The organism is Streptomyces sp. NPDC005576, assembly GCF_042871745.1.
In the GTDB taxonomy this organism is placed as follows: Bacteria; Actinomycetota; Actinomycetes; order Streptomycetales; family Streptomycetaceae; genus Streptomyces.
The window spans coordinates 194,369-385,311 of the sequence record NZ_JBIAJC010000006.1 but is presented as its reverse complement, the minus strand read 5'-3'; the positions used below and the strand labels follow the sequence as shown (position 1 = coordinate 385,311).

The following is a 190,943-nucleotide window of genomic DNA, read 5'->3' as shown; positions in this document are numbered from 1 at the left end:
TGTCAGCGGAAGTGGGGGTGAAGCGGTCCGACATGTCTGCCTCTTGATCGACGGGCCCGGACGGCTGCTCTGCCGACCGACCAATTTGTTCAGTGTCAGTACTAATACTCCACTTGCTGACGTCGCACCAGACCTGTTCTGTGACAGAACGGTCACTCGTGGACAACCTTTCCGTCATATGCAGGTCCACATCGTCCTGAGTGGCGTGATTCACGGTCGATCCACAGCAATCGCCCTGTATTTGTTTTGTGTACGATCAAAAAAGACTCCCCCGCAGGAACGAGGTACGCCATGCCGTCCGGAGAAGCCCGGGAAGAGGCAGGCCCGCGGTCTTCCGCGGTCATCGGGGTGGACAGTTCCACCCAGTCGACCAAGGCCGCCGTGATCGACATCCAGACCGGCCGCGTCCTGGCCGTGGGCCGCGCCCCGCACACCGTGACCGGCCGGGACGGCGCCCGTGAGAGCGACCCCGAGGGCTGGTGGCAGGCCCTGCGCGCTGCCGTCGCGTCGGCCCTCGCCGAGGCGGGCCTCGACCCCGCCGCGATCGCTGGCATCGCCGTAGCCGGGCAGCAGCACGGTCTGGTCGTCCTGGACGCGGACGGCCGGCCGCTGCGCCCCGCGCTGCTCTGGAACGACACCCGTTCCGCCCCCCAGGCCACCGCCCTCACCGCCGCACTCGGCGGACCCGAGGCATGGCTGGAGCGGACCGGGTCGGTGCCCGTCGCCTCCATGACCGCCACCAAATGGCAGTGGCTGCGGGAGAACGAACCGGAGACCGCGGCCGCCGCGGCGGCCATCCGTCTCCCGCACGACTACCTCACCGAACGGCTCTCCGGCGCCGCCGTGACCGATCCCGGCGACGCCTCCGGCACGCTCTGGTACTCCCACGCCGCCCACGGTTACGACCCCGAGCTGCTCGCCCTCACCGGCGTGCGCGCCGAGATGCTCTCCGCCGTCGCCCCCACCGGAGCGGCCCTCGCCGGACACCTCACCGAGCCGGCCGCCCGCGACCTCGGCCTCCCCGCCGGAATCGCGGTGGCCGCCGGCACCGGCGACAACATGGCCGCCGCGGTCGGCCTGGGCCTCGGCGCCGAGGGCCTGCTCGACCACCCGGTCGTCAGCCTCGGCACCTCCGGCACCGTCTTCGCCGCCACCCGCACCCGGCCGTCCTCCCCCCTGCTCGCCGGCTTCGCCGCCGCCGACGGCACCCACCTGCCGCTCGGCTGCACGCTGAACTGCACCCTCGCCGTGGACAAGGTGGCCGCCCTGCTGGGCCTGGACCGCGAGGACGCCGAACCCGGTGGCGAGGCCGTGCTGCTGCCGTTCCTCGACGGCGAGCGCACCCCCGACCTGCCGCACGCCGCCGGGCTGCTCACCGGCCTGCGCCACGACACCACCCCGCGGCAACTCCTCGGGGCGGCCTACGAGGGAGCCGTCGTGGCGATCCTGCGGGCCCTGGACGAACTGCCCTTCGACGCCCCGGACGCCCCCCTGCGCCTGATCGGCGGCGGGGCGCGCGGCACCCGGTGGGTCGAGACCGTCCGCAGGCTCTCCGGCCGGCCCGTGATCGTCCCCGAATCCACCGAACTGGTCGCGCTGGGCGCCGCCGCGCTCGCCGCGGGCGCGGTCACCGGGGACGATCCGGTGGCCCTCGCGGCCGGCTGGGGTACCGGTGCGGACAGCCGACTGGACGCCCTGCCGCGCGACACCGCCGCCTGGGACCGGATCGTGCAGGTCCTGGACCGGGCCACCCCCGCCCTCCTGACCCCGCCCTCCTGACCCCGCCCTCCCGACCTCGCGTTCCTGAACCCCAGACCCCCGCAGGTCCGGCCCATGGGGCACGTACCCCTCCGAGCGCCCGGCCTCCGCATTACCGGACCAGTCCTCCGGGTTCCCGGACCCGCGGACTCCCGATCCTCCGAACGACTGCAGAACGGCTAAGGACCCCCCATGAAGTTCACCGACGGCTTCTGGCAGATGCGGGACGGTGTGGTCGCCTCGTACGCCACCGAAGTCCGTGATCTGCGCCTGGACACCGACCGGTTCACGGCGTACGCCTCCGTCAAGCGCGTCGAGCGGCGCGGCGACACGCTCAACGCCCCGCTCATCACGGTCGAGGCGCACTCGCCCGCCGAGGGCGTCATCGGGGTGCGCATCACCCACCACGCCGGAAAGCGCAACCCCGGACCGGAGTTCGGCCTGCCCGGCGCCACCGGCGACGCGACGGCCACCACCCGCCGCGAGAACGGCACCGCCGAGCTCACCAGCGGCCCGCTCACCCTGCGGCTCTCCGACTCGGGCGCCTTCGGCCTGGACTTCCTGGACGGCGAGGGCCGCCTGCTGACGGCCGCCGGCCACAAGGGCACCGCCTTCGCCACCGTGCCGGGCGGCGGTCACCACATGGCCGCCCAACTCGCCCTCGGTGTCGGCGAGACCATCCACGGGCTCGGCGAGCGCTTCACCCCGTACGTGAAGAACGGCCAGGTCGTCGACATCTGGCAGGCGGACGGCGGCACCAGCAGCGAGCAGGCGTACAAGAACATCCCGTTCTACCTCTCCTCGCGCGGCTACGGCGTCTTCGTCAACCACCCCGGCAAGGTCTCCTTCGAGGTGGGTTCCGAGGCCGTGGGGCAGGTGCAGTTCAGCGTCGAGGACCAGACGCTGGAGTACTTCGTCATCGCCGGCCCGACCCCCAAGGACGTCCTCTCCCGCTACACCGCCCTCACCGGCCGCCCCGCGCTGCCGCCGGCGTGGTCCTTCGGCCTCTGGCTGACGACCTCGTTCACCACCTCGTACGACGAGAAGACCGTCACCTCGTTCGTGGAGGGCATGGCGGACCGGGGCATCCCGCTCTCCGTCTTCCACTTCGACTGCTTCTGGATGCGCGAGTACCAGTGGTCGGACTTCGAGTGGGACCCGGAGGTGTTCCCGGACCCGGTGGGCATGCTCGCCCGTCTCAAGGCGCGGGGCCTGCGGATCTGCCTCTGGATCAACCCGTACATCGCGCAGAAGAGCGCCCTGTACGCGGAAGGGGCCGAGAAGGGCTACTTCGTCCGCACCACCGACGGCGACATCTGGCAGTGGGACCTCTGGCAGGCCGGCATGGCGCTGGTCGACTTCACCAACCCCGAGGCGACCGCCTGGTACCAGGGCAAGCTGAAGGTCCTGCTCGACCAAGGGGTCGACGGTTTCAAGACGGACTTCGGCGAGCGCATCCCCACGGACGTCGTCTGGCACGACGGCTCGGACCCCGAGCGGATGCACAACTACTACACGCACCTCTACAACAAGGCCGTCTTCGAGCTCCTGGAGGAGGAGCGCGGTCAGGGCGAGGCCGTCCTCTTCGCCCGCTCTGCGACCGCCGGCGGCCAGCAGTTCCCCGTCCACTGGGGCGGCGACTGCTGGTCCTCCTTCGGCGCGATGGCCGAGTCGCTGCGCGGCGGGCTCTCGCTGAGCCTCTCCGGCTTCGGCTTCTGGAGCCACGACATCGGCGGTTTCGAAGGCACCCCCGACCCGGCCGTCTTCAAACGCTGGCTCGCCTTCGGCCTCCTCTCCTCGCACAGCCGCCTCCACGGCTCCTCGTCCTACCGCGTGCCGTGGGAGTTCGGCGACGAGGCGGTGGACGTGGCCCGGCAGTTCACCGAGCTGAAGCACCGGCTGATGCCGTACCTGTACGGCGCCGCCGTGGAGGCCCACACCACCGGCGTCCCGGTGATGCGCCCGATGCTGCTGGAGTTCCCCGGCGACCCGGCGACCCGCACGGTGGACCGGCAGTACCTGCTCGGCGCAGACGTCCTGGTGGCCCCGGTGTTCACCGAGGACGGGCAGGTCGAGTACTACGTGCCCGAGGGCACCTGGACCCGTCTGCTCACCGGCGAGACGGTGACCGGACCGGCCTGGCGGCACGAGACCCACGGCTTCGACAGCCTTCCGCTCCTGGTCCGCCCGGGGGCCGTACTGCCGCTCGGCGCGGACGTCTCGCGCCCGGACGGCGACTGGCTGGACGGCCTCGAGCTGCGCGTGTACGCCCCCGCCGGCACGGGTGACTTCACCCGCACCGTCACCGTTCCCGACCTCACCGGAGCTCCCGCGGCCACCTTCCGGGTGGCGCGCGAGGGCGACACGGTCCACGTGACCTCGGACACGGACCGCCCGTACGCCGTCGAGGTCGTGGGCGAGGACGGGCTGCGGGTGGTCCGCGGCTGATCCCGGCTGATTCGTATACGACCCGTGCGGGACCACCGGCCCCGGTGGCGGGCGAGCGCTTCCGGCTCGCGCACCACCGGGGCCGGCGCGCGGGCGGGCGCGTCGCAGGCGGCCCGGTCCGTACGGAATGCGATCGTGGTCCGGCGGGTTTGCATGATCGCAGCGACACGCACGAAGAACGGACGCACCATGGGCGAGTTGATCCTGATCCGGCACGGCGAGACCGAATGGTCCCGCAACGGCCGGCACACCAGCTACACCGATCTGCCGCTCACCGAGTTCGGCGAGACGCAGGCCCGCGCGCTCGTCCCGCTGCTGGCGGACCGCCAGATCGGGCTCAGCCTGGTCAGCCCCTCGGTCCGGGCCCGCCGCACGGCCGAACTGGCCGGCCTCACCTCTCCCCGCATCATCCCGGAACTGCGCGAGTGGGACTACGGCGGCTACGAGGGCATCACCACCATCGACATCCACCGCACCCGCCCCCTCTGGAACCTCTGGACCGACGGGGTCGACGCCGGTCCGACCGCGCACCCGGGCGAGAGCCCGGCCGAGATCGGGGAGCGGGCCGACAAGGTGCTCGCCGGAGTCCGCGCGACGGCCGAGGGCCTCGCGAGCGACGAGGACATCGTGCTCGTCGCCCACTCCCACTTCCTGCGTGTGCTCACCGCGCGCTATCTGGACCTGCCCCCCGCCGGCGGAAGCCTCTTCCAGCTGGCCACCGGAGCGATCTCCCGACTGGGCACCGAGCACGGGCAGCCCGTGATCACGGCCTGGAACCTGGCCCTGCCCGAGAGCCTCGTCCGCGAGGTCCGCCGGGAACGCTGAACCGCGAGCGCCGGACCGGAGAGTTCGGCACCCCCGAGAGAGTCGGCAGTCCGAGAGACGTCGGCAGTCCGAGAGACGTCGGCAGCCGAGAGACGGCCGGCACCGGAGAGACCCGGTGCCGGCCGTTCAGCTTTCCCCGGGACAGCCCCGAGAACCAGACCGGAACGTCCCATTCCCTTTCATCCTCTTCCGTTCGGGAATTGAACACACTCACCTCGCTCGTGGGGATGTAAGGCATGAAGTCGCCCGATTCGCCCGGATCACATTCGCCCCATCCGACGGAAATGGCACGGTCCTTCCGACCGGAATCGGTTTTTGTCGTCATGTGTTGTGACCTGCCCACCGGGTGATTCCGCCCGTTCCGGCGTGGCCGGAAGCCCGCACGGGGCCCGCATGACGGTCAAGTAATCCGGCGTTTCGCGGCCGTTACGGGAGGGGTGCCGGGCGAATCGTCGAAATCCGGGAAATGCTGCCGTCCGGCTCCGGGCGCACGGTGCCGACGTATCGGCGAGGTCTCAACTCGGGAAAGATGCCCGGCCAAACCTGCATTCGATCTTGCTCCTCCGGCTGCAAGTGGACTATACCTGTCGGCGTCTGCACAGCCGTTTCCCACGGCTGCGCACTCGCCAGGGGTACCGAGGAGCGGTGCGAGGCATGCCACGAGCTGTTTCGCTGTACGTTCTCCCGGCACGCCAGGCCGAGTCAGGCACATTGGTACGTCTCTCTGCATGACCCAAGCGCAACCGACCGCGCGGTGGCGGGGCCCTTCGCCTGAGGCGAGATCTCGACGGGTGACCGGTACACCGCCTGAGTCCTGATGAAGGTGAGGACTTGAGCATGGGATCGACCTCCGCCCACAACAATGAGGGTCTCGGCCGTCGCGACCTGATCAAGCGGTCCGCCGCTCTCGGCGTGATCACCGTTCCCACGATGAGCTTCCTGGCGTCCTGCGCCAGTGGCGACAGCGGCTCCGACGAGAAGGTCGAGAAGGGCACCAAGTCGGCCGAGAACCCGCTGGCCGTCAATGAGAGCGCACCCCTCGAACTGGTCATCTTCGACGGCGGGTTCGGCACGAAGTACGCCGAGGACGCCAAGGCCGTCTACGCGAAGACGTACCCCAAGGCCAAGGTCACGTTCTCCAAGACACAGAAGATCCAGTCGGTCCTGCAGCCGCGCTTCAACGGTGGCACCCCGCCGGACCTGATCGACAACTCCGGTGCCCAGCAGATGGACATGGGCGTCCTGGTCGGCAAGAAGCAGCTCGCGGACCTGACTCCGCTGCTCGACGCCCCGTCCCTCGACGACCCGAGCAAGACGGTGCGCGACACGCTGCGCCCGGGGATCGTCGAGATGGGTCAGTTCGACGGCGACCCGGTCTGGATCATGTACTACGCCTACACCGTGTACGGCGTCTGGTACTCGCAGACCGCCCTGGACAAGCTCGACGCGGCGTACCCGGAGACCTGGGACGACATGCTCGCGCTCTGTGCGAAGGCCAAGAAGAAGGGCATCGCCGGCTGGACCTACGCCGGCAAGTACCCCTACTACCTGCCGTTCTCGCTCTACCCCTTCATCGCCAAGATCGGCGGTGTCGAGGTGCTCGACGCGATCGACAACCTGGAGCCGAAGGCGTGGGAACACCCCGCCGTCAAGGCCGCGTTCGAGGCGTACTACGAGCTCTACAAGAAGGGCTACGTCCTGGAGGGGACCCCGGGTCTCGACCACCGCGGTTCGCAGGGCGCGTGGGCGAACGGCAAGGCGCTGTTCATCCCCAACGGCTCCTGGGTGGAGAACGAGGAAGCGGCCATCATCCCCAAGGACTTCAAGCTGTCCGTGGGTGCTCCCTCCAGCCTCGACGCCTCGGACAAGCTGCCGTTCGGCACCATCTGGGCGTCCGGCGGTGAGCCGTTCATCGTGCCGGCGAACGCGAAGAACTCCCAGGGCGGCATGGAGCAGCTGCGCATCATGCTCAGCGAGGCCTCCTCGAAGTCCTTCACGACCAGCACCAAGTCCCTGTCCGCCTACAACGGCGGCACCGACGGCATCGAGCTGTCGGACGGCCTCAAGTCCGGCGTCGCCGCACTGGAGAAGGCCGGGACCAACGTCGTCAACCCGCGCCTGCAGGACTGGTACGTGAAGCTCCAGAAGGAGCAGATCGGTGTCTCCGGTCTGGGCGAGATGATGGCCGGCCGCGCTACCCCCGCCGAGGCGATCAAGAAGATCCAGGGCTACGCGGACGCCGCGGCCAAGGACGGGTCCATCAAGCACTTCAAGCACCAGTGATCCACGCGTCACCAGCGGCGGCACGGCAGGAAGGTCGGAGTCGGTAACGATGCAGCACGGTAAATACCGGTTCATAGTCGGGTTCTTGATCGCCCCGATGGCGTTGTACGTCATCTTCGTGATCTGGCCCTTCATCCAGTCCATCTACTACTCGTTCACGGACTGGACGGGGCTGAGCCCCGACTTCGAGATGGTCGGCTTCGACAACTACACCAAGATGTTCAAGGACGACATCTTCTGGAAATCGCTGGAGCACAGTGTGCTTCTGGCGGTCCTGCTGCCGCTGGTGACGCTGGGGCTCGCCCTCTTCTTCGCCTTCATGCTCAATGTGGGCGGACGGCACCGTAAGGGCGCGGTCATCTCGGGCGTACGCGGATCGGGCTTCTACAAAATCGCCTACTTCTTCCCGCAGGTACTCTCCATTGCGATCGTGGCGATCCTCTTCCAGTTCGCGTTCGACCCCGCCCAGGGCATGATCAACGGATCGCTGAAAGCATTCGGATTCGACCACAACCTGCCGAACTGGCTCGGTGACCCGAAGCTCGCGCTCTGGTGCATCGTGGCGGTCCTCGTCTGGTGCACCACCGGGTTCTTCGTGGTGCTCTTCTCGGCGGGCATGGCGTCCATCCCGAAGGACTTCTACGAGGCGGCCCTCCTGGACGGCGCCACCAGGGTCACCACGTTCTTCCGCATCACGCTGCCGCTGCTCTGGGACACCGTGCAGTCCGGCTGGGTCTACATGGGCATCCTCGCGCTGGGTGCCGAGGGCTTCGCCGTGGTGAACATCATGAGCGTCGGCCCCGGCGGACCGGACTACTCGACCACCGTCCTCCCGCTGTACGTCTACCAGGCGGCGTTCCGGGACGGACAGGCCGGCTATGCGACCACGATCGGTGTCGCCCTGCTCCTCGTGACCCTGGCGTTCGCCGCCATCGTCATGAAGCTGGGCCGGCGCGAGCGGCTGGAGTACTGATGAAGACGACTGACACCCCGCCCACCCTCCGCGAGGAGGCCGGCGTACCCGGACAGCGGGCGGCCAAGACCGACGGCGGCGGCACGTCCAAGGCGAAGCGCGGTGAGGGACACGTCCTCAACGTGTTCTCGCACGGTGTGCTCGTCATCTGGGCGGTCCTGGTGATCCTGCCGCTGTTCTGGGCCGTGATGTCCGCCTTCAAGTCGGACAAGGCCATCTTCAACTCCCCGTGGGCGCTGCCCGACTCCCTGAGCTTCGACGCCTGGGGCCGGGCCTGGAACCAGGCGCACATGAGCGAGTACTTCCTGAACACCGTCCTGGTGGTCGGGGGTTCGCTCGTCGGCACGCTCGTGCTGGGGTCCATGGCCGCGTACGTACTGGCCCGGTTCGACTTCCCCGGCAACCGGTTCATCTATTTCTTGTTCGTGGGAGGCATGAGCTTCCCGGTCATGCTGGCCCTGGTCCCGCTGTTCTACGTCATGGACAACATGGAGCTGCTGAACACGATCCACGGGCTGATCCTCGTGTACATCGCGTACTCGCTGCCGTTCACCGTGTTCTTCCTGACGTCGTTCTTCCGCACGCTGCCGACCTCGGTGGCGGAGGCGGCGCTGATCGACGGGGCCTCGCACACCCGGACCTTCTTCCAGGTGATGCTGCCGATGGCGAAGCCGGGGCTGATCAGCGTCGGGATCTTCAACTTCCTCGGGCAGTGGAACCAGTACATGCTGCCCACGGTGCTGAACACCGACCCGGACAAGCGGGTGCTCGCGCAGGGGCTGGTGGAGCTCTCCACCAGCCAGGGGTACAAGGGGGACTACTCCGGGCTCTTCGCCGGACTGGTCATCGCCATGCTCCCCGTCCTCGCGGCGTACATCGTCTTCCAGCGTCAGGTGGTGGCCGGTCTGACCGCCGGAGCGCTGAAGTAGCACCTCCGCTCCACCGGCGCTTCACCACGGAACCGCCCAACTGCCTCCGGCCGTTGGGCGGTTTCGTCTGTGTTCGGACGAATTTTACCGTTCTCATCTGGGAAGGTGCAGCGCTCAAACGGGGCTCCGCACGTTCAAGGTCTTGACGGGGCACACCCGGAAACGGTCAGCTATTGGTTCACATGTTAGAGAAAACGGCAGGAGTGAGTGAGTCGATGGAGACTCCGGGGTCGCAGACATCTCTGCATCGGGCCAATCTTGAGCGGGTCGTACGTGCCGTGCGCATGGCGGGGTCGCTCACCCAGGCGGAAATCGCCAGGAGTACCGGCCTCTCCGCGGCCACCGTCTCCAACATCGTGCGCGAGCTGAAGGACGGCGGCACCGTCGAGGTGACGCCCACCTCGGCTGGGGGCCGCAGGGCCAGGAGCGTCTCGCTCAGCGGTGACGCGGGCGTCGTCATCGGGGTGGACTTCGGCCATACGCACCTGCGCGTGGCGATCGGCAACCTGGCCCACCAGGTCCTTGCCGAGGAGTCCGAACCACTGGACGTGGACGCCTCCTCCGCGGACGGGTTCGGGCGGGCGGAGGCGCTGGTCAACCGGCTGATCAGGACCACCGGGATCGGCCCGGACAAGGTCATAGGCGTGGGCCTCGGAGTGCCCGGCCCGATCGACGTGGAGTCGGGAACCCTCGGCTCCACGTCGATCCTGCCGGGATGGACGGGCATCAACCCCAGCGCGGAGCTGGCCACCCGCCTCGGAGTGCCCGTCTACGTCGACAACGACGCCAACCTCGGCGCCCTGGGCGAGCTGGTCTGGGGGAGCGGGCGCGGCGTCCGGGACCTCGCCTACATCAAGGTCGCCAGCGGGGTGGGGGCGGGCCTGGTGATCAACGGGGCGATCTACCGGGGCCCCGGGGGGACCGCCGGGGAGATCGGCCACATCACCCTCGACGAAGCGGGCCCGGTCTGCCGCTGCGGAAACCGCGGGTGCCTGGAGACCTTCGCCGCCGCCCGGTACGTCCTGCCGCTCCTGAGGCCCAGCCACGGACCGGACCTGACCATGGACCGGGTCGTCCAGCTGGCCCGCGAGGGCGACCCCGGGTGCCGCCGGGTGATCGCCGACGTCGGCCGGCACATCGGCAGCGGCGTGGCCAACCTGTGCAACCTCCTCAATCCCAGCCGGGTCGTACTCGGCGGATCGCTCGCGGAGGCCGGTGAGTTGGTCCTCGGGCCCATCCGTGACTCCGTCGCGCGCTACTCCATCCCGAGCGCCGCACGACAGCTCTCGGTACTTCCCGGGGCGCTCGGCGGGCGCGCCGAGGTGCTCGGGGCGCTGGCTCTGGTGCTGAGCGAAATGGGCGATTCGACCCTGTTGGAGAACACGCTTTCGCCCGCCACGCCTGCCTTCACTTAGATAACGAATGGCACCGTTGTCATCTCGTTAAGTATTTACTCCTTGACGCCGCAGCTGCGGCCGAGTTGACTTCCGTCCACCTCGGCCGCAACGTCGCGGCCTCGTCAGGGAGGTTCGAGTTATGAACACGCGTATGCGTCGTGCCGCTGTCGCCGTTGCCGCCACCGCCATGGCGGTCTCGCTTGCCGCTTGCGGGAGCGCCAAGGAGTCCGCCGGCAAGTCGGACGACTCGTCGTCCGGCAAGAAGGGCGACGACCTCAAGATAGGTCTGCTCCTTCCGGAGAACGCCACCGCTCGGTACGAGAAGTTCGACAAGCCGATCATCGAGAAGAAGATCGGCGAGCTCACCGGCGGCAAGGCCGAAGTGGTCTACAACAACGCCAAGCAGGACGCCACGCTGCAGGCGCAGCAGGTCGAGACCATGATCACCAACAAGGTCGACGCCCTGATCATCGACGCGGTGGACTCCAAGTCGATCGCCAACAGCGTGCAGAAGGCCAAGGACGCGGGCATCCCCGTCGTCGCCTTCGACCGCCTCGCCGAGGGCCCCATCGACGCCTACACCTCCTTCGACAACGAAGAGGTCGGCCGGGTCCAGGGCAAGGCCCTGCTGGAGGCGCTGGGCGACAAGGCATCCCAGGGCCAGATCGTGATGATGAACGGCGCGATCACCGACCCGAACGCCGCGCTCTTCAAGAAGGGCGCCAAGTCCGTCCTGGACGGCAAGGTGAAGGTCGGCAAGGAGTACGACACCAAGGAGTGGAAGCCGGAGAACGCCAACGCCAACATGGAGGCGGCGATCACGGCTCTCGGCAAGGACAAGATCGTCGGCGTCTACTCCGCCAACGACGGCATGGCCGGCGGTATCATCACCGCCCTCAAGGCCTCCGGCCTGAAGACCCTCCCGCCGGTCACCGGTCAGGACGCCGAGCTCGCGGGTGTCCAGCGCATCGTCGCCGGTGAGCAGTTCATGAGCGTCTACAAGCCGTACTCCCCGGAGGGTGAGGCCGCCGCCACCATGGCCGTCTCGCTGGCCAAGGGTGAGAAGATCGCCTCCTCGGTCGCCACCTCCACGGTCGACAGCCCCACCACCAAGGGTGTTCCGACCTACCTCGTCCCGGTCGTCTCGCTGACCAAGGACAACATCAAGGACACGGTCATCGAGGACGGCGTCTACACCGTCGCCGAGATCTGCGCCGGCCAGTACGCGTCCGCCTGCGCCGCCATCGGCCTCAAGTAGTCCCACCCGCCGGACCCCGCCCCCCGCGTCACGCGGCCGGCGGGGCTCCGGCCGGGTCCGGCCCCCGCCTCCGGCGGACCTGCCGGACCCCGTGGGCCCGCCGCACAGCGGCCCGCCCACCCGAAGCCTGTCCGGTGCCCCGCCCTTCATCAGCCCCGCTCACGGGCGGGGCGCCGGACGGAAACGCTTCCTCGCTCTCCCCCCTGCTCAACCACCGCGCCTCCCCCCAGGCGCGGCATCCCCGCCGGTCAGGCGGCGAAGGAGATGGTTCACGTGTCCGCTACGCCCGTGTTGGCGTTGCGAGGGATCTCGAAGCGATTCGGTGCCGTACAGGTACTCACCGAAGTCGAGCTCGAGGTCCACGCCGGTGAAGTGGTCGCCCTGGTGGGCGACAACGGCGCCGGCAAATCAACGCTGGTCAAGACCATTGCCGGTGTCCACCCCATCGATGACGGCGTCATCGAGTGGGAGGGCAAGCCCGTCCACATCAACCGCCCCCAGGACTCACAGGGTCTGGGCATCGCGACGGTCTACCAGGACCTCGCCCTCTGCGACAACCTCGATGTCGTGGGCAACCTCTACCTCGGCCGGGAGCTGCGCCGCTTCGGCATCCTCGACGAGGTCGAGATGGAGCGCCGCTCCCGCGAGCTGCTCTCCACGCTCTCCATCCGCATCCCCAGCGTCCGCATCCCGATCGCCTCGCTCTCCGGCGGTCAGCGCCAGACGGTGGCCATCGCGCGTTCGATGCTCGGTGACCCGAAGCTGGTCATCCTCGACGAGCCGACGGCCGCCCTCGGCGTCGAGCAGACCGCCCAGGTCCTCGACCTGGTCGAGCGGCTGCGTGAGCGCGGTCTCGCGGTCATCCTCATCAGCCACAACATGGCCGACGTGAAGGCGGTGGCCGACAAGGTCGCCGTGCTGCGTCTGGGCCACAACAACGGCGTCTTCGATGTGAAGACCACTTCGCACGAAGAGATCATCTCTGCCATCACAGGTGCCACGGACAACGCCGTGACCCGTCGTGCGGCGCGCACCTCGGAGGTTTCGAAGTGACCACGGACAAGACCTCCACCGCCGCGGCGGGAACCCGGGTCGTCAACCCGGAGGCCGCCGACGGCGCCGCCACCGTGGTCGACCCCCGGCTGCTCGTCCGCGAGCAGGGCCTGAGCGGCTACTTCAGCGAGTTCAAGCGCAAGATCAGCGCCGGTGACCTGGGCTCGCTCCCGGTCGTCGTGGGCCTGGTCATCATCTGCGTCGTCTTCCAGAGCATGAACTCCGAGTTCCTCTCCGCGAAGAACATCACCGACATCTCCGTCGCGATGGTCGCCACCGGCATGATGGCCGTCGGCATCATCTTCGTGCTGCTGCTCGGGGAGATCGACCTCTCGGTCGGTTCGGTCAGTGGTGTCTCGGGCGCCATCATCGCGGTGCTCACCATCACCCACGGCATGAACGAATGGCTCGCCATCCTCATCGCCATCGTCAGCGGTGCGGTGATCGGCGCGATCCACGGCTTCTTCTTCGCCAAGATCGGCGCTCCGGCGTTCGCGGTCACTCTGGCCGGCCTGCTGTTCTGGCTCGGCTTCATGCTGAACCTGCTCGGTGACTCGGGCACCATCAACCTGGACAGCAAGGGCGTCGTCGGTCAGATGACGACGTACTACTTCACCGATGTAGCGGCGGCCTACGGCCTCGCGATCGTGGGTGTGGCGGCGTTCTTCTTCTCGGCGTTCCTCGACAGCCGTCGCCGTGAGGCGGCCGGTGTCCCGTCCCGTCCGCTCGCCGACATCATCGTGCGCACGGTCATCCTGGCGGTCTTCGCCTTCGCCGCCGCGTTCATGTTCAACCAGGACCGCGGTCTGCCCCTGGCGTTCGTCATCTTCATCGTCGCCCTGGTCGTCACGGACTTCGTCCTGCGCCGCACGAGCTACGGCCGGAAGATCTTCGCCCTCGGTGGCAGCGTCGAGGCTTCCCGCCGCGCCGGTATCAACGTCACCGCGATCCGCATCTCGGTGTTCGCCATCGCCGGTACGTTCGCGGCCATCGGCGGCCTGTTCTGGGCCTCGAAGATCGCGTCCGCCAACCAGAGCGCCGGTACCGGCGACCTGCTGATGAACGTCATCGCGGCGGCCGTCATCGGTGGCACCAGCCTCTTCGGTGGCCGGGGCCGCACCTGGAACGCCCTCCTCGGCGTGATGGTGATCGTCTCCATCCAGTACGGTCTGAACCTCGAAGGCATCGCCACCCCGGTCCAGTACATGATCACGGGTGCCGTCCTCCTGGCGACGGTCTGCATCGACTCCGTCACCCGGAAGACCCAGAAGACGGCGGGCCGCGCCTGAACCACGGCTCCGCGCGGGTGCCCGGCGTCCCCCAGGGGGTGCCGGGCACCCGCGCGTCCGTGTGTCCGCTGCTGTTCCCGCCGTGTTCGAAGAGGACGACGCGGGCTTTCGGGGTAGGAGCACGCAACGCGAGGTTCTGGCGGGTAACCCTGCCCCGCCGGGACCCCGGGCGTGAGAAGGAACGCACCGCCCGATGCCCCGGCCCCGGACCGGAACACTAGACTCGTGCAAATCGACACGCTCGACCAGCTCACACGCAAGGAGGCACGGGTGGACCTGCTGACCCGCATCGAGGGACCGCGCGACCTGGACCGGCTCGGCCTCGACCAGCTGGAACAGCTCGCCGGGGAGATCCGTACGTTCCTGGTCGACGCCGTGTCCAAGACCGGCGGGCACCTGGGCCCCAACCTGGGCGTGGTCGAGTTGACCATCGCGCTGCACCGGGTCTTCGAGTCGCCGCGCGACAAGGTCCTCTTCGACACCGGCCACCAGAGCTACGTGCACAAGCTCCTCACGGGCCGCCAGGACTTCTCCCGGCTCAAGAGCAAGGGCGGCCTCTCCGGCTACCCCTCGCGCGCCGAGTCCGCGCACGACGTCATCGAGAACTCGCACGCCTCCACCGTCCTCGGCTGGGCCGACGGTCTCGCCAAGGCCAACGAGGTCCTGCGCAAGGACGACCACGTCGTCGCCGTCATTGGAGACGGCGCCCTCACCGGCGGCATGGCCTGGGAGGCGCTGAACAACATCGCCGCGGCCAAGGACCGCCCGCTCGTCATCGTCGTCAACGACAACGAGCGCTCCTACGCGCCCACCATCGGCGGCCTCGCGAACCACCTCGCCACTCTGCGCACCACGGACGGCTACGAGCGCTTCCTCGCCCGCGGCAAGGACCTCCTGGAGCGCACCCCCGTCGTCGGCCGGCCGCTCTACGAGACGCTGCACGGCGCGAAGAAGGGCCTCAAGGACTTCATCGCCCCGCAGGGCATGTTCGAGGACCTCGGCCTGAAGTACGTGGGCCCCATCGACGGCCACGACATCGAGGCCCTGGAGTCCGCCCTGCTGCGCGCCAAGCGCTTCGGCGGCCCGGTCATCGTCCACTGCATCACCGAGAAGGGCCGCGGCTACACCCCCGCCCTCCAGGACGAGGCCGACCGCTTCCACGCCGTGGGCAAGATCCACCCCGACACCGGCCTGCCCATCTCCACCTCCGGTCTCGACTGGACCTCCGTCTTCGGCGAGGAGATGGTCAAGCTCGGCCAGGAGCGCGAGGACATCGTCGCGATCACCGCCGCCATGCTCCAGCCGGTCGGGCTCGGCAAGTTCGAGGAAGCCTTCCCCGAGCGCATCTACGACGTCGGCATCGCCGAGCAGCACGGCGCGGTCTCCGCCGCGGGCCTGGCCACCGGCGGCCTGCACCCCGTCTTCGCGGTGTACGCCACCTTCCTCAACCGCGCCTTCGACCAGGTCCTGATGGACGTCGCCCTGCACAAGTGCGGCGTCACCTTCGTCCTGGACCGGGCCGGCATCACGGGCACCGACGGCGCCTCGCACAACGGCATGTGGGACATGTCGATCCTCCAGTGCGTGCCGGGGCTGCGGATCGCCGCCCCGCGCGACGCCGACCAGGTCCGCGCCCAGTTGCGCGAGGCCGTCGACGTCGACGACGCGCCCACCGTCGTCCGCTTCTCCAAGGGCGCGGTCGGGCCGGCCGTCAAGGCGGTCGGTACCGTCGGCGGCATGGACCTGCTCCGCGTCCCCGACACCGACCGGCCCGACGTGCTGCTGGTCTCCGTCGGCACGCTCGCACCCATGTGCCTGGAGATCGCCGACCTGCTCGACGCCCAGGGCATCTCCACCACCGTGGTCGACCCCCGCTGGGTCAAGCCCGTCGACGAGGCCATGGCCCCGCTCGCGGACCGGCACCGGGTCGTCGTCACCGTCGAGGACAACAGCCGCGTCGGAGGCGTCGGCTCCGCGGTCGCCCAGGCGCTCCGCGACGCCGGTGTCGACCTGCCGCTGCGCGACTTCGGTATCCCGCCGGTCTTCCTCGACCACGCCTCCCGCAACGAGGTCATGGCCGAGATCGGTCTCACCGCCCCGGACATCGCCCGCCAGGTCACCGGGCTCGTCGCCAAGCTCGACGGCCGCTACGAGACCCGCGACGCGGAGCCCGTCCGCGACTGACCCCCGGCGCCGGACGCGACCGGCGACCCCCGCGTACCGCCGAATGGGCCGGTGCCGCCTCCCTGTACGGGTGGTGGCACCGGCCCGTTCGCGCGACATGCCCCGCAAGGCGCCCCGAGAGCCCGGGGCCTCCCCATGATGGCGCCCACGACGAGTGCGTGGAGGTACGCCGGTGAGCGTGGAACAGGGGACACCCCCCGGCCGGGACGGACTGTTCCGGACCAAGACGATCGAGCAGTCCCTGCGGGACACCGAGGAGCCCGAGCACGCGCTCAAGAAGTCGCTCTCCGCTCTCGACCTCACGGTCTTCGGCGTCGGCGTCGTCATCGGCACCGGCATCTTCGTCCTCACCGGCAAGGTGGCCAAGGAGACCGCGGGTCCCGCGACCGCCATCGCCTTCGCGGTGGCCGGGGTGGTCTGCGCGCTGGCAGCGCTCTGCTACGCCGAGTTCGCCTCCACGGTCCCGGTGGCCGGTTCCGCGTACACCTTCTCCTACGCCTCGCTCGGCGAGCTGGTGGCGTGGATCATCGGCTGGGACCTGGTGCTGGAGTTCGCGCTCGGCACGGCGGTGGTGGCCGTCGGCTGGTCCGGGTACGTGCGCTCGCTGCTCGACAACGCGGGCTGGTCCCTCCCCGACGCCCTCGCCGGGACCGACGTGGCGTCCGGCTTCGGATTCGACCTCCTGGCCTTCGTCCTCGTGCTGGCGCTCACCGCCGTCCTGGTGCTCGGCATGAAACTCTCCGCCCGCGTCACCACCGTGGTCGTCGCGATCAAGGTGGCCGTCGTCCTGATCGTCATCATCGCCGGGCTCTTCTTCATCGACTCCGCGAACTACTCGCCCTTCATCCCGGAGGCGCAGCCGCAGCCGTCCGGCACCGGACTCCAATCCCCGCTGATCCAGGCGCTGTTCGGTTACGCGCCCACCAACTTCGGCGTGATGGGCATCTTCACCGCCGCCTCCGTCGTCTTCTTCGCCTTCATCGGCTTCGACGTCGTCGCCACCGCCGCCGAGGAGACCCGGCACCCCCAGCGGGACATGCCCCGGGGCATCCTCGGGTCGCTCCTCATCTGCACGGTGCTCTACGTCGCCGTGTCCGTCGTGGTCACCGGCATGCAGCACTACACCGAACTCTCCGTCAGCGCCCCGCTGGCAGACGCCTTCAAGGCGGTCGGCCACCCCTTCTACGCGGGCGTCATCAGCTTCGGCGCCGCGGTCGGGCTCACCGTCGTCTGCATGATCCTGCTCCTCGGCCAGTCCCGGGTCTTCTTCGCGATGAGCCGCGACGGGCTGCTGCCCCGCTTCTTCTCGGTGACCCACCCGAAGTACGGCACCCCGTACCGTCCCACGATCCTGCTCGGCGTCATCATCGCGATCGTCGCCGGCTTCACCAGCATCAACGAGCTGGCGACCCTGGTGAACATCGGGACGCTCTTCGCGTTCGTGGTGGTCGCCCTCGGCGTCATCGTGCTGCGCCGCACCCGCCCCGACCTGCCCCGCGCCTTCCGGACCCCGCTGGTCCCCCTGCTCCCCATCGCGTCGGTGGCCGCCTCGGTCTGGCTGATGCTCAATCTGCCGGTGGAGACCTGGCTCCGGTTCGCGATCTGGATGGCGCTGGGCGCCGTCATCTACTTCGTGTACGGGCGCAAGCACAGCCGGCTGACCACGAGAGCCCCGCAGGGGGAGTGACCCGTGTACGGAGAGGGGCGTACGGCCGCGATGGCCCTACGCCCCTCTCCTGTGCCCAGCCGTGGTCCCTACCGGCGTCAGCCTCCGGTCGCCGGGGACTTCTTGGCCGACTCCGGGATGGTGGAATCCGTCCGGATCGCCTTCCACAGGTCGTCGGACTGCGGGTGGGCGGCCACCACCCGGTTCGGGTCCACCTTGTCGTACGCCACCGGCAGCATGATCGTCTCCATGGACGACGGGTCGACGCCGTTCATCGAACGGGCGAACTCCGCGAGGGAGGTCAGCGAGGCGAGGCTGGAGTCGGTGGTCAGCGAGTCGGTGGCGGCGTTGGCGATCTTGTACGACTTGGTGGGGCTGCCCAGCAGGTCCTGCTTCTTGACCTCCTTCAGCAGCGCGAAGAGGAACTGCTGCTGGAGGCCGATCCGGCCGAGGTCGCTCCCGTCCCCGATGCCGTGCCGGGTCCGGACGAAGGCGAGCGACTGGGTGCCGTCGAGCCTGTGCGTACCGGCGGAGAGGTCCAGGCCGCTGGCGCTGTCCTTGATGGGCTCCTCGACGTCGACGGTGACGCCTCCTATGGCGTCGACGAGACCCTTGAAGCCGGCGAAGTTGATCTCCAGGTAGTGGTCGATCCGCACGCCGGACATCTTCTCGACGGTCTTGACGACACAGGCCGGCCCGACCTGCGAGTAGACCGAGTTGAACATGACCCGCTCGGCGGAGGCCATCGTGGAGCCGTCACTGTTCCTGCACTCGGGCCGGGTCACCAGGGTGTCGCGGGGAATCGATATCGCGAACGCCTTGGAGCGGCCCTCGGGTACGTGCACCACCATCGCCGTGTCGGAGCGCGCACCGCTGACGCCGCCACCGCCGCCGAGCTCCTTGTTCTCCGACCCGGCCCGTGAGTCCGAGCCGAGAACGAGGATGTTCTGCCCGGACGTCGGCAGCTTCTCCGGCCGCTCCTTCTCGTCGAGCTTGGAGTCGATGTCGACGGCCTTGATGTTGTTGTCGAGGTCGCGGTACATCCAGTAGGCGGTGCCGCCGGCCGCGATCAGCAGGACGAGGACGATGACGAGCGTGATCTTGAGGCCCCGGCGCTTGCGGGGAGCCTTCTTCTTCTTGCGGGACCCGGCCCGCGCGGCGGGCTCCTGGTCCTGGGGAACGGAGTCGTGGCTCATCCTGCTCGACTTCCTTGATCTCGTGGCCGCCGAGGACCGGGGTAGGAGCGAGGACTCGGGTGGGGCCGGTCCGCGTGAGTGCGCCGTGAGGAGGGGACGCGCACTGAAGAGAGAGCGTGCACTATAGACATATTTTCGAATTCAATGGAAGTCTTCGCGTGATCTTCTAATCCGCCGGTGAATCGTTACGCAACCCTCCGGAAAGGGTGCGTCGGCCAGGTGGTGTCCGTGGACGGAGGGCGCCTCTCGGTCAAACGGCCGGGTAACTATGATGATCGGGTTCGGCCCTCTCCCTTTTGGAGAGCCGCCAGGAGGCCTGCGGACGCGGCCGGGGAAGTACGGGGAAGGACGACTCCACGCCATGTCGGTCAGATCCGGGCGCGACGCCCAGCGGAAGGGCACCACCCGCCAAGCCCGCCCCGAACCCGCCGAAGCCACCCGCACGGCACGCGAAACGGCCGACGGGCACTGGCTCGTACGAGGCAAGGACGGCAGGCTCTCCGCCTACGCGCTCGGCGACGGAGAACTGCTCCGCTGGACCGAGAGCAGCCCCGGAGGGCCGGACTGGACCGGCCCGGAGGCCTTCCCGGCCGAGGGCGTCAGCCGTCTGACGGTGCATCAGGGTCCGGGCGGCTTCGTGCACTTCGTCGCGCACCGCTCGACCCGCCGTGCGGAGGGCGAAACCGTCGACCTGGTCCACGCCACGCAGTTCCAGTCCGGCCGGCCGGTCACGACGTGGCACTCCCTGGGCAACCCGCACCGCGACCGCGAACAGGGCGTACGCGTCGGCGTTCCCACCGCCGTGACCGGAGCGGACGGGCTGCTCCACGTCCTCGTCCGCGACGCCGACGGCAGACTCCAGCTGCGCCGCGAACAGAACGGCGGCAAGTGGACCGGGTGGAAGGCGATGGGCGGCGGCCTCGGTGACGGAGCCGTGATCGCGGCGACCGCTTCCGGCCGGATCGAGGTCCTCGCCCCCGTAGCTCCCGGAGCTTCCGGCGCCCACGGCGGAGGAGCCGGCCCGGCCAAGCGCTGGAGCCAGCAGCCGGGCGGCGACCTCACCGAGGACCACGACGTCCCGTTCGGTCATGTGCCCGGCACCGCCGTGGCCCTGGAGACGACGCCCGACGTCCTCACCTACTACTGGGCGGACGCGGGCACCGGAGGCATATTCGCCCACCGTCCCGGCACGTGGGCCATTCCGCTCGACAGCGCGCCCGTCACCGGCCGGCCCGCCGCCCTGCGGGCCGCCCTAGACGGCTACGACTGCACGGTGCTCGCCCACCGGGACGCCGACGGCGGGATCATGCTCACGGCGTGCGGGACGGAGAACGAGGGAGCCGGCGTCTGGTGGTCGCCGACCGGGGAGCGCTCGGCCGGAGCCCCCGCCCTCGCCCATGACGCGAGCGGGCGCGTCGTGCTCGCCCTGATCGACCGCGAGGGGGCCCTGCGCGTCGCGAGGCAGCGCCCCGAACCGGGCCTGGCGATGGAGCCCGCCACCGTCGTACGGCACACCGCCGGCGGCTGAGACCACCATCGGGGAGGCGGCCGGTGCGCAGGAGGCGGCCACCACGGGGGAGGGGCCGCACCGGGAGACCGGCCCGCCCCGCCCCGCACGCGGGGGTCGCGGGAAGGACGTCACGTCAGGACGCGAGCTTCAGGCCGATCGACAGGTAGTTGCTGTCGGTGTAGTACGGATGGAAGGTGACCGCGCGGCCCGCGGACGTGGTGACGGTCCGCTTCGGGTAGACGTTGACCGGCTTGCGCTTGAGGATCTCGTCACCGAACCGCCCCAGCCGCAGCCGGTGGGACTCGCCCGAGACCGTCAGGTTCCCCGGAATGCTCAGCGACAGGTCCCAGATGGTGTCGAGGTCGATCATCCGGTCGCCGTACTGCTGGAGATCGACGGTGAAGCTCGCCGACCCCTCCGAGAACGCGCAGGGGATCGTGAGGTGCGCGTCCGCGTTCTTCCGGCTCTGTGCGATCACCTGTGCCCCCGCGCCCACCAGATCCAGCTGGGGTCCGCCCGGCAGCGTGGCGACGCCGAGCGCGTAGACCCGCACGGTGAGGTGGGGACCGGCCGTCTCGACGGAGAGCACCTCCGCGTGGGCGGCGAACTCGCGCGAGACGATCTGGAGGCAGCCGTCGTCCTCCGAGCGCGTCACCGTACGGAACCGCACCGGGCCCGTGTCCGTAGGCGACGAGATCAGCGAGTTCGTGGACTGCTGGAGCTCGCGGACCTTCACCCGGCGTATCACGCCGTCGTCCTCCCGGCGCAGCAGCACGTTCCAGATGCCGGGCGCGAGCCGGAGCCGGGCCGGGACGACGGCGTAGAGACGCCCGTCCACCGCGCGCTCCGCCTGCGCCGCCAGCAGCGCCTGACGGCCGTCGGCCGCGTTGACGCAGAGCACGGTGAAGTGGCCGCCGGGGGCGGTCGCCGGGTCGACGGCGAACTCCAGGTCACCCGCCGGGGTCGACCGGCAGAGCGCCTCCGGCCGGAAGTCCCTGGCCGTCAGCAGACCCGCCAGGAAACCCTCGTAGGTCTTCGCCTGTTCCTCGTCGCTGTAGCGGGCGGACGTCTCCAGCGCGTTCACGGAGAGCTGTGCCCGCAGGTCGGCGTCGCTCATCAGCAGGTCCAGGTTCTGGGCGAACGCGTCCACGTCGCCGACGGGGGACAGCCTCCCGTCCACACCGTCGGTGATGATCTCCGAAGGACCGTGCGGGCCCGCCGTGCTGAGCACGGGCACCCCGCAGGTCATCGCCTCGACGATGGTGAGGCCGAAGGTCTCGTCGGTCGAGGTGGAGGTGTGCAGGGCGGCCTTCGCCAGCTCCTCCCGCAGATGCCGGGTGTGCCCCATGAGGAGGACGCGGTCGTTCGCGCCGAGGTCGTCGATCTGCTTGCGCAGCGCGGGCTTCTCCGCGCCGCTGCCGAAGATGCGGAGCGTCCAGTCGGGGTGCCGCCGGCCGAGCTGGGCGAACGCGGCGATCAGCAGGTCGAACCGCTTCCAGTCCACCATCCGGCCGGAGGAGGTCACGATCCGCGATCCGCGCACGTCCGCCCGGAGGGCGGTGCCGCTGACGGCGTTGGGGATGGCGTGGAAGACGGTGCCCACCGCCCCGTACGCGTCCTGGTGCGTCCGGGCGTCCCGGGAGGTCACCGTGACGAACGCGTCCAGCTTGGGGATGGCGGCGTCCAGCACCTTCCGTGAACCGGGGGACTGGTGGTGGTAGTGGGTGTGCGCCTGTCCCAGGGTGACGTACGCCCCCGTCCCGAAAGCCGCGAGCAGCGCGATGATGTTCGGGGCGGTCGCGACGACGACGTCCGCGTCGCAGCCGGCGAGGTAGGCGGCGGTGCGTTCGTCCACCAGGCGGCTGTAGCGGTTGCGGTCCTCCGGCTTGTACCCCGCGCAGTGCTCGGACGGGACCGAGTGCAGCGGCTCGTCGAGGTCGGCCGAGCCGTTGCGGGTGTCCATCAGGCTGCGCAGGGACACCCCCGGCGCGTAGCGCAGCGGAGGGGCGTCGTGGTACTGGAAGAGGCTCACCAGCTCGACGTCGTGCTGCCGGGCGGCGAGCGAGTTGGCGAGCGTCTGGGTGGCGACGGACGTGCCGGCCTGCCCGTACGCGCTGTACATCAGGAACGCGATCTTCACGAGGTCCTCCTGGGGCGTGGCCGGTCCGGCCGGGGCTTCCTGCGGCGTCCCGGTGACCTCACCGGGACTGCTGTGGGCTGGTGCTGAGTCGGTGCGCCGCGCCCGGAGCGCCGTTCGGCCCCCGGACGTGTCGAGGATCGGCGACGGCACCGCGTCGACCGCCGAGCCCCGAGGGGCGGGGAGCCCGCCCGTACGTCGATCACCCGCCCGGACAGGCAGGGGAGCGGGCGGGTGATCGCGTCAGGCGCGCTGGTGCGGCTGCCGGTCCGGCTCCGGAGCGTCGGGCGGCGTGATCGCCTCCGGCGGCGGCGGATACTCGATGGGGAAGTCGCGCAGGCCCCGCATGTAGAGATCGGTCGCCGCACGGGTGAAGCGGTACGAGGACGGAGGGTTGTCCGGACCGAGCAGGTACTCCTTGAGCTGCTCACGGTAGGGCGCCATGACGTCCTGGTCCCGGGAGAACATCGCGGTGAGCGCGGTCTCCAGCCCGTTGCACTCCGCGTCGATCAGGTACGAGGCGTAGGCCGTGCGCTGTTCGTTGCGGAACTCGTCGTCCGGCAGGCCGTCCAGGTTGAAGATCGCGTACGGCTTGCGGGTGGCCACGAAGTCGGAGACCACGCTCGACATGTCGCCGATCAGCATGTCCGAGTGGTTGAAGCAGTCGTACAGCGTCGGCACCCGGCCGGTGACCACCTGGTGGGCGTCGACGGGCAGCGAATCCCAGTGCAGCGCGCCGGCCTGGTCGCGCAGCTTGCGGATCCGGATGGTCCGGTCCTCCTCGGTGAGGTCCGGGTACCTCGACCGGACACCGCGTTCCTGGAGAGCCGCGAGCTTCTTGTCGATCCGGGCCAGTTGCCGTGCGGCGGTCTTCGAGTCGAGGACCTTGCGGCCGAAGCGCCTGGCGTTGTCCTCCTGCAGGAGCGAGATGATGCGCCGGTGGGCGGCTGCCGCGGCGGGCGAGCGGGTGCCCGTCAGCGGATGGGGCTTGTAGATGATCCGCAGCTTGCGCTCGTCGGCGAGGAGCGTCCGGATGAGGCGTTCGCCCGCCGGTATGACGGAGGTGTAGCAGGCGTCGTCGGTCCAGCCCTCCCACGTGGGGGCGTAGATCACCGTGGGCACGTCCTGGCCGACCGAGCCGCTCCAGCGCTCCAGGGGCATCAGCTGAGGGCGGCCGACCTCCACGATCTGATGGGCCGTGACGGCGTGCTTGATGCGCTCGTAGCGGTCGCGCCCGGCCCGCCCGGCCACCCAGATCTCGTCGAAGACCTTGCTGACGCGGTTGCTGCTGGCGAGCTTGTCGCTGTCGCCGTGGCCGATGAAGACGTGCTTCACCTCGTGGCGCTGGAGCATGTGGACGTTCTTGCCGGCGTTGCCGGGGTAGAGCGTGACCCGGAGTTCGGGCATCTCCACCCGTGCCAGGTACTCGGCCTTGGGCACGCAGATGACCGGTACGGAGGTGGCGTCCAGGAAGCGCAGGGTGGCCCGTTCCCGGAGCACGATGATGGGGCGCAGCTCCATCGATTCCAGTGCCTCCAGCCACATGTTCACCTGGTACATGAAGTCCCGGGAGACGGCGGCGAAGGTGAAGTACAGGGCGACCTGGGGCCGGTACTGCGCGAGCTGCCAGTTCAGTTCGCCGATGGCGTCGTCCGGGGTCGGCAGGACGAGCGCGTTGCGCGCACCGGGCAGCAGGATCAGGACGGCCAGCGAGGCGAACCACACCGTGGCGATGGCTCCGAAGGTCACGAACTCCCAGCGGCCGGTGGCGACCGTGGCGATCGCCCCACCGACGAGCGGCACGTCCAGGTGGAGCGTCTTGCGGACGTGCTTGTCCATCAGGAACGGGTGCGGCAGCCGTCGGATGCCCAGCGCGTCCATGTCGATACCGCGGGTGGTGAAGGGGAGCGCGGCGCGTTCCGACTTCACCCGCTTGAGCAGCGCGCCGTAGACGAGCTGCAGGAAGAAGAGGAGGAGTAGCCCGACCGAGGTCATCTGGATGACGAACGAGTCCAGGTCACCGATCGATCCGCAGAGCGCCAGCAACAGGAACTGCCGGATCAGGAAGCGGATGGTGAGGCCGAAGCGCGAGTCCCGCAGCCGGTCGAGGCTCGGGGAGCCCGAGGAGTGCAGCGCCAGGTCGGCCGCGTAACTGGCCGCCGCCGCGCCGGCGAAGACCGGGAGTGAGGCCATGACGACCGAGACCAGCATGGCGAGGAAACTGAGAACCAGGACCGCGGATATGAGGAAGCCCAGTGCGGCTTGACGTTGTGCCTTGCCCATCAGCGGCAGGGCCCTCCTTCATGATCTGTGCGCGGCGCGGGGCGCGTGACGCGCGGCTACCTCGCCTATGCGGACAGGAGGTCGCACGTCACACGCGAAGGAGGCCGCCATGAGAACGGCACGAGGACGAGATGTGAGGAGAGTGCGAAGCATCCGATCGAACTCTAAACACTCGCGAGCGTCTCCGTGAACGTTCAACAGGGGAAAAGGATCGATCGCAGTACTTAGATGCCGAACAGTTACCCCACAGCTGCGCTCGGTGAAACAGACCGTACGGTCCGTCACGGTCAGTCGTCGCGACGGGACGGGTCTCCCGGCCACGCGGGACACGAGAAGACCGTGAGGTCGCGGCGGCCGGGCGTCTTCACGGAGAACGCGACGCAGAGCTCCGGCCGGGTCCCCGGCCGCACGGCGACACCCTCCGGCTCGCGGAAGTCCAGGCCGGGGGCGACCGTCACCTTCCGGCGCCCGACGGTCCGGCCCGTCCGCACGTCGAGCGCGGAGACGTAGGTGTCGCCGCCCCCGGACGGCGGATTGCCGCCCTTCTCGTCGGTGTAGTGCTTTCCGGTCAGCTGATAGACGAGGCGGCCCCGCAGCGCGCACCCCTGGAAGGTCTCCCCTTCCCGCAGCGCGGTGTCCTCGAGGCTCCACAGAGGCTCGTGGCGCCCAGCGGCGAAGTCGTCCATGTCATGGACGGAGTACCGGTGCGTCCGCCCCGTCCAGTGGCTCACCAGGACGCGACGGCCGGCGAGATCGAGGGTGGGGTGGACGTGGTGTCCGTCGGGGTACGGGCGGTGGTGGCGCACCTCGTCCGAGGAACTGTCCACCACGGCGCCGTCCCGGAAGCGGACACGCGCCACCGCCCGGCCGTAGCCCGTCTCCGGATCGGCGTCGGACTCCACCCAGAGGAAGACCTCCCCACGCACCGGCTCGGTGCCGAACGAGATGCCGTGACCGAACCCCCGCAGATGCATGCTCCCCGTCAGCGCGCCGGACTTGGAGAGGCGGGAGACGCACAGGTCACCGGCGAGCCGCCGCTCCCGGCCGCCGGGCGCCCGGTCCTCGTCCCCCAGCCGTACCGAGGCCGGCACGACCTGGAGGGCGTACACCGCCCCGCCGTCGTCCGGGTAGGAGAGGGACTGCGGGCCCGATACGTGGCGCAGCGGGCTGAGCGGCAGGTCCTCGGCCGCCGCGGACACGTCGAACTCGCCGACCGCGCCGGCCGGAGGACTCTCGGCGGTGTCCGATCGGGAGGTGCCGCCGAGCAGCGCGCCACCGGCCGCTGCCAGCAGGGTTCCGCCGCCCGCCACCAGCAGGGCCCGGCGCCCGGGACGATGCCGTCCGTCCTTCATGTCGCGCGCGACCGCCGTCCGATACGAGGGAGCCCAAGAGAGGAAAAGGAGCATTCTGCCACCTCGGCCCCGCGCCCGTGTCACCCGCCACCCGCCACCTGGCACCCGGGAACAGGAACGGGAACGCGAACGGGCCGCACGGAGGAGTCCTCCGTACGGCCCGCCCGGGACGGAACCGGGTGTTACGCGGGGACGCTCGCCACGCCCGGCGCCAGGAACGGCTTGCCGTTCACACGCTCGGAGACGCCCGACCGGTCCAGGTACGGCGTGATGCCGCCCAGGTGGAACGGCCAGCCCGCGCCGGTGATCAGGCAGAGGTCGATGTCCTGGGCCTCGGCGACGACGCCCTCGTCGAGCATCAGGCCGATCTCCTGCGCCACCGCGTCCAGGACGCGGTCGCGGGTCTGCTCCTCGGTCAGGACGGTGTCGCCCTGCTTCAGGAGGGCGGCGACCTCGGGGTCCAGCTCCGGCTTGCCGGAGTCGTAGACGTAGAAGCCGCGCTTGCCGGCCTTCACGACCGCCGCGAGGTTCGCGGAGACGGTGAAGCGCTCCGGGAAGGCGCGGTGCAGGGTCTCGGAGACGTGCAGACCGATCGCCGGGCCCACCAGCTCCAGGAGGACCAGCGGCGACATCGGCAGACCGAGCGGCTCGACGGCGCGCTCGGCGACGGCGACCGGGGTGCCCTCGTCGATGACGTTCTGGATCTCGCCCATGAAGCGGGTGAGGATGCGGTTGACGACGAACGCCGGGGCGTCCTTCACCAGGACCGCGGTCTTCTTCAGCTTCCGGGCCACGCCGAACGCCGTCGCCAGCGCCGCGTCGTCGGTCTGCTCGCCGCGCACGATCTCCAGCAGCGGGAGGATCGCGACCGGGTTGAAGAAGTGGAAGCCCACGACCCGCTCGGGGTTCTTCAGCTTCGACGCCATCTCGGTGACCGAGAGCGAGGAGGTGTTGGTGGCGAGGATCGCGTGCGCCGGGGCGACCGCCTCGACCTCCGCGAACACCTGCTGCTTGACGCCGATCTCCTCGAAGACGGCCTCGATGATGAAGTCGGCGTCGGAGAAGCCCTCCGCCTTGTCCAGCACACCGGTCACCAGGGCCTTGAGGCGGTTGGCCTTGTCCTGGTTGACGCGCTTCTTGGCGAGCAGCTTGTCGATCTCGGCGTGGACGTACCCCACACCCTTGTCGACGCGCGCCTGGTCGATGTCGGTCAGGACGACCGGTACCTCCAGGCGGCGCAGGAAGAGCAGCGCGAGCTGGCTGGCCATCAGGCCGGCGCCGACCACGCCGACCTTGGTGACCGGGCGGGCCAGGCTCTTGTCCGGAGCGCCGGCCGGGCGCTTGGCGCGCCGCTGGACCAGGTTGAAGGCGTACAGCCCGGAGCGCAGCTCACCGCTCATGATCAGGTCGGCCAGCGCCCGGTCCTCGGCGTCGAAGCCGGCACCCAGGTCACCGTCCTTGGCGGCGGCGATGATCTCCAGCGCGCGGTAGGCGGCCGGGGCCGCGCCGTGCACCTTGGAGTCCGCGATGGCCCGGCCCCGCGCGACGGCCTGGTCCCAGGCGTCACCGCGGTCGATCTCGGCGCGCTCCACCACGGTCTCGCCCTTGAGGACGGAGGCCGTCCACACGAGCGAACGCTCCAGGAAGTCCGCGCCGTCGAAGAGCGCGTCGGCGATGCCGAGTTCGAAGACCTGCGCGCCCTTGAGCTGGCGGTTCTGGTTCAGCGAGTTCTCGATGATCACCGAGACCGCGCGGTCGGCGCCGATCAGGTTCGGCAGCAGCGCGCAGCCGCCCCAGCCGGGTACCAGACCGAGGAAGACCTCGGGGAGCGAGAAGGCGGGCAGCGCCTTGGAGACGGTGCGGTACGAGCAGTGCAGGCCGACCTCGACCCCGCCGCCCATCGCCGCGCCGTTGTAGTACGCGAACGTCGGTACGGCGAGGCCGGAGAGGCGACGGAAGACGTCGTGGCCGCCCTTGCCGATCGCCAGCGCGTCCTCGTGACGCTTCAGCAGCTCGACGCCCTTGAGGTCGGCGCCCACGGCGAAGATGAACGGCTTGCCGGTGATGCCGACACCGACGATCGAACCCTCGGCCGCCTCCTTCTCGACCTGGTCGATCGCGGCGTCCAGGTTGGCCAGCGACTGCGGGCCGAAGGTGGTCGGCTTGGTGTGGTCCAGGCCGTTGTCCAGCGTGATGAGGGCGAACCTGCCCGCGCCCGCGGGGAGGTCGAGGTGGCGCACGTGTGCGCCGGTGACGACCTCGCCCGGGAAGAGCTCGGCCGCCCCCTTCAGGAGCTCGGTGGTGGCGCTCACTCGGAGCCTCCCTCGGCGTCGAAGTGCGGGTTTTCCCAGATGACAGTGGCGCCCATGCCGAAGCCCACGCACATCGTGGTGATGCCGTAGCGGACCTCGGGCTGCTCCTCGAACTGGCGGGCCAGCTGCGTCATCAGACGGACGCCGGAGGAGGCCAGCGGGTGGCCGTACGCGATGGCGCCGCCGTACTGATTGACGCGCGGGTCGTCGTCGGCGATGCCGTAGTGGTCGAGCAGGGCGAGCACCTGCACGGCGAACGCCTCGTTGACCTCGAAGAGGCCGATGTCGTCGATGGTCAGACCGGCCTTGGCCAGCGCCTTCTCGGTCGCCGGGATCGGGCCGTAGCCCATGACCTCCGGCTCGACGCCCACGTAGGCGTACGACACCAGACGCATCCGGACCGGCAGGCCCAGCTCGCGGGCGACGTCCTCGGCGGCGAGCAGCGAGGCGGTCGCGCCGTCGTTGAGGCCCGCCGCGTTGCCGGCCGTCACCCGGCCGTGCGGACGGAACGGGGTCTTGAGCCCGGCGAGCGACTCCATCGAGGTGCCGGGGCGCATCGGCTCGTCCGCGGTGACCAGACCCCAGCCGGTCTCACCGGCCTCGGCGTTGGTGCGGCGCACCGAGATCGGCACCAGGTCCTGCTGGATCTTGCCGTTGGCGTACGCCTTGGCGGCCTTCTCCTGCGAGCGCACGGCGTAGGCGTCGGCGCGTTCCTTGGTGATCTGCGGGTAGCGGTCGTGCAGATTCTCGGCGGTCATGCCCATGAAGAGGGCGGACTCGTCGACCAGCTTCTCCGACACGAAGCGCGGGTTCGGGTCCACGCCCTCGCCCATCGGGTGCCGGCCCATGTGCTCGACACCGCCGGCGACGACGACGTCGTACGCGCCGAAGGCGATGGAGCCGGCCGTCGTGGTGACGGCGGTCAGGGCGCCCGCGCACATGCGGTCGATCGAGTAGCCGGGGACGGACTGCGGCAGACCGGCCAGGATTCCGGCGGTCCGGCCGAGGGTGAGGCCCTGGTCGCCGATCTGGGTGGTCGCGGCGATGGCGACCTCGTCGATCCTCGCGGGGTCCAGGTCCGGGTTGCGGCGCAGCAGCTCCCGGATGGCCTTCACGACGAGATCGTCGGCGCGGGTCTCGTGGTAGATGCCCTTCGGGCCCGCCTTGCCGAACGGGGTGCGGACGCCGTCGACGAAGACGACGTCCCGGATGGTACGAGGCACGATGGCTCTCCTCCAGGTGCGGGATGGCACTGCTGCGGGGCACGCCCGGAAGCGTGCCGCCCACCCTCATGCTACTTGCGGGTAACCAGACTGCCCACCCCCTGTGGCCGGAGCGTCGAAGGTCACACCGGCCGGCGCCACGGAAGGGCGGTCCCGGGCGCGGAACGCGAGTCGGCAACCTGGCGCGATTTCGCTCCTCACGGCACCCGCCGCGTCGGTCGCGCGGCCCGGGACACGAGGACACCCCCGGTCGGCCGCGCGGACGCGCGGGCCGAGCCGGGGGTGTCGTCGACACGGTGTCGCGTGCCCTATTGCGTGTGGCCGGATGCCGGGTGCCGTGGCCCCGGGCGGGTTCAGGAAGCAGCGCTCGCGTTCAGCGCGTCCCGCAGCAGCGGGGCCACCAGCCCGATCTGCCAGCTCCGCGCGCCGTACCCCGCGAGCAGGTCCTCGACCGCCCCCGGGGTGACACTCTTCGGCGGTTCCCAGCAGACCCGGCGCACGGTGTCCGGGGTGATGAGGTTCTCCGGGGGCAGGTGCAGCCGCTCGGCGAGGTCGGCGACCGCGGCGCGGGCCGCCGTCAGCCGCTCCGCCGCCGCGGGGTCCTTGTCCGCCCAGGCACGTGGCGGGGGCGGGCCCGTGAGTTGCTGGCCGGGCTGCGGCAGCTCGGACTCGGGCAGCGCCTTGGCGCGGTCCACGGCGGCCTGCCACTGCTCCAGCTGACGCCGGTTCACCCGGTGTCCGAAACCGGGCAGGGCCGACAGGGCCTGGACGTTGAGGGGCAACGCGAGGGCGGCCTCCACGATCGCCCCGTCGCCCAGCACCTTGCCCGGGGAGACGTCGCGCCGCTGCGCGATCCGGTCGCGGGTCTCCCACAGCTCGCGTACGACGGCGAGCTGACGGCGCCTGCGCACCTTGTGCATGCCGGAGGTCCGGCGCCACGGGTCCTTGCGCGGCGGGGCCGGCGGCGCCGCCGCGATGGCGTCGAACTCCTCGTGGGCCCACTCCAGCTTCCCCTGGCGGTCCAGCTCCTTCTCCAGCGCGTCCCGCAGATCGATCAGGAGCTCGACGTCGAGCGCGGCGTAGCGCAGCCACGGGTCGGGGAGCGGCCGGGTGGACCAGTCGACGGCCGAGTGGCCCTTCTCCAGCGCGAACCCGAGGACGTTCTCGACCATCGCGCCGAGGCCGACCCGGGGGAACCCGGCCAGCCGCCCGGCGAGCTCCGTGTCGAAGAGGGAGGTGGGGAGCATGCCTATTTCGCGCAGGCAGGGAAGGTCCTGCGTGGCAGCGTGCAGGATCCACTCGGTACCGGTCAGCGCCTCGCCGAGACCCGACAGGTCGGGGCAGCCGACGGGGTCCACCAGGGCGCTGCCCGCACCCTCGCGGCGCAGCTGTACGAGATAGGCGCGCTGGCCGTAGCGGTAGCCGGAAGCGCGCTCGGCGTCGACGGCAACCGGGCCGCTGCCCGTGGCGAACGCGGCGATCACCCGGGCGAGGGCGTCGTCGTCCGCCACCACCGGTGGAATGCCCTCGCGCGGTTCCAGCAAGGGGATCGGCGCCGGGGCGACGTCGTCCGGGGGAGCGCCCCCGGTGGTTCGCAGTGTCGTGTCTGCTGCGGTCTCTTGGGCGTCGGTCACCCGTCAAGGGTATCCGTGTATGCGCGACACCCGACGACGGAACGTTCCGTCGCCGGGTGTCGGGCGTGTAAACCGGCCGGATCCCGCATCCCTGCGGGTGCCGGCGGGGGGTGATCAGTGGATGATGCCGGTCCGCAGGGCGACGGCGACCATTCCGGCGCGGTCTCCGGTGCCGAGCTTGCGGGCGATGCGGGCGAGGTGGGACTTGACCGTGAGGGCGGAGAGGCCCATCGAGACGCCGATGGCCTTGTTGGACTGGCCTTCGGCGACCAGACGGAGCACCTCCACCTCGCGGCCGGACAGTTCGCGGTAGCCGCCCGGGTGGCTCGGGGAGCCGGGAGGCCGGCGGTGCATACGGGCGGCGTTGGCGCCGATGGGGGCGACGCCGGGTCGGTTGGGATGGCCGATGTTGGTACGGGTGCCGGTGACGACGTAGCCCTTGACGCCGCCCGCGAGGGCGTTGCGTACGGCACCGATGTCGTCGGCGGCGGAGAGGGCGAGACCGTTGGGCCAGCCTGCGGCTCGGGTCTCGGACAGCAGGGTCAGCCCGGAACCGTCGGGCAGGTGGACGTCGGCAACGCAGATGTCGCGCGGGTTGCCGACACGGGGGCGGGCCTCCGCGATGGACGACGCCTCGATGACGTCACGAACTCCGAGGGCCCACAGATGGCGGGTCACGGTGGAACGGACGCGCGGGTCGGCCACGACGACCATGGCCGTCGGCTTGTTCGGGCGGTAGGCGACCAGGCTTGCGGGCTGCTCTAGGAGAACGGACACCAGGCCTCCTGGGGGAGTGGCGGGACGGGCCGGCTCGGGGATGAAGCCGGGGCGAACCGTGCTTGAAGGGTCATTGACCTCTTCGGCAGCAGACCCGTCCTCCTTTAGAGGAAGATCACGATTTGGTGAGTAACAATTCGGACAAATCGGACGCGCGATCGATTGTACGACAATGCGGCCGGCGGTCGGCCGACCCTGTCAGGAGTGGGTCGGGACGGTGCTTTCCCGGGCCGCCGGGCCGCCGGGCCGCCGAGGCTCCGGAGCTCCGAGGCTCCTGCGTCGGGGGCTCCGGGAGCCCGGGAGCGATCCGCCGAGCGCCGGACGCCGGACGACTACGACGCCTGCGGCCCCCGCCGCTGCGGCAGGGTGACCACCGTCGCGTCGGCCGCGCCCGACGGGGGCAGGCCCGCGATCTGGCAGAGCAGGTCGCCCCAGGCCGTCAGGTGCCCCGCGGTGTCCGGGACCCCGCCCGGCCCCTCACCGGGGGTCCAGGACGCGCGGATCTCGATCTGGGTCGCGGGGCGGCGGCTGCTCAGCTCGCCGAAGTAGTGCGACCCCGCCCGGGTGACCGTGCCGCCTGCCGACCCGTAGGTGAGACCGCGCGCCTCCAGGGCGCCCGTCAGCCAGGACCAGCACACCTCGGGCAGCAGCGGGTCGGCGGCCATCTCCGGCTCCAGTTCCGCGCGCACGAGCGTCACCAGGCGAAACGTTCCCTGCCAGGCATCGTGGCCGGCCGGGTCGTGCAGCAGCACCAGGCGGCCGTCCGCGAGGTCCTCGTCGCCGTCCACCACCGCCGCCTCCAGGGCGTAGGCGTACGGGGCCAGTCGCTGCGGGGGCTTGGTCGTCTCGATCTCCAGCTCCGGACGGAGCCGCGCCGAGCGCAGTGCCTCGACCGCCGACCGGAACCCGGGCGGAGTGGGTTTGCTCTCCGCACCGTCCTTCTGGGAGGGGTGGTCGGAATGATCGGAGAACTGTTCCTGCGCCGGAGCCATGCGGGGAAGAGTAGGCGGAACGCGGGCCGCGCGCAGGGAGAGACACCCTGGTGGGACCGTGCTCCTTGGGGCGGCGTGCGAAGATTCTGTGCGTGAGTGCCAATGAACGCCCCCCGGGCCAGCCGACGACGACCTCCGCCACCCACGACTCGGTGTTCCTCAAGGCGTGCCGGCGAGAACCCGTCCCGCACACCCCTGTCTGGTTCATGCGGCAGGCGGGGCGGTCGCTGCCCGAGTACCTGAAGGTCCGTGAGGGCATCGCGATGCTCGACTCCTGCGCGATGCCGGAGCTGGTCACCGAGATCACCATGCAGCCCGTGCGCCGCCACAAGGTGGACGCCGCGGTCTACTACAGCGACATCGTCGTCCCGCTCAAGGCCATCGGCATCGACCTGGACATCAAGCCCGGCGTCGGCCCCGTGATCGCCGACCCGATCCGCACCCGCGCAGACCTGGCCCGGCTGCGCGATCTGACGCCCGAGGACGTCCCGTACGTCACCGAGGCCGTCGGCATGCTCACCGCCGAGCTCGGTACCACCCCGCTCATCGGCTTCGCGGGCGCCCCGTTCACGCTCGCCAGCTACCTCGTCGAGGGCGGGCCCTCCCGCAACCACGAGCGCACCAAGGCCATGATGTACGGCGACCCCCAGCTCTGGGCCGACCTCGTGGACCGGCTCGCGGAGATCACCGGCGCCTTCCTGAAGGTCCAGATCGAGGCGGGCGCCTCGGCGGTCCAGCTCTTCGACTCCTGGGTCGGCGCGCTCTCCCCCGCCGACTACCGCCGCTCGGTGATGCCCGCCTCGGCCAAGGTCTTCGACGCCGTCGCTTCCTACGGCGTCCCCCGCATCCACTTCGGCGTGGGTACCGGCGAGCTGCTCGGCCTCATGGGCGAGGCCGGCGCGGACGTCGTCGGTGTCGACTGGCGCGTCTCCCTGGACGAGGCCGCCCGCCGTGTCGGTCCCGGCAAGGCGCTCCAGGGCAACCTCGACCCGGCGGTCCTCTTCGCCCCGACCGCCACGGTCGAGGAGAAGACCCGCGAGGTACTGGAGGCGGCCGCCGGCCTGGAGGGTCACATCTTCAACCTCGGCCACGGCGTCATGCCCTCGATGGACCCGGACTCCCTCACCCGCCTCGTGGAGTACGTCCACACGCAGACCGCGCGCTGAGCCGCGCCCGGCTCACTCCTCGGTGGGCAGCCAGGTGCCGTGCAGACCGAGCGGCACCCTGACGGGGATGCGGACCCGGGCCACCGGGCCACCGGCCGGGTCCTCGTCGGGCAGCACCAGGAGCCAGCTGGTGCCGTCCGTACGGTCGGTGGCGTACGTCAGCCAGTACCCCCCGCCGTCCACGGAGCCGGGCGACGGGGCGAACGCGGGCTCGCCGACCGAGAGGTCCCCGGCGTCCCACAGGCGGGTGACCGGTCTGCCGCCACCGGTGTCGAACCACCGCAGGGCGTCGTACTCGCCGGAGAGCAGCCCCGCGTTCCGGCCGCTGCCCGCCGCCATCGCGATCCGCCGGTGCGGGCTCCCGATCAGGCGGTCGTCGATGCGGGGCAGCTCCACCCGCATGTCGTCGAGCCGGGTGCGCCGCACGGTACCGGTCGCAGGGTCGACGACGGCCCGCGTGAGGCCCCTGGCCGTCGCGCCGCCCGCTCCCTCGCCGGAGCTCTCCCCGCCCAGGGAGAGGGCGGGCCACTGGACGTAGTCGAGGACGACCTGCCCCTCGGGGGTGTCGTAGGCGTTGACCGTGTGCCAGAGCCAGAACGCCTCCTCCTGGGCCCAGCGGACCTCCGTGCCGTCGCGGGGGATCAGCGCGACGCGGGTCCCCCGCTCGGGCCGCCAGGCCAGGAACGAGCCGCCGCTCATGGCGGCGTCGAGGTCGAAGAAGGCCGGGGCGAGGACCAGCACCAGATAGCGGTCGGTGAGTGCCATGTCGTGGATCATCAACGGCTCCTCCACCCCCGCCACCGGGGTGGGCCCCCTGCTCACCGAGCCGTCCGCCGCCACGACGGACCACGTCAGCCAGGGCGGCTCCAGGGCGTAGCAGAAGGCCGCCATCTCGCCGGTCGACGGATCGGTCTTGGGATGCGCGGTGATGCCGCCGGGCAACCTGCCGCCGAAAGTCTCCTTGCCCAGGGTGTCGAGCCCGGGGCCCATGCGGTACGGGCAGTCGGCCTCGCCCAGGGCCAGCAGTCGGCCCGCGTGCTCCACCACGTTGATGTCCGGAATCGGCTTGAAGTCACCGGCCAGATCCTGACCGACCTCGTCCGCGCCGGGAAAGATCATCGACTCCACCCCTCCCCACAGGGCGTGCCCGGCCTTCTCCTCCGCCCGCATGGCGGGCGTGCGGACGAAGCGGTTGCGGTAACGCGCCCGGCCCTCGGACATCCACACGCCGTGCAGCATCCCGTCCCCGTCGATCGGGTAGAGGTACGAGCCGACCGGGCTGAAACGCGGGTTCGGGCCGTTGCGCAGATAGACGCCGTCCAGTTCTCGCGGCAGCTCACCGACGACGTCCAGGTCCACCGCGTCGACCTCCTCGGTCACGGGGGCGAACCGTCCGCCGAGATGAGCCACGCGGGTGGGGTCGAAAACGGCGCTCATGTGGCCTCCCGGCATCAGACCGTCTCGGGCTCTCCTCCTCCCAGTGAAGTACCGGGACCCCCGTGGGGCCAGGCGGGAGAAGCGGCCCGGCCCCACCCCCTCCGGCCACTGCCCCCTCCGGCCCCGCCCCCTCCGGCCACTGCCCCCGTCCTCAACCGCCCCGTCCTGGCCGCCGCCCGGCCCGGTCGCCGAGCCCGCCGCTCAGGCCGAGCCCGCCGCCCGTACCGCCGTGCTCGCCTTCCGCGCGGCCACCAGGACCGGGTCCCATACGGGGGAGAACGGCGGGGCGTACCCCAGGTCGAGCGCGGTCATCTCCTCCACCGTCATCCCGGCGGTCAGCGCCACCGCCGCGATGTCCACCCGCTTCGCCGCGCCCTCGCGGCCCACGATCTGCACGCCCAGCAGCCTGCCCGTGCGGTACTCGGCGAGCATCTTCACCGTCATGGGCGCGGCGCCCGGGTAGTAGCCGGCGCGGCCCGTCGACTCGATGACGGCCGTCACGAACCGCAGCCCGACCGCCCGCGCGTCCTTCTCCCGCAGACCGGTCCGGGCGATCTCCAGGTCGCAGACCTTGCTCACCGCCGTACCGACCACACCCGGGAACGTGCCGTACCCACCGCCGACGTTGGCCCCGATGACCTGGCCGTGCTTGTTGGCGTGGGTACCGAGCGCGATGTGCCGGGTGCGCTTCGCCACCAGGTCCAGCACCTCCACGCAGTCGCCGCCCGCCCAGATGTCCTCGTGTCCGACCACCCGCATGGACAGGTCCGTGAGCAGCCCGCCGTGCGGCCCGAGCGGCAGCCCGGCCGCGCGGGCCAGGGTCGTCTCCGGCTCCACGCCGATGCCGAGGACCACCACGTCCGCCGGGTACGTCTCCGCCTCGGTCACCACCCCGGAGACCCGGCCGTCCGGGCCCGTGCGGACAGCGGTGACCGCCGCGCGGTTCACCGTCGTGATGCCGAGGCCGTCCATCGCCTCGTGCACCAGGCGCCCCATGTCCGGGTCAAGTGTGGCCATCGGCTGCTCGCCCCGGTTCAGCACGGTCACCTCGAACCCGCGGTTCAGCATGGCCTCGGCCATCTCGACGCCGATGTACCCGGCGCCCACCACCACCGCGCGCCGGCGGCCGGGGCCGGTCCGGTCCAGCGAGTCCAGCAGCGCCTGGCCGTCGTCGAGGGTCTGCACCCCGTGCACGCCGGGGGCGTCGATGCCGGGCAGCGCCGGGCGCACCGGCCGGGCCCCGGTTCCGATCACCAGCTTGTCGTAGCCGGTCCAGGAGGACGCGCCGGTCTCCCGGTCCAGCGCCCGCACCCGCCGGCCCGCGACGTCGATCTCCGTCACCTCGGTGCGGGTGCGCAGATCGATGCCGCGCGCCCGGTGCTCCTCGGGCGTGCGGGCGATCAGATCGTCGCGCTCCGCCACGTCGCCGCCCACCCAGTACGGGATGCCGCAGGCGCTGTACGAGGAGAAGTGGCCGCGCTCGAAGGCCACGATGCTCAGCTCGTCCGGCCCCTTCAGCCTGCGGGCCTGCGACGCGGCGGACATGCCCGCCGCGTCGCCCCCGATGACCACCAGTCGCTCCGTCATGCCAGGTCCCTTCGCCGCAGTGTGACCACCACGCTAGGCCGTCAAGTCGCGTCGGACACCGCCCGCCCGGCGGGAATCGTCGGACACGGCCCCGTGGCGCTGCCCGGCGGGCTCAGGGAGCGGGTGTCGTACCCGCGCCCCCCCGCTCGTCCGGGCCGGCCGCTACCGCCGGCGGCACCGGGGAGCCTGCTCCCGACGCCGGTACGCGGCGTCGGCGGGCCACCAGCCGCCAGACCACCAGGAGCAGGGAGAGGGCCGCCAGGAACGGGGCGGTGGCGCCGATCGCCATCGCGATCCACCGCAGCGTCGTGACGAACGCGTCCCACCCGCCGGTCACCGCGTCCCCGAATCCGGGATCGTCGTCCTCCTCCGCACCCGAGGTGTCCGGCTCGTTGAGGTCGAGGGTGATCGTCGCCAGCGACGTACGGTCGGCCAGGCTCGCCCGCTGCGCCAGCAGTGACTCCAGGTCCGCCTGACGGCTGCTCAACTGGCCCTCCAGCGCCACGACATCGCTGAGCCGCTCCGCCTTCGCCATCAGGGCGCGCACCCGGTCGACGCTCGCGCGCTGGGTCGCGATGCGGCTCTCCACGTCCACGACCCGGTCGGTGACGTCCTTCGCCTCCGAGGTGCGGGACAGGAGCTTGCCCGTGCCGGTCAGCCGCCTCAGCACCTCCTCGTACCGGTCCTCGGGGACACGCAGGACGAGGTGCGAGGCGTCGTGGACGTCGTCCACCCGCTCGGTCGACTCGCTCTCCACCAGCCCGCCGCTGCCCTCGGCGGCGGACCGGGCCGCCGCGACGGCCTTCGGGACGCTCTTCACCTCGATGGACATGACGGTGGTGCGGATGACGTGGGTGGCGGCCGTCGTGCTCTTGTCCACCGCCTTCCCGTCCGTCTCTCCGGCTGCCCCGGAACCCGCCGTGTCCGACCTGGCCGGGCCGGCCGCCGCCTTCGCCCCGCTGTCTTCCCCCTGCGCGACGGCTGCCTTCTCGTCCGAGGCGGACGTGCCCGTGCCGCCGCTGTCGCTCGCACCGCACCCGCCCACCGCGAGCAGGACGACGAGCGCCCCGGCCGCGAGAGCCGCGGTACGGAAACGGGTGCGCGGGCGCGCGTGCTCCGGCTGCTCCGGGTAACTCCTGGTTCTCCGTACGGACTGCATGACTGGTCCCCCCGGGTGATGAGTCGACGTGTGCCCCTTGGACGCCCCGGCCCCTCGCCGGGTTTCGCTCCCACGGTTTCGAAGCAGTCACGTTCGGGACTCGTTCGGGGTTTGAGAGAGTGGACCCATGCAGGGTTCTGAACAGCACGCGCACGCGACCGGGCCACACGTCGTCGTCGTCGGCGGGGGGATCGCCGGACTGGCCGCCGCCCACCGGCTGCTCGGCAGCGGGGTACGGGTCACCCTCCTGGAGGCCGCGGAGCGGCTCGGCGGGAAGCTCATGACCGGCGAGGTCGCGGGTGTCCAGGTCGACCTCGGCGCCGAATCGATGCTCGCCAGGCGCCCGGAAGCGGTCGGCCTGGCCCGCGCCGCCGGACTCGGCGACCGCCTCCAGCCGCCCGCCACGGCCGCAGCCTCCCTCTGGACGCGTGACGCGCTGCGCCCCATGCCCAAGGGGCACGTGATGGGTGTCCCGGGCGACCCGGAGGCACTGCGCGAGGTGCTCTCGCCCGAGGGCATCGCCCGCATCGCCCAGGAGCGCGAGCTGACCGCGACCGCCGTCGGCGACGACGTCGCGATCGGCGCGTACGTCGCCGACCGGCTCGGCCGCGAGGTCGTCGACCGCCTCGTGGAGCCGCTGCTCGGGGGGGTCTACGCGGGCGATGCCTACCGGATCTCCATGCGGGCCGCCGTGCCGCAGCTCTTCGACATCGCCAAGGAGGGCGGCCCGCTGCTCGACGGGGTGCGCCGGGTCCAGGCGCGGGCCGCCGCGCAGCAGACGGGCGGTCCCGTCTTCCAGGGCATCGCAGGCGGCCTCGGCACCCTTCCGGGTGCCGTCGCCGACACCGTGCGGGCCGGGGGCGGCGAGATCCGCACCGCCACCCCGGTGCTCGGCCTCTCCCGTACCGCCGCCGGCTGGGACGTCCGTACGGAGAACGGGGTGATCGCCGCCGACGGTGTCGTCCTCGCCACCCCCGCCTGGTCCGCCTCCACCCTGCTGGCCGCCGAGTCCCCGGGTGCGTCCGCCGAACTCGCGGGGGTCGAGTACGCCTCGATGGCCCTGATCACGATGGCGTTCCGGCGCGAGGACATCGAGGCGGTGGAGGCATTCCGCGGCCGCTCCGGCTTCCTGGTGCCCCCCGTCGACGGCCGCACGATCAAGGCCGCCACCTTCTCCAGCAACAAGTGGCAGTGGGTCGCCGACGCGGCCCCCGACCTCTTCGTGCTCCGTACGTCGGTCGGCCGGTACGGCGACGACGACCACCTGCACCGCGAGGACGACGAACTCGCCGCGGTCTCCCGCCACGACCTGGCCACCGCCACCGGCCTCACCGCCGGACCCGTCGACACCACGGTCACCCGGTGGATCGGCGGACTGCCGCAGTACCCGGTCGGCCACCTCACCAAGGTCGAACGCGTCCGGGGCGAGATCGCGAAGCTCCCCGCCCTGCGGGTCTGCGGCGCGGTCTACGACGGCGTCGGCATCCCGGCCTGCGTCGGGAGCGCCCACCGCGCCGCCGACGAGATCGCCGCCGAGCTGAGGGAGAGGCCGTGACGGGGGCCCGCCGTGTCGGGGCCGTCGTGACGGGACCGGCGGGGCAGCCCGCGGAGGAGATCACGGAGGAGATCGCGCGGGAGATCGCCAGGGAGATCGCGGGGGAGATCATCGCCACGCCTACCCTGGTTCGGGGCACGGAAGACGAGGCGGGACAATAGCCGTATGAGTGCGCCTGAGAAGATCCCGAACGCCGGTAAGAAGGCCAAGGACCTCAACGAGGTCATCCGCTACACCCTGTGGTCCGTCTTCAAGCTGCGCGACGTGCTGCCGGAGGACCGCGCGGGCTACGCCGACGAGGTCCAGGAGCTGTTCGACCAGCTCGCCGCCAAGGACATCACCGTCCGGGGCACCTACGACCTCTCCGGTCTGCGCGCCGACGCCGACCTGATGATCTGGTGGCACGCGGAGACCTCGGACGAGCTCCAGGAGGCGTACAACCTCTTCCGGCGCACCAAGCTGGGCCGCGCTCTGGAGCCGGTCTGGTCGAACATGGCGCTGCACCGCCCCGCCGAGTTCAACAAGTCGCACATCCCGGCCTTCCTGGCCGACGAGACGCCCCGCGACTACGTCAGCGTCTACCCGTTCGTGCGCAGTTACGACTGGTACCTGCTGCCCGACGAGGACCGCCGCCGGATGCTCTCCGACCACGGCAAGATGGCCCGCGGCTTCCCCGACGTCCGCGCCAACACCGTGGCGTCGTTCTCGCTCGGCGACTACGAGTGGCTGCTGGCCTTCGAGGCCGACGAGCTCTACCGCATCGTCGACCTGATGCGCCACCTGCGGGCCTCCGAGGCACGGCTCCACGTGCGCGAAGAGGTGCCGTTCTACACCGGTCGCCGCAAGGCGGTCGCCGACCTCGTCGCGGGTCTCGCGTAGGGTCCTCTGGTCGGCGTTCTCCCGGGGGCCCTCCCGGAAGACCGCCGGCCATCCGCACACCTGGTGGCCCGACTCGCAATGCCGGCGTTTCCCGGCCACCCCCGACCCGGAAGATCAGAGGGCGTCCGGACGCTTCCAGCGTCACGGACAGCCGCTCCAGCGACACCGGGTCCGGCTCCGGGTGCGGCTCGCAGCCTGCGTGCCGCACCGGCGTCCTTCCGGGGCGTGCGTGGTCCTCGTGACCCGCACGCCCCGGGACCCAGGGCCCGCGTCCGTCCCGCGAGGTTCCGGGACGCGGCGGCGCGACCGCCTCCCGGGCCGCCCCAGAAGAAAGCCCGAGGCCCGGTCATGACGACTCCGTCCGTTTCACCTTCCGCGTCCGTCACCGTCATCGGTGAGGCCGTCGCCGACGCCTTCGTCCACGCGACCGCCCCGGACGGCTCGACGCCCCTGACCGTCCATGCGGGCGGCGGCCCCGCCAACACCGCCGTCGCGCTCGCCCGGCTCGGCACCCCCACCCGCTTCGCGGGCCGCCTCTCGCAGGGCCCGCTCGGCGCCCTCCTGCGCGAACGGCTCGCCGGCTCCGGCGTCGACCTCGGCCCCTCGGTCACCAGTGCCCGCCCCGCCACCCTCGCCCTGGCGCGGATCGACGACTCCGGTGCCGCCTCCTACGACTTCTACGCCGAGGGCACCGCCGACTGGCAGTGGACACCCGCCGAACTCACCGCGGCACTCGCGGCCGGACCGCCTCCCGTCTGCGTCCACACCGGCAGCCTCGCCCTCGCGCTCCCGCCGGGCGGCGCCGCGATCGAAGCCGCCCTGGAACACACCCGGGACACCGCGACCGTCTGCCTCGACCCCAATGTGCGCCCCACCCTGGTCGACGTGGAGCGGCTGCGCTCCCGGCTGCCGCACTGGTGCGCGCTCGCCGACATCGTCCGCGTCAGCGCCGACGACGTGGAGCTGCTGATGCCCGGCACCGGGCCGGACGAGGCCGCGGACCGGCTCCTCGCGGCGGGAGCCGGGCTCGCGGTGGTGACGCTCGGCGGCGACGGCGCCCTCGCCCGCACCCGCGACCTCGACGTCCGGGTGTCCGCGCCCCGCGTCGACGTGGTCGACACGATCGGCGCCGGGGACGCCTTCACCGCCGGGCTGCTGCACCGCCTCGCGGCCGACGGGCTGCTGGGCGGCCGGCTGGACGGACTGACCGGATCCGCCCTGCGGGGCGCGACGGAGTTCGCCGTCGCGGTCGCCGCCCGCACCTGCGCGGTGGCGGGCGCCCAGCCGCCGTACGCCGCCGAGATGGCGGAGCGGGCGGGCTGACTGCCGCTCAGGGGGTTGCGGGCGTCGAGGAGGTGGGCCCGCCCCGCAGGATGCGCTGCGGTCCGGTGTCCCGGGCGACGGCGCGGTGCGGCGAGACCGGATTCGGCTCCCGGTGCGGGGCGCACTCGGCGTCCGGCACGGGTACCCGTCCCGTCAGCAGGTACGTCTCCAGGTGGCCGTTGACGCAGGCGTTGTCGGCGCCGCCGATGCCGTGCGAGCCCGCGCCCCGCTCGGTCACCAGCGCCGCCCCGCGCAGCCGCCGCCGCAGTTCCACCGCCCCGGCGTAGGGCGTCGCCCCGTCGCGCTCGGCCGCCAGGACCAGTACCGGCGGCAGTTCGCCGCGCCCGGTCCTCACGTCGAGCGGGTCCTGCCGGGGCTCCGGCCAGGAGGCGCACGGCAGGGTCGCCCAGGCGCCCGCCCAGGTGGCGAACGGGGCCCGACGGGCAGCCAGGCTGTGGTCGCGGTCCCACGTGCGCCAGTCGGCGGGCCACACTCCGTCGTTGCACTCCACCGCCGTGCGGACCGCGTCGGCGTTCTCGTCGCCCTTCGCCGTGTACGGCCGGGGTGACGCCTGGGCGATCAGCGGCTGCGGGTCGCCCTTCGCCCAGGCGGAGAGGGCCGACGCCCGCATCGCCCAGTAGTCGTCGTAGTACGCGGCGCCCAGGAAGGCCGCCTGGAGCTGGGCGGTCCCGACCTTCCCGCCGGCCGGGTTCCGCGACAGCTCGTCTCGTACGAGGTCGTAGCGGCCCCGCACCGCGTCGGCCGTCGCCCCCAGGCCGTAGACGTCGTCATGGCGGGCGACCCAGGAGAGGAAGTCCTCGAAACGGGACTCCAGGGCACGCGAGCGGGCCAGCCCCGTCCGGTAGCCGAGCCGCCGGGCGTCGGGGTCGAGCGGCGAGTCGAAGACCATCCGGCGTACGTGCGAGGGGAACAGCGTCGCGTACAACGCCCCGACGTACGCGCCCTGGTCCGTGCCCATGAAGGTCAGCCGCGGCTCGCCCAGCGCGGCCCGCAGCACCTCCAGATCGCGGGCGCCGTCGAGGGAGGAGTAGCGGCGCAGCGCGACCCCGGCGGTGCGCGCGCACCCGTCCGCGTACACCTTCGCGAGGACGGTCCGCTCCCGCTTGTACGCGGCCGAGGGGTGCTGCGGCGAGTCGGTGGGCGCTTGGGCAGCCTCCTCGGGGGGACGGCACGACAGCGCGGGCGACGGGGCGACACCGCGCGGGGCGTAGCCGACCAGGTCGTAGGCGCGGGCGGTCTTCCGCCAGGCGGGCCAGTCGCCGACCAGCGGGAAGGTGATGCTCGCGGCACCCGGCCCACCCGGGTCGTAGACCAACGAGCCCTGCCGCTCCGCCGCGTCGCCGGTGGCGGCTCTGCGACTGACGGCGAGTTCGATCCGCGGCCCGTACGGGCGCGCGTAGTCGACCGGTACGGCGAAGGTCCCGCACCGCAACGACTCCGGCAGCATCTCGCCCTCCGGGCAGTCGCCGAAGGCGATCCCCCGCTCCCGCGCCCGCGCGGCGGCGACCACCGTCCCGCGCGCCTCGGCCACCGACCGGGCCGTCGGGTCCCACGCCCCGGCCACCGCCCCGGCGGCCGTCCCCGCCGGCGGCACGGTGGCCGGGGCGGTGGCGGTGGCGGATGCGGCGGGCAGCGCGGCGAGTACCAGCGCCCCGGCCGTCGCGTACCGCGTGACTGCTGCTCTCACCGGTTGGTCCCTTCGTCCCTGGGCCGCAAGGTCTCCTGCGGGAAGTGGATCGTCGGGTTCCGGGCCGGTGAAGTAAAGGACCGTCGACAGGCGTCAGGAAGCGTGTCCCGGCGCGGGGGCGGCGCCCAGGCGCCCGGGACCAGGTGGTGTCCGGCGGATCATGACCGGGGTCGCCGTGCCCTGCCCGGCCCCGATCCGCCGGACACCCCCTACGCGTGCCCCGGACGGTCGGCGCGACGGCCCGTCAGGGCGGCGCGCAGCAGCGGGTCCTGCACGGCGTGCAGGCCGCGCACCGCGACGGTGGCGAGCAGGTGGCGGTGGGTGCCGCGCTCCGAGCCCGGACCCCGCAGCGAGTCGAGCCACTCCTGCCCGGCGGGGGAGGCCCACGGACTGTACGGGTGGTTCTCGATCCGCACGATGAGCAGGCAGCCCAACGCGAGCACCAGCGGCAGCGCGAACCAGACGAGCGCCGGTCCACCCGGCGAGAGCGACCGGCCGGGGAGAGTGACGGAGGCGAGCGCCAGCACCACGATCAGCACCGCCGCCCGCCTGACCTCGCCCAGCGCCGCCGCCGTCGCGCCGCGCAGCGCGTGCGGCATCGCCAGCCCGGCCGCCACCAGACGGTCCGCCAGCGCGCGTACCGGCTCGGCCGACGCGGCGGCAGCCCGCACCGGCGCGATCCTCGACTGGCCCTCCGGCCCGATGGCCCGGATCACCGTGCGTTCGACGTCGTCCCGGCCCCGGGGATCCACCACCGTCGCCCAGCCGGTGTGCGCCAGCAGCAGGCTCTGCCGCAGATGCATGGAGATCAGCGCCAGGTCCGCGACCCGCTCCGGACCGCCGGCCAGGAAGGCCGTCTCGTACAGGCTCAGGTCGTGCGGCACCTGGCCGGACCGGCAGGAGGGAGCGGCCGGGGGACGGGCGGCCCTGGCGGCGGCGAGGCAGAGCCGCAGGCAGGAGAGGGCCGCCGCGGCCCAGGCGATCAGCAGACATATCAACCAGACCATGACCGAGTTCTATGCGAGCCGAGGAGGAACCGGCCGGACCCGTTCACCATCCGGACACGGATACGGGGGAGTGGTGAATCTCCCCCGTGGCCCTTTTACGCCCTCCCCCGTAGCCTGGAGCCCGTGATCGTATGGATCAACGGCACCCACGGCGCGGGCAAGACGACCACCAGCGCCTTCGTGCAGCGGCTGCTCCCCGACTCGCGGGTGCTCGACGCCGAGAAGGTCGGCGAGACGCTCATGGACATCAAGCCCGGGCTGCCCGGACTGGACAACTTCCAGCACTGGCCCCCGTGGCGCCCGCTCGTGGTCGAGACCGCCCGCCACGTGCTCGACTACACCGGTGGGACGCTGGTGATGCCGATGACCGTCCTGGTCGAGGAGTACTGGCGCGAGATCAGCGAGGGCCTCGCCCACCACGCCATCCCGGTACACCACTTCGTCCTCCACGCCGACCAGGACACCCTCCGCGGGCGCATCGAGGGCGACACCGACATGGGCCCCTCGTCGTTCCGGCTGAAGTACCTGGAGCCCTACGCCGAGGCGGCCCGCAGCTGGCTCCACCGGGAGGCCGAGGTCATCGACACCACCCACCTCACGCCCGCCGAGGTGGCCCTGCGCATCGCGGAGGCGGTGGGGCGCTGAGAGCCGGTCGTGGCTCGCGCCCCCGCCCCGCCCTCAACTGCTCCCGCCCCCACAGCTCGACCCGCCGCCCCCACAGCTGGAGCTGGACCCGCCGCCGCAACTGGAGCTGCTCCCACCGCAGCTGGACCCACCGCCCCCGCAACTGGACCCACCGCCCCCGCAACTGGACCCGCTCCCCCCGCAACCGAACCCGCTCCCACCGCAGCTGGACCCCCCGCCCGCGCCGCAGCTCGAACCGCTACCGCCGCCCGGGCCGGCGCTCGCGCACCACACCACGGGCACCATCGCCACGCCCGCCCCGCTCGTGGCCCCGGCGCCGCCGTGCCGGGGCGGGGAGTACCCGCCCCGGCGGGGCGGCCTCGGCGCCCCGTAACGGGCGGCGGCCGTCAGCTGGTCCCGCAGAGCCGTGTCCGTCAGTGTCCGCAGACCGGAGGCGGCCACCTGCTGCGCGGGCGTACCGCCCGTGGCGTGGGCCCTGCGGTACGACGCGGCCGCCGCTCGACCCGCTTTGGTGATCCGGGCCCGGGCGCGTGCCGACACCACCAGGCCGCTCACCGCGCCGAAGAGGATCGCGGGCAGCATCTTGAGGACGAAGGGGAACGGCATCTCCGTCTGACCGTCGAAAGCCGAGTACTGGGCGATGGTCGCGATGATCGAGACGGGGAAGAGCACGAGACTGATCCCACCCTGGATCCCGCCCCAGCGGCGGCGCGTCCGCTGCTCCTCCGGCCGGGCCAACAGCCCCCGAGCCGCCAGCCCGTCGCCGATCTCCTGCACGGCGGGGTGGTGCATGACCGCGAGGCGCAGGATGTGCAGGGCCCCGTTCGGAGCGAGGGCCAGCTCGTGGAGGACGGCGCGCTCCACCGGGTCACGGGGCTGTGCCCGCACCACGGACACGATGCCCGGGCCGCCGATCATGACGCGCCCGTCGGTGTGCAGGGCGGTGAGAGCGGTGTCCACGACCCTCGCCGGACCGCCGTTGAGGAACGCCGCCTCGTGATCGTCCTGTACCGGGGCGCCGGGAGCGGTGTACCGCCTGCCGCTCCGGAGAGCTGTCGAGATGAGGAGGACGCCGGAGATCACGATCCCGAGCGTCAGCAGCAGTGCGAGCAGGTTCATGGTCATCGGTTCCCCCCGGAAGATGTCCTGAGCGCGGTGGTGGACGTGACGAACGCGGTGCGTGCCGCGCGGGCGAGCCGGGTGGTGCGGCGGGGCGGTCGCGCCCCCGCGCGCTCCTGCCACCAGCGGGCCAGCCGCCGCCGGGCCGCGTCGTCGGCGGGCTCACCCGCGACCAGCAGATGTTCGGCGAAGGCGAGCGCGTCACGGCGGTAGCCGGAAGCGGGCGGACGCCCCGCGGCGTAACGGAGGAACGCCGCGCGATAGCCCGCTCCCAGGATCTCCGGCAGCTCCGGCGCCACCTTCGCGACGATGCCGGCCCGCTTGGCGGCCAGGGCCACGCTCTGCACGCCCAGCCGCCGCGCGTCGAAGCCCGCGGGGACGGGTGCCCCGGCGACGAGCGAGGCGAGCAGGGCGCTCTGCGCGCCGGCCAGCCGCTCGCGGGCGGCGGTCGTGCCCCCGGCCCTGGGCGGTGTCCGGCGGATCAAGGTCGGGCAGGGCAGCGCACCGCGGGTACGGCCCGACCGGCCGGCCGTTTCCAACGTCTCGCGGATCATGGCGAGTTCACCCGCCAGCTGTTCGGCGGGCGGGAAGTCGTCGTCGCGTTCCAGCAGCACACCGGGCGGGTCCACCCGGGAACGCAGCTCCGTCAGGACGTCCAGCACCGGGGCCGTCACCGGATGGGCGTGCGTGTCGTGCCAGACGCCGTCCTTCTCGACCCCGCCCGCCACATGGACGTACGCGATGGCCTCCACCGGCAGTTCGTCCAGCGCCGTGGCGGGGTCCTCGCCCCGGTTGACGTGGTTGGTGTGGAGATTGGCCACGTCGATCAGCAGGCGGACCCCCGTCCGCTCGACCAGCTCGGCCAGGAACTGCCCCTCCGTCAGCTCCTCGTCCGGCCAGTTGACCAGGGCCGCGATGTTCTCCAGCGCCAGCGGCACCGGCAAGGCGTCCTGGGCGATCCGCACGTTCTCGCAGAGCACGTCCAGGGCGTCCCAGGTCCTGGGTACGGGCAGCAGGTGTCCCGCCTCCAGCGCGGGCGCGTCGGCGGACGTCCCCCCGGCCCGCACGAACGCGATGTGCTCCGTCACCAGCGGCGCCCCGAGCAGCTCCACCCGCGCCGCCAGGTCCGCCAGCCGCCGGGGATCGGGGGGTTCCGCGCCGCCGAGCCCCAGCGCCACCCCGTGCGGCACGACCGTGACGCCCCGTCCCCGGAGCCGTACCAACGAGTCCGGCAGGTGGTCCGCGCAGAGATTCTCCGCGACCGCCTCCACCCACTCGACGCCCTCCAGCGCCTCCACCGCGTCCGCGATCTCCGGACGCCAGCCGATTCCGATACCGAGCCTCATGAGCGCTCCCCCCTCTCCGGGCGTTCCGTTCGCTGCCCGTGGAGAGGTGATGACCCCGGCGCGCGGCGGCGAACCCGAACAGGGAGACGTTCAGAGGAGGATTTGAGGTTGCGGGGTGCGGGCGGCCCGATTCCCGATTCCCGGGGTGCGGAGCGGCGGGCCGTATGCGCGCGGGGAGCCGGTGACCGGGGGATCAGGCCGGACCGGTCGCGCCGTCCGGGTGCTCCGGCGCCGGGACGAGGTACTGGGCGATGCTGCGCAGTTTCTCGCAGGTCTCCTCGTGTTCGCGTTCGGGCAGGGACTGCCGCACGATTCCGGCGCCGGCTTGGAGCCAGCAGCGGTCACCCTGCTGGTAGACGCTCCTCAGGACGAGCGCGGCGTCGAGGGTTCCGTCCGCGTCGCAGGCGAGGACGGCGCCTGCGTACAGGCCCCTCGGTCGCCCTTCGAGGGCGCGGATGAGGGGGTAGGCGGAGGCTTTGGGGATGCCGGTGGCGGTAACCGCGGGGAAGAGGGCGGCGAACGCGCGCCAGGGGCCGTGGCCGTCCCGGAGCCGGCCGGTCACCGTGGAAGCCAGGTGCTGGACGGTGCCGCGTCGCAGGACGGACATGTACTCGCTCACGACGGTGTCGTCGCAGACCGCGGCAAGGTCTTCCAGCGCGAGCTTGACGGAGATGGCGTGCTCATGGATCTCCTTGGGATCGCTGAGCAGGTCGTCACGGAGGCGGGCGTCCTCGTCCGCCGTTCCGGTGAGGGCGCGTGTCCCGGCCAGAGGGCGGGTGGTGACCCTGCCCCCGGGGGTGACTTCGGCCACCGTCTCGGGGCTGAAGCCGACCGCCCGGATCCCGCCGAGGTCGAGGAGGAAGGACCGGGCCGGGGTGTTGGCCCGGCGCCCCGCGGCATAGGTGGCGGGGAGGTCCACGCGGTCCGGTACGGAAACCCTCCGGGAGAGGATCACCTTGGTGAGGGGCCCGTCGTCCTGGAGTTCCACCAGGGCCGCGGCGACCGCTGCCCGGAAGTTGCCCTTGTCCTCCAGGGGCAGCTGGACCCTTTCGGCGGGCGCGGCCGCGGAACGGCCCGTGCGGACCAGCCGGACCAGGAGGTCCAGCCGCTCGGGGTCGAGGGAGCGGATCAGGACGCTGGTGCCGTCCGTGCGCACCTCGTCGGCCGGGACGATCAGGTGCAGAAGAGTGTCCGTCCCGCTCGGTGCGGCTCCCGCCAGTACGGGCCCCAGCTCGAACGCCGCCCAGCCGTAGGCCCGCCAGCCGGTCACCGGCGTGCGGGCGAGCCACTCTTCGACACGGCTCAGGTCGGCGGCCTCCTGCCCGGCCAGCCGCAGCGAGGTCAGGGCGCCACCGGCCAGGGACCATTCGGTGCTGCTCTCGTACACCACGTACGGGGAGAACAGACCCGTCGCGACGAGCCGGGCCATGAGGTCGGGCGGCTCCTCCTCCAACGGCAGGCGTACTTCTCGGTAGCTCCGACGGGTCATGGCTGGTACTCCTCGAAGGGCCGACGGCCCCGGACGCTGATGAGCGGGTAGGAATTGGCGACGAACCCGGGGTCCCGCAGCAGACTCCGGAAGCGATCCAGATCGCGGTCCGGGATCCCCGCCCCGGCGAGCTGATGGGCGACCTGGTCGACGTTGTGACGGTGCAGGGCGATCCCCGCACTCCCTCCGGGCCATGCCTCGGCGTACGTGGTAGCCCTCAGGTCCACCAGGCCCGCCCGCAGCATCGCCCCGAGAACCCGTTGCCCCCAGAGGGGATCGGCTCCCGCTCCCTCCAGCAGTCCGACCAGCGCCGTGTGCACCCGACGGAAGAGAACCGCCGCGTCCTCGTCGGGTGCGGCGAGCACCGGCACCCAACTGCAGTCGAACTCCTCCAGTACCAGCCAGCCGCCCGGCCGCAGCGCCCCGACGAGTCGTTTCAGCACCCGTTGCCGTTCCGGCAGGTGCAGCAGGACCAGCCGGGCGTGCACCAGGTCGTAGCCGTCCCCCGGAAGCGGGTCCCGGACGATGTCGTGCCGCAGCAGGCGCACTTGGGGCCGATCGCTCCGGGCCTGCGCCCAGCGCGGCTCGATGTCGGTGATCGTCACCTCGCCGTCAGGACCGACCTGCTCCGCGAGCCAGTCACCCAACGACGCACTCCCGCCCCCGATCTCCAGGCACTTCCACCCCGCCTTCAACCCGGTCGACGCCAGTTGACGGCGGGACACCGGGTCGTAGCACGCCTCCAGAGCGGAGAAGCGCCCCTGCGACTCCGGGGCGGAGTTATCGAACAGGTACGGGGACACGGAGACCCCCCTCGGCGGTGCGGAATCGTGTGGTGGAGGCCGGGGAGAGGACGCACGCGGAATCAGTGCGCCCAGGACGGGGCCGGGGCGTGGTCGGCACACCCGCGGTCGCGCGGCGCGACGCGCCGGCCGTGGGCGGGGCGAGAGCTGTGATCATGGTTCCTCCTGTGAGAGATAGGGGGTCGGGGGTGCTTGGACCGTCTGGCGCGACCGGAGGGTGCGGTTCCCGAAGGCGGGCCCGGTCCCGCCCGGTGACGGCTCGGACCAGAACTCCACGGGGCGTCGAAGATGCTCCGGGGATGCGGCGGCCACGGCCGCCCCGCGGGGACCGGTGACGGTGCCGGGGGACCGGCTCGCGACGGGGTCCGGGGCGTTCGCGGCGGATCCGCGCGGTGCGCAGCGGCCGCGAGCCCACCCCGTACAGGTCCTGACGCCGTGCCAGGCCACCGCTCCTCGGGGGGCGGTCATCGCCGGTCGGGGCGACGTGCGTGCCGGGCGTTGCGACCCCGGCCATGATCCGCCGGACACCACCCATGGGGTGCAGCTGTCCGAAAAGTGACGATGCCGCGTGGGCAGGGCACCGGGCAAGGGGGCAGCGGGGGCTCTTGAGGGGTGATAGCAGCGAAACGGAGCGTGAGTGCCGCAAGGGCGTACCCACAGCGCACTGGAGCGCGCGGGCGCACGGAGAGCACGGAGAGCCCGATGGTCCGTTCCGCACCACCAGCGACTCATGAAGGCCGTGGCCCGGCAACTCCTGGCCCCGGCCGCAGTGCGCCGCGAACCGGATGACGGCACCCCTCCGGACGAGGGCGGTGGCCGAACACCGCCTTTGCGGCCGCGGGGGTACGGTGCCGTGCTGAGGCACGGTCGTGGGGGGTGCGCCGTCAGTCGGCGGTGGGCATGGCCTCACGCAGCGCCGCGTCGAGATTTTCGGCCAGCTCGTCGTTGCTCTTCGCGGTTCCTTCGCCGAAGAGCGGCGCGAGCTCGGTGCGCACCGCCTGGGTGAAGGCGCCGTAGTACGGGGTCCGCGGGCGCAGCGCGGCGCCGCGGAGGGCGGCCAGGAGCGTTTTGGAGGCGTAGGCGGGTCGGCCCTGCCCGTCGCGCGGCATGCGGTCGGCACTCTCGCCGGAACCGGCCGAGGGCGTCGCCGGCTGGTGGCCCTCGGGGCATCTGAGCTTGTCGTCGTCGTACGCGGACGTTCTGGTCGCCGCGAACCCGGCGTGCAGCAGGCGGCATTGGCTCTTCTTGTCGGTGAGCACGCGGATGAGGTCCTGGGCAGCCTCGAAATGTGGCGAGTCTCGTGTCACTGCGAGGTTCTGGCCGCCCAGTACCGCCTTGCCCGGCAAGGGGATGACCTGGAGCTGGGACGGCGTGAACGTCTGGCTCAACGCGCCGTAGGCGTAGGGCCAGTGACGCAGGAAGGCCGTCTTTCCGGCGGCGAAGTCCGCGAGCGACCCGGCCTCGTCCGCCGTGTACGTCAGGGTCAGCGCTCGGGCGGTTCTGGTGCGCAGATCGCTGATGCCGCTGAGCAGTCTCCCTTTGTTGCCCGTGTAGCGGCCCTGGTCGTCCGTGAGAGCGGCTCCGTCGTCACCGGACGACGCGAACGCCTCGATGGCGTTGACCGTACGGCCCTCGTAGTCCTTGAGCTGAGTGGTCCAGCCGGCCTGGTACGCCGCAGGCATCTCCGCCCTGTCCACATCGTTGATCACCTCCTCCAGATCGCTCCAGGTCTTCACCTTCCCCTTCAGGTCGGTGTCCTCCAGGTGCGCCAGCCTCAGATAGTCGGGCCGGTAGTAGAGGAGACCCACGTCGCTGTTGAACGGTAGGGAGTAGACGTCCCCGTGCCAGCGCGCTGTGCGTGCGACGGAGTCGATCACGTCGTCGTCGAGCAGGTCCTCGTCCAAGGTGCGGATGAGACCGGCCGCCGCGAACTCCGGTACCCAGGTGACGTCGAGGTTGACCACGTCGTACTCCGCGCTGCCCGACTGCAGCGCGCCGAGCAGCTGACTGCGCTGCTGATCGGCCGAGCCCGACAGCTCGACGAGGTGGGCCCGGTAGGCGTCCGCGCCGTTCGCCGCCCTCTGCTCGGCGTTCCAGTCGTCGATCAACTGCTGCCGGACACCGCCTTTGCCGGTGACATCGCGCCCGCTCGCGACGAAGAGGTCGTGGGATTCGCCGCTGTCCGCCTTGGGGACCGTGTTCTGCCCGCCACCGTCGGCCTGCCCGCCGCCCCCGGTGCACGCGGCCGCCAGGAGAGAGAGTGCGAGGATCGCGGCCGGCCACGGCGTCCGGGCGCGGGGGAGGGGGGAGGTCATCGCTGGTCTCCTGATCCGGTTCTGGCGACCTCGTCCTGCAGCGCGGGCACGAGATCGCTCCGGTTGGCGTCCAGACACCGTCCTCCACTGGCGACCGCGATCCGCTCGTTGGGCTTTCCCGCGTCGCACGTGCCCTGCTGCACCGATACGACGACTATGGGGACGCCCCTCTCACGGGCCGACTTCAGCAAGCGAGCCAACCGCCCTCCCTCGGTCAGTTTGTCCCTCTCCTCGTCGTCCGTGAGGTAGACGATCAGCCGCGGATGCTGGTCGTCGGTCTTGTGCTTCGCCATGAAACTCCAGGCGTCGTTCAGGGCGTGGCTGGGATCGGCCTCGACGGCCTCGACTTCGGCGCGCTTGTCGATCGTCGATTCCGCGTCCGCGTTCCGGTGCGAGCCGAAGTCGAGCAGAGTCGTGTGCGAGACCCCGTCCTTCTCGCCCACCGACCAGACGCCGTACGTGTCTTCGCCGCCGAGGCCGCGGAGCGACTGCTTCAGAATGCCGGGGGCGCCGCTCGGTCCGTGCCATTTGTCCCCCATCGAACCGGAGCTGTCCAGCAGGAACAGCACGCTGCCGGGGCCGTTCGCGCTGCGGTACGTGCGGAGCGCCTCGTTCATGGTGTCGCCGCTCGCCGCTCCCGCGAGCGGACCCGGGTCGGTGAGCGTGCCGTTGACGGTGTGCACGGCCCATCCCGTCGTATCCGCGGTGCCCCCACCGCCCGCGGGCTCCCGGAAGCCGTCCGCGCGGAAGACCTCCGCGCCGTCCTTTCCGCCGAGCCACTTGCGGAAGCCCTCGGCGGCCTCGTTCCGGGCGTCCCGGTCCCGCTGCGCGTTCTTCCAGGTCACCCGGACGTAGGTGAGGTCGAGCCCCGGTACGTCGTCCGGGTACTGCGCCACGCGCACGGCACGGCTCCACGAGTCGCATCCGACCCCGGTCGTGAAGAGGTGCTCGGGCACGAGCACCGCCGTACGGTCGTCCACCTCGTCCACCTCCGCCAGGTCGCAGAGCAGATCGCGCGCGGTGGGCGCGGGTGGCCCGGGCTGCGCGACGGTCCCCTCGGCGTCCCTGCCCGATGCCGCCGTCGAGTAGAGCCCGCTCGACGCCAACAGGGCAGCCTCCGTGAACTCCGGGTCGGCCCGGCGCACCTGTGCCCGGGGATACTTCTTCCGGAGCCCCGTGAGCAGGTCGGCGAGCTTCTGGCCCTTCAGCCGTGACGGGTCGTGCGCGAAGCTCTCGGGCACGGCGAGGACGATCGGCGAGGAGGCCAGCGGCTGGCGGTCGCTCAGGGACGCGAAGGCCGGACGGGTCCCGGAGTTCGCCCGTTCCACATCGGCCGAGGCGGCCGGAATCCAGATGTCCGGCTGAGACCCGATGTCGCGCTGCGGATTGATGTCACCGGTCGCCGGCTGCTGCCAGGCCTCGGTGTCGTCGCGGAACGCCGCCACGACGTCGGCGGCGCCCGCGCTGTACGTGGTGATTCCGCTGCGCCGGCAGCCGTCGTCCGTACGGTTGGCGCCGGACGCCATGTAGGCCGTGGCGGCCTTGCGCACGGTCGTCTCGACGTCGGGGTCGGTCAGCAGCCTCAGCTCCAGCGGCGGCGCGCAGCGTACCGGGGGGTCGAGCCGGTGCAGGACGTAGGCGCCGCAGCCGAGGAGCGCCACCACCACGACCGCGGCGGCGACCGTGACGGCCGGTCTTCTGCGCCACCACGACCCCGGCAGATCCTTGCTGACGGGCGGCGGGAGGTCGGTGGCCAGCAGGACGTCCACCCCGGAGGTGGCGGGCCTGCTCTGCGGTTCCCACGGCTCGGGGCGCTCCGTCTTGAAGTGCTTGGTCATGTACGACCTGAGCTCTTCGGAGAGAGCGTGGAAGCCGACGTCGCCGCCCTGCCCGGCCACGCCGCCCTTCAGGATCCGCAGAAGCTGCTCGGTGAAGGGCGTGGGCCGTGTGCCGGGACCGGAGCTGATCAGGTTGTTCGCCTGCACGCTCATCAGCTGGGAGACGCGCTGCTTCTCACGGCCGGCCTCCCAGACGAGTGCGGCGTTTCCGGCGTGGCAGCAGTCGAGGATGACGACGATCTGCTCGGCCCGGCTGCTGACCAGGGTCCCGAGAATCTGGCTCCAGGACTGGGACCCCTGGAACACGGCGGCGGAGCCGGCGACGACGCGCGCGTTGCGCATCTGGAGCCAGAGCTCGTCCGCGGCCGCGGGGACGGCGCCGTGGCCGGCGAAGTAGAACAGCAGCAGCCCTTCGGCCGACTGCACCGCTTCGTTGAGTGCGCGGGTGAAATCGTCGACGCCCTCGGGCCTGCACACGGTGATCTCGTCCGGCTCGAAGAGCTTCCCCGTACGCAGCACCTCCGACAGCTGCACCAGGTTGTGGTTCACAGCCCGCAGATCACGCGGCTGTATCTCCTGGTATTCGGGCACCCCGACGAGCAGCGCCCGATTCGCCCTGCCCCGTGGGTCGAACCGCTGTGGCACGGGGTTAGCCCTCGCTCTCCGGCGCCTCGGGGTCGCGGTCCGGGGTGCCGGCGCGGCCGTCGGGCGGCGCGTGCGGGGTGATCTCGGGGACGGGCGGAGTTCCCTGCTCCACCGAACGGCGGTTCTCCCGCCAGGCCCTGACCCCGGACTCGGTCGCGGCCAGCACCTCCTCGAAGAGTCTGGGCGTCACCGCACCGATCAGCACCAGCACGATGTCCATCCCCGCGCCCATGGTGGCGCCCGCTTCGCGGGTATCAACGGCTCTGGGACGCTCATGAATGCGGATGGAGTTGTCGTTGACCCAGCGTTCCAGGCTGCGTTCGCGCTCCAGCCACTTCTTCAGAGCGGCCACATCGACGTCGTCGGCCGTCTCTCCGAGAAGTGTGACGCGGATCGAGCTGTGTCCCCCGCGCTCGTCATCTGTCATAACTCCCCATAATGTCACGGGAGTTGTGGCCACCATGAGACTGACGTCAGCTGTTGTGACCACTCTGTGACAGATCTTGGGAGGCGCGGGGTGCCGGCCGCGGACGAGCTCCGCCGTCCACCGCCGGCTACCCGGCCCGTCCCAGGAGACCGAGCGGACCACACGATGAACCAGCTGTCAGGGCCGGGTCGGCGTGGTGCGTCAGGGGCGTCGGAGGCGCGGGAGGCGGCAGTAGAGCGTGCCTCCCTCGGCTGCGACGGTCGGCCCGGGGGCGATCTCGGTGAACCCGGCGTCGTGCACCACGGGCAGACCGCTCACCGTGAGGCGGCGCCAGGTCTCCGCGCCCGGGGTGGCCACCGAGAGCGGGAAGCCCGCCTCCTGCCACTCCTTGCGCTCCGCGTCCGTCAACTCCCACCAGGCGAGCTGCGCACCGTGGCCGACCTGCGCCATCGTCTTGCCCGCCGACATGTCGAGCTCCGGGTTGAGCCAGAGAACCGGACCGGTGGTGTCCGGGGCGGCCGGCGGTTCCGGGTCGTCCAGGTCCGTGCCGGAGACCTGGAGCTTCGCCAGCTCCTTGGGCCAGCCGTCGAGCGGCACCGGAGGGTAGACGCGCACCTCGGCGGCGTCCCCGGTGACCGTGATCCCGGGCAGCGCGCAGGCCTTGCGCCACTCCGCGCCCCGGGCCCGCCGCACCACCTTGCGTATCCGGGCGTCCTGCCAGTCCCGCATCGCCTGCGCCCACTCGCCCTCACCGAGCGCGCGGTCGTCGGCCAGGATGGTGAGCACCGCGCGCGCCGCCGTGCGGAGCGCGTCCGTACGGGCGGGCGGGTCGGTCTTCTCGATGTGCACCACCAGCGGCAGCACGAACTGCGGTGCCTCGTCCCGCGGGGTCGGCTCGGTCCGGAACGGGCTGTCCGCCGGAAGCGGTCCGGTGGCCCCGGCCGATTCGGCGCGGTCGGCGGGCTCGACCGGGGAAGCCGGGGAGGTGGCGGTCGGGTCCGGTGCCGACGGGGCTGCGGGAATGTCGTTGCTGCTCACAGAGCCAGTCTGCCAGGCACGTCGGACATGCCGGGCACCCTGGCCGACGGAGCCGTCCGAGCGCCCGGTGGGCCGCTTGGCTTTGTGGCATGTTCCGGGCGAGGATGCGCCGCATGAAGAGCGACATATTTTCCAGTGAGCACATGGCGCAGCAGGCGACCGTCCCCGGGATGACGCTGCAGAACGCCAAGTCGGTCAAGTACGCGGTCAGCGGCGAGATGCATGCCCGCCAGGGTTCGATGATCGCTTTCCGGGGCGACCTGCAGTTCGAGCGCAAGGGCCAGGGGATAGGCGGCATGCTCAAACGGGCCGTCACCGGTGAGGGGCTGCCGCTGATGGCGGTCCGGGGGAAGGGCGAGGCATGGTTCGCGCACGAGGCGCAGAACTGTTTCATCGTCGAGATCGAGCAGGGCGACGTGCTCACCCTCAACGGCCGCAACGTCCTCTGCTTCGACTCCACGCTCGCGTACGAGATCAAGACCGTGAAGGGCGCCGGAATGACGGGCGGCGGCCTCTTCAACAGCGTCTTCAGCGGATACGGAAAGCTGGCCCTGATCTGCGAGGGCAATCCGATCGTGATACCCGTGACGCCCCAGCAGCCGGTCTGCGTCGACACGGACGCGGTCGTCGGCTGGAGCGCGCAGCTCACCACCTCGCTCCACCGCTCCCAGAGCTTCGGTTCGATGGTGCGGGGCGGTTCCGGCGAGGCCGTCCAGCTGCGCCTGGACGGTGAGGGCTTCGTCATCGTGCGCCCGAGCGAAGCGAAGCCGGAGAAGACGTCGGCGAGCTGACGCCGTCGGCCCGCGGTGCCCGGGTGGCTGGGTGTCCGGGTGCTTGGGTGCCGGCCGAGCCGGGCGCAGCGTGGTGGACCGTGGCTGCCGGCCCGGGGGCCGTCGTACGCTCGGGGCCATGGACGACGAGACGTACTGCGCGACCCCCGCCCCCTCGGCCCCCGGCCCGGCCGTGCCGGCCGACGTGGGCGGGCCGTACGCCGAGTGCGTACTCTGCCGCAAACCGACGGAGTACCCCGAGTCGACGAAGGGCGCCACGCTCTGCCCGGTCTGCGCCTGGCAGGAGGCCGGCCGGAACGCCTGCTCCGGCTGACCCGCAGCGACGCCGGGCCCGGAAGTCGCCCGGGCGTCGACGGCGCCCGAGCCCGGCGGCCCGGGCCCGGCCGCCTTCCGGGCGCGCCTCGGCGCCTCAGCTCCCGGGGGCCGCCCGCATCAGCTCCGACACCTTCACGAACCGGTAGCCGCGCGCGCGGAGTTCGGGGACGATCCGGCGTACCGCCTCCTCCGTGGCCGGGGCGGCGCTACGGGTGCAGTGCAGCACCACCAGCGAGCCAGGGGTCACGCCTTCCAGCACCTGCTCGGCCACCGCGTCCGCGTCGGTCGCGAACGCGTCGCCGCCGACCACGTCCCACTGGACCGCCGTCACCCTCTCCGGGGCCAGCGCACGCAGCGCCTCGTCGTCGTAACAGCCGCCGGGGAAGCGGAAGTACGGGACGACGTTGCGCGCCCCCGCCGTGCGGAAGGCGGCGAACGCGCGTTCCACCTCGCCCCTCACCTCCTCCTTCTCCACGGCCGGGAGGCCGTAGCAGGGGGAGGAGAAGGCGTAGTGGCTGTACGAGTGGTTGGCGATCTCGAACGTCGGATCGGTGCCGATCGCCCGGGCCTGGTCCGGGTACTCCTCCGCCCAGCGGCCGGTCATGAAGACGGTCGACTCGACCTTGAGGCGGCGCAGCAGGGCGATCAGGGGCGGATTGTCGAATCTTTCGCCCGCCGCCGCCCGGTCGCCCTCGTCGGCCGTCATGTCGGCGTCGAAGGTGAGCGCCACGACCTTCTCGTCCGTCGGGGCCGCGCTCCTCGGACGCCGTTCGAAGACCGGGGTGAGCCCTTCGGGGCCCGGAGCGAGGGTGGGAGGCGGGGGGATTCGGCGCCCGGCGGCCGGGTCGGGGGTGGTGGACGGGGAGGAGGGAGCGGGGGCGGCGCCGTGCGGCGGTCGCGTGGTGGCGGGGTGATCGTCCGGACTGCCGCATCCGGCGAGCACCCCGCTCAGGACGACGAGACCGGCCAGGCACGCAGAACCGATCAGAGGCGAGACTTTCCGTGCTGAGGTAGTCATTCACGGAAAATATCGGACAATATGATTTATATGGGTCAGGTGGTCCGCCCGGCGCTGGGGGCGCCCCGATCGGCCGACGGCACACCTTCCGGGTCCGCACCCGCACCCGCCCCCACGCCCGTAACCTTCCCCTCCGTCTCCGTCTCCGTCTCCGTCCCCGTCGCGGGCGGGCGCGATGCGTCCTCCGTCCCGGGCGGGCGGCCCCAGGGGGTGTGGTGGAACAGCAGGTTCAGCAGGAACGCGGTGAACGCCGCGGCCGTGATGCCGCTGCCGAACACGATCTGGACCCAGGACGGGAAGTCGGCGTAGACGGCCTCGGACATCTCCGGCAGCAGGCCGATTCCCAGCGCCACCGCGGCGATCGTCAGGTTGTTGCCGCGGTCCAGGTCCACCCGGCGCAGGGTGTTCACCCCGACCATCGTGACCGTGGCGAACAGCACGAGGGCGGCGGCCCCCACCACCGGGCCGGGCAGCGCGGCGACGAGTTCCCCGAGCCTCGGGACCAGCCCGAGCGCGACCAGGACGGCGCCCGCCACCGCCGTGACGTATCGGCTGGAGACCCCGGTGAGGCGGATGAGGCCGACGTTCTGCGAGAACACGGTGTCCATGAACGAGTTCATCACGCTGCCGAGCACGCCCGACAACCCGTCCGCCGCGAGGCCGCGGGCCAGGTCCCTGTCCGTGACGGGCCGTCCGGTCGCCTCGCCCACCGCCAGCATCGAGGCGGTCGACTCGGTGAAGATCACCAGCATCACCACGCACATCGAGACCACGGCGGACACCGGGAACTCCGGGGCGCCGAAGTGGAAGGGTGCTGCCAGTCCCACCCAGTCCGCGTCCGATACGCCGGAGAAGTCGGTGAGGTCCAGGGGGATGGCGATCAGGGTGCCGAGGACCAGCGCGATCAGGATGCCCATCTGCCCGGCGAACCCCCTGACGAAGCGGGCGAAGAGCACGATGAAGACGATCACCCCGGCGGCCAGCCCGAGCCGGGTCCCCGACGCGTGATCGGCGGCCTCCGGGTCGTTGCCGGTGATCAGTCCGGCGGCCACGCCGATCAGCGAGAGGCCGATGACGGTGATGACCACACCGCTGACGAGGGGCGGGAAGTACCGGACCAGCCGCGCGAACGGCACGGCCATCAGCAGCCCGAAGAGCCCGGCCGCCAGCATCGACCCGTACACGGCCCGCATGCCGTACTCGCCCTGGATCAGGATCATCGGGGTCACCGACGCGAACGTGGCTCCCGTGACGACCGGCAGTCGGACGCCGAGTACCTTGCCGACGCCCAGGCTCTGGATCAGCGTGATCACCCCGGCGACCAGCAGATCCGCGTTGATCAGCAGACCGGTCGTCGAGGTGTCCAGCCCGGCGGCCGCGCCGAAGACCAGCGGCACGGTGACACAGCCGGTGTACATGACGAGCACGTGCTGGAATCCGAAGGCGGCGAGCCTGCCCGGGGAGAGGCGCCGGTCGACCGGGTGGACGTCCCGGCCCCTCGGTGGGACCGGTGCGGGAGCTGATACGTCCATGTCATGCCCTCCTGTGCAGGTCGCTGCGTTGGAGTGCATTGAGCCAGCCGTTCTTTGAGAACGTGCGGCCGTGCGGTGACGCGGGTGTTACGCGGGTGGGGAGCGATCACCGGCGCGCAGCCGACGTCCTGACGGCCCGTCGCACAACCGGACCTCCCACCGCCGTACGGGCGCCCCGAAACGGGCCCGCCCACCACCCGACGGGCGTCCCGAAACGGCCCGCCCGCCGCCGTACGGGCCACCGCCGGCCCCCGAGAGCCGGGGACGAGCGGCGGCCCGGTTCAGCCGGACCGGTCAGGCGAGGGTGGCCGTCAGGGTGATCGTCGTGCCGGACAGTGCCTGGCTGACAGGGCAGTTGGCCTTGGCGTCCTCGGCGGCCTTGACGAAGCCCGCCTCGTCCAGACCGGGGACCTGGCCCTCCACCGTGAGGTGGATGCCGGTGATGCCGGTACCGGGCTCGAACGTGACGTCGGCCTTGGTGTTCAGGCTGGTGGGAGGGTTGCCCGCGCCGGCCAGGCCGTGCGAGAGGGCCATCGAGAAGCAGGCGGAGTGCGCGGCGGCGATGAGCTCCTCCGGGCTGGTCTTGCCATTCGCCTGCTCGGCACGCGAGGGCCAGGAGACCGGGAACTCGCCGATGCCGGACGAGTCGAAGGTGACGACACCCTTGCCCTCCAGCAGGTTGCCTTCCCAGACCGTGTGCGCCTGACGCGTGGTAGCCATGGTGAATCCCTTCGGAAAACGGTGCGCGCGGTCGCGCGGAACCGCGGCACCTCGTGCGCCGCGGAACCGGTGGACGACGTGCCCACCCGGAGGTGTCACGCCGTCACCTCCACGAACCTACTGCGCCACCAGGCCCTTCGCGTCCCGCGCCAGGGCCGTCAGCCGGGAGATGGCCCGGAAGTACTTCTTCCGGTACCCGCCGTTCAGCATCTCCTCGCTGAACAGCCGGTCGAAGGGTATGCCGGAGGCGAGGACCGGGATCTCACGGTCGTACAGCCGGTCGGCGAGCACCACCAGGCGCAGCGCCGTCGACTGGTCAGGCACCGGCACCACACCGGTGAGGCAGACCGCGTTCACCCCGTCCGTCATGGCCCCGTACCGGCTGGGGTGCACCTCGGCCAGGTGGCCGAGGAGCGCGGAGAAGTCGTCCAGGGACGCGCCGTCGGCGGCGTACGCGGCCCGCGTGACCTGCTCGTCGTCGAACGGCGGCGGGGCCTCGGGCAGACCCCGGTGCCGGTAGTCCTGGCCGTCGATCCGCAGGGGACGGAAGTGCGCCGAGAGGCCCTGGATCTCGCGGAGGAAGTCGGCGGCGGCGAACCGGCCCTCGCCGAGCTTGCCCGGCAGCGTATTGGAGGTCGCCGCCAGCGCGACGCCCGCCTCCACCAGCCTGCTGAGGAGTGAGGAGACCAGCACGGTGTCACCCGGGTCGTCGAGCTCGAACTCGTCGATGCAGAGCAGCCGGTGCCCGCTCAGGGTCCGCACGGTCTGCTGGAAGCCCAGCGCGCCGACGAGGTTCGTCAGCTCCACGAACGTGCCGAAGGCCTTCAGCGCCGGTTCGGCGGGGGTGGCGTGCCAGAGCGACGCGAGCAGGTGGGTCTTGCCGACGCCGTACCCCCCGTCGAGGTAGACCCCGCGCGGACCGGACGGGGCCGCGGGCTTCTTCGCGAACCACCTCCGCCGGCCCTCGCCCGACGCGTGCGCACCGCCGAGACCCGCCGCGAAGGAGCTGAGGACCGTGACGGCCTCGCTCTGGCTCGGCTGGGTCGGATCGGGGACGTACGTGGCGAAACGCACCGAATCGAAGCGCGGTGGAGGCACCATCTCGGCGACCAGACGATCGGCGGGAACGTGCGGACGACGGGCGCACAAGGACAGCGGAGCCGCGCCGGGGAGGGAGTTCGCCCCCGGAGCGGTGGTGGAGGACGACACAACCGACCACCTTAGGCGGTGGCGGACGGGTGGCGTCCATGGGCCGGGGCCCTCCGGGCACCGTGCCACACTGCCTGACATGCGAAGTCTGCTTCCTCCTGTGACGGACCCGACAGCCACCGGCGCCCGCGCCTCCGCCCCCGTCCCGGCCGCCGACGACCGCGAGTGGAGTTTTGACGAGCTGGCCGAGGCGTACGCCTACCCCGCGGGCCCGCAACCCTGGCTGCGCGCCAACATGGTCACCACCCTGGACGGCGCCGCCCAGCACGACGGCCGCTCGCAGGGCATCTCCTGCCCCTCGGACATGCGGATCTTCGGCACCCTGCGCGGCCTCGCCGACGTGGTGATCGCCGGCGCCGAGACGGTACGCACGGAGGGCTACCGGCCCGCCCGCGCCCGCGAGGCGTTCGCCGCGCGGCGCGCTGCGGCCGGACAGGCGCCCGCTCCCGCCATCGCCGTGGTCAGCGGAAGCATGGACCTCGACTTCTCAGCTCCGCTCTACACCGAGCCGCAGGTCCCGACCCTGCTCCTCACCGGGGCCGCCGCACCGGCGGACCGGGTTCTGGCCGCCCGGAAGGCGGGCGCCCGGGTGGTGGTCGCCGGTGAGGGGACCCGGATCGACCCCGCGAGAGCCGTCCGGGAACTGGCCGCCCTCGGCCTGACCCGGCAGCTGACGGAGGGCGGGCCCCGGCTGCTCGGCCAGTTCGTCGCCGCGGGCGTGCTCGACGAGCTCTGCCTGACCGTTTCGCCGATGCTGACGGCCGGGGACGCGCAGCGGATCGCGGGAGGCCCGCCCGTACCCGTGCCGGAGCGGTTCGCCCTGGCGGGGCTGCTGGAGGAGGACGGCTTCCTCTTCACCCGGTACCGCCGCCCCTGAGATGCGCGGCCGTTCTGTCCGAGTTTTGACGGCGTGACGGAATTCTCCGTTCCGCTTGGCTTCCGCTGGGCACACTTACCTCTGCGATCTCCGTACGATCACGGGGAAGGATGGTTTCAGCAGCGGCCCTCCACCAGGTCGGCCAGATGAAGAAGCGGAAGGGCACCCGTCGTGTTCACAAGCGTTTTGATGATCGAGAAGCCGCTCACCCCCGAGGACGTCGACTTCGTCACGACCCTCCACGGCGACGAGCGGATCTCGTTCATCGTGCTCATGCAGCCGCGCGGCGACCAGGCCGACGTCCTGCTCCGCGCAATCGACGACGTGGCGCTCGGAGAACTGCGGGACGCAGCCAGGGAGAGCGAGGAGCCCGAGGGGAAGGACGCCCGCGAACCCGCGCGGCTGGCCCTCGAACACTCGCTGCGCGCCCTGCGGGCGGCGGGTTCCGAGGCCGTGGGGCAGCTCGTGGAGGAACACCCGCTGGACAGCCTGAAGACCGTCGTGGACGACGCGGGAGCCGACGAGGTCATCGTCCTCACCGCCCCGCACTACGTGGAGGAGTTCTTCCACCGCGACTGGGCCTCCCGGGCCCGCCACAAGGTCGGCGTCCCGGTGCTCAAGCTCTTCGCGCACAGCGAATAGGCTGGGCACCGGTGCCGGGCGGACCCGGCACCGCGAGCGACTTCAGGGAGAGACACGCATGGCACCCGGTATTCCTGCCGCCATGGAACGTCCGCACTTCATCGGCATCGGCGGCGCCGGAATGTCGGGCATCGCGAAGATCCTCGCCCAGCGGGGCGCGAAGGTGGCGGGCAGCGACGCCAAGGAGTCCGGGACCGCCGAGGCGCTGCGCGCGTCGGGGGCGACCGTCCACATCGGTCACGCCGCGGCCCACCTGGCCGACGACGCGACCTGCGTGGTCGTCTCCAGCGCCATCCGCGCGGACAACCCGGAGCTGGTGCGCGCCGCCGAGCTCTCCGTCCCGGTGGTGCACCGCTCCGACGCGCTCGCCTCGCTGATGACCGGCACCCGGGCCATTGCCGTGGCCGGTACCCACGGCAAGACGACCACGACCTCGATGCTGGCCGTCGCCCTCTCCTCGCTGGGCCTCGACCCCTCGTACGCCATCGGCGGCGACCTGGAGGGACCGGGCACCAACGCCGCCCACGGCGGCGGCGAGATCTTCGTGGCGGAGGCCGACGAGAGCGACCGCAGCTTCCAGAAGTACGACCCCGAGGTCGCGATCGTCCTCAACGTCGAGCTGGACCACCACGCGAACTACGCCTCCATGGACGAGATCTACGAGTCCTTCGAAAAGTTCGCCGGAAAGATCATCCCCGGCGGCACCCTCGTCGTCGCCGCCGACCAGCCCGGCGCCGTCGAACTCACCCGCCGGCTGCGCGAGAGCGCCCGGGACGACCTGAACATCGTCACCTACGGCGAGTCCCAGACCGCCGACGTGCGCGTCCACAAGGTCACCCCGCGCGGTCTGACCAGCGAGGTCACGGTCCTGCTGAACGGCAGGTTCCTCACCTTCACCGTCTCCGTGCCCGGCCGCCACTACGCCCACAACGCCGTCGCGGCCCTCGCCGCCGGCGTCGCCCTCGGCATCCCCGCGCACAACCTCGCCTCCGCCATCGGTACGTACACCGGGGTCAAGCGCCGCCTCCAGCTCAAGGGAGAGGCCGCGGGCGTCCAGGTCATCGACTCGTACGCCCACCACCCCACCGAGATGACCGCCGACCTGGAGGCCATGCGCGGCGCGGCGGCCGACGCCCGCATCCTGGTCGTCTTCCAGCCCCACCTCTTCTCCCGCACCCAGGAACTCGGCACCGAGATGGGCCAGGCCCTCGCCCTCGCCGACGCGTCCGTGGTCCTGGACATCTACCCGGCCCGCGAGGACCCGGTCCCCGGCGTCACCAGCGCGCTGATCATCAACGCCGCGCTGGTGGCCGGCGCCGACGTCACCGCCGTGCACGACCCGGCGGACGTCCCGGCGCTCGTCGCGGGAATGGCGAAGCCCGGCGACTTGGTTCTCACCATGGGGGCGGGCGACGTCACGGACCTCGGCCCGCACATCCTGGACCAGCTGTCGAAGTGAGGAAGCGAGCCACCGTGCCGTACGACATCGAGAAGCCAGACGAGCAGTGGCGGGAAGAGCTCTCCCCGGCCGAGTACGCGGTGCTGCGCAAGGCAGGAACCGAGCCCGCCTTCGTGGGGGAGTACACCGACACCAAGACCGAGGGCGTCTACTCCTGCCGCGCCTGCGGAGCGGAGCTCTTCCGCTCCGACACCAAGTTCGAGTCGCACTGCGGCTGGCCGTCCTTCTACGACCCGAAGGACACCGACGCGGTCGAGCTCATCTCGGACACCAGCCACGGCATGGTCCGCACCGAGGTGCGCTGCGCCCGCTGCGGCTCGCACCTCGGCCACGTCTTCGAGGGCGAGGGGTACGAGACCCCGACCGACCAGCGCTACTGCATCAATTCCATCTCGCTGAAGCTGACGCCCGACGCCTGACGCTTCTCCCCGGCAGGTGCGCGCACCTGGTACGGGCACCGGCCCCCACGACCGCAACGGTCGTGGGGGCCGGTGGCGTCCGGGCCGAACCCTCGCGGGCGGACGGTGCCGCCGCGGGCTCGTGGAGGCGGTCCCGAGCGGGACCGGGATCCGCGTCGGCGGCAGACGTGCGCGGACGTGGTCCCGGGAGTCAGTGGCCCCCGGCGAGTTCCCCGCTGAGCCGGTCGTGGAGACGGGCGCTCGGCTCGTTCAGGCCGGTGATCTCGACGGTCTTGCCCCGCTGGGCGTACCGGGCGCCGATCGTGTCGAGGATGGCCACGGACGAGGCGTCCCAGACGTGTGCGGCGGACAGGTCGATCACCACGCGCTCCGGGTCCCCGGCGTAGTCGAAGCGACCGACGAGTTCGTTGGCGGAGGCGAAGAAGAGCGCTCCGCTCACCCGGTAGACCACACGGGTGCCGTCCGGGTCGGTGACGGCGCTGACGTCCGCGGCATGAGCCACCCGCTTGGCGAAGACCACCATCGCGAGGACCGAACCGACCACCACGCCGATGGCGAGGTTGTGGGTGGCGACGACGACCACCACGGTGACCACCATGACCGCGATCTCCCCGGCGGGCATCCGCCGCAGCGTCTTCGGGGCTATGGAGTGCCAGTCGAAGGTGGCGAACGAGACCATCGCCATGACCGCGACCAGGGCGGCCATCGGGATCTCGGACACCACCGGCCCGAAGGCGATGCAGAGCACCATCAGGAACGCACCCGCGAGGAACGTCGACAACCGGGTCCGCGCCCCGGACACCTTCACGTTGATCATCGTCTGTCCGATCATGGCGCAGCCGCCCATGCCGCCGAAGAAGCCGGTGACGATGTTGGCGATGCCCTGGCCGACCGACTCGCGGTTCTTGTTCGAGCGGGTGTCCGTGATCTCGTCGACCAGCTTCGCCGTCATCAGCGACTCCATCAGGCCGACCAGTGCCATCGCGAGCGCGTACGGAGCCACGGTCGTCAGCGTGTCGAGGGAGAACGGCACGTCGGGCAGGCCCAGCACCGGCAGCGACGACGGCAGCTCCCCCCGGTCGCCCACGGTCGGTACGGCGATCCCAGCCGCCACCGTGAAGGCGGTGAGGACCACGATGGAGACCAGCGGCGCCGGAACGACGGCGGTGACCTTCGGGAAGAACACCAGCATCGCCAGGCCGGCCACGATCAGCGGATAGACCGCCCACGGCACGTCCCGCATCTCGGGAACCTGGGCCATGAAGACGAGGATCGCCAGCGAGTTCACGAAGCCGACCATCACCGAGCGGGGCACGAACCGCATCAGCTTCGCCACCCCCAACGCCCCCAGAACGATCTGGAAGACCCCGGCGAGGATCACGGCGGCGACCAGATAACCGAAGCCGTGCTCACGGTTGAGCGGCGCGACCACCAGGGACACCGCACCGGTGGCGGCGGAGATCATTGCCCGGCGCCCGCCGACCACGGAGATCACCACGGCCATGGTGAAGGCGGAGAACAGGCCGACCGCCGGATCCACCCCGGCGATGACCGAGAACGAGATCGCCTCGGGAATCAGCGCGAGACCGACCACCAGCCCGGCCAGCACCTCGGTGCGCCAGACCTTGGGGTCGCCCAGCCAGTCGGGCTTCAGCGCGCGCAGCCGCGCGGCCGGTGAATCGGTGGAGACGGCGGGGACGGTTGAGGACAAGGCAGCGGAAACCTGTCGTGCTCGGGCACACCACCGTGTCGGGCAGGCCGACGGCGTGCGTCTGGACGTGGTGCGCCGGGACGGCGCCCCGCGGACGGCCCGGTGACCGGGACCGGAAGCAGAGGGGGAACGGACCCCGGAAGATCCGTTCGGGCCGGGCCGGTCGCGCGAAAAGCTCGGGACGGACAGGCCGCGGCGGGCCCGAGGCCCTCACGCACGCTGTTCTCCCCGGCGCGGACCTCGCGGGACCGGACCTCCGCCGGGGGCGGCATCGGCCCCGGCACAAGGTGGGACGGGCGCGCGGAGCGTACCTTGACCACCACAAAAACCCTACCCCGACGTCGGGGCAGGGTTCGAGGGCGGCCGTCGCGCGGGGTCGTCACCTGAGCCAGGAGCGGCGCCATGAGCGGTGCCGCGAGCCGTGCGGGTGGGGGGGCGTGTGCGGGGCGTACGGGCGGCGTGCGGGCCGCCGGTGACAGTGGTACCCCGGGGCGGACGCGGGGGAGGGGCGGGGCGGGCGGAAGAGACCACGGGTGTGACGGAAACGTCCGGGAGCAGCCCCGGCGGCCCCGTGCTGCCGCAGCCCCGACTCCTGCGGCCCGCCGCGCGACCGCCGCCCCCTGCGTCCGCGTGGACCGGAGCAGGCACGTGGTGCCCGCGCCCGGCAAGGGCCTCGCGGGAGCAGGGGGCGGCGGGGGCGGATGGTCCGGCGGCGGTGCAGGGTCCGCTGAGTGCGACGAGTCCCGGCGGTGTGCCCGGCTCCTGAATGTCCCAGGGGTGCCGGGTTGCCCGCCTGGTCAGGCGGCGCGGGCGAGCTCGGCGCGGCCGAAGAGGAGCGCGTACCCCTGGGGGAGCGCCCGGAGCACCTGGGCCAGGAGATCGGGGCCGGCCAGCTGGGCCACCGTGGTCAGGACGGAGCCCGTGTCCCAGCGGGTGGTGGCGGTGCTCGCGCCGGTCCGCAGGGCGAGCGAGGTCACGAAGTCACGACCGGTGAGCGCACTTTCCGGTCTGCCGGCGAGGAGGACGTCGGCGGCCTCCTCCGGGAGGCGAGCCGCGAGGCTCTGGCGCTCGGATCCGGTCAACTGACCGCCGAGGCCGCCGAGTACGAGGCGTACCGCTTCCTCGGCCCGTTCCCGGGTCGGGTACGCGCCGTCGTAGCGGATCTTTTCGAGCATCAGGTCGTAGGTCATGGCCGGAACGCACTGGGTGGATTCAGTCGTGTGCTGCATCGTTCGGCGGGTGCCTCTCTCGTCGCAGTGGCCTTCTCGCCCGCGCCGGAAGTGGGAAGAACGTACGGAGCCGGTGCGCGTGCGGTGCGGAGCTGGTGTTCAGCCGGTACCCCTGCTCGGCCACCTCACACGTACGAAATCGAAGTGTGGGACGAGCGCCCCGTGACAAGGGTCACGTCCGGGTCCGTGGGGCATGCTGGAATCCTTCGACTGCAAGCCTGAAGTGCCGACAACGGCAAGGCTTCGCACGGCGGTTCGAACCGGTGCGATGTGTCTCCCGCCCTCGGAACCCGGTCGGGCGCGGCCGAGCGTGGCGCCCGGCCGTCTCGCATCTCGATACGCCGGAGCCGGCGGTACGGACGCTCCCGGGGGGCGAAAGGACATCCCCGTCCGGTCGGGGGAAGCGGGGCGCCGACGTCCACGGCCACGGTCACTTCGGCGGCCCCGTCGGGCGCCGCGCCCCCGGCCATGATCGGCCGGACACCACCTGGGCCATGTCTGACCATTCCCGCCGGGCGGCCGGCGCCCGGCACGGCGCCTCGCGGCGTTGTCGGACTGCCCGAGTACATCCAGTACACGGGCGATCCTCCGCCTTGCGATGCACCGCGCCGGACACCGCCCGCTGATCCGGCGCGGGTTGTCAGGCACGGCCTAAGCTCCCGCCATGAGTGACATCGATCTCCTTGCGGGAATTCTGTCCAAGACCGGGGACCTCGTCGAGGGCGTCCGTCCGGACCAACTGCCCCTGCCGACCCCCTGCGAGACCTATGACGTGGAGGCGTTGCGCAACCACCTCGTGGGCTGGCTCCAGGTCTTCGAGGCGGGATGCGAAGGCCGTGCCCCCGAAGGCGACCCGGCGGCCCATGTCTGCGGGGACGACCCGGCCGGTGAGTTCCGGACCGCCGCGGAGGGGCTGCTCGCCGGATGGCGGACGTACGGGTTCGACCGTCAGGTCCGGGTGAGGGATGCCGAGTTGCCCGCCCCGATGGTGCTCAACATGACGCTCATGGAGTACATGGGGCACGGCTGGGATCTCGCCGTCGCCACCGGGCAGGCGGTCCCCTTCACCGAGGAGGAGGCCACCGAGGTGCTGGCCCGCGCACAGGTCACGCTGCCGCCACAGTTCCGGGGCGAGGGGAAGGCGTTCGATGAGATCGTGCCGGTCGCCGAGGACGCCCCGGCCGTGGACCGGTTCGTGGGCTTCCTCGGACGCGATCCGGGGGCCGCCCGGCCGGCCGCCTGACAACCGCGCGAGCCGGTGGCGCGGCGCGTGGTGAGCCGGGCCGGGTCCCGCCGGACACCACCTGGCCCCTGGCCCCTCCGAACGAAGGGCGCCGCCCCGGACCCGTCAGGGGCGGCGCACCCTGCCCGCCAGCCGGCGGCCGATCCGGCCGAGGGCGCCCGACTGGCGCCGGTTCCACGCGCGGAAGGCCTCCGTCCGGCCGGTGCTGCCGGCCCGCCCCACGGCCTCCTCCACGGCCAGCACCTCGGCAGAGGAGAGCTCGCGCACGGCCGGGCGCAGCACCTCGTCCAGCAGGGCGGTGCTGGTTCGCGTCCAGTGGACGCCCGCGTGCGGAGGGGCGCTCCAGTTGAGGTAGCAGTCGGCGGCGTACGCGGGATCCGACCGCAGCCGGGCGGGTACGGGCTCCTCCCGAGCGGCCCTGCCGTAGGCGGCGAGCAGGTCCGGGTCGTCGGTCTGCACGAAGGCGTACAGCTCCGCGTCCGGCCGCTCCGGCTCCAGCAGGCGGCGGGCGAGCGCGCCGAACGCGTGCTCGAGGACGCCCGGTTCTACCGGTTCGGCGGCCGGACGCAGGGCGAGCGCCCGCTCCGCCCAGCCCTCTCCGGGCGCCGCCTCGTCCGGCGCCACTGCCCCGTCGCCCGCCGCAGCGGCGCCCGCCCCGCGCATCGTGCGGGCGAAGTCCAGCAACAGCAGCGCGGCGCGCTCCCGGCCCAGGATCTGGTGCGGGAAGCCGCGCAGCAGGTCGTGTGCCAAGTCCGCCGCATCCGTGTCGTGGGCCGCCGCGCCGAGTGCCGCGCGGACCAGGTGCGACCAGGTACCCGCGCTGCGGTGGGTGTCCGAGGTGGCCGCCTCCAGCAGCATCCGGGCCTCCGCGGCGGTCGGTTCCCGGTCCGTCCAGACCAGGCCCACCGCCGAGCGCAGCACCAGCGGTTCGGCGAACGGCGAGATCCCGGCGGCCCGCAGCACCCGGCTCAGCGCGGAGACACGGTCCTCGCCGCAACTCGCCGTGATCGCACGGGACTCGGCGCACATGCGCAGATGCGGCAGTGACTGCGTCCCGGTGAACGGAAGCGGCACCCGCCCCAAAAGCCGTTCCATGGCGGCGGGGTCCTCCGGCGCGATCCGGTCGAGCGCCACCAGCAGGGCGGTCCGTACGTCGAACTGCTCGTCCAGCAGCTCCAACAGGGCCGGGCCCCAGGTGAAGTCGGGGGCGGCCAGGAGCGCGGGGGCCACCCGGTCCACCAGGGAGGGCAGCAGCCCGGCGCAGTCGAGGTTCAGGAGCCGCGCCACGCGCAGGAGTTGCACGGTCCGCGCGATGTCGAGGGCAGCGCCAAAACCGCCCAGCTCGGCCAGGATCTCCGGTGCGAGGGCCTCGGAGATGGCCTTGCCCTCGGGGCCGGCGAAGGCGCTCCGGTCGGGGAGTTCGAGAGAGCCGTTGCCGCCGCGCACCGCCTCGGTGACCAGCATCGCGGCGAGCGGAGCGGTCGTGGGGACCGTGCACCTTCCGTCCAGGGCGCCGAACAGCCGCCCCACCGCGTCGAATTCGGGGCCGCTGCGATCGTCGATCGTGGCCGCGGTCAGGGCGTCGACCAGCTTCCGGGTCTGCTCCTCGTCGAGCGTGTACGGACGTTCCGCCGCCCAGTCGGCGGCCGTGGAACGCTCGTCGGGACCCAGTGCGATTCCGGCGCAGAGCGCGGTGACGGCCAATGGCCCGGCGGCGAACGGTTCGCCGTGCAACGCGCGCGCCCTCGCGAACAGTTCCGGAGCGCGGCTGCGCCAGACACGGGCGGCGGTCTCGGCCCAGGCGTCACCGGGCGGCGGGGACGGCCGGCCGTGCGGGCCGCCGCACAGGTGTACCCGGACCTCGGCGGCGTCGAGGAGATGAGCGTCCTCGGGGAGCACTCCGACGACCTGCTGCGGGGCGAGCGAGGGCCGCCGGGAGTAGGTGGTGAACGTCAGCCGCTCGGCGTGGTCCGGCGGCAGGACCGAGCAGGCCAGCCCGATCCAGCGGGCCACGTCCTCGCTCTGCCGCTCCACGAGCACCACCTGGGCCGTCGCGCCCGAGGCGCTCTCCAGCCGGACCCGGCGCAGATCGGCGAAGACGGCGGCGAGCCACGGGCCCCGGGAGACGGCGAAGTCCCCGAGCGCCTCACGCTCCAGGCCCGGACCGGCGTACGGCGAGGTGAGCGGGTCGGGTATCGCCCCGCTGGGTGTGGCGGAGGCCCAGCGGGGCGAGCGCCACGCGGCGATCGGCAGCCGGTCGCCGGGCAGGGGCGCACCGGCCGGCAACAGCACGGCGTGCGTGTGGAACCGCAGTTGCCCGGCCCCGGCACCCGGCGCGGCCAGCGGCACCGCCCGGGAGAGCAGCCTGCTGCCGTCCGACAGGTGGGTGAAGCTGAACGCCTGCGGCATGGAGCGGAGTTCGGCGTCCGTGGGGAGGAACGGCACGTCCCTCACTGGCTCGTACCCCAGGAGGGGCTCGATCTCCGAGAGCAGTGCCGTGGGTATCCCGGGGCCGACGGCGGTGAACCGTCCCACGGTCCCCTCGTCCCCCGGAGCGGCCGAGGTGTAGTGCAACTGCGCGAGGCTCATGCCCGGGGCCCTCTTCGTCCTGCGGCGACCGTCCCCGAACCCACGTGCGCGCAGGCCCGTTCCGGTGACGCGAGGGGCCGGCCGGCGACCGGGGCGGGGAGCGTTCCGCAGTCGCGTGGGGGCGACGCTATCAAGGTCCGGCGAACGTGCGGAGCGATCCGCCGGGCCGGCTGCCCGGGGCCACTCCGGGCCGCCCCCGCCGGGCATCGAAGGGGCGGCGCGGACGGCGGGGGCGATGTCGCCCGCCCGGCTCGCTCACGCGGGCTGGAGAAGGTCCCAGCGGTTGCCGTACAGGTCCTCGAAGACCGCGACCGAGCCGTACGTCTCGTGCCTCGGCTCCTCCAGGAACCGCACACCGGCCGCCTTCATCCGCGCGTGGTCCGCCGCGAAGGCCTCGGTGTGCAGGAAGAACCCGACCCGGCCGCCCGTCTGCGCCCCCACCGCCGCCCGCTGGTCCCCGTCCTTCGCGAGGGCCAGCAGGAGACCGGTGCCCGCCGCACCGGTGCCGCGCGGACGGACGACGACCCAGCGCGACCCGTCGCCCCGGTCGGTGTCCTCGGCCAGCTCGAACCCGACGGCGTCCCGGTAGAAGGCGATGGCCTCGTCGTAGTCGTGGACGACCAGGGTGGTCAGGGCGATGTGCGGCATCTGCGGCTCCTCGGAGGGATGCGGGGTGGTCCAGTTATACGTAACACTAACGAAGAGCCGGAGCGGGCCCGCAGAATGCCCACCATGGACACGTACGACCTCGCCCCGCTCGCCGCCCGTGCCCGGGCGCTCATCGTCCCTGGTCACCGCCGGATTCTGGGGATCGCCGGGCCACCCGGCGCCGGGAAGTCGACCCTCGCCGCCGCCCTGGTGGAAGCGCTGGAAGGGACCGCCGTACTCGTCCCGATGGACGGCTTCCACCTGGCCGGCACCGAGCTGGCACGGCTCGGGCGAGCCGCCCGCAAGGGCGCGCCGGACACCTTCGACGCCGCCGGGTACGCCGCGCTGCTGCGGCGACTGCGCGCTACGCGCACGGACGGGGGAACCGGCTCCGCGCCGTCCGGCGGCGAGACGGTCTACGCCCCCGCCTTCGACCGTGCCCTGGAGGAGCCGATCGCCGGGTCCGTGGCGGTGGACCCTGCAACGCCGCTTGTCGTCACCGAGGGGAACTACCTCCTCCACGACGACGGGCCCTGGGCCCCGGTGCGCGGGCTGCTCGACGAGGTCTGGTACCTGGAGATCGACCCGGGCGTACGGGTGCGGAGGCTGGTGGACCGGCACGTCCGGTTCGGCAGGCCGAGGCCGGACGCCGAGCAGTGGGTGGCGGGCTCGGACGAGGCGAACGCCCGGCTGGTCGAAGCCGGACGCGACCGCGCCGACCTGGTCGTCCGGCCGCTACAGCGCTGACGAGCAGGGGGTGGGGCCGGCGCGGTGAAGCCGACCCGCCGCACGCCGACGCGATCCGGCCGCCCGTCCCGCACGACCGCCCCGGCCGCCCGTCCCGCACGACCGCCCCGGCCGCCCGTCCCGCACGACCGCCCCGGCCGACCGCCCCGCACGACCGCCCCGGCCGACCGCCCCGCACGACCGCCCCGGCCGCCCGTCCCGCACGACCGCCCCGGCCGCCCGTCCCGCACGACCGCCTCGGCCGCCCGTCCCGCACGACCGCCTCGGCCGCCCGCCCCGCCGCACCGACCGTCCCGCCACGCCCGTCCGGCGCTCGCGTCCAGCGGCGGGCGGCGGCAGGATGCTCCGTGCGGCGCGCGCAGTGGCGCACCGCCCACCGGCAGCCGTACCGGCAGCACCCCTGGAGGCCCCGCATGACCAGCCCCACCCCGCCCGAGCCCTTCACCGCCGACGTCTACCGCGCGCGGATGGCCCGTGCGGCCGACTCCGCCGCCGAGGCCGGTCTTGCCGGTGTCCTGGTGGCGCCCGGCCCGGACCTCGTCCATCTGACCGGCTACCAGCCCGTCAGCACCGAACGCCTCACCCTTCTCGTCCTGACGCCCGGTCAGGAGCCGGTGCTGGTCGTACCGACCCTGGAGGCGCCCGACGCCGAGGCGGCGATCGGCGCCCCCGCCCTCTCGCTGCGCGACTGGACCGACGCCAGGAACCCGTACGAGGTGGCCGCCCCGCTTCTCGACGCGGCCGGCCGGTACGGCATCAGCGACAACGCCTGGGCCATGCACCTGCTCGGGCTCCAGCACCTGCTTCCCGGTACCTCCTACGCCTCGCTCACCCAGGTGCTGCCGATGCTGCGGGCGGTCAAGGACGCGGCGGAGCTGGAGCGGCTCGCGGCGGCGGGTGCGGCGGCGGACGCCACGTACGAGGAGATCCTGAAGGTGCCCTTCGCCGGCCGGCCGGAGACCGATGTCTCGGCGGACCTGGCGGAGCTGCTCATCGGATTCGGCCACTCGCAGGTGGACTTCGCCATCGTCGGCTCCGGCCCGAACGGCGCGAACCCGCACCACGAGGCCGGGGACCGGGTCATCGAGCACGGCGACATGGTGGTCCTCGACTTCGGCGGCCTGCGGTACGGCTACGGCTCCGACACCTCCCGCACGGTCCACGTCGGCGAGCCCACCGCCGAGGAGCAGCGGGTCCACGACATCGTGCGCGAGGCCCAGGCGGCGGGGTGCGCGGCCGTACGGCCCGGAGCCGCCTGCCAGGACGTGGACCGGGCGGCGCGCGCGGTCATCACCGAGTTCGGCTACGGAGACCGCTTCATCCACCGCACCGGCCACGGCATCGGGGTCACCACCCACGAACCGCCCTACATGATCGAGGGCGAGGAGCAGCCGCTGGTGCCGGGGATGTGCTTCTCGGTGGAGCCGGGGATCTACCTTCCGGGGCGGTTCGGTGTGCGGATCGAGGACATCGTGACCGTCACCGAGGACGGCGGGCGGCGGCTCAACTCCACCGCCCGCGAGCTGGCGATCGTCGGCTGACGGCCCTTCGCCGGCCGGCGGCGACGCGTCACCGGCCCCGCCCCGCCCGTCCCCGGTCACCCGTCCGCCAGCACCACGCACGACTCCGCCGGCAGGTGCAGCAGTCCGTCCGCGCCCGGCGCCTCCACCGGCGCCCAGGCCGCCAGCACCCGTCCGGCGGCGGCCCGGCTCCGCCCGCCGCCCAGCGGGACGGCGGCGGGGCGGCCGGCGAGGTTGACCACGATCCGTACGTCGCCCCGGCGCAGCGCCAGCCACCCGGCCTGCTCGTCGAACGCGACCTTCACGGAGGCGAGGTCCGGGTCGCGCAGATCGGGCACGCTCCCGCGGAGCGCGATCAGCTCCCGGTACCAGGCGAGCAGCCGGCCGTGCGGCTCGCGCTCCGGTTCGCTCCAGTCCAGGCAGGAGCGGTCGCGGGTCGCCGCGTCCTGCGGGTCCGGGATGTCCTCCTCGGCCCAGCCGTGCGCCCCGAACTCCCGCCGTCTGCCGTTGCGTACCGCCTCGGCCAGCTCCGGATCGGTGTGGTCGGTGAAGAACTGCCAGGGGGTTCGCGCCCCCCACTCCTCGCCCATGAAGAGCATGGGGGTGAACGGAGCGGTCAGCACCAGCGCCGCCGCACACGCCTGGAGACCGGGGGAGAGTGAGGCGGCGAGCCGGTCGCCGAGGGCCCGGTTGCCGATCTGGTCGTGGGTCTGGGCGTACCCGACGAAGCGGTGGGCGGGGGTGCGGTTGACGTCGACCGGACGGCCGTGGGCCCGCCCCCGGAAGGTGGAGTACGTACCGTCGTGGAAGAAGGCACGGGTCACCGTCTTCGCCAGTGCGGCCAGCGGGGCGGCGGCGAAATCGGCGTAGTAGCCCTGCGCCTCGCCCGTGAGGGCGGTGTGCAGGGCGTGGTGGAAGTCGTCGTTCCACTGGGCGTGCAGCCCCAGCCCGCCCGCCGCGCGCGGGGTCGTGGTGCGCGGGTCGCAGAGATCGGACTCGGCGATCAGCGTCAGCGGCCTGCCCACCTCGGCCGCCAGCGCGTCCACTCCGGCCGCCAGCTCCTCCAGATAGGTCAGCGCCCGGGTGTCGGCGAGCGCGTGGACCGCGTCCAGCCGCAGTCCGTCGAGGCGGTAGTCGCGCAGCCAGGCCAGCGCGCTGCCCAGCAGATACGCCCGTACCTCGTCGGAACCGGGGGCGTCCAGGTTGACCGCCGCACCCCACGGGGTGTGGTGCGTCTCGGTGAAGTACGGGCCGAAGGCGGGCAGGTAATTGCCCGACGGACCAAGGTGGTTGTGGACGACGTCCAGCAGCACCGCCAGCCCCAGCCCGTGCGCGGTGTCCACGAACCGCTTCAGTCCCGCCGGGCCGCCGTACGGTTCGTGGACGGCCCAGAGCGACACGCCCTCGTACCCCCAGCCGTGGGTACCGGGGAAGGGGCAGACCGGCATCAGCGACACGTGCGTGACGCCCAGTTCCGCCAGATGGCCGAGCCGCCCGGCCGCCGCCTCGAAGGTGCCCTCGCCGGTGTACGTACCGACGTGGAGCTCGTACAGCACCCCGCCCGGCAGCCCGCGCCCCCGCCAGTCGCCCCGCCAGACGTACGCGTCCTGGTCGACCACCGCGCTGAGCCCGTCCGGGCCGTCCGGCTGGCGCCGGGAGCGCGGGTCGGGGAGCGGCGGCCCCCCGTCCACCGAGAAGCCGTACCGGTCGCCGTCCACCGCGTCCGCTTCGGCCGTCCACCAGCCCGCGCGCGCCCCGTCACGTCCCATCGGCAGCCGTGTGCCGGCCAGTTGGAGACCGACCGAACCCGCCCCGGGGGCCCACACCTCGAACCGCATCCGCCACTCCCCGTCAGTCGTGTGTCAGTGAGTCCTACGAAAAGCCGGACGTACCGGAGGAAAGTCCGGCCCGGCTTCCATGATCGGCTGAAGTCGCACGCCCCGCCCCGGAATACTGGACCGGTTCCGCGACGGCCGAGGTGACCGAAGAGATGCCCCGTGTTCCGTGCATCCGCGCACGGGAGTACGGACCACCCCTTAAGGTCTGCTCTGATCATTGCCCTGCCCGATCCTGCTCATACGTACGCCGACGTACGGCTGATGGAGGCCGAAATGACCGTGCCGAAGTTCCCACCGGGCTTCCTCTGGGGAGCCTCCGCCTCCGCGTTCCAGACCGAGGGAGCCGTCGACGCCGACGGAAAGGGCCTCTCCGGATGGGACGCCTTCGCCGCCGTGCCCGGCCGCATCAAGGACGGTACGGACACCACCCGGGGAACCGGCTTCCTCGAACACTGGCGCGAGGACGTCGGCCTGCTCGCCGGACTCGGCGCCGACGCCTTCCGCTTCTCCATCAGCTGGCCCCGCGTGGTGCCCGGCGGCAGCGGCGCGGTCAACCCGGCGGGACTCGACTTCTACGACCGGCTCGTCGACGAACTCTGCGCCCGGGGCATCACCCCCGCGCCCACGCTCTACCACTGGGACACCCCGCTGCCGCTGGACGAGGAGGGTGGCTGGCTCAACCGTGACACCGCGTACCGCTTCGCCGAGTACGCCGGCATCGTCGCCGAACGGCTCGCCGACCGCGTCCCCATGTGGATCACCATCAACGAGCCGGCCGAAGTCACCCTGCTGGGCTACGCCCTCGGGCAGCACGCACCCGGCCGCACCCTCCTCTTCGACGCCCTGCCCGCCGCCCACCACCAGCTCCTCGCCCACGGACTGGCCGTCCGGGCGCTGCGCGCCGCCGGTGCCGCCAACATCGGGATCGCCGTCTCGCACAGCCCCGTCTGGACCGCCGGCGACTCGGACGAGGACCGGGAGGCCGCCGGGCTCTACGACACCCTCACCAACTGGCTCTTCGCCGACCCGCTGCTCGCCGGCCGCTACCCGGACGAGGGGTTCGCCGCCCTGATGCCGGGCCCGGTCGCCGACGACCTGAAGACCATCTCCACCCCGCTGGACTGGTACGGCGTCAACTACTACAACCCCACGCTCGTCGGCGCCCCCCGCCGCCCCGAAGTGCTCGAATCCTTCGCGGGGTTCGAGATTCCCGCCGAACTCCCCTTCGGCATCAGGGAGATCGAGGGGTACGAGAAGACGGACTTCGGGTGGCCCGTCGTCCCGGACGGGCTGCGCGAGACCCTCGTCGGGCTCCGCGACCGCTACGGAGACCGGTTGCCACCGCTCTACATCACCGAGAACGGCTGCGCGGTGGACGAGACCGTCAGCGACACCCGCCGTATTGCCTTCCTGGACGGCCACTTGGGCGCCCTGCACGCCGCGATCGGCGAAGGGGTGGATGTCCGGGGCTACTTCACCTGGTCGCTGACCGACAACGTGGAGTGGACCGAGGGAGCCAGCAAGCGCTTCGGACTCGTCCACATCGACTACGAGACCCTGCGCCGGACCCCCAAGGAGTCCTACGCCTGGTACCGCGAGGTCATCCGGGCCCAGCGCGCGCCGGACGTGCCGGAGGCTCCGGAAGTTCCGGAGGCCGGGCAACGGGCGATCGAGATCATCGGACAGCAGCCCACCGGGGAGTCGGAACCGGCCGCCGTCCGGCCCGCCTGACCCCGGGGGCGGGGCCGCCGGGGCTTCCCGGCGGGGCCCCGGTGGCCGATACTTCGCGTCATGGTTGCTCCATGGTGGACCCGGGCCGGCCTGGGGATGTTCGTTCACTGGACGCCCGCGTCGGTACCGGGCTGGGCGCCGCCCCACACCCCGTCGGCGGATCTCCCCGACGCCGGCCGGGCCGCCCCGCTCGCCTGGACCCCGTACGCCGAGTGGTACGAGAACGGGCTCCGCTTCCCCGGCAGCCCGGTCTCCGCCCACCACCGGGCCACCTACGGCGACAAGCCCTACACCGACTTCGGCCGGGAGTTCGAGGACGGGCTCGCGGGCTGGGACCCGGCCGCGTGGGCACGCGCCTTCCGCGCCGCCGGCGCCCGTTACGCCGTCCTCGTCACCAAGCACCACGACGGCTACTGCCTCTGGCCCTCCGGGGTCCGCAACCCGCACCGCGCCGGCTGGCACACCACCCGTGACGTGGTGGGCGAGTTCGCCGAAGCGGTCCGGGCGGAGGGGTTGCGCTTCGGGGTGTACTACTCCGGCGGACTCGACTGGACCTTCGACAGCCGCCCGGTGGGCACCGCCGCCCACATGCTCGCCTCGGTGCCGCGCGGCTCCTACCCCGCCTACGCCGACGCCCAACTGCGGGAGTTGATACGCCGCTACCGCCCGGACGTCCTCTGGAACGACATCGCCTGGCCGGCCGGCACACCCGAGATCCGCAGGCTGATCGAGTTCTACCGCTTCACCGTGCCGCACGGCGTGGTCAACGACCGGCTGCTGCCGCGCTCACCGCTCTGGCGCACCTTCGCCCTCCCCGGCGCCGGAGCCCTGTACAACCGCTGGGAGCGCCGGACGGTCGCCCGGGGGGAGGGATTCGTCCCGCGCAAGCCGCCCTACTACGACTTCCGTACACCGGAGTTCGCCCGCTACACGGGCCCCGACCCCTACGAGCTCACCCGCGGCATCGACCACAGCTTCGGCTACAACCGGAACTCCCCGCCAGACGCCTTCCTCGGCCGCGACGCCCTCACCGCACTGGTCCGGGAGACCGCGGCGGACGGCGGCAATCTGCTGCTCAACGTCGGACCGCGCGGCGAGGACGCCACCCTCCCCGGCGAACAACTGCTCCGGCTGCAATGGCTCGCGGAGGAGGCGGGGGCCGAGAACGCGCGGTCCACGGGGGCTCCGGAGAGCGCCGGGTGATCACCGCGCGGGCGCCCCGGTCCCGGTCCGGGCCACCCGTCCCACCGGCGCCCGCCCCGGCCCGCGGACGCCGCTTCTGGACACTCCGGGCCGCTCGGCCCGACAATCACCCTGTGACGTCCTCCTCCGAGTTCCACACGTATCCGGCGCGGGTGTCCGACGCCCAGCGCGACCGTGTCCTCGGCGTGCTCAGGGAGGGCGCCGCGCAGGGACGGCTCTCCCACGACACCTTCCTGCGCAGGATGGACCTCGCCCTCTCCGCCCACCGCCCCGAGGACCTGGCGGCACTCACCGCCGACCTGCGCGAGGAACGCGCCTGGAGCCAGAACCTGTTGCGCGCCGTGGGCGGCGTGTCCGGCTTCCCGGGGCGGCTGCGCATGGCCTGGCGGGCCGGAAAGCTGCCCCAACTCCTGCTGCCCGCACCCGGACCGTACCCGCTGCTCATCGGACGGGACCCGGGCAACGGACTGCGACTCAACCACGAGACGGTCTCCCGCAACCACGCCGAACTCACCGTACGGGGCCGGACCTGGCTCCTCCGCGACCTCGGCTCGACCAACGGCACCTGCGTCAACGGACAGCGGGTCATCGGCCTGGTCCCGGTCCGGGAGGGGGACCAGGTGAGCTTCGGCCACATGACCTTCCGCCTGACCGCACCCCCGCCCCTCCCGCCGGACCGACTGCCGGCCGTCCCGCCGGACGGCCGGCAGTCCCTCTGACTCCCGTCCCTCTGACTCCCGGGTTTATGAGTTCCGGGCGCCTATGACTTCCGGGCCCCCGGCCGCCGAGTCCGGCCGGTGCCCGGTCGCTGTCAGGCCCGCTGGTGCGGACCGCGCCCGGCGAGGTCAGGAACGGGGCCCCTTCCCTCTCGGCCCCTTCCTGAGCAGCGCGACCGGGCGGGCGGCGAACAGATCGGAGGCCCGCACCTCGCCCCCGCCGAACTCCCCCTCCGTGGAGAGGAGATCGTGCCAAGGGCCGGAGTCCGGCAGTGGCAGGACGGTGTCGCGCCAGCCGCCCGCTTCGGCCAGCCGGAGGGAGAGGCGGGTCACCGCCGTGACAATCTCGCCCGACCGGCAGAACGCCAACGCGTGACCGGCCGCCGGACCTCGCGCCGTGAGGGGCGCGTAAGTCCCCGACTCGCCAAATACGGCGGGGAGTTGCGCACGAAGCCGGAGTGCGGTGGTGGTTACCCGGGCCTTCTCGTCCGAGGCGGCCGATTCTCCCGGCCCCGGCTCCGTGAAGGGCCGCCGGTTGTCCGGGTCCACCAGGGCCAGGTACTCCCGCTCCGAGCCCTGGTAGAGATCGGGAACCCCGGGCATCGTCAGGTGGACGAGGGCCGCGCCCAGCACATTGGCCCGCACCTGGGGGGCGAGCGAACGGGCGAGGGCCGCGAGGAGCTCCCGGGCGGGCCCCCCGGCGCTGCCGGGCCCGGACGCCACGAAATCCGAGACCGCCCGCTCGTAGGCGGGGTCGGGCTCGGTCCAGGTGGTGTGGAGCCCCGCCTCCCGGACGGCCTTCAGGAGTGCGGGCTCCAGCCTCCCCGCGGCCTCGGAGGCGGGCAGGCCCACACAGCCGAAGGCCGACTGCCACGCCTGCCAAGCGAGTTGCCCGTCCGGTGCCTTCGCCTCGGTCGCACCCGTCAGCTGACGTACCGCCTCCGCCCAGCGGTCCGGGCATTCGGAGAGCGCCGCGATGCGGGCGCGGACATCGGAGCTGCGCTTCGTGTCGTGCGTGGTCAGCACCGTGCCGGTGGTCGGCCAGTCCCGGGCCAGCCGGGCGCAGAACGCGTGGAACTCGGCCGGCTCGACCGCGGGCCTGCCCGGCCGGCCGCCCACCTCCGTCGCCGAGATCAGCGGCACGTACCGGTAGAACGCCCTGTCCTCCTCGGACTTGGCGTGCAGGGCGGACGCGGTCTGGGCGAACCGCGCGCAGAAGGAGACCTGTTCGGGGCCGTCACCCAGCCTGCCCAGCGCCAGCTCCCGCACCACGTCCACCGCCCGCGCCTCCTCCGGTACGGAGAACGCCGCCTTCGCGTCCCGTACCGCCGCTTCCGGGAGGGCGGCCTCGGCGGACTCGGAGACGGGACCGCCCGCCCCGACGTACGGCCGGTACACCGGGACTCGGACCAGCAGTTCGGTCACGGCGGTGCGCAGCGCCCACGGGGCATGGTCACGCAGCCGGGGGTCCCGTGCGCAGATCCGTACGGCAAGCCGGGTGAGCCAGGCCGTCTCGGCGGCGAGGTCGTGGCTGACGACGTGCCGTGCGGCCCGTCGTGCGGACCGGGTCCATGAGCCCCCCAGATCTCCGGGCGGGTCGGCGAAATCGCGGAAGTGACCCAGGAGTTCGGCAGAGCCCAGCGGGTCGGTGAAGAGCCCGTCGATGCGGTGGAGCGCGTCGTAGCCGGTGGTTCCGGCCACCGCCCAGCCGGCCGGGAGGGTCTCCTCGCCGGTGAGGATCTTCTCCACCACCGTCCACCGGCTGCCGGTCCCCTCCGCCAGTCGTTCCAGATAGCCGGCAGGGTCGGCGAGGCCGTCCGGATGGTCGATGCGCAGCCCTTCGACGACACCGTCCCGGACGAGTTCGAGGATCTTGCCGTGGGTGGCCTCGAAGACCTCGGGATGCTCGACCCGTACCGCGATCAGCTCGGAAATCGTGAAGAAACGCCGGTAGTTGAGCTCGGTGCGGGCCAGCCGCCACCAGCCGAGCCGGTAGTGCTGGGCGTCCAGCAGTTCGGGCAGCGCCAGCCCCTCCGTGCCCGGCCGGAGCGGGAACTCCTGCTCGCCGTACCGCAGCACGGAACCGTCGACGGTGAGCCGCCCGAGCTCGTCGCCGATCGGGCCCGCGAGGACCGGCAGCAGCACCTTCCCGTCGCCGCCCTCCCAGTCGATGTCGAACCAGCGCGCGTACGGCGAGGACGGGCCCTCGCGCAGCACCTCCCGGAGCGCCGCGTTGTGGCGCGGGGAGGCGGCCATGTGGTTCGGCACGATGTCGACGATCAGCCCGAGCCCGTGCGCGCGCGCCGTCGCCGAGAGCCCGCGCAGCCCCTCCTCGCCCCCCAGCTCGGCGCGGACGCGGCGGGGATCGGTGACGTCATAACCGTGCCGGGACCCCGGCACGGCCTCCAGGACCGGGGAGAGGTGGAGGTGGGAGATGCCGAGCGAGGCGAGGTACGGGGCGGCCTCCCCGGCGTCCGCGAAGGTGAAGTCCGGTTGGAGCTGGAGCCGGTACGTGGCGGTGGGCGTCATGCCCTCGTACGTACCCACTCCCGGCCCGTCCGTGCCATCCGCCCCGCTCCGGGCTGCCCGCGACCGCACGGATGCACCCGGGGGAATTCACCCGGACGGAGGGTGTGGGCCAGGTCCCGGCGCCGGAGGGGATACGGGACGGGGGCGCCGGATGCACCGGCGCCCCCGTCCCGTACCCGTTGTTGGTGACTCGGGCGGAGACTCAGGCGGACCGTTTCAGGACCGTGAGGCTCCGGCCGATGAGCGAGAGGTGCTCGCCCCCCGTGACCTTGGGCCCGCTCCCCGGCGGTACCCCCTCGGGGCGGCCGGTGTCGACCACGACCTCCCACTGCGCGCCGTGGTTGACGGGTACGGCGAAGTCCAGCGTCTCCGCGCCCGCGTTGAACATCAGCAGGAAGGAGTCGTCGAAGATGCGTTCGCCGCGCGGCCCGGGCTCCGAGATGGCGTGCCCGTTGAGGAAGACGGTCATGGCCTTGGCGTGCGCGGCCTGCCAGTCCTGCTGGGTCATCTCCTCGCCCTCGGGTGTGAACCACGCGATGTCCGAGAGCTCGTCGTGGGTGCCTTCGACGGGGCGTCCGTGGAAGAAGCGGCGCCGCCGGAAGACCGGATGGTCCCGGCGCAGCCAGACCATGGCCCGGGTGAACTCCAGCAGCCCGTCGCCCGGCCTCCGTACGGCCTCCGTGCCGTCCGAGGTGTCCGACCCCTCCGTGCCGGTCTCCCCGTCCGCACCGACCTCGCCCCGCTTCTTCGCGGGATCGGGCCAGTGCACCCAGGAGAGTTCGTTGTCCTGGCAGTAGGCGTTGTTGTTGCCGTTCTGCGTACGGGCGAACTCGTCGCCGTGGCTGAGCATCGGCACGCCCTGCGAGAGCATCAGCGTGGCGATGAAGTTGCGCATCTGCCGCGCCCGCAGCTCCAGCACCTCAGGGTCGTCGGTCTCGCCCTCCGCGCCGCAGTTCCACGAGCGGTTGTGGCTCTCGCCGTCCCGGTTGCCCTCGCCGTTGGCTTCGTTGCGCTTGTCGTTGTACGACACGAGGTCGTGCAGGGTGAACCCGTCGTGGCAGGTGGTGAAGTTGATCGATGCGAGCGGCCGGCGACCGTCGTCCTGGTACAGGTCGGAGGAGCCCGTCAGCCTCCCCGCGAACTCCGCCAGCGTCCGGGGTTCGCCCCGCCACAGATCGCGCACGGTGTCGCGGTACTTGCCGTTCCACTCGGTCCACAGCGGGGGGAAGTTACCGACCTGGTAGCCGCCCTCACCGACGTCCCAGGGCTCCGCGATCAGCTTCACCTGGCTCACCACCGGGTCCTGCTGCACCAGGTCGAAGAAGGACGACAGCCGGTCCACCTCGTGGAACTGGCGGGCGAGCGTCGCCGCCAGATCGAAGCGGAAACCGTCCACGTGCATCTCGGTCACCCAGTACCGCAGCGAGTCCATGATCATCTGGAGCACGTGCGGGGACCGCATGAGCAGCGAGTTCCCGGTGCCCGTGGTGTCCATGTAGTAGCGCTGGTCGTCCGTCAGACGGTAGTAGGAGGCGTTGTCCAGCCCGCGGAAGGAGAGGGTCGGCCCCAGGTGGTTGCCCTCGGCGGTGTGGTTGTAGACCACGTCGAGGATCACCTCGATGCCTGCCTGGTGCAGCGCCCGGACGGCCTGCTTGAACTCCAGCACCTGCTCCCCGCGGTCGCCCCAGGAGGCGTACGCGTTGTGCGGGGCGAAGAAGCCGATGGTGTTGTAGCCCCAGTAGTTGGCGAGCCCGGCGTCGGCCAGACGGTGGTCCTGGACGAACTGGTGCACCGGCATCAGCTCGATCGCGGTGACGCCCAGTTCGGTCAGATGGGCGATCACCTCCGGATGCGCCAGGCCCGCGTACGTACCCCGCAGCTCCTCGGGCAGGCCCGGGTGGAGCATCGTCAGGCCCTTCACGTGGGCCTCGTAGATCACCGTGCGGTGGTAGTCCGTACGCGGTCGGCGGTCGTCGCCCCAGTCGAAGTACGGGTTGACCACGACGGAGCTCATCATGTGGGGAGCCGAGTCGAGGTCGTTGCGCGCGTCCGGCCGCCCGAAGGGGTAGCCGTACACCGCCTCGCCCCATTCGATCTTCCCGGCGACGGCCCGCGCATAGGGGTCGAGCAGCAGCTTCGCGGAGTTGCACCGCTGCCCGTTCTGCGGTTCGTAGGGTCCGTGCACGCGGAAGCCGTACCGCTGACCCGGCATGACGCCGGGCAGGTAGGCATGACGGACGAAGGCGTCGGTCTCGCGGAGCTCGACCGCCGTCTCGGAGCCGTCGTCGTGCAGCAGACACAGCTCGATGCGGTGGGCGGCCTCCGAAAAGACCGCGAAGTTGGTCCCGGCGCCGTCGTACGTGGCGCCGAGCGGATACGCCTGTCCCGGCCAGACCTGCATAGATATGACTCTTCCACTTCTGATCCGGGTGTGGTGCGGTTCTTCAGCCAGATAATCCCCGAAAGAGGCGCGCGTACCTAGTAGGTCGGCCGGTGCGGTCGCGAACGGGAGGCGTCATGCGCCGTATACCCCGGCGTGGGACGTCAACACGCCGTACCGCGTGACACCCCTGGGGCCCGTCCGGTCCGGCGCGGTGACCCCGCGACCCCGAACACCGGCCCCCCGCTGGTCACCTCACTATGAATCAGCTCACTCCTGCCCCGACCCGGGCGGAGAACCCACGCCTTCGGTACACCAGTTGACGGAGCGTCCTCGCCATGGGGCTGCACGGGTCCGCGCTCGCGGAGTACCCTTCCGTGATCGTTGGGTGGGGGAGTGGAAGGCGGTGTACGGGTGAGCTCGGGAGGGTTCGAGCTGCCTCCGGGTGACGTGAGTCACGAGGGGGAGCCGAACGACGCGCCGCCCGGGACGGTATCCCTGGCACAGCCCCTGGCGGTCGGGGCGGAGCTGGGCTGGAGCGCCGAGGACTGGGGCGAGGTGCGGACCCGCGCCCAGCGCGCCGGGCGTGCGTACATCTGGCTGAATCTCGTCGAACAGCGGCTCCGCGCGGTCGTCTCCGCCGTACTGCGTCCCGTCTACGCGCCGGTGAACGGCGAGGACTGGGTGGTGGCCGCCGCAGGGCCCGCCGGGCAGGAGTGGGTGCAGCGGGCCGTCGCGGTGCGCGAGGTGTCCCGCAGGAAGGGCTATCTGCTCGATCCGGCCGACGACAACGTCCTGAGCTTCCTGACCCTGCCCCAGCTCCGCGAGCTGATGGTCCAGCACTGGCCCTGCTTCGAGCCGTACTTCGACGACCGGCGTGACGTCGAGCTGGCGCTGGACGAGCTGGAGGTGGCGCGGAACGTCGTCTCCCGCAACCGCGCGCTCAACGAGGCCGTCCACGCCCAGGCCGAGCGGGCCTCCCAGCGGCTCCTCACCATCCTCGGCGGCGGTGCCGCTGCGCCCTCCGCCGACCGGCTTCCCGTCGACGCCGTCGAATCCCTGGTCGGCGACCGGTACGCCGACGTGGTCTCCGTCCACCCCGACCGGGTCCGGCTCCAGCGCCAGCTTCCCGCCGAGGACCTGTTCGGCAACTCCCGGCGGCTCGACGCGATCGGCATAGGACTCAACCTGCTCGTGCAGAACTTCTCCGGACGACGGCTGGTCCGGCTCGCCGAGACCGGCTGCCGGATCAGGCTGCTCTTCATCAACCCGGCCAGCAGCGCGGTCCGCCGCCGCGAACGGGAACTCAACCTCCGCAAGGGCGAACTGAGCCGGTCGGTCGAGATGAACATCCTGCACATGCGCAGGGTGCGGGCCAGGCTCCGCGACCCGGGGGCCTTCCAGATCCAGGTCTTCGACGAGACCCCGCGCTTCACCGCCTACCTGGTCGACGGCGACGGCCCCGACGCGGTCGGCGTCGTCCAGCCCTATCTGCGCCGCGCACGCGGGATGGAGGCGCCGGTCCTGGTCCTCCGCGGCGGCGGGCGTGCGGTCGTCCGGCCGGGACACGAGGCCGAGCACGGGCTGTTCGAGACGTACCGCGAGGAGTTCGAGTCGGTGTGGACCGACTCCCGGCCCGTCTCCTGAACCCGGCCGGCCGCCGACCGGTGTGTCAGTGGCGCGTGGCAGGGTGTTCCTCACTGGGGGTAACCACCATGGAGGAGGTACGGGATGAGCTGGCACCGGGAGCCACTGGTCGGCTTCGACCTGGAGACGACGGGCACGGACGTCGAGACCGATCGCATCGTCACCGCGGCGGTCGTGCGGCTGGACCCGGACGGGACGGTCTCGGGAGAGCGGACGTGGCTCCTCGATCCCGGGGTGGCGATACCCGAACAGGCTTCGGCGATCCACGGAATCTCGACGGACCACGCGCGCGAGCACGGCGTCCCAGCCGCGACCGCGATCGAGGAGATCGCGGAGACCGTCGCCGGAGTCCTGCGCTCGGGGACCCCGCTGGTCGTGATGAACGCGCGCTACGACCTGTCCCTGTTGGACCGTGAGTGCCGGCGGCACGGACTGGAGTCGATCACCGAGCGCCTCGGCGCGGTGCCCTCGCCGGTGGTCGACCCCCTGGTGATCGACAAGCACGTCGACAAGTACCGGAAGGGCAGGCGTGCCCTGCACGCGCTGTGTGCGCATTACGGCGTGTCGCTGGACGACGCGCACGACGCGAGGGCGGACGCGGTGGCCGCCGCCCAGGTGGTGCGGCGCATGGGCGAGATGCACCAGCCCGTCGGGACGATGCCCCTGCCGGACCTGCACGACCTCCAGGTGACCGCGGCGGCCGCGCAGTCGGTCTCGCTCCAGGCGTACCTGCGGCGCACCACGAATCCGACCGCCGTCGTCGAACCGGCATGGCCGGTCATCCCACGGAGCCGGTAGACCTGGAGGCGTGGGATTCCTGGGCGGACGACTGGTCGCATACGTCTCGCGCAGCCTTTGGCGACAGCGGCACCCGCTCGCGCACCAGGTCGATGTCGAGGATCTCCACCGGCATCTCCTGACCCACGGTGAGCGCGTCCGAAGCGTGATCGTCCCCTGCGAGATCAGCCCGGGGACGTCGATCACCCCAGGTGTAGTCGCCGATGTCCGCGGACCCGACAGGGGAGCCGCGCCGCCTACGAGGACGGCCCTCCGCCTCGCTCCCCACGAGCCGGATACCGTGTCGCGCCGGTATGCCGTGCCGCCCCTGCCCCGGGGCCCGGTCCACCGGCCGCGAAGACCACCCGGGAGCGGGACCCGCCCGGCGTCATGCCTCCGCACCCGCACGGCCCGGCGAGGTGTCCTCCCCGCCCGGCGGTTTCTCCGCGCCCGGTCGGCGCGTACGGTCCATTTCTCGCCATTCCGGCCGGAGTCCGGCCAGGTTCGTGGTGAGGAAGTACGCGGCCCCGCAGACAAGCAGCACCGGGGTGAGCCCGACAGCGGTCACCGCCGCCCCGGCCAGCAGCCCGCCGAGGGGGATGCCGGCCCAGGCCAGTGAGTCGCCGAGCGCGTTGACCCGGCCCAGCATGCGGCGCGGCACCCGCTCGACGAGAACGGCTCCCAGCACAGGATTGATGAAGCCGCCGCCGAAGCCGCCGACCGCGAAGACGGCCATGACCGTCCACAGTGGGGCGTCCGAGGCGAGAATCAGGAATCTCGGGGCCCCGACGAGGAGGAACCCGCCAAGGACGACCAGCCTGCGCTGGAGCCGGTGCGCGGTCGCCGCGGCGATCAGGCTCCCGGCGACCGCCGCCGCACCGAGCGCACTGCCGGTCAGGCCGATCGCAGCCGGACCGTGGCCGGACGCCCGGGCCCAGAGGGGGATGAGCACGGAGCTGATCGCGGCGTCCAGCAGATTGGTGATGCCCACCGTGACGATGACGGTGAGCAGCAAGGGTTCGCCGCGGAGGAAGGTGAAGCCTTCGCCGAACCGACGCCAGTAGCCCGGTTCCTTCGCGCCGGCTGCCACCGGTTCCTGGTCGGCTGCGTGCCCGACGCCGCGGGGCAGCACAACTCGGATGATGATCGATCCGAGAGCGAAGGAGCCGGCGTTGAGGGCGAGTCCGGTCAGGGGGCCGAGCAGCGCCACCAGGGAACCGCCGACGGCCGGCCCGAGGGTGGACGCGAGGCGCTCGATCACACCGGACACGCTCATGGCACGCTCCAGCGGCATTCCGGCGCGCTCGGCCGCCTCGGGCACCATCACTTCCTTGGCCAGGTCGCCTGGGCCGCGGGCCGCGCCGACTACCGCGACCAGGACCAACAGGAGCGGAAAGGACAGGAGGTGCAGTGCGTGGAGGAGGGGGACCAGAGCGGCGGCGACCGCACTGACCGTGTCCGTCGTCCAAGAGACGGCCCGCGGGCCGACGCGGTCCACCACCGGCCCCGCGAGCGCCTTGACCACGACGTACGGAGCCATCTCGCAGAAGGCGACCAACCCGGTACGCGTCGCGCTGCCCGTCGTGACGAGCACGAACCAGGGGAGGGCCACGGCCGAGATCCGCGTGCCGGTCAACGATACGGCCATGGCCGTCAGGACCCCGCCCAGCGGCCGTAAGGACCGCCCGCCGGATATGGCGCCGGTGGCTGGGGCGTCGCTGGTCATGACGCCTCCGTCGTCGTCCCCGGGCCAGCGTTGTCCTCGGGCGCGGCGAGCGCGTCCGGTTCGGGCAGGATGTGCGCGATGAGGCCGACCCGCTGGGCCCCCTCCGGAGCACTGGCCGCCGTGTCGGGGTCGTCCCTCCGGTAGCGGGCGACGACGTCCCTCAACTCCCGCCGCAGGGAGACGGCTTCCTCGGGAGTGAGCCGTAGGGACCAGTCGCTCATGTCGAAGGCCCCCCGCCACGCGCGGGGCAGCGTCTGTATCTCGTTCAGCGTCCGCTGGGTGCGCAGGGTGTAGGTGGCCGCGACCGACTGCAGGTACGTCAGTGCCGCCTCGGGCTCCCGGTCGGTCAGTTCGGGGTTGCTGAACTCCGTCGTCCGGTGGACCGAACGCCACCAGCGCTCCCGCGCGTTGCCGCGTTCCGCATCCTCTTCGACGAACCCGGCCGCCCCGAGCCGGCGCAGGTGGTAGCTGGCCGTCCCGGAGTTCACCCCCAGCCGTTCCGCCAGGCGGGTGGCCGTCGACGGGCCGTGCTTCCGCAGCACCCCGACCAACTGCACGCGCAGTGGATGGGCGAGGGCCCGCAGTCCCCTGGCCTCCAGGACGACCGCGCTCTCCTCTGCGGACCGTTCGACTCTCTCCGGCGTATCGCTCATGCGGCACACAGTAGACCGCGAAGAATTCTTTGCAAACGATTCTTCGCGAAGATTTCTTCGCGATCATTGTGGCGGGAAAGCGCGGTGGTGGGAGCTCACGGCCACTCTCAGAAGGGATACCACCGCACCTCGGGGTCACCGTCCCGCAGCGAGGCCACCCGGCGGCCGAATTCGGTGAGCGCCTTCGGATTGGCCGGTGCGTGCTGGGCGACCCAGGCGCAGCTGGCCGTCTCGCGGGCGCCTCGGAGCACGGCGCAGCCGTCCCACTCCCGTACGTCCCAGCCGTAGGCGGCGGTGAAGTCGTCGTAGGACCGGGCGGGCAGCCCGTACCGGTCGCGGGAGAGGGCGAGCACCACGAGGTCGTGCTCGCGCAGGTCGAAGGAGAAGGTCTCCAGGTCCACCAGAACGGGTCCGTCCGGGCCGACATGGACGTTGCGCGGCAGGGCGTCGCCGTGGACCGGCCCCGGCGGCAGGTGGGGTACGAGGGCGGCGGAGGCGGCGGCGAAGCCGTCCCGGCGCGCTCGCAGGTAGTCGGCATCCGCCGGGTCGATGGCATCGCCCGCCAGCCGGAGCCAGCGTTCGACCCCGCCGAGCAGTTCGCGGCGCGGCAGGGTGAAGCCCTCCGGCGCGGGCAGCGAGTGCACCAAGGTCAGCAGCGGGGCCAGATCGCGCGGTTCGGGTGCCCGTACGGCGTCAGGCAGCCGGTGCCACACGGTCACCGGGTGTCCCTCCACCGTACGCGGCGCGGGCTCGGCGGCCCGGACGGCTGGTACGCCGGAGCCGGCGAGCCAGCCGGCCACCGCGACCTCGCGTTCGGCGCGTTCGCGCAGTTCCGGATGGTGGGTCGCCTCACGGCCGACCTTGACCACCAGATCGCCGACGGCGAAGGTCGCGTTCTCGCCCAGCGCGAGGAGCTCCGCCTCGAAAGTCGTACCGGAAGGACCATTTCCGGCCAGTCCGGCAGCGGTCAGTACCTCGCGCGCTCGCTCTTCGTTCATGGCCTGATTTTCGCATTGGTGCAGGCCACCTTGACGAACGGTCGGCCCGTCAGGACCATGACGGAGGCCGGGCGAGCGGCCAGAGCGGAAGAAAGTCGATCCAATACGGCAAAGAGGTCGAATGGTGACATTAGCGACCGCGACGGAGCGGCCGGGACAGCGTCGCCGGGATGACGGACGGGGCGGTGTGCGGTCCGCCCGCGACCGGGCCGCCTGGTTCCTGGTGCTGCCCGCGCTCATCCCCATTCTCGTCCTCAGCGTCGGACCGCTGCTCTACGGCATCGGGCTCGCCTTCACCGACGCGCAGTCCGGCCGTACCCGCTCCACCCAGTGGATCGGCGCGCTGAACTTCCAGGACCTGCTCCACGACACCCTCTTCTGGGACTCCTTCCGGATCGGCCTGCTCTGGGCCGTGGGCGTCACCGTCCCCCAGTTCCTGCTCGCCCTCGGCCTCGCGCTGCTGCTCAACGAGAACCTGCGGATGCGCTGGCTGGCCCGCGCGCTGGCGATCATCCCCTGGGCGATGCCCGAGGTCGTCGTCGGCATCATGTGGCGGCTCGTCTACAACCCGGACGCGGGCATCCTCAACGAGACCATCCGCGACCTCGGCCTCGGCGACGGCCGGGACTGGCTCACCGGATTCGGCACCGCGCTCCCCGCCGTGATCGTCGTGGGGATCTGGGCCGGGATGCCCCAGTCCACCGTCGCCCTGCTGGCCGGACTCCAGAACACCCCGCACGAACTCCACGAGGCCGCCGCCCTCGACGGCGCGGGGGCCTGGCGACGCTTCCGTACCGTCACCTGGCCCGCGCTGAAACCGGTCGCGCTCTCCATCACGGCCCTCAACTTCATCTGGAACTTCAACTCCTTCGCCCTGGTCTACGTCCTGACCAGCGGCGGACCCGGCGGCCGGACCCGGCTGCCGATGCTCTTCGCCTATGAAGAGGCGTTCCGCTACGGGCAGTTCGGCTACGCGGCGGCGATGGGGTGTGTGATGGTCGCGGTGATCTCCGTGATCCTCGCCGTGTACCTGGCCGGCCGGCTCCGTGGAGGGGACGACACATGAGCATGCGCACCGGGCGTGCCACCCGCGCGGGGCAGTACCTCGCGCTCACCGGCTACCTCGTCTTCCTGGCGTTCCCGTTCCTCTGGCTGATCTCCACCGCCTTCAAGCCCGCCCGTGAACTGGGCTCGCTGCACCCCACCTGGATCCCCGACCACCCCACCCTGGACAACTTCCGGCAGGCGTTCGACGAGCAGCCGCTGCTCCAGGCCGCCGGGAACTCACTGATCGCCGCCGTCAGCGCCGGGGCGATCTGCGTCCTGATCGCCACCCCGATGGCCTACGTGATGGCCCGCCACCGGAGCAAACTCTCGGCCGCCGCCACCGGCTGGGTCGTGATCAGCCAGGCATTCCCCTTCGTCCTGCTGATCATCCCGCTCTTCCTGATCCTCAAGAACCTGCACCTGATCAACTCCCTGGCGGGCCTGATCATGGTGTACGTCGTCTGGTCGCTGCCCTTCGCGCTCTGGATGCTCGTCGGCTACGTCCGGGCCGTCCCCACCGAACTGGAGGAAGCGGCCTCCGTCGACGGTGCCGGAAGGCTCCGCACCCTCGTCTCGGTCACCGCCCCGCTGCTCGCCCCCGGGATCGTGGCCACCGCCCTCTTCGCGTTCATCACCGCATGGAACGAGTTCTTCTTCGCCCTCGTCCTGCTCAAGACCCCGGAGAAGCAGACCTTGCCGGTCGTCCTCACCCACTTCATCGGAGCCGAGGGCGCGGCCGACCTCGGACCGCTCGCCGCCGCCGCGTTCCTCGCCACCCTTCCCTCCCTCCTCCTCTTCGCGCTCATCCAGCGCCGCATCACCGGCGGGATGCTGGCCGGGGCGGTGAAGAGCTGATGCGCGCACTCACCAGGGCGGCCGCCTCCGCCGCGACCGTGCTCACCCTGCTGCTCGCCGGCTGTTCCGGCGGTAGGGACGCCGCCACCGACGCCCACGGGACCGTGCACCTGCGCTTCCAGTCGCTGGCCTGGCAGACGGAGTCCGTCGCCGCCAACAAGGAGCTCGTCACGGAGTGGAACGCCACCCACCCCGACATCCAGGTGGAGTACGTCCAGGGCAGCTGGGACAGCGTCCACGACCAGCTGCTCACCTCGTTCGAGGGCGACGAGGCGCCCGACATCATCCACGACGCCTCCGACGACCTCGCCGACTTCGCGTACGGCGGCTACCTCGCCGATCTCCGTACCCTCCTCCCCGACCGGCTGACCGAGGACATCCCGCAGACCTCCTGGTCCACGACCACCTTCGACGGCGGCGTCTACGGCGTCCCGTTCCTCCAGGAGCCGAAGGTCCTCATCGCCAACACGAAGATCCTCAAGGCGTCGGGGGTCCGCATCCCCACCGCCGACCGGCCCTGGAGCTGGGAGGAGTTCCGCCAGGTCACCAGGGAACTCACCGGGAAGGGGCGGTACGGGGTCGCCTGGCCGCTCAGGGAACCCGTCTCCGTCACCCTCAACCTGGGGCTCTCGGCCGGCGGACAGCTCTTTCTCCGGGGCGAGGACGGGAAGGTGAACCTCGGTTTCGACGAGGGCGACCAAGTGGTGCCCCGGACCATCCACGACCAGGTCACCATCGACCACAGTGCGGCGCGGACCGCGCTCGGCATGGGCGGCTCCGACACGCTGCCCGGACTCTTCGGCGGCAAGTACGCCATGGTGCCGCTCGGCTTCGCCTACCGGCAGCAGGTCGTGGAGCAGGCCCCCGAGGGCTTCGAGTGGAGCGTGCTGCCCGCGCCCGCCGGCAGCGCCGGCACGGCCCAGGGGGTGAGTCCGCAGACCCTCTCGGTTGCGGAGGACAGCCCGCACAAGAAGGAGGCGGTGGAGTTCCTCGACTTCCTGCTCGCCCCGCCCAACATGGTCCGCCTCGCCAAGGGCGACTGGATGCTGCCCACCGGTACCGAGGCCCTCGCCGACCCCGCTCTGCACACCGAGGACCAGGGCTGGGCCACCGGCACCGCGCTCGCCCAGAAGCTCCGCCCGGCCCCCGCCCAGTCCGTACGCGGCTACCCGGAGTGGAAGGACAAGGTGGCCACCCCGGCACTCCAGGAGTACTACAGCGGGGCGATCGGACTCGACGAACTGAAGGACCGCCTGGTCGGTGACGGCAACCGGGTGCTGGCGCGCTACCAGCGCTGACCCGGCCCGCGCACCCTGTGGGGCCTCACACGGCGGGCCGCTGGAGCCAGAGCCACTGCGCGTAGGTGAGCGTCCCGTGATCGGCCGGCGCCCGGGTGACCAGGCTCCCGTCACGCATGGCTCTGCCCATCCCGCCGGGGAGGGGGATCTCCACGATGGGGCTCTTCTTGCCCGTGTGGTGCGCGTACGCCCTGACCATCAGGGCCATCGACTCGACGCGCGGGCCGCCCAGGTCGGGGACGCGGCCCGCCGGGGCGCCGGTGGCCAGCTCCACCAGACGCGTCGCCACCTCGCGGGCGGCGACCGGCTCGGACTTCATCCTTGGTACGGCCACCACAGGACCCAGCCTGATCTGCCCGTAGATCTGGCTCGCGAACTCGTGGAACTGTGTCGCCCGCAGGATCGTCCACGGCACCGCACCGCCCTCGACCAGGCGCTCCTGGGCCACCTTTCCGGCGTAGTAGCCGTGCGGCGCCCGGTCGACGCCGACGATCGACAGCGCGAGGTGATGTCCCACCCCGGCGGCCTGCTCCGAGGCAAGCAGCCGCCGGGTCACCGTGGTGAAGAACTCCGTGGACGCCTTGGCCGACATGGTCCGGGTCGACGTCACGTCCACCACTGCCGCGACCCCCTGGAGCGCCTCCGCCGCACCGGAGCCGGAGACCAGATCGACACCGTGCGAACGGGAGAGCACCACGGCCTCGTGGCCCCGCTCGCGGACGACGTCGACCACATGCCGCCCGACGGTACCGGTGCCGCCGGCCACTGCGATCTTCACGCGGATCTCCTTCTCCTCGGCCGCCCCGGAAACCCGCCGACCGCCCTCCGGTGTCCGGGACCGATCATCCCTCCGCCCGGCGGCCCGGGCACCCGCGCATCCGCTCGGGGCAGCGTCCATGTGCCGGAACCGCCAAGAGGCGGCGGAGGATCCCGCAGCCCCCGGATCGCCCGTACGGGGACTCCGGGTACTCCGGGAACTGCCCGTGAACCGCTCCCGGCCCTTCACCAGTGACAACGCGTCGCGCGAAGCCACAGTTCCCTGACGCACTGTGACAATGGTCCGGTGGAAGAAGCCTTCCGGCCCCGGCCCCCACCGCCGCATACTCCAGGGCCTGCCCGTCCAGCCGGCGACGGGCGGAACCCACGGGAGGGAAGCCGAAGATGAACGAGCAGGGCACACCGGCAGGGGGCGCCGGCCGCTGGCGCCTCGGTGACCTGGAGGTCAACCGGCTCGGCTTCGGCGCCATGCGGCTGACCGGGGCCGCCGCGTTCCACCCCGGAAGCCGGGCCGACCGGGCAACCTCGATCCGGGTGCTGCGCCGCGCGATCGAACTCGGCGTCGACCACATCGACACCGCCGCCTTCTACTTCTCGGCGCTCCGTTCCGCCAACGAGCTGATCAACACCGCGCTGGCGCCCTATCCGGACAACCTCGTGATCGCCACCAAGGTGGGCCCGGTCCGTGACGCCTCGGGTGCCTGGGCGACCCCGGCCCGCCCCGACGAACTGCGCGGCCAGGTGGAGGAGAACCTCCGCCAGCTCGGCCGCGACCACCTCGACCTGGTCAATCTGCGCGCCATGGGCCAGGACTCCCCAGGTGGTGTCCGGCGGATCATGGCCGGGGGCGCGACGCCCGGCACGGCACCTCGCGGCGTTGCCGAAACGTCCGCATCGCTCCGCGATGAGGACGTTCCAGCGCCTTGCGATGCACCGCGCCGAACGCCGCGCCCTTCCCGACCTCGATCCGCCGGATACCACCTCGCCGAGCACATCGGCGCCCTGGCCGAGCTCCGTGAGGCGGGGCTCGTCCGCCACATCGGGATCTCCGGCGTCCGCCTCGGCCAACTTGCGGAGGCCCGGGAGACCGCCCCGGTGGTGTGCGTGCAGAACCGCTACGGGATCGACGACCGGGACGGCGAGGACGTCCTGCGCGCCTGCGGAGAGCTGGGGATCGCCTTCGTCCCCTTCTTCTCCGTCGCCGGGCAGGGCCGCGAAGGGGGAGCGGGCGGCCCCGAGAGCCCGCAGGTGCGTACGGTCGCCCGTGCGCACGGTGTCTCGACCGCCCAGGTCCGGCTGGCGTGGTCCCTCGGGCGTGGTGCCCACGTCCTGGCCATCCCCGGCACCGGGAACCCCGAACACGTGGCCGACAACGTCGAAGCCGCCCGCCTCCGGCTGTCCGCCGAGGAGACCGCGCTGCTGGACACCGTGGCGCCCCCGAAGCGGGGCGAGGACCCGAACCACCGGAGGTGACACGGCTCCCGCCCCGGCACTGAGGTGGTCTCCGGCGGATCAGGGCCGGGGTCGCGACGCCCGGCACGGCGCCTCGCGATGCGGTACCGCGCCGACCGCGGCGCCCTCCCGGCCTTGATCCGCCGGGCACCACTTAGGGTGAGCCCATGACGACGACGTACGCACTCCTGTTGCGCGGTATCAACGTCGGGGGCCACCGCAAGGTGCCGATGCCGCAACTGCGCACGGTGCTCACGGAACTCGGCCACAGCGGCGTGACCACCTACCTGCAGAGCGGCAACGCGGTCCTCACCGCGGCGAGCGACGACGAGAACGAGGTCGCCGGAGGAATCGAGCGGGCTATCGAGGAGCGCTTCGGGTTCGCCGTCGACTGCCTCGTCCGCTCCGGCGCGTACCTCCGGGCCGTCGCCGACGCCTGCCCCTTCCCCGCCGCCGAGCTGGAAGGGAAACAGCTGCACGTCACCTTCTACGACGGGCCGGTCACCGAGGACCGCTTCGCCCCGGTGGAGCCCGCCGCGTTCCTGCCGGAGGAGTTCCGGCTCGGCGACCGCGCGCTCTACCTCTACGCTCCGGACGGCCTCGGCCGCTCCGCCCTCGCCGTCGCCCTCGCGCGGCCCGCCGTCACCAAGGGCCTCGTCGCCACCAGCCGCAACTGGAACACCGTCGTCAAGCTCGTGGAGCTCACCCGTGACTGAACTCCCGCACCCCGTGGCCGAGGTGATCGAGAACGAGCTGCGCCTGCTCGACCCCGAGGTGCGCGGCTCCGCACCGCTCCTCGCGGCGATGCTGCACCCCGACTTCAGGGAGATCGGAACGAGCGGCCGGCTCTGGGACCGCGACATGGTCATCGCCGCGCTCCACGGGGAGGCCACCACCCGTCCCGGACCGCTGACCGCCTCCCGGATGCGGGGTGCCGAGCTCTGTCCCGGCCTCGTCCACCTGACCTTCGACACCGAACACAAGGGCGCCCGGGCGCACCGGAGTTCGCTCTGGCGGCTGGGCGACGGGGAATGGCTGCTCTACTTCCACCAGGCCACCCCGTTCGTCACCAACCCGTCCGTCGCCGACCCGTTCGCCGACGCCTGAGGGCACCACCCGGGCCCCGGCTCGGCTCAGCGGCGGGTCACCCGCTGCGCCCGGGCGCTCCACCGGCCCTCGGTACGCGTGATGCGCACCGGATGGCCGAAGCAGTCGCTGACCCGGTCGGTGGTCAGCACCTCGTCGGCGGAACCCGACGCCACGCACCGCCCACCGCGCAGCAGCATCGCGTGCGTGGTGGATGCGGGCAGCTCCTCCAGGTGGTGGGTGACCAGTACCGTCGCCAGCTCCGGATGCTCCTCGCGCAGAGCGTCCAGACTGTCCAGCAACTGCTCCCGGGCTGCCAGGTCCAGGCCGGTGGCCGGTTCGTCCAGGAGCAGCAACCGGGGACTCGGCATCAGACCGCGGGCGATCAGCGTCCTGCCCCGCTCGCCCTGGGAGAGCGCCGGCCAGCGGGAGTCCTCCTTGCCGCCCATCCCCAGCATCGCCAGCAGTCCGTCCGCCCGCGCCCGCTCGTCGGCGGACGGTGACCACCGCGGCAAGGGCATCACCGAGTTGGTGAGACCCGTCAGCGTGACCTGACGTACCGTCAGTGAGGACTGGAGCGGGTGGCGCGGGTTCACGTGGCCCAGCAGGGTCCTCAGCTCCCGCAGATCCACCCGGCCCAGCGTCCTGCCGAGCACCCGCACCGTGCCCCGGCTGGGATGGGTCACCGCGCCGAGCAGCCCCAGCAGGGTGCTCTTCCCGGCGCCGTTGGCACCCAGGAGCGCCCAGTGCTCGCCCTGCCGGACGGTGAGCGAGACGGTGTCCAGGATCGCCCGGCCGTCACGTACCACGGAGACCTCGTCGGCGTGGATCACCGGTACGGGCGCCTCGGCGGAGGGAGCGACGGGAAAGGAGAGCGGGCCGGCGAGGGGGGCCGAGGTCACGACGACTGCTCCTTACATCCATGCATCCGACACGTGACCCTATCGGTCCAGAATGCGGACAGGGCCCAGGGGCCGGCTCAAGCCGACAGCGGGAGCGCGCGGGCCGCCGACGCCTCGTCGTACCTCGCCAGCAGCAGCCGGGCCACGGCGGGAGAAGCTCCGAGGACTGCGGAGAGCACGTCCGCGCCGGCCTCGGCCGCACCCGCGACGATCCGGTCCGGGAGCCGGCCGGGCGCGAGGACGTACGGGGCCACCGCCACGCGGTCCACGCCGTCGGCGCGCAGTGCGCGCACCGCGTCCCCGGTGGGCGGGAATCCGCTGGGCGAAGAGGCGGAGGCGAACGCAGGCCGCACGGCGCACCAACCGGTGTGCCGCAGCTCCCGCGCGATTTCAGCGATCACTGCGATCGCCTCCGGGTCCGTGGAGCCCGCCGAGGCCAGAACCAGCCCCGTCGAGCGTCTGTCGGCGGCGGTGACCCCGGCCTCGTCCAACCGCTGCTCCAGAGCCGAGAGGAGCAGCGGGGAGGGGCCGAGGACGCCCGCCTGCCGGATGCGCAGCCGGGGCAGCCGGGTCCGGGCCTCGCGGAGCACCGAGGGGATGTCGGTCTTGGCGTGGAAGGCCCGGGTGAGCAGGAGCGGCAGCGCGACGACCTCCGTCACCCCCGCGGAGCCTCCCGCCCGTTCAGCGCTCACCGCAGCACTCCGCGTGTGCAGGCGTTCCAGCACCCTGGGCACGGACGGGGCGTTGAAGTCGAGGAAACCCGTTTCCACGCGGAGCCCCGGCCGCAGGGACCGTACCCGCGCGGTGAGCGCGTGCACGGTCGCCGCGTGCAGCGGATCGCGGCTGCCGTGGGCGATGACGAGAAGGACGGGTGCGTGCATGGAGGGGCTCAGTTCTTGACGAGAAGACCGCGGCTGCGCAGCACCCACCGCTCCAGCGGACTGAAGATCAGCAGGTCGATCGCGACGCCGACGAAGAGGATGAGCAGGATCGACAGGAAGATGCCGGGCATGTCGAAGTTGTTGCGGCCGTTCTCCAGCAACTGTCCCAGCCCCAGACCGAGATCGGGGGAGGAGGCGATGATCTCGGCGGCCATCAGCGAGCGCCACGAGAAGGCCCAGCCCTGCTTCAGCCCCGCGAGGTAGCCCGGCAGCGCCGCCGGCAGCACGATGTGCCAGGTGCCGCGCAGCCCGGTGGCGCCGATGGTGCGGCCCGCGCGGAGGAAGAGCGGGGGGACCTGGTCGACGCCGGAGACGAGGCCGTTGGCGATCGACGGGACGGCGCCGAGCAGGATCACCGCGTACATCATCGAGTCCTGGAGACCGAGCCAGATGACGGCCGGGGCGACCCAGGCCACCGAGGGCAGCGACTGGAGGCCCGAGAGGATCGGGCCGATCGCCGCGCGCACGAACCGTACCCGGGCGACGAGCAGACCGAGCGGCGTACCGATGACGACCGCGAGCACGAAGCCGAGCAGACCGCGCGAGACGCTGGTCCAGATGACCTCCAGCAGGGTGCCCTTGACCCACATGTCCTGCGCGCTGTCCCAGACGGCGGCGGGCGGCGGCAGCTTGTAGTCGTCGGTGACCTTCGCCCAGACCAGCACCTGCCAGACCAGGACGACCAGGACCACCGCCAGGACCGGCGGCAGGACCTTCTGGCCGAGGATCTTCCGGAGCGGCGTACGGGACACCTGTACGGCGTCCAGCGCGTCGAGCCCGGCCTCCAGACCCGCGAGGTCGTCCCGCTTCGCGGGCCCCGCCCCGGCTGCCGTCTTCCCGACGGACTTGATGTCAGTGCTGGCCATGGCGGCGGATCTCCCCACGCAGTTCTTCGGTGATCTCGACGGACAGTTCCGCGACGGCGGAGTCCTCGATGCGGCGCGGGTGTTCGATGCCGACGGTCCACTCGCGGGCGATCCGTCCCGGCCGGGACGACAGCAGCACGACCCGCTGGGCGAGGCGCACCGCCTCGCGCACGTTGTGGGTGACGAAGAGGACCGAAGCGTTGGTCTCCCGCCAGATCCGGGTGAGTTCGTCGTGCAGTACGTCACGGGTGATCGCGTCGAGAGCGGCGAACGGCTCGTCCATGAGGAGCAGTTGACTGTCCTGGGCGAGCGCGCGGGCCATGGCGACCCGCTGGCGCATACCGCCGGAGAGCTCGTGCACGCGCTTGCCGTACGAGCCGCCCAGGCGTACGAGTTCGAGCAGCCGCTCCGCTTCGGGGCGGCGCTCGGCCTTGGTCACCCCGCGCAGCCGCAGGGCGAGTTCGATGTTCTTGCCCGCGGTCAGCCACGGGAAGAGGGCGTGTTCCTGGAACATCAGGGCCGGCCGCCCGCCGGGGGTCTCGATGGACCCCGCGGACGGGCGGTCGAGTCCGGCCACCAGGTTGAGCAGCGTCGACTTGCCGCACCCGGAGGCTCCCAGGAGGGTGACGAACTCGCCGGGAGCGACATCGAGCGTGATGTCGTCCAGGACGAGCTGCTGACCGGTGGGTCCGGCGAAGGACTTCGATACGTGGCTGATACGAGCGGCGTGCTCGACCGACGCGCGGTCCTCGGCCTTGGTGAGCGTACTGGTCGCCATGGTCGTCACCTCCTGGGAAGCCTGGTGGGGATGGGCGGACGGGTTACTTGACGCCGAGACCGGCGTCGTCGACCGCGGGCTCGCCCTCGGCCTTCAGGACCTTGTTGAGCAGGGTCAGGTCGTAGATGCCGTCGAGGCTGGGCTTCTCCAGCAGGCCCGCCTTGACCGCGTGGTCCGCCTCGGCGTTCAGGGTGGCGGCCAGCGGGTCATCGGTGACCAGGATCGACTTCCAGGCCGGGTCGAGGACCTCGGGGGCGAGCGCCTTGCCGCTCAGTGCCTCCAGCGCCTTGTTGGCCGAAGCCTTGGCCGCGTCCGGGTTCGCGTTGATCCACTTGTTCGTCTTCACCGAACCGCGCAGTACCGCCTCGACCACGTCGGGGTGCTCGGTGAGGAACTTCTGCGACACGATGATGTTGGTGATGACGAACTTCTTGTCCGGCCAGAGCGACGTCTCGTCCAGCAGGACCTTGGCGCCTTCGGCGACCAGCTTGGACGCGGTCGGTTCCGGCACCCAGGCGCCGTCCAGCGAACCGGCCTTGTAGGCGTCCGGCGTCACCTTGTTGTCCGAGCGGACGACGGAGACGTCGCCCTTGCCGCTCTGGGCGTCGACCTTCCAGCCCTGCTCGGAGATCCAGTTGAGGAAGGCGACGTCCTGCGTGTTGCCGAGCTGCGGGGTGGCGATCTTCTTGCCCTTGAGGTCCGCCACGGTCTTGATCTTGTCCGGGTTCACGACCAGCTTCACGCCGCCGGAGGCCGAACCACCGATGATCCGCAGGCCCTTGCCCTGGGACTTGGTGTAGCCGTTGATGGACGGCGAGGGGCCGATGAAGCCGATGTCGATCGATCCGGCGTTGAGCGCCTCGATCTCGGACGGGCCGGCGTTGAAGGTCGAGGTCTTGACCTTTGTACCGCCGAGCTCCTTCTGGAAGGTGCCCTCCTCGACTCCCACCAGGGCGGTGGCGTGCGTGAGGTTCGGGAAGTACCCGATGCTCACGCTGTCCGCGGAGAGCTTCTTCTCCCCGGCGGAGACGTCCGCCTTCTTCGAGTCGTCGTCACTCGACTCGGAGCCGTAGCCGCAGGCGGTGAGAACCACGGCGAGCAGCGGCAGTGCGGCGGCAGCGACGAGGCTGCGGCGGACGGTGGTACGGGTGCTTGGCACGGGAGGTGTTCCTCTCGTTGGCCGGGCTCTACGTCCCTCGGGTCCGAGGGAACGCGGCCGGGCGGTCGGCAGGTCTTCGTCTGTACGGGCCGTGCGTGTGGTGCGGGAGGGCGCGCAGGCAGTGCGCGTACGTCATCACGCACATCGCGCCACCCCGCCCTGTCCGCTGCCGAGGGCACCGCTGCCCACACGACCGCCCTCCTTCGCGAAGGAGGAGAAGAAATCGGTTCTCATCAGAAGTCCCATTCGGCGTCGTCTTCGGCCGCTTCGGGTGCGGACCCGCCCCGGACGGCTTCGGCGAACGAGGCGCCCGCCATCCCGGCCGAGAGGGTCGTACCGTCCGCGGGGTCGATCAACAGGAACGATCCGGTGCGCCGGGAGTCGGCGTACGCGTCGAGCGCGAGCGGTTCGGCGGTACGGACCACCACCCGCCCGATGTCGTTGGCGACCAGCTGCCCCGGGACGGGGTGCTGGGAGAGGTCGTCGAGGGTGAGCCGCGAGGGGATGTCCTTCACGATCGCCTTGACCGTGCGGGTGGTGTGCTTCAGCAGCACCCGCTGGCCGACCGAGAGCGGCTGGTCGGCGACGTGGCAGACGGTCGCCTCGACGTCTTGGGTGGAGGCCGGGAGGTCACCGCTCGGCGCGATCAGGTCGCCGCGCGAGACGTCCACGTCGTCCGCGAGCCGCACGGTCACCGACTGCGGCGCCCACGCGGTGTCCACGCTCACGCCCAGCGCGTCGATGCCCGCGACCGTCGAGGTGCGTCCCGAGGGCAGTACGGTGACGGGCTCGCCGACCCGCAGTACGCCGGAGGCGATCTGGCCCGCGTAGCCGCGGTAGTCCGGGTGCTCCGCGGTCTGCGGCCGGATGACGTACTGCACCGGGAAGCGGGCCGGGCACGCGGTGAGGTCGTGGCTCACCGGGACGGTCTCCAGGTGCTCCAGGACCGTCGGGCCGCCGTACCAGTCCATGTGCGCGGACGGCTCCACGACGTTGTCCCCGGCCAGCGCGGAGATGGGGATCGCGGTGATCTCCGGGACGCCGAGGGAGGCCGCGTACGCGGTGAACTCCTTGGCTATCGCGGCGAACACCGGCTCCGCGTACTCCACGAGGTCCATCTTGTTCACGGCGAGGACGACGTGGGGGACGCGCAGGAGGGCGGCGACGGCGGCGTGGCGGCGGGTCTGCTCGACGACGCCGTTGCGGGCGTCGACGAGGACGACGGCGAGTTCGGCGGTGGAGGCGCCGGTGACCATGTTGCGGGTGTACTGCACGTGACCGGGAGTGTCGGCGAGGATGAACCGGCGCTTGGCGGTGGCGAAGTAGCGGTAGGCCACGTCGATGGTGATGCCCTGTTCCCGCTCGGCGCGCAGGCCGTCGGTGAGGAGGGCGAGGTCGGGCGTGTCCTGGCCGCGGTTGCGGGAGGCGTGCTCGACGGCTTCCAGCTGGTCGGTGAGGACCGACTTGGAGTCGTGGAGCAACCGGCCCACGAGGGTGGACTTGCCGTCGTCGACCGAACCGGCCGTGGCGAAGCGCAGCAGGGTGGTCTCGGCCAAGGTGTCGGCCGACTGGTGGGTCGTGGTGGTCATTTAGAAGTACCCCTCGCGCTTGCGGTCTTCCATCGCGGCTTCGCTCATCTTGTCGTCGGCGCGGGTGGCGCCGCGTTCGGTGAGGCGGGAGGCGGCGATCTCGGTGATGACGGCGTCGAGGGTGGTGGCGTCGGAGTCGACGGCTCCGGTGCAGGACATGTCGCCGACGGTGCGGTAGCGCACGAGGCGGGTTTCGGTGGGTTCGGTGTCCTTGGGGCCGCCCCAGTCGCCGGCGGTGAGCCACATGCCGCCGCGGTTGAAGACCTCGCGGTGGTGGGCGAAGTAGATCTCGGGGAGCTCGATGTGTTCGCGCTGGATGTACTGCCAGACGTCGAGTTCGGTCCAGTTGGAGATCGGGAAGACACGGACGTGTTCGCCGGGGGCGTGGCGGCCGTTGTAGAGCTGCCAGAGTTCGGGGCGCTGGCGGCGGGGGTCCCACTGGGAGAACTCGTCGCGGAGGGAGAAGACGCGTTCCTTGGCGCGGGCCTTCTCCTCGTCACGGCGTCCGCCGCCGAAGACGGCGTCAAAGCGGTGCTGCTGGATCGCTTCGGTGAGGGGGACGGTCTGGAGGGGGTTGCGGGTGCCGTCGGGGCGTTCGCGCAGGGTGCCGGCGTCGATGTACTCCTGGACGGAGGCGACGTGCAGGCGCAGCCCGTGGGCGGCGACCGTGCGGTCGCGGTATTCGAGGACCTCGGGGAAGTTGTGCCCGGTGTCGACGTGCAGGAGCGTGAACGGGACCGGGGCGGGGGCGAATGCCTTCAGCGCGAGGTGGAGCATCACGATGGAGTCCTTGCCGCCGGAGAAGAGGATCACCGGCCGCTCGAACTCCCCCGCCACCTCACGGAAGATGTGGACGGCCTCCGACTCCAGCGAGTCGAGGTGGCTGAGCGCGTACGGGTTGACGGTGCCTTCCGGCACGGTGGCGACGGACGTCACGCCAGGCCCCTCTCGGTGAGCAGCGCGTGGAGCGCGCTTGCGGACTCCTGCACGGTCTGCTGGTGCGACTCGATGCGCAGGTCGGGTGCTTCGGGTGCCTCGTAGGGATCGTCGACCCCGGTGAGGCCGCTGATCTCGCCCGCGGCCTGCTTGGCGTACAGCCCCTTCACGTCACGCACGGAGCACACCTCGACCGGCGTGGCCACGTGCACCTCCAGATAGGGGGTGCCCTCGGAGTGGTGCCGCTTGCGGACGGCGTCACGGCTGTCCGCGTACGGAGCGATCACCGGAACCAGCACCTTCACGCCGTTCGCCGCGAGCAGTTCGGCGACGAAGCCGATCCGCTGCACGTTCGTGTGGCGGTCCTCGCGGGAGAAGCCGAGACCGGCGGAGAGGAACTCCCGGATCTCGTCCCCGTCGAGGACCTCCACCCGGTGGCCGTCGCTCTTCAGGCGGCCCGCGAGTTCGTACGCGATGGTGGTCTTGCCCGCGCTCGGCAGACCGGTCAGCCAGACGGTGGCTCCTGTCTCCGTCACGCTCATCGATATCTCCTGATCAGTCGTCATCAGCCGTGCAGCCCGCACTCGGTCTTGCCCCGCCCCGTCCAGCGGCCGGCGCGCGCGTCCTCGCCCTCCAGCACCCGGCGGGTGCAGGGCGCGCAGCCGACGGAGGCGTAGCCGTCCATCAGCAGCGGGTTGGTGAGCACCCCGTGCTCCAGCACGTAGGCGTCCACGTCCTTTTGTGTCCACCGCGCGATCGGCGAGACCTTCACCTTGCGGCGCTTCGCGTCCCAGCCGACCACGGGGGTGCTGGCCCTGGTGGGGGACTCGTCCCGGCGCAGCCCGGTCGCCCAGGCGCTGTATCGGGTCAGGCCCTCTTCGAGCGGCTTCACCTTGCGCAGCGCGCAGCACAGGTCGGGGTCGCGGTCGTGCAGCTTCGGTCCGTACGCGGCGTCCTGCTCGGCCACCGACTGACGAGGTGTCAGCGTGATGACCTTCACGTCCATCACCGCCTCGACCGCGTCCCGGGTCCCGATGGTCTCGGGGAAGTGGTAGCCGGTGTCCAGGAAGACCACGTCCACGCCGGGCCGGGCCCGGGAGGCGAGGTGGGCGACGACCGCGTCCTCCATCGAGGAGGTGACGCAGAACCGCTCGCCGAAGGTGTCCGCCGCCCAGGTCAGGATGGAGAGCGCCGAGGCGTCCTCCAGCTCCCGGCCGGCCCGCTCGGCAAGTTCCTCCAACTCGGCGTCGGTGAGCCCGCCGTCCCGCAGGGTGTCCGTCATGTCCGTTCCCCTTCACCGTCGTTGCGCAGCAGCCCCTGGGTCAGCAGGCCCAGGAACTTCAGCTGGAACGCGCGGTTGCAGGACGCACATTCCCAGGCGCCGTGCCCGGTCTCGTGCGGGCGCAGGTCCTCGTCGCCGCAGTACGGGCAGTAGAACGGCGCAGCTCGCTCGCTCATGACAGCGACTCCGCCGTGGCCCGCGCCGCCCAGGTGGCGAAGCGCTCGCCCTCTTCGCGCTCCTCCTGGTAACGGCCCAGAACCCGCTCGACGTAGTCCGGTAGCTCGGCCGAAGTGACCTTGAGGCCACGGACCTTGCGGCCGAAGCCGGCCTCCAGGCCGAGCGCGCCGCCCAGGTGTACCTGGTAACCCTCGACCTGGTTTCCCTCGGAGTCCAGCATCAACTGCCCCTTGAGACCGATGTCCGCAGTCTGGATACGGGCACAGGCGTTGGGGCACCCGTTGATGTTGATGGTGAGCGGCTCGTCGAACTCCGGCAGGCGCCGCTCCAGTTCGTCGATGAGCGAGGCGCCGCGCGCCTTCGTCTCGACGATCGCCAGCTTGCAGAACTCGATGCCGGTGCAGGCCATGGTGCCGCGCCGGAAGGAGGAGGGCCGCACGTGGAAGTCCAGCGCCTCCAGTCCCTCCACCAGCGAGTCGACCTGGTCCGGAGCCACGTCGAGGACGAGCATCTTCTGCTCGACGGTGGTGCGCAGCCGGTCCGAACCGTGCGCGGCCGCGAGGTCCGCGATCTTGGTGAGCGTGGAGCCGTCCACCCGGCCGACACGCGGGGCGAAGCCGACGTAGAAGTTTCCGTCGTTCTGCCGGTGCACACCGATGTGGTCGCGCCAGCGGGAGGTGGGTTGCGCGGGGGCGGGGCCGTCGAGCAGGGGACGCTTCAGGTACTCGTCCTCCAGTACCTGCCGGAACTTGGCGGGCCCCCAGTCGGCCATCAGGAACTTCAGCCGGGCGCGGGTGCGCAGGCGGCGGTAGCCGTAGTCGCGGAAGATCCCGACGACTCCGGCCCACACGTCGGGCACCTCATCCAAGGGCACCCAGGCGCCCAGACGTTCGGCGAACCTCGGGTTGGTGGAGAGTCCGCCGCCGACCCAGACGTCGAACCCGGCACCGTGCTCGGGGTGTTCGACGCCGACGAAGGCGATGTCGTTGATCTCGTGGACCACGTCCTGCACCGGTGAGCCGGAGATCGCGGTCTTGAACTTCCGCGGCAGGTTGGAGAACTCCTTGCTGCCGATGTACCGCTCGTGGATCTCGTCCACCGCCGGCGTGCCGTCGATGATCTCGTCGTCCGCGATGCCCGCCACCGGCGAACCGATGATCACGCGGGGGCAGTCGCCGCATGCCTCGGTGGTGGAGAGCCCGACGGCCTCCAGCTTCTCCCAGATCGCCGGAACGTCTTCGATGGCGATCCAGTGCAGCTGGATGTTCTGCCGGTCCGTGATGTCCGCGGTGCCGCGGGCGTACTGCTGGGAGATCTCACCGATCACCCGCAGCTGGGCGGAGGTCAGCCGACCGCCGTCGACGCGTACCCGGAGCATGAAGAAGCGGTCGTCCAGCTCCTCCGGCTCCAGCACGGCGGTCTTGCCACCGTCGATCCCGGGCTTGCGCTGGGTGTAGAGCCCCCACCAACGCATGCGTCCCCGAAGGTCGTTCGGGTCGATCGAGTCGAAGCCGCGCTTGGAGTAGATGTTCTCGATGCGTGCCCGCACATTGAGAGCGTCGTCGTCCTTCTTGAACTGCTCGTTCCCGTTGAGGGGGGTGTAGTGCCCCATCGCCCACTGGCCCTCGCCGCGGTGGCGTCCGGCCTTGCGGCGAGGTGTGGTGGTCGCAGGCTGTTCAGGGGTAGCGGCCATGACAATACGTCCTTCGGGACTGCGGGAGGGCGGCTCTGAGCTGCGCACTCGCGTGGACGCGGTGGTGCGACGGGGCTTGCAGAGAAGAGGGAGCGCGGCGGTGCTGGGACTCTCAGCCCGCCGGACAGATGGCGCTGGACATGCGGCAGAGGTCGACGTGGCGTCGACTCACCAAGGCAATTCCAGTTCCAGGCATGACGGAAGCCTGTCACGCGTATCTCTGGCCAGTCCACACCTATCCACCATCCGGACGAGATCGTCTCGCTTCGTGAGACTTTGTGGCCTGCGTCACGCGTATGCCCACCCTCGGGCTCCGATCCGTCACCCTCTATGTCTCAAAGGTGCCGAACTGTGCGGAAGCCGGCTCCCGGGTCAGGGGTACGGCTGTCGGCTGGACGTCGTCCGGTCCCGCCGAAAACGTGAGCGCGGCGGATGACCTTGTCATGTGACGATCACTGCGGCGCGCCGGGGCAGCCGACGCGTCACTCGTAGCACCACAGCTTGGGGAGTGGCAATGAAACTGTTATCCGCTGGAGGTCCGGTACGTCTCGGCGCCGGCGTCGCCGTCGCGGTGGTGACCGGCCTGCTCGCCGTCGGCCTCGCCGCACCCGCGTCCGCCGACGAAGAACTGCCGCAGACCGACCAGTTGTGGGTCAACGAGCCCTACGAGCAGACGCTGCCGCTCGCCGTCGACGGCGGTCAGGCGGAATCCCGCGAACTCGGTGTCGGCATCTACCACGACAACGACAACTTCACCGTGACCGACGGCAGGCTCACCGTCGACGCCTCCGGCCTCACCGGAATCGCCGAGGTGACCTGGCCCGACAACTGCACGCCGAGCGGCGCGAGTGCGGTGTGCGACATTCCCGTGGTGCCCACGATCGGGGCCGACTACGAGGACCAGGTGTCCCTGACGGTGCGCGCGGCGGACGGCGCCGTGGCCGGAGCGCAGGGCCGGATCACCTACGGGGCGACGGCCACGGGCGGCCCCGACGGTACGCTCACCGCGCCCAACGGGAGCTTCGACACCACACTCACCGTCGGTGCCGGACCCGACCTCGCCATCGACCCGATCGCGGGCGTCGGGGCCGGCCGCCCCGGCGACGAGCGGACGATCCCGCTGAAGATCACCAACAACGGCAACCGGAGCGCGAACGGATTCTCCGTCCGCCTCTACGCCTCGTACGGCCTGACGGACCTGACCCGGTATGACGCCTGCACGTATACGACGACGGACGGCGAGGAGTACGCACCGCTGAACGACGTGGTCTGCGCGTTCGGCGACGTGCTGGCACCGGGCGACTCCTTCGTGCTGCCGGAGCCACTGACCGTACGACTCGCCCCGCACGCGCTCCACGAGCGGCTCGACATCGACGTCGAGCCGGGCGACGGCGTACAGGATCTCGACTCCCAGGACAACTACACCGTGCTCCAGATCGGCGCCGAGAACACCGCGGACTTCTCGGTGAGCGGTGACACCGTCTCCGGTGCGGCGGGCCAAACGGTCACGGCCGAGCTCACGTTCAAGAACAACGGGCCGGCCTGGTTCGGCAACCTCGGGTCCGGTGACCCGGTGGCCGCGGTCCGGCTGATCGTGCCCGAGGGCACCAAGGTCACCGGCGTGCCCGACGGCTGCACCCCGCGCACCCTGACCGGTGGCTACTACCCGCAGCAGACGGGCGCCCCGCGCTACGACTGCGAATTGAACTACTGGGTGATGGAGAACACCCAGCACACGTTCGCGTTCTCCGTGCGCGTCGACACCGTGGTGCCCGGCGCTACCGGAGCCGTGAGCATCCACCCGATGTTCGGCGAGTTCGGTGCCCACCCGTTCGACTTCGACCCGGACGTCACGAACAACACGGCTGTCCTCGCCGTGAACTGACGGTACGTCGATGGCCGTGTCCGACGACACGAGGTGCCGTGCCGGGGCACCGCCCGCCCGGTGGGATCGTCGGACACGGCCCGACCGGTGCCGCGACCGGCGAGGTCTGCCGGGCGCGGCAATAAGGGCTGTCCCGCAATTCGTGGTGGATCAGTGCGCGGCGTCGGATGCGGCGCATCGCAAGGCGGAGGGACGTCCACATACTGGATGTATGTGGACGTTCCGACAACGCGGCGAGGCGCCGTAGCTGTCGTCGCGCACCCGCCAGGAATTGCGGGACAGCCGTTAGGCGCGCGCCCCCGGCCACGGCCCCGGCGCCGCGACCTCGTACTCCTGGGTGACCTTCGTGTCGAAGAGCCGGAACCCGCGGCGCTGGTAGTTGGCCAGGGCGTGCGGGCCGTCCAGCGAGCAGGTGTGCACCCACACCCGGCGGGTTGCGGGACGTTCGGCCCACCGCTCGGCGAGATCCCAGGCGCGCGAAGTCCCCAGGCTGAGCAGATGCCCACCGATACGGCGCCCCCGGAAAGCAGGGAGGAGCCCGAAGTACATGATCTCCACGACGCCGTCGTCCTGCGGGTCCAGCTCGATGTACCCGGCCGGCGTCCCGCTCACGTACGCCACCCACGTCTCGGCCCCCGGCCGGTCCACGATCTCCTGCCACTGCGCGTACGTCAGGGCGAGCCGGTCCGTCCACCGGACGTCCCCGCCCACCGCCGTGTAGAGGAAACGGCTGAACTCCGGCGACGGCACCTCCGCACGGACGATCCGCACATCGCCGTCCGGGGCCTTCGCGGGCACGAGATCGGTGGGAGCAGTCTGCTCCAGGGACCAGGTGGTCACCTCGGTGGTGGGACCGGTGGGACCGTTGGGAGCAGTGGGGCGATCGGGGCTGTTCATGGGCGTCAGCGAACCATGAGGGCCACCGGACGGAGGCGGGGGGTCCCCCGGACGCGCCGGAGAACCGGACCTCTCGACCCAAGCGGGCACACGCGCCGCGTCGCTCGGGGGCCGCCCGGCGCGCCCCCTCAGGCGCTCCCCGCCGACGCCCTGGCCCGTACCACCACCGGTGCGGTCGAGTGCGGCAGCAGATCGGCCGGTTCTTCCGGGTGGACGATCTCCACGTCGACGCCCTCCCGGAAGCGGTACGGGCGGTGGGCCAGCACCTCCGCCAGGTGGCGGCGCATCCGCGAGATCTCGGCGCGCACCGTGACCGTCCGGGTGCCGTCGCCGAAGATGTCCCGTGCCAGCTCGGAGGCGGTACACCCCTCCTTGTGCAGCGCCAGCGCGTACAGCATCTCCGCGTGCCGCGGCGAGAGGCGCTGCGTCCAGGTCCCCACCGGCCCCGCCACGTGCACCACCGGCTGCCCGGGCCGCCCCAGGTCCAGCACCACCCGGCGCGGCGGCCCGTCCGAGGCATTGGTGGACGCCCCGTCCACCACCTGGACAAGCCAGCCCCCGGGCAGCGGCTCCACCCGGCACATCCCCAGCGACGGGAACCACGCCCGGCCCGGGGTGAGTGACTTGGGCAGCGGCAGGCGGTCCACCGGCGGCATCCCGGCCACCGCCGCGAGCCACCCGTGGGTGTCCACCGCGAGGGCCCGGCCGCCGATCCGGCAGAGGATCGGCGCGGCCACCGACCGCAGCCGCTCGATCGTCGCCAGATGACGGTTGCGTATCTCGCTCTCGGCGAGCTTCGCCACCGAGTCCACCAGGGCGAGCGTCGCCGGGTGGAAGGTGGACTCCGGACCGCTGATGTCGACGATGCCGATCAGCCGCCCGTCACGCGGGTCGCGCACCGGTGCCGCCGCGCACGTCCAGCTCTGCAGGGCGTGCACGAAATGCTCCGCGGAGTGCACCCGAACGGGGGTACGCGCGGCCAGCGACGTGCCGATCGCGTTGGTCCCTATCACCGGCTCGGTCCACGTGGCGCCCTCCTCCAGCAGGATGCCCTCCGCCCGCCGCATCACGGAACGGTCGCCCTGCCGCCACAGCACACGCCCCTCCGCGTCGCTGACGACCATGATCTGGCGGGTGCCGTCCGCGAAGGCGGCCAGCCCCTCCCGCAGCAACGGCATCACCGTGCCGAGCGCCGTGGCACGCCGCTGGTGTTCGATCTCCTCGGCTTCCATCAACGGCCCGTCCGGCGCCCGCTCCGGGTCAACCCCGCTGCGCAGCACCCGGGACCAGGAAGCGTCGATCTCCGCCCGGGGCGCGGCACGCGGGGGCCGGCCCGACAGCCGGGCCTCGCGGGCCCTGCGCAGCGCGCGCACCGCGTCGGCGGGCGCCGGCCCGGGAGCCGGCAAGGGCGTTCGGGCAGGGCCTGTCTCCATCACAGATCTTCCCCCACAAAAAGGTTCCTCGGCCCCCGGTCGAGGCCCCAAGGTACTCATCCTGTCGCGTGAACGGGTCCGCGCGCCCCACGCGTACGCCCCGCTTGCAACCCTTTGCAACTCTGGCCATGCCTCGGGCGAAGGGTGAGACTGTGGGGACACCGTTCGGTGCGGCTTCGCGCCGGCGCCGCCCGGTGCAGCACTGGCGTGGAGGGTGGTGCCGTGTCGGCGCAGCACCACCCTCCTTCGCTGTGCGCCGTGTTCCCGGGGAGCCCCGCGCACTCAGGGGGTGTCCGGCGGTCGGCCGCCAGCCGTCACGGCGTCTCCGCGTCCGGCCTCGCCCGGGCGACGACGGACGCCAGGTCGAGGGTGTGCGGAAGCGTCCCGAACGCCGACCCCCAGTCGCCGCCGAGCCGCGAGGCGCAGAACGCGTCGGCGACCTCCGGCGGCGCCCAGCGCACCAGCAACGACCCCTGGAGCACCAGCGCCATCCGCTCCACGATCCGCCGGGCCCGCGCCTCCACACCGTCCAGATCGGCCAGTTCGGTCAACAGGTCCTTGATCGCCCCGTCCAGCCGGTGATCTGCTCCCCGCGCCTTGCCGACCTCCCGCAACAGCGCGTCCAGCGCCCTGGGCTCCCGCTGGAGGGCACGCAGCACGTCGAGGGCCTGCACATTGCCGGAGCCCTCCCAGATGGAGTTGAGCGGCGCCTCCCGCAGCAGCCGGGGCATCCCGGACTCCTCGACGTAACCGTTGCCGCCCAGGCACTCGAGCGCCTCGCCGACCACCGCGGTGCACCGCTTGGTCACCCAGTACTTCGCGGCCGGGACGGCGAGCCGCAGGAACGCCCGCTCCTCCTCGGTGTCCGCGTCGTACGCGGCGGCCAGCCGCATGCCCAGCACGGTCGCCGCCTCCGACTCCAGCGCCAGGTCGGCCAGCACGTTGCGCATCAGCGGCTTCTCGATCAGCAGCCCGCCGAACGCGCTCCGGTGGGTGCTGTGGTGGATCGCCTGCGCCACGGCCTGCCGCATCAGCGCGGCGGAACCGACGACGCAGTCCAGACGGGTCGCCGCGACCATCTCGATGATGGTGCGCACTCCCCGCCCCTCCTCGCCGACCCGGCGGGCCCAGGTCCCGTCGAACTCGACCTCGCTCGACGCGTTGGACCTGTTGCCCAGCTTGTCCTTGAGCCGCTGGATCGCGAACGTGTTCCGGGTGGCGTCCGGCAGCACCCGCGGCACCAGGAAGCAGGTCAGACCGCCCGGCGCCTGGGCCAGCACCAGGAAGCCGTCCGACATCGGGGCCGAGCAGAACCACTTGTGCCCGGTGAGCAGGTACTCGCCCTCGGCGGCCAGCGGTTCGGCCGCGGTGGTGTTGGAGCGGACGTCCGTGCCGCCCTGCTTCTCGGTCATCCCCATCCCGAAGAGGACCCCGGGCTTCTCCGTGGGGGGCCTCAGCCCCTCCTCGTACACGTGCGAGGTCAGCAGCGGCTCCCACACGGCGGCGAGCGCCGGATCGGTACGGAGCGCGGGCACCGCCGCGTGCGTCATCGACAGCGGGCAGCCGTGCCCCGCCTCGGCCTGCGTCCATACCAGGAAGCCCGCCGCCCGCCGCACGTGGCCGCCCTCCCGGCCCCACGCGTCGGTGAGCCCGGCGGTCACCGCGTGACCCAGCAACCGGTGCCAGGCGGGGTGAAATTCGACCTCGTCGATCCGATGTCCGTATCGGTCATGGGTGCGTAGTTTCGGCGGATTCTCGTTCGCCTGCGCTCCCCATTCCTGCGCCTGCGCCGAACCGGCCGCCTGTCCCAGCGTGCGCAGCTCCTGCCGTGCCTGGAGCAGGATTCCGGGGGCGAGATGTCGTTCCACCGCTTCCGACAGGGCGCGATCCGCGCCAAAGACGTCGTAGCCGACCAGCGGCGGTACTTGATTGGTCACTGTGTGGGTGGTGGCTGCCATGCCGATACGGTAAGGACGTGCAGGCAGCAAAGGAAACACCCGAGCGGAGATCGAGCCGGCTCCACCGTGCCCGAGTTCTCTACCGCAACGTCTCCAAGCGGCAGATGGTGTGGCATCTGCTCAAGGACACCGTCAACTCGTGCATGGAGTACCGAATTCTCGGGCTCGCCGCCGAGGCGGCGTTCTTCACCCTGCTCTCCTTGCCGCCGCTGCTGCTCGGCCTGATCGGCCTCCTCGGGTACGTCGACGACTGGACCTCCACCACCACGGTCGCCTCCATCGAGCGGAACATCCTCGACGCCGCGCAGACCGTCCTCTCCGAGCGAGGCGTCAACGACTTCGCCAAACCGCTCCTGGACGACATCACCAACGGGGCCCGCCCCGACGTCATCTCCATCGGCTTCGCCATCGCCCTGTGGTCCGGCTCCCGCGCGGTGAACGTCTTCGTCGAGACCATCACCGTCATGTACGGACTCGACGGCCAGCGCGGCATCGTCAAGACCCGCCTGCTCGCCTTCCTGCTGTACGTCGTCGCCCTGCTGCTGGGGGCCGTGGTGCTGCCCCTGCTGGTGGCGGGTCCGGACCGGGTGGTCGAGCTGGTCCCCTGGGGCACCGAGGTCCTCGCCGTCCTGTACTGGCCCCTGGTCATCCTGCTGACCATCGCCTTCCTGACCACCCTCTACCACGTGTCCGTCCCCGTGCGGTCGCCCTGGATGGAGGATGTCCCGGGGGCTCTGGTGGCCCTGGGAATGTGGGTGATCGGCAGTTTCGTCCTGCGGTTCTACCTGACCAGCACCGTCGAGGGTCCGACGATCTACGGATCCCTGGCCGCTCCCATCGCCGTACTCCTGTGGATCGGCGTCTCCGCCTTCGCGGTGCTCGTCGGGGCGGCGGTGAACGCCGCCATCGACCGGGTGTGGCCGTCCATGGCCACGGCCGCGGCCCGCGAGGCCAACGACCTCGCCCGCGCCGCGCAGGCCGCCGAGTTCGTTGCCCGGACCCGGCCCTCGGCCTGGGCGATGTACGCCGACGACGAGGACGGCACGGACGAGGGCGGCGACATGCCCTCGGAGTACCCGGAACGCTGGTCCCGCTTCCTTCCCCCGGACGACCTGAGGTCCCGGCTGCACGCGGCCTGGGACAAGGACGCGAAGAAGCCGGAAGAGCGCAGGGACGCAGCCGACGGGCAGGTCGGCGGCTCCACCTGGAAACCGGGACCCCCCAAGTAGGACCGGCGGAGAGGGCGCCCGGACCGTCCGTCGGCGGGCCGCTCGTGCCATCGGGCGGACGACCTCTCTGGCGCGGCCCGTCCGCGAAGGTGCCGGGCGCGCCGCACCCGGTGCGTCACGTGTCGCGCTGGTGGCGAGTGTTCCGGCGGAGTTGCTCGGTGTGCTCGGTCAGGGCGTCGATGCGTTCGGCGAGGTCGGTGTCCTCGGGCCGCAGGTGGGGGCGGGATTCGGTCAGCGGGCGGATGAGCCGGGCCGGCTCGTGGTGCGCGAGGGCCCGGTTCAGCTCGTCGACGGCGCTCGCGGCGCCTTCGGGCAGCCCGGTGAGGGCGGTGACCCGGCCGGCGAGCCGGCGGAGGTCGGCCGCGTGGTCGCGGGCCCACACGGTGACCGTGCGGTCCGCGGCACGGGTGGTGCGGGTGGCCTGGACGCGTTCTTCGCCGGTGCTGCCGGCCGTGCCGGGGCGCTGGCGCAGGTAACGGCGTTCGGCGGCCTGCCGACTGGCGACTCCGAGCGGACCGGCGAGGTCGGCCCAGCTCGCCCCCCGGTCGCGTGCCGTCTCGATCAGCCCGCTCTCCCAACCGGCGAGCTGCTCCCGGACCTCGCGCAGCACCAGCAGGGCGGCGAGGGCCGGGTGGGGGCCCGCTTCGGGTACGGGCCCCGCGGCGTCCGCCGGCGCGTCCCGCGCGTCCCTGACGGCCCGGTCGATGACCTCCAGCGCCGCGGCGGCGGCCAGGAAAGGGACAGGGGAGTCCGGCCCGGCGGTGCCGTGAGCGTCATTCATCGCGATCTCCCTGCGTCGGTCATCCTGCAGCTCCTGTCACCCTCTGGATGACATCGTGCTTGTCATCGTTTCGATGACATGTTACAACGGATGCACCTGGAAGCGCATTGGCAGTTCCTGCCTGAGCCAACTGGAGGTGTTTCGCAATGTTGATGCGCACTGACCCCTTCCGCGAGATGGACCGCATCGTCCAGCAGCTGTCCGGCACTTCGGGGACATGGTCGAAGCCGTCCGTGATGCCGATGGACGCCTACCGGCAGGGTGACTCCTACGTGATCGCCCTCGACCTCCCCGGAGTTCCCCCGGAGGCGATCGACGTCGACGTCGAGCGCAACATGCTGACCGTCAAGGCCGAGCGCAGGCCCGCGGAGCGGTCCGAGGGCGTGCAGATGGAACTGTCCGAGCGGCCCCTCGGCGTCTTCTCCCGCCAGATCATGCTGGCCGACACCCTCGACACCGAGCACATCGAAGCGGAGTACGACGCGGGTGTCCTGACCCTGCGGATTCCGATCGCCGAGCGTGCCAAGCCGCGCAAGGTCACCATCGGCGGCCGGTCCGACCAGCGGCAGATCTCCGGCTGAACCGTCCGGCACCCGCGGCGGAGGACGGGACACCCGCTTCCTCCGACCCCGACCTCCGCCCGGGAACACCCGGCCCGACGGCGGCCCCGACACAGCCCCTGAGCCGGCGCGCACCCCCGACCGGGGCCCGTCCCTCCGGCGCCCCTTCCCGACGGCGCTCCTTCCCTCGCGCGTCCATCCGCTCCTCGGGGGTACCGCACGAGCCGACGCCCACATCGGTTACAGCCCCGTCCCGTTGCCGAGCCTCGAACAGAAAGGCAAGCACCGCGTCATGCACGACCAACTCCGAGCGAACCCGACCCCTGCGGCCATGACCTTCGAGCAGATGCTCGAACGTGTCCGCGACGAGGGTGCCTACCCCACCCTCGAACGCGCCGAGGAAGTCGTCCACACCGTCCTCGCCGCCCTCGGCCGCCAGGTCGGCGGCGGCGAACGGGTCGACCTCGCGCAATGCCTCCCCGTCGAAGCCGCGCTCACCCTCAGCGGGCAGATCCCCGCCGGACAACGGCTCACCGGGTGGGACTTCGTCGCGGACCTGGCCGCCCGTACCGGCACCACCCCGGCGACGGCGCGCTGGGACACCGGAGCCGTACTCGCCGTCGTCGCCCGCCTCGCCGGCCCCGATCTCCTCGGCCGGGTCCTCCGCGGGCTCCCCGGCGGATACGCCCTCCTCTTCGGACAGCCCGAACTGCGCCGCCCCCGAACCCCCGCGTGACCTCGGAGAACCCCGCTCGAAGCACGGGGGCGGGACCTCCTCGCCCCCGGAGCGAACGCCTGCCGGTGACCCGCGACGCGGGGCGGCGACGCCGGAGAGCCGCGCACCCATCCAGGAGGAAGGACGGGAGGACCCTCTGGAGAGGTGCGGACAGCCCTTAGTCTCGTGGGCGGGACCGTGCTGCTCCGGATGCCGGGCCGGCCGCTCCGGACAGGGGAACGCCGTGGAACTGCGCCATCTGATGGGCTTCGTCGCTGTGGCCGAGGAACTGCACTTCGGCCGTGCCGCCCGACGGCTCCGGATGGCCCAGCCACCCCTCAGCCAGCAGATCCGCCGACTCGAGAAGGAACTCGGCGTCCAGCTCTTCGAGCGGAGTACCCGCTCCGTGCGGCTGACCAGCGCGGGGGAGTCCTTCCTGGGCCCCGTGCGCGAGGTCCTGGCCGGAGTGGAAGCCGCCGTCGGTGTCGCCCGCGCCGCCGGGCGGGGTGAGTACGGCAAGGTCACCATCGGCTTCGCCGGGGCCTCCTCCCACGAGACCCTGCCGAGACTCACCCGTGCCGTCCGGGCCGCCCACCCCGGCCTCGAACTGGTCATGACCGGTCAGACCTACGCCAACGTGGCCCTGGCCCGGGTCGCCGACGGCTCGCTCGACCTCGGGTTCGTCCGGCTGCCGGTGAGCGCTCCGGGCGTCGCCCACCGGGTGATCGGCGAGGAGGAACTCATCTGCGCGCTCCCCTCCGACCACCCGCTCGCGGCTCTGCCCGCCGTGCCGCTCGGCGCACTCGCCGACGAGCCGTTCGTCTCCTTCCCGGCCGACGCGGGCTCCACCGTCCGGGACGCGATGGAACAGGCCTGCGCGGCGCACGGGTTCACCCCGCGCGTGGTGCAGGAAGCCCCCGACTCGTACACGATCATGGCGCTGGTCGCGGCCGGGGTGGGCGTGACCCTGACCGTCAGCTCCTGCGGACACATCCAGCAGAACGGACTCGTGCACCGCCCCCTCGCCGGGCCTCCCGTACGCCGGTACACCGCGCTCGCCTGGCGGGAGGACAACCCCTCGGCCGCCCTGCGCGTGGTGCTCGCCGTGGCCTCGGAGGCGTTGCCGACACCGCCCGAACGACCGGCCACGACCGATTGAGACGTCGAGCGTCCTGAAGCAGGGCCATTTCGGTATTGGACCGACTCAGTCGCGGGGTGCGAGGGTCGTGTCGGGCACGGAACGCGCCGGGCCCGCGCCGCCGGCACCCGCGCAATGCCGCAGGTCCCCACGCGCCCCGCCGTACGCGCGCACGCCGCCCCGGCCCGTGAGCCGTACCCGCACCGAGAGGCACCCCGTGACCGACCCGCTCGACGTCGTCGTCTGTGAACCGCTGCGCACCCCGATCGGCCGATTCGGCGGCGCCTTCGCGCGGTCGACCCCCGCCGAGCTCGCCGCACGCGTCATCTCCGAACTCGTCGCGCGCACCGGCATCGACCCGGAGCGGGTCGACGAAGTCATCCTCGGTCACTCCTACCCGACCGCCGAGGCACCCGCCATCGGCCGGGTGGCCGCACTCGACGCGGGGCTGCCCGTCACCATCACGGGCACCCAGATCGACCGGCGCTGCGGTTCGGGTCTCCAAGCCGTACTGGACGCGGCGATGCAGATCCGCGCCGGCTTCAGTGAGGTCGTGATCGCAGGCGGGGTCGACGTCATGAGCGCCGCCCCCTACTACACCCATGACGGCCGCTGGGGCATCAAGGGCCCCGGCCTCCAGCTCCACGACTCCCTCGCACGCGGCCGGGCCACCGCCGGCGGCCTCCACCACCCCGTCCCCGGCGGCATGATCGAGACGGCCGAGAACCTGCGCCGGACGTACGGAATCAGCCGCGAGGACCAGGACGCGCTCGCCCTGAGCTCCCAGCGACGCGCCGCCCGTGCCGCCGCCGAGGGCCGCTACGACGCGGAGACCGTCCCCGTCACGGTCCGGACCCGCAAGGGTGAGCAGACCGTCACCGCCGACGAGCACCCCCGCCCCGAGACCACCGCCGAGCAACTGGCCTCACTCCGACCGGTGATGGGCAAGTCCGATCCGGAGGCGACGGTCACCGCCGGCAACGCCAGCGGCCAGAACGACGCGGCTGCCGCCTGCCTCGTCACCAGCGCCGCCACCGCCGAGCGCCTGGGCCTGACCCCGCTGGTGCGGCTGGTCTCCTTCGCCCGCGCCGGCGTCCCCGCCGCGACCATGGGCATCGGCCCGGTCCCCGCCACACGGACGGCGCTGGAGCGGGCCGGCCTGACGCTCGCCGACCTCGACCTCATCGAGATCAATGAGGCGTTCGCCGCCCAGGTGCTCGCGTGCACCCGCGAGTTGGGGCTCGGCGAGAAGGACCACGAGCAGCGGATCAACGTCAACGGCTCCGGTATCTCCCTCGGCCACCCCGTCGGCGCCACCGGCGCCCGCATCCTGGCCACCCTCAGCCGGGAGATGCACCGCAGCGACGCCCGCTACGGCCTGGAGACCATGTGCATCGGCGGCGGGCAGGGCCTCGCCGCGATCTTCGAGCGGGTCGCCGTCTGACGGGACAGCCCTCAACTCGACATGACGGAAGGCCCGGTCGGGAAGCGGCGTCCGCTCCCCGACCGGGACAGCCCTTGGCTGTGCGCCGTACGTCAGTTGCGTGCGTCCCGGGCGCGGCGCATCAGCAGCACCCCGCCGAGCAGCATCGCAGCGCTCGTTCCGGCCGCCAGGCCGGTACCGGCCGCGCCGGTCTCGGCCAGCTCCGGCGGAGCCGGCGCCACGGGCGTGTCGGACGGCGGGACGTCGGCGGGCGGGGCATCGACCGGCGGGACGTCCACCGGGGGGACGTCGACGGGCGGTTCGTCGACGGGCGGGTGGTCCACCGGCGGGTTGTCGACGGGAGGGTGTTCGACCGGCGGGTGGTCCACCGGCGGGTTGTCGACGGGAGGGTGGTCCACCGGCGGCTCGTGCACCGGCGGCTCGTCGACCGGCGGATGGTCGACCGGCGGGACGTGAACGGGCGGCTTGGCCGGCGGCTCGACCACCACCGGCGGCGCGGCGGGAGTGCTCGTGTTGGCGCAGGTGTTGCCGAACGCCGGGTTGAGCAGCGCGATGACGTTCACCGTGTTGCCGCACAGGTTGACCGGGACGTGGAGAGGGACTTGGACCACGTTCCCGGACGCCACGCCGGGGGAGCCGACCGCTGCGCCGGACGCGCCGGCGTCCGCGAACGCCTGCCCTCCGGCGGCGGAGATGAGCCCCGAGGCGGCGGCGATGAGCAATGTGCTTTTCTTCAGAACCTGTCGCATTTCCTGCTCTTCCTTGGAAATTTCCGTATGACTGGACTCGCCCGAGGAATGCTGGACGGGCGTCACTGTGCGACCGGGGCCGGAGACCTTGGCGGAACAGACGTCCCACGTGCGCGCTGGATAACAGCCCTAACGACGCGGGCCCGTCATGGAAACTCAGAAGGCGCAGGGGAAAATGGCATTCACTCGAACGGATGATCCTTGAATGCATGGAATGACGGGCTGTCCCAAGGAAGGTTGCCCCGACCATCCACTTCGGCTGACCGTTCCCCGGGGCATTCAGGCCCGTCAGCCCCGCTGTGGGAGCGTGCTCCCGCCTGCGGAAGCCGAGTACGACCTTTCCGGCCCTGTGGGGCGCCGTGAGGGCGCGGGGGGTCCGAAAGAAGGCTCGTACGCGCGGTCGGGCATCCACCCGGGCGGGCGGTCGTGGGCGCGTTCTCCCAGGTGGAGCAAGGGAATGTCGGGCAATCGGGTGAACGCGGAGAACCAAACGGTGAGCTGTGAGTTGTTCAGGCCGCTCCTCCACGGGGCAACGAGTACGAGAAGGGTTAATCGTGATCAAGAAGGTTCTGGCGACGAGTGCCGTCGCCGCTTCCATCCTCGGTCTCGGGGCCACGCAAGCCATGGCCATCGGCAACGACGGCGGCACGACCTCGGTCAACGGCAACGGCGCCACGCAGTCCTACGGCAACGCCGAGACGAACGGTGACTGGAGCCCGCAGTTCGGCCTGGTCCAGGGGTCGCTGAACAAGCCCTGTGTCGGTCTGCCGCTGAAGGCCAACGTCGGCTCGCTCATCGGGGCCATCCCGATCACGCTCCAGGACATCAACGTGCTGTCCTCGCCGCAGAACCAGCAGTGCACCGAAAACTCGACCCAGGCGAAGGGCGACGAGGCCCTGTCGCACATCCTGGACGACATCCCGGTCCTCTCCGGCAACGGTGTCGGCAACAACTGATCCACGCGCTCCCAAGGGCCCGGGCCGACGGCCTTCCTCCCCGTCCGGCCCGGGCCCGACCCCTGCCGCTCCGCGGCAGTGCGTGGCGGCCCGTCCGTGCTCGCGTGCCTGTCGCGGGACCGGCGGCCGTCGGATCATCGCACCATGCGGGTGGATTTGAAGAAAATCTCTTCTCAGAGAGTTTCGATTCCGCCCCCTCCTCGTTATGAAGGAAAGCGTCGGAGTCACGGGCGTTCGAAAGAACGCCCGTGCATCACGAAATACGTGAGCGCCTCGGACTCCGCCGCGAGAAAGGGATGAAAATGAAGTACACCAAGGTTGCCGCTGTCGCCGCCGGAACCCTGATGGCGCTGGGTGCCGCTGCCCCGGCCATGGCCGACGCCGGCGCCGAGGGCGTCGCGGCCGGTTCTCCGGGCGTCATCTCCGGAAACGTCATCCAGGTTCCGGTCCACATTCCGATCAACCTCTGCGGCAACACGATCAACGTGATCGGCCTGCTGAACCCGGCCTTCGGCAACACCTGCGTCAACGCCTGAAAAATGGCCGGGTGAGCCGCGCTCGCCCATGGTCGGCCCCGGATCACCTCGGTGACCCGGGGCCTTCGCCGTCACCGGGGTCGCCTCCTGTTCCGCGGGGCGCTCTTTTGCGGGCGGGACGAGCGGACAATTCCTCCCCACACAGTTTCCGTGGCGATCCGGGCTCGTTGTTCTGGTGCGAGCGGCAGGAGTCACAGCCAGAGAGGGCTTGTGTGCGGTCGCCCTGAGTGGCCGATACGGCTGCCGCTCCAGAAGGGAAGCTGAAAGTGAAGTACGCGAAGACTGCCGCGCTCCTTGCCGGTTCGGTGGTCGCCCTCGGAACGGCCGCCCCCGCGTTCGCCGCCGCGGAGGCCCCCACCGCACCCGTCTTCAGCCTCGACACCGGTCTGAACCAGGTCATGGACAACGCTCCGCAGGTCGTCGACGCGGTCGGCGGCACGGTGGACGGCGCTACGGAGACGATGAAGAAGGACGGCACCGTCGGCAAGCTCGCCGGTGAGGCGAAGAGCGCCGCCAAGGGGGCTACGCCCCTCCTCGGCGGCCTCTCGCTCGGCGGCTGACAGCCCTCCACCACGCACCGCGGACAACCCCTCGGGGGATGTTCATGAGTTTCATCGGCGCGGAGGCACGTGTTTTACCGGACCGGTTCGCTTCGGACACCGATTTCCGGCGGCGAAACGGTGGCGCAACACCTTTTGAGTGAACCGGCGCAACCCATCCCGTTCCCGAGAGTTGATCAGGTCGCTCCGGACAGGCGGGCACGTAGACATTTCACGAAGGGCATTTCCATGTTCAAGAAGATGATGGCCTCCGCCGCGGTCGCGGCCTCTGTGGTCGGCGTCTCGGCCGCGTTCGCGCCGGCCGCCATGGCCATCGGTAACGACGGCGGCACCACCTCCGTCAACGGCAACGGTGCCGTGCAGTCCTACGGCAACTCCGCCACGCACGGCGACTGGAGCCCCCAGTTCGCGCTCATCCAGGGCTCGCTGAACAAGCCCTGCATCGCCCTGCCGGCCAAGGCCAACCTCGGCTCGCTCATCGGCCTGATCCCGATCTCCGTCCAGGACATCAACGTGCTGTCCTCGCCGCAGAACCAGCAGTGCACCGAGAACTCGACCCAGGCGAAGGGTGACGAGGCCCTGTCGCACATCCTGGACGGCCTCCCGATCCTCTCGGGCAACGGCACCGGCAACCGCTGACCGGCGCGGTGCGGGTGTGACGCCCACGCGGCGTACCCCGACCCGCTCCTCACCGGCGCTCGACCAGACATGGGGCCTGTTCCTCCGTGGCGCGACCGATCATTCGGCCGTCCGGAGGGGCGGGCCCTCCGTCGTTCCCGCGTCGACACGTGCGGCGGGCGACCCGCGGCCGATGCGGGCGAGGTCCGTTCGCCGCGCCACCGCGCACACAGGTACCGCTGTTGGGCCGGATGCCGCAGGGGCGCCGGCGTCGTGGCCGGGTGCGGGTAGGGCTCTTCCATGGACCAGTACGACAGTCAGAATCCGCCGCACGACCGTCGGCCCGCGGACAGTGACACCCCCATCTACGACCGGCTGTTCGCCGAATGGCAGGCAGTGAGCCGGCTGGGCGCCGAGCCGGTGGAGTCCGCCCCAGGAGTCATGGGATGCCGGGTCCCGGCAGCCAGAAATCACCGCAAAACGCCCGGAGATTAGCCCGGAGGCGTCTATTTCACGCCAGATCAAACCCATTTGAGTGGTGCTGCGCAACCGAATGTGCCGGAGGGGGTTGATCAATACGTTCCACAACGGAACGCTCCGAAAGGTGAAGCGTGATGAAGAAGATGATGACCGGCGCGGCTATGGCTGTGTCCCTGATCGGTCTGTCCGTAGCCGCGGCCCCGATGGCCCTGGCGATCGGCAACGACGGCGGCACCACGACGGTCAACGGGAACGGCGCCGAGTCGGAGGTCGGCAACAGCGAGACCAACGGCGCCTTCAGCCCCCAGAACCAGCTCATCCAGGGCACGCTGAACGACCTGTGCCTCGGTGTGCCGGTCAAGGCCAACGTGGGCTCGCTGATCGGGCTCGTCCCGATCACGGTCCAGGACGTCAACGTCCTGTCCAACCCGCAGAACCAGCAGTGCGCGGACAACTCCACGCAGGCGAAGGGCGACGAGCCGCTGTCGCACGTCCTGGACGACATCCCGCTCCTCTCGGGCAACGGCGCCGGCAACAACTGACCCGCGCGCGGCCGGGCGGCCGACGGGGCTCTCCCCGCCGCCGCCCGCACCCGCGGGTGAGGCACCGCTCATGACGATGCCCACCACCCCACGGGGGGTGGTGGGCATCGTCATGTCCGGGGAGCCGGGCGAGCCGACCGGTCAGCCGAGTGTGCGTACCGGCATCAGGCAGTGGGCCGAGGTGGCGACGATGTCGGGGTTCGCGGCGTACGCGCGCAACTGGTCCTCGCTCACCGGCCGACCGGGCACCGCCTCGGGCCACGGACGGGTCGCGAACATGCCGTACACCTGGCCCTGGTCCCTCACGGCGGCCAGCCACTCGACGGGCGCCGGGTACTGCGCCGTGAGGTGAGGAAGGGTCAGGACGGCCTGCCCGGCCTGGACGAGGAGCTTGACCTGGAGCCCGGGCTGCTCGGCCGCGTCGGCGACTCCGCCGCCGACCTTGAGGCCGGCCCGTTCCAGAGCCGTCCGCATGGCGGCCTGGCCGACCAGCGGACCGTCCTGTCCGTCTCCCAGGGAGTAGGTCAGAAGGAAGGCGACATCATGTCCGCCCCCCGGGTGCCGGCCGCTCCAGCCGATCACGATCTGGGTGCCCAACTGGGCAGGGGAGTAGGGGTGGGTGGACGTCTGGGGTGAGGTCATGCTCGGCACCCTAACCGTGGCGGACCGGGTGTTGTGCACGCTTATCACCTGAACGAGGGAGATCTGCGCGTAACTCCGGCCCGTAGCCGCGGAAGTGCCCAGAGGCGCGGTCGGCCGTCCAGGGCCTGTATGGGGCTGTCCCGACAAATCCGTTGGCGGTCGCCGGGAGCGACTGGCTAGGGTGGACACCGTCCCCGTGCGACACCGCACGGGGCGCCGAACCGGCGAACGGCCGTCGGCGAGGAACCAGGAGGTGAGGACATTGATGACTGTCATGGCGACGGGCGCTGCCCGCAATCGGACGAGCACTGTTCTCCCCCCTGTGGCCACCGGCTGACCTTCACTCCCTCCGCGCGACGCGCGCTGCCGGGGCCACCCTGTGAAGGGTTTCCCCTTGTCTTTCTTCTCCCTCACCGTTCTCTCCGGCCTCCCGGCCCCGTCGCATCCCCTCACGCCCTACGGCTGGGACGACGACTGGGCCGCCGCCTTCGCCCCGTACGCCGCGCAGGGTCTCCTGCCCGGCCGCGTGGTGCGGGTGGACCGGGGCCGGTGCGACGTGATCACCCCCTCCGGCACCCTGCAGGCGGACAGCGCGTTCGTGGTGCCCCGCGACCCGATGCGGATCGTCTGCACCGGGGACTGGGTGGCCGTCGATCCCGACGGTGACCCGCGGTTCGTCCGTACGCTGCTGCCGCGGCGAACGGCCTTCGTACGGTCGACCTCCTCGCAGCGTTCCGAGGGGCAGGTGCTCGCCACCAACATCGACCACATCGTCATCTGCGTGTCCCTCGCGGTCGAGCTCGACCTCGGACGGCTGGAACGGTTCCTCGCGCTCGCCCTCTCCAGCTCCGGTGGGGACGCCCTGCTGGGCGGCGCGGCGGGTGCCGGTGGACAGCCCGAGACCGTGGTCGTCCTGACCAAGGCCGACCTGGTGCCGGACGCGGCGACGCTCGCGCACCTCACCGAGGACGTGGCCGCCGTCGCACCGGGGGCGCAGGTCCTCCACGTCAGCTCGCACACCGGCGAGGGCGTCGACGTGTTCACCGCCCTCGTCTCCAGCGGTACGAGTGTGCTCATCGGCATCTCCGGCGCGGGCAAGTCCACCCTCGCCAACACCCTGCTCGGCGAGGACGTGATGGAGGTGATGGCCACCCGGGACGTCGACGGGAAGGGCCGTCACACCACCACGACCCGCAACCTTCTCGTCCTGCCGAACGGTGGTGTGCTCATCGACACCCCGGGACTGCGCGGAGTCGGACTCTGGGACGCGGAGGCGGGCGTCGGCCAGGTCTTCTCGGAGATCGAGGAACTGGCCGGAAACTGCCGCTTCCACGACTGCGCCCACGCCTCCGAGCCGGGCTGCGCGGTGGCCGCCGCCATCGAGGACGGGTCCCTCTCCGTCCGGCGGTTCGACAGCTACAGGAAGCTCCTGCGCGAGAACCAGCGGATCGTCGCCAAGACCGACGCCCGGGTCCGTACCGAGATGCTGCGGGAGTGGAAGCGCAGAGGGGCGGAGGGGCGGTCCGCCATGGAAGCCAAGCGCGGACGGGTCAGGTAAAGGCCACGGGATCACGGGTCACGGGATCACGGGTCACGGGATCACCCCGCACGCCCGCCGGGCCGGTGCCCCGGTCCGGCGGACGTGATGAGGTAATGAGCGGCATGACCTATTTCATGTACGACATCACCGGCACCCCGGTCGAAGAGCCCGACGCCGACGCCGTACGGGCGGCCGTGGCCTCCCTCGGCGAGACGGACCGCGAGAACCCGGACATCTCGCTCACGCACGAGTCCGGCTGGTCGCTTACCGCCTACGCGGGAGGGCTGCTGCTCTGGGAGAACGTGGAGGACGACACGCTCGTCCCCGGCGTGATCGAGCGGGCCACCACCGAGGACGTGCTCCGGCTGTTCGGCAGGCTCGCCGCCGGGGACACCGACACGGTGGAGGCGGAGGGCTGGCGCCGCGAGTGAACGGGCGCGCGGGCGGGCGGGGGCGTCCTGGGCCGGATTCTCACCCCAGGACGACCGCGCCCAGCCACGCCCCGGCCACCAGCAGACACGCGTACAGCTCCACCAGCACCGCGTATCCCGTCGCCCGCATGACCGACCTGACCGAGGCCCACCCGGCGCTCCGGGACCCCAGCCGCAACCGCTCGACGCCGTAGACACCGCCGACATAGCCGAGGGCGCCGCCCACCACCGGCACGACGAAGAACGCCCCGATGGCGGCGAGCCCGCCGACGAGCTGGGCCCGGCGCGGAGCCCCCGACTCCTTCGGCCGACGGGGCGGCAGGAGCGGCTTCAGCGCCTGGTTCAGCAGCAGGAGGGCCGTCGACCCGATCAGCACCCCCCAGGCGAGCGGCGACACGTCGGTCAGTGCCCACCACACCACGGCGGCCCAGACGATCGCCTGGCCCGGTACGCCGGGGACCAGGACCCCGATCAGCCCGAGCAGCACCACCAGACCCACGGCGACGAGCTGCCACACACTCATCCTCCCAGCCTGCCGGAGACCCCGCCTTCCCGCGCGTCAGCGCAGGTCGGACGGGGCGCGCCCGACCCCGGTAGGGCGGCCGCGCCCCGGAACCCGCCCGAGCGGAGGCGGAGGCGGGGAAGTGATCAGGACCGCGGGGGCAGGATCAGGACCGGGATCAGGACCGCGGGACCAGCATCAGGACCGGGGCCGGGATCAGGACCGGGGGTGGATACGGGCCACCCAACCGCGCTCGTACGCGTGCCAGCCCAACTGGAGCCTGGTCGACACACCCGTCAGCTCCATGAGCCCCTTCACCCGGCGCTGGACCGTCCGCAGCCCCAGCTCCAACTGCTTGGCCACGCTCGCGTCCGTCAGACCCGCGAGCAGCAACGACAGGATCTCCAGATCGGTGGAGTCGGGACCGCTCTCACCCTCCTTCAGACACCCCTGCTCGCCCAGCCGGAGCGGCATCGCCTCGCGCCAGACGGCCTCGAACAGGCCCATCAACGACTCCAGCAGTCCGCTCGCGTGGACGACCAGGGCCGCGGGCTCGGCGTGCCGGCCGGTCAGCGGCACCATGGCCAGGGCCCGGTCCGCGATCACCAGCTTCGTCGGTACCCGCTCCACCACCCGGCACTGTTCGTCCCGGCCCAGCGCGGCGGAGAGCTCCAGGATGCCCTGCGGCAGCGACAGCACCTCGCGCTCGACGACGACGCGGAAGGACACCCCGCGGGAGGCCGCCCGTTCCTCGGACTCGTTCTCCATGCCGCTCACCGCGATGGGGTTCCCGGTCACCAGCGCGCAGACCTCCGTGACCGCGCCCAGTTGCAACTGGTGGAAGCGCTGGGCCACCGCGCTCGCCCCGGTCACCACCTCCACCAGGTCGTGCACGGTCGGTTCGCTCGCCTCGGCGCGGTACTCGGCCGCCAGCAGCGCGGACGCCAGCTCCGCCTGGTCCAGTTCGTGCCGCTGCTGGATCAGCAGCGCGCCCAGCGCGACGCCCGGCGGTGCCGCCACCCACCGGTCGGACCGGGCCGACGACTGTGCGGCGAGCCCCTGCTGTTCCAGCCGGCGCAGGGTGCGTTCGGTCTCCGCCTCCGGCAGACCCAGACGGTGGGCGAGATGGGGGAGCTCGGCCGCTCCCAGGGCGACCAGCGCGCGGTAGGCGGCTTCCTGCCGCTCGTCGAGACCTATGGCACTCAGCATTCTCCTCGGACCCTCCCCGGGCGTCGTGGACCACGCACCACCTGCGCCGGCCGACCCGCCGTGGCGGAAAACGGCCACGGCGCAAACCCGCCGCGCCCATCATCCCCGTACCGGTGGCCCCCCTGCCAAGGTGGCACCACCCGAAGGCCGTTCCGCGTCCCCCGAAGGCGCGCCGGCCAGCCGCGCGGGCGGCCCGGACCGGTCCGCCGGGCGTCCTTCCCGTGGGGGGTGGGACAGCCCGGCGGGCCCACCCGAGGACACGTTTTTTCGCGAGGACCCGGTTTGGGCCGCCGTTCGCGGTGGACAATAAGGCCATGAGTCAGCAGGGGGAGAACCCCACCGCCCACGAGGACGAGTGGTGGCGCAAGCTCTACGACGAGGGCGCCCCGGACACCGGGCCCGCCGCCGCGCGGGAGAGCCTGGACGAACGCTTCGACTCCGCCGCGGACGCGGTGAGTTCGCCGGCGCCGACAGGCCCGTCCGACGGCCCGTCGGGCGCGGAGGCGTACGGTTCCGCCCCGGCCGGCCCGCACGCCGGTGCCGCTCCGCAGACCGACGCCGACCCCGACGCGGAGGCGGACCCCCGGGCCGGTTTCCGGGCCGCCGCACCCCGGGCCGGGACCGATGACGAGGAAGCGCTCCTCGCGGACGGGGAGCACGTGGAACCGGACCGCACGGATCAGGCCCCCGCGGATCAGGCCCCCGCGGATCAGGCCCATGAGGACACCGTGATCACGGACGCGTGGCTGGGCGCGGTGTCACCCGCGCCGCGGCGCCCGGAGCCCCGGCCGTCCGGGCCCCGCCCGTCCGAGTCCCTGCCACCCGAGCACCTGCCACCCGGGCCCCGGCCGTCCGAGCTCCGGGCTCCGCAGCGTCCGCCGGAGCAGCTGCCATCCGGGGGCCGGCCGCCGGTGCTCGGACCGCCGCCGCAGCGCCCGTCCTCCCCGCAGGACCCGCCGTCGCCCCCGCCCGCGCCGCCCGTCCCGCCCGCGCCGCCCGTCCCGCCCGCGCCGGACGCCGTGCCGCCGCGCCCCGCCACGCCGCCCGGGGCCGTCCGGTTCGCGGCACCGTGGGAGGCGCCGGCCGGGTCACCGGAACCCCGCACCTTCGCCGTACCCGTGCCCGTGCCCGTGCCCCCGGAGCCGGAGCCGGAGCCGGAGCCGGAGCCGGAGCCGGAGCCGGTGGAGAGCCGGAACGACCGGGCCGGTGGCAGGCACGCCAAGGGTTCCGCCCCGCAGGACACGGATGCGCCACCCACCTCCACCGGGCGCCGACCGGCCGCTCCCGGACACCTCGGGGAGCACCCGCCGGCCTTCGAGGCCGAGCCCGCCACCCTGCCGGCCACCACCCCGCTCAACCTCGACGGACTCGTTCCCGACACCGTCCTCGACGGTGCCCGGTACGGCACGTACACCCTCCGCACCGTCTCCGTACGCGGCGACGCCGCCCGGTTCCGCGGCGAGCCCCGGAGCGACGCGCTGCTCACCGCCCGGTTCGGCAGCGGCGAGGGCGGACTGGTCCTCGTCGCCGTCGCCCGGGGCACCCGGGGTGCGGAAGGGGCGCACCTCGCGGCGGCGGACGCCTGCCGCTGGATCGGCGGGGCGGTCGGCCGCAGCCACGCGCGCCTCTCCGAGGACATCCGGGCCGGACGCCGGGGCGACCTGAAGTCCGGACTGCACCGGCTCACCGACCGTACGTACGGCAAGCTCCGGTCCCGTGCCGCCGAACTGGGGCTGGACCCCCGGGAACACTCGGTCGCGCTGCGCTGCCTGCTGCTGTCCGCCGATCCGCGGTGCCGCACCCGCGTCTTCTTCGGCGTCGGCGGCGGAGGCCTCTTCCGGCTCCGCGACGGTGTCTGGCAGGACCTCGAACCCGCACTCCCCGAGGGCAGGGCGGCCATCGGTGAGGCGGTCGTCGGCTTCGGCTCGCCGCCGCGCGAGCCGGTCGGCACGGGCAGACCCGGCACCGGCGCTCCCGACCCCGCCGAGGACCGGCTGACGCTGGACCTCCAGATCGTGACGCCCGCGGGGCCGTACATCGAGGACCCGGTGCCACCGCCCTCCGAACCCTTCAGGTTCCGGGCCTCCGTGGCCCGTTCGGGCGACACCCTGCTGCTCTGTTCGTCGGGGCTCGCCGAACCGATGCGCGCCGAGCCGGCCCTGGCCGGGGAACTCGCCGGGCGCTGGGCCGCGGAAGGCCCGCCCGGCCTCGCCCAGTTCCTGGCGGATCTCCAGATCCGGATCGAGGGGCACGCCGACGACCGCACCGCCGCCGCGGTCTGGGAGGCGTAACCGCGCCCGCCATGGGTTGATGGACTGCGGAGACCGTCCGGCTGCGATTCCCGGGGGTTCGGGAGTTTCGGGTTCCGGAGTCCGGACAGCCGAGCGTGCACGGAGCACGGGCAGAGAGGGCACATTCCCATGGCCAAGCAGAACGTGTCGGAACAGTTCGTCGACATTCTCGTACGGGCGGGAGTGAAGCGGATGTACGGCGTCGTCGGCGACAGCCTGAACCCGGTCGTCGACGCCATCCGGCGCCACTCGGGCATCGAGTGGGTCCAGGTCCGGCACGAGGAGACCGCCGCCTTCGCGGCCGGTGCCGAGGCACAGATCACCGGCAGCCTCGCCGCCTGCGCCGGCTCCTGCGGCCCCGGCAACCTGCACCTGATCAACGGGCTGTACGACGCCCACCGTTCCATGGCGCCGGTGCTCGCTCTCGCCTCGCACATCCCCTCCGGCGAGATCGGACTCGGTTTCTTCCAGGAGACCCATCCGGAGCTGCTCTTCCAGGAGTGCAGCCACTACAACGAGATGATCTCCAACCCGCAGCAGATGCCGCGCCTCCTCCAGACAGCCATCCAGCACGCCATCGGCCGGGGCGGCGTCAGCGTCGTCTCCATGCCCGGTGACGTCGCCTCCCAGCCGGCGCCCGAGAAGTCGATCGAACACGCCCTGGTCACCTCGCGGCCCACGGTCCGCCCGGGGGACGAGGAGATCGAGAAGCTCTGCCGGATGGTCGACGAGGCCAAACGCGTCACGCTGTTCTGCGGAAGCGGCACGGCGGGCGCGCACGCCGAGGTGATGGAGTTCGCCGAGAAGGTGAAGGCGCCGGTCGGACACGCGCTGCGCGGCAAGGAGTGGATCCAGTACGACAATCCGTACGACGTCGGTATGAGTGGCCTCCTCGGTTACGGCGCGGCGTACGAGGCGACCAATGAGTGCGATCTGCTGATCCTGCTCGGCACCGACTTCCCGTACAACGCCTTCCTGCCGACCGACGTGAAGATCGTCCAGGTCGACGTCCGCCCGGAACGCCTGGGGCGGCGTTCCAAGCTCGATCTCGCGGTCTGGGGCGACGTGCGCGAGACGCTGCGCTGCCTCACTCCGAGGGTCAAGGCGAAGAGCGACCGAAAGTTCCTCGACCGGATGCTGAAGAAGCACGCCGACGCGCTGGAGGGCGTGGTCAAGGCGTACACCCGCAAGGTCGAGAAGCACGTGCCGATCCACCCGGAATACGTGGCCTCGGTCCTGGACGAAATCGCCGACGACGACGCGGTGTTCACCGTCGACACCGGCATGTGCAACGTCTGGGCGGCCCGGTACCTGACGCCCAACGGCAAGCGGCGGGTGATCGGTTCGTTCAGTCACGGCTCGATGGCCAATGCCCTGCCCCAGGCGATCGGCGCCCAGTTCACCGATCGCAACCGTCAGGTCGTCTCGATGTCCGGCGACGGCGGTTTCTCCATGCTGATGGGCGACTTCCTCACCCTCGTCCAGTACAACCTGCCGATCAAGGTCGTACTGTTCAACAACTCCTCCCTCGGCATGGTGGAGTTGGAGATGCTGGTCGCCGGACTGCCCTCGTTCGGTACGACCAACAAGAACCCGGACTTCGCCGCCGTGGCGCGCGCGGCCGGTGCCTACGGCGTCCGGGTGGAGAAGCCGAAGCAGTTGGAGAGCGCCCTGCGGGACGCCTTCAAGCACAAGGGCCCCGCGCTGGTCGACGTCGTCACGGACCCGAACGCCCTGTCCATTCCGCCGAAGATCAGCGCTGACATGGTGACGGGGTTCGCGCTCTCCGCCGGGAAGATCGTGCTGGACGGGGGAGTGGGCCGGATGCTCCAGATGGCCCGCTCCAACCTGCGTAACGTTCCCCGGCCCTGACCCCGCTCACCGGCACAGAACCCGCTCACCGGCAGGGCCCGCGCCGCCGGTGGGGGACGGCGGCGCGGGCCGGACGCGGAGGCCGCGGTGGAAGTGACGTGTCAGCAGCCGTGGTTGACGAGGTCGAAGCTCACGTAGTGGTCGGCGGTGTAGTAGTCCTGCACCGCCGACCCGGTGACGATCCGGCGGGCACCCCGGGTCGAGGAGCCCGGCGTGACGACCGTGTACTCGTGGTAGTAACCGGTGGTCCGACTGGGCAGGACGCCCTCGCGGTTCTGGAACACCGCGCCGTCCTGCGCGTAGGGGAAGGGGCCCCCGGCGTCGATGAGGTCGAGCGTGTGGTGCGCCTGGGACGGGAGGGCGGAGTAGCAGATGCTGCCGACCGACGCGACGGAGGACGGCGTGTGGGGGGAGGAGGCGGCGTACGCCGGGGAGGAGGCGTACGCCGCGGCGGATGCGGGGGAAGGGTCCGCGGCGGCGGCCGTTACCGGGGCGCCGACGAGGAGAGCGGACAGGAGGGCGGCGGTGCCGCCGAGCGTGATGACCCGTGGGGGGATTCGCATGGGTCCTATGATGACGCGCGTAGATCCCTCCACGTCAACGGCAACTCCCCGGAATTTTCCGGAAGTTAACCGAGCGACTCCGGCCGTCGGCAGCGCCGCGCGCCACAAAGCGTGATCGCGCGGTGACGGGGCATGCATCCCGTGAGGACGTTCGAGGGATCGAGCAGAGGGAGGCTGATTCGGCGTGCGGGCGGGGGACATGATGGAACGTCACAACAGGGCCGGCCGTCGCGGAGGCGGGGGGCGGTCCCCCGGCGGAGGAGAGGTGCGGGGCGAGAGCCTGTATCGCCGCCTCGGCCACACGGACAGTTCCGCGGTCGGAAAGGTCCGGCGCGACCTCCGGGACTTCCTCCGCCCGCGGATCGGGACCGAGTCCGTGGAGACCGCGGAACTGCTCCTGAGCGAAGTGCTGACCAACGCGCTGATCCACACCCGTCACGGCGCGGCCGTCACGGCCACGGTCGAGGGGACGAGGGTCAGGGTGGAGGTGCGTGACTTCGCGTCCGGCATGCCCCGGTCGTACGTACCGAACGCCGACGACGGTACGCACGGCAGGGGCATGATCCTGGTACGCAGCCTCGCGGACACCTGGGGGGTGGAAGCGCAGGTGCTGGGCAAGGTGGTCTGGTTCGAGGTGGCCGACTGAAGGCCGTGCCGCGATTCCCGACGGAGCGGGGCGGCGGCGGTGCGTCGCGAGGCGGCGGAGTGGTCCGTGGGCATGCCGTCCTGTGACGCACCGTACGGGCGTTGCCCGGGTGCTCAGCCGAACTGCTGCTCAAGGTCCTTGAGTTTGCGCTCCAGGGAGTCGAGCCGGGGGAGCGCCTGCGTGTCGTCCTCGGCGGTGAGGTCGACGGTCAGCGGGTCGCCCCCGGGCTCGCCCGCCGTCCGCGGGGAGCCAGTGACGGCCTGCAGTGGCGGCCGGGGGCGCAGGGGCAGATGGCCGGGTTCCGTCGTGGCGGGCTCCACGGCTGCCCGGTCCGGGTTCGGCGCGGGGGGCAGGGCGGGAACGTCCACCTGACGGCCGCCCCGGCCCCTGCTCCAGGCGCGGTTCTGCCGGTTGAGCGCCTTGATGCGCGCCCGGTCGAGCTTCTCCTGGTCCCGCCTGCGGACGCGGTCCTGTTCCTGCTCGCGGCGGTCGTCCCGCACCTCGTCGACCGCCTCGTCCAGGGTGCGCACCCCTTCGAGGAGCATCAACGACCAGGCGTCGAAGGTCTCCCGGGGGGCTCGCAGCCAGCGGACGATCCGGATCTGCGGCAACGGCTTGGGCACCAGGCCCTGTTCACGCAGCGCCGCCCGGCGGGTCTGCTTCAGTGCTCGGTCGAAGAGCACCGCCGCAGAGAGCGACATACCCGCGAAGAACTGCGGCGCGCCCGCGTGGTCCATGCCGCGCGGCGCGTGGACCCAGTTGAACCAGGCCGCCGCCCCGGCGAACGTCCATACCAGCAGCCGGGATCCGAGGGCCGCGTCCCCGTGGCTCGCCTCCCGTACGGCCAGTACGGAGCAGAACATCGCCGCGCCGTCGAGGCCGAACGGGACGAGGTACTCCCAGCCGCCGCCGAGGCCGAGGTTCTGCCGGCCGAAGCCGACGAGGCCGTGGAAGGAGAGCGCGGCGGCGACCGCCGCGCAGCAGAACAGCAGGAGGTAGGAAGCGGTGGCGTAGAGCGCTTCCTTGCGCCTGCGCCGGTCCTCGCTGCGTTCCCAGGTGTCGTCGGCCGAGGCTTTGCCGGCGGCACGCTTGCCGCGTGCGACCACCGTCACCGCCGCCATGACTCCCACGAGCAGTACGGCGCCCGGAAGCAGCCAGTCGAGCGACATGTCGGACAGTCTCATGCGGGGTTCCTCGGGTCACGTGGGACGTTTCGGACGCCATCGTGACGGAACTTCCGCTCGCCTCAGGCGGATTCGGGGCAAGAGCACGCCTTCGGGGGGTCCGGAGCGTACAGGTGACCGCATTTTGGTCGAACTGCCGGACGAAACGGCAGAGTTGTATTCGAGAGGGACTCCCTCGTGCGGGTGGAGTCGATCAGGGGGCGGTGGCGAGCCTCTTCACGCGGTCGCTGTCGCACGTGCGCGGGCAGGTCACGCAGGTGTCCTCGGGGCGCAGTGTGTAGAAGAAGCAGCAGCTGGCGCGGTCGCGTGTCGGCAGCGACTCGCCGTTCGGGCCGGTGAGTTCGCGGAATCCGGCTGCTCCGACGTACGGCTCGGTGGCGCCCGGGAGCAGGCGCTCGAGTTCGGCCATCGCCCGGGTCTCCTCGCCCAGCAGGTGGGCGATGTACCAGAGGCCCTCGACGATCTCGTCCGTCGCCATGCCCCACAGCGCACGCTTACCGCGCCGCATGCGGGGGCCGAAGCCTTCCATGACCGGGCCCATGTGGGCCGCGACGGAGGCCAGCACCTCGGCCCGGAGCGCCGCTTCGTCCGGTACCACGCGCGCGTCGGGGTGCGAGGCCGCCGGGTCGTCGGGCAGGCAGGAGAACTCCCGTACACGGACGGCGAAGTGGCCCAGAGCCCGCTGGAACGCCACGTCCTCGGCCGGGAGCCGCGGCACCCTCCGGTGCAGGAACCACGGCAGGGTCACCAGCAGGCAGGCGGGCCAGGCGTACCGGTGGAGCCCGAAGCCGGCCACCACGTCCGGGCGGGCCCGCTGCCGGTAGTCGCGCTCGATCTGCGCTTCGTCCCACGCCAGGAAGGTGTCGACCACCGGGCCGCCCGCCGCCAGCTCGTCCGCACGCACCCAGCCGGAACCGGCGGGCAGGGGAGTCGCCGCGTCGAGCACGTCGGTGCGCAGGCCGGGGAAGACCTCGGCGAGGCGCGCGTACGCGGACGTCACCGGGGAGGCCGGAGTGACGGTGCCGACGGGCACAGTGGGAACGGTCATGCGGGACCACCGAATCACGAGCGTTGGCAGGCAAGGCTTACCTTACCCGACGTGATCGACGTGTGGACCCGGGGGTCGGGCGCCTATCGTGCACGGGTGACGGCGTCCGAGCGGGACGACGCGGGCGGGGCGGGGACGAGGAGGACCGGTGGACCAGGGCAGAGCGCGGCAGGACACACCCGCGTACTCCGCGTACCCGGCGGAGCGTCCCGGAGCCCCGGGGGCGTTCGACGCGTTCGGTGCCGGTACGGCCCCCCGGGTGCCCGCCCAGACGGCGCGCGGCGCGGCGCGTGGCGCGGCGCGTGGCGAACACACCCGCGGTGAGCACACCCGCGGAGAGGCCGCCGCACCGCCGCCGGTCCACCGCTACTCCGTACGCGGGCAGATCCTGGACGCCCTGCGGGAGGCCCTGGCCGCCGGGGAGCTCGTCCCGGGGCAGGTGTACTCGGCCCCCGCACTCGGCGCGAGTTTCGGCGTGTCGGCCACCCCGGTGCGCGAGGCGATGCAGCGGCTGGCCGCGGAGGGCGCGGTGGAGGTCGTGCCGAACCGGGGCTTCCGCGTCGTCGAGCGCGGCCCGCGGGAGCTCGCCGAACTGGCCGAGGTGCGCGCGCTGATGGAGGCACCCGTCGTGCTGCGGCTCGCCCGGACCGTGCCCGCCCCCCGCTGGGACGCGTTGCGCCCGCTGGCGGAGGCCACGGTGGAAGCGGCGGCGACCGGCGACCGCTCGGCCTACACGGAGAGCGACCGTGCCTTCCACCGGGCCCTGCTCGGGTTCGCCGGCAACGCCCAGCTGGTGGCCCTCGCCGACGACCTCCACCGCCGCTGCCCCGGCCCGCTGCCCGGGGCCGCACCGGGCCGGCCCGCCGGTCTGCGGGCCGACGCGGCGCAGCACACCGCACTGCTGGAGGCGCTGGGCGACCGTGACCTGACGGCCGTACGGGCGCTCGTCGCGGAGCACTACCGGAGCCCGGCGGACGGGTGAGGCAGGGGCGGCGGCGTGACCGGGCGCCCGGGGGCGGGTGGCCCGGGACTCCCGGGTACGCCGTTCAGTTCGCCGCGGCGACCTCGGGCTCCGGAGGCTCGTCGAGCAGCGGGGCGAGCCAGGTGGGCACGCCGCCCAGCAGCCGGAAGAGGCGGCCCGCCTCGGCGCGCAGCCGGGTGGCCACCGGCTCCGTCTCGGTCTCCGCGAGGGAGATCAGCGCGGGTGCCGTTCCGACGAGGTAGCCCAGCTCCTCCCGTATCCGCAGCGACTCCGCGAACCCGTGGCGTGCCTCCGTCAGGTCGCCCTCGCCCAGGGCCAGGGACGCGAGGTGGCGCCAGGTGAAGGAGAGCAGTAACGCGTCCCCCCGGGCGGTGGCGCCCGCGTGCGCCCGGCGGAAGGCGGCCCGCGCGGAATCGGGCGCCTGGGCGATGTTCTGCGCGATCAGCCCGCGCCGGAAGTCCAGCAGGGGCCGGCCCGGGGCGTCCGGGGCGAGCAGGGCCGCCGCGCGGCTCAGCGCCACGGACGCCTCGTCGGCCCGGTCGCGGATGCCGAGCAGGGTGGAGGCGTACGCGAGGTAGCCGCGCTCGCAGGCCGCCGCTCCCCGCTCGGCGTTGTCCTTGGCGAGTGCCTCAGCCGTCCGCAGGGCGTCCTCGGCGTCGGTCCAGCCCTCCGTCGTGTAGAGGCAGCGCTCGGTCAGCAGGGCGGCGCGCTGGAGGGCGGCGGCCGGGTCGGTCGCGGCGCTCTGCCCGAGCAGCGCGGCGGCGTCCGTCCAGCAGGCGCGGGAGCGCAACCGCCACACCGCGGTCAGGAGGGGAGGTTCGTCATCGGCTGTCGTTCCGGACCCAGACATGGCGATGGACGCCACATTGCCTCCCCGAGCGCGCCATTGAGCTGTTGAGTGTGGGCGCATCTCAGCACGGATCGGCAGCCCGGCCAAGAGGGCGGGCCAGGTTCAGGTGAAAGATTTCACAAACGGGTGTCACCCTTACCGGGCCCGGGCGGTGCCCGTCCGGACGCGGAAGGTCAGCTCATGCGCAGGGCGAGGAAGAAATCGAGCTTGTCCTCCAGTCGGGCGAGGTCGCGACCCGTCAACTGCTCGATACGCCCGACGCGGTAGCGCAACGTGTTGACGTGCAGGTGGAGGCGGGTCGCACACCGGGTCCAGGACCCGTCGCACTCCAGGAACGCCTCCAGCGTCGGAATCAGCTCGGCGCGGTGGCGCCGGTCGTAGCTCCGCAGCGGGTCCAGCAGCCGCGCCGTGAAGGCCCGCCGCACGTCGTCCGGGACGAACGGCAGCAGCAGTACGTGCGAGGCGAGTTCGTCGTGGCCGGCCGCGCAGACCCGGCCCGGGCGGGCCGCCGCGACCCGGCGGGCGTGCCGGGCCTCCTCCAGCGCGCCGTGCAGCCCCTCGGCCGAGTGGACGGCCGCGCTGACGCCCAGCGTGAGGCGGCCGTCGTCCGCGAGCCCCGCCGAGAGCGGCTCCCGGACCGCGTCCAGCAGGACGCTCGCGCGCAGAGCGGAGTCCGCCCCGTGGGCGGAGCCGTCGTCCGAGCCGTCGGTCCCGGACCCCTCGCCGGGCCCCGGACCGGCCGGGGGGCCGGAGAACGACGACAGCGGTACGAGCGCGATGGCCTCGTCCTCCGTGTACGCCACCGCTATCCGGTCGGCCGAATCCGGCCCGGTGGCCGCCGGATCGACCAGGATCTCCTCCAGCAGCGCCTGGGCCACGGGACCGCCCGCATGGTCCCGGGCGCCGCCGCGGGCCGGGGAGTCCGCGCCGTCGGCTCCCGCCTCCCACTCCACCCGTGCCACCACGACCTGCCAGTGCGGTGCGGTACCGAGTCCGGGCAGCAGCACCGGCGCCGCGACCCGCAGCCGCGCCGCGATCTCGGCCGGGGCGGCGCCGGTCTGCACGAGCTCCAGCACCTCCTGGGCGAGCCGGCGCCGCACCGTGCGCGCGGCGTCGCGCCGGTCGCGCTCGACGGCGATCAGCTGGGTGACCCCCTGGAGCAGGTCCAGCCGGGCCTCGGGCCAGTCGCCCGGATCGGCCTCCACCGCGAGGAGCCACTCCGAGAGGGCGGACCCGCGCGAGGGCTGCGGGGCGGGTACGGTGCTCCGGCCGGTGTTCCGGATCGGGAAGAGCGCGTACGTGGTGCCGTCCACCGAGGCCGCGTGCGGACCCCGGCGGCCGGTCCTGGCCGCCGCCAGATGGCGTCCCGCGAGAGCCGCGGCGACCGGTCCCGGCAGCGGCTTCCCGGCGTCGGCGATCCGGCGCCCGGTGGGGGAGAGCACCCACGCCGAAAGGGACAGGTCCCCGGCGAGCAGGTCCAGCACCACCTCGGGACCGCCGCCCGCCGGACCGGAGGTCATCAGCCTCCGGTGCCGGTCCACGACCGCCGCCAGATCCCCGGCGCGCTCGCCCGACACCTGCCGTACGACGTGTTCGGTGATCGTCGCGAAGGCAACCGTCTCGTTCACCGCGAAGAGCGGCATGCGGTGGCGCAGACACGCCTCGGCCAGGTCGTCGGGTACGGGACCGAGCTCGGCCTCGCCCGCAGCCAGCGCGCTGACCCCGGCCGCCGCGAGTATCCGTACGAAGGGCTCGGAGTCCGCGGCGTCACGGCGCCAGGCCAGACCGGTGAGCACGAGCTCACCGCCGGAGAGGTAACGGCTCGGGTCGCGCAGGTCCGTCGTCATGACGCCGCGGACCGGACGGTCCAGCTCGTCCTCGCCGCCGAGCAGCCGCAGCCCCAGCGCGTCGGTGTCCAGCAGTGCGCGCAGCCGCATCTCGTTGCCGCCGATCTGTTTCCGTAGGTGCCAGGAGTCCTGTGAATTGCGGCGAGGTTTCCGACCCCCGCCATTCGTTCGAATCTACAAGACGAGCGAGGAGACCAGCCAACTCCTTCATTGTTTCGGTGACTGCACCGGTTGGAGCACGGCTTGTGTACTGGGGGCCACCCTGCGTCAACAACTGATGAAGGGCGACCGCTGCCCGGCCCCACGCGGGCCCCCACCCTGCGCAGCCCACCGAGAAGAGAGCCACTCATGGACTTCCTTCGACCCGCCGCCTGGGAGGACGCGCTCGCCGCCAAGGCCGAGCACCCGACGGCGGTGCCCCTCGCCGGAGGCACGGACGTCATGGTCGAGATCAACTTCGACCACCGCCGTCCCGAGCACCTCCTCGACCTGACCCGGATCGGTGAACTCTCGGAGTGGGAGGTCGGCGAGCGGACCGTTCGCCTCGGAGCCTCGGTGACGTACGGCGCGATCATGGAACACCTCAGGACCGAGCTGCCCGGACTGGCTCTCGCCTCGCACACCGTCGCCTCCCCGCAGATCCGTAACCGGGGCGGGGTCGGCGGCAACCTCGGCACCGCGTCCCCGGCCGGGGACGCGCACCCGGCGCTGCTCGCCGCGGGCGCGGAGGTCGAGGCGGTGTCCGTGCGCGGGACGCGGATGATCCCGATCGACGCGTTCTACACCGGCGTCAAGCGGAACGCGCTCGCCCCCGACGAACTCATCCGAGCCGTGCACATCACCCGCGCCGACGGCCCGCAGCAGTTCTCGAAGGTCGGCACCCGCAACGCGATGGTCATCGCCGTCTGCGCCTTCTCGATCGCCCTGCACCCCCGGACCCGTACGGTGCGCACCGGCATCGGTTCCGCCGCGCCCACCCCGGTCCGCGCCACCGCCGCCGAGGAGTTCCTCAACGCCGCACTCGACGAGGGCGGCTTCTGGGAGAACGGCCGCACCGTCACCCCGTCCGTCGCCCGCGAGTTCGCCGGCCTCGCCTCGGGCGCCTGCAACCCGATCGACGACGTCCGGGGCACCGCCCGCTACCGCCGGCACGCGATCGGCGTCCTGGCCCGCCGCACCCTCGGCTGGACCTGGGAGCAGTACCGCACCGGCCGCACACCCGAAGGAGCCCGCTGACCATGCGCGTCCACTTCACCGTCAACGGCAGGCCGCAGCAGGCGGACGACGTCTGGGAGGGCGAGTCCCTCCTGTACGTACTGCGGGAACGCATGGGCCTGCCCGGCTCCAAGAACGCCTGCGAACAGGGCGAGTGCGGCTCCTGCACCGTCCGCCTCGACGGCGTGCCGGTCTGCGCCTGCCTCGTCGCCGCCGGGCAGGCCGAGGGCCGCGAGGTCGTCACCGTCGAAGGGCTCGCCGACTACGCCCGCCACCGCGCCGACGCCCACCCCGGCAGTGGCTGCGCGGCCGGCGCGTGCGGCACGAGCCTGGACGAGGCCCGCGGATGGCAGGCCGAGCCCGGACCGGACGGCCCCCCGCTCTCCCCCGTCCAGCAGGCATTCATCGACGCCGGAGCCGTGCAGTGCGGTTTCTGCACCCCCGGACTCCTGGTGGCCGCCGACGAACTGCTGGAACAGCGGCCCTCTCCGTCCGACCAGGACATCCGCGAGGCCCTCTCCGGCAACCTCTGCCGCTGCACCGGGTACGAGAAGATCCTCGACGCGGTCCGCCTCGCGGCCGCCCGCTCCGGAGAGGCGGACCGGTCATGACGACCACCGGCACCCCGGTCGGCCTCACCCAGGGCGCACGGACCCGCGGCGGCATCGGCGAGTCCACCCCCCGCCCCGACGGCACCCTCAAGGTCACGGGGGAGTTCGCCTACTCCTCCGACATGTGGCACGAGGACATGCTCTGGGGCCACACCCTGCGCTCCACCACCGCCCACGCCGAGATCCGCTCCATCGACATCGCCGAGGCGCTCGCCACCCCCGGTGTGTACGCGGTCCTCACCCACGACGACCTGCCCACCAGCGTGAAGAACTACGGCCTGGAGATCCAGGACACCCCCGCCCTCGCCCACGGCCGGGTCCGCCACCACGGCGAACCGGTCGCCCTGGTCGCCGCCGACCACCCCGAGACCGCCCGCCGCGCCGCGGCGAAGATCCGCGTCGACTACGCGGAACTGCCCGTCGTCACCGACGAGGCCTCCGCCACCGCACCCGGCGCGCCCCTGCTCCACGAGGGCCGCGACGACCACCACAGCCCGCACGTCCCGCACCCCAACATCGTGCACCGCCAGCCGGTCGTGCGCGGGGACGCGGCGGCGGCAGCCGCCCGCGCCGACGTGATCGTGCGCGGCGAGTACACCTTCGGCATGCAGGACCAGGCCTTCCTCGGCCCCGAGTCCGGACTCGCCGTCCCCGCCGAGGACGGCGGCGTGGACCTCTACGTCGCGACCCAGTGGCTGCACTCCGACCGGGGCCAGATGGCGCCCGTCCTCGGCCTCCCCGAGGAGAAGATCCGGATGACGCTCTCCGGCGTCGGCGGTGCCTTCGGAGGCCGCGAGGACCTGTCCATGCAGATCCACGCCTGCCTGCTCGCGCTGCGCACCGGCAAGCCCGTCAAGATGGTCTACAACCGCTTCGAGTCCTTCTTCGGCCACGTCCACCGCCACCCCGCCAAACTCAGCTACGAACACGGCGCCACCCGGGACGGCAAGCTGACCCATGTGAAGTGCCGCATCGTGCTCGACGGCGGCGCCTACGCCTCGTCCTCCCCGGCCGTCGTCGGCAACGCCGCCTCGCTCTCGGTGGGGCCGTACGCCGTGGACGACGTCGACATCGAGGCGCTCGCCCTCTACACCAACAACCCTCCCTGCGGGGCGATGCGCGGCTTCGGAGCCGTCCAGGCGTGCTTCGCGTACGAGGCGCAGATGGACAAGCTCGCCGCCGAACTCGGTCTGCACCCCGTGGAGTTCCGCCGGATCAACGCGATGGAGCAGGGCACCCTGCTCCCCACCGGCCAGCCCTGCGACTCGCCCGCACCGGTCGCCGAACTCCTCCGCCGCGTCACGTCCCGCCCCCTGCCGCCCGAACGGCAGTGGCTGGCCGTTGATCCGGCGTCGGGCGCCGGGTCGGTCGACGTACGCGCACTGCCGGGCGGGCTCTCCAACACCACGCACGGCGAGGGCGTCGTACGGGGCGTCGGCTACGCGGTGGGGCTGAAGAACGTCGGCTTCTCCGAGGGCTTCGACGACTACTCCACCGCCCGGGTCCGGATGGAGGTCATCAACGGCGAGGCGGTCGCGACCGTGCACACCGCGATGGCGGAGGTCGGACAGGGCGGCGTCACCGTGCACGCCCAGATCGCGCGCACCGAACTCGGCGTCGGCCAGGTCACCCTCCAGCCCGCCGACACCCGGGTCGGCTCGGCCGGCTCCACCTCCGCCTCCCGCCAGACCTACGTCACCGGCGGCGCGATCAAGAACAGCTGCGAGGCCGTCCGGGAGCGCGTGCTGGCGTTGGGACGCCGCAAGTTCGGTACGTACCACCCCGCGTGGGCTACCGCCGAACTCCTGCTGGAGAACGGCACGGTGGTCACTGACGGCGGCGAGACCCTGGCCGGCCTCGCCGACGTCCTGGGCGACGAGGTGATCGAGGTGGAGCTGGAGTGGCGCCACCGGCCCACCGAGCCCCTCGACCGCCGCACCGGTCAGGGCAACGGCCATGTGCAGTACTCCTTCGCCGCCCACCGGGCCGTGGTGGAGGTGGACACCGAACTGGGACTCGTGAAGGTCGTCGAACTCGCCTGCGCCCAGGACGTCGGCAAGGCACTCAACCCGCTCGCCGTCGCGGGACAGATCCAGGGCGGCTCCACCCAGGGACTCGGCGTCGCCGTGATGGAGGAGATCCTCGTCGACCCGAAGACCGCCAAGGTCCGCAACCCGTCCTTCACCGACTATCTGATCCCGACCATCCTCGACACCCCGCCCATCCCCCTCGACGTACTCGAACTCGCCGACCACAACGCCCCGTACGGCCTCCGGGGCGTCGGTGAGGCCCCCACCCTCTCGTCCACCCCCGCGGTGCTCGCCGCGATCCGGGCGGCGACGGGCCTGGAACTCAACCGGACCCCGGTACGCCCGGAGCACCTCACCGGCACCTGACCGCCTCGGGCGGGGCGGCGGCCGCCGGGGTCGCCCGAGAGCCGGTGCGACCTGCAAACCGATGGAGCCCGAGAGGAGAGACACGTGCTGGACATCGCCGCCGAACTGCACCGATGGACCGTGCAGGGAAGAGACTTCGCCGTCGCCACGGTCGTCCGGGTCACCGGAAGCGCGCCACGGCAGCCGGGCGCCGCCCTCGCCGTCGACCGGGAGGGCGAGGCGGTCGGATCGGTCTCCGGCGGCTGCGTGGAGGGCGCGGTGTACGAACTGTGCCGCCAGGCCCTGGACGACGGGATCACCGTGCGCGAGCAATTCGGCTACAGCGACGAGGACGCCTTCGCGATCGGTCTCACCTGCGGGGGGATCATCGAGGTGCTGGTCACTCCGGTAAGGACCGGCGACGCGGTCCGGCCGGTCGTGGCGGCCGCGCTCGCGGCGGCGGCGGCCGGGCGGCCCGCCGCACTCGCCCTGGTCGTCAGTGGCCCCGCCGAACTCCTCGGACGTGCTGTGGCCGTTCCCGCACGTGGTATTCAGGATAAGCAAGTTGACGGGGCGTCAGGTACGGTGAGCGGCTTCGAGCGGGCGGCCGCGGCGGAGGCGCGGGCGATGCTGGCCGCCGGACGAACCGGCTCGGTCACGGTCGGTGCGGACGGCTCGCGGTGCGGCCGGCCCGTCACCCTGTTCGTGGAGTCGAGCGTGCCGGCGCCCCGCATGATCGTCTTCGGGGCCGTCGACTTCGCCTCGGCCCTGACCCGGGTGGCGACGTTCCTCGGTTACCGGGTCACCGTCTGCGACGCCCGGCCCGTCTTCGCCACGGCCGCCCGCTTTCCCGAGGCCGCCGAGATCGTGGTCGACTGGCCGCACCGCTATCTCGCCACGGCCGAGGTCGACGCGCGTACCGTCCTCTGCGTACTCACCCACGACCCGAAGTTCGACGTACCCCTGCTGAAGGCCGCGTTGCGGCTGCCCGTCGGGTACGTCGGTGCGATGGGGTCGCGGCGTACCCACCGGGAACGGGAGGCGGCGCTGCGGGAAGAGGGCGTCACCGCGCACGAACTGGGCCGGCTGCACTCACCGATCGGGCTGGACCTCGGGGCGCGGACGCCCGAGGAGACCGCGCTCTCGATCATGGCGGAGATCGTCGCCGAGCGGCACGGCGGCAGCGGCGCGCGACTCACCGACGCCCGCACCCCGATCCACCACGAACCCGCCCCGTCGACGGCGGCGGACTCCACGAACGCCGCATCCCTGGACACCACTGCCCTGAACGCCCTTTTCCCGCCTGGCGGGTAGTCGCCACGGCGGTTTCCTGCCAGAGCGAAACCGCGTAGCCGTCTGCCATTTACCGGTAGATCAGCACCATGACATTTTCAGCCCCTTCCGCTTCCGGCCGGGCGAGACCCGCTCGTCAGGGACGCACACTCCTCCTCATGGCGACTTCCGTCGCGCTCGTGAGCGGTGTGATGCTTCCCGCCGCCGGTTCCGCTTCGGCCTCCCCCCACCCGGCGACCCCCCAGGCCCCGGCGGCGCACGGCCGTCAGGCGGCCGAACCCCAGAGCCACGACATCACTCTCGTCACCGGCGACGTGGTGCACTACGTCGAGGGCACCGGAGCCGGCGAGGACGGCACCGTCACCGTGGACCGCCCCGACGGCGCCACCGGTGGCGTCCATGTGCAGCAGTCCGGCGACGACCTCTACGTCCTGCCCGACGAGGCCACCTCCCTCCTCGCCGCCGGGAAGCTCGACCGCCGGCTCTTCAACATCTCCGCGCTGATCACGATGGGGTACGACGACGAGCGGACCGGCGGCATCCCGCTGATCGCCACCTACCCGCAGTCCCCGGCCCGCTCCCTGCCCGCCGCGCCGGAAGGCGCCAAGAAGGTGCGCACCCTGGAGTCGATCCACGGAGCGGCCCTCACCGCCGACAAGGCCGACGCACGCACCTTCTGGGACGACATCTCCCGTAAGCAGAACGCCCGTTCGCTGGACGCGGGCATCTCCCAGCTCTGGCTGGACGGCCGTTCGACGGCGTTGCTGTCCGAGTCGGTACCGCAGATCCACGCCCCCGCCGCCTGGGCGGAGGGGTACGACGGAGCGGGTATCAAGGTCGCGGTCCTGGACACCGGCATCGACGCCGACCACCCGGACGTCAAGGACCGCATCCTGGAGTCGAAGAGCTTCGTCCCCGGCGAGGACGTGGACGACAAGAACGGCCACGGGACGCACGTGGCCTCGACCGTCGCCGGCTCCGGCGCCGCGTCGGGCGGTCTGAACAAGGGGGTCGCCCCGGGGGCCGGCCTGCTGATCGGCAAGGTGCTCGGGAACAGCGGCGAGGGCGCCGACTCCGGCATCATCGAGGCGATGGAGTGGGCGAAGGCCGAAGGGGCCGACGTCGTCTCGATGAGCCTCGGCGCCCCGGTACCGGACGACGGCAGCGACCCGATGGCGCAGGCGGTCAACGCCCTCTCCGCGGACGGCGGCCCACTCTTCGTCATCGCGGCAGGCAACTCCTACGGCGCGGGCACCATCAGCGCGCCCGGCTCGGCGGCCGAGGCGCTCACCGTCGCCGCCGTCGACAAGCAGGACAACCGCGCGGACTTCTCCTCCATGGGCCCGCTGATCAACACCCACGGCCTGAAGCCGGACGTGTCCGCCCCCGGCGTCGGCATCAACGCCGCGGCCTCGCAGTCGGTTCCCGGCATCGAGGGCATGTACCAGTCGATGGACGGCACCTCGATGGCGACCCCGCACGTCGCCGGTGCCGCCGCGATCCTCAAGCAGCGCCACCCCGAGTGGTCCGGTCAACGCGTCAAGGACGCGCTGATGAGCACGTCCACGAGGCTCCCCGCGTACACCCCGTACGAGCAGGGCACCGGACGGGTCGACGTCGAGGCCGCGGTCGATGCGACCATCGGGGCCACCGGATCCGTCGAGGTCGCCGACTACGCCTGGCCGCACGGAGCCTCGGACGAGGTGGCCCGGCGGACCATCACCTACACCAACTCCGGCAAGCAAAACGTCACCCTGGACCTGGCGACCGACTCGGCCTCCCCGGCGTACACCCTCTCCACCCCGCGCCTGACCGTCCCGGCGGGCTCCTCCGCCGATGCCGTGCTCTCCATCGACCCGTCCAGGATCGACGCGGGAACCCTCTTCTCGGGCCAGGTGATCGCCACCGACGCGGCCGGCGTGACCGTCGCCCACACCGGCTTCGCGGTGTCCAAGGAGGAGGAGCGCTACGACCTCACCATCAAGCTCCGCGACCGCGCGGGCCGACCGGCCGACGGCCAGGTCGTCTTCGCCGCGCTCGATGACCCGGCGCTGAGCGTCGTCGGCGTCTCCGGCGACACCACGCTGCGGCTCCCGCCGGGCAACTACGCCGTCTGGACCACACTCGACATCGACGGCGACCGCACCGACTCCAAGGCGCTCGCCTTCCTCGCGGCACCCGAGACGATCCTCGGTACGGGCCCGCAGACCATCACGCTCGACGCGTCGAAGGCCCACAAGATCAGCGCGAAGGCACCGCAGGAGTCCGAGACCCGCCAACTGCGCTACGACATGGCCCGAACGGCCCCCAGCGGGCTCCTCCAGCGTGACGTCTACCAGATCCCGCTGACCTACGACGAGTTGTGGGCGGCCCCCACCAAGAAGGTCACCCAGGGCAGCTTCAGCTTCCTGACCCGCTGGCGTCTGGGCGAGGAGCTGATCGACGTCACGGCCGACGGTGTCGACGTCCCGGTCACCGCACAGGCCGGATCCGTGGTCGCCGACGACCGCGAGCAGAAACTCGCCGCCGTCTACGCGGGCGACGGAAGCGCCGCCGCCTACAAGGGACTCCGGGCCGACCGCAAGGCCGTGGTCATCACCCGCAGCGACGCGGTCGCACCGGCCGACCGGCTCGCCAACGCCGTCGCCGCCGGAGCCGAAGCGCTCTTCGTCGTCAATGACGGTCGCGGTGTCTCCATGGAGACCTACACCGAGTGGGGCACCGAGTCGGCCATCCCGGTGGCCTCCGCCCAGGCCGTCGCCGGCCAGTCCCTGATCCGGGCCGCCCAGCGGGGCAAGAAGATCGACGTCGACCAGAAGAAGTCCGCCGACTACCTCTACGACCTCGTCGACCGCCACGACGGCACCATCCCCGACCGCTCCCTCGCGTTCACCCCGTCCACCCGGCAACTCGCCAAGGTGGAGAACACCTTCTACGGCGCCAAGAAGACGGCCGGCGCCGGCTACCGCTACGACATCCCGGAGTACGGCCCGGGGGTCGGGTTCGACGAGTACGAGACGTACCCCGGCGTCCGCGAGGAGTGGGTCACGCCGCTGCCGGGCGACTCCTTCTGGTACGAGAACCACTCCGTCCTCAACGCCACCGCCACCGACATCGCCGCCGAGATGCGCAGCGCCTCGCTCGACTACACGGCGGGCCGCACCTACCGCGACGAGTGGTTCGCCCCGGTCACCTCCCCGCGCCTCGGCACCGGCTACTGGGGCCCCTTCCGTTCCTCCACCAACGACATGCAGTTCAACATCACCCCCTGGACCGACTCGGGCGACGGCCACTCCGGCTCGATGCCCGCGGACGAGTACGACACCACCAGCTACGCCTTCTACCAGGGGAAGACCCTGATCAAGGAAGGGATGGGCCGGGCCGGCTTCGCCTGGGACCTGTCGCCCGAGAAGCTGCCGTACCGGCTGGTCCTCGACTCCCGCCGGGATGCCGAGACCTGGAAGTCCTCCACCCGGACCCACAGCGAGTGGTCGTTCCTCTCCGGGGCGCTCGCACCGGGCGAGAACGGATACGCGGAGGCCGACATCCCGCTGATCCAGCTGGACTTCGACATCGACACCGACCTCGCCGGTGACGTGAAGGCCGGCAGACAGGTCGAACTCGGCCTCGACGCCGGGACGCAGGCATGGCTGGACGGCGCGGTGCGGGCAACGAGCGCCTCACTCCAGGTGAGTTATGACGACGGAGCCCAGTGGAGCGCCGTCAAGCTGAACAGGACCGCGTCCGGCCGGTGGACCGCGACGTTCACCCCGCCGAAGAACGGGGCCTCCTCGGTCTCCCTCAAGGCGCATGCGCAGGGCCCGGACGGCCTCGCGGTGGACGAGGAGATCATCCGGGCCTTCGGCCTGAAGTGACCTCCCCGGACCGAGAACCAGCGGTGGCCCCGATCCCCCTCACCGGGAGGGTGCGGGGCCACCGTTCTCCGTACCGCCGCCAGGGCGGGAACGGCGGCCGGCGCGAAGCCCGGAGCGCCCGGCCAGGGCGGCCACACCTACTCGCGGGGTCGCCCCCCGGTTCAGTTGCCCGACTGGAGAGCCGTCCAGGTGGCCTCGCCGACGATCCCGTCCACCGTCAGCCCGTGAGCGGTCTGGAAGGTGCGCACGGCGGTGGCGGTGCCCGGTCCGAAGTCTCCGTCCACGGGGACGGTCGAGCCGAGGGCCGCCGTCAGCGACCGCTGGAGGCGCCTGACGTCGTCACCGGTGGTCCCCTGCCGCAGGACGGGGGTGGCGCCCGCCGACAGCAGGGCCGTCCAGGTCTTGGCGCCCACGATGCCGTCCGCGCTCAGTCCGCGGGCCCGCTGGAAGGCCTGGACCGCCGTCGTGGTCGCGGGGCCGAACTGCCCGTCCACCGAACCGGCCTCGTAGCCCTGGGTGTTGAGGAGCTGTTGCACGGCCTTCACCTGGGCGCCGCTGGAGCCGGACTGCTGGGTCGTGTACGAGGCGAAGCTCAGCGCGTCCGTCGTACCACCGGTGGAACCGTCGACCAGCTGCATGTAGTAGGTCCAGTCCCAGTAGGGGCCCGGGTCCGTGTGGTCGTTGCCGGGCGCTTCGCTGTGCCCGATGATGTGCGCCCTGTCCTTCACGATGCCGTGCCGGTCGCAGAGGTAACGGGTGAGCGCCGCCGAGGAGCGGTACATCACGTCGGTGAACCAGCTCGGGTCGTCGATCCAGCCCTCGTGCTCGATGCCCAGGGCCGAGGCGTTGGCGCTCTTCGCGTGGTACGCGGTGTCGCTGTCGCGCACCATCTGGGTGATCTGGCCGTCGGAGGAGCGGATCACGTAATGGGCGCTGACCACGGCCGCGGGGTTCTGGAACCAGCTGATGGAGCCGGCGTACGACCCCTGGGTGACGTGGATGACGACCTTGTCGATGGCCGCCGTCCGGCCCGGCTTGTAGTTGGTGGTGCTGGCGGGGACCCAGAGCGCCGAGGGGTAGTCCGCCGACCGGGTGCTCACCTCGCCCGGCGCGAGTGCGCCCTTCTCCGGCGAGACCGGACGCGAGGTGACGGTGATCTCCTCGCCCCCGGGGGTCCTGCCCCGCAGCCCGCCCGCGAGGAAGGAGTAGACCGCGTCCGCGTAGAGCGCCGCGGCCGGCCCGTCGGCGCCGCCGTACCGGGCGACGGCCGGGTACCAGGAGTCGACGTCGAGCCGCTCGTCCCGGTCGAGTCCGAGGGAGTCGGCGTACGAGCGGAGTACGGCGGCACCGCCGAGGACGTTCGTCGCGGTGTTCTCGCGCAGCTGGGCGGCCGAGGCGCCGGTGAGGGCGGCGGCCTTCTCCAGGGACCGGTTGGCCGAGTTGCTCACCAGGTGCATGACGCCGTAGCCGTTGTCCTGGCTGGGCAGTCCGTGGTGGTCGTCGAAGTGCGTCTCGCCGTAGCCGACCGCCGCGAGCAGGTCGCGGGGTACGCCGTACTCGGCGGCGGCGCGGGCGAAGGCCCGGTTCAGGGATGGGGCGGCCGGGTCCGGCGCGGCCGACGCCAGGGCCGGCTGTCCCGCCGCTACGACGGCCGCGACGGTGAGGGCCGCCAGGGCGGAGGCGGAGGTGCGACGGCGCACGGGGCGTCTGGGCATGTCTGCTCCTGCGGTGTTCGTGGGGGGAGGGGAAGCCCTCGGTCCGGTGGGGTGGGCCGAGGGCTGCCGGGCGGGCACAGGCTATCCATCTGAAGAATGCATGACAACGACGCGCCGGTCCGGCTCGCCGGGCCAACACCCCATCGGCGCAACCCGGCTGACACGGCGTCGGACAAACGGCGGCGCCCGCCTCCGGAGTGGGAGACGGGCGCCGGGGGCCGTGGACCTACCAGCGGTCGCGGTGCACGGCCTCGGCGACCGGGCGGCGCCGCACCGGTCCGAAGTTCCCCTTCGGCCACCCCACCGGAATGGCGGCGAAGGTGCGCATCTCCTCGGGAATGCCGAGCGCCTCCTTCCACTCCTGCTCCAGCATCAGGTGCCAGATGGTGACATTGGCCGCGAGACCCAGACCCCGGGCCGCGAGGAGCAGGTTCTGCACCCCCGGATAGACGCAGGAACCTTCCGCCAGCGCCTGGAAACGATCCTGCGTGGCCATCAGGCGCTCGGTCGCCACCGGCCCCAGCGCCACGGCGGAGGCGATCAGGCCCTCCTCGTCCAGGCGGGGTTCGGGGAACCGGTAGCACGGCACGACGAGCGCGGGCGTATCGGCGAAGTGGTCGCGCTGGTACTCGATGGCCGCGACCATCCGGCCGTACGCCGCCTCGTCCATGCCCTTCGGCGCGTACTTCCCGGTCGTCGCCAGATAGGCGTCCACGCACCGCTTCCACAGGGGCGCCAGATCCGCCATCACCTGCCGGTCGGTGACGACGACGTACTCGTAAGCCTGCATGTTGCCACCGCTGGGGCCCCACACGGCCGCCTGCACCAGCCGCTCCAGCGTCTCCCAGGGCACCGGTTCGGGCGAGAGCCGTCGCATGGCGCGCATGGTGGACATGGTGGCGAAGAGGGCGGGGTCCCCGGCCGCCGAGACGTCCCGGGGCAGTGATTCCGTTGTCATGGTCGCGGAGTGTACGGGGCCACACGGGTGAACGTACGGGGGTGTCTGGCGCCTGCCGAAGAGTCCTCCGGCACGGACGCGGCACGGGTGTCACCACCCGGCCGGCACCTGCGGATTCGTACACCTGCCCAGACCCCCACCGCACGGGGGAACGCGGGGCCGATCATGCTCCGTGAGGGCGTATAAAGGGCCCTTCGGAGCAGCCGGCGTCCCCCGATGGCCCACCTCATCCCCACGCGGCAGGCGTCACCGCGTCACCGAGCGGAGGAGCGCGCCATGAGCACCTCGGAACACATCACCGACCTGCTGGTGTCGAACTTCGGTACCGACCCCGAGTCGATCGGGGACGATGTGCCGCTCCGTCGGCTCCGTCTCGACTCCCTCGCCCTCGAAGAGCTGAGACTGCTCATCGAGGACCGGATGGACATCGACCTGGAGGACGTCGAGATCACCTCCCGCGACACCGTCGGCCGGCTCGTCTCCGCCGTGCACGACAAGGTCACCGCATGACGGGCCGGCCGGTCCCCGGTCCGTGGCCGCGGCCCCGCCCGGAGCCGTTCCACGCCGCCGTGACCGGCATCGGTCTGGTCACCGCGGCCGGTGTGGGTACCGACGCCTCGTGGCGCGGGGTCCGCGGTGAGGGCGGCGAACCCTCCGTGCCGCACCGCAGCGAACTCGAAGGGCTGCCCTGCGACTTCTTCTACACGGTCACCGGGCTGGACACCAGGGCCGAACTCGGCATCGCCGCGCAGCGGCTGATGGACCGGTTCTCCCAACTCGCCGTCATCGCAGCCCGCGAGGCCGTCGCGGACGCGGGACTCGACCCCTCGCTCTGGGAGAGCGCCCGGGTCGGCGTCGTCATCGGCTCGGCGCACGGCGGACTCCCGTTCTACGACGCACAGCACACCGCCCTCGCCGAGCGCGGCGCGCGCAGGGTTTCGCCGAAGCTCGCCCCCCTCGTCGTCGTCAACGGCGCGGCCAGCAGCGTCACCCTGGACCTCACCGTCCACGGCCCCAGCCTCGCCGTCTCCACCGCCTGCTCCTCCGGCACCGTGGCCATCGGCACGGCACACCAACTGCTGCGCACCGGGGCCTGCGACATCGTGATCGCGGGCGGCGCCGAATCGGTCTGCTCCCGGCTGCTGATCGCCAGCGCCTGCCAGATGAAGGCGGTCTCCACCCGGCGGGACGACCCGCGCTCCGCCTGCCGCCCCTTCGACGTCCACCGGGACGGCTTCGTCGTCGGTGAGGGCGCCGGACTGCTGGTCATGGAACACCCCGACCACGCCCGTGCCCGGGGTGCCACCGTCCGGGCCCACGTCAGCGGCTACGGCGCCGCCAGCGACGCCTTCTCCACCGTCGCCCCCGAACCCGACGGCCTGGGCGTCGAGCGCGCGCTGCGCACCGCTCTCGCGGACGCGGGGCTCACCGGCGGGGACATCGGCCACGTCAACGCGCACGGCACCTCGACGGTCGCCAACGACCTCATCGAGGCGACCATGATCCACCGGGTCATCGGCGACCAGGCCCTCGTCACCTCGACCAAGGCGATGACCGGTCATACCCTCGGGGCCGCCGGAGGCATCGAGACGGCTCTGACGGTCCTCGCGCTCCAGCATCAACTGATCCCGCCGACCGTCAATCTCGACGCGCCGGACCCCGAGATCCCGGTCGAGGTGGTGAGCAAGGAGGCGCGGCCGCACACCTTCGAGCACGCCGCCAAGACCTCGCTCGGCTTCGGCGGCCACAACGCGGCCCTCATTCTCACCCGGGCCTGAGGCAGGAGGAGACCGCATCATGACCGAGGAGATCGTCCGGTCGCTGTCGGTGGCAGGGGTGCCCTTCGCCTACCGTCTGCTGAGGAGTGGCAGTGGCGCGGGGGGACCTGCGCCACTGCCGGTACCGGGCCCCGGTGCCGGTCCGGACGCCGCGTGGGTACCGCAGGTACCGCACCCGGAGAGGACGCCGGGCGCCGGGGCACTCCCGCGCCCCGGCCCCGTCACCGAGCCCGTCGTGGTGCTCGGCGGCGCACTCCAGGGCATGTACGGGTGGCCCCAGATGGACGACCACCTCGGCCCGGTCGCCGACGTGGTGACCGCCGACCTGCCGGGCATGGGGAGCGCCGGCGCGCTGCCGCCCGGACCGAGCGCCGCACTGCTGCGTGAGGCGGTCACCCGGATCGTCGACGACCTCGGTGCCCCGCGGATCAACCTCTTCGGGTTCTCGTACGGCACCGCGATCGCCTTCGACTGGGCCCGCCACCACCCCGGCAGGGTCGCCCGGATCGCCCTCGGCGGGGTCCCCACCCACGTCTCCCCGGCCCAACGCGAGCACTGGCAGCGGGCGGTGGAGCGGATGACCGCCGGCGACCCGGAGGGCCTCGCCACCCTCGCGGCCGAGGCCCTGATGTGCATGGACCCCGAACGGTACGTCCACCGGGGCGCGTTGGCCCAACGCTATGTGCGGCGGTCCTTCCTGCACGCCCTGCGCACCTCGCCGCACGCCGCCGACTCGCTGGTACGGGCCCTGGGCGACCGCCCCGACTTCTCCGGCGGCCTCACCGGGGTACCGGCGCTGGTCTTCGCCGGTGAGCACGACACGGTCACCTCACCGGAACGGCAACGGGAGTTCGCGGCGACCGTCGAGGGCAGCCGGTTCCTCACGCTCGCCGACGCCGACCACTGGGTCGTCCTCGAACGCGCGGACGACGTCGCCCAGTTGGCGGCCCACTTCTTCACGGACCGCCCGCTCCCCGAGGACCGGAGGCCCTGCCCGGCGACCCGGCAGGCGTATGCCGCGCCGGGCCCCCGGCCCGGGGTCTGAGCAACCGCACGTGCGGCGTTCCGCCTGGCGCACGGTGTCCCGTGGTCCGGCACGGCGGAGGGCCGCCCGCGAGCGGACGGCCCCCATGGTCGGCGGTGCGGGTCAGTGCCCCTTGCCGTGTCCCCCGTCCTTGCCGTTGTTCTTGCCGCCGTGCTTCGTACCGCCCTTGGCCGGACCGCCGCCCAGGGCCACGCGGACGATCTGCGGGTCGTGGTCGCTCGCCTGGTCGGCGAACTCCGCGTTGATGTGCACCACGTCGTAGTCGAGCCGGCGGACGCCGGGACTCGTCAGGATGTGGTCCAGCGTCTGGGAGTTGCCCTCGTACACGTAGCTGTACTGCTCGTTCGCCGGCAGCGTCGTGATCAGCGGCTTGAGGACCTTGCCGTCGGTCAGCCGGGTCACGGCCGGGGAGAACGCGAAGTCGTTGAGGTCGCCGAGCGTGATCACCTTGGCCGACTTGTCCGCCGCCAGCAGTGTCTTGACGAAGGTGTTGACCTCGGCGGCCTGCTGGACGCGCTTGACCTCCGAACTGCGCTCCGGCTCCTGGTTCTTGCCGTGCAGGGGCAGGTCGCCGCCCTTGGAGGCGAAGTGGTTGCCGATGACGAAGACGGTCTCGCCGTTGAAGCGGAACTCGCCCACCAGCGGCTTGCGGCTGTCCGCCCATGCGGCGCTCGTCGGGTTGATCCGGCCGGGCGAGGCGGAGAGCTCGACGCCCTTGCGGGTGTCCACCACGGTGACGGCGGTCGTCGCGGTCCCCCCCGGGCGGTCCACGAAGGAGACGCGCTTCGGGTTGAAGAGGAAGACGTTGCGGATGTTCCCGCCTGGCTCACCGCCGTCCTTGCCGTCCTCGGGGGCGATGTAACGCCAGGAGTAGCGGGGTCCGCCCGCGGCGACGATCGCGTCGGTGAAGCGCTTCAGGGTCGCCTCGGAGCCGACCGTGCCGTCGCTGGTGGCGCCGTTGTCGTCCTGGATCTCCTCCAGGGAGACCACGTCGGGCGAGGAGAGGTTGACGGCGACGCCCGAGGCGAGGGTGTCGAACTTCGCCTGGTCGTCGAGGGCGTCGAGGTTCTCCACGTTGTACGTGGCGACCGCGAGTTCCTTCTTCTTCTGCTTGCGGGTGACCTCGCGCTGCAGCCCGTTGTCCGTCCGCGTGCCGACCTCGGTGGCCTGGAGGGCGTAGCCGCCGAAGGAGACGTAGTCCAGGACGCCCGTCGTGGTGCCGGCGAGCACGTCGCCCACGTTCGCGGTGGGGAGCGGCTTGGTGGTGTCCAGGGACATCACCTCGATGCGCCCGGTGTTCTGGTCGGTGTACGAGGTGTAGATCGTGCCGCCGCGCGCGCTCGGGTTCTCGTTCGGCTTGACCGTCACCCACATCTCACCGTAGGTGTTCGTCGCACCGACGACCCGGGTGTCCGCGATCTGCACGCGGACGCCTTCGAGGGACTCGTACAGGTCGAGGGCGTAGGTGTCCGGCTCCAGGGGGAGCGCCTCGATCGAGCCGCCGCCCGCGGTGGGCGTGTACGCGGCGGGTACCGAGGACGCGCCGAGCACGACCGGCGCGGGCAGGGCGTTGCCGTGCGACAGCACCGTGGTCTTGGGGGCGGTGATCTCGGTGACCGACTGGGCCCCGGTGCCCGGGTAGTACTCGTCGACCTTGCCGGTGACCAGGACGGCATCACCGGCGACGACGCCGGGTGCGGCCGAGCCGGTGTAGACGAAGACCGCCTCGCTGGTGCGGGCGTCCGCGTCGGGGGTGGTGTCCTGGAGCCAGTAGCCGCGCGAACCGGTCGTGCGGATGCCGGTGACGACCCCCGGTACCGCCGTGACGGTCTGGCCGTCGAGCGGCGAGAGCCGGGTGGTGCCCTGGACGTCGTGCACCCGGACGGTGCCCGGTTCGGTCGGCTCGCTCGGCTCCCCGGGATCCGTGGAGCCGCCGCCCGAGGTCTGGCCGGCCGTGTTGACCGGGGTCGGGGTGCCCGCGACGAGGTCGGCGGCGTTGTTGTCGGTGTCGGCCAGCGAGGCGGCACGGGCCACGGAGGCGGTCGCGGACGGCGCGGGGGCCGGGCCGGTCTCGCGGACGACGGCGGAGCCGTACCCGACGAGGTCCACGATCCGGGTGTCGATGGCGCAGTCGGCCGCGGTCTTGCAGCTGAGCGGGGTGGTGCCCGACACCAGGGCGACCGTGCCGCTGCCCGCGGCCATCGCGACGGTGCCGGTGGCGTCGGGGGCGGGGAGGGCTATCGTGCCGCCCGTACCGGCGGCCTCGGCGACGAGGTAGCGGCCACCCGGGGCGACCGCGCCGGTCAGGGGGGACACCTGCCAGAGCGAGCCGGCGGACGGGGTCCCGGGCAGGTACTGGACGCTGTAGCCCGAGAGGTCGAACGCCGCACCGCCCGCGTTGCCGAGCTCGATGAAGTCACGGGTGAGCGTGGCGCCCGAGTTGCCCCCGCCGCCGTAGACCTCCGCGATCACGGCGTCGGCGGACGGGGTCGCGAAGGCGGCGGGCAGGGCCGTCACCGACAGCGCGACGGCGACGACACCGGCCAGCGCGGCCGAACGGGCTCTGGATATCTGCACGGGTACTGCCCCCAAAAGTGTAGTGAGAGCAGAAAGCTATGCGCGTAGAACTGGCATGACAAGGCATCAGAGGTTAATTCCCCGCATCGTGTGGGTGAGTTGCGGGTGCGAGGGATGCGGCGGGGGTGCTCGATGGGTGGGCGTCGGCGGTGCGTTCGAGTGGTTCGGGGTGCCGGGATACCGGGTGCCGGGGCGCCGGGGTGTGGCGCGTCCCCCGGCCCGCGGGCCGGAGTCCGGCGCGTGTGCCGACCCGGCGCACGGGAACGAGTTCCGCATGCCGGAACTGCCTTGCGAAGAGACACCTGACGGTGTGCCCGGCGGGGCGCCCGAAGGGATGTCCGAGGGGAAGTCCGTGCGGGCCGGGATGAGGAATCCGGGCAGCCCGCCTAGGGTCCGAAGCATGACTCCGAGCGCGGCGCGTCCCGGTCCGCAGGGGCCCGGTACACCTCCCGGTTCCCCCTCCGGTTCCGGCGGCTCCGGGCAGGGTGAGCCCGACCCCCACCGCTGGCGGGCCCTCGCGGTCTGCCTGGTGGCCGGGTTCATGACCCTGCTGGACGTGTCGATCGTCAATGTGGCGTTGCCGTCCATCAAGGAAGGGCTCCACACCCCCGCATCGGACCTCCAGTGGGTGCTCTCCGGCTATGCCCTCGCCTTCGGCCTCTTCCTGATCCCGGCCGGACGGCTCGGCGACGCACGGGGGCGGCGCGCGGTGTTCATGGTGGGGCTCGCCCTGTTCACGCTCTCCTCCGCCGCCTGCGGAGCGGCCCAGTCCAGCCTCTGGCTGGTGGTCGCCCGACTGGTCCAGGGGCTGGCGGGCGGTCTGCTCTCGCCCCAGATCTCCGCCCTGATCCAGCAGATGTTCTCCGGGCGCGAGCGCGGCCGGGCTTTTGGCATGTTCGGCACGGTCGTCGGCATCTCGACCGCCGTGGGACCGCTGCTCGGCGGGCTGCTGATCCAGTTGGCCGGCGCGGAGGAGGGCTGGCGCTGGGTCTTCTACGTCAACCTGCCGCTCGGCGTCGTCTGCCTCCTGCTCGCCCGCAGGCTGCTGCCGGACACCCCTTCGGCCGGTCATGTGCGCGCCCGCGACCTGGACCCGGTCGGGGTGGTGCTGCTCGGAGCGGGCGTGCTCTGCCTGCTGCTGCCGTTCGTCCAGGCCCAGCAGTGGCACGGCAACCAGAAGTGGCTGCTGGTCCTCGTCGCCGCGGCGCTGCTCGCGGTGTTCGTCGCCTGGGAGGCGCGCTGCGCCGGCGGGGGGACGCAGCCGGTGCTGGACCTGTCGCTCTTCCGGCTCCGCTCGTACTGGCTGGGGTGTCTGCTGATCCTGCTGTACTTCGCCGGGTTCACCTCGATCTTCTTCGTCACCACGCTCTACCTGCAGTCCGGCCTCGGCTACAGCGCACTCCAGGCCGGCCTGGCCATCTCCCCCTTCGCGGTCGGCTCCGGCCTCTCGGCCATGATCGGCGGACGGCTGGTGGGGAGATTCGGACGCCCGCTGGTCGTCGTGGGACTGGCCATGGTCGCGGTGGGGCTGGCGGGAACGGCCCTCGCCGTGCACCAGGTGCCGGGGCAGAACGCGGGTTGGGCGATGGCGGCACCCCTGCTGTTCGGCGGCATCGGCAGCGGTCTCGTCATCGCCCCCAACCAGACGCTCACCCTCTCGGACGTACCGGTGGCCCACGCGGGCAGTGCCGGCGGCACGCTGCAGACCGGACAGCGCGTCGGCTCCGCCATCGGCATCGCCGCGGTCGGCTCGGTCTTCTTCGCCCAGGTCACCGGGGACGGCTGGGCCACGGCGTACGACCACGGCCTCATCGTCTCGGTCGCCTTCGTCTGCGCCGGACTCGTCGCCGCGATCGCCGACGTGGTGGCCGGCCGCCGCCACGGCAGGCGTACGCAGAAGGTGTCCGGGCGGGCCGGCGGGGCGTGACCGGCGTACCGGCTCGCGGCGCCGCAGGGCACTACTTCACGCGGGCCGGAGACAGGGGGTTCCCGGAGGCGAGGGGTGACCGGGAGAGCTCCAGGCAGCCCGCGGCGATCAGAGCGACCGCCACCAGCTCCGGCAGGAGCCACCAACCGGTACGCAGCGTCTCCCCGAAAAGCGTCACCCCGTAGAGGATGCTGATCAGCGCGTCGCCGAGCGTCAGCATCGGCTGAACCGCCACCAGAGTGCCGGCCTGCAGGGCGTTCTGGAGCAGGTACAGCGCCCCGACCCCGGCCGCCGCGGTGGCGTAGAGCTGCCAGGAGGCGAACAGCTGCGCCACCCCGCCGGAGCCGTCCAGCCGGGCCATGGCGTCCTTCATCAGGGCCGCCGTCAGCGCGTAACCGCAAGCGGCGGCGAGCCCGAGCAGTGCGGCACGGGTGTTGCGCCGGGACGCCAGGGCGGCCACGATCAGAGCCGCCTCGAACAGCCCGGTGACGAGGAGCGCCACGACCCAGTCGGCGCCCCGTACGGTGTCGTGACCCCCGCCCGGGGCGGCCGACGCCATGCCCAGGGCCAGGCCGACCGTCACGGCCGCGACGCCGTACCAGACCTGACGGGGGACCCGGACGCGCATGACGAACCCCGCCAGCAGCAGGGTCGCGGGGAGCTCGATAACGAAGATCGGCTGCACCACCGCGATCGGTCCGGTCGCGAGGGCCACCGCCTGGCAGACGGCCGCGGTGATCACCAGCGCGATCCCGCCGAGCCACACCTTCTGGCGCAGCAGATGGCGGAAGAGGGAGAGGCGCATCGCCGCGGAATCCGGCACGTTGGCGGCCGCCCGGCGCTGGAGGACCGAGGCGGCGCCGTTGCTGAGCGCGGTCAGGATGGCGAACAGGACACTGATCACCGCTCCATCATGCGGGCGGGGGTGCTCCCGCCCCGGTCACACCGGCTCGCCGAGTGTGTCGGCCGAGCGGGTACGGCGGCGGGCGGGACGGCCGCCGCAGGAGCGGGCGCGGCCCTGTGCGCGGTGCTCGCCCCGCGCCCTGTCCCGGTAACTGTCCGCGGGAACGCCCTTGCGGACAGCTATTGTCCGCGAACCCGCGTACCGTGCCCGGCATGGCCGCCCGGACGAACCCATCCCCATCCCGTCCCGCCCCCGGACCGGTGCGCCCGGCCGTCCTCTCCACCCGGGCGCTGAACCGGGCCACGCTCCAGCGGCAACTCCTGCTCGACCGCTCGGAGACGTCCCCGAGGGATGCCGTCGCCCACCTCGTCGGACTCCAGGCGCAGAACACCAGGCCGCCCTACTTCCAGCTCTTCTCACGGCTCGCGGCCTTCGACCCCGCCGACCTCTCCGCGCTGATGGAGTCCCGCGAAGTCGTACGGATCGTCACCCTGCGCTCCACGATCCACACGCACACCGCCGAGGATGCCCTCACCCTCCGCCCGCTCGTCCAACCGGCCCGGGACCGCGAACTGAGACTCTTCCGTCAGGGGCTCGCCGGGGTGGACCTCGACCGGCTCAAGGACCTCAGCAGGGCGCTCGTCGAGGAGCGGCCCCGTACGGTCAAGGAGCTGCGCACCGCGCTCCTCGCCGCGTGGCCGGACGCCGACCCGCTCGCCCTCACCGCGGCGGCCCGCTGCGCGCTCCCGCTGGCGCAGACCACCCCCCGGGGTCTCTGGGGGCGGAGCGGGCAGGTCACGCTCACCACCCTGGAGCACTGGCTCGGCCGCACCACGTCGGACGCCCCCGTCCTCGCCCCCGACACACTGGTGCTGCGCTACCTCGCGGCCTTCGGCCCCGCCTCCGTGAAGGACCTGCAGAGCTGGGCCGGACTCACCCGGATGCGCGAGGTCTTCGACCGGCTGCGGCCCCGGCTCCTCACCTTCCGTGACGAGAACGGCGTCGAACTCTTCGACCTCCCCGACGCCCCGCGCCCCGACCCGGACCTCCCCGCCCCGCCGCGCTTCCTGCCCGAGTTCGACAACGTCCTCCTCGGCCACGCCGATCGCACCCGGGGCATCCCGGCCGGGTTCACCGGGCGCAACGGCAAGGGGAACCAGGCGTACGGGACCGTGCTCGTCGACGGATTCCTCGCCGCGATCTGGCGCCTCGACCGTACGGACGACACCGCGACCGCCACCGTGCAGCCGCTGGGCCGGCTCGGCCGTGCGGACCGGGAGGCCGTCGCCGCGGAGGCCGGACACCTGCTCACCGTGATGACGGACGCGGGCGGACACGACGTCCGCTTCGGCGACTTCGTGGACTTCGGGGAGTGAGCGCGCCCGTTCGGAACCGGGCCGCCTGCGAGCCCGGGTGAACAGTGAGCCTGCGCGGAGGGGTGCTGGGGCGGGTGGGGCTGATTGAATCGGGGGAGGCGACCGGTCCGGTCCGCACAGAGTCCGGTCCGCAGGCAGTCCGGTCCGCACAGAGGAGGACACAATGTCGGCAGGCAGCGCGACCGGTACGTTCCGGGCCGCCCGGGACTTCCTGCTCCAGCACCGTGAGGACTGGGCGACCGCGTACGAGGGATTCCGCTGGCCCAGGACCGACCATTTCAACTGGGCACTCGACTGGTTCGACGTGATCGCCGAGGGTAACGACCGCACCGCCCTGCACATCGTTGAGGAGGACGGCCGCCGCACCGAGATGTCGTTCGCCCGGATGTCGGCACGCTCCAACCAGGCGGCCAACTGGCTCGCCGCCCAAGGCGTGCGCGAGGGTGACCGCATCCTCGTGATGCTGGGCAACCAGGTCGAGTTGTGGGAGACGGCGCTCGCCGCGATGAAGCTGCGCGCCGTGGTCATCCCCGCCACCCCGCTGCTCGGACCGCTCGACCTGCGTGACCGGGTCGAGCGGGGCCGGGTCCGCCATGTGATCGTGCGCGCCGGGGACACCACCAAGTTCGACGCGGTTCCGGGGACTTACACACGCATGGCGGTGGGCGACGCCGAGGGAGGCGTCGACGTCCCGGAGGGGTGGCTCTCCTACTCCGGCGCCGACGAGCACACCGAGACGTATGTCCCGGACCGGGAGACGGCCTCCGACGAGCCGCTGATGCTGTACTTCACCTCCGGCACGACCGCCAGCCCCAAGCTGGTGGAACACACCCATGTGTCCTATCCAGTCGGTCACTTGGCGACGATGTACTGGATCGGGTTGCGGCCCGGAGACGTCCACCTCAACATCTCCTCGCCCGGTTGGGCCAAGCACGCCTGGTCCAACCTGTTCGCCCCCTGGAACGCCGAGGCGACCGTCTTCATCTTCAACTACCAGCGCTTCGACGCGAGTCGGCTGATGGCCGAGATGGACCGCTCGGGCATCACCAGCTTCTGCGCGCCGCCGACCGTCTGGCGGATGCTCATCCAGGCCGACCTCACCCGGCTCGCGCACCCCCCGCGCGAGGTCGTCGCGGCCGGGGAGCCGCTCAACCCCGAGGTCATCGAGACCGTACGGCGCGCGTGGGGCGTCACCGTCCGGGACGGCTTCGGCCAGACGGAAACCGCCGTCCAGGTCGCCAACTCGCCGGGCCAGCAGGTGAAAGTCGGGTCGATGGGCCGCCCGACCCCCGGTTACAAGGTCGAGCTGCTCGACCCGGTCACCGGCGAGCCCGGTGCCACGGAGGGCGAGATCTCCCTCGACCTCGCCGACGCCCCGGTCGGGCTGATGACGGGCTACCGCGGGGACCCCGAGCGTACGGCCGAGGCGATGGCCGGCGGGTACTACCGCACCGGTGACATCGGCGCCCGCGACGGTGACGGATACATCACCTACATCGGCCGCGCGGACGACGTCTTCAAATCCTCGGACTACAAGATCTCACCCTTCGAGCTGGAGAGCGCCCTGCTGGAGCACGAGGCGGTCGCCGAGGCCGCGGTCGTGCCCGCCCCCGACCCGCTCCGGCTTTCGGTGCCCAAGGCGTACGTCGTGCTCGCCGAGGGCTGGGAGCCCGGGCCGGACACCGCGAAGGTGCTGTTCGAGCACTCCCGGGCCGTCCTCGCCCCGTACAAACGCCTGCGCAGGCTGGAGTTCGCGGACCTGCCGAAGACCATCTCCGGGAAGATCCGCCGGGTCGAACTGCGCGAGCGGACCGCCCGCGCCGACGGTACGGAGTACGCCGAGAGCGACCTGCGGTGAGCACGGACCCGACCCGCGGCGAGCGGACCGGCCCGCACGCGCGGCGCCGTCGCCCTTCCTGGACTCAGGCGGCCTCGACCATGTCCGGTCCGGGGCCCCGCGTCGCCGCCGCCCACTCGATGAGCAGGACCTCGTACGCCTCGGAGGACCAGTCGCGCCCGGCGCGAGAGTCCACCAGGGCCCTGATGGCCTCGTTGGTCTCGCCGGCGGACGGGCTCGCGGACCGCCCCCGGACGGGCTCGGGCACGGCCGGGGTCGGGGGCTGGTCGGGGCTCAGGATTTCGTTCGGGCTCGACGGCTCGTCCTGGAGAGGAGCGTCGGAGGAGGAGTGACGTGAAGTCAAAGCCATGCAAGCAGGCTAACGTTCACCACTGACAACGTCGGCCCGGGCCGTGCGGCCGGATGCCGGGACGGGCGGCGGGGCGAGGTTCGTCAGCGCGACGGGCCGGGGCAGCACGATCCGCGCAGGTTCACGGCGCATGCAGACGCGGGGCCTCCGGTCCAGGCCGTTGTCCGCCTCCTCGGCCCTGATCCGCCGCAGGCCGGCGGTGAGTTCGTCCTCCCGCAGCGAGGTGAACCCGATGCGCGTGTAGTACGGCGCGTTCCACGGGATGTCGGTGAAGGTCGTCAGGGTGAGCGCGGTGAGTCCCTGGCGCTCCGCCCACGCGGCGACGTGGTCGATGAGCGCCCGGCCGATGCCGAGCCGGGCCGCCGACGGATCGACCGAGACCTGTTCGATGTGGGCGGCGCCGTCCACCGGGTCCGCGATCAGATAGCCGACGGGGCTGTCGTCCGTGAGGGCATGGGGGTGGGCCGCCACCCAGCAGCGCCCGGCGGCCCGGTAACTCTCCAGCAGTTCGAGGGAGGGCGGTTCGTCGTCGGCGACGTCTGCCATGCCGAGGGCCCTGAACGGTTCCCCTGCGGCGCGCTCGATGTCCTGGAGCCGTCGGAGATCGGAGCGTCTGGCGGAACGGATGCGCATACGGCCAGTATGGCGAGCACCGGCCCGCCCGGGTAGCGGGACTCCGGAAGTCGCCGGGGACCCACCGGACGACACTCACCGCGCCCACCGGACACGCCCCGGCCCCGGCCGCCGGGCCGGGGCGCCGGCGTGCGGCTCTCCTACGCCCCCGCGCTCAGCAGCTTCTCGGCGGCGGCATTGACCGGCTGCGGGGTCCCGGTGAGGTCCATGGCGAACAGTGGCATCGACACCAGGTCCGCGCGCCGCGTGGCCGCGTCCTCGTATCCCGCCAGCGAGAAGAAGATCCCGGACACGGACTCGCTCAGCGCGTTCAGCCAGAGGCACTCGATGTCACGCACCCCGGTCGGGCAGGTCGAGGTCTCGACCTGGGCCAGCGCCCCTTCGGCCCGCAGATCGATGCGGGAGACCGGGCGTTCGATCGGCTGGGCGACCCCGTGGAAGCCGAGCCAGCCGAGGTACAGCCCCGCCACCGTCACCGCGTCCCGCGCGGTACGGATCGGCAGGGGCTGGAAGGGTGGGCGCGGACGGGGCGCGGTGCGGGGGAGCGGGATGTGCGCGGGGGGACCGTCGGCGGTCGCCGGTCCCGGGGCGGTGCCCGGATCGGGCTCCGGCTCCGTGCCGGGGCGGGCGGGGGGCTCGGTACGGACCGGGACGCGCAGGACCGTACCGCAGGGGCACCCCAACTCCGGCTGCGGCCACTGGTCCTCGCGCCCGCAGACGTCGCAGCGCGCGGTGACCCAGAAGTCCGCCCAGACGCGTTGGGTGACCGTGGTCGCGGGTGCCCCACGCACCGCACGCAGGGCGGTGGGTGCGCCGCAGGGGCATGAGTAGACGGGGATGACGAACGCGTGGTCGCGCAGACAGAGGGGGCAGCGCACGTGCACGGGCTCCACAGCGTCTCCTTCCGCCGGCGCCCGGGTGCGACGCGGCGTTCTGTGGGTGAGGGGTGAAGGGTGAAGGGTGAGGGGTGGTGGGTGAGGGGTGAGGGGTGAGGGGTGAGGGCCGATGGCTGCCGGGGCGGTGGGTGAGAGGCGGGGAGGGCGCGTCACGGGCAGAGGCAGGCCCGGGGAGGCGGGGCCCGTTTCCGCTCCTCGTGCCCCTGCCCCCCCACATCGTCCTCCAGCGAGGGGTGCCGGGTCAGGTGATCGGTGCGGTTCCCGGTCGGTCCGGGCGACCGGGGCAGCCACCGGGCCGCGTTACAGTCGGGGCCGAGCCGGCCGCACGTCGGCGGAGCAACCGGGGAGGCACCGTGCGTCTGAGGGTGGAATTCACCACCGAACCCTTCGATCTCGACGAGGCCCCCGCGCACGCGGTGGTGGCCCGCGAGGTCATCGGCGCCGCGCCGCTGGACGCGGTGGACGTCGGCCCCTTCGGCAACACCGCGGAGGGCGGCGCGGAGGTGGTGCTGGCCGCCGTGGACGTGTTGCTCCGGCGCACCCTCGATGCCGGCGCCACCCGGATATCGTTCCAGGTCAACGTGATCGGGGAGGGGGAGCGGTGAGTACCGGCCCCGCCCCGGACCACCCGCTGGTCGCCGCCGTGAAGCCCCTGGTCGATGCGATGGGCGCCGAGCTGCTGGAGGCCGCCCAGGCCCGGCCGGACGACGTCGTGCTTGCCTGGGAGGGCCGGGACGTCCTGGCCGTCCGGCTGCCCCAGCTCTCGGAGTCCCTGGACCACATCCTCTCCGCGATGGAGCGGACGTACGGCGGGCCACTGGCCGGACTGGACCGCCGGGCGAAGCAGTCAGTGGTCCGCACCCTGGAGGCCCGGGGCGCGTTCGCCGTACGGCACGGGGTGGAGACGGTGGCGGGCGCCCTCGGGGTCAGCCGCTTCACCGTCTACAACTACCTCAACCGCGAGAAGAACCTCTGAAGTGCTGGGCCGGGTCGGTCTCCTCCGGCCCGTCGGGCGGAGGGCGCGGGGCCTTCCGCCGCCCCGACAAGCCAATTTCAACAAACTGTTGACGAGGCGTCGGCCGGGGGCGTTAGCTGTTCGCAGTTCGCAGTTCGCAGTTCGCAGTTCGCAGTTCGCAGTCCGCACGACGCACGACGCACAGTGACATGACAGCGACGATCAGCGCGGAGGCTCCGTGACGTCGAGCTCCCCACCGGGCCTGGCCCGGATCAACGCCCTGGCGCACGACGAAGTCGCCGGCGTACTGCACGAGATCTGCTCCAGCGAGGCATGGGTCGCCGCTGCCCTCGCGCTCCACCCCTACGCCACCGCGGACGACCTGCTCACCGCGAGCGACGCGGCCACCGCCGCGCTGTCCGTGGACGACCTCGCCGAGGCCATGGCCGGTCATCCGCCGATCGGGCGGCCCAGCCCCGGCGATCCCGTGTCCGCGCGGGAGCAGCGGGGGATGGCGGACGCCTCCGACGACCTCAGGGCCGAGATGCTCGAACTGAACCTGGCCTACCAGGAGCGCTTCGGCCACGTCTTCCTGATCTGCGCCACCGGGGCCACCGCCGGGCAGCTGCTCGACGCGCTGCGAGCCCGCGTGTCGAACACGCCCGGGACGGAGAGCACGATCGTGCGCACCGAGCTCGGCAAGATCAACCGTATCCGGCTGACCCGCCTCGTGACCGAAGGGATGTGACGGTCCTGAGCACCGGCACCACCACCTCGGTGTCCACGCACGTTCTGGACACCTGTATCGGCCGCCCCGCGGCCTCCGTCCCCGTCCGCCTCGCCACCCGCCCCGACCCCACCGCCGGCTGGACGCCGCTGGGCGGCTCGGTGACCGACGCGGACGGCCGCTGCGCGGACCTGCCCGGCCTGCCCGAGGGCACCGCCCAGGTGCGCCTCGAATTCGACACCGACGTCTACTTCGCCCGGGAGACCGACGGGCCGGCCGCTGCGGTGGTCGCTCCACCGGCCGCCGCGCCGCCCGTTGGCGGAACGTTCTTTCCCGAGGTCGCGATCACCTTCACCGTCCGCCCCGGCGAGCACCACCACGTACCCCTGCTGCTCAGCCCGTTCGGCTACTCCGTCTACCGGGGGAGCTGAGGCCCCCGCACCGGGGCACCCGGCCACCTACCTCGTCGCCGGCGCGTACGCCACCGCGACGGGGCGGCCCGCCGTACCCGTACCCGTCCGTGCCTGGAACCCGTCCGTACCCGGAACCCGTACGTACCCGGGCCCGTACCCGTACGCGTCCCGCTCGGACGAACGCCCCGTCCGTACGCCCCCGGGCCCGCACCCCTGACGGCGCCGCTTCCCGCTCTCCGCAGAAAGGTTCCGGCACCCATGAACACTCCCGCAGACCAGACCCCCGAGACCCCCGCGACCCCCGAGCCCGCCGCCGCCCGGTCCCGCACCGTGGTCCTCGGCCAGAACCAGTACGGCAAGGCCGAGAGCCGCGTCGTCAAGATCGTGCGGGAGGGCGGCACCCACCACATCAAGGACCTGAACGTCTCTATTTCCCTCTCCGGAGACCTGGACGAGGTCCACGTCTCCGGCGACAACGCCCACGTCCTGCCGACCGACACCATGAAGAACACGGTGTACGCGTTCGCCAAGGAGCACGGCATCGACTCCGCCGAAGAGTTCGGCATCCACCTGGCCCGGCACTTCGTCTCCTCCCAGCCGGCGATCACCCGGGCGCGGGTGCGGATCGAGGAGTACGCCTGGGAACGCATCGAGGACCCCACCGCCACCGCCCCGGACCGCCCGCGGCACTCCTTCGTACGCAAGGGCCAGGAGATCCGCACCGCGCAGATCGGTTACGACGGCGAGCGCTGGGAGGTGATCTCCGGGGTGAAGGAACTCACCGTGCTGAACTCCACCGCGTCCGAGTTCTGGGGCTACGCGAAGGACAGGTACACCACCCTCAAGGAGGCGTACGACCGGGTCCTCGCCACCGACGTCTCCGCCCGGTGGCGCTACCACTGGTCCGAGGAGACCGAGGAGATGCCCCACTGGGAGGAGTCCTGGCGGCAGGCCCGCGAACATCTGCTGCGGGCGTTCGCCGAGACGTACTCCCTCTCGCTCCAGCAGACGCTCCACCAGATGGGCGCCCGGGTCGTCGAGAACTGCGACGAGATCGACGAGATCCGCTTCTCCCTGCCCAACAAGCACCATTTCCTGGTGGATCTGGAGCCGTTCGGACTGGAGAACGCCTCCAAGGACGGTGCCGTCTACCTCGCCGCGGACCGCCCCTACGGACTGATCGAGGCCACCGTGCTGCGCGAAGGCGCCGAGCAGTTGATCCCGGCGGACCTCACCAGCCTCTGATCCGCTCCCGCACCTTGCTCGGCACTCCTCGGCACTCCTCGGCACTCACAGAAGGACCCACGATGACCGACCCGGCAGGGCCCCAGCGACTCGTCATCGAGAACTGCGCGGTCGCCACCGTAGACGCGCACGACACCGAGTTCTCCGACGGCCATGTCGTCGTCGCGGGCAACCGCATCGAGTCCGTCGGCGCCGGCCGCGCCCCCGAGGGGCTCGCGGGCGTGGTCCGCCGGATCGACGGCACCGGCCACCTCGTCACCCCCGGACTCGTCAACACCCACCACCACTTCTACCAGTGGATCACCAGGGGCCTGGCCACCGACCACCACCTCTTCGACTGGCTCGTCGCGCTCTACCCGACCTGGGCGCGCATCGACGAGCCGATGGTCCGCGCGGCGGCGCAGGGCTCGCTCGCCATGATGGCGCGCGGCGGTGTCACCACAGCGATGGACCACCACTACGTCTTCCCCCGGGGCTCCGGCGACCTGTCGGGGGCGATCATCGGCGCGGCCCGGGACATGGGCGTCCGGTTCACCCTCGCCCGGGGCTCCATGGACCGCGGCGAGAGCGACGGCGGACTGCCGCCGGACTTCGCGGTGGAGACGCTCGACGCCGCCCTCGCGGCCACCGCCGCCACCGTGGACGCCCACCACGACCCCGCGTTCGACGCGATGACGCAGATCGCCGTGGCACCCTGCTCACCGTTCTCCGTGTCCACCGAACTCATGAGACAGGGAGCCGAGTTGGCTCGTGCCAAAGGGGTGCGTCTGCACACTCACGGCTCGGAGACCGTCGAAGAGGAGCAGTTCTGCGAGGAGTTGTTCGGGATGGGGCCGACCGACTACTTCGAGTCCACCGGGTGGCTCGGCGACGACGTCTGGATGGCCCACTGCGTCCACATGAAGGACTCCGACATCGCCGCGTTCGCCCGTACCGGTACGGGCGTGGCGCACTGCCCCTCCTCCAATGCCCGTCTGGCCGCCGGGATCGCCCGGGTGCCGGACATGCTCGCGGCAGGCGTACCGGTCGGCCTCGGGGTGGACGGCACGGCCTCGAACGAGTCCGGCGAACTCCACACCGAACTGCGCAACGCCCTCCTCGTCAACCGCCTGGGGCCGCACCGCGAACGCGCGTTGACGGCACGTCAGGCCCTGCGGCTCGGTACGTACGGCGGCGCCAGGGTGCTGGGCCGCTCCGACCACATCGGCTCCCTCGAAGCGGGGAAGCTCGCTGACCTGGTGCTCTGGCGGATGGACACCCTCGCCCATGCCTCCATCGCCGACCCGGTCGCCGCCCTCGTCCTCGGCGCGGCGGCGCCCGTCACCCTGTCGCTCGTCGACGGCAGGCCCGTCGTGGAGAACGGCCGGCTGACGACCGTGGACGAGGATGCCGTCGCCGCCGCCACCCGCAAGGAGGCCCGGCGCCTGGCACGCGTCGCCCGGGCGTAAGGGCGAAGCACGGCCTGGTACGTCCCGGAACGCCTCCCACCCGGTTTCGGACAGCCCGCGGTCACGCTTCGGCGCGATGGCGGGTGGAGCGGCTTCTTGGGGGTACGCGAGCCGAGCGACGCAGGGCGGACCGGCGCGCTGTGAGGGGAGTCAGCTGATGAAGTTCGACGACGACGCTGCCCTGGACACCTCCGAGGTCCAGGACAACCGGGGCGGGGCACTGGGCGGGATTCCCGGTGGCGGGAAGACCGTGGGCGGTGGGGTGGTCGGCCTGCTGGTGCTGATCGCCTCGGTGGTGTTCGGGATGGACCCGGGCATGCTCAGCTCGGACCCCGCCCCCGGCACCGGCGGATCCAGTCGTACCGAAGCCGGCGATCTGGCAGCGGACTGCCGGACGGGTGCCGACGCCAACACGAAGGACGACTGCCGCATCGTGGCCGTGGTCGACAGCGTCCAGGCGTTCTGGAAGCAGACCGAGTCAGCCGCCGGAAAGTCCTACACGCAGGCCCCGACCTGGCTGTTCACCAACAGCGTGAGCACCGGCTGCGGCGACGCGACGTCCGAGGTGGGCCCCTTCTACTGCTCCGCCGACGACAAGGTCTACCTCGACCTCGGCTTCTTCGACGAGCTCACCAGCAAGTTCGGCGCCAAGGGTGGCCCCTTCGCCGAGGCGTACGTCGTCGCGCACGAGTACGGGCACCACATCCAGGACCTCAGCGGCACCATCTCCCGCGGCAGCGGCCAGGGCCGGAACAGCGGCTCGGTGAAACTGGAGCTCCAGGCCGACTGCTTCGCCGGAGTCTGGGCCCACCACGCGACCACCACTCCCGACCCGAAGAGCGGCAAGCCCCTGATCACCGAACTCACCGAGTCGGACATCAATCTGGGACTGGACGCGGCCGCCGCAGTCGGCGACGACCGTATCCAGGAGAAGTACCAGGGAAAGGTCACGCCGGACTCCTGGACCCACGGCTCCGCGGCGGAGCGTCAGAAGTGGTTCACCACGGGTTACCGGTCCGGCAAGGTCGCCGACTGCGACACCTTCGCCGGAGCGTGACTCTGCCGCATCAGCCGATGTGGTGGCCGTCCCCGTACACCTGCCAGTCGAGCTGCGGGTTCAGTCCGAGATTGCCGTTCCGCAGGAAGACCCGCTGGGCGGTGTCGACTCTGCTCGTCCCCGAGTGGGCCGCCTCCCGCCGCATGGCCCACACCCGCGCGCCGAGGCAGGCGTCGAGGTACACCGTCTCGTCACCACCCTTCGACGGCGGTTGGGCCGAGGTGAGAGACCGCCGGCGGATGGTACTGAAGCGCGCGCTGTCGTCGCCCTGCCGTACTGCCCCTGCCAGTCGAGGGTGGAGTTCTCCGCGCTGGAGACGAGCTCCCTGGCGATCCGCTTCTTCGCCGGGTCGTCGAGCCCCTTCCCGGGCTCTCCGCCCCCGCCGGAGCAGGCGGCGAGCAGGGTGGTGGTCAGCAGGGTGGCGGCGGCGTACGGGAGGAGGCGGCGGGTGGCAGGACGGACGGTGCGGTCCCCCCGCGAGCCTGCCCGGCCGGGGTGAGGCGCTTCGGCCGGGTCGCCGCCTGTAGCGTCGGGGGCATGGAAGATCAGTCTGTTGTGGATGTGGGCGATGTACGGCTGGCGTACCGGGCCTGGGGCGACCAGTACGGCTCGCCGGTCGTTCTCCTGCACGGTCTCGGCGGTTCGTCCGCCGACTGGGAGGCGGCCGGGACTCTGCTCGGCGCCGAGTGGCGGGTGTACGCCCTCGATCTGCGCGGGCACGGTGAGAGCGACTGGCCGGACGAGTACGCCTTCGAGCAGATGGTGGACGACGTGGTCGGGTTCCTCGACGCGTGCGAGCTCGACCGGGTCGGGCTGGTCGGCCACGGCATGGGCGGCACGGTCGCCCTGCTGCTCGCGGAGGAGCACGCCGACCGGGTGGAACGGCTCGTCCTGGTGGAGACTCCCGCGCCCTTCCCCGGCGACCCGGGGCCGGCAGGACGGGCCGAGGGTCCGGTCGACTACGACGAGAACGCCGTGCCCGCGGTCCACGCGCAGCTGTCCGACCCCGACCCGGAGTGGGCCGAGACGCTGGGCGAGATCGTCGCGCCCACGATGATCATCGCGGGCGGGCCGGAGAGCAGCCTGCCGCAGGCGCTCCTGCCGGAGGTGGCGTCACGCATCCCCGACTGCCGTCTGGTCACCGTGCCCGGCGGCCACCGGATGCACCAGACCCGCGCCGATCAGGTCGCGCAGCACATCAGCGAGTTCTTCACCAGCTGACGGGCGGCGTCCCGGGCGACGGCCCACGCGGAGGGAGGCCCGGCGGAACCCGCCGGACCTCCCTCTTCGTACGTACGCGGTCCGGCCGTCAGTCGGCGCCGAACTCCATGGCGGCGCTGTCGAGCAGCTTGTCGCCGCCGGGGGCCTCCCCGCGCGAGGCGATCTCCTGGGCGTTGCCCTCGGGCATCGCGCCGATCAGCGCCGTGGACGCGGACTGCGCGCCGATGAGCGCCTGGTGGGAGGTGCCGACCATGCCGATGGCGGCGTACTGCTCCAGCTTGGCGCGGGAGTCGGCGATGTCGAGGTTACGCATCGTCAGCTGACCGATCCGGTCCACCGGCCCGAAGGCGGAGTCCTCGGTGCGCTCCATGGACAGCTTGTCCGGGTGGTAGCTGAACGCCGGTCCGGAGGTGTTCAGGACCGAGTAGTCCTCGCCGCGCCGCAGCCGCAGGGTCACCTCGCCGGTGACGGCCATGCCGACCCACCGCTGGAGCGACTCGCGGATCATCAGCGCCTGCGGGTCCAGCCACCGGCCCTCGTACATCAGACGGCCGAGGCGGCGGCCCTCGTTGTGGTAGCTGGCGAGGGTGTCCTCGTTGTGGATCGCGTTGACCAGCCGCTCGTAACACGCGTGGAGCAGGGCCATGCCCGGCGCCTCGTAGATGCCGCGGCTCTTGGCCTCGATGATCCGGTTCTCGATCTGGTCGGACATGCCCAGGCCGTGCCGGCCGCCGATGGCATTGGCCTCCAGCACCAGATCGACGGCGGAGGCGAACTCCTTGCCGTTGATGGTCACCGGGCGGCCCTGCTCGAAGCCGACGGTGACGTCCTCGGTGGCGATCTCGACGGACGGGTCCCAGAACCGCACGCCCATGATCGGCTCGACGCTCTCCAGACCGGTGTCGAGGTGCTCGAGGGTCTTGGCCTCGTGCGTCGCGCCCCAGATGTTGGCGTCGGTGGAGTACGCCTTCTCCGTGCTGTCCCGGTACGGCAGCCCGTGGGCGAGCAGCCACTCGGACATCTCCTTGCGACCACCGAGCTCGGTGACGAAGTCGGCGTCCAGCCAGGGCTTGTAGATGCGCAGCGACGGGTTGGCCAGCAGGCCGTAGCGGTAGAACCGCTCGATGTCGTTGCCCTTGAACGTGGAGCCGTCGCCCCAGATCTGGACGTCGTCCTCCAGCATGGCGCGCACCAGCATGGTGCCCGTGACCGCGCGGCCGAGCGGGGTGGTGTTGAAGTACGCGCGCCCGCCGGAGCGGATGTGGAAGGCCCCGCAGGTCAGCGCGGCGAGCCCTTCCTCCACGAGGGCGGTCCGGCAGTCGACCAGCCGGGCGATCTCCGCCCCGTAGGCGTGAGCGCGTCCGGGCACGGAGGCGATGTCGGGTTCGTCGTACTGGCCGATGTCGGCGGTGTACGTGCACGGAGCCGCGCCCTTGTCGCGCATCCACGCGACCGCGACGGAGGTGTCGAGACCGCCGGAGAAGGCGATTCCGACGCGTTCCCCGACGGGCAGAGAGGTCATTACCTTAGACATAGGAAAAGTATGCACTTCGATGCATGTTCATGCAACCCGGTCGGTCGAGTCGTCACTCACTCGATGGGGGGATGGCGGGCGAGGTGCCCCCGGAAACTCCTTGGGGCGACCATGTGGTCACGCAAGGTTACTGAATCTCGGCATGGGTAGGTCTCGCGTCGCCCCGGGTCTCTCCTCGGTCCGCACCGGCGGAAGGCCGGGGGCAGAAGTGGAAGCCACCTCGTACCCGTCCCTCCGGGGGCGGGATCTTCAGGGAGATCGCTCATGGCAGTACGGAAGACCGCCGCGACCCTGCTGGCCGCGACGACGCTCGTCGCCGGCTCGCTGTTCGGGCTGACGGGGCCGGCGTCGGCCTCCGCCCGGCCCGACGAGGCCACCCTCGCGGCGAAGGCGCTCGCGGGTGCCCGGCGGCACGCGGTGGAGTCGCCCACCGCGACCAAGTCCGCCGCCGCGGCGCTCTCCTGCTCCTACGCCTACGTGTGCGGGCAGGGCGCCAACGGCAACAGCTTCGCCTACACCAAGTGCAACACCCTCTACCAGCTGCCCAACCTGACCGGCGGCGGCCCCCTCGTCAACAACCAGACCCCCGGCACCGTGGCGTACTTCTACGACAAGAACCAGAACTACCTCTTCTCCTCCACCGCCTATCAGTCCACGACGGTCAACTGGACCCCGGTCTGGTACGCCATCGCCTGCTGACGCCGCGTCGGTGATCGCGGCGGGGCGCCCGTGCCGCTTCGGGACGAGGCGGCACGGGGTGCTCCGCCGCACGTCCGTCCGGCCGTCGAGGCGGAACCCCGCACTCCGTCACCACGTCCGGGGTCCCCGACGCAAGCAGGGCGAGGCGCACAACCCCACATTGCGGAATGTTCCGCGCACCCCCCTTGTGACCCGACCGCACACCGTGCCATACAGGTCTGGACCAATGCCCCGATGAAAGGCGGCAGCGCCGTGCAACGTCCCCCCACGCGTGTCGTGTCGACCTGTTCCGCACTCCTCCTCCTCACCCTGCTCACCGGCTGCGGCGGTTCGGACGAGGCGGCCGACACCAAGGCGCCCACCACCCCCCAGGACGTGACCGCCCAGGTGAGCAGCGCCACCTCCGTGCACGTCATGTGGGAGCAGTCCTCGGACGACAAGGCGGTCACCGGATACGAGATCTACCGCGGCGGCACCCGTGTGAAAGCCGTCCCCGCGACCAAGCGCATGATCGACGTCGACGGGCTCACCGCGTCCACCGGCTACATCTTCACCGTCCGGGCCCGGGACGCGGCCGGCAACCTCTCCGAGCCCGGCCCCGGCGTGTCCGCCACCACCCGGCCCACCCCGCCCGACGACCGGAAGGCGCCGTCCGTCCCGGTGGCACCGCACGCCACCGCGGTCGGCACCGACAGCGCGACCCTGTCCTGGAAGCCCGCGACGGACGACGTCGGAGTCTCCTCGTACGACGTCTACCAGGAGGACTCCCGCATCCACAGCGTCTCCGGCACCGTGACCAGCGCCCGGCTGACCGGCCTGCGCCCCGGGACCGTCTACACCTTCACGGTCCGCGCCCGCGATGCCTCGGACAAGTCCTCGGACGACAGCCGGTCCGTCGACGTCACCACCAAGTCCGCCCCCGGCGCACCCGCGAGCACCGCCCCCACCGGCCTGCGCACGGAGACCAGCGGCGGGGCCGGCCGTTACGTCGTGGGACTCTCCTGGGACCAGCCCGAGGTGGGCGGGGTGATTCCCGCCTACGAGCTGTACCTCGACGGGAAACCGACCACGACCATCGTCTGGGGCGGTACGCCCCCCCAGGGCCGCGCCACCTACGAGCTGACGCTCACCGAACCCCGGGGCACCCGGCACTCCGTCAAGCTCCGGGCCAAGCTCCCCGACGGGAAATGGGGTGACTTCTCCGCGCAGCGCACCCTCGTACTCGGCGGCTGAGGGCAGGGCGCGGGGCGAGGGGCGGCGGTTGCGGCGCCCGGCCCCGCGGACGGGCGGGAGCGCCCGCCCTGTGGTCCATTGATCCCTGGGGCGTGTCCGCGGAAGCCCCACGCCCCGCGCCGCCCTCCCGCCGGACGCCGGACGCCGCACGCCGGTACCGACGGGGACCGCCGCGGACACGAGTGCCGGACGCGAGTACACGAGGAACAGGGGTGTGCACCATGGACCTGAGCACCCGGGTCGACGCGCTGATGGACGGTCTGATCGCCGACCTGGAACGGCTGACGGCCATTGCATCCATCGCCTTCCCCGGCTACCCGCCCGAGCCGGTCCTGGAGGCCCACGACCTCGTGGTGGAACTGCTGCGGGGGGCCGGCGTCACGCGGATCGACCGGCTGGACTTCCCCGACACCGCGCCGGTCATCGTGGCCGAGGTGCCGCCACCCACCCCCGACGCACCCACCGTCCTCCTCTACGGCCACTACGACGTGCAGCCCCCGGGCGACGAGAGCCTCTGGCGGTCGCCGCCCTTCGAGCCCACCCTCCTCGACGGCGGAGGCGGCCTCAGGGCCCGGGGTGTCGCCGACGACAAGGCGAACGTCATCGTCCACCTCGGGATGCTGCGGGCGTTCGGCGGGGTGCCCCCGGTCGGGCTGAAGATCGTCCTGGAAGGCCAGGAGGAGTACGGCAGCGCCTTCGACACGTACCCTCCCACCGATCCGGAACGCTTCGCCTGCGACGCCATGGTCATCGCCGACCTCGGCAACATCCGCCCCGGCAGCCCCACCCTCACCACGGGGCTCCGCGGTGCCGCGGAGGTCGTCGTCGAAGTCCGTACCCTCACCGAGCCCCGGCACAGCGGCGAGTTCGGCGGCGCGGCCCCCGACGCCCTGCTGACCCTGCTCGCGGCACTCTCCACCCTGCACGACGTGCACGGCGACGTGGCGGTGGAGGGACTGCGGCGGGAGGAGTGGACCGGCACCACCTTCACCGAGGAGGAGTTCCGCTCCCTCGCCGGGGTGCTCGACGGGGTGCCCCTGACGGGATCGGGCAGCCTCGGCGAACGGCTCTGGAGCGGACCGGCGATCACCGTCATCGGGATCGACGCCCCCGGCGTCGACCGGGCGGCCTCGGCCGTCGTGCCCTACGCGCGCGCCAAACTGAACCTCCGGTTCCACCCGCTGCAGGACCCCCGGGAGGCCCAGGGACGCCTCGTCACCCACCTGGAGGCACTCCGCCCGTTCGGCATCCCGCTCACCGTCACCGCCGGGGACACCGGCCCCGGATTCGAGGCGAGGACCGACGGCCCGGCCTACCGCGCGGCTCGCACCGCACTGCGCGAGGGGTGGGGCGAGGAACCCGCGTACATCGCCAGTGGCGGGTCGATCCCCCTGGTGAACGGCCTGGCCGGAGCAGCGCCCGGAGCGGAGGTACTGCTGTTCGGAGCCCAGGACAACATGTGCAACCTGCACGCCCCGAACGAGCGAGTGCTCTTCTCCGAACTCCGGTCGGCGGTGATCGCCGAAGCCGCCTTCCTGCGGGAATTCGCGGCCGGCCACCGGGCCGGAGGTGCCGCATGAGCACCGGGGTGACGGGCGGCGCCGACTCCCAGGAGAAACCACCGGGCAAGCGGAAGTTCATCTTCCCGAGCGCGCTGACGATCCTCGCCCTGGTCACCCTCGCCGTCTGGGGGATCGCCTTCCTCATCCCCTCCGGGGCGTACGACCGCAATGCCGAAGGCGCCCCGGTCCAGGGCACCTACCACCGGGTCCCCTCCGGCCAGAGCTTCGTGGACCGGCTCAACGACCTCTTCCTCTCGCCCGTCAACGGCCTGTACGGAATTCGGGACGCCGAGACCGGCCGGGTCGGACCCGATCTGGCGGGCGAACTGTACGGCAGCGCAGGCGTATTCCTCTTCGTCATCGCCATCGGCGCGTTCATCACGGTCGTCTTCGCCACCGGAGCCCTCGACCGGGGCATCGGCCGCCTCGCCCACCGGCTGCGCGAGCGCGGCGCGCTGCTCATCGCCGGCGTCATGGTGGTCTTCTCGCTGCTCGGCACGGTGGAGGGTTTCGCCGAGGAGACCCTGGGCTTCTACGGACTGATCGTGCCGCTGATGCTCGCCCTCGGCTACGACCGCATGGTCGCCACCGGCACGATCATCCTCGGCGCAGGCATCGGGGTGCTCTGCTCCACCGTCAACCCGTTCGCCACCGGCGTCGCCTCGTCGGCCGCCGACATCTCCCTCGGCGACGGCATCGTGCTGCGCGGGCTCATGTGGATCGTCCTGACCGCCGTGACCATCGCCTACGTCGTCCGGTACGCCTCCCGGGTCCGCAGGGACCCCGCACGCTCCCTCTCCGGCTTCCTGCCCGGCGACCACGAACAGTCGGCGGTGAAGGCGGAGGAACCACCTCCGCTGACCCCGCTGCACCAGATCATCCTGGTCCTGGTCGGAGTGACCTTCGCCTTCATGATCTTTTCCGTGGTGCCCTGGTCCAGTGCCCTCACCGGGGACGCGGACGCCACGCCCTACGGCTTCGAACTCGGCTGGTCGTTCCCGCAGCTGGCAGCCCTCTTCATGGTCGCGGCCGTGGTCGTCGGCGTGGTGGCCCGGCTCGGTGAACAGAGGCTGAGCGCGACGATCGTGCAGGGCGCGGCGGACTTCATCTCGCCGGCACTGGTCATCGTGCTGGCCCGCGGCGTCACCGTCATCATGAACAACTCGCAGATCACCGACACGGTGCTGCACTCCATCGAGGGCGTGGTGTCCGGGGCCTCGTCCGGTCTCTTCGCCGTCGTCGTGTTCATCGTCAACCTGCCCCTGGCGTTCCTGATCCCCTCCACCTCCGGCCACGCGACCCTCGCCATGCCGATCCTCGCGCCCCTCGCCGACTTCGCGGGTGTCTCCCGCGCCGTGGTGGTGACGGCGTGGCAGGCGGCGAGCGGCTGGATGAACCTCTGGGTGCCGACGACGGCCGTCACCATCGGCGGCGTCGCGCTGGCCAAGATCGGCTACGACAGGTACCTGCGCTTCGTCTGGCCGCTGCTCGCGATCCTGTTCGTCCTGATCTGTGCATTCGTCGCCCTCGGAGCGGTATGGACGTGATCATGACGCTCCGTCGGACGCCCGGAGCGACTGCCGTTCATCCAATTTTTCTTGCCGGTCCCGCCACGCATTCCCCGTCGTTTGCGTGCGACCTGCCCGTTTCCCTCCCGAATTGGCCTTCCGAGAGGCGATCAGGAATGCGTAAGGAATAGCCTCCGAACGGACAACCGACTTGCCTGAAGAGCCCTTCTGGGGATAGATCTATTTCACGACCCTGGGGAGGGACGCCACCGCTGGTGGGGGGATTCTCGTTTCCGTCATGCCGTGCGCCGGTTTCACGACCGACACCGAAGGCACATCGACGGCACCATCACATCCGACACCGCATTACGCGCGAGTCGGCTCCGGCACGTGCGCCGCTCTCCTGGGAGTCGTCATTTCCACAGGAGGCAGAATGCCCAACCTCGCAATACCCGGGTCCAGGCGGACCCGGAAGATGGCCACAGCGGCAGCGATCGTCTGCGCCGGTCTGATGGTCAGCGGTTCGATGACGATCACCGCGCACGCGGCCGGGAACGACGCCGCGATCCCCGGCACGGTCACCGTGCCGCACCACACCACACGCCCCACCTTCTCCATCCCGGGGCGTGAGAAGGCCGCGGCACCCAAGCCGCGCTCGCTGACCCGTGCCGCGGCCGTCACCTCGGCCGCCCAGCGCGCCGACTTCGACGGTGACGGCAGCGGCGACCTCGCCTACCGCGCAAGCTGGGGCGACGTCTACACCGACTGGGGCTCCGACTTCGCGACGGTCATCCCCGCGGAGAGCTCCCAGGTCAAGGACCTGCTGCTGCCGGGCGACATGACCGGCGACGGCCTGCCCGACCTGCTGACGGTGACGCCCACCGGATCGCTCCGCCTCCACAACGGGGCCGGCGCGACCTACGAGGGCGGCATGACCTCGTACACCACGCTCAGCAGCGGCTGGCAGGCGTACAACAAGCTCGTCGTTCCGGGTGACCTGAACGGCGACGGCAAGAGCGACCTGATCGCCCGCAGCACCGCCGGGCTGTTCCTCTTCCCGGGCACCGGCACCAACTTCGGCAAGGCCATCAAGATCGGCGGCGCCGGCTGGAGCCAGTTCGACCAGCTGGTCGGCGCCGATGACCTCACCGGTGACGGTGTCGCCGACCTGGTGGCCCGTAACGCCTCCGGGGTCTACGTGTATCCCGGAAACGGCAGCGTCGCCGGGTACCCGTTCAAGACGCAGTTCAAGATCGGCGGCACCGGCTGGCTCCAGTACAACCAGATCACCGGCGGCACCGACTACAACGGCAACGGCACCGCCGACCTCGCGGTCCGCGGCTTCGACGGCACGATGTACTACTACGACGGCAAGGGCAACGGTTTCTTCCAGGACCGGGTGTCCGCAGGCTCCGGCTGGGGCGGTATCTCCCAGCTGGCGGGTGCCGGCAACCAGGCGGCGTACGGCAAGGCCGGGGTGTTCGCCCGGACCAGCAACGGCACGCTGTACTACTACGACGGCACCGGTACCGGGAAGCTGGAGGCGAAGTTCCTGGTCGGCACGGGCTGGACCCGCTCCGACAGCCGCCTCACCCACAGCGTCTCGCTCCGGTCCGACGGCCTGTCCGACCTGATCGCGCACAGCACGTACGACGGCCACCTGTACAACACGGCCGCCTACGCGCTGGACGACACCGACCTCGCGGCCGGTTCGAAGTCGTACAACCTGGTCGTCGGCCCCGGCGACCTCAACGGTGACGGCAAGAGCGACCTGCTCGCCCGCAGTTCCACCGCGCTGTACTTCTACGCGGGCAACGGCGACGGCCTCTCCATGAAGGGCCGGGTCCAGGTCGGCGGCAGCGGCTGGAGCCAGTACAACAAGCTGGTCGGCGCCGGTGACTACAACCTCGACGGTCGCGCGGACCTGCTGGCCCGCAGCTCCGCCGGGCTGTTCCTCTACCCCGGCACCGGCAAGGCGGCCACCCCCTTCGGGACCCGCGTCCAGGTCGGTGGCAGCGGCTGGAGCCAGTACTCCACCCTCGCGGCTCCGGGTGACATCAACGGGGACGGCATCGCCGACCTCCTGACGTCCAACTCCAAGGGCCAGCTGTTCTTCTACGCGGGCACCGGCGTCACCAAGACGCCGTTCAAGGCCCGCGTCACGATCGGCAGTGGGGGCTGGAACCAGTACCCCGACCTGGTCTGATCGCTGAACCGGACGACGCGCATCCAGCGCATCGGCTGATACCGGCCGCCCCTTCCCGCCCACACGGGGGGAGGGGCGGCCGGTCCGTTTTCACGGCCGACCGATGCGTACCCGGGTCAGTCGCGGCTGATACCCGCGACGAAGGAGGCCCAGGCATCGGACGCGACCGTGAGGGTGGGGCCGGTGCGGTGCTTGGAGTCGCGGATGTGGACGGTGCCGGGCGAGGTGGCGACCTCAAGACACTGTCCGCCCTCGGCGCCGCTGTAGCTGCTCTCGAACCAGCGCAGCGCTGCTACCGAACCACCCGTGGTGTCGTGGACGTTCATACCTCTCCCAGCTGTTTTTCGATGAAGGCCAGCGACTCACGCGGGGTGAGCGCCTGCCAAATCGGGCCGACAGGGCTCGGACTTCCGCGCGTTCGGTCACCAGTGTGCTCCGACCCTGCACTTCGAGATAGCCGACCGGCTCGCCGTGTTGCGGGGTGAGCACCGTGAACGGTCCGTCCACGCCGGCGTTGTCCTCGCGGTCCGAAGGCATCACCTGGATCTCGATATTGCGCTTCTCCCCGATCAGCAGAAGATGTTCAAGCTGACCCCGCCGGACCTCCCGGCCGCTCAGTCCCCGGGTGACACGTACTCCTCCATGACGAAACTGAGCAGGGGGGCCGGCCACCGGTGGAAGATTTCGGTTGGCTCGCGGCGTCGAACGCCGCGAGCGCGCCCGCATCCGCAGTGAGAAGGGCGCGTCCGCCGTGGCGGCGGACCAGCCCTCACCGCGTGATCAGACAGCCGGATCCGAACTCTTCTCCGCGAGGCTGATTGCTGCCCGCCGTCTCAGATCGCGCCGCACCTCCCGAAACTCGTCTTCCGTGCGCGCAGCACCTCGCACCGCCTGCTGCAACGTGCGCTCCGACTCTTCGAGGGACCTCTGGAGTCCGGCAGCTTCCTCTCGGACGACAGCGCTCCCATCCCTGACAGGACCGCTGGACCTGACGAAGTCGGCCAGCGTGATCCGCTCCTCGTAGACCGATACCTGGAAAGCAACGAGAGCATCCGACACCTGCATGGCGACATCCTGACATGCGACAGAACGACATGCCTGCCCGTCAGGACCTGTTGCCGGCCGCTGAGGAGAACCCGGCCGCCGCCGAGCCGCCGGCCGCCGTCCCGGTGACTCAGCCGGCCAGGCGGGGGAGGCGGGCGGCGGCGGTGCCGATGCCGGTGGGACCGGAGAGGGTGCGGCGATGGTGGTGGCGCAGGTCGGCTTCGCGGTAGCGGCCGCTGATGGCGTGCCAGTGCAGGTTGCCGGTCATGGCGGTCCTGAGCCGCTCGACGTGGTTGGCGACGGTCTGCCGTTCTGTGCTGTCGAGGTTTAGGTCGTCGCAGAGGACGGGCAGTTCGGCGGTGGCCAGGTGCTCGAACTCGTCGAGGCGTGCGGTGGCGAGGTCGGCGACGACCCGGGCCGCTTCCGGGTAGCCGCAGTCGAAGAAGTGCTGCACCACGAGCGAGGCGTTGTGGAAATCCCCCTCGAACTCGATCTCCCGCTGGTACGAGAAGAGGTCGTTGACCAGGCCGGCGTGGTCGGCGGCCGTCTGTTCCAGGGACCGCACGGTGCCGCTGTCCCGGACGGCGTCGGGCAGTTGCCGGTGTACGCCGCCGCCCAGCAGGGCCGGGACAGTGGTGAAGAATTCGCCACCGGCGGTCCGGCGGCGCAGTTCGAGGAAGTCCACCGGGTCGGGGAGACGGTGGTGGGCGAGGTTGGCGATCTCGGTCAGCCAGCCCTCGAACAGCTCGGCGAGCAGCCCACGCACGGTCTCCCGGGCGGCGGGCGTGAGGCCGGTGCCGACCCGGGACCAGAGGTCGGTGAGCCCGCGCTCCAGCGCGTCGGCTGGCACGACCGGGACGGTCGGCTCGGGAGCGGTGATCTCCATCAGCCGGGCGGAGGCCAGCTTGGCCCCGGCGAGGTCGCGCCGGCACCCGTAGGCGGCGTCGAAGAAGTCGTCCCCGTAGCAGCCCCAGGCGACCAGGGAGGTGGCCGCGGTCATCTGCTCGGCGGTGAGGTCGGGCATGGTGCACGCTCCGAGCAGGCCGAGGTCGAAACGGGCGAAGGTCTCCTCGGTCCACACCCGCCGGCCGCCGGCCCGCGGCTCCGGGGCGAACATGCCCGTCCGGCCGGCCCATGCGGCCACGTCCCGCCGGACCCCGTCCACATGGGGGCTGACCCGCACCCGGGCCGGGAGCCGCATCTCGGGCACCTGGGAGGGGCCGGTGGGCTGGTGCGGGACGAAGGCGAAGTTGCGCAGGCGCTTGGCCCCGGTCGCGCTGACCACGCGCTTGATGTCCATCGCCGAGGTGCCGAGCGCACCCAGCGGCAGCGGCAGACCGGCTTGCGGGCCGCCGTTCATGTAGCGGCTGGAGCGCAGGTGCCACTCGTGGCCGCCTGCCTGCCAGTCCTGCAACCCCTTGACGTAGGCCGCGACCCGGGCGGTGTCCTCGCCACCGAGACCGTGGTCGGCGAGGAGCGGGCCGAGCGCGGTGAGCGCGGTGTCCTCGAACTGCTGCAGCCGGGACGTCAGCAGGTCGTTGACCCGGTCGGCGGCCTCCTGCGTGCTGATCCCGAAGAAGGTCTCCAGCACCAGCACGCCGTTGCTCAGCTCGCCCTCCTCCTCCCTCTCGCGCTGGTACGAGAAGAGGTCGTTGCGCAGGTGCACCGCGTCCGAGAAGGTGTCCCGGAGTACCACCAGCGGCCGCGACCGTGCGACGGCGGGCGGGAGCTCCGCCCCGACCGCGTGCTCCACCAGCACGGCCGACCAGGGCGCACCGCCCACCTTGCGGCGCATCTCGATGTACTCGACGGGGTTGGGGACCCGGCCGATGCTGATGTTGGACAGCTCCCAGATCGACTCGTTGAGCAGGTGCTCGGTGCTGAGCGCGAAGCGTTCGCGCCAGTCCGCCGAGGTACCCGGGGCGGTGCGCAACCACAACTCGGCCAGACCTGCCTCCACCGGGTTGCGCGGCTCAGGCGTCGGAGTCGCAGGGGCGAGCGGCATGAAGGCGGGCAGCCGGTCCAGGTATGCCTTGCCGCCGGGCCGGTCCTGGCTGTGCTTGAAGGTCTTCACGAAGTGGTCGTCGAAGAAGAAGACCCACACGTACCAGTCCGTCAGCAACGCCAGCTCGGCCTCGTCGCAGTCCGGGTGGGTGTAGGCACACAGCAGCGCGTAGTCGTGCGTGTCGAGGTCCTGCTGCTCCCAGACGCCCGAGCCCTCCAGCATGCCCATGCCGCGCGCCCAGTCGCGGGAGTGTTCCCGGGCCTGCTCCAGGTGCGGGTTGAGCCGGGCCGGGTACGGCAGGTAGAAGGCGGGGAGGTTGAAGGGCTGTGGCATTCGCTTCACGCTCTCTTCGGGGGAACGGGGAAACCAATCGGCGACGCTCGCCGGTGCCGGTTGCACCCGCCGGTGTTTCGGCGCCGGTCGACTGACCGGCCGGGTCGGCGGTCGGGGCGCGGTGCAGGTCGAGGGCGGCGCGGGCAGCTGCGGCCACGACGCCGGTCGGGTGGGTGCGTCGGCGTAGGTCTCGAGCAGGACCTCCGACGTGCGGACGGCATCCGCGCCGCCGCCCGCCACCGTTGCAGCACGCACGGCCCCCACCGTCCGGCCGAACTCCGCCTCCCTGCCCGCTCGGGCGGGGGACCTCTCGGCGATGTCACACATCGCCCGCGCGAAGTGCTGGTCACCCGCCGTCGCCACCACAGGAGCAGAAGCCATGACCGTCAGTGTGGCGAACGCCCCCGCCCAGCCGGACCGGCTTCCGTCCGCCGTCACCCGTCCGAGTGAGGACCACGGAAGCTGCCGAAGGGCGACGGCGAGCAGGCGCCGTGGGACCGCCCGGTGACCGCGCTCGCTGCGGTGGACAACGCCGGGAGCGGCGACCGGGCGATCCTGCCCCTGGCGGGATCGCTGTGGAGGATGGTGCCGGGCAGGGCCACGGGCAGGTGCTCAGCGAGGTCCAAGCCCTGTCCGGCCGTCGATGAGTTCGCGAGCGATGTCCAGATGTCCAGCGTGCCGCGCGGTCTCCTCGATCACATGCATGACAATCCCGCGCAGGTCAGCGAGTTCGTCCCCCAGCGGTTCGGGGGGGCGACCCCGCGGGGGTGCCGACAAGGGCGTGCGGGCGATCACGGCATCGGAACGGCGACACTGATCCTGGTAGAAGGCGAAAACCACCTTCGGTTCTCGTGGTGTCGTCAGCGGGGCATGGTCATCGGGCCATGGCAACGGTTCGGCCGCTCCGAGGACGACCTCCTGGAACCAGTGCCTCTCGGCGTGCCCCAGATGTTCTACGAGCCCGAGGGGCGTCCAACCGGAGGGCAGGACCGCCGTGGTCAGTGCCTTCGTGTCGAGCCCGTCGACAATCGCCAGCACGCTGGCTCGCTGTGCCGCGAGGAACGCCGAGAGAGTCTTCTTCTCCTTGCCGGGTGAGTTCATGCGCGCAGGGTCCCCGTGGCCACTGACAAGGCGGCCGCGATCTTCGGTCGCCGACGCTCCGCTCAGCGCAGTTGCTCGTACGCGGGCAGGGTGAGGAAGTCCGTGTAGTCCGTGTCCAGCGCCACCCGGAGCAGCAGGTCGTGGGCCTCCTGCCAGCGGCCGGCGGCGAACGCCTCGTCGCCGATCCCGGCGCGTACGGTGGCCAGTTCCTCGGCGGCGACCTCGCGGGCCAGGTCGGCGGTGGCGTGTCGGCCGTTCTCGAAGACGACGTCCGCGTTGATCCACTGCCAGATCTGCGAGCGGGAGATCTCCGCCGTTGCCGCGTCCTCCATGAGGCCGAAGATGGCGACGGCACCCGTACCGCGCAGCCATGCCTCGATGTAGCGGATGCCGACCGCGACGGCGTTGCGCCAACCGTCGTACGTGGGGCGGGCGTCCAGGCTGTCGACGGCGATCAGGTCGCCCGCCGCCACCGACACGTCCTCGCGGAGCCGGTCCTTCTGGTTCGGCTTGTCGCCGAGCACCGCGTCGAAGGAGGCGAGGGCGATCGGGACCAGGTCCGGGTGGGCGACCCACGAACCGTCGAAGCCGTCGGCTGCCTCGCGGTCCTTGTCCGCCTTGACCTTCTCGAACGCGACCTTGTTGGCCTCGGCGTCGCGGCGCGAGGGAATGAAGGCCGCCATGCCACCGATGGCGTGCGCTCCCCTCTTGTGGCAGGTGCGGACGAGGAGTTCGGTGTACGCGCGCATGAACGGGGCCGTCATCGTGACCGCGTTGCGGTCCGGCAGGACGAACTTCGTACCGCCGTCACGGAAGTTCTTGACGATGGAGAAGAGATAGTCCCAGCGTCCGGCGTTGAGTCCGGAGGCGTGCTCGCGCAACTCGTAGAGAATCTCCTCCATTTCGTAGGCGGCGGTGATCGTCTCGATGAGGACCGTCGCGCGGACCGTGCCCCGGGGGATGCCCACGTACTCCTGGGCGAAGACGAAGACGTCGTTCCAGAGCCGGGCCTCCAGGTGGGACTCCGTCTTCGGGAGATAGAAGTACGGGCCCTTGCCGAGGTCGATCAGCCGCTGGGCGTTGTGGAAGAAGTACAGGCCGAAGTCGACCAGCGCTCCGGGGACCGGTGTTCCTTCGAGCTGGAGGTGACGCTCGTCCAGGTGCCAGCCGCGCGGGCGGGTGACGACGGTCGCCAGCTCCTTTGCCGGCCGCAGGGCGTACGACTTCCCGGACTTCGGGTCGGTGAAGTCGATGCGGCGCTCGTAGGCATCGATCAGATTGAGCTGCCCGAGGACGACGTTCTCCCAGGTGGGGGCCGACGCGTCCTCGAAATCGGCCAGCCAGATCCGGGCACCGGAGTTGAGGGCGTTGATCGTCATCTTCCGGTCCGTCGGACCGGTGATCTCCACCCGGCGGTCGTTCAGCGCCGCCGGTGCGGGCGCCACCCGCCAGGAGTCGTCGGCGCGGACGCCGGCCGTCTCCGACAGGAAGTCCAGCGTCGAGGTGCGGGCGATCTCCGCGCGGCGCTCACCCCGGCGGGCGAGCAACTCATCACGGCGGGGGGTGAACCGCCGGTGCAGTTCGGCCACGAACGCGAGGGCCGCGTCGGTGAGCACCTCCTCCTGCCGGGGCAGGTGCTCGGCGTCGACGATGACCAGCGGGGAGGGCGCCGGTGCGGACATGGGCTGTCACTCCTTCAGCGAGCGGGCGAGCGGGCGAACGGGCGTGCGCGGTCTTCGACGTATCTGTCTCTTCTGGATAGTGGATAGTAGTTTCCTCATGGTGGAACCTCAATGGTCCCAGGGCGTGGCGTGGCGTGGCGTGGCGTGGCGCGGACGGTCCAGGCCGTCGGCCCTGTGTCGCTCGGACGGGGTTCCGGTCGTGCCGAAGGTGTTCGACGAGGGCCGGGGACGGAGGACCGCCCCGGCGTACGGGGACCCGGCCCGGGTCGTCAGGGGCCCGCGAGGTGCCTCAGGTCCTCCGGGGTGTCGATGTCGTACGCATCCGCCACGTCCGCGCACTCGACGAGCGTGAGAGCCGCCCGGTGCTCCCACAGATGGGCCCGGGCCCCCTGGTCACCCGTGGCGCCCGCCGACACTCCCGCCCAGTGGTCCGCGCCGAGGAGTACCGGGTGGCCCCGCGTGCCGTGGTACGAGGCCGCCGCGAGGCTCGCCCGCGAGGTGTGCGCCGCACGGACCCGGGAGACGGCCTCGGCGCCGACACCGGGCTGGTCGACGAGGAGAACGAGCGCCGCCTCCGTCCCGGTGCCCGCGAGGGCGGCCAGACCCGCGCGCAGCGAACCGCCCATGCCCTGTTGCCACTCCGGATTGACCGTCACCGCGCATCCCGCGAGCGAGCTCCGGGACCGCACCTCGTCGGCGGCGGCGCCCAGCACCACCACGATCCGGTCACAGCCGCCGTCGCGCAGTGATCGAATCGCGTGTTCGACCAGTGGACGCCCCCGGTGCATGAGCAGCGCCTTGGGCCGCCCGCCGAGGCGCCGACCGCCGCCGGCGGCGAGCAGCACCCCGGTGACCAGGGGGTTCATCCGCACAGGAACCATGTCCACTCAATACCACCGACACGTCGTCGAACGGGCTGGTACGCGCGAAAGTGGGGTCCCTCTCAGGGGTAACCCCGATTTCTCGTCACGGAGTGGCGCCGGCCACCTTCAATGGCGTTAACTTGCCTCCACTCCGGCGCACTTGACCACGCGCCGGAGCGCGAAAGGCATAGGCACGACGTCGTGCAAGGGGGAGTGCATTGTTGCGAAGTATGGAGCAGCAGCGGGTGACCGGGAGCAGCGAGGACCCCAGGGTCACGGAGTTGCGGACAGCGGTGTCCCGGCTCCGCCGCGAGCTGGCCGGACATCCCGCCGAGTTCTCCGACCGGGGGATCGCGGAGGAGGAGCTGGCCGCGCTGGACTCCATGGCGGTCAGCGGGGTGCCGGAGATTCCCCGGCTCCGCCGTTCCCTGCTGCTGATCGCGGGAGCGATCGGTTCGGTGAGCGCGCTGGCGCCCGCGCTCCGGGCGGTACGGATCGCGGTGGACCTCTTCGGCGAGCCGCCGCGGCGGTGAGGTGTCGCGCGGCGGTGAGGTGTCGCGCGGCCGGTGTGCGGTGCCGGGGGAGGGGCGGTACAGCCGGGCATCGTGGCTCCGCCACTCCTCCCTCCCCCGACGTGCTCCCCCCGTGGCTCAACCGCCCGCCGCGAGAACGGCGGAGAGCTCCTTCGCCGTCTGCTGGAGGATCGGCACGATCCGTTCCGTCGCCGCCTCGGTGACCCGCCCGGCCGGGCCCGAGATGGAGATCGCGGCGGCGGTGGGGGAGCCGGGCACGGCGACCGCCAGACACCGAACCCCGATCTCCTGCTCGTTGTCGTCGACGGCGTAACCGGCGCGGCGGACCTGCTCCAGCGCTTCGAGGAAGCCCTCCGGAGTGGTGATCGTCTTCTCGGTGGCGGCCGGCATCCCGGTGCGTGCCAGCAGTGCCCGTACCTCCTCGGGCGACGCGTGCGCGAGCAGCGCCTTGCCGACGCCGGTGGAGTGCGGCAGGACCCGGCGCCCCACCTCGGTGAACATCCGCATCGAGTGCTTCGAGGGCGCCTGCGCGACGTACACCACCTCGTCGCCGTCGAGCAGCGCCATGTTCGCGGTCTCGCCCGTCTCCTCCACCAGGTGCTGGAGGTAGGGCCGCGCCCAGGTGCCGAGCAGTCGGGACGCCGACTCGCCCAGGCGGATGAGCCGGGGGCCCAACGCGTAGCGGCGGTTGGGCTGCTGGCGTACGTACCCGCAGACCACCAGCGTGCGCATCAGACGGTGAATGGTGGGGAGCGGCAGACCGCCGGCCGTGGAGAGTTCGCTCAGACCCACCTCGCCCCCTGCGTCGGCCATCCGCTCCAGCAGGTCGAAGGCGCGCTCCAGGGACTGCACCCCACCGCTGGAACCGGCGGTCTTGGAGTCGGAAGTGCTGGCGTCGGACGGCGGCACGTCAACGGTCCTTTCGAAGCGGTGGGCAAGGTAGCAGCGTACCGGGACCGTCGCGGTCCGCGCACTGGTCGTGGCAGGGCGTATGCACCGGTCAGAGGCTGTTTTCCACGGCCGGAAGCAGGGGGGGCCGGGGGCCTCGCGGGGGCGTCTGCCGTCCCCGTGGGTCGTCCGGACGCGGTCCGGGGCGGGGAAAGCCCGATTCTGTTTCCGGGACGTTTCGGCAGGCCGCGCGCCCTCTGCCGGCGGGCCGCGCGCGGGACGCTCCGGCGGCGGAGGGGGCTTGACGGAGGGGAAACCCGCATGAAGACTCCCCGCAGGAAGCCCCTTCAACAATTCGTTGACGTCGCTGAGGTCGTCCCGCCGCGAGCGGAGCGAGGAGTACCGGTGTTCGGTGGACACGTACGGAGAGACCTGGACGCGGACGGGGGGACGAGCGGGCCCGCGCACGCCGATCTGATGCTGCGGTCGACCCGCGTGGTCACCCCCGCGGGGACGCGCCCCGCCGTGGTCGCGGTCCGTGCC

161 protein-coding genes and 1 pseudogene (1 of these 162 cut by a window edge) are annotated in these 190,943 nt (G+C 71.8%); 82 read left to right on the top strand and 80 right to left on the bottom strand.

Annotated elements, in window-relative coordinates; all coding sequences use genetic code 11:
- Nucleotides 1-214, bottom strand: a 214-nt coding sequence (locus ACFYPN_RS13620) for a hypothetical protein (protein WP_389298214.1), incomplete at its 3' end; no start/stop codon positions are given.
- A 77-nt stretch (nt 215-291) separates the two neighbouring features.
- Between ACFYPN_RS13620 and xylB the strand changes: the two genes are divergently transcribed.
- The 12 genes from xylB (at nt 292) to ACFYPN_RS13560 (ending at nt 18,084) form a co-directional block, all read left to right on the top strand.
- Nucleotides 292-1,779 (top strand): xylulokinase, encoded by a 1,488-nt coding sequence (xylB, locus tag ACFYPN_RS13615; protein ID WP_389298212.1) that lies wholly within the window; start codon nt 292-294, stop codon nt 1,777-1,779.
- A gap of 171 nt (nt 1,780-1,950) precedes the next feature.
- The gene (yicI, locus tag ACFYPN_RS13610) at nt 1,951-4,206 is read left to right on the top strand and encodes an alpha-xylosidase (RefSeq protein WP_389298210.1); all 2,256 of its coding nucleotides are present in this window, start codon (nt 1,951-1,953) and stop codon (nt 4,204-4,206) included.
- A 189-nt stretch (nt 4,207-4,395) separates the two neighbouring features.
- Entirely contained in the window at nt 4,396-5,031 is a 636-nt protein-coding gene (locus ACFYPN_RS13605) for a histidine phosphatase family protein (RefSeq protein ID WP_358762725.1), read from the top strand.
- A gap of 837 nt (nt 5,032-5,868) precedes the next feature.
- Nucleotides 5,869-7,314, top strand: a complete 1,446-nt coding sequence (gene ngcE, locus ACFYPN_RS13600; protein WP_358762640.1) for an N-acetylglucosamine/diacetylchitobiose ABC transporter substrate-binding protein — start codon at nt 5,869-5,871, stop codon at nt 7,312-7,314.
- Between the two features lie 49 nt (nt 7,315-7,363).
- On the top strand, nt 7,364-8,287 hold the full coding sequence (locus ACFYPN_RS13595) for a sugar ABC transporter permease (protein WP_358762642.1): 924 nt from the start codon (nt 7,364-7,366) through the stop codon (nt 8,285-8,287).
- Nucleotides 8,287-9,216, top strand: coding sequence for a carbohydrate ABC transporter permease (locus ACFYPN_RS13590; RefSeq protein ID WP_389298207.1), 930 nt, complete (start codon nt 8,287-8,289; stop codon nt 9,214-9,216). The genes ACFYPN_RS13595 and ACFYPN_RS13590 overlap by 1 nt, the downstream gene beginning before the upstream one ends.
- Before the next feature lie 215 nt (nt 9,217-9,431).
- Nucleotides 9,432-10,631 (top strand): ROK family transcriptional regulator, encoded by a 1,200-nt coding sequence (locus tag ACFYPN_RS13585; RefSeq protein WP_358762646.1) that lies wholly within the window; start codon nt 9,432-9,434, stop codon nt 10,629-10,631.
- A gap of 121 nt (nt 10,632-10,752) precedes the next feature.
- Entirely contained in the window at nt 10,753-11,871 is a 1,119-nt protein-coding gene (locus ACFYPN_RS13580) for a sugar ABC transporter substrate-binding protein (RefSeq protein WP_358762648.1), read from the top strand.
- Nucleotides 11,872-12,135: 264 nt separating this feature from the next.
- Nucleotides 12,136-12,924 carry an ATP-binding cassette domain-containing protein gene (locus ACFYPN_RS13575; RefSeq protein WP_358762649.1) on the top strand — a complete coding sequence of 263 codons (789 nt, stop codon included), beginning with the start codon at nt 12,136-12,138 and terminating at the stop codon, nt 12,922-12,924.
- Complete coding sequence (locus ACFYPN_RS13570; RefSeq protein WP_358762651.1) at nt 12,921-14,213, top strand: sugar ABC transporter permease; 1,293 nt, start codon at nt 12,921-12,923, stop codon at nt 14,211-14,213. The genes ACFYPN_RS13575 and ACFYPN_RS13570 overlap by 4 nt, the downstream gene beginning before the upstream one ends.
- Nucleotides 14,214-14,483: 270 nt before the next feature.
- Nucleotides 14,484-16,397 carry a 1-deoxy-D-xylulose-5-phosphate synthase gene (gene dxs / locus ACFYPN_RS13565; RefSeq protein WP_358762727.1) on the top strand — a complete coding sequence of 638 codons (1,914 nt, stop codon included), beginning with the start codon at nt 14,484-14,486 and terminating at the stop codon, nt 16,395-16,397.
- A 172-nt stretch (nt 16,398-16,569) separates the two neighbouring features.
- Complete coding sequence (locus tag ACFYPN_RS13560) at nt 16,570-18,084, top strand: amino acid permease (protein WP_389298204.1); 1,515 nt, start codon at nt 16,570-16,572, stop codon at nt 18,082-18,084.
- Nucleotides 18,085-18,161: 77 nt separating this feature from the next.
- On the opposite strand, the gene ACFYPN_RS13555 is transcribed toward ACFYPN_RS13560, so the two are convergent.
- A complete protein-coding gene (locus ACFYPN_RS13555; RefSeq protein WP_358762655.1) occupies nt 18,162-19,259 on the bottom strand; it encodes an LCP family protein in 1,098 nt (365 codons plus the stop codon).
- A gap of 361 nt (nt 19,260-19,620) precedes the next feature.
- Between ACFYPN_RS13555 and ACFYPN_RS13550 the strand changes: the two genes are divergently transcribed.
- Nucleotides 19,621-20,787, top strand: coding sequence for a hypothetical protein (locus ACFYPN_RS13550; protein ID WP_389298202.1), 1,167 nt, complete (start codon nt 19,621-19,623; stop codon nt 20,785-20,787).
- 115 nt (nt 20,788-20,902) lie between these two features.
- Here the strand turns inward: ACFYPN_RS13550 and ACFYPN_RS13545 are convergent, their stop codons facing one another.
- The 8 genes from ACFYPN_RS13545 to ACFYPN_RS13510 all read right to left on the bottom strand — a co-directional run bounded on the left by ACFYPN_RS13545 (nt 20,903) and on the right by ACFYPN_RS13510 (nt 33,479).
- On the bottom strand, nt 20,903-22,909 hold the full coding sequence (locus tag ACFYPN_RS13545) for a glycosyltransferase (RefSeq protein ID WP_389298200.1): 2,007 nt from the start codon (nt 22,907-22,909) through the stop codon (nt 20,903-20,905).
- A 240-nt stretch (nt 22,910-23,149) separates the two neighbouring features.
- Nucleotides 23,150-25,189, bottom strand: a complete 2,040-nt coding sequence (locus ACFYPN_RS13540) for a hypothetical protein (RefSeq protein WP_358762661.1) — start codon at nt 25,187-25,189, stop codon at nt 23,150-23,152.
- A gap of 287 nt (nt 25,190-25,476) precedes the next feature.
- Nucleotides 25,477-26,541 (bottom strand): signaling protein, encoded by a 1,065-nt coding sequence (locus ACFYPN_RS13535; protein ID WP_358762663.1) that lies wholly within the window; start codon nt 26,539-26,541, stop codon nt 25,477-25,479.
- 182 nt (nt 26,542-26,723) lie between these two features.
- Nucleotides 26,724-28,853 (bottom strand): 3-hydroxyacyl-CoA dehydrogenase NAD-binding domain-containing protein, encoded by a 2,130-nt coding sequence (locus ACFYPN_RS13530; RefSeq protein WP_358762665.1) that lies wholly within the window; start codon nt 28,851-28,853, stop codon nt 26,724-26,726.
- The gene (locus ACFYPN_RS13525; protein ID WP_358762667.1) at nt 28,850-30,076 is read right to left on the bottom strand and encodes an acetyl-CoA C-acyltransferase; all 1,227 of its coding nucleotides are present in this window, start codon (nt 30,074-30,076) and stop codon (nt 28,850-28,852) included. Before ACFYPN_RS13525 ends, ACFYPN_RS13530 begins: the two co-directional genes overlap by 4 nt.
- Nucleotides 30,077-30,429: 353 nt before the next feature.
- Nucleotides 30,430-31,710: a ribonuclease D gene (locus tag ACFYPN_RS13520; RefSeq protein ID WP_358762669.1), complete on the bottom strand. Its 1,281-nt coding sequence runs from the start codon at nt 31,708-31,710 to the stop codon at nt 30,430-30,432.
- 114 nt (nt 31,711-31,824) lie between these two features.
- Nucleotides 31,825-32,487: a response regulator transcription factor gene (locus tag ACFYPN_RS13515; protein WP_266710186.1), complete on the bottom strand. Its 663-nt coding sequence runs from the start codon at nt 32,485-32,487 to the stop codon at nt 31,825-31,827.
- A gap of 332 nt (nt 32,488-32,819) precedes the next feature.
- Nucleotides 32,820-33,479: a DUF3000 domain-containing protein gene (locus tag ACFYPN_RS13510; protein WP_358762671.1), complete on the bottom strand. Its 660-nt coding sequence runs from the start codon at nt 33,477-33,479 to the stop codon at nt 32,820-32,822.
- A gap of 92 nt (nt 33,480-33,571) precedes the next feature.
- On the opposite strand from ACFYPN_RS13510, the gene hemE reads away from it, so the two are divergent.
- On the top strand, nt 33,572-34,645 hold the full coding sequence (hemE, locus tag ACFYPN_RS13505; protein WP_358762673.1) for a uroporphyrinogen decarboxylase: 1,074 nt from the start codon (nt 33,572-33,574) through the stop codon (nt 34,643-34,645).
- A gap of 12 nt (nt 34,646-34,657) precedes the next feature.
- On the opposite strand, the gene ACFYPN_RS13500 is transcribed toward hemE, so the two are convergent.
- From ACFYPN_RS13500 to ACFYPN_RS13490, 3 genes are all read right to left on the bottom strand, one after another.
- Nucleotides 34,658-36,082, bottom strand: coding sequence for a carotenoid oxygenase family protein (locus ACFYPN_RS13500; RefSeq protein ID WP_389298196.1), 1,425 nt, complete (start codon nt 36,080-36,082; stop codon nt 34,658-34,660).
- Nucleotides 36,083-36,283: 201 nt separating this feature from the next.
- The gene (locus ACFYPN_RS13495) at nt 36,284-37,669 is read right to left on the bottom strand and encodes an FAD-dependent oxidoreductase (protein WP_358762677.1); all 1,386 of its coding nucleotides are present in this window, start codon (nt 37,667-37,669) and stop codon (nt 36,284-36,286) included.
- A 112-nt stretch (nt 37,670-37,781) separates the two neighbouring features.
- The gene (locus ACFYPN_RS13490; RefSeq protein WP_389298194.1) at nt 37,782-38,828 is read right to left on the bottom strand and encodes a DUF4349 domain-containing protein; all 1,047 of its coding nucleotides are present in this window, start codon (nt 38,826-38,828) and stop codon (nt 37,782-37,784) included.
- A gap of 127 nt (nt 38,829-38,955) precedes the next feature.
- Here ACFYPN_RS13490 and hemG point away from each other — a divergent pair, with 127 nt between their 5' ends.
- The 4 genes from hemG to ACFYPN_RS13470 all read left to right on the top strand — a co-directional run bounded on the left by hemG (nt 38,956) and on the right by ACFYPN_RS13470 (nt 42,585).
- Complete coding sequence (gene hemG / locus ACFYPN_RS13485) at nt 38,956-40,383, top strand: protoporphyrinogen oxidase (protein ID WP_389298192.1); 1,428 nt, start codon at nt 38,956-38,958, stop codon at nt 40,381-40,383.
- Nucleotides 40,380-40,544, top strand: coding sequence for a hypothetical protein (locus ACFYPN_RS13480; protein ID WP_358762683.1), 165 nt, complete (start codon nt 40,380-40,382; stop codon nt 40,542-40,544). Before hemG ends, ACFYPN_RS13480 begins: the two co-directional genes overlap by 4 nt.
- Before the next feature lie 4 nt (nt 40,545-40,548).
- Nucleotides 40,549-41,262 carry a hydrogen peroxide-dependent heme synthase gene (gene hemQ / locus ACFYPN_RS13475; RefSeq protein ID WP_328718729.1) on the top strand — a complete coding sequence of 238 codons (714 nt, stop codon included), beginning with the start codon at nt 40,549-40,551 and terminating at the stop codon, nt 41,260-41,262.
- A gap of 348 nt (nt 41,263-41,610) precedes the next feature.
- Entirely contained in the window at nt 41,611-42,585 is a 975-nt protein-coding gene (locus tag ACFYPN_RS13470) for a carbohydrate kinase (RefSeq protein WP_389298190.1), read from the top strand.
- A gap of 7 nt (nt 42,586-42,592) precedes the next feature.
- Here ACFYPN_RS13470 and ACFYPN_RS13465 read toward each other — a convergent pair whose 3' ends face one another.
- Together ACFYPN_RS13465 and ACFYPN_RS13460 are read right to left on the bottom strand one after the other, a co-directional pair.
- Nucleotides 42,593-44,293 (bottom strand): alpha/beta hydrolase, encoded by a 1,701-nt coding sequence (locus ACFYPN_RS13465; RefSeq protein WP_389298189.1) that lies wholly within the window; start codon nt 44,291-44,293, stop codon nt 42,593-42,595.
- 209 nt (nt 44,294-44,502) lie between these two features.
- Complete coding sequence (locus ACFYPN_RS13460; RefSeq protein WP_389298188.1) at nt 44,503-45,300, bottom strand: TIGR04222 domain-containing membrane protein; 798 nt, start codon at nt 45,298-45,300, stop codon at nt 44,503-44,505.
- Nucleotides 45,301-45,423: 123 nt separating this feature from the next.
- Between ACFYPN_RS13460 and ACFYPN_RS13455 the strand changes: the two genes are divergently transcribed.
- The gene (locus tag ACFYPN_RS13455; protein WP_389298186.1) at nt 45,424-45,945 is read left to right on the top strand and encodes an ATP-binding protein; all 522 of its coding nucleotides are present in this window, start codon (nt 45,424-45,426) and stop codon (nt 45,943-45,945) included.
- Between the two features lie 33 nt (nt 45,946-45,978).
- On the opposite strand, the gene ACFYPN_RS13450 is transcribed toward ACFYPN_RS13455, so the two are convergent.
- The 8 genes from ACFYPN_RS13450 to ACFYPN_RS13415 form a co-directional block, all read right to left on the bottom strand.
- On the bottom strand, nt 45,979-47,064 hold the full coding sequence (locus ACFYPN_RS13450) for a TIGR04222 domain-containing membrane protein (protein ID WP_389298229.1): 1,086 nt from the start codon (nt 47,062-47,064) through the stop codon (nt 45,979-45,981).
- 2 nt (nt 47,065-47,066) lie between these two features.
- Nucleotides 47,067-48,410 carry a DUF692 domain-containing protein gene (locus tag ACFYPN_RS13445; RefSeq protein ID WP_358762693.1) on the bottom strand — a complete coding sequence of 448 codons (1,344 nt, stop codon included), beginning with the start codon at nt 48,408-48,410 and terminating at the stop codon, nt 47,067-47,069.
- Nucleotides 48,411-48,603: 193 nt separating this feature from the next.
- Complete coding sequence (locus tag ACFYPN_RS13440; protein ID WP_389298184.1) at nt 48,604-49,899, bottom strand: salicylate synthase; 1,296 nt, start codon at nt 49,897-49,899, stop codon at nt 48,604-48,606.
- A complete protein-coding gene (locus tag ACFYPN_RS13435) occupies nt 49,896-50,702 on the bottom strand; it encodes a class I SAM-dependent methyltransferase (protein WP_389298182.1) in 807 nt (268 codons plus the stop codon). Before ACFYPN_RS13435 ends, ACFYPN_RS13440 begins: the two co-directional genes overlap by 4 nt.
- 884 nt (nt 50,703-51,586) lie before the next feature.
- On the bottom strand, nt 51,587-53,017 hold the full coding sequence (locus ACFYPN_RS13430) for an extracellular solute-binding protein (RefSeq protein WP_358762699.1): 1,431 nt from the start codon (nt 53,015-53,017) through the stop codon (nt 51,587-51,589).
- On the bottom strand, nt 53,014-55,500 hold the full coding sequence (locus tag ACFYPN_RS13425) for a substrate-binding domain-containing protein (RefSeq protein WP_389298180.1): 2,487 nt from the start codon (nt 55,498-55,500) through the stop codon (nt 53,014-53,016). Before ACFYPN_RS13425 ends, ACFYPN_RS13430 begins: the two co-directional genes overlap by 4 nt.
- 4 nt (nt 55,501-55,504) lie before the next feature.
- A complete protein-coding gene (locus tag ACFYPN_RS13420) occupies nt 55,505-55,927 on the bottom strand; it encodes a hypothetical protein (protein ID WP_358762703.1) in 423 nt (140 codons plus the stop codon).
- Nucleotides 55,928-56,128: 201 nt separating this feature from the next.
- Nucleotides 56,129-56,965, bottom strand: coding sequence for a peptidyl-tRNA hydrolase (locus ACFYPN_RS13415; protein ID WP_389298178.1), 837 nt, complete (start codon nt 56,963-56,965; stop codon nt 56,129-56,131).
- 113 nt (nt 56,966-57,078) lie between these two features.
- Here ACFYPN_RS13415 and ACFYPN_RS13410 point away from each other — a divergent pair, with 113 nt between their 5' ends.
- Nucleotides 57,079-57,756 carry an AIM24 family protein gene (locus ACFYPN_RS13410; RefSeq protein ID WP_358762707.1) on the top strand — a complete coding sequence of 226 codons (678 nt, stop codon included), beginning with the start codon at nt 57,079-57,081 and terminating at the stop codon, nt 57,754-57,756.
- Between the two features lie 118 nt (nt 57,757-57,874).
- Nucleotides 57,875-58,069, top strand: a complete 195-nt coding sequence (locus tag ACFYPN_RS13405; RefSeq protein WP_358762709.1) for a hypothetical protein — start codon at nt 57,875-57,877, stop codon at nt 58,067-58,069.
- Between the two features lie 96 nt (nt 58,070-58,165).
- Here ACFYPN_RS13405 and ACFYPN_RS13400 read toward each other — a convergent pair whose 3' ends face one another.
- The 4 genes from ACFYPN_RS13400 to zapE all read right to left on the bottom strand — a co-directional run bounded on the left by ACFYPN_RS13400 (nt 58,166) and on the right by zapE (nt 62,550).
- Nucleotides 58,166-59,089 carry a polysaccharide deacetylase family protein gene (locus ACFYPN_RS13400; protein ID WP_389298176.1) on the bottom strand — a complete coding sequence of 308 codons (924 nt, stop codon included), beginning with the start codon at nt 59,087-59,089 and terminating at the stop codon, nt 58,166-58,168.
- A gap of 35 nt (nt 59,090-59,124) precedes the next feature.
- Entirely contained in the window at nt 59,125-60,621 is a 1,497-nt protein-coding gene (locus tag ACFYPN_RS13395) for a nucleobase:cation symporter-2 family protein (RefSeq protein WP_389298174.1), read from the bottom strand.
- 294 nt (nt 60,622-60,915) lie between these two features.
- A complete protein-coding gene (locus tag ACFYPN_RS13390; RefSeq protein ID WP_358762715.1) occupies nt 60,916-61,341 on the bottom strand; it encodes an OsmC family protein in 426 nt (141 codons plus the stop codon).
- Between the two features lie 117 nt (nt 61,342-61,458).
- Nucleotides 61,459-62,550, bottom strand: coding sequence for a cell division protein ZapE (zapE, locus tag ACFYPN_RS13385; protein ID WP_358762717.1), 1,092 nt, complete (start codon nt 62,548-62,550; stop codon nt 61,459-61,461).
- A 79-nt stretch (nt 62,551-62,629) separates the two neighbouring features.
- Between zapE and ACFYPN_RS13380 the strand changes: the two genes are divergently transcribed.
- The 4 genes from ACFYPN_RS13380 (at nt 62,630) to msrB (ending at nt 65,947) form a co-directional block, all read left to right on the top strand.
- Complete coding sequence (locus ACFYPN_RS13380) at nt 62,630-63,427, top strand: pyrimidine reductase family protein (RefSeq protein ID WP_358762719.1); 798 nt, start codon at nt 62,630-62,632, stop codon at nt 63,425-63,427.
- Nucleotides 63,428-63,616: 189 nt separating this feature from the next.
- Nucleotides 63,617-64,069 carry an indole-3-glycerol phosphate synthase gene (locus ACFYPN_RS13375; RefSeq protein WP_358762731.1) on the top strand — a complete coding sequence of 151 codons (453 nt, stop codon included), beginning with the start codon at nt 63,617-63,619 and terminating at the stop codon, nt 64,067-64,069.
- Between the two features lie 58 nt (nt 64,070-64,127).
- A complete protein-coding gene (gene murC, locus ACFYPN_RS13370; protein WP_389298171.1) occupies nt 64,128-65,528 on the top strand; it encodes a UDP-N-acetylmuramate--L-alanine ligase in 1,401 nt (466 codons plus the stop codon).
- A gap of 14 nt (nt 65,529-65,542) precedes the next feature.
- Nucleotides 65,543-65,947 carry a peptide-methionine (R)-S-oxide reductase MsrB gene (gene msrB, locus ACFYPN_RS13365; RefSeq protein ID WP_358762723.1) on the top strand — a complete coding sequence of 135 codons (405 nt, stop codon included), beginning with the start codon at nt 65,543-65,545 and terminating at the stop codon, nt 65,945-65,947.
- A gap of 190 nt (nt 65,948-66,137) precedes the next feature.
- Here msrB and ACFYPN_RS13360 read toward each other — a convergent pair whose 3' ends face one another.
- Together ACFYPN_RS13360 and ACFYPN_RS13355 are read right to left on the bottom strand one after the other, a co-directional pair.
- Complete coding sequence (locus ACFYPN_RS13360) at nt 66,138-67,658, bottom strand: SulP family inorganic anion transporter (RefSeq protein WP_389298169.1); 1,521 nt, start codon at nt 67,656-67,658, stop codon at nt 66,138-66,140.
- A gap of 797 nt (nt 67,659-68,455) precedes the next feature.
- Nucleotides 68,456-68,848, bottom strand: a complete 393-nt coding sequence (locus ACFYPN_RS13355) for a DUF2267 domain-containing protein (RefSeq protein WP_389298167.1) — start codon at nt 68,846-68,848, stop codon at nt 68,456-68,458.
- 703 nt (nt 68,849-69,551) lie between these two features.
- On the opposite strand from ACFYPN_RS13355, the gene ACFYPN_RS13350 reads away from it, so the two are divergent.
- Nucleotides 69,552-70,130 carry a TIGR03086 family metal-binding protein gene (locus tag ACFYPN_RS13350; protein WP_389298165.1) on the top strand — a complete coding sequence of 193 codons (579 nt, stop codon included), beginning with the start codon at nt 69,552-69,554 and terminating at the stop codon, nt 70,128-70,130.
- A gap of 105 nt (nt 70,131-70,235) precedes the next feature.
- Here the strand turns inward: ACFYPN_RS13350 and ACFYPN_RS13345 are convergent, their stop codons facing one another.
- Nucleotides 70,236-72,719, bottom strand: coding sequence for a GTPase-associated protein 1-related protein (locus tag ACFYPN_RS13345; RefSeq protein WP_389298163.1), 2,484 nt, complete (start codon nt 72,717-72,719; stop codon nt 70,236-70,238).
- Nucleotides 72,720-72,974: 255 nt separating this feature from the next.
- Nucleotides 72,975-73,367, bottom strand: a complete 393-nt coding sequence (locus tag ACFYPN_RS13340) for a VOC family protein (protein WP_389298161.1) — start codon at nt 73,365-73,367, stop codon at nt 72,975-72,977.
- A gap of 75 nt (nt 73,368-73,442) precedes the next feature.
- Here ACFYPN_RS13340 and ACFYPN_RS13335 point away from each other — a divergent pair, with 75 nt between their 5' ends.
- On the top strand, nt 73,443-74,114 hold the full coding sequence (locus tag ACFYPN_RS13335) for a nucleoside/nucleotide kinase family protein (RefSeq protein WP_389298159.1): 672 nt from the start codon (nt 73,443-73,445) through the stop codon (nt 74,112-74,114).
- A gap of 413 nt (nt 74,115-74,527) precedes the next feature.
- Nucleotides 74,528-75,655: an aminopeptidase P family protein gene (locus ACFYPN_RS13330; protein WP_358756124.1), complete on the top strand. Its 1,128-nt coding sequence runs from the start codon at nt 74,528-74,530 to the stop codon at nt 75,653-75,655.
- A 56-nt stretch (nt 75,656-75,711) separates the two neighbouring features.
- Here the strand turns inward: ACFYPN_RS13330 and treZ are convergent, their stop codons facing one another.
- Nucleotides 75,712-77,472: a malto-oligosyltrehalose trehalohydrolase gene (gene treZ, locus ACFYPN_RS13325; protein ID WP_389298157.1), complete on the bottom strand. Its 1,761-nt coding sequence runs from the start codon at nt 77,470-77,472 to the stop codon at nt 75,712-75,714.
- Nucleotides 77,473-77,745: 273 nt separating this feature from the next.
- Between treZ and ACFYPN_RS13320 the strand changes: the two genes are divergently transcribed.
- The 3 genes from ACFYPN_RS13320 (at nt 77,746) to ACFYPN_RS13310 (ending at nt 81,125) form a co-directional block, all read left to right on the top strand.
- Entirely contained in the window at nt 77,746-79,203 is a 1,458-nt protein-coding gene (locus ACFYPN_RS13320) for a GH1 family beta-glucosidase (protein ID WP_389298156.1), read from the top strand.
- A gap of 60 nt (nt 79,204-79,263) precedes the next feature.
- Nucleotides 79,264-80,406, top strand: a complete 1,143-nt coding sequence (locus tag ACFYPN_RS13315; protein ID WP_389298154.1) for an alpha-L-fucosidase — start codon at nt 79,264-79,266, stop codon at nt 80,404-80,406.
- Nucleotides 80,407-80,519: 113 nt separating this feature from the next.
- Nucleotides 80,520-81,125, top strand: coding sequence for a DUF1707 and FHA domain-containing protein (locus tag ACFYPN_RS13310; protein ID WP_358756131.1), 606 nt, complete (start codon nt 80,520-80,522; stop codon nt 81,123-81,125).
- A gap of 126 nt (nt 81,126-81,251) precedes the next feature.
- Here ACFYPN_RS13310 and treY read toward each other — a convergent pair whose 3' ends face one another.
- The gene (treY, locus tag ACFYPN_RS13305) at nt 81,252-83,651 is read right to left on the bottom strand and encodes a malto-oligosyltrehalose synthase (protein ID WP_389298151.1); all 2,400 of its coding nucleotides are present in this window, start codon (nt 83,649-83,651) and stop codon (nt 81,252-81,254) included.
- Nucleotides 83,652-83,853: 202 nt separating this feature from the next.
- Nucleotides 83,854-86,052: a glycogen debranching protein GlgX gene (gene glgX, locus ACFYPN_RS13300; RefSeq protein WP_358756135.1), complete on the bottom strand. Its 2,199-nt coding sequence runs from the start codon at nt 86,050-86,052 to the stop codon at nt 83,854-83,856.
- A gap of 393 nt (nt 86,053-86,445) precedes the next feature.
- Here glgX and ACFYPN_RS13295 point away from each other — a divergent pair, with 393 nt between their 5' ends.
- Both ACFYPN_RS13295 and ACFYPN_RS13290 read left to right on the top strand, forming a co-directional pair.
- Nucleotides 86,446-87,678 (top strand): SAV2148 family HEPN domain-containing protein, encoded by a 1,233-nt coding sequence (locus ACFYPN_RS13295; RefSeq protein ID WP_389298149.1) that lies wholly within the window; start codon nt 86,446-86,448, stop codon nt 87,676-87,678.
- 84 nt (nt 87,679-87,762) lie between these two features.
- Nucleotides 87,763-88,476 (top strand): 3'-5' exonuclease, encoded by a 714-nt coding sequence (locus ACFYPN_RS13290; RefSeq protein WP_389298147.1) that lies wholly within the window; start codon nt 87,763-87,765, stop codon nt 88,474-88,476.
- Between the two features lie 367 nt (nt 88,477-88,843).
- Here the strand turns inward: ACFYPN_RS13290 and ACFYPN_RS13285 are convergent, their stop codons facing one another.
- The 3 genes from ACFYPN_RS13285 to ACFYPN_RS13275 all read right to left on the bottom strand — a co-directional run bounded on the left by ACFYPN_RS13285 (nt 88,844) and on the right by ACFYPN_RS13275 (nt 91,832).
- The gene (locus ACFYPN_RS13285) at nt 88,844-90,181 is read right to left on the bottom strand and encodes an MFS transporter (protein WP_389298145.1); all 1,338 of its coding nucleotides are present in this window, start codon (nt 90,179-90,181) and stop codon (nt 88,844-88,846) included.
- A complete protein-coding gene (locus ACFYPN_RS13280; RefSeq protein ID WP_389298143.1) occupies nt 90,178-90,834 on the bottom strand; it encodes a helix-turn-helix domain-containing protein in 657 nt (218 codons plus the stop codon). The genes ACFYPN_RS13285 and ACFYPN_RS13280 overlap by 4 nt, the downstream gene beginning before the upstream one ends.
- Before the next feature lie 107 nt (nt 90,835-90,941).
- Nucleotides 90,942-91,832 (bottom strand): phosphotransferase enzyme family protein, encoded by an 891-nt coding sequence (locus ACFYPN_RS13275; protein ID WP_389298141.1) that lies wholly within the window; start codon nt 91,830-91,832, stop codon nt 90,942-90,944.
- A 121-nt stretch (nt 91,833-91,953) separates the two neighbouring features.
- Between ACFYPN_RS13275 and ACFYPN_RS13270 the strand changes: the two genes are divergently transcribed.
- From ACFYPN_RS13270 to ACFYPN_RS13260, 3 genes are read left to right on the top strand one after another with little or no spacing between them, the layout of a single operon-like run.
- The gene (locus ACFYPN_RS13270) at nt 91,954-92,898 is read left to right on the top strand and encodes a carbohydrate ABC transporter permease (protein WP_389298139.1); all 945 of its coding nucleotides are present in this window, start codon (nt 91,954-91,956) and stop codon (nt 92,896-92,898) included.
- On the top strand, nt 92,895-93,734 hold the full coding sequence (locus ACFYPN_RS13265; protein ID WP_358756151.1) for a carbohydrate ABC transporter permease: 840 nt from the start codon (nt 92,895-92,897) through the stop codon (nt 93,732-93,734). The genes ACFYPN_RS13270 and ACFYPN_RS13265 overlap by 4 nt, the downstream gene beginning before the upstream one ends.
- The gene (locus ACFYPN_RS13260; protein ID WP_389298137.1) at nt 93,734-95,032 is read left to right on the top strand and encodes an ABC transporter substrate-binding protein; all 1,299 of its coding nucleotides are present in this window, start codon (nt 93,734-93,736) and stop codon (nt 95,030-95,032) included. Before ACFYPN_RS13265 ends, ACFYPN_RS13260 begins: the two co-directional genes overlap by 1 nt.
- Before the next feature lie 25 nt (nt 95,033-95,057).
- On the opposite strand, the gene ACFYPN_RS13255 is transcribed toward ACFYPN_RS13260, so the two are convergent.
- Complete coding sequence (locus ACFYPN_RS13255; RefSeq protein WP_389298135.1) at nt 95,058-95,810, bottom strand: SDR family oxidoreductase; 753 nt, start codon at nt 95,808-95,810, stop codon at nt 95,058-95,060.
- Nucleotides 95,811-96,193: 383 nt separating this feature from the next.
- On the opposite strand from ACFYPN_RS13255, the gene ACFYPN_RS13250 reads away from it, so the two are divergent.
- The 3 genes from ACFYPN_RS13250 (at nt 96,194) to ACFYPN_RS13240 (ending at nt 98,368) form a co-directional block, all read left to right on the top strand.
- The gene (locus ACFYPN_RS13250; RefSeq protein ID WP_389298133.1) at nt 96,194-97,282 is read left to right on the top strand and encodes an aldo/keto reductase; all 1,089 of its coding nucleotides are present in this window, start codon (nt 96,194-96,196) and stop codon (nt 97,280-97,282) included.
- Nucleotides 97,283-97,428: 146 nt separating this feature from the next.
- The gene (locus ACFYPN_RS13245; RefSeq protein ID WP_358756159.1) at nt 97,429-97,977 is read left to right on the top strand and encodes a DUF1697 domain-containing protein; all 549 of its coding nucleotides are present in this window, start codon (nt 97,429-97,431) and stop codon (nt 97,975-97,977) included.
- Nucleotides 97,970-98,368, top strand: a complete 399-nt coding sequence (locus ACFYPN_RS13240) for a DUF4440 domain-containing protein (protein WP_389298131.1) — start codon at nt 97,970-97,972, stop codon at nt 98,366-98,368. Before ACFYPN_RS13245 ends, ACFYPN_RS13240 begins: the two co-directional genes overlap by 8 nt.
- 26 nt (nt 98,369-98,394) lie before the next feature.
- On the opposite strand, the gene ACFYPN_RS13235 is transcribed toward ACFYPN_RS13240, so the two are convergent.
- The 12 genes from ACFYPN_RS13235 to ACFYPN_RS13180 all read right to left on the bottom strand — a co-directional run bounded on the left by ACFYPN_RS13235 (nt 98,395) and on the right by ACFYPN_RS13180 (nt 108,866).
- Complete coding sequence (locus ACFYPN_RS13235; RefSeq protein ID WP_389298130.1) at nt 98,395-99,249, bottom strand: ABC transporter ATP-binding protein; 855 nt, start codon at nt 99,247-99,249, stop codon at nt 98,395-98,397.
- A gap of 77 nt (nt 99,250-99,326) precedes the next feature.
- Complete coding sequence (locus ACFYPN_RS13230; protein WP_389298128.1) at nt 99,327-100,130, bottom strand: sirohydrochlorin chelatase; 804 nt, start codon at nt 100,128-100,130, stop codon at nt 99,327-99,329.
- Between the two features lie 8 nt (nt 100,131-100,138).
- Nucleotides 100,139-101,056, bottom strand: a complete 918-nt coding sequence (locus tag ACFYPN_RS13225) for an ABC transporter permease (RefSeq protein WP_389298126.1) — start codon at nt 101,054-101,056, stop codon at nt 100,139-100,141.
- Nucleotides 101,043-101,834, bottom strand: coding sequence for an ABC transporter ATP-binding protein (locus ACFYPN_RS13220; RefSeq protein WP_358756167.1), 792 nt, complete (start codon nt 101,832-101,834; stop codon nt 101,043-101,045). The genes ACFYPN_RS13225 and ACFYPN_RS13220 overlap by 14 nt, the downstream gene beginning before the upstream one ends.
- Nucleotides 101,835-101,877: 43 nt before the next feature.
- A complete protein-coding gene (locus ACFYPN_RS13215; protein WP_358756169.1) occupies nt 101,878-102,993 on the bottom strand; it encodes an aliphatic sulfonate ABC transporter substrate-binding protein in 1,116 nt (371 codons plus the stop codon).
- A gap of 233 nt (nt 102,994-103,226) precedes the next feature.
- Nucleotides 103,227-104,582 carry a sulfate adenylyltransferase subunit 1 gene (locus tag ACFYPN_RS13210; protein WP_389298124.1) on the bottom strand — a complete coding sequence of 452 codons (1,356 nt, stop codon included), beginning with the start codon at nt 104,580-104,582 and terminating at the stop codon, nt 103,227-103,229.
- Nucleotides 104,583-105,518, bottom strand: a complete 936-nt coding sequence (cysD, locus tag ACFYPN_RS13205; protein WP_358756173.1) for a sulfate adenylyltransferase subunit CysD — start codon at nt 105,516-105,518, stop codon at nt 104,583-104,585.
- Nucleotides 105,515-106,060, bottom strand: coding sequence for an adenylyl-sulfate kinase (gene cysC, locus ACFYPN_RS13200; protein WP_389298122.1), 546 nt, complete (start codon nt 106,058-106,060; stop codon nt 105,515-105,517). Before cysC ends, cysD begins: the two co-directional genes overlap by 4 nt.
- Before the next feature lie 23 nt (nt 106,061-106,083).
- Nucleotides 106,084-106,800 (bottom strand): phosphoadenylyl-sulfate reductase, encoded by a 717-nt coding sequence (locus ACFYPN_RS13195; protein WP_389298120.1) that lies wholly within the window; start codon nt 106,798-106,800, stop codon nt 106,084-106,086.
- Nucleotides 106,797-106,976 carry a hypothetical protein gene (locus ACFYPN_RS13190; protein ID WP_358756179.1) on the bottom strand — a complete coding sequence of 60 codons (180 nt, stop codon included), beginning with the start codon at nt 106,974-106,976 and terminating at the stop codon, nt 106,797-106,799. The genes ACFYPN_RS13195 and ACFYPN_RS13190 overlap by 4 nt, the downstream gene beginning before the upstream one ends.
- Entirely contained in the window at nt 106,973-108,670 is a 1,698-nt protein-coding gene (locus tag ACFYPN_RS13185; protein WP_358756181.1) for a nitrite/sulfite reductase, read from the bottom strand. Before ACFYPN_RS13185 ends, ACFYPN_RS13190 begins: the two co-directional genes overlap by 4 nt.
- 112 nt (nt 108,671-108,782) lie before the next feature.
- Nucleotides 108,783-108,866 (bottom strand): putative leader peptide, encoded by an 84-nt coding sequence (locus ACFYPN_RS13180; protein ID WP_328723604.1) that lies wholly within the window; start codon nt 108,864-108,866, stop codon nt 108,783-108,785.
- A 318-nt stretch (nt 108,867-109,184) separates the two neighbouring features.
- Here ACFYPN_RS13180 and ACFYPN_RS13175 point away from each other — a divergent pair, with 318 nt between their 5' ends.
- Nucleotides 109,185-110,555, top strand: coding sequence for a hypothetical protein (locus ACFYPN_RS13175; protein ID WP_389298118.1), 1,371 nt, complete (start codon nt 109,185-109,187; stop codon nt 110,553-110,555).
- Between the two features lie 285 nt (nt 110,556-110,840).
- On the opposite strand, the gene ACFYPN_RS13170 is transcribed toward ACFYPN_RS13175, so the two are convergent.
- The 3 genes from ACFYPN_RS13170 to ACFYPN_RS13160 form a co-directional block, all read right to left on the bottom strand.
- Complete coding sequence (locus ACFYPN_RS13170) at nt 110,841-111,452, bottom strand: GNAT family N-acetyltransferase (protein WP_358756185.1); 612 nt, start codon at nt 111,450-111,452, stop codon at nt 110,841-110,843.
- Nucleotides 111,453-111,580: 128 nt separating this feature from the next.
- Nucleotides 111,581-112,885, bottom strand: a complete 1,305-nt coding sequence (locus ACFYPN_RS13165) for a GAF domain-containing protein (RefSeq protein WP_358756186.1) — start codon at nt 112,883-112,885, stop codon at nt 111,581-111,583.
- A gap of 314 nt (nt 112,886-113,199) precedes the next feature.
- A complete protein-coding gene (locus tag ACFYPN_RS13160) occupies nt 113,200-114,843 on the bottom strand; it encodes an acyl-CoA dehydrogenase family protein (RefSeq protein WP_358756188.1) in 1,644 nt (547 codons plus the stop codon).
- Nucleotides 114,844-114,860: 17 nt separating this feature from the next.
- Here ACFYPN_RS13160 and ACFYPN_RS13155 point away from each other — a divergent pair, with 17 nt between their 5' ends.
- Nucleotides 114,861-116,072: a YihY/virulence factor BrkB family protein gene (locus ACFYPN_RS13155; RefSeq protein ID WP_389298115.1), complete on the top strand. Its 1,212-nt coding sequence runs from the start codon at nt 114,861-114,863 to the stop codon at nt 116,070-116,072.
- Nucleotides 116,073-116,187: 115 nt separating this feature from the next.
- Here the strand turns inward: ACFYPN_RS13155 and ACFYPN_RS13150 are convergent, their stop codons facing one another.
- On the bottom strand, nt 116,188-116,853 hold the full coding sequence (locus ACFYPN_RS13150) for an HSP18 transcriptional regulator (protein WP_358756192.1): 666 nt from the start codon (nt 116,851-116,853) through the stop codon (nt 116,188-116,190).
- A gap of 146 nt (nt 116,854-116,999) precedes the next feature.
- Between ACFYPN_RS13150 and ACFYPN_RS13145 the strand changes: the two genes are divergently transcribed.
- The 4 genes from ACFYPN_RS13145 to ACFYPN_RS13130 all read left to right on the top strand — a co-directional run bounded on the left by ACFYPN_RS13145 (nt 117,000) and on the right by ACFYPN_RS13130 (nt 120,710).
- Nucleotides 117,000-117,434 carry an Hsp20/alpha crystallin family protein gene (locus ACFYPN_RS13145; RefSeq protein ID WP_358756194.1) on the top strand — a complete coding sequence of 145 codons (435 nt, stop codon included), beginning with the start codon at nt 117,000-117,002 and terminating at the stop codon, nt 117,432-117,434.
- A gap of 271 nt (nt 117,435-117,705) precedes the next feature.
- Nucleotides 117,706-118,149: a DUF2267 domain-containing protein gene (locus ACFYPN_RS13140; protein ID WP_358756196.1), complete on the top strand. Its 444-nt coding sequence runs from the start codon at nt 117,706-117,708 to the stop codon at nt 118,147-118,149.
- Between the two features lie 223 nt (nt 118,150-118,372).
- Nucleotides 118,373-119,287 carry a LysR family transcriptional regulator gene (locus ACFYPN_RS13135; protein WP_358756198.1) on the top strand — a complete coding sequence of 305 codons (915 nt, stop codon included), beginning with the start codon at nt 118,373-118,375 and terminating at the stop codon, nt 119,285-119,287.
- Between the two features lie 196 nt (nt 119,288-119,483).
- Complete coding sequence (locus ACFYPN_RS13130; RefSeq protein ID WP_389298113.1) at nt 119,484-120,710, top strand: acetyl-CoA C-acetyltransferase; 1,227 nt, start codon at nt 119,484-119,486, stop codon at nt 120,708-120,710.
- 92 nt (nt 120,711-120,802) lie between these two features.
- Here ACFYPN_RS13130 and ACFYPN_RS13125 read toward each other — a convergent pair whose 3' ends face one another.
- Entirely contained in the window at nt 120,803-121,459 is a 657-nt protein-coding gene (locus tag ACFYPN_RS13125; RefSeq protein ID WP_389298112.1) for a chaplin family protein, read from the bottom strand.
- Between the two features lie 554 nt (nt 121,460-122,013).
- Here ACFYPN_RS13125 and ACFYPN_RS13120 point away from each other — a divergent pair.
- From ACFYPN_RS13120 to ACFYPN_RS13100, 5 genes are all read left to right on the top strand, one after another.
- The gene (locus ACFYPN_RS13120) at nt 122,014-122,415 is read left to right on the top strand and encodes a rodlin (RefSeq protein ID WP_389298110.1); all 402 of its coding nucleotides are present in this window, start codon (nt 122,014-122,016) and stop codon (nt 122,413-122,415) included.
- Nucleotides 122,416-122,717: 302 nt separating this feature from the next.
- Nucleotides 122,718-122,951, top strand: a complete 234-nt coding sequence (locus ACFYPN_RS13115; protein ID WP_328718657.1) for a chaplin — start codon at nt 122,718-122,720, stop codon at nt 122,949-122,951.
- Nucleotides 122,952-123,217: 266 nt separating this feature from the next.
- The gene (locus tag ACFYPN_RS13110) at nt 123,218-123,511 is read left to right on the top strand and encodes a hypothetical protein (RefSeq protein ID WP_358756206.1); all 294 of its coding nucleotides are present in this window, start codon (nt 123,218-123,220) and stop codon (nt 123,509-123,511) included.
- Between the two features lie 228 nt (nt 123,512-123,739).
- On the top strand, nt 123,740-124,150 hold the full coding sequence (locus ACFYPN_RS13105) for a rodlin (RefSeq protein ID WP_358756208.1): 411 nt from the start codon (nt 123,740-123,742) through the stop codon (nt 124,148-124,150).
- Between the two features lie 593 nt (nt 124,151-124,743).
- The gene (locus ACFYPN_RS13100) at nt 124,744-125,151 is read left to right on the top strand and encodes a rodlin (RefSeq protein ID WP_389298107.1); all 408 of its coding nucleotides are present in this window, start codon (nt 124,744-124,746) and stop codon (nt 125,149-125,151) included.
- 141 nt (nt 125,152-125,292) lie between these two features.
- Here the strand turns inward: ACFYPN_RS13100 and ACFYPN_RS13095 are convergent, their stop codons facing one another.
- On the bottom strand, nt 125,293-125,793 hold the full coding sequence (locus ACFYPN_RS13095; protein WP_358756214.1) for a DUF5949 family protein: 501 nt from the start codon (nt 125,791-125,793) through the stop codon (nt 125,293-125,295).
- Nucleotides 125,794-126,187: 394 nt separating this feature from the next.
- Here ACFYPN_RS13095 and rsgA point away from each other — a divergent pair, with 394 nt between their 5' ends.
- The gene (rsgA, locus tag ACFYPN_RS13090; protein WP_389298105.1) at nt 126,188-127,351 is read left to right on the top strand and encodes a ribosome small subunit-dependent GTPase A; all 1,164 of its coding nucleotides are present in this window, start codon (nt 126,188-126,190) and stop codon (nt 127,349-127,351) included.
- 104 nt (nt 127,352-127,455) lie between these two features.
- Complete coding sequence (locus ACFYPN_RS13085; RefSeq protein ID WP_358756218.1) at nt 127,456-127,764, top strand: hypothetical protein; 309 nt, start codon at nt 127,456-127,458, stop codon at nt 127,762-127,764.
- Nucleotides 127,765-127,804: 40 nt separating this feature from the next.
- Here the strand turns inward: ACFYPN_RS13085 and ACFYPN_RS13080 are convergent, their stop codons facing one another.
- The gene (locus ACFYPN_RS13080) at nt 127,805-128,287 is read right to left on the bottom strand and encodes a DUF456 domain-containing protein (RefSeq protein WP_389298103.1); all 483 of its coding nucleotides are present in this window, start codon (nt 128,285-128,287) and stop codon (nt 127,805-127,807) included.
- A gap of 195 nt (nt 128,288-128,482) precedes the next feature.
- Entirely contained in the window at nt 128,483-129,475 is a 993-nt protein-coding gene (locus ACFYPN_RS13075) for a helix-turn-helix domain-containing protein (RefSeq protein WP_358756222.1), read from the bottom strand.
- Between the two features lie 314 nt (nt 129,476-129,789).
- Here ACFYPN_RS13075 and ACFYPN_RS13070 point away from each other — a divergent pair, with 314 nt between their 5' ends.
- Both ACFYPN_RS13070 and ACFYPN_RS13065 read left to right on the top strand, forming a co-directional pair.
- Entirely contained in the window at nt 129,790-131,766 is a 1,977-nt protein-coding gene (locus tag ACFYPN_RS13070) for a protein phosphatase 2C domain-containing protein (RefSeq protein WP_389298101.1), read from the top strand.
- Nucleotides 131,767-131,895: 129 nt separating this feature from the next.
- Nucleotides 131,896-133,638 (top strand): pyruvate dehydrogenase, encoded by a 1,743-nt coding sequence (locus ACFYPN_RS13065; protein WP_358756225.1) that lies wholly within the window; start codon nt 131,896-131,898, stop codon nt 133,636-133,638.
- 101 nt (nt 133,639-133,739) lie between these two features.
- Here ACFYPN_RS13065 and ACFYPN_RS13060 read toward each other — a convergent pair whose 3' ends face one another.
- On the bottom strand, nt 133,740-134,201 hold the full coding sequence (locus tag ACFYPN_RS13060; RefSeq protein WP_389298099.1) for a ribonuclease domain-containing protein: 462 nt from the start codon (nt 134,199-134,201) through the stop codon (nt 133,740-133,742).
- A 265-nt stretch (nt 134,202-134,466) separates the two neighbouring features.
- Here ACFYPN_RS13060 and ACFYPN_RS13055 point away from each other — a divergent pair, with 265 nt between their 5' ends.
- A complete protein-coding gene (locus ACFYPN_RS13055; RefSeq protein ID WP_389298097.1) occupies nt 134,467-134,847 on the top strand; it encodes an ATP-binding protein in 381 nt (126 codons plus the stop codon).
- 113 nt (nt 134,848-134,960) lie between these two features.
- On the opposite strand, the gene ACFYPN_RS13050 is transcribed toward ACFYPN_RS13055, so the two are convergent.
- Together ACFYPN_RS13050 and ACFYPN_RS13045 are read right to left on the bottom strand one after the other, a co-directional pair.
- Nucleotides 134,961-136,031: a DUF2637 domain-containing protein gene (locus ACFYPN_RS13050; protein ID WP_358756229.1), complete on the bottom strand. Its 1,071-nt coding sequence runs from the start codon at nt 136,029-136,031 to the stop codon at nt 134,961-134,963.
- Between the two features lie 193 nt (nt 136,032-136,224).
- Nucleotides 136,225-137,079, bottom strand: coding sequence for a (2Fe-2S)-binding protein (locus ACFYPN_RS13045; protein WP_358756231.1), 855 nt, complete (start codon nt 137,077-137,079; stop codon nt 136,225-136,227).
- A gap of 148 nt (nt 137,080-137,227) precedes the next feature.
- Here ACFYPN_RS13045 and ACFYPN_RS13040 point away from each other — a divergent pair, with 148 nt between their 5' ends.
- On the top strand, nt 137,228-138,061 hold the full coding sequence (locus ACFYPN_RS13040) for a GntR family transcriptional regulator (protein ID WP_389298095.1): 834 nt from the start codon (nt 137,228-137,230) through the stop codon (nt 138,059-138,061).
- Nucleotides 138,062-138,125: 64 nt separating this feature from the next.
- Here the strand turns inward: ACFYPN_RS13040 and ACFYPN_RS13035 are convergent, their stop codons facing one another.
- Both ACFYPN_RS13035 and ACFYPN_RS13030 read right to left on the bottom strand, forming a co-directional pair.
- Entirely contained in the window at nt 138,126-138,911 is a 786-nt protein-coding gene (locus tag ACFYPN_RS13035) for a hypothetical protein (RefSeq protein ID WP_358756233.1), read from the bottom strand.
- 173 nt (nt 138,912-139,084) lie between these two features.
- Nucleotides 139,085-140,848 (bottom strand): PucR family transcriptional regulator ligand-binding domain-containing protein, encoded by a 1,764-nt coding sequence (locus tag ACFYPN_RS13030; protein WP_358756235.1) that lies wholly within the window; start codon nt 140,846-140,848, stop codon nt 139,085-139,087.
- A gap of 258 nt (nt 140,849-141,106) precedes the next feature.
- Here ACFYPN_RS13030 and ACFYPN_RS13025 point away from each other — a divergent pair, with 258 nt between their 5' ends.
- The 5 genes from ACFYPN_RS13025 to ACFYPN_RS13005 all read left to right on the top strand — a co-directional run bounded on the left by ACFYPN_RS13025 (nt 141,107) and on the right by ACFYPN_RS13005 (nt 150,127).
- Complete coding sequence (locus ACFYPN_RS13025) at nt 141,107-141,994, top strand: FAD binding domain-containing protein (RefSeq protein ID WP_358756237.1); 888 nt, start codon at nt 141,107-141,109, stop codon at nt 141,992-141,994.
- 2 nt (nt 141,995-141,996) lie between these two features.
- Nucleotides 141,997-142,584 carry a (2Fe-2S)-binding protein gene (locus ACFYPN_RS13020; RefSeq protein WP_358756239.1) on the top strand — a complete coding sequence of 196 codons (588 nt, stop codon included), beginning with the start codon at nt 141,997-141,999 and terminating at the stop codon, nt 142,582-142,584.
- Nucleotides 142,581-144,980 carry a xanthine dehydrogenase subunit D gene (gene pucD, locus ACFYPN_RS13015; RefSeq protein WP_389298092.1) on the top strand — a complete coding sequence of 800 codons (2,400 nt, stop codon included), beginning with the start codon at nt 142,581-142,583 and terminating at the stop codon, nt 144,978-144,980. Before ACFYPN_RS13020 ends, pucD begins: the two co-directional genes overlap by 4 nt.
- Before the next feature lie 84 nt (nt 144,981-145,064).
- The gene (locus ACFYPN_RS13010; protein WP_389298091.1) at nt 145,065-146,273 is read left to right on the top strand and encodes an XdhC family protein; all 1,209 of its coding nucleotides are present in this window, start codon (nt 145,065-145,067) and stop codon (nt 146,271-146,273) included.
- Between the two features lie 137 nt (nt 146,274-146,410).
- Nucleotides 146,411-150,127, top strand: a complete 3,717-nt coding sequence (locus ACFYPN_RS13005; protein ID WP_389298089.1) for a S8 family serine peptidase — start codon at nt 146,411-146,413, stop codon at nt 150,125-150,127.
- Nucleotides 150,128-150,288: 161 nt separating this feature from the next.
- On the opposite strand, the gene ACFYPN_RS13000 is transcribed toward ACFYPN_RS13005, so the two are convergent.
- Both ACFYPN_RS13000 and ACFYPN_RS12995 read right to left on the bottom strand, forming a co-directional pair.
- Nucleotides 150,289-151,842 (bottom strand): peptidoglycan-binding protein, encoded by a 1,554-nt coding sequence (locus tag ACFYPN_RS13000; protein WP_358756246.1) that lies wholly within the window; start codon nt 151,840-151,842, stop codon nt 150,289-150,291.
- 226 nt (nt 151,843-152,068) lie between these two features.
- Nucleotides 152,069-152,800, bottom strand: a complete 732-nt coding sequence (locus tag ACFYPN_RS12995; RefSeq protein WP_358756247.1) for a nitroreductase family protein — start codon at nt 152,798-152,800, stop codon at nt 152,069-152,071.
- 276 nt (nt 152,801-153,076) lie between these two features.
- Here ACFYPN_RS12995 and ACFYPN_RS12990 point away from each other — a divergent pair, with 276 nt between their 5' ends.
- Genes ACFYPN_RS12990 through ACFYPN_RS12980 form a run of 3 tightly spaced genes read left to right on the top strand, consistent with a single transcriptional unit; the run spans nt 153,077 to nt 155,623 of the window.
- Nucleotides 153,077-153,310 carry an acyl carrier protein gene (locus tag ACFYPN_RS12990; protein ID WP_389298087.1) on the top strand — a complete coding sequence of 78 codons (234 nt, stop codon included), beginning with the start codon at nt 153,077-153,079 and terminating at the stop codon, nt 153,308-153,310.
- Nucleotides 153,307-154,578, top strand: a complete 1,272-nt coding sequence (locus tag ACFYPN_RS12985) for a beta-ketoacyl-[acyl-carrier-protein] synthase family protein (RefSeq protein WP_358756250.1) — start codon at nt 153,307-153,309, stop codon at nt 154,576-154,578. The genes ACFYPN_RS12990 and ACFYPN_RS12985 overlap by 4 nt, the downstream gene beginning before the upstream one ends.
- 19 nt (nt 154,579-154,597) lie before the next feature.
- Nucleotides 154,598-155,623: an alpha/beta fold hydrolase gene (locus tag ACFYPN_RS12980; protein ID WP_389298085.1), complete on the top strand. Its 1,026-nt coding sequence runs from the start codon at nt 154,598-154,600 to the stop codon at nt 155,621-155,623.
- A gap of 102 nt (nt 155,624-155,725) precedes the next feature.
- On the opposite strand, the gene ACFYPN_RS12975 is transcribed toward ACFYPN_RS12980, so the two are convergent.
- Complete coding sequence (locus ACFYPN_RS12975) at nt 155,726-158,200, bottom strand: endonuclease/exonuclease/phosphatase family protein (protein WP_389298083.1); 2,475 nt, start codon at nt 158,198-158,200, stop codon at nt 155,726-155,728.
- Between the two features lie 400 nt (nt 158,201-158,600).
- On the opposite strand from ACFYPN_RS12975, the gene ACFYPN_RS12970 reads away from it, so the two are divergent.
- On the top strand, nt 158,601-160,127 hold the full coding sequence (locus ACFYPN_RS12970) for an MFS transporter (protein ID WP_389298081.1): 1,527 nt from the start codon (nt 158,601-158,603) through the stop codon (nt 160,125-160,127).
- Between the two features lie 31 nt (nt 160,128-160,158).
- Here the strand turns inward: ACFYPN_RS12970 and ACFYPN_RS12965 are convergent, their stop codons facing one another.
- Nucleotides 160,159-161,031: a DMT family transporter gene (locus ACFYPN_RS12965; RefSeq protein WP_389298079.1), complete on the bottom strand. Its 873-nt coding sequence runs from the start codon at nt 161,029-161,031 to the stop codon at nt 160,159-160,161.
- 212 nt (nt 161,032-161,243) lie between these two features.
- On the opposite strand from ACFYPN_RS12965, the gene ACFYPN_RS12960 reads away from it, so the two are divergent.
- A complete protein-coding gene (locus ACFYPN_RS12960; RefSeq protein WP_389298077.1) occupies nt 161,244-162,407 on the top strand; it encodes a winged helix DNA-binding domain-containing protein in 1,164 nt (387 codons plus the stop codon).
- 163 nt (nt 162,408-162,570) lie between these two features.
- Nucleotides 162,571-164,265, top strand: coding sequence for an AMP-binding protein (locus tag ACFYPN_RS12955; protein WP_389298075.1), 1,695 nt, complete (start codon nt 162,571-162,573; stop codon nt 164,263-164,265).
- Between the two features lie 64 nt (nt 164,266-164,329).
- Here ACFYPN_RS12955 and ACFYPN_RS12950 read toward each other — a convergent pair whose 3' ends face one another.
- From ACFYPN_RS12950 to ACFYPN_RS12940, 3 genes are all read right to left on the bottom strand, one after another.
- Nucleotides 164,330-164,512: a hypothetical protein gene (locus ACFYPN_RS12950; RefSeq protein ID WP_358756498.1), complete on the bottom strand. Its 183-nt coding sequence runs from the start codon at nt 164,510-164,512 to the stop codon at nt 164,330-164,332.
- A gap of 111 nt (nt 164,513-164,623) precedes the next feature.
- The gene (locus ACFYPN_RS12945; protein WP_358756264.1) at nt 164,624-165,247 is read right to left on the bottom strand and encodes a GNAT family N-acetyltransferase; all 624 of its coding nucleotides are present in this window, start codon (nt 165,245-165,247) and stop codon (nt 164,624-164,626) included.
- Between the two features lie 140 nt (nt 165,248-165,387).
- On the bottom strand, nt 165,388-166,140 hold the full coding sequence (locus ACFYPN_RS12940) for a hypothetical protein (protein WP_389298073.1): 753 nt from the start codon (nt 166,138-166,140) through the stop codon (nt 165,388-165,390).
- Nucleotides 166,141-166,496: 356 nt separating this feature from the next.
- On the opposite strand from ACFYPN_RS12940, the gene ACFYPN_RS12935 reads away from it, so the two are divergent.
- The 7 genes from ACFYPN_RS12935 to ACFYPN_RS12905 all read left to right on the top strand — a co-directional run bounded on the left by ACFYPN_RS12935 (nt 166,497) and on the right by ACFYPN_RS12905 (nt 171,988).
- Nucleotides 166,497-166,748: a hypothetical protein gene (locus ACFYPN_RS12935; protein WP_358756268.1), complete on the top strand. Its 252-nt coding sequence runs from the start codon at nt 166,497-166,499 to the stop codon at nt 166,746-166,748.
- 59 nt (nt 166,749-166,807) lie between these two features.
- A complete protein-coding gene (locus ACFYPN_RS12930) occupies nt 166,808-167,119 on the top strand; it encodes a helix-turn-helix domain-containing protein (protein WP_358756499.1) in 312 nt (103 codons plus the stop codon).
- A 217-nt stretch (nt 167,120-167,336) separates the two neighbouring features.
- Nucleotides 167,337-167,846 carry a 2-oxo-4-hydroxy-4-carboxy-5-ureidoimidazoline decarboxylase gene (gene uraD / locus ACFYPN_RS12925; protein WP_389298071.1) on the top strand — a complete coding sequence of 170 codons (510 nt, stop codon included), beginning with the start codon at nt 167,337-167,339 and terminating at the stop codon, nt 167,844-167,846.
- Between the two features lie 5 nt (nt 167,847-167,851).
- On the top strand, nt 167,852-168,256 hold the full coding sequence (gene uraH / locus ACFYPN_RS12920) for a hydroxyisourate hydrolase (protein WP_389298227.1): 405 nt from the start codon (nt 167,852-167,854) through the stop codon (nt 168,254-168,256).
- Between the two features lie 240 nt (nt 168,257-168,496).
- Nucleotides 168,497-169,483 carry a factor-independent urate hydroxylase gene (pucL, locus tag ACFYPN_RS12915; RefSeq protein WP_389298069.1) on the top strand — a complete coding sequence of 329 codons (987 nt, stop codon included), beginning with the start codon at nt 168,497-168,499 and terminating at the stop codon, nt 169,481-169,483.
- Between the two features lie 62 nt (nt 169,484-169,545).
- Nucleotides 169,546-170,931, top strand: a complete 1,386-nt coding sequence (locus ACFYPN_RS12910; RefSeq protein WP_389298068.1) for an 8-oxoguanine deaminase — start codon at nt 169,546-169,548, stop codon at nt 170,929-170,931.
- A 157-nt stretch (nt 170,932-171,088) separates the two neighbouring features.
- A complete protein-coding gene (locus ACFYPN_RS12905) occupies nt 171,089-171,988 on the top strand; it encodes a neutral zinc metallopeptidase (protein WP_389298066.1) in 900 nt (299 codons plus the stop codon).
- A 10-nt stretch (nt 171,989-171,998) separates the two neighbouring features.
- Here the strand turns inward: ACFYPN_RS12905 and ACFYPN_RS12900 are convergent.
- Nucleotides 171,999-172,256 (bottom strand): annotated as a pseudogene (locus ACFYPN_RS12900) (chitosanase); the annotation flags it as partial.
- 269 nt (nt 172,257-172,525) lie between these two features.
- On the opposite strand from ACFYPN_RS12900, the gene ACFYPN_RS12895 reads away from it, so the two are divergent.
- A complete protein-coding gene (locus ACFYPN_RS12895; protein ID WP_358756277.1) occupies nt 172,526-173,209 on the top strand; it encodes an alpha/beta hydrolase in 684 nt (227 codons plus the stop codon).
- A gap of 88 nt (nt 173,210-173,297) precedes the next feature.
- Here ACFYPN_RS12895 and argG read toward each other — a convergent pair whose 3' ends face one another.
- Nucleotides 173,298-174,743 (bottom strand): argininosuccinate synthase, encoded by a 1,446-nt coding sequence (gene argG, locus ACFYPN_RS12890; RefSeq protein WP_358756279.1) that lies wholly within the window; start codon nt 174,741-174,743, stop codon nt 173,298-173,300.
- Between the two features lie 264 nt (nt 174,744-175,007).
- On the opposite strand from argG, the gene ACFYPN_RS12885 reads away from it, so the two are divergent.
- The 5 genes from ACFYPN_RS12885 to ACFYPN_RS12865 all read left to right on the top strand — a co-directional run bounded on the left by ACFYPN_RS12885 (nt 175,008) and on the right by ACFYPN_RS12865 (nt 181,951).
- Nucleotides 175,008-175,442, top strand: coding sequence for a hypothetical protein (locus ACFYPN_RS12885; RefSeq protein ID WP_389298064.1), 435 nt, complete (start codon nt 175,008-175,010; stop codon nt 175,440-175,442).
- 234 nt (nt 175,443-175,676) lie between these two features.
- Nucleotides 175,677-176,675 carry a fibronectin type III domain-containing protein gene (locus tag ACFYPN_RS12880; RefSeq protein WP_358756282.1) on the top strand — a complete coding sequence of 333 codons (999 nt, stop codon included), beginning with the start codon at nt 175,677-175,679 and terminating at the stop codon, nt 176,673-176,675.
- Nucleotides 176,676-176,896: 221 nt separating this feature from the next.
- Complete coding sequence (locus ACFYPN_RS12875) at nt 176,897-178,255, top strand: M20/M25/M40 family metallo-hydrolase (RefSeq protein WP_389298062.1); 1,359 nt, start codon at nt 176,897-176,899, stop codon at nt 178,253-178,255.
- On the top strand, nt 178,252-179,784 hold the full coding sequence (locus tag ACFYPN_RS12870; protein WP_389298060.1) for a YfcC family protein: 1,533 nt from the start codon (nt 178,252-178,254) through the stop codon (nt 179,782-179,784). Before ACFYPN_RS12875 ends, ACFYPN_RS12870 begins: the two co-directional genes overlap by 4 nt.
- A 436-nt stretch (nt 179,785-180,220) precedes the next feature.
- Nucleotides 180,221-181,951 carry a VCBS repeat-containing protein gene (locus ACFYPN_RS12865; protein WP_358756288.1) on the top strand — a complete coding sequence of 577 codons (1,731 nt, stop codon included), beginning with the start codon at nt 180,221-180,223 and terminating at the stop codon, nt 181,949-181,951.
- Nucleotides 181,952-182,067: 116 nt separating this feature from the next.
- On the opposite strand, the gene ACFYPN_RS12860 is transcribed toward ACFYPN_RS12865, so the two are convergent.
- The 7 genes from ACFYPN_RS12860 to ACFYPN_RS12830 all read right to left on the bottom strand — a co-directional run bounded on the left by ACFYPN_RS12860 (nt 182,068) and on the right by ACFYPN_RS12830 (nt 188,997).
- On the bottom strand, nt 182,068-182,277 hold the full coding sequence (locus tag ACFYPN_RS12860; protein ID WP_358756290.1) for a DUF397 domain-containing protein: 210 nt from the start codon (nt 182,275-182,277) through the stop codon (nt 182,068-182,070).
- Nucleotides 182,186-182,677 carry a Scr1 family TA system antitoxin-like transcriptional regulator gene (locus ACFYPN_RS12855; protein WP_389298058.1) on the bottom strand — a complete coding sequence of 164 codons (492 nt, stop codon included), beginning with the start codon at nt 182,675-182,677 and terminating at the stop codon, nt 182,186-182,188. The genes ACFYPN_RS12860 and ACFYPN_RS12855 overlap by 92 nt, the downstream gene beginning before the upstream one ends.
- A 54-nt stretch (nt 182,678-182,731) precedes the next feature.
- Nucleotides 182,732-183,016 carry a hypothetical protein gene (locus ACFYPN_RS12850; RefSeq protein ID WP_389298056.1) on the bottom strand — a complete coding sequence of 95 codons (285 nt, stop codon included), beginning with the start codon at nt 183,014-183,016 and terminating at the stop codon, nt 182,732-182,734.
- A 109-nt stretch (nt 183,017-183,125) separates the two neighbouring features.
- Nucleotides 183,126-185,333 carry a germacradienol/geosmin synthase gene (locus tag ACFYPN_RS12845; RefSeq protein ID WP_389298054.1) on the bottom strand — a complete coding sequence of 736 codons (2,208 nt, stop codon included), beginning with the start codon at nt 185,331-185,333 and terminating at the stop codon, nt 183,126-183,128.
- A 612-nt stretch (nt 185,334-185,945) separates the two neighbouring features.
- Complete coding sequence (locus tag ACFYPN_RS12840) at nt 185,946-186,434, bottom strand: DinB family protein (RefSeq protein WP_389298053.1); 489 nt, start codon at nt 186,432-186,434, stop codon at nt 185,946-185,948.
- A gap of 62 nt (nt 186,435-186,496) precedes the next feature.
- Entirely contained in the window at nt 186,497-188,116 is a 1,620-nt protein-coding gene (aceB, locus tag ACFYPN_RS12835; protein WP_389298051.1) for a malate synthase A, read from the bottom strand.
- Between the two features lie 269 nt (nt 188,117-188,385).
- Nucleotides 188,386-188,997, bottom strand: a complete 612-nt coding sequence (locus ACFYPN_RS12830; RefSeq protein WP_389298049.1) for an NTP transferase domain-containing protein — start codon at nt 188,995-188,997, stop codon at nt 188,386-188,388.
- Between the two features lie 200 nt (nt 188,998-189,197).
- On the opposite strand from ACFYPN_RS12830, the gene ACFYPN_RS12825 reads away from it, so the two are divergent.
- On the top strand, nt 189,198-189,512 hold the full coding sequence (locus tag ACFYPN_RS12825; protein WP_389298047.1) for a DUF5955 family protein: 315 nt from the start codon (nt 189,198-189,200) through the stop codon (nt 189,510-189,512).
- A gap of 117 nt (nt 189,513-189,629) precedes the next feature.
- Here ACFYPN_RS12825 and ACFYPN_RS12820 read toward each other — a convergent pair whose 3' ends face one another.
- Entirely contained in the window at nt 189,630-190,421 is a 792-nt protein-coding gene (locus tag ACFYPN_RS12820) for an IclR family transcriptional regulator (protein WP_389298045.1), read from the bottom strand.
- Between the two features lie 456 nt (nt 190,422-190,877).
- On the opposite strand from ACFYPN_RS12820, the gene allB reads away from it, so the two are divergent.
- Nucleotides 190,878-190,943: the 5' end (the start) of an allantoinase AllB gene (gene allB / locus ACFYPN_RS12815; RefSeq protein WP_389298225.1), read on the top strand. Its footprint extends 1,254 nt past the window's final position; 66 of the gene's 1,320 nt are visible here — the first part of the coding sequence; it begins with the start codon at nt 190,878-190,880; the stop codon falls past the right edge of the window.

Coding starts and splice junctions, on each gene's coding strand:
- ACFYPN_RS12910 (WP_389298068.1), top strand. CDS start 169,546: ATGACCGACCCGGCAGGGCCCCAGCGACTCGTCATCGAGAACTGCGCG.
- ACFYPN_RS13160 (WP_358756188.1), bottom strand. CDS start 114,843: ATGGCAGCCACCACCCACACAGTGACCAATCAAGTACCGCCGCTGGTC.
- ACFYPN_RS13005 (WP_389298089.1), top strand. CDS start 146,411: ATGGCGACTTCCGTCGCGCTCGTGAGCGGTGTGATGCTTCCCGCCGCC.
- treY (WP_389298151.1), bottom strand. CDS start 83,651: ATGACGCCCACCGCCACGTACCGGCTCCAGCTCCAACCGGACTTCACC.
- ACFYPN_RS13490 (WP_389298194.1), bottom strand. CDS start 38,828: ATGCAGTCCGTACGGAGAACCAGGAGTTACCCGGAGCAGCCGGAGCAC.
- ACFYPN_RS13420 (WP_358762703.1), bottom strand. CDS start 55,927: ATGACAGATGACGAGCGCGGGGGACACAGCTCGATCCGCGTCACACTT.
- ACFYPN_RS12980 (WP_389298085.1), top strand. CDS start 154,598: ATGACCGAGGAGATCGTCCGGTCGCTGTCGGTGGCAGGGGTGCCCTTC.
- ACFYPN_RS13410 (WP_358762707.1), top strand. CDS start 57,079: ATGAAGAGCGACATATTTTCCAGTGAGCACATGGCGCAGCAGGCGACC.
- hemQ (WP_328718729.1), top strand. CDS start 40,549: ATGAGTGCGCCTGAGAAGATCCCGAACGCCGGTAAGAAGGCCAAGGAC.
- ACFYPN_RS12995 (WP_358756247.1), bottom strand. CDS start 152,800: ATGACAACGGAATCACTGCCCCGGGACGTCTCGGCGGCCGGGGACCCC.
- ACFYPN_RS13430 (WP_358762699.1), bottom strand. CDS start 53,017: ATGACCTCCCCCCTCCCCCGCGCCCGGACGCCGTGGCCGGCCGCGATC.
- ACFYPN_RS13285 (WP_389298145.1), bottom strand. CDS start 90,181: ATGACCAGCGACGCCCCAGCCACCGGCGCCATATCCGGCGGGCGGTCC.
- ACFYPN_RS13440 (WP_389298184.1), bottom strand. CDS start 49,899: ATGACCCGTCGGAGCTACCGAGAAGTACGCCTGCCGTTGGAGGAGGAG.
- yicI (WP_389298210.1), top strand. CDS start 1,951: ATGAAGTTCACCGACGGCTTCTGGCAGATGCGGGACGGTGTGGTCGCC.
- ACFYPN_RS13265 (WP_358756151.1), top strand. CDS start 92,895: ATGAGCATGCGCACCGGGCGTGCCACCCGCGCGGGGCAGTACCTCGCG.
- ACFYPN_RS13185 (WP_358756181.1), bottom strand. CDS start 108,670: ATGGCCGCTACCCCTGAACAGCCTGCGACCACCACACCTCGCCGCAAG.
- ACFYPN_RS12855 (WP_389298058.1), bottom strand. CDS start 182,677: ATGCGGGCGCGCTCGCGGCGTTCGACGCCGCGAGCCAACCGAAATCTT.
- ACFYPN_RS13230 (WP_389298128.1), bottom strand. CDS start 100,130: ATGCACGCACCCGTCCTTCTCGTCATCGCCCACGGCAGCCGCGATCCG.
- ACFYPN_RS13585 (WP_358762646.1), top strand. CDS start 9,432: ATGGAGACTCCGGGGTCGCAGACATCTCTGCATCGGGCCAATCTTGAG.
- ACFYPN_RS13445 (WP_358762693.1), bottom strand. CDS start 48,410: ATGAGGCTCGGTATCGGAATCGGCTGGCGTCCGGAGATCGCGGACGCG.
- ACFYPN_RS13245 (WP_358756159.1), top strand. CDS start 97,429: ATGACGACGACGTACGCACTCCTGTTGCGCGGTATCAACGTCGGGGGC.
- ACFYPN_RS13025 (WP_358756237.1), top strand. CDS start 141,107: ATGGACTTCCTTCGACCCGCCGCCTGGGAGGACGCGCTCGCCGCCAAG.
- ACFYPN_RS13140 (WP_358756196.1), top strand. CDS start 117,706: ATGCACGACCAACTCCGAGCGAACCCGACCCCTGCGGCCATGACCTTC.
- ACFYPN_RS13590 (WP_389298207.1), top strand. CDS start 8,287: ATGAAGACGACTGACACCCCGCCCACCCTCCGCGAGGAGGCCGGCGTA.
- ACFYPN_RS13045 (WP_358756231.1), bottom strand. CDS start 137,079: ATGACCGTTCCCACTGTGCCCGTCGGCACCGTCACTCCGGCCTCCCCG.
- ACFYPN_RS13115 (WP_328718657.1), top strand. CDS start 122,718: ATGAAGTACACCAAGGTTGCCGCTGTCGCCGCCGGAACCCTGATGGCG.
- treZ (WP_389298157.1), bottom strand. CDS start 77,472: ATGCGGTTCGAGGTGTGGGCCCCCGGGGCGGGTTCGGTCGGTCTCCAA.
- ACFYPN_RS12845 (WP_389298054.1), bottom strand. CDS start 185,333: ATGCCACAGCCCTTCAACCTCCCCGCCTTCTACCTGCCGTACCCGGCC.
- ACFYPN_RS13470 (WP_389298190.1), top strand. CDS start 41,611: ATGACGACTCCGTCCGTTTCACCTTCCGCGTCCGTCACCGTCATCGGT.
- ACFYPN_RS12885 (WP_389298064.1), top strand. CDS start 175,008: ATGGCAGTACGGAAGACCGCCGCGACCCTGCTGGCCGCGACGACGCTC.
- ACFYPN_RS13280 (WP_389298143.1), bottom strand. CDS start 90,834: ATGAGCGATACGCCGGAGAGAGTCGAACGGTCCGCAGAGGAGAGCGCG.
- ACFYPN_RS13030 (WP_358756235.1), bottom strand. CDS start 140,848: ATGCGGCTGCGCGCACTGCTGGACACCGACGCGCTGGGGCTGCGGCTG.
- ACFYPN_RS13335 (WP_389298159.1), top strand. CDS start 73,443: ATGCCCACCATGGACACGTACGACCTCGCCCCGCTCGCCGCCCGTGCC.
- aceB (WP_389298051.1), bottom strand. CDS start 188,116: ATGTCCGCACCGGCGCCCTCCCCGCTGGTCATCGTCGACGCCGAGCAC.
- ACFYPN_RS13340 (WP_389298161.1), bottom strand. CDS start 73,367: ATGCCGCACATCGCCCTGACCACCCTGGTCGTCCACGACTACGACGAG.
- ACFYPN_RS13100 (WP_389298107.1), top strand. CDS start 124,744: ATGAAGAAGATGATGACCGGCGCGGCTATGGCTGTGTCCCTGATCGGT.
- ACFYPN_RS13460 (WP_389298188.1), bottom strand. CDS start 45,300: ATGGTCTGGTTGATATGTCTGCTGATCGCCTGGGCCGCGGCGGCCCTC.
- ACFYPN_RS13210 (WP_389298124.1), bottom strand. CDS start 104,582: ATGACCACCACGACCCACCAGTCGGCCGACACCTTGGCCGAGACCACC.
- ACFYPN_RS13450 (WP_389298229.1), bottom strand. CDS start 47,064: ATGAACCTGCTCGCACTGCTGCTGACGCTCGGGATCGTGATCTCCGGC.
- argG (WP_358756279.1), bottom strand. CDS start 174,743: ATGTCTAAGGTAATGACCTCTCTGCCCGTCGGGGAACGCGTCGGAATC.
- ACFYPN_RS13095 (WP_358756214.1), bottom strand. CDS start 125,793: ATGACCTCACCCCAGACGTCCACCCACCCCTACTCCCCTGCCCAGTTG.
- ACFYPN_RS13405 (WP_358762709.1), top strand. CDS start 57,875: ATGGACGACGAGACGTACTGCGCGACCCCCGCCCCCTCGGCCCCCGGC.
- ACFYPN_RS13345 (WP_389298163.1), bottom strand. CDS start 72,719: ATGAGCCTCGCGCAGTTGCACTACACCTCGGCCGCTCCGGGGGACGAG.
- ACFYPN_RS13330 (WP_358756124.1), top strand. CDS start 74,528: ATGACCAGCCCCACCCCGCCCGAGCCCTTCACCGCCGACGTCTACCGC.
- ACFYPN_RS13395 (WP_389298174.1), bottom strand. CDS start 60,621: ATGGACGTATCAGCTCCCGCACCGGTCCCACCGAGGGGCCGGGACGTC.
- ACFYPN_RS13400 (WP_389298176.1), bottom strand. CDS start 59,089: ATGACTACCTCAGCACGGAAAGTCTCGCCTCTGATCGGTTCTGCGTGC.
- ACFYPN_RS13065 (WP_358756225.1), top strand. CDS start 131,896: ATGGCCAAGCAGAACGTGTCGGAACAGTTCGTCGACATTCTCGTACGG.
- ACFYPN_RS13580 (WP_358762648.1), top strand. CDS start 10,753: ATGAACACGCGTATGCGTCGTGCCGCTGTCGCCGTTGCCGCCACCGCC.
- ACFYPN_RS13125 (WP_389298112.1), bottom strand. CDS start 121,459: ATGCGACAGGTTCTGAAGAAAAGCACATTGCTCATCGCCGCCGCCTCG.
- ACFYPN_RS13375 (WP_358762731.1), top strand. CDS start 63,617: ATGATCGAGAAGCCGCTCACCCCCGAGGACGTCGACTTCGTCACGACC.
- ACFYPN_RS13500 (WP_389298196.1), bottom strand. CDS start 36,082: ATGAGCGCCGTTTTCGACCCCACCCGCGTGGCTCATCTCGGCGGACGG.
- ACFYPN_RS13380 (WP_358762719.1), top strand. CDS start 62,630: ATGCGAAGTCTGCTTCCTCCTGTGACGGACCCGACAGCCACCGGCGCC.
- ACFYPN_RS12865 (WP_358756288.1), top strand. CDS start 180,221: ATGGCCACAGCGGCAGCGATCGTCTGCGCCGGTCTGATGGTCAGCGGT.
- ACFYPN_RS12930 (WP_358756499.1), top strand. CDS start 166,808: ATGGGCGCCGAGCTGCTGGAGGCCGCCCAGGCCCGGCCGGACGACGTC.
- ACFYPN_RS13075 (WP_358756222.1), bottom strand. CDS start 129,475: ATGCTGAGTGCCATAGGTCTCGACGAGCGGCAGGAAGCCGCCTACCGC.
- ACFYPN_RS12875 (WP_389298062.1), top strand. CDS start 176,897: ATGGACCTGAGCACCCGGGTCGACGCGCTGATGGACGGTCTGATCGCC.
- ACFYPN_RS12880 (WP_358756282.1), top strand. CDS start 175,677: ATGAAAGGCGGCAGCGCCGTGCAACGTCCCCCCACGCGTGTCGTGTCG.
- ACFYPN_RS13000 (WP_358756246.1), bottom strand. CDS start 151,842: ATGCCCAGACGCCCCGTGCGCCGTCGCACCTCCGCCTCCGCCCTGGCG.
- pucD (WP_389298092.1), top strand. CDS start 142,581: ATGACGACCACCGGCACCCCGGTCGGCCTCACCCAGGGCGCACGGACC.
- ACFYPN_RS12860 (WP_358756290.1), bottom strand. CDS start 182,277: ATGAACGTCCACGACACCACGGGTGGTTCGGTAGCAGCGCTGCGCTGG.
- ACFYPN_RS13275 (WP_389298141.1), bottom strand. CDS start 91,832: ATGAACGAAGAGCGAGCGCGCGAGGTACTGACCGCTGCCGGACTGGCC.
- ACFYPN_RS12850 (WP_389298056.1), bottom strand. CDS start 183,016: ATGCAGGTGTCGGATGCTCTCGTTGCTTTCCAGGTATCGGTCTACGAG.
- ACFYPN_RS12990 (WP_389298087.1), top strand. CDS start 153,077: ATGAGCACCTCGGAACACATCACCGACCTGCTGGTGTCGAACTTCGGT.
- ACFYPN_RS13495 (WP_358762677.1), bottom strand. CDS start 37,669: ATGACGGAGCGACTGGTGGTCATCGGGGGCGACGCGGCGGGCATGTCC.
- hemG (WP_389298192.1), top strand. CDS start 38,956: ATGCAGGGTTCTGAACAGCACGCGCACGCGACCGGGCCACACGTCGTC.
- ACFYPN_RS13390 (WP_358762715.1), bottom strand. CDS start 61,341: ATGGCTACCACGCGTCAGGCGCACACGGTCTGGGAAGGCAACCTGCTG.
- ACFYPN_RS13220 (WP_358756167.1), bottom strand. CDS start 101,834: ATGGCGACCAGTACGCTCACCAAGGCCGAGGACCGCGCGTCGGTCGAG.
- ACFYPN_RS13555 (WP_358762655.1), bottom strand. CDS start 19,259: ATGAGCCACGACTCCGTTCCCCAGGACCAGGAGCCCGCCGCGCGGGCC.
- ACFYPN_RS13080 (WP_389298103.1), bottom strand. CDS start 128,287: ATGAGTGTGTGGCAGCTCGTCGCCGTGGGTCTGGTGGTGCTGCTCGGG.
- ACFYPN_RS12945 (WP_358756264.1), bottom strand. CDS start 165,247: ATGCGCATCCGTTCCGCCAGACGCTCCGATCTCCGACGGCTCCAGGAC.
- ACFYPN_RS13355 (WP_389298167.1), bottom strand. CDS start 68,848: ATGACCTACGACCTGATGCTCGAAAAGATCCGCTACGACGGCGCGTAC.
- ACFYPN_RS13290 (WP_389298147.1), top strand. CDS start 87,763: ATGAGCTGGCACCGGGAGCCACTGGTCGGCTTCGACCTGGAGACGACG.
- ACFYPN_RS13170 (WP_358756185.1), bottom strand. CDS start 111,452: ATGAACAGCCCCGATCGCCCCACTGCTCCCAACGGTCCCACCGGTCCC.
- cysC (WP_389298122.1), bottom strand. CDS start 106,060: ATGAGCGTGACGGAGACAGGAGCCACCGTCTGGCTGACCGGTCTGCCG.
- ACFYPN_RS13020 (WP_358756239.1), top strand. CDS start 141,997: ATGCGCGTCCACTTCACCGTCAACGGCAGGCCGCAGCAGGCGGACGAC.
- ACFYPN_RS13605 (WP_358762725.1), top strand. CDS start 4,396: ATGGGCGAGTTGATCCTGATCCGGCACGGCGAGACCGAATGGTCCCGC.
- ACFYPN_RS13150 (WP_358756192.1), bottom strand. CDS start 116,853: ATGAATGACGCTCACGGCACCGCCGGGCCGGACTCCCCTGTCCCTTTC.
- ACFYPN_RS13035 (WP_358756233.1), bottom strand. CDS start 138,911: ATGTCTGGGTCCGGAACGACAGCCGATGACGAACCTCCCCTCCTGACC.
- ACFYPN_RS12960 (WP_389298077.1), top strand. CDS start 161,244: ATGGCCGCCCGGACGAACCCATCCCCATCCCGTCCCGCCCCCGGACCG.
- ACFYPN_RS12905 (WP_389298066.1), top strand. CDS start 171,089: ATGAAGTTCGACGACGACGCTGCCCTGGACACCTCCGAGGTCCAGGAC.
- ACFYPN_RS13070 (WP_389298101.1), top strand. CDS start 129,790: ATGAGTCAGCAGGGGGAGAACCCCACCGCCCACGAGGACGAGTGGTGG.
- glgX (WP_358756135.1), bottom strand. CDS start 86,052: ATGCAGGTCTGGCCGGGACAGGCGTATCCGCTCGGCGCCACGTACGAC.
- ACFYPN_RS13175 (WP_389298118.1), top strand. CDS start 109,185: ATGAAACTGTTATCCGCTGGAGGTCCGGTACGTCTCGGCGCCGGCGTC.
- ACFYPN_RS13260 (WP_389298137.1), top strand. CDS start 93,734: ATGCGCGCACTCACCAGGGCGGCCGCCTCCGCCGCGACCGTGCTCACC.
- ngcE (WP_358762640.1), top strand. CDS start 5,869: ATGGGATCGACCTCCGCCCACAACAATGAGGGTCTCGGCCGTCGCGAC.
- ACFYPN_RS13315 (WP_389298154.1), top strand. CDS start 79,264: ATGGTTGCTCCATGGTGGACCCGGGCCGGCCTGGGGATGTTCGTTCAC.
- ACFYPN_RS13180 (WP_328723604.1), bottom strand. CDS start 108,866: ATGCCTGGAACTGGAATTGCCTTGGTGAGTCGACGCCACGTCGACCTC.
- ACFYPN_RS13190 (WP_358756179.1), bottom strand. CDS start 106,976: ATGAGCGAGCGAGCTGCGCCGTTCTACTGCCCGTACTGCGGCGACGAG.
- ACFYPN_RS12830 (WP_389298049.1), bottom strand. CDS start 188,997: ATGGTTCCTGTGCGGATGAACCCCCTGGTCACCGGGGTGCTGCTCGCC.
- xylB (WP_389298212.1), top strand. CDS start 292: ATGCCGTCCGGAGAAGCCCGGGAAGAGGCAGGCCCGCGGTCTTCCGCG.
- ACFYPN_RS13595 (WP_358762642.1), top strand. CDS start 7,364: ATGCAGCACGGTAAATACCGGTTCATAGTCGGGTTCTTGATCGCCCCG.
- ACFYPN_RS13165 (WP_358756186.1), bottom strand. CDS start 112,885: ATGGAGACAGGCCCTGCCCGAACGCCCTTGCCGGCTCCCGGGCCGGCG.
- ACFYPN_RS13050 (WP_358756229.1), bottom strand. CDS start 136,031: ATGAGACTGTCCGACATGTCGCTCGACTGGCTGCTTCCGGGCGCCGTA.
- ACFYPN_RS12955 (WP_389298075.1), top strand. CDS start 162,571: ATGTCGGCAGGCAGCGCGACCGGTACGTTCCGGGCCGCCCGGGACTTC.
- ACFYPN_RS13575 (WP_358762649.1), top strand. CDS start 12,136: ATGGTTCACGTGTCCGCTACGCCCGTGTTGGCGTTGCGAGGGATCTCG.
- ACFYPN_RS13105 (WP_358756208.1), top strand. CDS start 123,740: ATGTTCAAGAAGATGATGGCCTCCGCCGCGGTCGCGGCCTCTGTGGTC.
- murC (WP_389298171.1), top strand. CDS start 64,128: ATGGCACCCGGTATTCCTGCCGCCATGGAACGTCCGCACTTCATCGGC.
- ACFYPN_RS13195 (WP_389298120.1), bottom strand. CDS start 106,800: ATGACGGACACCCTGCGGGACGGCGGGCTCACCGACGCCGAGTTGGAG.
- ACFYPN_RS13550 (WP_389298202.1), top strand. CDS start 19,621: ATGTCGGTCAGATCCGGGCGCGACGCCCAGCGGAAGGGCACCACCCGC.
- ACFYPN_RS13060 (WP_389298099.1), bottom strand. CDS start 134,201: ATGCGAATCCCCCCACGGGTCATCACGCTCGGCGGCACCGCCGCCCTC.
- pucL (WP_389298069.1), top strand. CDS start 168,497: ATGAACACTCCCGCAGACCAGACCCCCGAGACCCCCGCGACCCCCGAG.
- ACFYPN_RS12840 (WP_389298053.1), bottom strand. CDS start 186,434: ATGAACTCACCCGGCAAGGAGAAGAAGACTCTCTCGGCGTTCCTCGCG.
- ACFYPN_RS12870 (WP_389298060.1), top strand. CDS start 178,252: ATGAGCACCGGGGTGACGGGCGGCGCCGACTCCCAGGAGAAACCACCG.
- ACFYPN_RS13250 (WP_389298133.1), top strand. CDS start 96,194: ATGAACGAGCAGGGCACACCGGCAGGGGGCGCCGGCCGCTGGCGCCTC.
- ACFYPN_RS12970 (WP_389298081.1), top strand. CDS start 158,601: ATGACTCCGAGCGCGGCGCGTCCCGGTCCGCAGGGGCCCGGTACACCT.
- ACFYPN_RS12895 (WP_358756277.1), top strand. CDS start 172,526: ATGGAAGATCAGTCTGTTGTGGATGTGGGCGATGTACGGCTGGCGTAC.
- ACFYPN_RS13535 (WP_358762663.1), bottom strand. CDS start 26,541: ATGAAGGACGGACGGCATCGTCCCGGGCGCCGGGCCCTGCTGGTGGCG.
- ACFYPN_RS12985 (WP_358756250.1), top strand. CDS start 153,307: ATGACGGGCCGGCCGGTCCCCGGTCCGTGGCCGCGGCCCCGCCCGGAG.
- ACFYPN_RS13270 (WP_389298139.1), top strand. CDS start 91,954: ATGGTGACATTAGCGACCGCGACGGAGCGGCCGGGACAGCGTCGCCGG.
- ACFYPN_RS13350 (WP_389298165.1), top strand. CDS start 69,552: ATGAGTGACATCGATCTCCTTGCGGGAATTCTGTCCAAGACCGGGGAC.
- ACFYPN_RS13225 (WP_389298126.1), bottom strand. CDS start 101,056: ATGGCCAGCACTGACATCAAGTCCGTCGGGAAGACGGCAGCCGGGGCG.
- ACFYPN_RS13320 (WP_389298156.1), top strand. CDS start 77,746: ATGACCGTGCCGAAGTTCCCACCGGGCTTCCTCTGGGGAGCCTCCGCC.
- ACFYPN_RS13510 (WP_358762671.1), bottom strand. CDS start 33,479: ATGGCTCCGGCGCAGGAACAGTTCTCCGATCATTCCGACCACCCCTCC.
- ACFYPN_RS13145 (WP_358756194.1), top strand. CDS start 117,000: ATGTTGATGCGCACTGACCCCTTCCGCGAGATGGACCGCATCGTCCAG.
- ACFYPN_RS13540 (WP_358762661.1), bottom strand. CDS start 25,189: ATGGGCAAGGCACAACGTCAAGCCGCACTGGGCTTCCTCATATCCGCG.
- ACFYPN_RS13085 (WP_358756218.1), top strand. CDS start 127,456: ATGACCTATTTCATGTACGACATCACCGGCACCCCGGTCGAAGAGCCC.